Source organism: Marinobacter sp. EN3, from assembly GCF_000475315.1.
Lineage (GTDB): Bacteria > Pseudomonadota > Gammaproteobacteria > Pseudomonadales > Oleiphilaceae > Marinobacter > Marinobacter nauticus.
This window is the reverse complement of the sequence record NZ_AXCC01000096.1, coordinates 1-213,850: the sequence shown is the minus strand read 5'-3', so window position 1 is coordinate 213,850 and position 213,850 is coordinate 1. Positions and strand designations below refer to the sequence as shown.

Genomic DNA, 213,850 nt, shown 5'->3' with positions numbered 1-213,850 from the left:
GCCTGCCAGGGTGGCAGCTTTCGCGTGGAATGGGTGGCAGGCTTCGTCTGGAATCAGTGGCAACCTTGGTCTGGAATACGCATCCGCGACTTTCATATTGCAGATTTCACCACCCCGCATCGCTGTCTCAGAGGCAAATAGAAACATTGCTCCGACTCGACTCAATACTGTTTTTGGTGGGGAGCTGAAGCTGAAACCACTGGCCTTAAGGTAGGCTTCAATTTCTGTTGGAGCGATCACCCTGTCACGAGGCTTATTTTCCGGCGGCCTTGAGACTCCGGCCATGGGGTGTTCTGTCAGCCACTGCCATTCGCGCCAAGCCAGCTTGCAGGCATGCGTCAACAAGTTGAACTCTCGATTGACAGTGGAGCCAGAGACTTTTTTCATTCGTGCGTCCCGCCATGCCGAAAAATGCCGCGGCCCAACATCCACAAGCCTCACATCTGCAAGAAGTGGATCCCGCATCATCTGGTTGAGTCTGGTGATTTCCCAACGGGCCCCACGTTTCTTTGGAGAGATGTCATCTCGATAACGTTTAAGCACGTCGTGCATTCTGGCATTTGCGGGTGCGGCACCTGGAGTGTGATGGCCACTTTCGATTTCGTACTCGACCTGGTTCGACCAGGCTATAGCGTCTCGTTTAGATCGAAAGGTTTTCGATCTGCGGACTCCTTTCTTGAAAACATCGGCTCGCCAACCGGTAGTGGTTTTTTTGAAACTTGCCACTGAATATCTCCTCACATTAGAAAACCAAATGCGCAGGCCAGCGGAAAGGGGCTTACGCCCATAAATTACGGCCTGGGAGATATTAGGAAAGGGTGGGGCGAGTCGTGATTGTGTCGTGACGAGTTTTACCAGACTTTTCCCGATTTAGGAAAATCAATGGGTTACATTTGTACGTTCCGTACACGACATTGGTTGATCTTAATCGATCATTAGTCTTTTAAAACAGTGGGTTACGCATTTCTGGGGAGGGAGGAAATGGTGCCCGGAGGCGGAATCGAACCACCGACACGGGGATTTTCAATCCCCTGCTCTACCAACTGAGCTATCCGGGCGTGTTGAGCTGTGTGCTGCAACGGGGCGCTATTAAACCGGTTTAGGGTTTGGGAGTCAAGGCCGGCCGGCAAAAATTTTCGGAAGTTTTTGCCGGTTGTTCAGGCCTTGATCAATCGTCCTATTTTTCAGGCGGTACATAGCCTTCGGCCTGGTCGAACGGCTCGTTGTTGAAGAACCGGTCCATCTGCGCCTGCAGGTATTTCCGGTTGTTCACGTCCATCAGGTTCAGGTGTTTTTCGTTGATCAGCATGGTCTGCTGGTTCTGCCATTCTTCCCAGGCCAGCTTGGATACGTTCTCGTAGATATCCTGGCCTTTGGGGCCGGGCATCGGGGGCATGGCCAGGCCTTCCAGTTCTTTCTGGTACTTGCGGCAGAATACAGTGCGGCTCATGTCGGCTCCTGTGCTGAGGTCAGTATGCCGGCATGATAACAGACCATCCGGCACCTTGGCTTGATTACAGCAGCGTGGCTTGCTCGGGTTCCGTCAGCAGGGTGCGGATCGGGGCGGGCAGTCCCAGGTTGAGGGCTTCATCCCGGTGCAGCCAGCGCAAGCGGTCGGAATCGCCAACCTGGGTGTTACCGGTTACGGGCAGGCGTACCGGTTGTATGTGCAGATGATAATGGCTGAAGGTGTGGCGAAAACCGCTGATGGGTTCCGGGTTGTGGCAGTTCAGCCCCAGCTCCCTGGCACAGGCATCCTGCAGTTCATCCGTGCCGTAGGCCGGGTCAAGTTCGGGCAGGCTCCACAGGCCGCCCCAGATGCCGCTGGGTGGCCTGCGTTCCAGCAGAATACGGCCTTCGGCATCCTCCAGGATCAGCATCCAGGTGGTTTTTTCCGGTTTTTCCTTCTTGGGCTTTGAACCCGGGTACAGGCGAATCTCGTCACGGGCGTAGGCCAGGCAGCCATCCTTCACGGGGCAGGCCTCACATCCGGGCTTGCTGCGGGTACACACCATGGCGCCCAGGTCCATGATCGCCTGAGTGTAGTCTTTGATCCGGGCTTCCGGCGTGTGGCTCTCCGCGTGCTCCCAGAGCTGGTTCAGCACGGCAGTCTGTCCCGGCCATCCGGGAACGGCATGGTAGCGCGCCAGCACGCGTTTCACGTTGCCATCCAGAATGGTTGCGCGTTTTTCAAAGGCCTGAGCGACAATGGCAGCGGCGGTAGAGCGGCCAATTCCTGTGAGGCTTTCGAGTTGCTCCTGGTCGGCCGGGAATTCGCCGCAGAACTCATCCACTACCTGTTTTGCGGCCTTGTGCAGGTTGCGTGCCCGAGCGTAATAGCCCAGGCCGGACCAATGGCCGAGCACATCATCGACCGGCGCCGAGGCGAGGGCGTGGACATCGGGAAAACGGGCCATGAAGGCTTCAAAGTAAGGAATCACGGTAGTTACCTGGGTCTGTTGGAGCATGATCTCCGACACCCAGACCCGGTAAGCGTTGCGGTTGTGATGCCACGGCAGGTCGTGCCTGCCGTGTTGGTCGTACCAGCGAAACAGTTTGTCGGCGAAACGGTCCGGCATCAGTTGAACAGTCCCTTCAGGGCGTCCTTCACCTTCCCGCCGGCATCCTCGCCCAGCTTTTCTTTCAGTTTTTCCTGCACCTTCTCTTCTGCTTTTTCTTTGGCGCGGTCCACTTCTTCACGGGCTTTTGCCTTGGCAGCGTTGGCCGCAATGTCTTTCAGGGTGTCCCGGAAGCGGGAGCCATCAAATGAACACAAGCCGGCCGGGTCTTCGGCGAAGTTGCCCCGGCATTCCACCGGAATGACCACGTTTTCCACATACTCGGTCACGCGACAGGCTTCGTCCCGGTGAATTTCACCAACAATGCGCAGGCCGAGTTCGTAGTCCAGGTCAGTTTGCTCAAGATCAACGGTGCCGTTGCCCTCCAGGCGCATGCCCGCAAGCGCCGCGACCAGGTCGGTATTGTTAAGGGTGTTACCGTCGATTTTAAGAGTACCGCGCATGTCGTTGAACGGGGTAGTCGTGCCCCAGTCAGTGGTCGTCAGGGATTCCTGGTTGGCGAGGGCGATACCCTGGCAGGCCATACGGGTCAGGTTCATCTGGCGGAACTCGCCTTCGGCCAGGTTAAAGCTGATCTCGCCGTTGGCGTTTTCACGCAGGGCAGAAATCCGGTTGCCAGTGGTATCGACAGCCACTTTCATATTGGCACCGCCAGAGAGCATGTCTACCTCGGCCAGATCGGTTAACAACGGCAACGTCCGTACGTTGGTAACGTCCGAGCGGATGCGCCATTTCGGGTTGTCGGTACGGGCGTCGATGGTGGCGTTGGCGCCAAAGCTGCCGTAATAGAGCTTGCCGCTGAATTCGTCCACTTGCAGCAGTCCATCTTTGGCGGTGGTGCTGGCGGCGATGTCGTTGATGGTGAGGTTGCTGACAATCAGCTCGCCCAGGCCGAAATCAATGTCCAGCAGCAGGGTGCGCAGAGTGTCCAGTGGCAGCAGGTCGGTTTCAGGCTGGGATGCCCCAGTTGTTTGAGTGTTGCTGTCGGTCTGTGTTTCGCCGTTGCCTGCTCCTTGCGAATCGCCTTCGGCCGAGGGCGGCAGGTAACGATCAGCATTCAGCTTGTCACCCTCTAGGTCGAACACCAGCCCACCTATGGCGAGGTTATAGCTGCCGCCACCGTTGAAGCGGGTATCATCCAGGGTAATGACAAGGTCAGACAGCGCGACAACGCCGGGCTCGCCACCCAGGTTGGTCGATAGCGCGATCGCTTTCAGTACCTCAGGGTCCGTGGTTTCAATGGCGGGTTGCCCCAGATTGTTGAGAAGCTCCTTCAGGGAAAACTCGGAAATCTCAATGCGACCGTCCAGAGCCGGTTTGTCGCCAAAGCCTTTTACATTCAGGTTGGTATTGAGGCTAAGATTGGCCAGGCTGGCGGAGAAGTCGCTCAGGGACGCGGTTTCGTTTTCCAGGTTGGCGGCCAGGGAACCGGCCAGTTCTGCGGTCACCGATTCGCCACCAAACGGCTCGCCCGACATATCAAATACCGCGTTCAGGCCAGATACCGCAAATTCGTTGAGCGCCTGGTTTGCCTGGATGCGGGCCTTGATGCTGCCGTCTACCGCAAACTGCGGCTGGCTGGTTTCAACGCGGAAGCGGATATCCAGGGGGAATTCGGAACCGAGGGTGATATCACTGGCGGTCACCGTGAAGTCTTCCAGCGTAACAGACTGCCCGGTGCTCAGATCGTTGTAGTGAACGCTGGCGTTACTGATTTCAACGTTCTCGACATTAAAGTTGAGAGCCTCACCGCTGGCGGATTGTGTCTCAGGCTCGGCTGTTTCCTGGGCGGGTTGTTGTTCGGCAGCAGCGGTGCCAGCCTCAGCGGTGGCGGTTTGCTCCCGCATTATCCGGGTCCAGTTGCCTTCGCCCTGCTCGTTAACTTCCAGGTGTGCATCCAGGCCACTCAGCAGGAAGGTGTTTACCTGTGGAGACATGGCAATCAGAGACCAGAAATCAATCTGGGCAATCAGTTGCTCCAGTGCGACAAACCGTTCGCCGTCCAGGTTGGCCTCAACCTGATTCAGCTCCAGGCCCAGGGGGATGAAAGACCAGCCAATGTCGCCCTCCAGCATCAGGTCCAGATTGGTCTGCTTCTCAACAGCCGCTTCAATCTGGGGTTTGTAATCGTTGGGGTTGATCACCGCAACCGCAATGGCGACGGCGGCCACTGCCAGTAACAGCAGCGCAATAACGGCGTAGATCGCATAGCGGATAGCTTTCATGGCTGGGTTCCTTTTCCTGTCGGCAGGCTGGTAGCCGGCGTTTTATTGCGTGAATAAAGCAAAGGATAACGCAGGGTTAGCAAATTAACAGTGCAGGAATATGACAATGCGGTAGTCTTGGGTCAAAATACACCCCCAACTTATCCGCCGGGGCAGCCAGCCCCGAGGCACAAATAAACATAAGAAGGAGTCGGCTGTGGCCATTACCGTATCGATTGAGCTGAACCGGGATCTGGAAATTCCGGCGAGCTATGATGAAGTCTTCGATCTGTTGGCAGACGTTCCCAAATCTGCCAGCCACTTCCCAAAAGTCGATAAACTGGTGGACCTGGGCGATAACGCCTACCGCTGGGAAATGGAAAAAGTGGGCGTCGACAAACACGCTATTCAATCGGTTTACGCCTGCACCTACCACGCTGACAAAGAGGCCGGCAAGATCACCTGGTCGCCCATCAAAGGCGAGGGCAACGGGGTTGTCAGTGGTTCCTGGACCCTGAGTGCCAAGGGCGACAACGCTACCGCAGTAAGATTCCAGACCAGCGCAGAGCTGACCGTTCCCCTGCCGAGCCTGCTCAAGCTGGCCATCAGCCCGGTGATCAAGCACGAGTTCAACAGCCTCGTGGACACCTACATGGCCAACCTGAAAAAAGCGTTCTGAGCTATCAGGGTGATTGATCCGGTTGCGGGACTCCAGTTGAGTTAACAGGTATAATCCGCAAACAAAGTTTACGGTAGCAAGCCAGTTTTCAACGGAGTCTCCATGGCCGAACGCAAGGCTCGGGTAGAACGCAATACCCTCGAAACCCAGATTACCGTCGAGATCAATCTCGATGGCACCGGCAAAGCCAATTTCGACACTGGTGTGCCTTTCCTTGAACACATGATGGACCAGATTGCCCGCCACGGCCTGGTGGATCTGGATATTACCTGCAAGGGCGACCTGCACATCGATGACCACCACACCGTGGAGGACATCGGCATCACTCTGGGCCAGGCCTTCAAGCAGGCTGTGGGCGACAAAAAAGGCATTCGCCGCTATGGCCACTCTTATGTGCCCCTGGATGAAGCTTTGTCACGCGTGGTCATCGACCTGTCCGGCCGCCCCGGTTTGCTCATGGACGTACCCTACACCCGCGCCAGCGTGGGCGGGTTTGACGTCGATCTGTTCGCAGAGTTCTTCCAGGGCTTTGTGAATCACTCCATGGTGACCCTGCACATCGACAACCTGAAGGGCAAGAACACCCATCACCAGATCGAAACCGTGTTCAAAGCCTTCGGTCGCGCACTGCGCATGGCGATTGAAATGGACGAGCGCATGGCGGGCATCACCCCGTCCACCAAAGGCGCCCTGTAACCGGTCACCGATAGGAATAGAACCACCATGAAGACCGTCGCCATCATCGACTACGGCATGGGCAACCTGCATTCCGCCCGCAAAGCCGTGGAGCACGTGGCCCCGGACTGCACCGTACTGGTTACAGACGATGCCGCCAAAATCCGTGAAGCTGACCGGGTGATTCTGCCCGGTGTAGGCGCCATCCGTGACTGCATGGCCGAAATGCACCGTTTGGGCGTGGTTGAGCTCGTCAAAGAAGTCTCCCAGGACCGCCCATTCCTCGGCATCTGCGTTGGGATGCAGGCCCTGATGGCCCGCAGCGAAGAAAACGGCGGTGTGGAAGGTATCGGCCTGTTCCCGTCTGAAGTTCGTTACTTCGGCGACAACCTCACCGAAAACGGCGAACGCCTGAAAGTGCCCCACATGGGCTGGAACCAGGTGTACCACACGCTGGACCACCCGCTCTGGCACAACATTCCGGACGGTGATCGCTTCTACTTTGTGCACAGCTACTACGCCGAAGCCGAAGGCAACGCCGATATGGCTGGCCGCACCCATTATGGTGTCGACCTGGCGGCAGCGGTGGCGAGAGACAACATCTTTGCAGTGCAGTTCCACCCTGAGAAAAGTGCCCGGGCGGGACTGCAGTTGCTGGAAAACTTTACGAACTGGACCGGAACATGCTGATTATCCCCGCTATCGATCTGAAAGACGGCAAATGCGTAAGACTGCGCCAGGGCCGCATGGAAGACTCTACCGTATTCGGTGACGACCCCGTCGACATGGCCACCAAGTGGGTCGACGCCGGTGCCCGCCGCCTGCACCTGGTTGACCTTAATGGCGCCTTCGCCGGCGAACCGGTAAACGGTGAAATCGTAAAGGCAATTGCAGTGAAGTACCCGAATCTGCCTATTCAGATTGGTGGTGGCATCCGCTCGGCGGAAACCATTGAGGCCTATCTGAAGGCTGGTGTTCAGTGGGTCATCATCGGCACCAAGGCGGTTAAAGAGCCTGAGTTTGTCACCGAAATGTGCAAGGAATTCCCCGGCCACATTATTGTGGGTCTGGACGCGAAAGACGGTCGCGTCGCCACCGACGGCTGGGCCGAAGTCTCTGAAGTCATGGCGGTAGATCTTGCCAAGCGCTTCGCCAACGACGGCGTATCCTCAATCGTTTACACCGACATCGCCCGTGACGGCATGATGCAGGGCGTGAACGTCGAAGCCACCGCCAAGCTGGCAGAGGAAGGTGGCATCCCGGTGATTGCGTCTGGCGGCGTTACCAACATGGACGACCTCAAGCGCCTGGCCACCGTTGCCGACACAGGTGTCATCGGTGCTATCACCGGCCGCGCCATCTACGAAGGCACTCTGGATGTGGCGGAAGCGCAAGCCTATTGCGACAGCCTGAAAAACTGAGGACTGACAATGGCATTGGCAAAACGCATCATCCCCTGTCTGGACGTCGACAAAGGCCGTGTGGTTAAAGGCGTGAATTTTGTCGATATCCGCGACGCCGGCGACCCGGTGGAAGTGGCCCGTCGCTACAATGAGCAGGGCGCGGACGAGATCACTTTCCTGGACATCACGGCCAGCAGCGAAAGCCGCGACACCACCTACGAAACGGTAGAGCGCATGGCGGCGGAAGTGTTCATCCCGCTGACCGTGGGCGGTGGCGTGCGCACCGTCGATGATATCCGCAAACTGCTCAATGCCGGAGCCGACAAGGTCTCCATCAATACGGCCGCAGTCTTCAATCCTGAGTTTGTGCGGGAGGCAGCGGAGCGTTTTGGCCGGCAATGCATTGTCGTCGCCATCGATGCCAAGCGCGTGAGCGCAGCAGGCGAGGAGCCGCGCTGGGAGATCTTTACCCACGGTGGTCGCAAGCCAACCGGGCTGGATGCCGTAGAGTGGGCGAAGAAAATGGTTGAGCTGGGGGCAGGGGAGTTGCTGCTGACCAGCATGGATCGTGATGGCACCAAGATCGGCTTTGATCTTGGCCTGACCCGTGCCATCAGCGATGCGGTAGTCGTACCGGTGATTGCTTCAGGTGGTGTCGGTGAGCTACAGCATCTGGCGGATGGCGTTACCCAGGGTGGCGCAGACGCGGTGCTGGCGGCATCCATCTTCCACTTCGGTCAGCACACCATCCCTGAAGCCAAAGCCTTTATGAAGGCTCAGGGCATCGAAGTCCGCGATTAATTGCTGCGTGCATAGGCAGGCCGAATGGCCTGCTTCTCACCTTCCGCAAACATCTCCCGATTACCGTTGCGCATGGCCCAGAGACCACTGACCGTGGCGATGGCAATGCCCTGTTCATCCAGCATCGGCAGGTGCTTCTCCAGATAATCCACGGTGACCTTGTGGGGGTGTCCGATACCAATGGCCGTGCCTTTTTCCCTGGCGGTCTGAATCAGCAGTTTGAACTGTTTGTCGACAAACTCTTCCGTCTGTTCGTGATCGAGAAACACATCGCGCGTCAGGCTCGGGATGTTGTAGGCATCGGCCACACTGCCGGCGATGGAATTGGCAATGGTGCGGCTGTCGACGAAATACACCGGGTAGCGGTCCAGCTCTTTCATGACCCAGTCCATGGGTTCCAGTTGCTGAGTAAGCAGGCTGCCCATGTGATTGTTCACACCGCTGACAAAGGGAATGGACTGCAGTGCCCGGCGCAGGGTGGTGGTGATGGTCGGCTCGTCCATATCCGGTGTCAGTCCGCCCGGGCCGAGACCGAAGTTGCGGGTGTTGGCCATCGGGGCGTGCAACATGATTTCCTTGGATTGGGCGTGGGCCAGCTTCGCCAGGGGAACTGTGTGGCGCCGGTAGGGCAGGAAGGCCAGTGTCAGGGGCTGGTCAAGCTTTGCCAGTCGCTCGCCCTCGTAACGATTGTGGCCCATGTCATCAATAATGATGGCAATGGTGGGCTGCTGGGGTTCACCCGGCCCTGACGCAAACGCAGCGACAGGGCTGATGGCCAGAAGGGCCAGCAGCGTGAGGGTAGAGCGTAAAGTCACTGGGCGTTTTCCTGCGGCTTGCTGTCGTTCTTCCGGTTAAGGATGTGCAAGCCTTTCAGCAGGTTCAGGGCCGACCGCAGCTGATAGTCCCGGTCGGCAGCAGAAGCCTGTGCTTCCGCAGCCTGTTCTCTGGCCTTACGGGCTTCCTCCTCATTCTCCCCCTCAAGATGACCGCTCAGGTCGGCTTCGGTGAAGAATGGCCTGCTGTCGAGCTCTTTCAATTCTGCCGGGCGCACCTCGATGTCCGGCTTGATGCCGGTGGCCTGGATGGAGCGACCATCCGGCGTGAAATAACGGGCTGTGGTCATTTTGATGGCGTGGGTCTCGTCCAGCGGTATGACCGTCTGGACACTGCCCTTGCCGAAGGACTGGGTGCCCATCACCACGGCGCGTTCATGGTCCTGGAGCGCGCCGGCAAGGATTTCCGACGCGGAAGCAGAGCCACCGTTGATTAGCACGACAATAGGTGTGCCAGCCATGACGTCGCCGGGCTTGGCACTGAAGCGCAGGCGTGAACTCTGGATACGGCCTTCGGTGTAAACAATCAGGCCTTCGTCCAACAGGGCATCCGCGGTCTCTACGGCAGCTTGCAACACACCGCCGGGGTTGTTGCGAAGGTCAATGATCAGGCCGTCCAGATCGTTGCCGTGTTCGTCTTCCAGATCGCTGAGGGCTTTCAGGAACTGCCGGCCAGTCTCGGCCTGGAATTGCGTAATGCGGACATAGCCGTATCCGTTATCGATCATCCGGGATTTAACGCTGGTGACTTTGATCACATCCCTGGTGACATCAATCTCGATAGGCGCACTTTCGCCCTCGCGCATGATGGTCAGAGTAAGCACCGTGCCGGGCTTGCCGCGCATCAGGTTGACGGCTTCTTCCAGCGACATTCCCTTCACCGGCTTTTCGTCCAGCTTGATGATCAGGTCGCCAGCTTGAACGCCCGCTTTCTGGGCCGGGGTGTCGTCGATGGGGGAGATGACTTTGACAAAGCCGTTCTCCATGCCCACTTCAATGCCAAGCCCGCCAAATTCGCCGGAGGTACTTTCTTCCAGTTCCTCGTAATCTTTGGGGGCCAGATAGGTAGAGTGAGGGTCCAGGTCGGACAGCATGCCCTTGATGGCGCTCTCGAGCAGTTGGGTGTCGGAGACATCTTCCACGTAGGCGTCTTTGATGCGGCTGAACACTTCGGTGAACTTGCGCAGGTCTTCCAGCGGCAGTTGTTCTTCCGGGTCAGGAAGTTTCAGTTCAACCCGCTCGCCACTCTGAATGGAGTCCAGAATCTGCTGGGTCTGAGCGTCCTGGTCCTGTGCCAGGGCCAGTCCGGAGGCTGTGAAACAACAGGTGGCAAGAATCATGGTGCGCAATGGCGAGGTCTTGAGTGTACTTCTGGCCCGTTTCATTCACATATCCTGTTTTGTTTCCAATAGTTGGACTGGTTCCTGACCCGGACAGTATGGCGCCCGCAACGCCGTTTGTCAGCCCTGTTATGGCTTGCCCAGCCAGCTCCTTGGGTTCACGGGTTTGCCGTTGCTACGTACCTCGAAATACACGGCCGGGTCTTCGGTGCCGCCGGTGCGTCCGGCCAGGGCAATGGTCTCGCCCGGGCGCACCCAGTCACCGGGGGTTGTGAACAAGCTGCTGCTGTGGCCGTAGAGGGTCATGTAGCCATCGCCGTGATCAATGATGGTGATCAGCCCGAATCCACGCAGCCAGTTGGCAAATACCACCCGGCCATAGTGCACGGCCTTGATCTCTGCCTCTTCGGCGGTATTCATCAGAATGCCGTTACGGCGTAGTTTGCCATCTGCGTACATGGCGCCGTAATTGCTGACTATCCGCCCTTTTGCGGGCCAGGGCAGCTTGTCGCGGCGGGATTTGAACGGACTGGATTCGTTCGGGGCCGGAATGCTGGCAATGGCCTGCTGCACCTCTTTCAGCAATTGCTCCAGGCGCTGGCGATCGGCTTCCAGGGATTGGCGCTCGCTACGGCGGTTCTGGATGTCGTCATTCAGGGCGGCCAGTGTTCTGGCCCGATCCTGCCGGCTCTGGGTCAGTTGCTGCTGGCGCTGTTCCAGATCGGCTTCGGTCTTGGCCAGTTCGGTGCGGGTGGCCTGAACGGCGGCGCGGGCGGCTTTCAGTTCCTGAAGGCTGCGCTGGAACGCTTCCAGGCGGGAGACGGTATTCTTGCTCAGGTATTCGTAGTAGGTGAGGGTGCGGGCAACTTCGCCGGGCTCAATCTCGTTCAACAATACTTTCAGAGCCGGCGCGTCGCCTTCCATCCAGGCTGCCCGGATCTGTAGTTTCAGGTTTTCCCGTTGCTGTTCGAGGGTATTGGCCAGCTCGCTTTCCTGGGCGCGAAGCTCGGCAAGGCGCTCCTGCTGTTCCCGGGCCTGCTGCCGAAGGGTACGGCGTTCCCGGGTCAGGGTGCTGATTTTGCGCTCGGTGGCCGCCAGTTGCTGTTCAAGGGTTGACCGGTCTTCTTCGGCATCGGCCAGCCAGCGGTCGATGTCGGCGATACGCTCCTTCAGCGCCTCGACCTGTTCGGGGGTCACATCCTGCTGGGCGCCCAAAGGTGCAGCCCCCAATGTGAGGGCCAGCACCAGGACGGTCAGTTTACGCAACACCTTTACCGGCGGAGCGATCAGTCGAACTCGACCAGGCTGTGCCCGGTCATTTCCGCAGGCTTTTCGGTATCCATCAGGGCCAGCAGCGTCGGTGCGATATCGCACAGGCTGCCGTCGTCCCGGAGGTTCACCTTGCGGTGGCCGGTGTAAACCAGAGGCACAGGGCCAATGGTGTGGGAGGTGTGTACCTGGCCGGAGTTGGGGTCGGTCATCTGCTCACAGTTGCCGTGGTCGGCGGTAATCAAGGCTTCGCCACCCACTTCATCCAGGGCCTCCACCACACGCTGCACACACTGGTCCAGGCACTCGGCGGCCTTGATGGCGGCGTCCAGCTTGCCGGTGTGGCCAACCATATCGCCGTTGGCGTAGTTGCAGACGATCAGGTCGTACTTGCCGCTCTTGATGGCTTCAACCAGTTTGTCGGTAACCTCAGGTGCGCTCATTTCCGGCTGCAGGTCGTAGGTGGCCACCTTGGGAGACGGCACCAGAATGCGATCTTCACCTTCAAAGGGAGTTTCCAGGCCGCCATTGAAGAAGAAGGTCACGTGGGCGTATTTCTCGGTCTCTGCAATGCGCAGCTGGGTTTTACCTTGCTTCGCCATGTACTCGCCCAGGCCGTTGGCCAGTTGCTCGGGCGGGTAGGCGCAGGAGGTTTTGATGTCAGCGGCATATTCGGTGAGCATCACGAAATCTGCCAGTTCCGGGTGCTTGCGTCGGTCGAAACCGTCGAAGTCTTGCTCTACGAAGGTGCGGGTCATTTCCCGGGCGCGGTCGGCACGGAAGTTCATGAACAGCACGGCGTCGCCGTCATTGATGATGCCCTCGGGCTCGCCATCGGCCCGGATGTGGGTCGGCTTCACGAATTCGTCGTTCTCGCCACGCTCATAGGCCTGTTCCAGTGCCGCCACCGGGTCGTCGCTGATGAACTCGGCTTCGCCCAGGGTCATGGCGTTATAGGCCGCTTCCACGCGATCCCAGCGGTTGTCCCGGTCCATGGCAAAATACCGGCCAACGATGGTGGCTACCCGGCCAACGCCCAGGCTTTTCATTTTCGCGGCGGCTTTTTCCAGAGAAGGGCGGGCACTGCGTGGTGGCATGTCACGGCCATCCAGGAAGGCATGGATGTAAACTTCTTTGGCGCCACGGGCTGCAGCCAGCTCAGCGGCCGCCAGAATATGATCTTCATGGCTGTGGACGCCGCCCGGAGACAGCAGGCCCATCAGGTGTACGGCCTTGTCATTGGCAACAGCCTTGTCGATGGCGTTGCAAAGGGCCTCATTCTTCTGGAAATCGCCATCTTCGAGATCTTTGTCGATGCGCGTCAGGCTCTGATACACCACGCGGCCGGCGCCGAGATTCATATGGCCCACTTCGGAGTTACCCATCTGGCCCTGGGGCAGGCCAACAAACATCCCTGAGGTGTTGATCAGGGTTTTCGGCTGGTTATGCCAGATCCTGTCCCAGAACGGGGTGTTGGCGTTGGAAATGGCATTGTCTTCCGCCGGGTCACGGTGGCCCCAGCCGTCGAGAATTATCAGTGCAGTGGGCTTGCGCGTCTCGGTCATCGTGTCGTCCGCTTGGTTGCAAAAAGAACAGAATTTGAGTGGGGCAGATTGTAACCGTTTTCATTTACTCAGACCACGCGCGTTCGCTGAAGCATTGCTCATGATCACGATGTGCTGGCGCTATCATGGCGGGGCGACTGCCTTCTGTGAGCCGGTGTGGGTGTGTATAATCCGGCCAAACCAATTGTCAGGGTAGTTTCATGGACCGCTTGTTTGAATTTGTTGTTAATCACTACATTCTGGTGTCGCTGTTTGTGGCGTTCCTGCTGGCCATCATCGTGCTGGAATCGCGCCGGGGTGGTGCCAAGATCTCGGCCCAGGGCGCGGTTACGCTGATCAACAAGGATGAAGCGGTGGTGTTGGACATCCGCGATCGCAAAGACTTCAACGAAGGCCGCATTACCGGCTCGGTGAATATTCCGCTTAATAGTCTCAAAAGCCGCGTTAATGAGCTGAGCAAGCACAAAGACAAGCAGATTATCGTTGTTGACAAGATGGGCCAGCATGCCGCCATGGCGGTCAAGCAGCTCAATGCCGAGGGCTTCAGCAATGTGGTGCGTCTGAATGGTGGTATTACCGACTGGAAGGCCAGCAACCTGCCACTTGTGAAAAAGTAACAGGGCTTGATCTGAGTGGCGATCTGACGCACTGTTTCACATTACCATTCGGAACCTGGCAGTAGACTGTTCCGGCAGACGACGACATAACAACGGGCCTGGCCCCATAATACGAGAACGAAAGGACTGATCATGGCTGAGAATCAGCAAGCCGCAGGCAACGACAACCAGAACCAACCACAGTTTGCCCTTCAGCGCATCTATGTGAAGGACCTGTCTTTTGAATCGCCCAACTCTCCGCTGGTTTTTCAGGAGCAGTGGAAGCCCCAGGTAAACCTGGATCTGAACACCTCCCATAACAAGATCAGCGACAACCAGTATGAAGTGGTTCTGTCCCTGACCGTAACGGCCAAGGTCGGTGAGAAGGTGGCGTACATCGTCGAAATCCAGCAGGGCGGCGTATTCATGATCTCCGGCATTGAAGGCCCGCAGCTTGGCCAGATGCTCGGCGCCTACTGCCCGACGATTCTGTTCCCCTATGCCCGCGAAGCGATTGACGGCATTGTGAACAAGGGCAGCTTCCCGGCCCTGATGCTGGCTCCGGTTAACTTCGACGCGATCTATGCCCAGGCGCTCAAGCGCAAGCAGGAAGAAGCGGCGGGTGAAGCCAAGGAAGAGCAGACTCACTAAGCGCTGCTGCTCAACGAAAAAAAACCGGCTTCGGCCGGTTTTTTTGTGGGTGATTACCCGGGATCGGTCAGATCGAGCCCTCAAACCCAAGTTGCCGCCAGGCCTCATAAACCACCAGGGCGGCGGTATTGGAAAGGTTGAGGCTGCGACTTTCCGGACGCATGGGTACCCGAAGACGGTGTTCGGCGGGTAGCCCGTTACGCACGTCTTCCGGCAGGCCCCGGGTCTCCGGCCCGAACATCAGGTAGTCACCGTCCCGAAACACTACCTCGTGGTAATGGCGACTTCCCTTGGTGGTGAGCCCGAACAGCCGCGAAGGCTGCTCGGTTGCCAGAAAGCTGGCGTAATCCGCATGGATCTTTACCGTAGCGTATTCGCTGTAATCCAGACCGGCCCGTCGCATCTGCTTGTCCTCCAGAGAGAATCCCAGAGGTTGAATCAGGTGCAGCTGACAGCCGGTGTTGGCGCAGAGCCGGATGATATTGCCGGTGTTTGGCGGTATCTCCGGCTCGTACAGGACCACGTGCAGCATCAGCGCTCAACGGCCAGGGCCACACCCATGCCACCGCCAATACAAAGCGTGGCCAGACCTTTCTTGGCATCGCGGCGGGTCATTTCGTGCAGCAGGCTGACCAGAATACGGCAGCCGGAAGCGCCAATCGGGTGGCCCAGGGCAATGGCGCCACCATTCACGTTCACTTTGCTGGTATCCCAACCCAGATCCCGGTTCACAGAAATCGCCTGGGCGGCAAAGGCTTCGTTGGCTTCAATCAGGTCCAGGTCGTCAACAGTCCAGCCTGCACGCTCCAGGCAGCGCTGGCTGGCGGGGATCGGGCCGGTGCCCATGATGGTAGGGTCCACGCCGGCATTGGCGTGGGCTTTGATGGTTGCCAGTGGGGTCAGGCCCAGCTCTTTCGCCTTGTCTGCGCTGCACACCATCACCACGGCAGCGCCGTCGTTCAGGGAGGAAGCGTTGCCGGCGGTTACCGAGCCGTCTTTCTTGAAGGCCGGGCGCAGTTTGCCCAGGCTGTCGCCGGTGACGCCGTCGCGGGGGCACTCATCCTTGTCCACCACCAGTGGGTCGCCTTTGCGCTGGGGAATGGTGACAGGAACAATCTGGCCGTCAAAGTAGCCGGCCTTTTGCGCAGCGACGGCTTTTTGCTGGGATGCGGCGGCAAAGGCATCCTGCTCGTCCCGGGTGATGCCGTATTTCTCGACGATGTTTTCAGCGGTGATACCCATGTGATAGTCGTTGAAGGCATCCCACAGGCCGTCGGTGATCATGGTGTCGATCATGCTCCAGTTGCCCATGCGTTGACCGTTGCGGCTGTTGGGCAGTACGTGGGGCGCCAGGCTCATGCTTTCCTGACCGCCGGCCAGGATCATCTCGGCATCGCCGCACTGGATGGCCTGAACCGCCATGTGCACGGCTTTCAGGCCGGAGCCACAGACCTTGTTGATGGTGATGGCGGGCACGGAAGCTGGCAGGCCAGCATTGATGGCAGACTGTCGGGCCGGGTTCTGGCCGCAGCCGGCGGTGAGTACCTGGCCGAGGATAACCTCATTGATCTGGTCGCCGGCGACACCGGTTTCTTCCATCACGGCCTTGATCACGGCCGTACCCAGCTGGTCTGCACGCAGGCTGGACAGACCACCACCGAAGCTGCCGATGGCGGTGCGTTTGGCGGCAACAATAACAACATCACGCATGAGAACTCTCCGTTAATCTGGGCACCTGGTTGGGTGGCGCCCGTTTATAAGAATGGCAGGCATTGTAGCGGTAAAGCGCTTGCCGGCCAAAACAACGAAGGTCGGGGTTGTTCTGGTGCGGGTGATCACATATTCAGGCTGCGGCCGCCATCCACCGACAGTATCTGGCCGGTGATAAACGGCGCGTCGCATACCAGGTAGGCAATGGCACCGGCAATGTCGGCGGGGTTGCCGGTGCGGGCCAGGGGCGTTTTATCGAGAATGGCCTGCTGGTGGGCTGCGTCCGCGGCTGATTCGCCTTCCGGCCAGAGGATGGCGCCTGGCGACACGCCATTTACCCGAACATCCGGCGCCAGATCTTTGGCCCAGGAGCGGGTTAGTGCTGCCAGCCCCGCCTTACTGGCGCAGTAAAGGGGGTGGTCCTTCAGTGGTTTCTCACTGTAGATGTCGATCATGTTGACCACACTGCCGGAGGCCGCTTTTAGCGCAGGCAAACACTGCTGAAGCAGGAAGAAGGGGGCTTTCAGGTTGGCGCCCAGTATCGTGTCCCAGTCCTGTTCGGAGGCATCTTCGGTGGGGTTGGGGTAAAACACGGAAGCGTTATTGACCAGAGCATTCAACTGCCCCCACTGCGCGCAGGCCTGTTCCGCCAGTTGCCGGAGCTGGTTCATGTCGGTGAGATCGGCGTGGTAACACACGGCGGATTCCGGGCGCTGCTGGTTCAGCTTGTCGGCCAGTGCGCGGGCCTGTTGTTGACGGCCACGGTAATGAATCACAACATTCCAGCCGCGAGCGTGCAGGGTTTCTGCTGTGTGGGCGCCCAGGCGATGGGCTGCGCCGGTGATCAGGGCGACGGGGTGGGGCATGGGATATTTTTCCTTATTCCGGTAAGTGCAGTGCCTCAGTAATACGGGCTACGCGCTCTTTCCGGATTGCTTCGCCCAGAGCTTTGCCCTGAATGCCTTTTTGCAGGAACGGGTGAGGGGTTACGCTCTGGGCCCGATGTGCGGCCAGTTCCAGTTGCTGAATTAAATGGTCGGGTTCGCTCTGAAGGGTGCAGGCGAGGGTACCCAGCAAAACGCCGAAACGATCGGGCCGGCGCCAGAAATCGGCTTTGTCCAGAAGCTCCATTGCGAGTTCCGGTGTCAGCCGGGTTTCAGGCGAAGCTCCGTTCAACTGAGCCATGAACAGGCCGACCAGGTGGGTCAGTTCCCGACAGTCGTTGGGGCTTTTCATGGCTTTAGCCCTGGCAACGGCGTCTGGCTCGGGCACGCCACTGAGCAGCGCCGCGTAATGCTGGGCGGTAGACCCCTGTTTGCGGTGGATGCACTGCAGGGCGCTGAGACCCTGGCGGAAAGGCTGTTCATCGGTCAATTCAGGGATCAGCACCTGCAGGGCGCCGAGCTCCCGGAGCACATCGAAGAACACGCCTGGAGCCTGTTCATGCAATGCCCTCTGAACTTCCTGCCACACCCGCTCCGGTACCAGGTCTCCGAGTTCGCCACTGGTGACCATCTGCCGCATCAGCGCCATGGTCTCCCGGCAGATGCTGAACCCGAGTGGCTGCAGGCGCGCGGCGAAGCGGGCGGTGCGAAGGATGCGCAGGGGATCTTCGGCGAAGGCTTCAGACACATGGCGAAGCTTTTTCTGTTCCAGGTCCGCATGGCCGTTGAACGGGTCCACCAAGTCGCCGTTCTCGGTTTCTGCCATGGCGTTGATGGTCAGGTCACGGCGGCGAAGATCGTCTTCCAGGGAGACATCCGGTGCACTGTAAACGCTGAAACCGTGGTACCCGCGCCCCTGCTTGCGTTCGGTCCGGGCCAGGGCGTATTCCTCGCCGGTGTCCGGATGCAGGAAAACCGGAAAATCCGCCCCTACCTGTTTGAAGCCTCGCTGGATCATGTCTTCCGGGGTGGCACCAACCACTACCCAATCCCGGTCTTTAACGCCCAGGCCGAGCAGTTTGTCGCGGACAGCGCCGCCCACCAGATAGGTTTGCATAATGCGGTTTGTTCCTGATTGCCATGAATGGGTAACGGGGATTATCCGGCCACGACCGGCCAGAGGCAAACTGTGGTGAACTGGCGTCTTCCGTGATATCCAGCACGCTGGATAATGACTTGTTCTGTCTATATCGATAGAGGCAATATTTTGCCGTCGAAACTGTTCGAGTGTGGTGCCAAATGGTAGAAAGTGAATAAATATCAATTAGGTGGAGAACGTGGCGTGATTTTTTCATGATTCTGGCTAAAGTCTTTTGTGGAGACATGATAATGACGTTGCGCTGGATCCTAGTTCCTGTTCTGGCTATTGCTGTTGCCGCCTGTGCGCCGTTGAGCAGTTACTGGAGCGACCAGTCCGGATCTGAAGTCTTTCAGCCTATAACCGTTCGGGTTAGTGGTTTTGGTGCCTATCAACATACTCAGAACGATAGGGTTGACCCCAGGAAGCGCTTACTGGCTCGACGGGCTTCACAGCTGGACGCCTACCGGAACCTGGCCGAGCGGGTCTACGGTACCGTGATCTACGGCAGTTCCACGGTGAATGACTTCGTGTTGCAGAACGACAGTTTCCGCACCTATGTGGACAGCTACATTCGCGGCGCCCGGATGGTGGCGGTGAATGAGCATAGCGATGGCGTGGTGGAAACCGTGATGGAGCTGCGCCTGGAGCCGAGGTTCCGGGAGTGTGTGGCGAAGGTGGCGGACGATCAGGTGCAGGATGTCTGTGCCATTCCCATGCCCAGGCGGAATGACCGTGTAGGGGATGTTGAGGCCCGTCGCACAGATTCCCTGTACTACCTCGATTAGGCCTGTTGATGAACGCCGTGATTGAACCGGTATCGTTCCGGTGGGTTAAATTGCCATGATGAGATCAATGCTTCTGTTCTGGATGCTGAGCCTGTGCACCGGGTTTGCCCATGGCGTGGTCCTCGAAGGCGTGGGGCACGCCAATATCCGGGAGAATAATCTGGACCAGGCCCGCACCGAGGCGCGTCAGGCGGCGATGCGCGACCTGGCGCTGCAATATCAGGCCAGGGTCAGCACCCGGGATACCATGGAGAACGGACAGCTTGTGGGCTCTCGTACCGAGCTGTCGGCCATGGCCCAGGTTCGTAATGCCACGATTGTGGATGAGTACCGAAGTGGCAATCTGCTGCGGGTGATTGTCCGGGCAGAGATGTCGGATGCCAAAGGCAAGGCTGGCAGCTGCAAGGCCGGGCAGGCATCCGGTTTGCGTAAACGGGTGGCGGTAACCGCGTTCCCGATCACCCGTCCGGAGCAGGGTGGCGGTGCGGCCCTGGATGACGCCGGCGAACAGTTGCCGCGGGAACTGGTGGCTCGCTTGCAACAACAGGGGCAATTGCAGGTGCTGGGGGCGACATCGTTACAGCTGTTCAGCAACCTGCCGGATGCGCCCACGTCTCAGAAAAACCCGGCCAGCAATCAGCTGACGAATGTGGTTCAGCTGGCCCGGGAACTGGGGGCTCAGTTTGTGGTGGCGGGTGTGATTCGGGATATTGGCCTGGCCGACCCCGGCGCCTGGGGCAGCTCAATTCTGGATCGCATGCAGCGAGGTATCGGAATGGCCGACACCTCGCGCCGGTTTGAGGCCGAAGTGATGGTGTTTGATGGCTTCAGCGGTTCCCCGGTCTTCCGGCAGCGGTTTGAAACCTCGGCACGGTGGCAGCCGGATGGCAGTGGTACCGGAGGTTTTGCCTCGGCGGGCTTTGAAGGTTCCGAGTGGGGGCAGGCGGTTGAAGGTGTCATTGCCGAGATGACCGCCGCCGTCAACAATGCTCTGGCCTGTCAGCCATTCATGGCCCGGATAACCCGTGTGGATGGCAACCGGGTGACCCTCGCCTCCGGCGCAACGGCGGGGCTGCGACCGGGGGATGAACTCGATCTGTACCGCAGCCAGCGATACTTCGATTCACTGGATGGTACGCCTGAGCTGTCCGATACCGGGGTGACGCTGACACTGGACAACGTGCATCCGGATTTCAGTAACGGGCGAATCCCTACGGAAGGTGGCCTGATCAACGTTCAACGCGATGACCTGGCCATTATCTGGTAAGTCTCAGGCGGCCTCGGCCGCCGCAATATCCCGTATCTTGCCGACCATAGCTCGCAGGCCGTTGCCCCGGGTGGGGGAAATATGGCGGAACAGATCCAGCTGCTCGAACAACTCATCGATATCGGTGGCCAGCAGCTCTCGCGGCGTCTTGCCGTTCAGGGCCACCAGAATGATAGCGGCCAGGCCGCGCACAATCATGGCATCGGAATCGATCAGCAGGAACAGTTTACCGCTTTCCTCATCGTAACGATGAATCAGCCATACCTGGCTCTGACAGCCGTGTACGTAGTTTTCTTCAACCCGCTCATCATCCGGAAAACCGGGCAGCTGTTTGCCCAGATCGATGATGTAGGCGTAGCGTTCTTCCCAGTCGTCCAGAAACTCAAACGCATCCAGAACGTCTTCAAGGGTGGTGTCTTTGCCCAGGGGATTGTTCAGAAATTGTTCCTTGCTGGCGGTCATAGCATTCCCAGTTCAAGTTTGGCTTCGTCGGTGAGCATATCGTTGTTCCAGGGCGGATCAAAGGTCAGCTCAACGGTAACCTTGTCCACATTAGGTACATGCTCCACCTTGCGCTTCACATCGTCGGTGATTACCGGCCCCATGCCGCAGCCAGCCGCGGTCAGGGTCATTTTGATGTAAACGTGATTGCCGTCTTCTGTGCCGTTCTCAATCCGGCATTCGTAAATCAGGCCCAGGTTGACTACGTCCACCGGGATTTCCGGGTCGTAGCAGTTACGCAGCGCTTCCCATACCTGGTTTTCGTTGATGGTGCCGTCTTCCGGGGTCTCGAAGCTGCTTTCCAGCGGCTGCTTGCCCAGGGCATCGGCGTCGTGGCCTTCAATGCGGGCAAGATTGCCGTTGACCGCCACGGTGAAGCTACCGCCGAGGGATTGGGTAATGGTCACAAAGGTGTCTGACGGAATCATGATTTCCGTTCCGGCAGGTACCAGGCGGGCTTCCACTTCGCGTTTGGTCAGGACGACTTCGCGTTCTTGCATGTTTGATCAGTCCTATCTTTGTGCTTTACGCCACCGTGAAGCTTTCACCACAGCCGCACTCAGCGGTGGCGTTGGGGTTGCGGAAGCGGAACAGGGAGTTCACACCCTCGGTGACAAAGTCGATTTCGATGCCGTTTACCAGTGGCAGGTGTTCCTGCTTTACGAACACATCCACGCCGTCGATGGTAAAGATACGGTCATCGGATTCCGGTGTTTCTACCCACTGGGTTTCATACTTGAAGCCGGAGCAGCCACTCTTTTTGATGGCCAGGCGAATGCCTTTGGCTTCCGGTTTCTTGTCCAGTTGTTTGCGAACGTGTTTGACCGCCGTTGGGGTCATGGTCACGTTCACATAGCTTGGGGTGAAGACTTCGGCTGTCATGTTTCCACCTCCTCAGGCAAACAGGCGCTGGATTTTCTGCAGGCCGGTAAACAGTTTCTCGACCTCTTCCAGCGTATTGTAGAACGCAAACGAAGCCCGGGCTGTACCGGGTACTCCGTAGAAATCCATCAATGGCATGGCGCAATGGTGGCCGGTGCGGATGGCGATGCCTTGCTGGTCCAGCAGGGTGCCGATGTCGCTTGGGTGCAGACCGGCAATCTTGAACGACATCACCGGTACCTTATTGGCAGCGGTACCGATGATCTCCATGCCTGGCACGGTTTCGACCAATTCATTAGCGCGGCGCAGCAAGGCATCCTCTGCTGCTTCCATGGCCTTTCGGTTCAGCGAGTTCAGATAGTCGATGGCGGCGCCCAGGCCCACTGCTTCGGCAATAGCCGGGGTTCCGGCCTCGAATTTGTAGGGCAACACATTCCAGGTGGTTCGCTCGAACGATACCCGCTCAATCATTTCGCCACCGCCCTGATAAGGCGGCATTTCTTCCAGCAGTTCGGCGCGGCCATAAAGCACGCCAATGCCCGTGGGCCCGAACAGCTTGTGGGAAGAGAATGCATAGAAGTCACAGCCCAGAGCCTGAACGTCCGGCTGGAAGTGGGGCACCGCCTGGGCGCCATCCACCAGGGTCAGTACCCCCTGTTTTTTCGCCTGTTCAATCAGGGGCGCAATTGGGTTGACGGTGCCCAGCGCGTTGGACACGTGGGTGATCGCCAGCACCCGGGTGCGCTCGTTCAGCAGGCTGTTGAACGAATCCAGATCCAGCTCGCCTTGCGGTGTCACCTGGATGGGCACAACCCTGGCACCGGTGCGCTCGGCCACCATCTGCCAGGGCACAATGTTGGCGTGGTGTTCCATGTGGCTGACCAGAATCTCATCGCCGGCTTTCAGGCGTGGGGCCAGGCCATTGGCTGCCAGGTTGATGGCTTCGGTGGTGCCACGGGTCCAGATGATTTCGCGGGTGCTGGGCGCATTCAGGAATTCGCGCACGGTTTCCCGGGCGCCCTCAAAGGCGGCGGTCGCACGATCACCCAGGGTATGGGCGCCACGGTGCACGTTGGAGTGCATCTCGCGGTAATAGCGATCCATGGCATCCAGCACGGCCTGTGGCTTCTGCGCCGACGCGCCATTGTCCAGATACACCAGCGGCTTCCCGTTGATCTCCTGATGGAGAATCGGGAAGTTGCGGCGAATGGCTTGTACATCAAACGCCATCGACTGGGTGTTGTTTGCCACGGACAGATCAGTCATGCCCCTCAGGCCTCCTGAAAGGTTTGCTCAAAGAAATCACTCAACCGCGCCTGGGCGGTTTCACGCACGGCTTCGACCGGAATCTGTTGCACCAGCTCGTTAATAAACGCCATGGTGAGCAGAACATTGGCCTGCCGGCGGCCGATCCCGCGCGATACCAGATAGAACACGGAGGTTTCGTCCAGCTGGCCGATGGTGGCGCCGTGCGCGCACTTCACATCGTCGGCGTAGATTTCCAGTTCCGGCTTGGTATCAATCTCTGCCCCGTTGGACAGCAGCAGATTCTTGTTGTTCATATCCGCATTGGACTTCTGGGCGTCCTGGTGGATATGAATCCGGCCGTTGAACACAGCATGGGACTGGTCTGCTGCGATATTGCGATAGGTCTCTTCGCTGTTGCAGTGGGCGGCGACATGGTCAATGGACGTGTGGTTGTCGTAGTGCTGTTTGCCCTGGGTAACCACCACGCCATTGAGTTTTGTTTCCGCGCCTTCGCCTTCCAGTCGCACCTGCAGATCGTGCCGGCGCAGGGGGCCGCCAAAACCAACACAATGGCTCTCGAAACGGGAGCTGCGCTGCTGCAGCACACCGGTAGCGCCAATGTGCTGAACATTCTCGCCTTCCATGTTCAGGCGGATGCTGGTGACGTTGGCGCCATCGGCCAGATTGAATTCGGTTACTGTGCTGACCAAGGCGGATGCTTCACCACTGGAGGTGTATTCCTCTACCAGGGTCAGCTGGCTGTTGGCGCCGGCTTCCACGAAGATGCGTGGGTAGGCGGAGCCACTGGCGTCAGCGCTGGTTTCATGGATGATGAACAACGGCTGATCCAGCACCGCGCCGGGTTTCAGGCGAATGAACAGGCCATCTTCGAAGCGCGCCCCGTTCAGGCGGGCGAATTGGACCTGATCGTGATTCAGGGTGCTGCCCAGCTTTGCAGACAGGGCTTCAGCTTCGTCGTTAGCCAGATCGTTGAAGCTCAGGATCTCGATACCGTCGAGATCCGGATACTCGCTGGCTTCAGGAATCATCACGCCGTTGATGAAAACCACTTTGTAGCCGGGCACAGCGAGACTGTTGCCGGTCTTGCCTTCGGCCGGCAGGGAAATGGCCATATCGTCGGCCAGCTTCAGGTACTTGCTGGAGTACTTCCAGTTCTCGGTCTTGCGAGTAGGCAGCGGCATATCTACCAGCGCGCTGGCCCGCTCCTTGCGCAGCGCCAGCAACGGCTCCGGCAGGGATTCCCCGGCCGGGTGCAGGAAGGCGCTGGAAAGCATGGGTACAGATTTCATTCCACGGCCTCCTGATCAGTTGCTGGTGTCGTCGTCTTTAATGCCCAGCCAGCCGTAACCTTTCTCTTCCAGTTCCAGGGCCAGTTCACGACCGCCCGACTTGATGATCTTGCCACCAGCCAGTACGTGCACATAATCCGGAACAATGTGGTTCAGCAAGCGCTGGTAGTGAGTGACCATAAGAATGGCGCGGTCTTCCGAGCGCAGAGCATTCACGCCATCGGAAACCACTTTCAGGGCGTCGATGTCCAGGCCGGAATCGGTTTCATCCAGAATGGCCAGTTTCGGCTGCAGCAGCAGGGCCTGCATGATCTCGTTACGTTTCTTCTCGCCACCGGAGAAGCCTTCGTTCACGCCGCGTTTCAGGAAGGCCGGGTCCAGGTCTACCTGTTTGGAAACTTCCTTGGCCAGCTTCATGAACTCAGCCGCGTTCATCTCGTCCTGGCCCTTGTGCTTGCGCATGGCGTTAACGGCGGTGCGCAGGAACTGCAGGTTGCTCACGCCAGGGATTTCCACCGGGTACTGGAAGGCCAGGAAGATGCCTTCGCGGGCGCGTTCTTCGGTTTCCAGATCCAGGAGGTTGTCTCCGTTCAGGGTGACTTCGCCCTCGGTGACTTCAAATGCGTCGTTGCCTGCCAGAACCTGTGACAGGGTACTCTTACCGGAACCGTTCGGGCCCATGATGGCGTGAACTTCCCCGGCCTTGATCTCCAGGTTAATGCCCTTGAGGATTTCTTTGCCCTCAACGGAGGCGTGCAGGTTTTTGATACTCAGCATTTGTAGATGTCTCTCTATATCCTGAATTTCGATCTATAAATTCGTACCCTTCGATGCCCCAATAACGTTCGGGACAGTGAGCGGGGGAGCTTTCCGGGATCGTCAAAATCAGGGATGATTTTGTCGAGCGTACAGGGATGTATTCACAGCGTATCCCGGAAAGCTCCACCGCTCGCTGGCCTCCTCCGAGGCCAGCGGGGCATAGCGTTTAACCAACGGACCCTTCAAGGCTCACTTCCAGAAGCTTGCCAGCCTCAACCGCAAACTCCATCGGCAGCTCCTTGAACACCTCTTTACAGAAGCCGTTCACAATCATGGACACCGCCTGTTCCGGGTCGATACCGCGCTGGCGGCACAGGAACATCTGCTCGTCGCTGACCTTGGAAGTGGTCGCCTCGTGTTCCACGATGGCCGACTTGTTCTTGCTCTCGATGTACGGGAAAGTGTGCGCGCCGCAGCGGTCGCCGATCAGCAGCGAATCACACTGGGTAAAGTTACGCGCGCCCTCTGCGCCCGGGCCGAATTTCACCAGGCCGCGGTAGGCGTTGGAGCTCTTGCCGGCGGAAATACCCTTGGAGATGATGGTGCTGCGGGTATTCTTGCCCAGGTGGATCATCTTGGTGCCGGTATCGGCCTGCTGGTAATTATGCGTCAGCGCGACAGAGTAGAACTCGCCAACGCTATTCTCACCGCGCAGTACACAACTCGGGTACTTCCAGGTGACGGCGGAGCCGGTTTCCACCTGGGTCCAGGAAATCTTGGAGTTCTTGCCGATGCAGGCGCCACGCTTGGTCACGAAGTTATAGATACCACCCTTGCCGTTTTCATCGCCCGGGTACCAGTTCTGTACGGTGGAGTATTTGATCTGGGCATCGTCCAGAGCCACAAGCTCAACCACGGCCGCGTGCAGCTGGTTCTCGTCGCGCATCGGTGCGGTACAGCCTTCCAGGTAGCTTACGTAGCTGCCTTCGTCGGCGATAATCAGGGTGCGTTCGAACTGGCCGGTGTTGGCGGCGTTGATGCGGAAGTAGGTGGACAGCTCCATAGGGCAACGCACACCCTTGGGCACGTACACAAAGGTGCCGTCAGAAAACACCGCCGAATTCAGGCCCGCAAAGAAGTTGTCGCCGTGGGGAACCACGGTGCCCAGGTATTTCTGGACCAGTTCGGGGTAATCACGGACGGCTTCGGAAATCGAGCAGAAGATTACGCCGGCTTTGGCCAGAGGCTCTTTGAAGGTGGTGGCTACGGAAACCGAGTCGAATACTGCGTCCACGGCAACGCCGGCAAGCTTTTCGCGCTCGTGCAGGGGAATGCCCAGCTTTTCGTAGGTTTTCAGCAGCTCCGGATCCACTTCATCCAGGCTTTGTGGCATATCCTCTTTGCGCTTGGGCGCGGAATAATAGGAAATCGAGTTGTAGTCGACTTTCGGGTAGCCGACATGAGCCCAGTTCGGCTCTTCCATTTCCAGCCAGCGACGATAGGCTTTGAGGCGCCATTCCAGCATCCATTCCGGCTCTTTCTTTATGGCGGAAAGGCGGGCAATGACGTCTTCGTTCAGGCCGGGTTCGAACGTGTCGGCTTCGATTTCGGTCACGAAACCGTGTTCGTATTCCCGTTTGATCAGCTCTTTCACCTCGTTGTCGGTGGTCGCCATGATCGTCGCTCCGTAATTCTCTCATCCAGGGCTTGCGCCCTTTGTGTCATCGGCAGCCCTTGGGCTGGCGGATGGGTGTATTCGGTTTGCTGATGTCGCAGTGGTCGCTTTCTCCGTGAGTACGCCCTGCAATCGGTTTTTGGATGACGGGAGGGGCTGTTAGCCGGTTTCCCGTTGCTTCTGGCGAGCGATTATACAATACCAGAGTAAAATAGTCAGGTATTAAATCGGTTGTGTAGGGATTATACCTTAATCGGCCTTTGGGGCACTAAGGGGGCGACTATGACTTTGGTTTGCCTTGAGGCTGGAGAATGGCGCTCCTAGCCTGGGAGCTATGGTGTAGGGCGTCGATCGGGTGGGTCCTCCCAAAACACGCTGTGAATACTTCCCTGTACGCTCTGCTCCGCCATCCATGGCTTCGCAAGGTTTTGGGAGGACCCACCCGACCGACTCCGCATGCATTGCGCTGGCCGGTGAGGGCTCAGGGTGGTGCTTGGGAAGATTTAATCTATTGTGTTTTCGGCAAAAATCTTGGTCAGATAGGTGAAGTCCAGTTTATCCGGCAAGTTCGCTGGTTTAGGAATTTTTACGATGTGGCCACTGCCTGGTGCGCACTCCATGGCCTCGCCGTGGCGATTTTCCATGGTGTTGGCAGAGAATCGCAGGTTGCCGGCCGGGGTGATGAGTTCCAACTGGTCGCCGGGGGCGAATTTGTTTTTTACGTCGATGGTGAGCCATCGGTCATCCGCATCGGCAATGGTGCCTACCACTTGCTGGGTGCCGAGATATGAGGAGCCCTGTTCGTAGGTCTGGTATTCCTGGGGCACGTGCCGGCGCAGGAAGCCTTCGGTGTAGCCGCGGTTCGAGAGGGCTTCGAGTTCGTCCATCATGTGCATGTCGAAGGGTTTGCCGGCGAGGGCGTCGTCGATGGCTTTTCGGTACACCTGAGTGGTGCGGGCTACGTAGTAGGTGCTTTTGGTGCGGCCTTCGATTTTCAGGGAGTGAACGCCCATTTTGACCAGTTCCTCCACGTGCTGGACGGCGCGCAGGTCTTTAGAATTCATGATGTAGGTGCCGTGTTCGTCTTCGTAGGCCGGGATGAAGCCGCCGGGGCGGTTGGGTTCTTCCAGCAGGATTTCTTTGGGCTCGCAGGTTTCTACCGCATCTGCAGAGGTGGCGATCAGGTCGCCAGTCTGGTCATGGCTGTGCTGGACTTCTTTATAGTTCCAGCGGCAGGCGTTGGTGCAAGCGCCCTGGTTGGCGTCGCGGTGGTTCATGTAGCCGGACAGCAGGCAGCGGCCGGAGTAGGCCATGCACAGGGCGCCGTGTACAAACACTTCCAGTTCCATCGCCGGAACCTTTTCGCGGATTTCGCGGATTTCTTCCAGGCCCAGTTCCCGGGACAGGATCACGCGGCTGATGCCCTGGCGGCGCCAGAATTCCACGGTGGCCCAGTTGACAGCGTTGGCCTGCACCGACAGGTGGATGGGTTGATCCGGCCACTTCTCCCTTACCAGCATGATCAGGCCGGGGTCAGACATGATCAGGGCGTCGGGTTTCTGTTCTATGACTGGTGCCAGGTCTCTCAGGTAGCTGCGCACCTTGTTGTTGTGGGGTGCAATGTTGGAGACCAGGTAGAACTGTTTGCCCAGTTCGTGCGCTCGTTCAATGCCGGCGCCCAGGGCTGCAACGTCTTTGAAACTGTTGTTCCTTACTCTCAGCGAATATCTCGGCTGGCCGGCATAGACGGCATCTGCGCCATAGGCGAAGGCGGTTTCTAGATGTTCGGGGGTGCCGGCGGGAGCAAGCAGTTCCGGGGTGGTCATGGTATCTCCGGGTATTAACTGAAAAGCGGATGGATGCAGGTAGGGCATTCTGAAAGCGAGCATTGTGCCGCAAATAATCCGATGCGCCATTGATCTTGCTCAAAGGTCGTATTGATTGATTTCGGCTAACATGTGTACGCTGATGGAGTTGGCAGTTTGGGCCAGGACGATAGGCAGGAGGAACCAGCATGGCATCAGAGCCATTAAGGCCTGAAAATTCAAAGCGTTCGCTGAGTATGCGGGTCAGCAAGCTGATCCGGATTCAGTTGGAGCGAGGGAAAGTCGGTGTCGAGGCGGTGGCCGGGCAGTTGAATATGAGCCGGTATACGTTGCACAAGAAGTTGCGCCAGGAGGGGCTGACGTTTGCGGCTCTGCTGGAGCAGGTTCGTCGGGAGCAGGCGATCACCTATATGAAAGATAAATCCAAGCCGCTGGTGGAAATTGCCGAGCAGCTCGGATTTTCGGAATTAAGCGCATTCAGCCGGGCATTCAAGCGCTGGATGGGGACGCCGCCGGCTGAATATCGCTCGCTTCGGCTGTCCTGATCAGACCTTCTTGAAGATCAGGGTGGCGTTGGTGCCGCCAAAGCCGAAGCTGTTGCTCATTACCAGGTTCAGATTCTGGTTGTCCATGCGTTCACGCACAATCGGGTAGCCTTCGGCGCCTTCGTCCAGGGTCTGGATGTTGGCTGACGGGGCAATAAAGTTCTCCCGCTGCATGATCAGGCTGTAGATGGCCTCGTGTACGCCCGCCGCACCCAGTGCGTGGCCACACAGGGGTTTGGTGGAACTCAGCGGCGGGATCTTGTCGCCGAAGGTTTCCTTGAGCGCTTTCAGCTCGGTTACATCACCTGCCGGCGTGCTGGTGCCGTGGGTGTTGATGTAGCTGATTTCGCCGTCGATGTTGGCCATGGCCTGTTTCATGCAGCGAATGGCACCTTCACCGCTGGGAGCCACCATGTCGGCACCGTCGGAGGTGGCGCCAAAGCCGACCAGTTCGGCCAGGATGGTGGCACCGCGGGCTTCGGCGTGTTCCAGGGATTCCAGTATCAGCGTGCCGCCGCCACCGGAAATCACGAAACCGTCACGGTCTGCATCGTAGGTGCGCGAGGCCTGTTCCGGCGTGTCGTTGTACTTGGTGGACAGCGCCCCCATGGCATCGAACATCAGGCTCAGGGTCCAGTGGATGTCTTCGCCGCCACCGGCCAGCATCACGTCCTGGCGGCCCAGGGCGATCTGGTCAGCCGCGTGGCCGATGCAGTGGGCGCTGGTGGCGCAGGCAGAGGTGATGCCGTAGTTGATACCGGTGATACCAAAGGCGGTGGTGATGGAGGCGTTGATGGCGCTACCCATGGTGCGGGGTACCCGGTACGGGCCCACCCGGCGAAGGCCTTTGTCGCGGTGAGTGTCGATGGCATCCAGCAGTTCGACGGTGGAAGCACCACCAGTACCAAATACGGCGCCGGTGGTGTTTGCACGCAGCTGTTCGTCGGTCAGGCCAGCCTGCTCAATGGCCTCTTTGGCGGCCAGGTAGCAGTAGCCGGCGGCCGGGCTCATAAAGCGCCAGATCTTGCGGTCGATCAGTTCTGACAGGTTCAGGTCGATCTTGCCTGCAACGTGGCTGCGCAGGCCGTTATCCCGGGCTTCTTCGCTGAAGGCAATGCCGGAGCGGGATTCGCGAAGCGACTGGGCCACTTCTTTCTGGTTGGTTCCAAGGCTGGAGACAATCCCCATGCCGGTAACTACAACGCGACGCATTGTGCTAACTCCTAAAAGTCATCAGTCGATGTGAACAGGCCGACCCGAAGGTCTTTGGCGGTGTAGATTTCCCGCCCGTCCACTTCCATACGGGCATCCGCGATGGCCATGGTCAGTTTGCGGCGAATCAACCGCTTGATATCCAGATAGTAGGTGACCTTTTTGTTCTCCGGCAAAACCTGTCCGAAAAACTTCACCTCTCCGGCCCCCAGAGCACGCCCCTTGCCTTCACCGCCACTCCAGGCCAGGAAGAAGCCGACCAGCTGCCACATGGCATCCAGGCCGAGGCAGCCGGGCATTACCGGGTCGCCCTCAAAATGCACTTTGAAAAACCAGAGATCCGGGTTGATATCCAGTTCGGCCACCAGGCTGCCTTTGCCATATTCGCCGTCATCGGCTCCGATGTGGGTAATACGGTCGACCATCAGCATTTCGTCGATGGGTAGGCGCATGGCGCCCGGGAACAGCTGGCCGTGGCCGCAGCGGATCAGGTCTTCTTTGTCAAAGTGATCAGGATACATGTTGCCTGTGTCTCTGTTGCAAAATGATTTCTTCTACTTTAGCGCCTGTTCTGTGAACGGCTATTGACCTTTAGTGGATGATTGCCGCCCAGAAGTTCCCCGGACCCGCAGCCAGAGCCGGTTGATGGTCATCAAGGCTAATTTTTGTCCGGTTTGATACTTTCGTCGAATCTGTGAAGTTCGCCATATTTGGGAGGGCCTATGTCTGCAGATGAGGAATTCATCGATGGACAAATCCGGTTCGAGACGGGCCGGGTATTGGTACACCTGGAACGGTTGCTGGATCATCCTCCAGAGGCTGTCTGGAATATGCTGACCGATTCGGTGCATTTGGCCAACTGGTTGGCTGCCGGGTCTCTGGAGGCTCGTGAAGGTGGCCGGGTTCAGCTGGATTTTGGCAACAGTGGCATGCCCATCGACTGTACCATTACCGCCTGCCGGCCTCACCGGCTGTTGTCCTACTCCTGGAGTTCCGGAGATGCCCCTGAGCGGCCGCTGACCTGGGAAATACTGCGGGAAGGAGTCTGTACCCGGCTTTGCCTGACGCTGTCGTTGCCGGACGATGAGGTGGTGCCTATTGCCTGCGCCGGTTGGGATGCCCATCTGGAAATGCTGATGGCAGCACTGGAGGGCATCAGCATTCACTTTCCGGCAGCCCGGTTCCGTGCGGCCCGATCCCATTTTGAAAAGCTGCTGAAAGAGAAAATGGCGGCCTGAAGTCCTGCCGCCGAAAACAGAAAGGCCGGCTCGGTTACGCCCCGAGCCGGCCTTTTCGTATCTGGCACTGGATCAGCCTTCGCGCCCGTCTGGCCGGGGGCTGGCCAGAATGCCGGTGTAACGCACCAGGAACAGGCCATAGGCCAGCAGCCACAGCAGGGTGCTGGTGCCAATGCCGGGGTGCCAGGGAATCAGGTTCAAGGCAGTCAACACTCGAACAACCGCAGCCAGTTGTATGGCTACAAACGCGAGAACCATGCCCTTTGGCAGCACCAGCGGGCGGCCGGTGTGGCCCAGTGACACGCGAGCAATCACGCCCAGAATCAGGCAGCCGATGGCGCCGGTACCGGCGGCATGGCTCCAGGCATTGGTTGGCCATCCGGCCACCAAAGAGCCTGCCAGCAGAATCAGTGCAACCGGCACCCAGAGAATGGACAGGTGCAGAATCCAGAGCAAGGGATCTTTGCGCACCAGCCAGCCTTTCCAGTTATACAGGCGCACCAGCATCAACGATGCAGCAACCACCGCAATGACGGCGGTGACGGTTTGCCAGCCCGTCACCAGGGATGCCATCAGCAGGATCATGGAGAACAGTGCCGCCATATCCAGTGCCGGAATCATCCTGACTGCCTCGGCATTGCCGCCACGCTGGCGAAGCCATCCGGCTGAGAACGCAGGGGTAATCCGGCCTCCGATGATGCTGATCAGCGCCATGGCCATGATCAGTGCTCCGTAGCTGAACGCCATATTCAGGCAGGTAACAAAGCCGATCTGCATCAGCCAGAGCAGCCCGAGGACAAGCAGAATCATCAGCTGCCGCTTCTGGCGGGCTTTCCACACTCGCCAGCCGGCATCGATCATCACCAGGGGCAGGAACGCCAGATTTACCCCCTGTACCAGCCAGTCCGGCAGGTTGCCGCCAAAGGCCAGCAACAGGCGACCGGCCAGCCAGACGCCCCAGAGACCTGCAAGCAGTGCACCGTGGGTTCGGTTGGTCTGGGTCCAGACGCACACGGCGGTGAGCAGAAAGCCTGCGATGGCGGCAGACAAAAATCCGAACAGCATTTCATGCTGGTGCCAGAACAGGGCGGGCAGGGCCAGTGGCAGTTGAACCACGCCGGTGACTTCCAGGACCCATACCGGGATGGCAACAATGGCCAGTACCGTCATGGACAGGAAAAAAATCCGGAAAGGATAGGAAAAGAGTTGGCTGAGGCTGGCAGACGCCCGTTCAGGGGAAGTCGGTATGGCCTGCATAGATGTCTCCCATATACATGTATTCTGGGTATATGTTAAATCTTCGCGCCTGTATTAACCATACCTGCTTGGGGGTAGTTTGCGTACAATGGCCGCAACCCGTTTGTTAACAAAGGAACTTCCATGACGTCGTACATGATCCTGAAGCACCTGCACATGACCACCGCCTACCTAACCATCACGCTGTTTGCCCTGCGGCTACTGCTTGATGCGGTCGGGCGACCAGGCTGGCGCCAGACGCCGCTACGGTTCATTCCCCACATCAATGACACCATCCTTCTGGTCGCGGCCATTGCGCTGGTGTTTGTGGCCGGTTATGCCTCTGCCATGCCCGGTTGGCTGATCACCAAGATCGTGTTGTTGTTCGGTTACATCATTGCCGGGGTGTTTGCGCTGAAAACCACTGTGGGCAAGCCCGCACGCATTGTGGCGGCGGTACTTGCCCTGGTGCAGGTGACGGCTATTTTCCATCTGGCCATGGCCAAGCCATTCTGAATCAGCGTTTCTCGCTGACCTGCTTCGTCAGTTCCTGCAGCTGTTCCTGTACAGCCCGGAGCTGACGGGCAATCTCATCCCGCTCATCGTGGGCCTTCTGGGCCTGTTTGGCGTTCTGCTCCTCGCTCATTACCTCCAGTATCGCCCCGATCATCATGTTCAGGAACACAAAGGCCGTCAGGAAGATAAAGGTCAGGTAGTACAACCAGCTCATGGGATAGTCTTCCATGGTGGCATACATCACGTCGGTCCAGTCCTCAAAGGTTGCAACCCGGAACAGTGTGAGCATGGCGATGGCGACATCGCCCCAGAGTGTTTCGTCAACGGTGGCGAAGAACATGGAGCCCATGGCAGCGTAGATGTAGAAGATGATGAACATCAGCAGGGCAATGTAGCCCATGCGCGGAATAGCTTTCAGTAACGAGTTGATCAGAAAGCGCAGCTCGGGCACCACTGATACCAGTCGAAGCACCCGGAATACGCGCAGTAACCGGCCCAGCAATACCGCCTCGGAATTGTCCAGAGGGATCAGGCTGCCGATCACCACGATGGTGTCGAACAGGTTCCAGCCATCCATGAGAAAGCGGCGTTTGAGTGGGCAGGCGGCGAACCGGAACAGGATTTCCACCAGAAAGAACAGGGTGATGGCGTTGTCCATCACCGACAGGCTCTGTTCCACCAATGGTGGCAGATCATAGGTTTTGGCGCCGATGGTCAGGGCAGACAGAATGATGATGGCGATAACAACAGTCTGGAACACCTTGCTCGATTCAATGCGCTTGAGCTGGGCAAAGCTGCTGGCGGGATTCATGTCCATGGACATCTCGACGGCTCCGGGAGAATTGAAACGCGGCAATTCTAAAGCTACGGAGCCGGTGGTGGTAGGCCTGTGATCTGAGTTTAATCGACCAGGTGGAGGATTTGCTGCCACTCGGCATCGCTGACCGGCATGACCGAGAGTCGGCTGCCTCTGCGTACCAGAGCCAGTTCACTGAGCTCCGGCATGGCTTTGAGTGAGTCCAGTGGGATCAACGCCGGCAATTTCCGTTCAAACTGCAGGTCGACCGCTTGCCAGCGAGGTTTTTCTGCAGTGCTTTTCGGGTCGTAGTAGGGAGACTCCGGGTTGAACTGGCTTGGGTCCGGGTAGGCGGATTTCACTACGCGAACAATACCGGCAATGCCTATGCGCTTGCAGCTGGAGTGATAGATAAAGACGAGATCTCCCTCCCGCATCTGCGCCAGGAAGTTGCGGGCCTGGTAATTGCGCACACCATCCCAGGGAATAACACCCTCAGGCTGACGGGCAAAATCATCAATGCCGCATTCAGAGGGTTCGGTTTTAACCAGCCATTTTGCCACCAGCGGGACTCCACTCGATCATTGTTGGGCCAGTATACAAAAAAGCCCCGAAGGCGGGGCATAAAGCACGAAACGGTGTCCGGGGCATTTACCCGTGTTGGTCGGAGTTCCGCATGGCGGCATCTGCTGCCGGACGACGGTTCATGGGATAGAACAACTGTGGGGAGGCCAGTTCCGGCAGATCGGTCTGCTCGGTCTGGGCCGCCCATTCCACCCGTTCCGCCTTGCGGATGGCGTAGTGCATCCAGGCCAGGGCTGCCGCCACAATGGCGAACATCAGCATGAAGCAGCTTTGCCAGATGCCGGTTATGTCGTTCAGCACGCCGAAGGTAAGCGGCAGAACGAAACCACCGATGCCCCCGATCATTCCTACCACGCCGCCGACCGCACCCACATGCATCGGGTAGTACACCGGAATGTGTTTGTAGACGGCCGCCTTACCGAGCGACATGAAAAAACCGAGTATAAAGGTGAGCACCACGAACATGGGCAGGCTCATGGCCAGGGTGAAATGGATATCCCCTTCGATGCCATGCACCACATAGCGGGTTGGTGGATAACTGAGCAGGAAGGTACAGACTGCCGAGGCAATAAACGTCCAGTACATCACGCGTCTGGCGCCGTAGCGGTCCGACAGCCAGCCCCCGAGGATGCGGAACAGGGAAGCGGGGATGGTATAGAGCGCGGCGATCATGCCGGCGGCCTTGATGTCCAGACCATAAACGCCGATCAGGTAATGGGGAAGCCAGAGAGCCAGGGCAACAAAGGCGCCGAACACAAAAAAATAGTACAGGGCAAAGCGCCACACCCGAAGGTCCCGGAGCGGCGCCATCTGTTCGGCAAACGATTTCTGTTCGGCGTTTCGGCGTTGTTCGGCCAGCGGGTCGGTTTTTGCCAGTAGCAGGAAGGCGATGCCCATAATGGCCAGCACCGTTGCGTATATCTGCGCGGTTTTCTCCCAGCCGAAGGCCACCAACAGAAACGGGGCGCCGAAGTTGGTCACGGCAGAACCGACATTGCCGGCGCCGAAAATCCCCAGTGCGGTGCCCTGTTTAGCCGGTTCAAACCAGGCTGCGGTATAGGCCACCCCGACTATGAAAGCGCCGCCCGCCAGGCCCACTCCGAGGGCCCCGACCAGCATCATGGCGTAGGTCGTAGCAAAGGTCAGCAGGTAAACACAGGCCGCGGTGGTCAGCATCAGGATGCCGAACACCCAGCGCCCGCCATAACGGTCGGTCCAGATGCCCAGGAATAAACGGCTGATGGAGCCGGTAAGAATCGGCGTGGCCATCAGCAAGCCCAGTTGGGTATCGGACAGCGCCAACTCTTCACTGATGCGAATGCCGATGATGGAAAAGATGGTCCAGACGGCAAAACACAGGGTGAAGGCGAAGGTCGAAAGGCCCAGCGCCCGATATTGCTGAGCTTTTGCGGGCGTGCTCGTCATGGTCTCTCCTGGCCAGATAACTCTCCTCTGAAACCATACCAAAAAGCCGGATTTCTGGGCCGACGCATTAGAGGTACCTCCTGCTGGGTGCAAAGGGGGTAGGTCAATGGTCACTATCCCGGGAAAGGTGATATTCCGGGGCTTTCTCTGGTGGGGTACGCGAGTTCAGGCTTGATCAAGATCAATTATGGCAGCTGGGTGCTATGGGGTAATGCTGACTGATATCAACTCGAATGCCTCCGTCTTGGGGGGTGTGATACCGGGAGAACCCCATGAACATCATGATTGCCTACGACGGTTCCCGAAACGCGAAACTGGCGCTGGCCCAGACCATCACCATGTTTCGGCGGCTGGAGCCAAAAATCACGCTGGTTGCGGTGGCAGAAAACCCACGCGACATCACCTCTGGTAATGAAGACCTGTTTCAGGAAGAAGTGAGCGAGCTGAAACAGCATCTGAAAGATGCGCTGGAAGTGTGCGAAAGCGAGCAGGTGAGTGCTGAAAGCCTGATGCTTGAAGGCGACGCCCGCAAGAGCCTGTTGTTTGCGGCCGAGAAAAAGGTACGGCCAGACATGCTGGTCATCGCACGCCACAGTCATGAGCCCGATGGCGGCTTCATTGCCCGATCACTGACCTATTTCGTGGACGAACTGGATTACATGACGTTTGGCAGCGTCAGCTCCTTCCTGGCTCGCCGGATCCAGTGCCCACTTCTGATTCTGCCCAGCCGTTGATGGCCGGGATTACCTGTTTCCATTGTCTTAGCCCCGGGAGGCTGAAATGAAAGTCGCTGACGTATTCCGCGTCCGCAATCCTGAAATCAGGGCACTACACCTGACCTGGATTGCCTTCTTTATTACATTCTATGTCTGGTTCAACATGGCGCCACTGGCGTCCAGCATGCTCAAAAGCGTGGACTGGTTGACCAAGGACGACCTGCGCCTATTTGCCATCTGTAACGTGGCGCTGACGATTCCTGCCCGCATCATCGTGGGTATGGCGCTGGACCGCTTCGGACCGCGGCGGGTATTTTCGGTGCTGATGGTGGTGATGGCCATACCGGCACTGGTGTTTGCTTTCGGTAACACCATGTCTCAGTTGCTGGTCAGTCGCCTGGTGCTGAGCTCCATCGGTGCCAGCTTTGTGGTTGGTATCCATATGACGGCCATGTGGTTCAAGCCGAAGGACATAGGCTTTGCAGAGGGCTTTTATGCGGGCTGGGGCAACTTTGGTTCTGCGGCGGCGGCCATGTCACTGCCAACCATTGCCATTACCATGTACGGCGGTGAAGACGGCTGGCGTTGGGCCATCGCCCAGAGCGCCATCGTGATGGCGGCATACGGCGTCTACTACTGGTTCGCGATTACCGACGGCCCTGCTGGTACCGTGCATCGTAAACCCCGTAAGGCCGTGGCACTGGAAGTCAGCACCTGGGGTGATATGGTCAAGCTGATCCTGTGGACCATTCCTTTGGTCGGGGTATTGGCTATTCTGGTGTGGCGTATCCAGAACATGGGGTACCTGTCTGCCACCGGGGCTGCTATCTGTTACGCGGTGATCTTCGCCATTGTCTGCTATCAGATTGTTCAGATACTGCGGGTAAACGTACCCATCCTGAAGAAAGGCGTGCCTGAGGACGACAAATACCCGTTCAACAGTGTGGCTGCCCTGAACAGCACCTACTTCGCTAACTTTGGCGCGGAACTCGCCGTGGTCTCCATGCTGCCGATGTTTTTCGAAGAGACCTGGAGCCTGAGCGCAACGGCAGCGGGGCTGATTGCGGCCTCTTTCGCCTTCGTGAACTTGATGGCGCGTCCGATGGGCGGCCTGGTATCTGACCGCATGGGGAACCGCCGCTTCGTGATGCTCAGCTACATGTTCGGTATTGCCGTAGGCTTCGGACTGATGGGCCTGCTGGATTCCAACTGGCCGCTGATCGTGGCTGTGGCAATCACTGTGTTCACATCCTTCTTCGTACAGGGGGCAGAAGGCGCCACCTTTGGCATCATCCCGTCTATCAAGCGCCGGTTAACCGGTCAGATATCCGGTATGGCAGGGGCTTATGGCAACGTCGGTGCGGTGGTCTACCTGACCATCTTCACCTTCGTTACCCCGACCCAGTTCTTCTTCATCATCGCCGCTGGAGCCTTTGTTAGCTGGATACTGTGCATTATGTGGCTGAAGGAACCCGAGAGCGGCTTCTCTGAGGAATACCACGTGTCTTCTGTCGATCTGCAGATCGAAGAAGAGGAGCGCCAACGGTTGGCGGGCCAGACAGCACGGTAAAAACGTTCCCTTTACAACGGGAGCTGTGACAACCCGCCGCGGAGCAATCCCGGCGGGTTTTTTGTATGCTCGGAGGAAAGTGGTCGCAACAGGAGAGAGGTCATGGGGTTCTGGGAACGCTGGTCCGGGCTGATGGGGGCGATGTTGGCGCTGGCCCTGTTACTCGGATTCTGGCAGCTCCTGGGCGAAGGCGAGGATCTGGAAGCCCGTGACAGCAGGGGTAGAACTCCCCTGATTGTGGCGGCGGAAGAGGGCGAGACTGACCGGGTTGCCGAGCTGGTCGAGCGTGGGGCCCGGGTTGACGCAGGGGACGACTGCAAGTGGACGGCCATGATGAGGGCTGCCTCCCGTGGTCATACGGATATTCTTGCCTTCTTGCTGGATCATGGCGCGGATATAAACCATACGGAAAAAACCGGCTATACGGCTCTGATGGGGGCGGTGATTGCCAGCCGTCCGGAGGCTGCACGCCTGCTACTGACCAGAGGTGCCGATCCTGACATCCGGGAATACGAAAACGGGCAGACTGCGCTGATGATGGCTGTGCGCAACCGCAATCCGGAACTGGTTCGGTTGCTGCTCTCTGCCGGGGCAGATCCGGAGCTGGTTAATAAATCGGGCAAGAGCGCCAGGGATCTGGCGCTGGAGGCAAGTGCCGGGGAGGGGGAGCCCATGCAGCAGGTGCTCACTGCTCTGGGTTGTGAGCCCGAAGCCGCGGAGAAACGCTGATCATTGGTCGTTCCCTGCCGCCATAAAAAAGCCGGCCCTTGCGGGGCCGGCAAGCAGAGGTCTAACGCTTGGATTCTTGCTGTTACGGATTCTTGATGTAGGCGTTCTTGCGCAGGTAGAACCACCAGTTAACCACCAGACACACCGCATAGAACACTGCGAACCCGTACATGGCCACTTCTGGCGTGCCGGCCTGGATTTCCTGGCCCATCACCCGAGGAGCGATGAACGCGCCGTAGGCGGCGATTGCTGAGGTCCAGCCAAGTACCGGGCCCTTCTGCTGCTGGTTGAAGATGAAACCAATGCTGCGGAAGGTGGAGCCATTGCCAATTCCGCTGGCGGCGAACATCACAATGAACAGGATCAGGAACAGGGCAAAGTAGCTGTTCGGATCAGTTGAGTTGTAGGCCAGCATCATCACGTAGCCGGTGGCGACCGAAGCGACAACCATCACCACCGAGATGATCTGGGTAACGATGGAACCGCCCATCTTGTCGGAAATCCAGCCTCCGACCGGACGAATCAGAGCGCCGACGAATGGTCCCATCCAGGCCCAGGTCAGAGCGCTGGGTGCATCCGGGTTGACTACACGGGTCATGGCGCCATCCGCTCCGACTTCCATCATGTTGCCGAAGATGACGCTGATGGACAGCGGCAGGGCGGCAGAAAAGCCGATGAAAGAACCGAAAGTCAGGATGTAAAGCACGGTCATGGACCAGGTGTGCTTGTTGCTGAAGATGGCAAACTGGTTCTTTATGTTGGGCTTGATGTCACCTGGGATCAGTCTGAGCAGCGCCACGGTCAGCACGATGGTGATGGGCAGGGCCAGCCACATATTCATGACTGACAGGGCCCAGACGCCGGCAATAGAGGTCAGCAGGCCAACGCCATAGAGACCAAGAATCTTACCGAAGGCAGATATCGGGCTGCCAGGATTGGGAGTCACCACCTTGAGGTTGTTCATGCCGAACCAGCCCGCGAAGGCCAGCGGAATCAGAAACACCAACCAGATGAAGCCTGCATTCTGGATCCAGGTGTCGGTGCCGGCCTCAATGCGCCCAATCAGAGTGCCACTTGGGCTTTGCAGCTGCATGGGGTCGCCGGCAAGGGCGCCGAACACTCCGACGGTCATCACCAGAGGGATCAGAATCTGCATGGTGGTCACGCCGAAGTTGCCCAGGCCGGCGTTCATGCCCAGCCCGTAACCCTGTTTACTCTTGGGATAAAACGCGCTTATGTTGCTCATGGAGCAGGCAAAGTTACCGCCGCCAATACCGGACAGCAGCGCCAGCGCCTGGAACACGATGAACGGTGTGTCTGGATTCATCAGGGCGACACCGGTGCCGAACGCCGGGATCATCAGCAATGCGGTGGTCAGAAAAACGGTATTGCGACCGCCGGCAATCTTGATCATGAACGAGGCCGGAATTCGCAGGGTTGCACCGGACAGGCCGGCAATGGCCGTAAGTGTGAACAGCTGTTCAACGGTGAAAGAAAACCCCAGGTTTTTCATCTGGGTGGTGATCATTCCCCACATCAGCCAGATGGCGAATCCCATCAGCAGGCTGGGGATGGAAATCCACAGGTTGCGGGAGGCGACTTTCTTGCCCTCCCGCTCCCAGAACTCCTCACTTTCGACATCCCAGTGTTCAATGTCGGCGTTGGTTTTTGCCATGGTTAAGCTCCTCGTTTCTTTGACCCGGAGCCACCGGAATCAGTGGCTGTCACGGCGTTGGAGTCATTTTGCAAACGAGGCGGGTATTTCAATCCTGATAAATATCAAGGAAGGTTGTCGGTAAGGTGATCTCGCAATTCGGCTCTTTTTCTGAAAGGCTTGGTCGCTTTTAAAAACCTTTTAAAACATAAAGTTATGTTGGTGGTATGCCGTAGGTAGTAGCTGCTTTTCGAGTTGGCGCAGTAGAGGTAGCCAATCATTTCCGGTGGCTATGGCGGGCCGTGCCGGGTTTTTGCGCAAGCGGATATAGGGCCATGACCTGACCGGCGACGCCTGCAAAGGTCAGAGCCCAGCAGCCGGAAGAGAGCCATAGAAGTTCAGGTTGGGAGTAGGGCATGGCCCCCGCCAGGTAGCGGCTTATGGTGGCGGCTGCCACCAGTATCGCGATGGCGGTAACCTGCCATGCTGGCGGAAATGTCCGGCGTGCCCGCTGCCAGGCCAGTCGAAGCATCACGCTCCCCGAGAGTGTCCCCAGCGCTCCGACAACAATCAGGTGCAGCGCGGGAAGAACCGGCCGTTCGGTCAGCAGGTGAGTGCCTGCGAACGCCGAGCCGATGGCCAGCCACAGATAGCCAAGGGCCAGCACCAGCAGGTCGGGCCGGTTACTGCAGTGCCAGAGCTTCCAGCGGACAATCCGGGTAACGACAAGTGCGCTGGCGGCGAGAAGAAGAGCGCCGGCCAGTTGTTCCGTGGCACTGAACAGCATCAATGCCATGGCGATTGGCAGGACGACCAGCAGCGCTCCTTCTATGTGGGGTTGTACCCGAGCTTCCAGGGGGATGCCCCGCTTTTCCAGCGTGCCGGCCACGGCCGGCGCAATAATCCTTCCGCCCATAAAAGTCATCAGTAATAGCAGGCCCAGGATGGTGGTTTGTAGCAGTCGGCGGGTGTCCGGCAACGGCAGGCCGGTTTCTGTCAGAAAGTAGATCAAAGCCATCAGGCAGAGCACGAGAATCAGCGGGCCGGCAATTTTGTTGCGCCATTTCTTGGCCGCCTGAAACCGTGGCACCACATACCATGCCAGCAGCAGTGCAAAAGCCGGGCTGAGTGACTGTGCGAAGAGTGTTTCGGGTGCCAGCAGCCAGGCAAGCCGGGCCGCTAACCAGAGCCCAAAGAGCAGAACGAGGGCGCGCCGGGGTTGCGGCCCGAGTGTGTAACCGGCGATCAATGCCAGTGCGAAACCAAAAATCAGCTCATGGCCATGGCCAGCACCAATCAGCCCCGGGGGCCACCCATAGCCGGATAGCGCTGCGTAGATGGACAATGGAACCACCGTAGCGGCCCAGAGTGAGGCCGCCGGGAAAAACAGCCAAAAGCTGTGCATATTGGGTTGTGTTGAGCGTGCCACAATGTCATCCGGAGTAATGAGTCGACTGAGTCGGAGTGTCAACGTTGGATGGGTTGTGGTCAATGCTTTGCGAACGGTGCGTGACGGCCACGCATTCAGACGGAATGAGGAAGAACCCCGTAATAGATAGCGCTGAAATGGCAGGCACTACCGCCAATGACGAACAGGTGCCACACCGCGTGCATGTAAGGGATGCGATCGGCCAGGTAAAAGGCTACACCGGCGGTATAGACAATGCCGCCAGCGATGGTCAGTTGCAGAGCCGTCTCACTGAGGTTGGCCACCAGGTCGGATGACGCGAAGGTGATCAGCCAGCCCATCGCGATGTAGATGCCTACCCGTGCCAGCTTGAAACGGTTTTTGAAAATCACCTTGAATACCACGCCGGTCAGGGCCAGGGACCAGATGACGGCAAACAGGGTCCAGCCGGTGGTGCCGCGCATGTTGACCAGCAGAAAGGGTGTGTAGGTACCGGCAATCAGCAGGAAAATGGCGCAGTGATCGAGAGTCTTGAAGGCCGTTTTCAGGCGCGGATGGCGGGCGCCGTGGTAGAGCGCGGACGCCATGTACAACAGAATCAGTGAGGCACCGAATATGCTGAAACTGACAATCTTCCAGACATCCCCCAGTTGGCTGGCGCCTGCGATCAGGGCGACCGCCCCTACCACACTCAGCAGGGCTCCAATACCGTGGGTGGCGCTGTTAATCCACTCTTCTATCCTGTGATGAACGGAATCTGGCTGGCTGTGCGTCATGGTTTGGATAATTGCCTTATGGGGAAATTGCGATTCAACGAAAGTATAGGGTATTTCAGCGTACAAGTGTACGCAAATCGTGGCCCATGAACATTCTGTGACTTCGTTCAGAAAAACTGAAAGACCTGCCGGAAATCTTCCGTTTTTGTCTTGCGGTCAGAGCCGTTAGGCTTTGAATTATTGAACGCACACACAGGAGATTGTTGCGATGGCGAAAGTTCTTGTTCTTTATTACTCCATGTACGGTCACATTGAGACCATGGCCAATACCGTGGCCGAAGGCGCTCGCGGTGTTGACGGGGCCGATGTCGTTGTTAAGCGTGTTCCGGAGACCATGGCCGATGAAGCCTTTCTGAATGCCGGTGGCAAGGCCGATCAGGGCGCCCCGGTGGCAGACCCGAAAGAACTGGCGGACTACGACGCTATTATCTTTGGTACCCCGACCCGCTTCGGCAACATGGCGGGCCAGATGCGTACATTCCTGGATCAGACCGGCGGCCTCTGGGCTGAGGGCAAGCTGCATGGCAAGGTCGGCAGTGTCTTCACTTCTACCGGCACCGGCGGTGGTCAGGAACAGACGATTACCTCGTTCTGGACCACTCTTGCTCATCACGGCATGGTGTTGGTGCCGCTGGGTTACGGCATACCGGAGTTTTTCGATATTTCAGAAGTGAATGGCGGTACGCCCTATGGCGCCTCGACCATTGCGGGCGGTGACGGCAGCCGGCAGCCAAGCGAAAAAGAGCTGGCCATTGCCCGTTTCCAGGGCAAGCACGTGGCTGAGCTGGCGATCAAGCTGCACGGATAATTGCACCAGGGAGCTAACTCAGGTTTTGGCGGCGGACGAAGTTCCGCCGCTTTTTTATGGGGTTTTATTCTGATTGGCAAAGGCGGTTTTCAGGCGGGAGAAAGTGGCTGGCACTACACCCAGCCAGGAGGCAAGCTGGTTGTCTGGCACCCGCTTGATCAGCTCCGGATACTCATCCAGCAGCAACTGATAGCGTTCCCGGGCCGACATGGTGTGTTTGCGGTATTCCCGCATGCTGGTCAGTTCTGCGATTTCCTCTGTCAGTACCAGGGCAAACTTGTGCCACTGGCCATCGCCGTAGCTTTGAATGGCCGAACGGAACGCCGCAAAATCAGCTACCCACAGGGTGGCAGGCAGAACACTGGTCAGGCATAAGGTATTGCGAACCGTGCGGCTGCGACCAAAGACCGGCCAGATCAGGTCACCCTCTGAAAAGAAATGATGGACGGCGACCTTGCCGGCCGGGGATTCCCGGAACAATCGGAGGATGCCGTACTGAACCAGATAGACATTTCCCCAGGGACGGTCGTGTTTCTCCAGCGGAGTTTCCGGGTCTACCCGTTGTTGCTGAAACAGGCTGGCAAGGTGGCTGAGAAACCGGGCCTCCGGGTTGTCCTGGTTTTCATTCAGGCAGATACCGAAGGCGTGGCTCAGGCCATTCAGGAGTGCCACTTCGGCAGGTGCGACACTGTAATGAATCAGATCATCACTGTCGCTACCCAGCAGGCATGGTGCGGAGGCCACGGGCGGCCTGAAACTGCTGTTCATATCTTGACCCCGGCTGCATTAGCTTAGGTCAATTATCCTACCATGAAAGCTACATTCGAAATGACTTAAACCATTAAGCCTATGTTACTCAGTCGATAAGGGTCAGTGGCTGGTGCCTTCCTCGTAGTTGATCTTGTTCCAGACGTTGTACTTGCCGGACGGCTTGTTCATCGGAATGCGTTTTTCCTCTTCCAGGGTGTCTGCGTCATAGACGATGATGGCGCCTTCGTTATCCCAGATGCTCAGCAGCAGTTTCTCACCATGGCGGTCGAATTCCACGTGCGCGGCCACTTTTCCCGGCTCCGGCTGAAGAGTTTTGACGATCTCCAGGGTCTGCTTGTCGATAATGTGCACCTTGTCAGCGTTGGGGCCGAAGAACACATCTGCCCAGGCGTAACGGGAATTTTCGTGACTGCGCATGAAGAACCCGGGACCTTCGGTTTTCAGAGTCTTGATCACTTCCCAGGTGTCCATGTCGATAATGGAGATGGCGCCGGCCCGGAAGTGCGGGGTGGCCATCACCCGGCGGCCTTCGTATTCCCAGGTGATGCCGGAACCCAGGTGAGGCATGCCGGGCAGGGGCAGTTCGGCGGTGGTATTGCCGGTGTCCAGGTCAATCACCACGCCGTGCTTGCCGTCGCGGGCGGCGCCGATCAGGTGCTGGTAGCCCGGGTCGAAGAAGAAGTCGTCCAGCAGGGTGTCGGTGGTCATCCAGCGCACCTTTGCCTCGCGGTTTTCTACGGTGATTTCCCAGGCTTCGGGAATGTCTTTCAGTGCAGCGATAAAGCTGCTTCTGGGTGGTGCGGCGTAGACGGCGCTTACTCGAGAGCTGTCGCCGGCATCGTTTTCAACGGGGATAAAATCCAGCATCTCCAGATTGGCGGCGTCGAACAACACCATGGAGTGGGGCAGGTAGTTTGCTGCCAGCACATAGTTGCCGTCAGCGGAAACTGCGATGTTGCGCATGTTGATGCCGGCGCGAACTTCGGCCATCACTTTCAGGTTGTAGATATCGTATTTGGTAATCCAGCCATCCCGGGAGCCGAAGTACACATAACGACCGTCCGGGCTGTACTTCGGCCCGCCGTGCAGGGCAAAGCGGCTGGGAAACCGGTGAATGGGCTCCATCTTGTCGCCATCGAGCAAGGTGACATGGTGATCACCAATCTCCACCACCAGGAACAGATTCATCAGGTCCGCCTCAAACACTGGCTCATCCGGCAGTGAGCCCTGGGGGTGGCTGACTTCCCGGCTGCTGCGGATTTCCGCCTCGCCCCATTTCAGCTCATGGCTCGGGGGCTGATAGATGAAGTCGGTCAGCGCCGCGATCTGCTGGTCGTTGAGGATGGTTTTATAGCCAGCCATCTGAGTGGCCGGTCGTCCCTCCCGGATGACCTGCTCGGCCTCGGCTTTTTTCAGCCGGCCGAGGTTCTCCGGCAGCAGCGCAGGGCCCATGCCGCCCAGCCTGTCCGGGCCGTGGCAGGCTGCGCATTGCTGCAGGTAGAGAGTCTCTGTGCTGTGGTTGTTAGCCTGTTCGGCCAGGGCCGGGCCTGTTATCAGGGCACCGGCAATCAGCAGGATTTTCTTCAGGTTTGCTCGGGCTTGGTTCAGGTTCACCAGCTACAGCTCCCGGTTGGTCAGATAGCGTTTTGCGTTCAGGCGGGCCGTTGGCCGGCTGTGACGGCAGGCTCGGTCAGGGCGCTGTTCCATCCTGCCTGGGCCGGGCGGGCCAGCTTGTCCGCCAGTTGCACCACCTCGCCCACAATAATCAGGGTGGGTGGCTGGAAGTCTTCCCGATCAATGGTGTCTACCAGATCTTTCAGGGTGGTGACCGTCATGTGTTGCAGTGGCGTGGTGCCGCGTTCCACCAGAGCCACCGGGCAGTTTTCAGACAGGCCATGGGCCGTCAGTTCACGCACAATGGTCGGTGCATTGTGCAGGCCCATGTAGAACACCCGGGTTTGTCCCGGCGCGGCCAGTACCGGCCAGTTCAGTTCCAGAGTCTGGTCGGCCTTGCGGTGACCGGTGACGAACGTCACGCTCTGGGAATAGTCACGGTGGGTCAGTGGAATGCCGCAGTATGAGGCACAACCCGCCGCAGAGGTAATGCCGGGTACCACCTGGAAATCGATGTCGTTATCCACCAGAAACTCGGCTTCTTCACCACCGCGGCCGAAAATGTACGGGTCGCCTCCTTTCAGGCGCACTACCCGCCGCTGTTTCATGGCCAGTTGTACCAGCAGTTCGTTGGTTTCTTCCTGGGGCAGGTAGTGGCATCCGCTGGCCTTGCCCACATGAATCCGTTCGGCACGGGGGTTCACCAGTTCCATGATCTGCGGGGAAACCAGACGGTCATAAACGATGGCATCGGCCTGTTGAATCAGCATCAGAGCGCGCAGCGTGAGTAACCCGGGGTCGCCCGGACCGGCGCCGACGATGGCAACTTCGCCCGGGCGTAACGGTTGCTCCGCAAGCTGGAACTCCACCAGGCATTTCTTTCGCGGGTTTGTGGTCATGGCGTCGTTCCTTAAAGATTGTGAACCGGGATTTCGATCACCGGAGCGGCGACCCGTCGGGGCGTGGTATCAACCACTCCGATTTCCTCGTTGGTGAGATAGCAGCCCGGATCTTCCTCCCAGAAGTCGCCAGACACGTTGTAAGCCCGTACCCGGGTGTTGCCGTTACAGATGTTCAGATACTTGCAGTCCGCGCAGCGCCCTTTCACCGGGCGCGGATGCTGGCGGAAGCCCTGCATCAGCGGGTCGGTGGTTTCCGACCAGATCTTTGAGAACGGGGTTTCCCGCACGTTGCCCAGGTTGTGATCCCACCAGAAGGTGTCCGGGTGCACCACGCCGAGGTTGTCGATATTGGAGATATTCACTCCAGAGGAGTTGCCGCCCCAGTTGGTCAGCCGCTGGGTGAGGGCATCTACCTGGTCCGGGTAGTGTTCCTTGGCCCACTCGATCAGGAAGGGGCCGTCGGCGTCGTTGTTACCCGTGACGTACTCCCGCTCGATACCGCGCCTGAGTTCGTCGTGGCAGTGGTTGAACAGCAGGTTCATGGCGTCGCGGGTCATGTCGTACCAGGCATCCCGCTTCTTGTTGCGACCACCGCGGCCGGAGTAATTCAGGTGCGACAGGTAGAACTTGTCGATCTGGTGCTCGTCCAGCATCTCCAGCATGGCCGGCAGTTCCGGGTAGTTATCCTGGGTCAGGGTGAAGCGCAGGCCCACCTTGATGCCGGCTTGCTTGCACAGGGCTACGGCGTGCATGGACTCTTTGAAGGCGCCTTTTTTCCGGCGGAATTCGTCGTGGGTGGCTTCCAGGCCGTCGATACTGATGCCCACGTAGTCGTAGCCCACGTCGGCGATTTTGCCGATGTTGTCTTCGGTAATCAGGGTGCCATTGGTGGACAGGCCCACATAGAAGCCCATGGCTTTGGCCCGATGGGAAATATCAAAGATGTCCGGGCGCATCAGCGGTTCGCCGCCGGAGAGGATGAGTACCGGCACGCCGAAGGCTTTGAGGTCGTCCATTACCTTGTAGACTTCCTGGGTGGTGAGTTCGCCTTTGAAGTCGATGTCCGCTGAAATCGAATAGCAGTGTTTGCAGGTGAGGTTGCAACGGCGAATCAGGTTCCAGATCACCACCGGGCCGCTGGGTTTGGGGACCGGGCGTACCGGTGCCGGATTCATCAGGCTTTTGATGTAGCGGGTCATGCGAAACATAGTTTTTCTCTCTCATCGGGAGTGGCTTTCTTGCCTCTCCGGGCGGGCCTTTACCGGCTCTCTGCCCTTCTAACTATCCCCCTGCGGGCGCTGGGTATCCATACCTTTGATGGAGTACTTCAGGGGGTACGTGCTACTGCTTATCTGTTTGTTTTTTCAATCGTAATCCGGTTTTTTTCAGGATTGCGGAGCTGTACAGGATGGTGTGTCCGGTGCAGGCATCGCCGAGTACCTCGCGGATCTGTGCTGCCTTGTGCTCCACCTCGTCCCGGCTGACCCCGTGAACCATGGCAAACAGGTTGTAGCTCCAGTAGGGCAAGTGCCGGGGGCGCCGGTAGCAGTGGCTGACAAAGGGCAGGCAGCCGATTTTCTCGCCCAGTTCGGCAATCGCATCGTCGCTTACATCCCAAACGGTCATGCCGTTGAAGCGAAACCCCAGACGGTAATGGTCGGGTACCGCCGCTACCCGGCGGATAACACCGGTAGCCTGCATCCTCTGAAAACGTGTCAGCACTTCATCGGCGGGCATATCCAGTTGTTTGCCCAATTCGGCCCAGGGGTCGGAAACCAGGGGCAGTCCGGACTGAGTGGCGATAATGAGTTCGCGGTCCCGCGCACTCAGCACAGAGTCAGACTTCGAAGTGAAGGTGGACATGGAACTCCTGCTCCTTGGGCATGTTGTAAACCGGGTAGCCAGTGAGAGACTCAATGCGCTGGATGGTTTCGATAATGCCTTCCGGGGTTTCTGTGGCCAGAACAAACCACATGTTCAGTTCATGCTCGCGGCGGTAGTTGTGGGCCACCTCGGGAAAGCTGTTCACCTGCTCGGTCACCCTGCTGAAATCCGCTTCCGGAATCCGCATGGCTGCGAGCGTCAGGCCGCCGCCCATTTCCCCGGCATGGAACATGGGCCCAAAGCGGGTCAGCGTGCCGTTGTCCAGCAAGGCCTTCAGGTGCTGCAACAGCGTGACTTCTGATACGCCCAGTTCATCGGCCACGTCTTTGTAGGGTGCTGGCGTGAGCGGCAGGCCGTACTGCAGGCGATTGATGATGGCGCGTTCCAGGGGCGTGAATTCGGGTAGCGTCGGCTTGTCGTCCGATGACTTTGAGCGCTCAGCAATTGCTGACATAACGGCCTCCGCGCTGCAGGTAGGCTTTATTGCTGAACAGGATGGCATGGTCCACATCGCTCAGCTCATGTTGCTCAATCAGGCCTGCAAGCTGATTCAGAACCCGTTCGCGACTGACACCATGGATCATGCAGAACAGGTTGTAGGGCCAGTCTGGCAGGCGTCTTGGGCGCTGATAACAGAGGGTGACACAGGCTGCGGCTGCCATGGCCTCGCCCAGTGTTGAAACCCGGTCGTCCGGCACGTTCCAGACCACCATAGCGTTGGCGCGATAGCCCAGGGTGCGGTGCTTGACCACCAGCCCCAGGCGTTTGATCAGCCCCTGCTGTTGCCACTGACTGACCGCGTTCATAACCTGTTGTTCGGACAGCCCGGTGCGTTCGGCCAGGGTCTGATAGGGGCGAGGTGTCAGGGGCAGGCCGTTTTCCAGTTGCTCGCGCAACCTCAGCAGGCCCCAGGCACTCATGGATTCGGTGTCAAACAGATAGCTGTAGTTCGGGCCGGTGGCTGGCAGGTTCATGGTAATGCCTCCCAGTCGATGTCAAAGCCCAGGTCGATATGGTAACCCTCGACCATTGGCAGTCTCAGCATCGGCAGCTTCAACTGGTGTTCCAGCTCGTCCAGCCGTTCCTCCAGAGTGTCTTCATCCGGAGCGGTCATCACGAACCAGAGGTTGTAGGTGTGCTCCCGGGCGTAGTTATGATTCACGCCCGGGGCACGGTTGATCCGGGCCGCCACCAGATCCATTTGTTCTTCTGGCGCGGCCACGGCAGCCAGCAGGCTGGCGCCCGCCTGACTGTGTTCAAACACCGGGCCGACCCGGCTGAGCACCTGCTGTTCCTGCAGGGCAGACAATCTCTGGATAACCTCTTCCTCGGTCAGGCCCAGTGCCCGGGCCATTTCCTCGTAGGGGCGTTCGCAGACCGGCAGGTTACGCTGGTAACTGTCGATCAGTTGTCTGTCTGCCGCATCCAGTCTCATCAGGTTGCTCCTCCGGGCCGGGGCCGGGATCAGTACACGTCGTGCTGGGTGTTGTAAGTGTTGAACTTACCGGTCGGGGTAACCAGATAGTCACCCTTGATCACCTTCTTCAGCTTGCGTGTCTTGTCGTCAACCACAACGATGGCGGATTTCTTGTCCTGGGCATTCCAGACAGAGAACCACACTTCATCGCCCGCCTTGTTGTATTCCGGCTGCACCACGCGCTTGGGACCCTCGCCCAGATCAGCCCAGTCGGCAATTGGCAGCACCTCATAGCCGGCATCAAAATTGTTGATGTCGAAGACGGCGACGCTCTGGCTGACGGCTTCCGCTGGGTTCAGGGCCGTGTCAACGTAAAGGTTGGTAGACTCCGGATGGGTCTTCACGAACAGTGAGCCACCACCCTGGCCGTCCACGGTGCGAACCACCTTCCAGGCTTTGTCCGGGTGGCCTTCCGGGTCGGTACCGATCATCTGGATGGTCTGATCACCCAGGTGAGAAGTCGCCCAGACAGGACCATGCTCGGGGTCAACGAAGTTGGCGCCACGACCGGGGTGCGGAATTTTGCCAACATCAACAATCGCCTCCAGGTTACGATCCTGAGCATCCACAACCGCAATCTTGTTGGAGTTGTTGGCCGCTGTCAGGAAGTAACGCATGCTGGCATCCCAGCCGCCATCGTGCAGGAATTTTGCTGCATCAATGGAGGTGATGTTCATGTTCTCCATGTCTTCGTAGTTCACCAGCATGATTTTGCCGGTTTCCTTCACGTTGACGATGAATTCCGGATGGGCGTGGGACGCGACAATGGCAGCTACCCGTGGCTCAGGATGGTATTCCTGGTCGCCTACGGTCATGCCCCGGGTGCTCACAATCTTCTTGGGCTCCAGGGTGTCGCCGTCCATGATCACGAACTGTGGTGGCCAGTAGGTGCCGGCAATGGCGAGCTTGTCTTCCCAGCCCTTGTACTTGGAGGTTTCGACAGAGCGTGCTTCCATACCGACCTTGATCTTGGCGACGGTTTTAGGCTCTTCCATCCACAGGTCGATCATGTTGATCAGGGCGTCACGACCGATAACCATCACGTAGCGGCCGGAGGCAGACATCCGGGAGATGTGTACCGCGTAGCCGGTATCGATGATCTTCACGACCTCCTTGGAATCACCGTCGATCAGGGCGATCTGGCCGGCATCACGCAGGGTGACACTGAACAGGTTTTCCAGGTCCAGGTCGTTCATTTGCTTGGTCGGCCGGTCTTCCGGCGGAACGATCACTTCCCAGGTGTCCTTCATATCAGCCAGGCTGAATTCGGGAGGCATGGGAGGCTCGTGCATGATGTACTTGGCCATCAGTTCCACGGTTTCTTCATCGAAGTCACCGGAGGTCAGCCAGTTCGGCATACCGGCCGGGGAGCCGTAACTGATAAACGCCTTGAGGTAGTCGATACCGCGCTCCTGGGTGATGTCCGGAGTCAGCGGTTTACCAGTGGCGCCTTTACGCAGTACGCCGTGACAGCCGGCGCAGCGCTGGAAGTAGATCTGCTTCGCTTTCTCGAATTCTGCATCGGTCAGATCCGGCGCACCGGGGGAGCGAACAATTTTGGCAGATTCCGCATCTACTGCACTGGGGGTGCCTTCATAGGCCATGGTGGACTTGTCAGGGTCTTTCGGGGCTGCCTGTGCGTTCATTACGCCCAACGACGTAATGGCCACGGCCATTGCCAGCGGCTTGATCATCAGTTTGGTTACTCTCATCAGGTTCTCTCCTTGGGGTTCAAGAGTACTCCTAGGTTTCTCTTGTTATGGCTTATGAACCTTGATTAATGTCAGAAAGATGCTGGTTTTCAAGAGAGTACCTCGCAGGTGGTAGATGGCGTATGCCTAAAGATCACTGGATACCTGCCAAAAATTTAATCAATATCAAGGCCATGAAATTGTTGGGATTGCAGCATGGCTGTGATCCTTCAGGAGAGCGCTGATGAAACGGTCCGCACTGGGCGTTTGCTGGCAAGTGGGTGTATTGGCTACCGCCCTGATGCTGTCGGCAGGCGCTGTTGCCGGGGCACCGGAAACCGAGGATGAGTTGGCCAATTTTGTCATTCAGGATTGTGGCTCCTGTCATGGTCTGAAACTGAAAGGCGGCCTTGGCCCGCCCTTACGGCCTGAGGATATCGAAGCCCTGCCAGAGACAGCCGTTGCGGCCATCATCCGGGAGGGCGTTCCCGGTACGGCCATGCCGCCCTGGAAAGCCCTGCTGACCGACCGGGAAATTGCCTGGATCAGCCGGCAGCTGAAATCCGGCGCCTTGATTGCCCCCGAAGCCGATTCTTCCCGAAGCCGATAACCGAAGGACCCACGATGAAACGTCTGTTTGCACCGATTGCACTGATCATCGCCGCCACCGTAACCACCGGCTGCCAATCCCTGTCGGCACCTCCGACTGTTGAGCTTCGCGGCACAGGTGACCTCGGTTTGATCATCGAACGGGCCACAGGCTCGGTATTGGTGGTTGACCACTCCGAACACGAAATCCTGGGCCGGGTAGAAGGGCTGGGCGATTTGTCTCACGCCTCAGTGGTGTACTCGCGGGATGCCCGATACGGTTATGTCTTTGGTCGTGATGGCGGGCTCACCAAAGTCGACCTGCTCACCCGCACGGTGACTGACCGGGTGATCCAGTCCGGTAACAGCATCGGCGGGGCTATTTCGCAGGACGGCCGTTACGTGGCGGTATCCAATTACGAGCCCGGCGGCGTGAACATTTTCGACAGTGAGACCCTGGATACCGTGGCGGAAATTCCGGCGTTTTACACCAACGCCCAGGGCGAGCAGGATCAGTCCAAGACGGTGGGCCTGGTGGATGCCCCGGGCAACCAGTTTGTGTTCAGCCTGTTCGAGGCCGGTGAAATCTGGACCGTGGATATGCACAGTAATCCGCCCGGCGTATCCCGCCATGAGGCCGGCAAAGAACCCTACGACGCCCTTATCACTCCCGATGGCCGCTTCTACATTGCCGGCCTGTTCGGGGAAGACGGCTTGTCGATGGTGGATCTGTGGGAGCCGGCACAGGGCGCACAGACCATTCTGCCGGATTACGGCAAGGGTGAGCAGCGCCTGCCTGTGTACAAGATGCCGCATCTGGAAGGCTGGGCCATCGCCGACGGTTATGCCTTTGTACCGGCCGTCGGTCGCCACGAAGTACTGGTGGCGGAGATGGAAGACTGGCGCATGGTGCAACGCATTCCGGTGCAGGGCCAGCCGGTGTTTGTGATGGCCAGTCCGGACAACCGCCAGATCTGGGTCAGCTTTGCCCACCCGAAGAACGATGTGGTGCAGGTGATTGATTCCCGCACCCGGGAAATCATTCGCACCCTGGAGCCGGGCAAGTCCGTGCTGCACATGGAATTCACCCCGCGTGGTGAGGAAGTATGGGTCTCTTCCCGGGACAGTGATCGGGTGACCGTCTATAACACCCGTACTCTTGAAGAGGTGGCTACCCTGCCGGCGCGGAAGCCATCCGGAATCTTCTTTACTAACCGGGCGCATCAGCTGGGTCTTTGAGATGAAACCAGCGATCGGCACCTGGCTGTTTCTGATGCTGGCCAGTAACGCAGGCGCGGCTCAGGAGTACGGTTCCGTGCGGGTTGAGGTGATGACGGAGGCGCGCTCAACCACGGTCGCCAGTTATCGGTTGCAGCGATATCTCGAGGCCCGGGACTGTGAGGCCGAGTTGCTGTTCAATCGGGCCGGCGACAGTGACCTGGTTTACCGTCCCGATGGTTCTGATAACCGGCGTGTGCTGGACGCCGTCAATGCCTTTGGCAACTACCCCGTTCCGGTCTGGGTAACCCGTAAAACGGCTGGGGTGCGGTCGCTGGAAGAACTGGACGGCCGGGATGTGTCTGTGGTCGCTGGAAGCGATCCGGTATCCGGTCGTCTGGCTTTGCGAGCTTTGGCCTCTGTGGGTGTAACCCCGAAACCGGGCCAGCGATACGAAGCGGGGGATTTCAACTCAGCCCTGGGTTTGTTGCTGCACAACAACACCCATGCGTCGGTCTCTGAACTTGGGCTGGTCACGCCGTTTCTGGAATCCCAGGGCTTGGCCATCACCTGGCAGGGCGAGCCGGTCCGTGGTGCTGGCTGGTATACCAACGCTAAAACAGACAGCGCGAATCCTGAATTGCAGCCGTGTCTGAAGGCATTGCTGCAGCTGAAGCGCAGCGACGATCGCCAGATATTCAATCTTTTTCCGGAATGGGTGCACGGCTTTGCCACGCCCGATTCCCAGCCATAAAAGGAAGCTGTTTATGACCTTCTACCAACCCGCCGGCAATGAAGTCGAACTGTTCACCGCCGCCGCCGAAAACGGTCTGCCGGTACTGATCAAAGGCCCCACCGGTTGTGGTAAAACCCGCTTCGTCCGTTACATGGCGGAGAAGCTTGGTCGACCGGTCTATACCGTGGCCTGCCACGATGACCTTACCGCCTCTGATCTGGTTGGCCGGCACCTGATCGGTCCGGACGGCACCTATTGGCAGGATGGCCCGCTGACCCGGGCGGTACGGGAAGGCGGAATCTGCTACCTTGATGAAGTAGTGGAAGCACGGAAAGACACCACCGTGGTGCTGCACCCGCTGGCGGACGACCGCCGGGAACTGCCCATCGAACGCACCGGCGAACTGCTGAAAGCCGCACCGGGCTTCATGCTGGTGGTGTCCTACAACCCGGGTTACCAGAGCCTGCTGAAAGGCATGAAGCCGAGTACCCGGCAGCGGTTTGTCTCCATGAGCTTCGATTACCCGACGCCGGATGTGGAGCAGACCATCGTTCAGGAAGAATCCGGCTGCGATGCCGACCTTGCGAAGCAGCTGGTGGGGCTGGCAACCTCGCTGCGCAAGCTCAAAGATCACGATCTGGAGGAAGCAGCCTCAACTCGGTTGCTGATCCACACCGCATACCTGATCGCATCCGGTATGCCCCACATCGAAGCCTGCCGGGCCGGAATGATTGAGCCGCTATCGGATGACGCGGTCACTGTTAACGCACTGATGGAGGTGGTGTATGCCGTATTCGGGCAGTCCGAAGACTGAACCGCCCGGGGCGATTGCCCCGGTTATCTGGTATTTGCTGAACCTGCTGGCGTTGCCGATTATCGGCTTCGTTGTGTTACTGACGATTGCCATGAAATCCGGTGATGCCCACGCGTTGCGGCGGGCTCATAGCAAGGCGGCGGTTTATATGTCGATTCTGGGGGCGGTGCTGATCAGTTCGGGGGTTGCTGTTTGCTGGCTCATCTACGGCAACACCGGATTGTTCTGGACTTACGCGATCGTCTGGGCAGTGGTGCTGCACACATCGTTTGTGCTGTGGGGCATGATTTCCCTGGCTCAAGCCATAGGAAACAAGCCGCCGACATTCCCGAAGAAGTTGCTTTAACCACTAGAGTTAGGGCGCCGTGGCGGGGGTAGGCCTTCCAAAAATGTGCGGAGCCATGGATGGCGGAGCAGAAGCGCCACATGGGTGAGACAAGTGAATTAGAAGCGAAGCTTCGCACGCAGACGAACGACAGCAATCTATGATTGCTGGCTGGACCCGCTTGCGGGTGCCGTAAGGAGCGGTTTTTGGAAGGCCTACCCCCGCCATGGTGCAAGCTCCAGCCTGGAAGGCTACCGTTGCGTCCGGCTCAGGTGTCAGCCGACCAGGTGAATTCCTGCCAGTACCGAGACAACGACAACAGCCCATCCTTGCGCCGCCATTCTCCAGCCCCAGGGGGCATGCTTCATTTCCATGAAGTGATCTACCAGCAGGACTGCTTTCACAATCACCAGTCCAAAAACCAGCCAAATGAGAACCGACATATCCGCGCCAGCCTGCATAGCCACAACAGGAGCCATGGTGCAGATCATCAAGGCCACATAAACCGCTAACATATCAGCCTCCTCAGGCCAGGACATAGAGCATCGGGAACAGCACCAGCCACACCAGGTCGACCATGTGCCAGTAGGAGGCGCCGGATTCCATGCCGTTCATGTCGTCGCCGTTGTAGTCGCCTTTTTTCACCTTTACCGCCAGCACGACGAGGATGATCTGGCCCAGCACCACGTGCATGAAGTGGAAGAACGTCAGGAAGAAATAAAACATGAAAAAAGTGTCGGTGCCCAGGTTGTAGCCGTTGGCGTAGAGGTCCGCGTATTCGTAGAGCTTGCCGAAGGTGTAAACAGACGACGCCGCGATAGCGGCCCAGAGCAGGGCGGTTGTGCCGGGTTTTCGGTTGCGCAGGCGATGAACGGACAGGGCGACCAGGTAGCTGGCGGTGATCAGGCCAACGGTGTTGATCAGTCCGGTCCAGGGGTGCAGGGCGTCCTTGCCGGCGGAGAAGGTGGCCGGGTCCATGCTTCGGGCCACGCCGTAGCCGATGAACAGGATGCCGAACACGGCCAGTTCCGCGAAGATGAAAAACCATACCGCGATATCACCGGGCAGATGCCGCCTGTGGGCGGCGTGAGCATCAGCCATTGCGTTCTCCGTTAACGGGTCAGGTTCATGTATAGCTTGGGTAGTTGACCGGGCAGCTGGGTCGGGTCTTTGATCACCACGAAGTTACTGCTGCCGAACACGTAGGGCAGGTATTCGTTGGCTTCTTCGTCGATGGTTACGCAGAACGGTGTCAGCCCGGCCTTGTGGGCCTCCTGTACGGCCATGCGGGTGTCTTCCACGCCATAGCGGCCTTCGTACAGGTCCAGGTCGTTGGGTTTGCCGTCGGTGAGCAGCAGCAGGATTTTCTGGTGCTCTGGCCGGGTCTGTAGCAGTTTTATGGACTGACGGATGGCGGCGCCCATACGGGTGTAGTAGCCCGGTTCCAGGGCCTGGATACGGCCTCTTGTGGTGTCGTTGTAAGGCTCGTCGAAACTCTTGATGTGGTGGAAGCGAATGTGGTCCCGCCGTCTGGAGGAGAAGGCAAACAGGGCAAACGGATCACGGCTGGCGGTGAGAGCTTCGCTCAGCAGTTGCAGGCCATCCCGGGCAATGTCGATCACCCGCTGGTGGTTATTGATGTAGGTATCGGTCGACAGCGAAATATCCGTAAGCACCAGGCAGGCGAGGTCCCGCTGGTTCTGCTTGCACTGGCGGAACAGCTTCTGATCCACTTCGCCAATGCCGCGTTTGTGCTGCACCATGCGTTCCAGGCATGCGTCCAGGTCCAGCTCTTCCCCTTCCAGCTGCCGGCGTTCCCACTGGCGCAGAGGTTTCAGCGCGCTGAACTGGCGGCGCAGGGTCCGGGCGGAGCGATTCAGGTGCGCTGGCAGCGGCGAGGGCGTGGCTTCTTTGCTGAGCAGTGGCTGCAGGCAGCAGAATTTTGCCCGGTAATCCTGGCGGCGCCAGTCCCATTCCGGCAGATGAATGCCCGGTCCCAGGTGCAGGTCGTCGTTTTCTTCCGAGGGCAGGTCCAGGTCGAACTTAATGGCGGAAGAGGCTTCGCGACGGTCCTGGGAGACGGAAATCATGTCCATGTCGTCGGCCACGGCGTCGGCGTCTTCTTCTTCGCTGTCATCGCCGGCGCGGTCGATGGGAATGAATTCAGACCAGGAAAACAGGCTTTCCAGCCGGAACAGCATCAGCCCCTGGTCTTTGTCGAAGGCATCCACCCGCTCGGCGCGGCGGCGTTTCCGTTTTTTGGCTAGGCCACCGGATTTCGACATGGTGTTGTCGTCGCCAATGATCTGGCCTTTGAGCTTGCCGCGGCCCAGCACCGGGTAGAGCCAGAGTACCACCGGCCAGGGGTCGGTGAGGGCTTCTGGCAGGTCGTCTACGCTGCCCGGGTGAATAAGAGCCTGGCGAATGGCGGACTCGCGCCTGGCTTCGTTGCCACGCAGGCTGTCTGGTTCAGGGCGCCATTGCAGCGTGTGTTTTACCAGCCGCTGATACATGGGCTCCAGGCCCGGCCAGCGGCTCAGCAGTTCCTGCACCATGGCCTGATTGCCCTGCAGCCAGCTGTGGTGGTGAATTTCGCCGAGCGACGCGAGGGCGGCCAGCCACAGGTACAGTTCCCGGTTCACCTTGCGGGACGGGAACAGGGCCAGTTTGTCTGGTAGGCGCAGGCTTTCTTCATCGCGCCAGGCCAGTTCGAATTTGCGGTGGGTGCCGGCCAGTTTCTGCAGGAACCGGCGGCGAATCTGGAAATGCCGGGGGTCAGCGGTGACCAGGCTCAGGGCCGGGTCTCCGCCCATGGCCCGGAACATGACGCCCAGCGTTCGTGCTTCGTCTTTCAGGTGCACGGCGTACTCGGGGAACTCGCCCATGGCCTGGCGGGTTACGTAGTCGTGCCATTTCAGTCCGACCCACTCTTCCATCTCGTGTCCTCGTCGTTCAGGCCCGTGAATGTCGCGGGGTGGATTCCACCTGGCGCACGGGAATCAGTACGGTCTGTTTGCCAGGTTCGCCGGGCTCCCAGGTCAGCAGGGAGCCTTCGGGGTTGTCTTTCTGTACTTCCCGGCAGGCGCTCACGCACTGCAGGCACTGGGTACAGCTGAATTTCGCCCGCTTATGGCTGCGGGTGGGCAGTCGCATGGGGCAGGCCTCGTCGCAGGCCTTGGTGCAATCCCGGCAGGCGGCAGCGCGCTTGGTGTCGAAAGTCACTACCCGGCCCTTGCCGTTGGTCATCCAGGCAATGCTTTGTACCAGTCCCACTGCGCAGCCGTATTTGCAGAAGAGGTGCCGGGCAAACAGGAAATCAAAGGTGAACATCGCGGTGGCTACCGCCAGGAAAATGCCCGGGTACAGGCCAATCTGGCCGGTCACCAGGTCGGTATACAGGGGCATGGGTGGCAGCAGGTATGAAAGTAGTGCCAGGGCCCAGGAAAAACCAATGAGCGCGCACGCCAGGGTCAGGCCGGCCCAGTGAATGGCCTTGCCGGTGCTGCCTTTTTTCAGGGCTTCCCAGAGGGTTGGGCGGCCGGTTATGCGGGTCATCAGGTCGTTGATGGCTTCCACCACGGAGAAATGCGGGCACAGCCAGCCGCAATACAGGCGGCCCCACCTGAAGGCAATCCACAGAACCAGAGGCACCAGCACCAGAATGGGCAATACAAACCAGAACAGGATCTGGCCAGCCACCTCGGCCGGGGTGCTCTGGGCGACCCAGTCCAGATTCAGGTTAAACGACAGGGGAAAGCCCAGCAGTATGAAGCGGGTTTCGGTCAGGTCGTAACGGAAAATATTGAGTACAGGCGCAAGCAAAAACAGCAGGAAGAAGGCGCTGCGGGTAATCAGGCGCTTCTGCTGGAGGGTGTCTTTCGGGTTGACGGTTTGCGCATGCACAGAGGTTGTCCAGGGTTTCGGGAATGTGCCGGGGCCCGAAGGCCCCGGCGATCAGGCTTTATCAGGCGTCTGCCGTGGCAGGGCCACGGACTTCCTCAGCCGGGCTGGCTTCGCCCTTGATGAAGAAGCTACCGAAGTACACCACCAGACCGGCCATGAAGAAGGCACCGGCGACAAATCGCATCCAGTAGAACAGGGCGATCTGATCCTGGCCTGCCATGAAGGACAGCGCTTCACCGCTTTCCGGAATGCGCTGCAGCCAAACCTGCAGTACGCCGGCACCGGTCAGGAACAGGGTGATGAACACCATGGAGATGGTCATCAGCCAGAAGCCCCACATTTCCACAACCTGCGCCGTGTTGCTGTTGCCGTAAGGACGGCCACGCATGATCGGCACTGCGTAGGAAATGATGGTCAGCACGATCATCACGTAGGCGCCGTAGAACGCCATGTGGCCGTGGGCCGCTGTAATCTGGCTACCGTGGGTGTAGTAGTTCACTGGGGCCAGGGTATGCAGGAAGCCCCACACGCCAGCACCCAGGAACGCCATCACGGTGGTACCCATGGCCCACAGCATGGCTGCTTTGTTCGGGTGGTTACGGCGGCGACGGTTGATCATGTTGAAGGCGAAGACCACCATCATGAAGAACGGCAGCGGTTCCAGTGCAGAGAACACAGAACCCAGCCACAGCCAGTACTCAGGCGGCCCGATCCAGAAGAAGTGGTGGCCGGTACCGATGATGCCGGTAATCAGCGCCATGGCGATGATCACGTACAGCCACTTCTCGATTACTTCGCGGTCTACACCGGTGAGCTTGATCAGAACATAGGCCAGAATGGCACCCATGATCAGTTCCCACACGCCTTCTACCCACAGGTGGACCACAAACCACCAGAAGTACTTGTCGGTGGCCAGGTTGCCGGGGTTGTAGAAGGAGAACAGCCACAATACGGCCAGGCCTACCAGGCCGGTGATCAGTACGATGTTGACCACGGTCTTGCGGCCTTTCAGGGCAGTCATGGAGATGTTGTACAGGAACGCCACCACAACCACAGCGATACCGATCTTGGTGATCGTCGGTTGCTCAAGGAACTCCCGGCCCATGGTGGGCAGCAACTTGTTCATGGTGACTTCTGCCAAGGTCGCGTAGTCCACAAACAGGTAGCCCAGGATGGTCAGCGTGCCGGCTACAGCGAACACCCAGAACAGAATCCACGCCAGCAGAGGGCTGTGCAATTCAGTTTGAGCTTCCTCCGGAACCATGTAGTAGGTTGCGCCCATAAAACCGAATAGCAGCCAGACAATCAGCAGGTTGGTATGAACCATCCGCGCAACGTTGAAGGGAATTTCCGGAAACAGGAAATCGCCCACAACGTATTGGAGACCCAGAATCAGGCCGAACACAATCTGGCCGGCAAACAGAATCAGGGCAAAGATGAAGTAGGGCATGGCGACCCTTTGAGATTCGTATTTCATGTCTGCTCCCTTACCCTTCGATGTTGGGTGGCCAACCGTTGTCGTCGATCTTGGATGTCCACTCCAGGAAGGCGGCCAGGTCTTCGATCTCGGAATCGCTCAGATTGAAGTTAGGCATCTGGCGCCGGCCCGGAATATTCGTGGGCATGGCGTTCATCCAGGCTTTCATGTAGGACTTGAAGACCTCGGTATCACCGCCGCCACGGCGGTCAAACACGTTGGCCAGTTCGGGGGCGAAGTAAGCGCCTTCGCCCATGATGGTATGACAACCGACACAGTTGTTCTCTTCCCACAGATGTTTGCCGCGCACCACCTGTTCGGTGAGCTCGTCGCGGTTATCCCGCTCGGGCATAGCACGTAGCTGAGTGTCAAAAGTCAGGGCCAGGAACAACAGGACGAAGAAGGCACTTCCCCCCAGATATATGTTCCTGGCCATGCTTTTGGTAAAGCGCTCGGCCATTGGTCTCTCTCCTTGGTTGTTTCAAATACCTGACTGCCCCACTAGGATATAAAGATGCATCCCTAATGCTATTGATGATTATCAAAGATGATTCCGGGTTTCTCTATTGCGCTGGGGAGTTACCTCTTGATGGGTAGGTGGTAGACTGCCCCGCTGGTTGTATTTTCACGGTTTTACGCCCGGAGAAATCATGTCTGCCGCCCTGGCCCTGCTGCTTAAACTTCTTCCGCTTTATGTCACCGTTGCACTGGGTTGGATTGCGGGGCGGTTCCTGGAAGCCAGTGGCCGACATATAGCCGGCATCATGCTCTACATCGTCACACCGTCAGTGGTGTTTTCCGGCGTAATGGCGGCGCCGCTGAGCCCTGAGGTGATCCTGCTCCCCTTCCTTGTTTTCGGAACGTCATCGGTACTGGGGCTGGTTCAGTTGAAGCTGGCCAAAAAGGCGCTGTCCGATGGCAGTGCGAACATAATTCCCCTGTGCGTAGGCTCGGGTAACACCGGTTACTTCGGGGTGCCAGTCGCATTGCTTTTGTTCGGGGAAGAGGGGCTGGGGCTTTATATTGTCTGTATGCTGGGTACGACGCTTTTTGAGAATTCCGTTGGCTTCTATCTTGCCGCAAGGGGCCGGTACAGCATCAAGGATGCACTGTGGCGGGTGCTTAAGCTGCCTTCGGTGTATGCCTTTCTGGCAGCGGTGGTCCTGAATCTGGCCGGGATAGGCATTCCGGATATTTTCGTGCCGCTGTTTGATAACCTGCGAGGTGCCTACAGCATTCTAGGTATGATGATTATCGGCATGGGCATTACAAGCTTCCGGGGGTTGGCCGGCAACCCTCGGTTCACGGCGCTGGCATTTTTCGGCAAGTTTGTGATCTGGCCATTGGTGGCTATTGTGTTCTGGTGGGTGGATTCAGCGCTTCTGGGAATCTACGAGCCGGCGGTGCATCAGGCCATTTTCCTGATTTCCATCACACCGATTGCCGCCAATACCGTGGTGATTGCGACTTTGCTGGAGGCCTCACCCAGGCAGGCAGCGGGTACTACGTTGCTCAGTACCTTGTTTGCCCTCGGTTTTATTCCAGTGATGATTGCTTTGGCGTTCGGCGCCGGATAAAGCCGGCTCCGGCAATCAGCAGTCCGGAAGCGAAACCCAGTGCATGGGCCTCCCAGATTACCGGCCCTCCAATCAGGGCCGTGGTCTCGGAACGGTCCAGTCCAAAGCCTTCCAATACAAGTTTCACGGACAGTGCTGAAAGCAGGGTGATGGAAAACCAGCGATCCGTTTTCAGCCCTGTCATCGCCAGAATTGCGGCCAGGCCGTGGATACAGCCGGAGAATCCTCGATAGCTGGCCAGGTCTGGCCGGAGCGACAATAGCCCCAGGGAGATCGCTGCGGCCATCAGCAGTGTGATCCAGAGTAACCTGTCGGCAGGCAAGAAGCGTGGGAACAGAAGAGCGAGAATGAGCACGCCTGCCAGATTCAACAGGAGATGGTTCACGTTCAGGTGAACCAGGTGACCTGTAAACAAGCGCCACCACTGGCCGGATGTGATTGTGTCCGGTTGCCACTGCAACAATTGCGGTGGAAGAAAAAATGAAAATACAAGCACCATGCATAACAAGAGTGCCGACCTGTTAACTACTCGAACCCTCATGCGGGACATGTCTCTCATAAATGCAGATTGTTACTGGTTCAGGCTGGTCTCGCCCTGCCAAGCCTATTAGTTTGCGCGAATTCCAATTGCCTTAACAGAAAAGGATTCGCCCGTGAGACGTTTGCTGTACCTTTTCCCGATACTGGTTCATGTCTGGCTGTTGTTGTTCTCAATTCATGCCAGCGCTTCGGAGTCACTGGATTTGTGGATAGATGGCCAGGACTACGAAGTTGAGCTGCAAGCCAACAATCGGCTGGTCTCAGCCCTGGGGGCGCACCAGGCACTCGCCTCGGGCCGCCACTTCCAGGGTAAGGTGGCGGTCGACCCGGACAGCTGGGTAAGGGTGTCTCGCCTGCAGAATGGCTGGGAAGGTATGGCCTACCTGTTTGGGCGTATGCATGTGATTGGTGGCCGGCAGGACAGTCAGCAGTTGGTCACGAAGAGCTTTGGGTTTGATGTCGCTCCCAGCTGCGGTGTTGACCATGTGCACAGCAGTGCCGTTATTGCTCCTGATCGTGTTCTTACGCCAATGATGGCGCAGGCGGTGTCTGCGACCTACGACAGCCTCTGCGACAGCCGGGTAGAAGGAGCCTGCCTGCTGCTGGAGCTGGAGGTGGTTTTCGATCTCGAATTCCAGCAACGTTTCCCCGATGATTTCCAGGACCGGGCCGTCAGTATTCTGAATCTGGTGGAAGGGTTCTATTTCGAGCAGTTCGGTATCGGCCTGGACACCCTGAGTCTTACTTTCCTGAAGACGAATACCTTCACTACATCCACTTCAGCGAACGATCTTTTGGATAACGTGCAGACGCAGGTGGCCGGCGGCAATCTTCCGTTTCAGCAGAATCGGCGCGCCTTGTTGCATCTGGTGAGCGGAAGGGATTTTGATGGAAGCACGGCCGGGCTGGCCTGGGTGGGCACTCTGTGTGATGGCAACGGTTACGGTACCGGCGTCACCAATGCGTTTGACTCCAACGTGCTGACCGCCGTCGTCGTTGCCCATGAGCTCGGTCATAATTTCGGTGCCAATCATGATGAGCAACAGAACAGCTGTTCGACCGGATTCATCATGAGCCCCTGGGCAAACCCGGATGCGACCCGGTTTTCGTCGTGTTCCGAAACCAACCTGATCAATACCATTAACCAGCAACCGGCGCTGGAACAGTGTTTCAATTTTCCGGCCGATACCATGCTCACGGCGGTAACCACAAATCCTGAGAGGATACCGGGACAAAGCCAGTTCCAGGCCTTTTTCGATATTGGCTATCAGAGCGCTTCCGAAAATGCAGACCGGCTGGAAGTGACGGGCGAACTGTCGGGCAAAGATACCCGGCTGGAGATGGTCACCGTTGACAGTGTGCCTTGCGAGATCTCATCCCGGTCCTATAGCTGTTCCGATCTTATCCCCGATGCTCAGGGACACCAGCTCGCGATTCAGGCATATTCAGGCACCGAAGCCAATCTGACCCTGAATCAACGGGTCTCCCTGATCAGCTTGAGTGGTGAAGTACTGGATTTGCAGCCGGCCAACAATACGCTGGAAAGCCGTTTTGAGGTGGCGCCCACCGCGGTTGCGGCACCTGGTGACCTGGTGGTGACACCGGAGGCCCGGAGCGCGTTTCTGCAATGGCAACCAAGCGAGACCACAGATGCTGGCTATGTTGTGCAACGAATGGCCCCTGGCGAGACCGCCTATTCCGACCTGTCTGTGACCTTGTCTGCGGGCACGAATCAGTACCGCGATGCGTCTTTGATCGCGACTGGTGAGTATGCGTATCGCGTGGTGGCCGTGCTGGAGGGCGTGCGTTCATTGCCCGGCAATTCAGCGAGCATAAGCTGGAACAACGCCCCTATTGCTCCCGAGGAGCTGACCACTGTGGCCGAGGCGGGCCGTGTGCTGCTGTCCTGGACCGAGAATGTTGGTCCTCAGACCGGATATCGGATTGAACGCCGCCGCACAGGAACTGAATATACCCCGTGGCAGTTGCTGGCAACGGCTCCTTTCGGTACCGAGAGCTATGTCGATGAGACACCGGTGGCGGGATATACCTACGAATACCGACTGGTTGCTATCAACGGTGGCCAGTTTGCCAGCAGTGAGACGGTTCCGGCAATCATGCCGGAGCTCGAGGAAGCCTCGACCGACGAAGACCAGGGTGGCGGTTCATCCGGTGGCGGTGGCAGCCTGGGCGCGGGGTGGTTGCTGGTTGCTCTGACGGCCGTGATCGTCAGAAGGAGGCGGTGGTGGAACGTCAGATAACCTGCATAGGCCTGGTGCTGGTGTCATTGCTGGCGGCGGGTTGTGCCGGCGCCGGCAAAGACAATACCCCGGTGCTGGATTTTCAACAGGCTCAGGCCGTTTGGCAAGCCCATGGTATCGACAGTTACGAGGTTACGGTGTGGCAAACCTGTTTCTGCCCGCCCGACCTGCTCCAGCCCATGCGAGTTACTGTGCGCGAGGGAACGGTGATCGATGTTGAAGGTTTGGAACAGCCGATCAACCATCCGGATATTCTGGACCCCAGGCGCCTGACCATTGATGGTTTGTTGGGTGTTATTGATAAAGCCCGGCACAGTGCAGAAACCCTGGTCGCTGAGTACGATCAACGCTATGGGTTCCCGGTACGGCTGGAAGTGGACGGTAGCCCATTCATCGCAGACGATGAATTCTCCTACCGTCTATCGGATTTCCAGCCTTTCTGAGGGACTCAGGTCTCGCTGACCTGCAATTGTGCGTCACGCTTCGCGTCGTTGATATCGGCGCGGGCATGGCGAACCACGCTAACTCCGGCGGTGACGGCCAGCGTACCCATGATGGCTGCGACGATCAGATCTGGCCAGGCACTGCCGGTGCCGAACACGCCCAGTGCGGCGGCCATAACGGCCATATTGCCGATAGCGTCGTTGCGGCTGCAAAGCCAGACCGAGCGCATGTCTGAGTCACCGTCCCGGAACCGGAACAGCATCACGGCAACAAAGACATTGGCGGCAAGCGCCAGCAGCCCCACCATGCCCATGGTCAGTGGCTCGGGCGTGATGCCGCTTTGCAGTACCCAGACGGCCCGGCCCCAGACCACCAGTCCGAACACGGCCATGGTCAGACCTTTTACCATCGCCGCCCGCCCGCGCCAGAGCATCCCCATTCCCAGAACGCTCAGAGAAAGCAGATAGTTGGCGCTGTCGCCAAAGAAATCGATGGCATCGGCCATCAGGGAAACGGACCCGGATTGCAGGCTGGCGAAGCCTTCCACCAGAAACATCACCAGATTCACCCACAGCGCCAGCCAAAGCGCTTTTCGGAACCCCGGAGCGGGAGTTTTGGGTTCAGGTGCAGAACAGGAACACGCCATAGAGACCTCCAATGTTTAAGTGTCTCCATTAAAAACCCTGTAGTTGCTACAGGGTCAACACCTACTAATCATGATGGCCTGATCCATGAGTGCCTGGTACATGGTTATCCGATGCGGTGGGTTCCGGGAGGGTGGCCAATTCGTCGCTGAGCCCGCCCAGAATCCCACATTCCCGGATGGTCCGCGGGTCTGAACAGGCGTTCTGTAGGTTGACCAGCATCTGTTCCAGGCTTTTCAGTTCGTTGAGCCTGGCCCGCACATGTGACAGGTGTCGAGCCAGCAGAGCATTGACGTCTGAGCAATCGGCAGTGGGTTTTTCAGCCAGCCGGATGAGTTCACGAATCTCGTCCTGAGCCATGTCCAGATTGCGGCACCGCCGGATGAACAGCAGGCGGTCGAGGTGCTCCTGGCGATAGTAGCGGTATCCGTTTTCGGCGCGCTCTGGTTTGGCCATCAGCCCTATTTTTTCATAATAACGGATGGTTTCCACCGGGACACCGGCCTGCCGGGACAGTTCTCCGATTTTCATGGTGTATTCCCTTTAATGCCTGACATCGGTCAAATCTCAGCCCGAAGACGAAACAGTCACTATGGTACAGTGGCGCAGTGGTTTCATGGAATGAGGAGACGACTGTGCTGGAGCGGCTGCAACACCGGCTGGGCTTGCAGACAATACCTGGAGTGTTCTTTACCTCGGCCGGAATAGCCGCGCTCTTCGTGGTGCTGGCAATTCCCTTTGACCAGGCTGTGGCAAGCAGCTTCGGGCAGTTGACCGGTTGGGTGGCTCGTAACCTGGGCTGGTTTTACATCCTGGCGGTGTCTTCGCTCCTGATCTTTCTTCTTGGCCTGGCGGTCAGTCGCTATGGCAGTATTCGCCTTGGAGCAGATGACAGTCGGCCGGACTATTCGAATCTCACCTGGTTTACCATGCTGTTTGCTGCCGGCATTGGCACTATCCTCATGTTCTGGGGTGTGGCAGAGCCGGTGTCCCACTTTGCCAATCCGCCATTCGATGGTGTGAAGGGCGGCACGGAACAGGCCGCTACCGATGCCATGACCATCGCCCTCTATCACTTCGGCCTTCACACCTGGACCATCTTTGCCATGCCGGGGCTGGCCATTGGTTATTTTGCCTATCGCCACAACCTGCCCATGCGCATCAGCAGCCTGTTCTACCCGATTCTCGGTGAACGCATCTTTGGCCCATGGGGCTGGGCGGTGGACGTTATCGCGGTGTTGGGCACGCTGTTCGGGGTGGCGACGTCGCTCGGGCTGGGCACGTTGCAGCTGAACAGTGGACTGAATTACCTGTTCGGTGTTCCTTCCGCGGGCTGGGTTCAGGTTCTGCTGATTACGGTTATTGCCAGCATTGCAGCGACCTCGGTAGCGCTAGGTCTGGACAAAGGGGTGCGGCGGCTGTCCCAGGTGAATATTCTGCTGGCGATTGTGTTGCTGCTGTTTGTATTTGCTCTGGGCCCTACCGTGTTTATTGCCGAAGGTATGGTTCAGAGCGTGGGTGATTATTTTGATGCCTTGCCCTGGCTGGCGTTCTGGACAGAAACCTTTCGCGAGTCGGACTGGCAACGCAACTGGACGTTGTTCTACTGGGCCTGGACGATTTCCTGGGCGCCCTATGTGGGTATTTTCATTGCCCGGATTTCCCGAGGGCGAACCATTCGGGAGTTCGTAGCCGGCGTACTGTTTGCGCCAACCGCGTTTACGCTGGTGTGGTTCGGCATCTTTGGTCTCTCTGCCATCAACGTTGAGATGAATGGCCTGGTGGCACTGGCGGATCAGGTGCAGAGGGATCCGTCGGTGGCCATCTTTGCATTTCTTGATGTTTTTCCGCTGGCGGAGGCGGCTTCTGCTCTGAGTGTGGTCATTATTGTCATTTTCTTTACCACGTCATCGGACTCCGCCTCCCTGGTGATTGATATGCTGACACGCAGGGACGACCAGCCTTCGCTGATTCGCCAACGGATTTTCTGGGCGGCGGCCCAAGGGGTAATTGCGGCCACTCTGTTGCTTGCCGGCGGGCTGGATGCTCTGCAGAACGTGATCACTTCACTTGGTTTACCGTTCTGTATTCTGCTGGTTTTTATGGCGGTGTCCCTCTATCGCGCCCTGCACGCCGATTATCGCGGCTACAGTGTGGATGAGCTGGTGCGAGGCCGCGCCTTCCCGGAAGTGGAAGCCGATTCCGAACCCAAACAGGAGAAAGACTATGTACCGGAAGCTGCTGATCGCGATTGATCCGAAAGACGACGGGGAGGGCAAGCGTGCACTGGAAGTGGCCCTGGATCTTCTGGAGGAGGGTGGCGAGTTGCACCTGGCCAGTGTCTTCAACCCTGGTGGCAGCGGTTTCTTTCCCCATGTAACCGAAGAAGCTCCGGAAGATAAAGAAGACGAGGTGCGGCACCACCTGGACTTGCTGGCCCGGAAATACCTGCCCCTGAACCGGGATGCGATTCTGCACGTGGTGGCCGGCTCGGCCGGTGAGAAACTGGTGGCACTGGCCGGACAGCTGTGTGCAGACCTGATGATTCTGGTCTCCCGGGGCGGTGGCAGCCACTGGCCGTTGCGCAAGGCAACGGTGGAGTATGTCTCGGTCAATGCCCCTTCTCCGGTGCTGGTACTTCCCAGTATGGAGAAAAACGAGAGCGACGGACCTGTAGAGAGCGAGTAAGGTCCTTGTCCATTGGGATCAAAAAAGAGGGAGCTGTGATGCCGGTTCAGAGTCATGGCTGCCAGTCCTGGGCCGGTTCTGTGTCGGCCCCTTCCGACTGCCATGACGGTTAAGAACCCGGTCCGTCTCTGTCTGGCTCACTTGCCGCTTCCTGAACTCTCCGACCGCCTTGCGAGCCACCCGTGCTGCCTGCTCATGATCACAGACTGGTGAAATATAGGTATTGCCGCCAAAGCGCTGCTTCTGGGCCGGCGTCATCAGCCATGGGGTGTGGATCATCTCCGCCGGGACGCCGGCCAGCTCCGGTATCCAGCGGCGGATGAACTCACCTTCCGGATCCAGTTTCTGGCTTTGCAACACCGGGTTGTATATGCGCAGGGCGTTGATGCCGGTGAGCCCTGATTGCATCTGGGCCTGGGGATAGTGAATGCCGGGCTCGAAATCGGTAAACAGTCGAGCCAGGTGCAGTGCCGGGTCCCGCCAGTGAAGCCATAGCTGATAACTGGCCACCGCCATCAGCATGGCCCGCATGCGGAAGTTGATCCAACCGGTGTGCTCCAGGCTGCGCATGCAGGCATCCACCAGTGGCCAGCCGGTCTGGCCCTCCTGCCAGCGATGCAGTCGCTCGCTGTTGTTTGGTCCGGTTTTCAGGTGCTCCAGTTCCCGATGCATGGCACGGAATTCCAGTTCCGGTTCATCCTCCAGCTTCTGGATAAAGTGGCAATGCCAGTGCAGCCTTGAGCGAAAGCTGGTGAGGCTTTTCTTCTTGCGGGGCAGCGTGTTGCGGTGGTCTCCGGTCTCTTTTGACTGCTGATAGACATCGCGCAGGCTGATGGTGCCCCAGGCCAGGTGAGGGCTGAGCCGTGAGCAGGCGCGAGGTGCGGTAAGCGGTGAGGACATGTTGTACTGATAACCCACGCACCGCCGTTCCAGAAACGAATCCAGCAGGGCAATGGCCCGTTCGCTGCCGCCGGCCTGACGATCCGGGCACGGGCCACCGTTAAGCTGGGCGGGTGCGGGTAAGCTCTGCGGCCAGCCGGAGGTATCCGGCGAACGAATCCCTTCGGGTGCAGGCAGGCGTGTGCTTTTGATGATCCGGTTCCAGTGCTGGTCCCAGTCGTCTCGGTTGACCAGTCGCCGAACGACACCAAAGCCCTGCCATTCGCGGAATTCAATCTGCTGGCTGTGGCACCAGGCAATCACCGCTTTATCCCGCTGAAAAGTCCAGTCGCCGCCGGTTTCCTGGTGGCAGAACACCTGTGTGATGCCGTACTGCTGTTTCAGGTCATCCAGGGTCTTGAGGACATCCCCGTGAGCAATCAACAGGTCACTGCCCAAGCGTTTTAACTGCTTGCGCAAGGATTCGAGAGACTCTGCAACGAACTGCCACTGCCGGCGGGAGGTGTCCGGTTGCTGCCAGTATTCCGGCTCCACCACGTACAAGGGCACCACCGGCTGCCCCAATTGCACAGCGGCGTAAAGCGGACCGTGATCCACCACCCGTAAATCCCGTTTAAACCAGACCACGACTGCCATCAGTGCGGCCCCCGATTGCGCCGGCAACGTTCACTGCAGTATTTCACCTGGTCCCAGTCCTTTGCCCACTTCTTGCGCCAGGTGAAAGGGCGGTTGCAGGCAGGGCAGATTTTCGCGGGCAGATGTGGTTTCCTATGCATATAGTCGCAGCGGTGTCAGAGTGATGTGAAGTGCATCCGCACAATCATACGCTATGCCTTCCCTGGCAGACTCCCATGACTGACCATCAATGTGCTACTTGTTGACTACTCCATCACAAGGGTTGGTAATCCGTCCAGTTGGCTATCCGTCGCGTCCGCAAGGGCCGAAATTCGCTGAATAATACAAGAGGCAATTTCGCTATAGGCCGCTGCCAGGGTCCCTTCCGGATCGGTAACCATGATCGGCTGGCCCGAATCAGAGGCAGTGCGGATCCGGATATCCAGGGGTAGTTCCCCGAGTAGATCGGTTCCTGCTTCCTCGGACATTCTTTTAGCCCCTCCCGCGCCGAAAATATGTTCCTCATGGCCGCACTCTGAACAGATGTGGGTGCTCATGTTTTCGATAATGCCAAGTACGGGAACGTTCACTTTCTCGAACATGCTGAGCCCTTTTCGGGCATCCAGCAGGGCAATGTCCTGGGGCGTGGTGACAATTACCGCACCGGAGACCGGAAGGCGCTGGGCCATGGTCAGGTGGATGTCACCGGTGCCTGGTGGCAGATCCACGATCAGGTAGTCCAGGTTGTCCCAGCGGGTTTCATAGACCAGTCGGGTCAGGGCCTGGGTAATCATCGGGCCACGCCAGATAATGGGCGATTCCTCATCCACCAGAAAACCAATGGACATGGTCTGGATGCCATGGCCGATCATCGGTTCCAGGTTCTTGCCGTCGGGGCTGTCGGGCATGCCCTTCAGGCCCAGCATTCGGGGCTGGCTGGGGCCATACAGATCGGCGTCCAGAACGCCAACCCGGGCCCCACTGTTGGCCAGTGCCAGCGCGAGGTTGGTGGTGGTGGTGGATTTGCCGACGCCGCCCTTGCCGGAGGCTACCGCGATCAGGTGTTTTACGCCGGGCACGGCTTTATGCTCGGGGCCAGAGCGGGCCTGTGGATGAGAGGGCAAATAGGAAACGGGATGGGTCATGATGATAGCTCCGGTTACTGTTCCACGAAGGCGCGTTCAATCACATAGTCGCCCCGCTCGCCCTGATGGGGTGACGCGGTAAAACCCAGATTGTCGAGCATGGCGGTAAGGTCTTTGAGCATGGCCGGGCTGCCGCAGAGCATGGCCCGGTCCGTTTCCGGGTTCAGCGGCGGCAGGCCGATGTCTTTGGTCAGTTGGCCGGTCTCAATCAACGTGGTGATGCGGCCCTGGTTTCGGAACGGTTCCCGGGTAACGGTGGGGTAGTAGACCAGCTTGTCGCCGATGATCTCCGCCAGAAATTCGTGGCCAGGCAGTTCGCTGGTCAGGTAGTCGTGATACGCCAGTTCGCTGACTTCACGCACGCAATGCACCAACACAACCTTTTCAAACAGCTCATAGGTTTCCGGATCGCGGATGATGCTCATGAAAGGAGCCAGCCCGGTGCCGGTGCCAAAGAGATAAAGGTTCTTGCCCGGGTTCAGATCGTGCATGACCAGTGTGCCGACCGGTTTTCGGCTGACGAACAGCGAGTCACCTTCCTTGAGGTGCTGCAGGCGGGAGGTCAGCGGGCCGTCCTGAACCTTGATGCTGAGAAATTCCAGGTACTCCTCGTGGTTGGCGCTGACAATGCTGTAGGCCCGCAGCAGGGGCTTGCCATCGACCGGCAAGCCGATCATCACGAAGTGACCGTTCTCAAAGCGCAGGCTTTGATCTCGGGTGGTGCGGAAACTGAACAGGGTATCGTTCCAGTGATGAACGCTGATGACGCTTTCGGTTCCAAGTGCAGCCATGGGGTAGTCCTCCGTATTGGCCTGGTGTTCAACAGTTCACAGTGAATAGATGGCCATGGATGCCATGGCCGTAATAACCAGTAGAATGGTGAGCAATGTGAGCAGGGCAAAAGGACGCCAGCCCTGGGCGAAAAGTGAAGGCAGACTGGTGCGCATACCGAGAGCCGCCATGACCACCAGCAGGCAGGCCTGTGAGGTGCTGGCCAACGCCTGCCGCAACTCCTCGGGTAACCAGCCCAGGCTGTTCATGCCGAAAAGGGTGACAAAACCGAGCAGAAACCAGGGGTGTTCAGCCTTTCCGGTGGAATGGCGGTTCAGCAGCGCGCCCAGCAATATCACCAGCGGGGCCAGCAGCGCCACTCGCAACAGCTTGGTCAGGGTGGCGATGTCACCGGCGGTGTCGGAAACCAGATACCCGGCGCCGGCCGCTTGTGCCACATCGTGAATGCTGGCGCCAAGCAACAGACCGGTTTGCGGGTCGCTGTAGCCCAGCAGGGCAAACAGGGGTGGCAGCGCCAGCATGCTCAGGGTACCGAGTGCGGTGACACCCACTACCACGCCCAGCAGACGCCGATCTTCCAGTTTGCCCTGGGGTATCACGGCAGCAACGGCGACTGCAGCCGAGACGCCGCAGATGGCCACGGCGACGCCTGCCACCAGGCTTTGTAAACTCGGCAATCCCAGCCAGTGCCCCAGTAACAAGGCAGAGCCAATGGTGATGGGCACGCAGGTGAGCACCACCAGCAACGGTAAGCTGCCAACCGTCATCAGTTGTTCGACGCCGATTCGTGCTCCGAGCAAGGCGATGCCAATACGCAGCACCTGGCGGCTACAAAACTCTACGCCCGGTTTCAGGCGGCTATCCGTCGCCTGATTGGCAAAACCGAAACCCAGCAACAACACCAGCACCAGGGCTGGGGCGCCATAATGATTGGCCAGAAAGCTGCCGGCCAGCGCCAACACTACGCACAGGGCGGTGCCGGGGTAGCGTAGCCGTGCCGTTGCCCACCAGTGGGTGTCGAGGGCGCGGAGTGTCTGGTTCATGACACTCGCTCACTCAGTTCGCGCAGGAAGGCCCAGGGATAAAGCCCCCGGTAATGGCCATCACTAAAGAAAAACTGCAAGCCACTGACGCCGGACAACTCCACTCGCTCTACTTTCACGTCGGCATCAATCAGGCTGAGCTGGCCGGAGCGCTTGGCCTGGGTGCAATGAGAGCAGGCGCAGGACTTGCGCAGAATCAGGCAGCTGAGCCGGGAGGTCAGGCCGTCCGGCCAGCTCAGTTCCAGCTCGTTGAGCTTTCGTTTCAGGCGTACTTCCCTTGGGGGCTCGATCAGGATTTGGTTAGCCATGACGGACTCCATCACTCAGGGATGAGATCACCAGCTCCGGTGTTTCAGGCATTGGGATGTGGCGATCGGGCAGCTCCATCGGGCGGGTGCTGCCGAGGGCGGCGGCAGATATCACCACCGATCCCAGCAACAGCGCCCGAAGGCAACTCGTTATGACAAGTTGAGGCATGACTCAGCGCTCCAGGTACTGCATTTTGTCTGGCTGATCGACCCAGGTTTCTGCCTCTGGCAGGGGGGAAGAGGTCGCGTCGATCACCGGCCAGACCTGGGACAGCTCCGCGTTCAGCTGGAGGAAGTGATGTTGATCTTCCGGCAGATCCTTCTCGTCATAGATGGCATCGGCGGGGCACTCGGCGACACAAAGGCTGCAGTCGATACAGGTTTCCGGGTTGATCACCAGAAAGTTGGGGCCTTCGTGGAAGCAATCCGTGGGGCAGACATCAACGCAATCGGTGTACTTGCAGCGGATGCAATTCTCGGTGACAACAAAGGTCATGGCAGTCTCCTTTCGATTCTTCGGCAACGGCGGCCAGCCCGATGAAACCGGGCTGGCGAATGGCTCAGGCTGCGGTGTCCAGTTTCGAGATAGCCCAGCGGGCCAGTTTGCGAACGTCCGGGTCCGGATCATCGAGGGCGGTTACCACATAGGGCCTGCCATCGTTGTGGGCGATGGTGCCAAGCGCGCCGATGGCTGCTTTGCGAAGGTTGCTCATGGCATCCTTCGAGCACTCGCCCAGCACCGGAATGGCCTCCACCACGCCCAACGTGCCAAGGGCGTCCACTGCTTTTTCACGGACCTGCCATAGTTCATCCCTGGTGGCGTCCATCAGGGCGGCTGCGGCCGCCTGATGGTTCAGCTTGCCAATGCTGATGGCTGCCTCGCAGCGCACCTGCCAGTGGTCGTCTTTCAACAGGCTGACCAGTGCCTGCCCAACCTGCTGAGGGCTGGCATAGACCAGAGCGCCGGTGGCGGACCGTCGAACGTCCGGGTCGACATCGTGCTGGGCGGCTTCCACCAGGGCTGGCAGGTTTTCGGGTTGCTTCAGCCAGCCCAGCACGCCGACGGCTTCGCGGCGCACTTGTGCGCTGGCGTCGCCAAGACGTTTCAGTGCCGGGCGCTGGGCGCTGGCGTTGCGTAGAGGTTTGAGAGCTCGCAGAATGCCGGACACTACAAAACTGTCGCTGCTGGTCTCCAGTGCTTCCAGCAGGGGCTCGGCAGCGGCCGGGTCTTTCAGGTCGGCCAGTGCATGGGCGGCGCTGTTGCGTACCACTTCATCACTATCGCTGAGGGCGGCAATCAGGGCGTCGGCCATATCGGTAGCCTCAAACTCATCAACGACTTTTGCGGCTTCCTGGCGGACGTTGGTGTCCGGGTCTTGCAGGGCCAGTATTACTAGTTCAACCGCTTCCGGTTCACCGGAATCCACCAGGTCCATGACCGCGACCCGGCGAATGCCCGGATCATCAGAAGTGAGCTTTACCGCAATGGCCTGTAGTTCGGGATCGTCGTATGTTTTCATGGCTTACCTCAGCGCAGCAGGTAGGGAATGTTGACGGTGACGGCGTCAGTCGGGCAGTCCGCCTCACAGGGCATGCAGTACCAGCACTCGTCATATTTCATGTGGGCTTTGCCGGTTTCCTCGTTGATCCAGAGCACGTCCAGCGGGCACACGTCGATGCACACGGTGCAGCCCTTGTCGGCAATGCATTTGTCCTCGTCGACAATGACGGGAACGCTAGAGTGGTGATTGGCGATAGGCATTTTGGTGTTCCTCTTTCGTCACGAAATCAGTGTTGTGCGCTCAGGCCATCCCGAGCGCACCGTGGTGTCACTCGTTGGCCGCTTTCTGAACCCGCATCTTGCGGTAGGCGTCTTTCTCTTCGCCAAGCGACACCAGATAGTCCGCTACCGGTCGTTTGCCGTGGGCCATCTGGCCGTTTTCGTCCTTGAACAGGCGGCTGTGGTAGAACCATTCACTGTCGTCCTGGTCCGGGTAGTCAACGCGGTAGTGGTAGAGGCCCCAGCGGGATTCGGTGCGGTACAGAGAGGCCCGGGCCGCCATTTCCGCGCAGTCGATGATGGACTGCACTTCCATGGCCCTGAGCAGTTCGTGGGGGTCTCGGGCACACAGCAGGGGTACGTCTTCCCGCACTGCCAGAATGCGCTCCAGCCCGATCTCCATTTTCTTGGTGACTTTTGGCGGCTGCAGATAGTCGTTCACCAGGCGGCGCACCTTGTATTCCATCTGCTCCGGGGGAATGCCGTCGGCCCGCTTCATCGGTGCCTGGATGCGTTCCAGTTCGTTGATAATGAACCCTTCGTCGAGCTGGGGTTCGTTGCGTGACTTGGCGAATGCCACGGCGCTTTCGCCACAGATCTGGCCATACACAAAGGCGCCCAGCATGTAGTTGTGGGCCACGCTGGCCATGTCACCGGCACAGTAGAGCCCAGGCACGGTGGTGGCGCCGGTTTCATCGGTCCACACGCCAGAAGCCGAATGGCCGGAGCAGAAGCCGATCTCCGAGATGTGCATCTCCACCATGCGCTCCCGGTAGTTCACCTCCCGGCCTTCATGGAAGCGGCCGCGGGTGGGGCGCTCGTTGGTGTGCAGCACGGTTTCGATTTCCTGGATGGTTTCTTCCGCCAGGTGGTCCAGTTTGAGGAATACCGGGCCGGTGCCGGATTCCAGTTCCTTGAAGAACTCCAGCATCATCTGGCCGGACCAGTAATCGCACTCGATAAAGCGCTCGCCATAGGCGTTGGCGGTAAAGCCCCCGAGCGGGCCGGTCACGTACGCACACGCCGGGCCGTTGTAATCCTTGAGCAGCGGGTTCACCTGGAAGCATTCCAGGTTCGCCAGATCGGCGCCTGCGTGGTAGGCCATGGCGTGGCCGTCACCGTTGTTGGCGGGATTCTCATAGGTACCGAACAGATAGCCGGAGGTTGGCAGCCCGATGCGGCCAGCGGCGCCGGTGGCCATGATCACGGCCTTGGCTCGGATGATGATGGGCTCGGCAGTGCGGGTGTTGACCCCAATCATGCCGGCGATGTTGCCGTCCGGGTCTTTCAGCAGGCGGGTGGCGGTGTAGCGGTTTTCAATCTCCACCCGGTTGCGGCGAAGGCGGCGATAGAGAATCTTTTTGACGTTGTGGCCTTCTGGCATGGGCAGCACGTAGGTGCCCAGGTGGTGGACCTTCTTCATGTCGTAATCGCCGGTTTCATCCTTCTGGAAATGCACGCCCCAGGAGTCCAGCTTTTCGATCATCGGAAATGAGCGGGTGGCGTACGCCATCAGCGCCGGCTGATGCACGATGCCATCATTGGCAATGGTGATTTCCTTGACGTACTGCTCAGGGGTGGCGTGGCCTGGCACAACCGCGTTGTTGAGCCCGTCCATGCCCATGGAAATCGCGCCGGAGCGCTTTACGTTGGCCTTTTCCAGCAACATTACTTTCAGGTTCGGGTCCTGCTCTTTCGCCGTGACTGCAGCCATGGGGCCGGCGGTACCGCCGCCAATCACAAGAACGTCGGTGTCGATCACAGGGATGTCGTTAATCTTCATGGTGCGCTCCTATTTCCGGTCAATCCGGAACTGGTATTTGAATGAATCGCCGCGGTAGCAGAGATATTCGAAATCGATGGGACGGCCGTCCCGGTTATGGGTCAGGCGTTCAACCCGCAGAATGGCTTCTCCGGTTTTGAGGTTGAGGAATTGCTGGGCTTCGTCGTCGGCCATAATGGCGTCCAGGCTGATGTCTGCGCCGCCCAGGGGGATGCCGAACAGGTTTTCCAGCATGGGGAAGATGTCGCCGGAAAGGTCCAGGCCGAACATGCGCCGGCCGATGTCCATGGGGAAATAACTGTTCTCGATGCACACCGGAGAGCGGTTGAGGTATCTCACCCGCTTCACCTCGATGGTGTCTTCCCCGGGCTGAAGGTCCAGCGCTGCCACCACGGCTTTTGGCGCCTTCAGCTGCTGAATGCTGAGCACCCGTGCGGAGGCCTCGTAGCCCTGAGCCGCCATGGCTTCGCCAAAGCCCTCAAGGCGTTGCACGTTCTGAACCGCTTTGGGCTTGCTCACGAAGGTGCCCTTGCCCTGGGCACTGAACACCAGGCCCTCGTTGTGCAAGTCCCGAAGCGCCTGTCGGATGGTGATCCGGCTCACGCCGAAGACGCCCATCATTTCGTTCTCTGACGGCAGCCGCTCGTGCACCTGGTAGGTGCCATCGAGGATGTCGCGCCGCAGGCGGTCCCGGATCTGAACATACAGCGGCAGTGGTGAATGCTCGGCCATTGGATGTATCCCCTGGTTCATCGCTCATCCTCCTGGTTGTTATGACAGGTCATGGCGAGTTCGGGTGAAGTTGGGCTCGCGTTGCTCATGGCGTCACCCGGCCTTGTTCTGCTGCTGGAACGTATTCAGGGTTTCCTGGCGAATCAGGTCCAGACACTGGCGCTTCAGCGCCATGAACTCCGGGCTGGTCAGCAAGGACTGTTCGCGGGGGCGGGGCAGTTTCACGTCAATGTCTGCAATGATCCGGCCGGGGCTGGCACTCATCACCACAATCCGGTCAGACAGGAACACCGCTTCATCGATGTCGTGGGTGACGAACACCACGGTGTTGCGAAACTCGCTCCAGATCTCCAGCAGGTTTTCCTGCATCATCACGCGTGTCTGGGCGTCGAGGGCTCCGAACGGCTCGTCCATCAGCAAGACGCTGGGGTAGTTGGCCAGCGCCCTGGCGATCCCCACCCGCTGCTGCATGCCGCCAGAAAGCGTGTTGGGATAGGCGTTCTCGAAGGCGGCCAGTCCTACCAGGGAGAGGAAGGTTCGCGCCACGCTATTGGCTTCGTTCTGGCCCACGCCGGCCATCAAGGGGCCAAACGCAACGTTCTCTTTCACTGTTTTCCAGGGGAACAGGGAGTGCTGCTGGAACACCATGCCACGGTCTGGCCCCGGCTCTGTCACCAGAGCGCCATCGATCGTCACTTCTCCGCTAGTGGGAGGCACGAAGCCGGCAATGCTGTTCATCAAGGTGGATTTGCCACAGCCGGATGGGCCCAGCAGGCAGATGAACTCGCCGGGGCGTACCGTCAGGTTGGCGTTTTTCACGGCTGCGTGTGGACCGGTTGTGGTTTCGAACACAATGTCCACGTCACGAACCGAGATGTGCCCACGCTCAGCACCGGGCTTGGCGGCTTTGGCGCGTAGTCGGCTGTGGTCGAGCACGGTCAGGCGGTTATCGTTCACTGGTGTTTCGCTCATGACCGACCTCCTTTGGCCTGCCACTTGAGTAACGGGCTGCAGCCTTTGCGAACCAGCAGGGTACAAAGGGTGCCAAGGCCGCCGATGGTGAGCATGCCAATAATGATTTGCGGGTACTGAATCAGGGTGTAGGAATTCCAGGTGTAGTAGCCGATGCCGTACTGGCCGCTGATGATTTCGCCGGCCAGCAGCGAGAACCAGGCGACGCCCATGCCAATGGCAAGACCGGCGACGATGGATGGCATGGCGCCAGGCAGAACCACATGCCACAGGATGGCGGTGCGGCTTGCGCCCAGGCTTCGTGCTGCACGAACCAGAAGGCCGTTGGTTTGCTCAACACCGTGGACGGTATTGAGGATGACCGGGAAAAGAGCGCCCAGAAAGGTAATGAACACGATGCTGGACTGCTCTGTTGGCAGCATCAGAATCGCCAGCGGAATCCAAGCCACGGCAGGGATCGGGCGCAGAAGCTCGATGTAGGGCAGGATGATGTCCTCTGCCCAGCGCGAACGCCCCATGGCGATGCCAATGACGACGCCCAGCACCACGGCCATAACATAAGCGATGGCCACCCGTTCCAGGCTGTGCAATATGTGCAGGTAAAACTCCTCGCCGGCCAGTTCGGCACCGAGGGCTGCACCAACCACCGAGGGTGCGGGGATGTTCTCGAAGTTGATGTAAAAATGAAAGCCGTTGCCAGACGCCGTTTCCCAGAGCAGAACAGCGACGACCAGGGCCATGATTCGCACAAGGTATCGCGGGCCTGATCGCTTCAGCCAGATCATCATTGGTGTAGGGGCCGCTAAATGGCTTTCTTTCGGTAATTCGGGTGTTGACGTTGGCGGTGTCGACACTGTCAGTGTTTCTTTCTGGGCGTCGCGGTCATAAGGTTCTGCGGGTGCATCCGCCAGGGCCTCATCCGTTAGTATCGCCGCGTTACTGTTGCTATCCATTGTCGTTACTCCTCGGATCGATGCTGAGCGGGCAGCGCCATTGCCGCCCGCTCAGAGGCGGATCAGTAAGCCATGGCCAGGGTGCTCTCCGGCGTTACCGGAGTGCCGCCGTAGTTGGCCATATGCTTTTCAGAGTCGGCTTTCTTGAGAAAGGCCACCACGTCACCGTCGTCACCACGAACCAGGTAGGCCGCCTTGCCGAACAGCTTCAGGCCGGTCAGGTTGTCGTAAACGTAGGTGGCGTTAATCGGGCTTTCAGCGGTATCTACAGCAGCGAGCATGTCGGCTACGCTGTCGTAGGTCACAATGCCTTTGTCCTGAAACCAGATCTCAGCGGGCTTGAGGGATGGGTTGTTGGGTTGGGTATCGACAACCGAGCTGACCAGAGTTTCGTAATCCAGATCCATGGCCTGATAGGCGGCGCGCAGGTATGTGTCATCCACCCAGCGGTCGAAATCCAGATCAGGCACGCCGACTTCCCGTTTTAACAGGTCCAGGTCGTACTTCATGGCATCCACCCACTCGGGTTTGATGCTGGCCTCAGCGGTGGTGATTCCGCCCTCGCTGAAGTAGAGGTAGAGCACTTCCTTTTCCACGCCGGTCCATTCGGATACCTTCACCGCCGCTTCCATAGGGTTTTCCTGAATCCATTTCTGGGCTTCGAGCGTCGCTTTCAGAACGCCCTCGACCACTTCCGGATACTGTTTGGCGTAACTTTCACGCACAACAATGCCGTGGAAGGTGGGAATGCCTGCCTCGCTACCGTCATAGATCTTGCGGGCGGTGCCCCGGAATTCCATGATTTCCGACCAGGGGCAGAAATCGGCATGGGCATCAATGCGCCCAGCCTGAATGTTGGCCACGCCCACCGCCGGGCTCTGATTCACGATCTGGACCTTGCCACTCAGCCCGGCCTCACTCAGGGCCTTGAGCGTCATACCCCAGGCGGCGCTGCCCACCGGAACTGACAGCGCTTTACCTTCAAGATCCGCCAGGCTTTGGGCACTGGAGTTGATGGGCACCACAATGCCGTTGCCAGTACCGCGGAGGTTGTAGCCGGTGACGCCAATAAAGCGGGTTTCCTGCCGGCCGGTTTCCTGAAACTTTGCGCCATTGACGATCAGGGGGTAATCCCCCATCACACCGAATTCCAGTTTGTTGGCCAGCATCTGGTTGGTAATAGGTGGCCCGGAATCGTAATCCCGGAATACGATGTCGTATTTAACGCCTTCGTACTTGCCTGTGGTGGGCAGATGCTTTTTCAGCAGGTCGAGTTTCTCCAACACAATGCCGCCAGAAACGGTGTTGGTGACCATGCTTTGATGGCCGATACCGACCCGGATAGTCTCTGCGGAAACCGCGCCGGCAAACAGCGCCAGCGAACCGCAGAGTGTGATTGTTGCCAGGGTGCTTGAGCTTCTCATCGTCTTCACCTTCCTGTGTGGTTCACTTGTACTAACAGGTCATGACCCCTGCAGTAGATGTTGCAGCTGCTATGCCAGAAGCCGATGACTTCAACCAAGGAGATTGTTTTTATTGAGGTTTACTTATGCCGATAAGGGCCTGGTTGGAAGCACTGAGGAACCGATCGGCGCCCGTGTTTGGTGCGAAGGCCTCCGGCTGGCGCAGGGACGGCGCAGGTGAAAAACTGATTAATATGACAAGTAAGGCAAGTGAGAACTGAGCGGTGCCTGAATGGGACGAGGCTTTTTGTGAAGCGACGAATAATGACGTTTACTAAAGGAATAATTTTGCAAGAACGCGGTAACCGAGGAGCACCCATGACCAGATTTAGTGAAGGCTTAATGCCTACGTCCGTCCTGATCTTCGACTGGCACGGTACCCTGGTGGACACCCATGATGCCATGTTCAGCGCCATGGAGGAGATGTTACCGCAACTGGAAGAGCTGGGCCTCGTGGAGCAGTTGCTGCCTGAAGACCAGTGCCGCACCGAAGACGATGCCCGGTTGGTGCGTTACATTCGCATCTATCGCCGATTGCACCCGCGGATTCTGGCTGAGCGCCGGGTCTCCCGAACGGATATTTTCAACGCCATCTTTGGTGAGAACAAGGCTGCCAAGCTGGTCGCCCATAAAGCCTACAACCAGGCCTACCGGAAGTACTTCGGCCAGGTGAAACCGTTTCAGCCGGGCGCTTATGAGTATCTGTCGGCACTGAAAGCCATGGGAATCAAGCTGGCGGTGTGCACCAACCGCAACCGGGAGTTCCTGGACAGGGAACTGCAGATTGTCGACGAGGGCCGCTGGCTGCATTTGTTCGATGCCACCGTGTGTGCTGACGACGTCACTGAATACAAGCCGGATCCGGAGGTGATTCTCAAAGCGCTGGAAAAGCTGTCGATCCAGGCGGATGACCACGTCTGGTATATCGGGGACAGCTATGTGGACATGCTTACCGCACACCATGCCGGTGTGGCTGGGGTGTTCTACAACGGTGCCTGCTGGGAGCCCGACCGGATCAGCAGCTGGTTCACCAAACGGGACGCCCCGACCGCTGTTCTCGACAGCTTTGAAGATCTGATGGACCTGCTCGCCCTGCTGGAGCGTGAGCATCCGGAAGCGTTTGCCGCCAGCCCGGCAGAGGTGCGCCCGAAACCCTTCCCGGCTCCGGAGCGGCCTGAGCCCCGCATTGAGCCGGACTGGCACCCGGCGGTGGTGAAACTGATTCGCCCGGCGGTGATCCTGTTCGACTGGCACGCGACCCTGGTGGACACTCTCGATGCCATGTATCACGCGGTGGATGACATGCTGCCGGACTTCCACAAGCTGGGATTGATGGACCGGATGGTGGCGCCGGAAGACAGCAAAACCCCGGAAGATGCCCGTCTGGTGGCATACGTGCGAGAGTTCGCCAAACTGCACCCCAAGGTAAAGGCTGATCGCAAAATCTCCCGCACCGATATTTTTGAAGTGCTGTTCGGTGAGGATCAGGACGCCAAGCAGATTGCCCACAAAGCCTTTAATCATCACTACCGGAATCACTACGGCACCGTGAAAGCCTTCGAGCCCAGGGTGCGGGAAATGCTGGAAGGGCTGCGCAAGTTGGGTATCCTGGTGGGCGTGATCACCAACCGCGACCGGGAGTTCTTCGAGCACGAACTGGCAGCAGTGGAAGATACTGGCTGGACACACCTGTTTGACGTTAACGTATGTGGTGATGACACCCCGCTGCGAAAGCCCCACCCGGATCAATTGCTGCTGGCAGTGCAGAAGCTGGATTACCCACCGGACCCCAGTGTGTGGTACGTGGGCGACTCTACCACTGACATCATTGCGGCCAAACGGGCCTGTATGACCGCGGTGTTCTTCAACGGCGCCCAGTGGGATTTGCCGTGGCTGAACCGGATTTTTCCCGGTACTCACAAACACCCGGACAAACCGGATGTAGTGGTTAATGATTTCTCCGAGTTCTGGGCTCTGGTGCTGGCCTGCGAAGTCGGGCCGCCCTGACTCTGGAAGATGTTGGTTATTCTGCCGAGCCGGGGGCGGGGGGATTGTGAAGAGCGTGTTCGATGTCGAGCCCGAGTACGAGCACGCCTTCGAGTCCGTTGTTGGGTTTATTCAGCGGCACCGGAAAGCTGACCATCACCTGGAAACGGGCGGTGGAGGCATCGTAGCGAATCGGCGAAATCCACATGTCGCGCTTTCTCTCAACGCCTCGGTCGGTTTCAAGGGCGATCTCCTGTACCTTGGGTTCGTCGCCCTGCCAGTAGTCTGAGGACAGACGGCTCATGGCAACCAGAGCCCCGGCTTTGTCGGTCAGCAGAACCTCAGTTACCAGCGGGGCATGGCTGGCCTGCCAGGTTGCCAGTGCCCGAGAAGCCGGCAGCTCAAGTATTTCGCCAGCCAGCGGTGTCGGATGGTGGGGTGCCAGCGCTTGCCAGAGCGTGTCCTTGGTCAGGATATCGGTCAGGTTGTCATAGGTCGGCCCCTGGTAGATGGCATTGGTCAGATTGACGATGCCGGAGAGATCCGCCATCAGCGCTTGCGCCAGCCCCTGAACTTTTGTTGCTTCCTGTTCGGACAATTGCATGCTTGGCATGGCACAGCTGGCAAGATGTTCGTTAAATCCGGACAGGAAGCGAGGGTGGCCTTCCGCAAAGCGAGGGTTCACATACAGGTGCAAAGGCGCATACCGGACAAATTCGGAATTCAGTGACCAATCTACCCCGGATTTCTGGTCTTGCAGATATTTCATGACACGCAGGTCCATCAGGGCGAGATCAATCCGCTTTCGTACCAGCAGTGCCGGCAGCTGCTCAGCTCCGGTGACCGTGATAAACGGCTTCAGGCCACTTTCTTCCAGCCAGATGGCTTCATTGCTGCCACCGACCACACCAATTCTTGCCTTGCCGGGATCCGGTTTGGTTTCGGCGGTAAAGAACCAGTGCCACTTCTCCAGGGCGACCGGGTGCGACCGAACGGCAGATTGATCCATTTCTGCGGATGGCCCGACGGCAAAGTAGCCGTCCACCAGATTGCGTTCCAGCGAGTAACGCGCCCGGCTTTGGGGCATCAGGCTGATTTTGGCCTGATAGCCTGCTTTCTCCATAGCGCAGCGGACCGTTTCCGTGGTTTCCCCGGAAACCACCGGAATCTGGGGTTCAGTATACTGGTAAGGCGGCGCCAGAAAGGTATACAGGCTGAACACCTGATGGTCTGCCCTCGAGGTCACCGAGGCCAGAACAAGGCATAATCCGATAATCAGGCTGCGGGCATCCATCTGCGTACTCAAGCGTCCAGATTGCTGACAATGGCAAGAGCATAGCAGTCATAATCCCGCTTTTCCGTACTTCATTCGGAGTAGTCGGATTACAGTGTTTCCATATTGGCCAGAACCCAGTCGGCCCTTGCCAGCAGGGCTTCCCGCCGCTCTGGCTTCTGTTTGTCCCAGTTGCGGTACATCATGGTCATCCGGGGATTGTCGGCAAAATCCTCCCGGTGCCGGTCAATAAAGTGCCAGTACAGGCTGTTGAACGGGCAGGCTTTCTCGCCGGTGGCGTCCTGCACCCGGTAGTGGCAGTTCTGGCAGTGGTCAGACATGCGCTGGATGTACTTGCCGCTGGCGGCGTAGGGTTTCGAGCCCAGGTAGCCTCCATCGGCGTGCATCACCATGCCCAGGGTGTTCGGCAGCTCTACCCAGTCGAAGGCGTCGATATACACCGCCAGGTACCAGTCACAGATGGCTTCTGGTCTCACCCCGGCCAGCAGGGCAAAGTTGCCGGTCACCATCAGCCGCTGGATGTGGTGGGCATAGGCGTTGCGGGCCGTGGCGTCGATGGCCTTGTGCATGCAGCGCATCTTTGTATTGCCGGTCCAGTAGAACCAGGGCAGCTTCTGGGTATTGCCCAGGCGGTTTTCCCGGGCGTAACCGGGCATCAGCAGCCAGTAGATGCCGCGCACGAATTCCCGCCAGCCGATGACCTGGCGGACAAAGCCTTCCACCGCATTCAGCGGCGCCCGGCCGGCGTGCCAGGCCCGTACCGCTTCCTCGCAAACCTCCATCGGCTCCAGCAGCCCGGTATTCAGGTAGGGCGACAGAGTGGAGTGGAACAGCCAGTCTTCGTTGTCTGACATGGCATCCTGGTAGTCGCCGAAGCAGGGCAGGGCAAAGTCGACAAAGTGGCTAAGGGCCTGGCGGGCCTGTTCGGCGGTGACGGCGTAGTGGAAATCGTCTGTGGTGCCGAAATGTTCCGAAAAGTGCTCGTTCACCAGTTCGATTATGTCAGTGGTGATGGCATCCGGTTCCTCCCGGAACGGAGCCGGGGCAGGAGGTTTGCCGGTCCATTTCTTGCGGTTATCGGCGTCGAAGTTCCAGTGGCCACCTTCGGGCTGGCCATCTGGCGTCATCAGCAGGCCGGTTTTCTTGCGCATTTCCCGGTAGAAGAACTCCATGCGCAGCTGTTTCTTGCCCTTGGCCCAGCGGGCGAACTCGTCAATGGCGCACACGAAGCGGGTATCCGGGCGGATTTCGACATTCAGGCCCAGCGTTTTATGCCACTGGCTGACCTGGTTGTGTAAACGCCACTCACCGCACTCCGTGGTGATCACGCGTTCCGGTCGGTGTTCCCGGGCCAGCTCCGCTATCACCTGTTCAAGAGATTGAGCCGGGTTGTCCGGGTGGTAGTGCTGGTAATGCACCCGCCAGCCTTCGCGTTCCAGCTCCTGGGCAAAGTGCCGCATGGCGCTGAATATGAATGCCAGCTTCTTCTTATGGTGGTTGGTGTAGCTGGCTTCGCTGTGGACTTCGGCCATCACGATCAGGTCGTTTTCCTTGTCTGCGCTATCCAGGGCGGAGAGTCGGGGGCTGAGCTGATCGCCCAGAATCAGGATGAGATTGGCCATGTCGGGCTCCGGCTGAGTTTATCCTTTAGAGGTAGGCAGAATACGCCATGGGCGCAAGGGTGGTTCATTGGTTAAGCTGGTACACTCAGCTGATTCGCATCAAACAGTGACTGTCGCCGGTCAGGCATAATCCGCGCTTTCCGGCTTGCCAATCCTATTCGACGTTAGAGTTTTACTATGGCTTCTGATACTGCTGCAGCAAACAACCTGCCCGCTTTCATCTGGGACGAGGCGCTCATCCGCCGCTATGACCTGAGCGGCCCCCGCTACACGTCTTACCCCACGGCGGTGGAGTTCACCCCTAACTATTCCATTGAAGACATGGTTAAAGCGGCAGGCCGCAGCAAGGCCTCCGGCGGGCCAATCTCGCTCTACACCCACCTGCCGTTCTGTGCGCACCTGTGCTACTACTGCGCTTGCAACAAGGTGATCACCAAGAAGCGCGACAAGGCCATGCCCTATGTGGAGCGGGTACTGAAAGAAGCGGCCATCCAGTCGAAACTGTTCGGTGCCGACCGCCCGGTCAAGCAACTGCACTGGGGTGGTGGTACACCTACCTTCCTGCCCAGAGATGTGATGCAACACCTGATGGCCGGTTACGGTGAGTTGTTTAACCTGCAGTCCGGCGACGATCGGGACTACAGTGTCGAAATCGATCCCCGGGAAGTGGACGAAGATACTCTGTCCACCCTCTGGGAGCTGGGTTTCAACCGTATCAGCCTGGGTGTACAGGATGTGAATCCGGAAGTGCAGAAGGCGGTGAACCGTATCCAGCCCCGGGACATGACTAAGTCGGTATTGAACGAAGCGCGCCGCATCGGCTTCCGCTCCATCAACCTGGATCTGATCTACGGCCTGCCGTACCAGACTCCGGAAAGCTTTGCCGAAACCCTGGAATCGGTGATCGAGATGTCGCCGGACCGGCTTTCGGTGTTCAGTTACGCGCATCTGCCGGACCGTTTCTATCCGCAAACACGGATTCAGGCCGATACACTGCCCAGTCCGCAGCAGAAACTGACGATTCTGCACAACACCATCAACCGTTTGCTGGAAGCTGGTTACGAATACATCGGCATGGACCACTTCGCCAAGCCGGACGACAGCCTGGCGGTAGCCCAGCGCGAAGGCCGCCTGCATCGGAACTTCCAGGGGTACACCACTCACTCGGATTGTGACCTGGTGTCCCTGGGTGTATCAGCCATTGGCCAGACCGACGATGCCTACTTCCAGAACAACCACGACCTGCCGTCCTGGGAGGCGTCCATCGATGCTGGCCAATTGGCGATTATTCGTGGCGTGGGCCTGACCCGCGACGACCGCATCCGACGCTGGGTGATCGGCCAGCTGATCTGCCAGTTCCGACTGGACCGCAAGCAGTTTGCCGAACAGTGGAATGAAGATTTTGACCGCTATTTCGCGGATGAAATGAACCGCCTGAAGCCGATGATTCAGGACGAGTTGATTGCGGATTGCGGTTCTTTGCTGCAGGTTCAGCCAGCCGGTCGCCTACTGATCCGGGCCATTTGCCAGATCTTCGATCTGTACCGCAAGGAAGGGGCGAGCCAGCGGTTCTCCAGAATTATCTGACTGGAGAACAATGAGCACAAACGCAAGAGGGCTGCCACATGGCAGCCCTCTTGCGTTGTCGTGGAGGGTTTTCTGATCAGGCCACTTTGAACTCATTGGCCAGATCCTGTAACTGGCGGGCCAGCCGCGCCTGTTCCTGGGTGACCTCGGTGATTTCCTGGGAGCCGGTCAGGGTCAGGAGGGCAGCTTCGCTTACAGATTCCATATTACCCGCCAGTTCGCGCGTGACCGCAACCTGCTGTTCCGACGCAGTGGCAATCTGGGTCGCCATATCGGAAATGCTGTTCACGTCCATCAGAATGTCAGCAAAGGTCTGTTCCATCTCCGAGGCTTGCGCGCTGGTTTGGTCGGCCAGTTTGTGGCTGGTGATAATTGAACGGCTGGCGTTGTCGGTGATGGTCTTGAAGCCGTTGATGATATCTTCGATCTGGGTAGTGGATTCATGGGTTTGCTGCGCCAGTGTGCGAACCTCATCCGCCACTACCGCAAAGCCTCGTCCGTGCTCGCCCGCCCGGGCGGCTTCGATCGCTGCATTCAACGCCAGCAGATTGGTCTGGTCGGCAACTTTCCGGATAACATCAACCACATCGCTGATGGTCGTGCTGCGTTGTTCCAGTTCTTCGATAACCTGGTTGACGTCCTGTACTGACTTCGCCAGTTCCCGGATCTGGGAGACACTGGTGTGCAGCACCTTCTCGCCGGTCTGGCTTTTCTCCATAGCCCGACTGGAGGCGTCCGCCACCTGCTGGGTGTTGTGAGAAATTTCCTCTGAGGTTGCCGACATTTCTTCGGTGGCAGCGGCCACTTGCTCAATCTGTTGTTGCTGGTTCTTGATCTGTGAGGAATTCTGGCCCGCGGTTGAGCTGGTTTCCTCGGTGGCTGTGGCCAGCTGTACGCTTGCCTTGTCGATTTGCAGCAAGGCCTCGCTAAAACGGCCAAACAGTTCATTGATTGCCTCGGCTATGGTGCCAGTCTCGTCCTTGCTGGAGACCGGAATCGCCTGCGACAGGTCCTTGTTGTCCATGGCGTTTCGAACACCTTCCAGCAGCTGATTCACCTGCTGATGAATGGCGCGAATAATCACGGTCATTAACAGAACCACCAGAACGATTGACGTCGCGGCAATGGCCGATGCCCAGATCAGATTGCTTCTGGCGGCATTCACGCCAGCGGTGCCCAGTGCTTCAACCTGTGACAGCATATCAGTGCGGATGCCGTTAATGGCCTGTATGCGGTTGGTAGAGGCTGAAAACCAGTCACTGGCTTCCAGGCCGTACATACCGGAAGGGCTGCTCAGAAGCATATCTCGCTGATCCAGCATTTTTCGGTGCTCGGCGGTTTCGGGAAATGACTCAATCCGACCACGGATATCCGAATTTGCACTCAGCATGGTGATTGCGGTCTGGAAATACGCTTGCTGACGCCCTGACAGGGCCGCTATTTGCCCAACTGCAGGCAGGTCGAAGTTGCCGCTGCGCACCAGTGACGCCCCTGCAGCCCGTTCACGGCCTGCCATTTCGGCAGCTTCGGCAAGGGCAAGGTAGGCATTGATCTGCCGGGCCAGCTCGGGCTCAGATGCCCGGCGCACCAGCAACGGAATACGGTTAAGGATTTCCATGATCAGGCTGGTGTAGCGGGCGCCGGATTCGGCACCAGCCAACACCCGGTTATCAATATCCCTGCGCAGACTGATTAGATTGCCAATGTCCCGCTGGAATTTGTCGACGCTTGCCTGAATGCTGCCGTCAAAACGGGCTTCTTCAGCCAGTGCCTTGATTCCGTTCTGGTAGGCGCTCAGGTTCCTGTCAGTATTTTGTCTCTGGGATTGAAGGTTGCGGGCTGCCTCGCGCTCGCCGTCAGAATCCGGGGCGCTGGAAATAAACACGGCCGAACGGCCCCGTTCTTTCTGCAATTCCTCAACCAGCGGATCCCCAAGCTCAGCCAACTGAACCAAGGTATTGAGCTGTTGCATGTTGTCCAGGTCATCCATATTACGGGAGATGCTCTGGACCGCGAAAAATACAATGACCAGCAGCGCAGGCAGCACCAAAGTAATCAGCTTGCCTCGCATGGAGAGGTTGTTGATAAAAGTCATGGGAGGGCCTCATCATTGAGAATGGCGTCCATTGTGGATAAGTGTAGCAGTTCAGACCATTGACGCCTTGGGGTACCTGAGGGGGTAGATTTCCACATGTAAGTGCTTGTAATAAAAAGTTAAAGCAATGAGTTTTATGCAGTTTTGGTTCAGGTAGGGGTTAATGCGTAGAGTATTACCAAAGGGGTATTTGACAGGTTTCTGTCAATCCGCTGACAAAGGTCAAGGTGGGCTAAGTCGCTGACCGGTAAGGTGCACGGCAACGTGCTCAGCGGAGAAAACCATGGAACTTGTATGCCCGGCTGGTAGCCTTCCCGCCCTTAAAACCGCCGTGGACAATGGAGCCGATGCGGTCTATTTCGGCTTCCGGGACAGTACCAACGCCCGCCAGTTTGCTGGCCTGAATTTTAACGACAAACGTGCAGCCGAGGGCATTGAGTACGCTCATTCAAAAGGCAGTCGTGTGTTCTGTGCCATCAATACCTATCCGCAACCGGATGGCTGGGAACACTGGAAAGCCGCGGTGGATCGTGCTGCCGGCCTTGGAGTGGATGCCATTATCCTGGCCGATATGGGACTGCTGGATTACGCTGCAAACAGGCACCCGGATACCCCCCGGCATTTGTCGGTTCAGGGTTCTGCCACCAGCTATGAGGCCCTGTCGTTCTACAAGGACAACTTCGATATCCGCCGGGCAGTGCTGCCGCGTGTGCTGTCTCTGGATCAGGTTCGGGGTGTGGCCAAGCATAGCCCAGTGGAGCTGGAAGTTTTTGCCTTCGGCAGCCTGTGTATTATGGCGGAGGGTCGCTGCTACCTGTCTTCTTACCTCACGGATGAATCCCCCAACACCCGGGGTGCCTGTTCACCGGCCAAGGCGGTGCGTTGGCAGGAAACCTCTCAGGGGCTGGAATCCCGCCTGAATGAAGTGCTCATTGATCGCTATGGCCCCGGTGAATCTGCCGGTTACCCAACCCTGTGCAAGGGCCGGTTTGAAGTGGAGGGCAGCGTGTACCATGCCATCGAAGAGCCGGTAAGCCTGAATACCATGGATCTTCTGCCGGAATTGAAGGGGCTGGGTATCAGCGCAGTAAAAATCGAGGGCCGCCAGCGCAGCCCGGCCTACATTGCAGATGTTGCCCGAACCTGGCGCCAGGCCCTGGACCGGGTTCAGACCACCCCTGACAGCTTTGCTGTAGACAGTGCCTGGAATAGCACTCTCGCCGGTCTTTCCGAGGGTGGCCTGACCACCATCGGGGCCTACCATCGCAAGTGGAAATAAGGTTTTGCCCGCTATGATGAAACTCTCTCTTGGCCCGATTCTGTGGTTCTGGACCAAGCAGTCCGTATTCGATTTCTACGCTAACGCTGCGGAGTGGCCAGTAGATACCATCTATCTTGGCGAAGTGGTGTGCTCCCGCCGACGCGAACTGAAGCCCGATGACTGGCTGGACCTGGCCCGGGATCTGAAGGCTTGTGGCAAGAACGTGGTGCTTTCCACATTGACGCTGATCGAATCCGAAGCGGATTTGCGGCGACTTCGTCGGTTTTGCGAACAGGATGAGTTTCTGGTGGAGGCCAACGACCAGAGTGCCCTGCAGGTGGCGATCCGCAACAAGATTCCGTTTATTACCGGCCCGTCCATGAACATCTACAACGTGGCCACCCTGAAGATCCTGGCCAGGCAGGGCTTGCAGGGCTGGAACCTGCCGGTGGAACTGGGCAAGGAAACCCTGGAGCAGCTGATCCGGGAGCTGAAGGCCGACGGCCTGGATCTGCCCGCCGAGGTATTCTCCTGGGGCTTCCTGCCATTGGCCTGGTCGTCTCGCTGTTTCACTGCCCGTCATTACAACCTGCCTAAAGACAACTGCGAATTCCGTTGCCTGGAGCATCCAGATGGCATGGAACTGCGTTCCAGGGAAAGCCAGGAACTGTTCCGGATCAATGGCATTTCCACGCTCTCCGGCTCGCGCTACGACCTGATGAGGGAACTACCGGAGATGGAGCGTATGGGTGTCAGTACCGTGCGACTGAGCCCGGAGCATCAAGGGATGGAACAAGTGGTCAAACGCTTTGATCAGGTGCGCCGGGGGGAAGTGCTGGTCGCCGACCCGCTGCAGCTGGTGGAGGCCCCGCCATGTAACGGGTACTGGTACGGCAAGCCGGGAATGGATCTGATCGTAAAGTCTGTGTAAAGCCCGTTGAGCGTTGATTGAGGTCAATAGATAGCCGATGTACCAGGAGTAGCTTGCTAGGGTACTCAAACTGCATTGGGGTTTATTGTTATGGCTCGCGTCCCGCTATTTTTCTGGGGTCTGACTGCTTTGGTCGGCGTCCTGTGGTTTGTTTCCGACAGCTTGTGGGTTTCCCCCTTCGCTTACTTTCCGTTCCGCTCTGTGTTTGTGCAGTTTTCCGGCATTCTGGCCGTAGTGATGATGGCGGTTGCGTTGGTACTGGCACTGCGTCTCCGGTCTCTGGAGCGTTGGGTTGGTGGCCTGGACAAGGTGTACCGGCTGCACAAATGGCTGGGCATTGGTTCACTGGTGCTGGCTACGTTGCATTGGTGGTGGGCCAAAGGCACCAAGTGGATGGTGGGCTGGGGCTGGTTGGAGAAGCCGGCCGGCAAAGCGGCCGGACAGCAACTTACCGGCCTGGAAGCCTGGTTCAGGGGGCAGCGGGGGCTGGCAGAAACCCTGGGAGAATGGGCTTTCTACGCCGCGGCCGTATTGATTGTGCTGGCATTGGTAAAAGCCTTTCCTTACCACCTGTTTCGTAAAACACACAAACTGCTGGCGGTGGCTTTTCTGCCTCTGGCCTGGCACAGCTTTATCCTGATGAAGTTTGATTATTGGGCGGCGCCGATTGGCTGGCTGACCCAGTTCGCTGTTGTCGCCGGCAGTATCGCAGCGGTTTTACTGCTGCTTGGCTGGCCGGGTAAGGTCCGGAAGGTGCCGGGGGAGGTGGTTTCGGTAACCCGATATCCGGAGCTGAGAGTTTTCGAGTTTCTGGTGAGGGTCGACCAGGGCTGGTCCGTCCATAACCCCGGGCAGTTTGCCTTTATTACGTCGGATGCTGCGGAGGGCCCTCACCCTTATACCATTGCTTCAGACTGGAACCCGGAAACCCGGTGTCTGAAATTCGTGGTCAAGGAACTGGGGGACCATACCCGCCGGGCCAGCCACCGGATCTGTGAGGGCATGTCGGTTACACTGGAGGGGCCCTATGGCAGTTTTGATTTTGAAGATGATTGCCGCACCCAGATCTGGGTAGGCGCGGGCATAGGGATCACGCCGTTTATTGCCCGGATGGGGCGCCTGGCCAGCAAACCGGATAATCGTACTATCTACCTGTTCCACCCCACTGCCGATGTCAGCGAGGAGGCTCTGGCAAAGCTGCGGGCGGATGCCGAAGCCGCGGGCGTTAACCTGGTTATACGATGCAGTTGTACCGAAGGCCGACTGACACCGGAGGAAATTCGCGATGCGGTGCCGGATTGGCAAGGCGCCAGCCTGTGGTTCTGCGGCCCGGTGGGCATGGCCCGGACCCTGTTTAATGAATTCCGCAGATGGGGCCTGCCTGCCCGGCGGATGCATCGGGAGTTTTTTGAGATGCGGTAAATGCGTTATGTCATGGCGGGTTTTGAATTCATAAGGGGTGAAGGCTAGGCTCAAGGACACCATTAGCCGGTTGGGAGGTTTCTATGGACATCCGCCTGAAACGAGCCTACGACCACGCTGCCCGCTCAGATGGCCCGCGTATTCTGGTGGATCGCATCTGGCCCAGGGGCGTTGCCAAAGAAGACGCAGACATTGCCCATTGGCTGAAAGGGCTTGCGCCATCTACAGAATTGCGGAAGTGGTTCGGCCATGACCCGGACAGATGGTCCGGGTTTCGAGACCGCTACTTCAAAGAGCTCAAGTCTGATGGGGCTGCAGAGGAGCTGAAATTGTTCCGGCAGATCCTCAAAGAGCACAAACGCGTCACGCTGGTATTTGCCGCCAAAGATACCGACCATAATAATGCGGTGGCGTTGCGGGATTTTGCGTTGAGCGACCAGCTCTGAGACAGCCCCGCTCTCTGATTTAAAACAACTACATTTATTGGCAGTTGAACTATGCTCAAGACGGTGGTTGCCGTTTTGGGAGTCCTTCTGTGACCAATAATGTGCCGAATGCCTTCGAAATCTTCCCCTGGAACCGGAATTTCGAGACCAGCATTGATGATATTGATCAACAGCACAAGGTGCTGGTCAATATCCTGAATCGACTGGCGTGGCACTTTGCGTCGGACACCTCCGAGTTAACGCCCGATCAGATTCTTGATGAGTTGCTTTCCTACGCGGCGTTTCATTTTGAATACGAGGAAACGATCTGGAACAAAACCCTCAGTGAAGCAGCGATGGCGAAAAGCCACCGCGATTCACATCAGATGTTTTTTGCGCAGGTTGAGGAGCTGCGCAACAGCCGCGAACCTCAGGAAGAGGTATTAACCAGACTGTTTGACTTCCTCACACGCTGGTTAGCCTTCCATATCCTCGAATCAGATCGCCGAATGGCTCTGACGGTTGAGTTGGTTCAGCAAGGCCTGGAAGTCAGTGAGGCAAAAAACCGGGTCGATGCAGAGCTGAGCGGTTCCGCCTCTGTGCTGGTCAACGCGCTGTTGGAAATTTACGGAAAACTGTCATCAAGCACGATTCAGTTAATGCGGGAGAAAATGGCCCGCTTGAGGGCAGAAGACGAGCTGTCCCGAATACAGCATGAAAGGCTGAATCAGGCCCTGGAAGAACAAGCCCGAGAATATCAGCACCATCTGGAAACGCTCGCTTATACCGATGCCTTGACCGGCCTCTGGAACCGAAACGGCATCGTCCGCCGAATTCGTGAATACCTTGCTGATGACGTGAGAGCTGAGAACTCGGCAGCGCTTGTGTCTATTGATCTTGATAACTTCAAGGATCTCAACGACTGTCTGGGAGAAGATGCCGCAGACCGACTGCTTGGCTTGCTGTCCCGGCGGTGGCTGGATGCGATCCCGGCGGATGCCTGCCTGGCGCGAACAGGTGGTGATGAGTTTGCATTGTTGCTGCCGGATGCCAGCCAAGCCGAGTCGCGGCTGCAAGCTCTGCGTTTGACGGCCGGTCAGCCTTTTGAACTTGACGGTGTTGAGGTTTCCGCAGGATTTACGGCTGGTGTTGTCCTGTTTCCGGATGGCGCCGTTGAGGACGCAGACAGCTTGCTGAGGCAGGCGGATAATACCCTGTATCGGGCAAAACACGAGATGCGCAGTGGCTGGCTTTATCTTGATGCCGGCGAGCGGAGCCAGTATCGAGCCCGTCAGTTGTTACTGGAGGACATCCGCAGGGGGCTCAACCAGGATGAGTTCCGGCTTTATTTTCAACCCAAGGTTAATCTCCGGACTGGAGAGGTTTTGGGCGTTGAAGCGCTGATCCGGTGGCAACATCCCCGGGAAGGGCTGCTCCCTCCGAGCCACTTCCTGCCCGCCATTGAGCATCACACGCTGAATATTCAGGTTGGTGAATGGGTGTTGAGAAACTCTCTGCTGCAGATACAACGCTGGGAGCAAGAGGGTGTCAGGATAGATGTCAGTGTTAACATCGCCGCCAACCATCTTCAGTCTGATAACTTTGCCGGGCACCTGAACAAAATCCTGTCGGCTTTTCCGGGGGTTGACCCTGTCAGGCTAGATCTGGAAATCCTGGAAACCGCTGCACTTGGGGATTTGGATAAAGCCGTACAGACCATTGCGGATTGCCGTGAGCTTGGGGTGACCTTCTCCCTGGATGACTTTGGTACTGGTTACTCATCGTTGTCTTATCTCAAGCGCCTTCCTGTCGATACTCTGAAAATCGATCGGGAGTTTGTATCCGGCATTGAGGATAACGGTGAAAACCTGTCGATTCTTCAGGGGGTGATCGGTCTATCGCGGGTTTTCGGGAAGCAGGTGGTTGCGGAGGGCGTGGAAAGTGTCAGGCAAGGTGAGATTCTGCTGAGCCTCGGGTGCGAATGCGCTCAGGGATTTGCCATGTCTCCGCCCATTGAAGCGCCCCTGATCCCTGCCTGGATTAACCGTTGGAGAACGTTCCCGGAATGGGCGCTTACCAGGGTTTCAGAAAATCCCTGAGCCGCGGATGCCAGTCCAGGCTGTCGAGCAGGTTTTTCAGGGCCAGCCCCAGTTCAGTATCCCCCTCGATAACCAGCCGGCGCTGGAAGAACAACTGATCGGGGTCTTGCTTTCGTTCCGCCAATGTACGGAATGCACCAACGGACCCCCGGATAGTGGCTTCACCAGGACCGTTCAGCACCCGCAGGCGCCCGGCCCAATAACCGAGTGTAATGCCTGGCTGGCCGCCATTGATTTCGAGGCGGATTCGACGGCCCTCGAAATCGTCGAATTCACCTTCTGCAATGGCGTCCGAGAAAAGCCGGTTGAGGGGCGCTTCCGCTGCCAGTTGTTTCAGGGCGACGGGCATTCGCTGATCAATGCCGTTCAGGAGTGGCACCGGTGACGGGGCATACTCCCGGATCACGGCTAGGGTCTGGCCCGCAAGGGGATTGTGCTGGAGTTGATTGCTCAGGCGTTGCAGCTGCGCGAACCCGGGTGGTGTGGGCAATTTGCCGAAACTGGGCAGGGTAGGCAGCATGGCAGGCTCTCCTGAAATCATGAAACAGACAGGGAGAGCCTACCTCAAACCGCAATAAACGGATTTGATATAACTCAGGGGAATGAACAGTCAGCCCTTGTGCAAGCCTTCCTCGACCGCCCAGACGGCGACTTCCACCCGCGAGCGCAGGTTCAGCTTTTTCAGCAGGTGCTTGACGTGGACCTTGACAGTGCCGTCACTGATGTCGAGTTTACGCCCGATCATCTTGTTGGACAGGCCTTCGGCAATCAGCCGGAGAATATCTTTCTCCCGCGGCGTCAGGCTGTCGAAGTCGGGACGGCTGGTCTGCTGCGGTTTGTTGGAACGCAGGGCTTCAGCCAGCAGGGTCGTGAGGCGGTCACTGATCACCATCTTGCCCACCGCCGCCTGGTGCAACTGGGCGATCATGTCCTCGGGCTCCATGTCCTTGAGCAGGTAACCGTCGGCGCCCGCCCGCAATGCCGCGACCACATCGTCTTCCTGGTCTGAGACAGTAAACATAACGATGCGCGAGCTGACATTCTGTTCCCTGAGCTTTCTCAGGGCTTCGATGCCGTCCATTTCCGGCATGTTCAGGTCCATCAGGATCAGGTCCGGCTCCAGCTCGGTGGCCAGACGGATGCCATCGGCGGCATTGCTGGCTTCGCCGATCACTTCCATGTCGTCTTCCATGCCGATCAGCTGTTTGATGCCCTGGCGCAGCAGCGGGTGGTCGTCGATCAACAGAATGCTTGCGGGTGTCTCAGACATTGTTTCTCTCTTTTGTCCTGCGCTCGGCTCAGGCCGGCGTAGTTTCCGTTGGAATCAGGTTGCGGCTCTTGGGTACGAATGTTAGCGCGACTTCCACGCCGCCTTCATCCCTGTTTCGCACATTGACCTTGCCGCCGAGTGTGCGGGCACGGTCCTGCATGATAATCAGGCCATAGTGGTTCACGGGCTGGTCGCCACCCGGTAATCCCCTGCCATTGTCCTGTATGCTGGCCCGCACTTGTGGTGAATCGAACACTACTTTTACAGCTATGTCAGTGGCATCGGCGTGTTTGACGGCATTGGCCAGCCCTTCACGAATGATCTGCAGGGTGTGGATTTCCTCATTGGGCGACAGCGTCTGCGGCGGCAGGTTGTATTCAAATGCTACCGGTTTACCGAGGCGCTCCGAGAATTCGTCGATGGTTTTGCGCAGGGCAGTCGCCAGATCCGGCGTATCCAGCTTCAGCCGGAAGGTGGCCAGTAGTTCTCTCAGCTGGCGGTAGGCGCTGTTCAGGCCAGTGCTCAGTTCATCCAGGATGTCGTCGTGGATGGGCTTCTGCTCGCCAGCAATGTTCAGCCGGCGCAGACGGGTCACCTGCATTTTCAGGTACGAGAGCGATTGCGCCAGGGAATCGTGCAGCTCCCGGGCAATCACCGTGCGTTCTTCTGCCAGCGTCAGCTGTTGTTCTTCGGTGATCTGTTTTTCCAGGAAAATGGCAGTTGCCAGCTGGTCGGTCAGGGTTTCCAGCAGGCGGCGAGAGGTCTCCGGTAATCCTTTCTCAGCCGGGTACCAGACCTCCAGTGTGCCCAGCAACTGCCCGGGAGTGCGGATGGGCAGCAACAGCCGCCGGCCGTCATTATTTTCCAGCGGCATCTCATCATAGACCTCGGGGGTTACCAGACAGGCATTGCAATGGTGATCCCGGCAATAGAAGGGGCGTTTGGGTGTGGCGGTGGTAATGGCCTCCACCGGTTCTGCCGATTCCTTGTCATGCAGGAACAGGCGGATGGGGCCGATGCCCAGCAGTTGCTCCAGATCCTGCAGCATCGGGATGGCGCCACTGCACAGATCATGATTGGCGAACAGCCCTCGGCTGGCGGAGTGCATTACCTGCAGAGCCGCGTGGCTGATTTCAAGTTCTTCGGTTTTCTGCCGGGCCCGGCTTTCAAGCTCGTAGTAGGTCAGCGCCAGTTCACTGGTCATCTGGTCGAAGGCCTGGCCCAGTTGTGCCAGTTCATCGGAACCTTTGAGGTTGGCTTTGTGGCTGAAATCCTGCTCGCCCACGGCAGTAGCGATGCCCACCAGTTTCCGCAGCGGCCGGAGAATCCGGTTTTTGAGGTCCAGAAACAGGGCGAGAACAATCAACACCGAGAACACCATACTGATGATCTGGATAAGGTGCAGCAGATCGATGCGAGCTTCAGTGCGTTGCTCCAACATGGAAACCAGTCGATCTACTTCTGCGGTGTATTCCTCCACTGCCGCGATCATCTCGGCGGAAAGGGGGGAGCCGGTTTGGTGGCTTTCCAGTGACGGTCTGAGCTGATTGGCCCAGCCGTATTCCACGGTTTTGTATTGTTCGACGAGGGGATGATCATCGGTGCGGGGAATGGAACGGATGATGGCGGGATCCCTGAGCCTGTCCTCGTACTCCTCAATGCGTTGATCAAGGGTGTCAGTGTTTTCTACGGGATCTTCAGAGGCCGATCTTGCCGCCAGTTGGAATGCTCCCATACGCAGTGAACCGGCAAGGTTGATAGCAGTGGCATTGCCCTCAATGCTGTTGGACACAGCCAGAGTGGTGGCCATGCTGACAATGGCCGTCAGCACGATGGCGCCGATAACAACAGCCAGTCGATTTACTAGCGGGCTTCGGGAGGTCATGGATAGCTTCAAGGCTCAAGGGATGTGGATAGTGACAGGCAGCAAAATTATCGTGGAAAACGCGCCGTCGTGATACCTCCTTGAGGATAGTCAATTACCCCAATGGTTTATAACCCATCATAGCCTTTGACCCGTGTTCAGGCAAAAGTCGAGACTAAAGAATGGGATTCAGGGAGCGTGTAATGCAATCGGAACGGGATGAAGAGAGGTTAGCATCTCTGGCAGTAGTGTTGCCGTTGGCGCTGACCGGCTTTGTGGTGGCTGCCGGTTGCTGGACACTGTTTGCGGTTGCCGGCGTGCATCTCCGAGCCGACCTGGGTCTGAGCAGTTTGCAGTTTGGGGTTCTTCTGGCCATGCCCATGGCGGTCAGCGCCATACTTGCGATTCCGGCCGGGCTTGCGGCGCAGCGATATGGTGCCCGTGAAGTCATGCTGTTGTGTCTGTGCGGTCTTGCTGTGTGCATGGGGATACTGCTGCTGACAAACACCTACATTGGCTACCTTATTGCCGCCGCCGGACTGGGGCTGGCGGGCGGCTTCTACGGCGCCGGTCTGCAGTTTGTGGTCAGCCATTGCCAGACCCGGCGGCTGGGCCTGGTACTTGGAGTATTTGGCTCCGGGGTAACCGGAGCGGGTTTCAATTATTATATGGTCCCTCTGTTTCATGAGGCATTCTCCTGGCAAGGCGTGCCCCTGGCTTATCTTATTACTCTGCTTCTGGTGATCGCGCTATTGATCATGCTGACTGATGCGACGGGTGAGGAGGACGAAAGTCGTGAACGATCGGTCAAAGAAATTCTCGGGGTGATCCGGCAGGGTCGGAATCTCCCTTTATGTCTGTATTTTGGTGTGGTCGCCGGCAGTTTTTTTGCACTGGCGTTATGGCTTCCGGATTTCCTTTCAGGCCAGTTTGGGCTCACGCTGGATTCCGGGGCGCGCCTGGCGCAATGGTTTGTGATTCCCGGAGCGGTGGCTCAGGTGGCGGGCGGTGGCCTGTCTGATCATTTCGGTTCGGCCCGGGTTGCGACGCGCGCACTGGCGGGCTGTCTGGTTGCACTCGTGGTGTTGTCCTATCCGCCAATGACTTTGTTCATTACCGGGGTGGAGGAGGAACTGATTGTGGAGTTTGCACTGCCAGTCTCCCTTGAGAGCGGCCTGGTGGTGGTTCTTGGTGTTGCCATGGGCACCGCCATGGGGTCGCTTCAGCGCATGGTGATACTGGCCAATCGACAGGAAGCGTCTCTGTTTGCCGGGGTTCTGCTGGTCAGTGCCTGTGCCATTGCATTTGTGTTGCCGGTTGCGTTTGGCGGCTTGAATCAGTGGCTGGGGGTGCGCACCGCAGTATTCATGATCCTCTTCCTGTTACTGAGTGGCAGTTTGCTGCTTTTCTCCCGGCACGCCCGCAGAGAGGAGCGAAACATGCTTCTCCACCCCGGGATATAGATCACCTACCCACAGGGTGGTACACCCGGGTTATGTGGTAGTAACCACGCAGATTTCAGGGGTTTGATCCCACACAATGGTCTCCATTCGGAACAACGATCCGGCAAACGGGTTGATGGAGAGAGAGACCATGAGTCATTTGATCGACAAGTTGAATTACTTCAGGAAGAACCGCGAATCGTTCTCCAACGGTCACGGTGAAACCCACGAAGTGAACCGCGACTGGGAGAACAGCTACCGCCAGCGCTGGCAGCATGACAAGATCGTGCGCTCCACCCATGGCGTGAACTGCACCGGCTCCTGCAGCTGGAAAATCTACGTGAAGAACGGGCTGGTTACCTGGGAAACCCAGCAAACCGATTATCCCCGCACCCGCCCGGATCTGCCCAACCACGAGCCCCGTGGTTGCCCTCGTGGCGCCAGCTACTCCTGGTACATGTACAGTGCCAATCGCCTGAAATACCCGCTGATGCGCAAGAGCCTGATGAAGCTCTGGCGTGCTGCCCGTATCCAGTTCAATGACCCGGTGGAAGCCTGGGCCTCTATTGTTGAAGATCCCGCCAAGACCGCCGAGTACAAGCCTCGCCGTGGTATGGGCGGTTTTGTCCGTTCCAGCTGGGACGAAGTCAACGAGATGATTGCCGCCTCTAACGTCTACACTGCCAAGAAGTTCGGCCCGGACCGTATCATCGGTTTCTCTCCGATTCCTGCAATGTCCATGGTCTCCTACGCCGCGGGCAGCCGTTACCTGTCCATGATCGGTGGCGTCTGCATGAGCTTCTACGACTGGTATTGCGACCTGCCGCCCGCCTCTCCGCAAACCTGGGGTGAGCAGACCGACGTGCCGGAATCCGCCGACTGGTACAACTCCGGCTACATCATCGCCTGGGGCTCCAACGTACCCCAGACCCGTACCCCGGATGCCCACTTCTTCACCGAAGTACGCTACAAGGGCACCAAGACCGTTGCCATTACCCCGGACTATGCGGAAGTTTCCAAGCTGTCTGACGAGTGGCTGAACCCGAAGCAGGGTACAGACGCCGCTCTGGGCATGGCCATGGGCCATGTGATCCTCAAAGAGTTCCATGTTGACAAGCCCAGCGAGTACTTCACTGACTACGTTCGTCGCTACACCGACATGCCCTACCTGGTCATGCTGGAACAGAAAGACGACGGCAGCTACGTACCGGGCCGCTTCCTGCGTGCCAGTGACCTGGTGGATGGCCTCGGTGAAGAGAACAACCCGGAATGGAAAACCATCGCCATTGACGAAAGCACTGGCGAACTGACTGCGCCGAACGGCTCCATCGGCTACCGCTGGGGCGAGAAAGGCAAGTGGAACCTGAAGCAGACCGCCAAAGGCGCCGATGTAAACCTTCAGCTGTCGATGGTTGAAAAGCACGACGAAGTCGTCGATGTCGCCTTCCCGTATTTCGGTGGTATCGAACACGACCATTACAACCACGTGGAATTCAAGGACATCCTCAAGCACAAGCTGGGTACCCGCAAGGTTCAACTGGCCGATGGCTCCGAAGGTCGCGTGGTGACTGTGTACGATCTGATGGTTGCCAACTACGGCATCAGCCGCGGCCTGGGTGACGACGATGGCGCCACTTCCTATGACGAAGTGAAGCCGTACACGCCTGCCTGGCAGGAGCAGATCACCGGCGTACCGGCCGAGAAAGTGATCCGCATCGCCCGTGAGTTCGCGGACAACGCTGACAAGACCAAGGGCCGCTCCATGGTCATCGTCGGTGCAGGTATGAACCACTGGTACCACATGGACATGAACTACCGCGGCCTGATCAACATGCTGATCATGTGTGGCTGTATCGGCCAGAGCGGCGGTGGCTGGGCCCACTATGTGGGTCAGGAGAAGTTGCGCCCGCAGACCGGCTGGCAGCCGCTGGCCTTTGGTCTCGACTGGCAGCGCCCGCCACGCCACATGAACTCCACCTCCTTCTTCTATGCTCACTCCGGTCAGTGGCGCTACGAGAAACTGGGCGTGGATGAAATCCTGTCGCCGCTGGCAGACAAGTCCAAATTCGGGGGCAGTCTGATCGACTACAACGTACGCGCCGAGCGCATGGGCTGGCTGCCGTCTGCGCCGCAGCTGAACCGAAACCCGCTGACCATTGCCGCGGAAGCCGAGAAGGCCGGTATGGAGGTGGCGGACTACGTGGCCAAGTCCATGAAGGACGGATCTCTGGCCTTCGCCAGTGAAGATCCGGAAGCGCCGGAAAACTGCCCGCGTAACCTGTTCATCTGGCGCTCCAACCTGCTGGGCTCCTCAGGTAAAGGTCACGAGTACATGCTCAAGTACCTGCTGGGTACCAAGAACGGATTGCAGGGCAAGGATCTGGGTGTCGAGGGTGGCGCCAAACCGGAAGAAGTGAAATGGCGCGACCAGGCGCCGGAAGGCAAGCTCGACCTGCTGGTGACCCTGGACTTCCGTATGTCCACCACCTGTCTGTATTCCGACATCGTTCTGCCGACCGCAACCTGGTATGAAAAGAACGACCTGAACACCTCCGACATGCACCCGTTCATCCACCCGCTGACCGCTGCCACCGATCCGGCCTGGGAAGCGCGCAGTGACTGGGAAATCTACAAGGGCATTGCCAAGTCCTTCTCCAAGGCTGCCGAGGGGCATCTGGGTGTCGAGAAAGACGTGGTTACCCTGCCGCTGCTGCACGACGCGCCGGCGGAGCTGGGCCAGCCGTTCGATGTGAAAGACTGGAAAAAAGGCGAGTGCGACCTGATTCCGGGCAAGACCGCGCCCAACTTCATTACGGTGGAGCGGGATTACCCGAACACCTACGCCCGCTTTACTTCCCTTGGTCCGCTGATGGACAAGCTGGGTAACGGTGGTAAGGGCATCAACTGGAACACCGAGAAGGAAGTGAACTTCCTGAAGGACCTGAACTACACCCACCTTGAGGGTGCCAACGCAGGACGCCCGAAGATTGAGAGTGCCATTGATGCCGCCGAGGTCATCCTGACCCTGGCGCCGGAAACCAACGGCCAGGTGGCGGTAAAAGCCTGGGCGGCGCTGTCCGAGTTCACCGGCCTGGATCACACCCATCTGGCCACCAACAAGGAAGAGGAAAAAATCCGCTTCCGGGACATTGTGGCGCAACCGCGCAAGATCATCTCCAGCCCGACCTGGTCTGGCCTGGAAGACGAGCACGTGTCCTACAACGCTGGTTACACCAACGTCCACGAACTGATCCCCTGGCGCACCCTGACCGGTCGTCAGCAGTTCTACCAGGACCATGAGTGGATGCGTGCCTTTGGTGAGAGCCTGCTGGTGTACCGTCCGCCCATCAACACCAAGGCCGTGGGCAGCATGATCAACCAGCGCAGCAACGGTAACCCCGAAAAAGCGCTGAACTGGATCACGCCGCACCAGAAGTGGGGCATCCACAGCACCTACAGCGACAACCTGTTGATGCTGACTCTGTCCCGCGGTGGCCCGATTGTGTGGCTGAGCGAAGACGACGCCAAAGAGATCGGTGTGGAAGACAACGACTGGATCGAACTGTTCAACGCCAACGGCGCCATTGCCGCCCGGGCGGTGGTCAGCCAGCGGGTAATGCCCGGCATGGTGATGATGTACCACGCCCAGGAGCGGATCGTGAACATTCCCGGTTCCGAGATCACCGGTACCCGTGGCGGTATTCACAACTCGGTTACCCGGGTGTGTCCGAAGCCGACTCACATGATTGGTGGCTATGCCCAGTATTCCTACGGCTTCAACTACTACGGCACCGTAGGTTCCAACCGGGACGAGTTCGTGGTGGTCCGCAAGATGAAGAACGTGGACTGGCTCGACGGTGAAGGCAATGACTATGCTCAGGAGGCTGTAAAATGAAAATCCGTTCCCAAGTCGGCATGGTGCTGAACCTGGACAAGTGCATTGGTTGCCACACCTGTTCCGTCACCTGCAAAAACGTATGGACAAGCCGTGAAGGCATGGAATACGCCTGGTTCAACAACGTCGAAACCAAGCCTGGTATCGGCTACCCGAAAGAGTGGGAGAACCAGGACAAATGGAAGGGCGGCTGGATGCGTGACAGCTCCGGCAAGATCCGCCCCCGCATTGGTGGCAAGTTCCGGGTACTGGCGAACATTTTCGCCAACCCGGATCTGCCGGAAATCGACGACTACTACGAGCCGTTCGACTTCGATTACCAACACCTGCACACCGCCGGTGACAGCAAGCACCAGCCGGTCGCAAGGCCACGCTCGCTGATCTCCGGCGAGCGTATGAAGAAAATCGAATGGGGCCCGAACTGGGAAGAAATCCTGGGCACCGAGTTTGCCAAGCGCCGCAAAGACAAGAACTTTGACCAGGTGCAGGCAGACATCTACGGCCAGTTCGAAAACACCTTCATGATGTACCTGCCGCGCCTGTGCGAGCATTGCCTGAACCCGGCCTGTGTCGCTAGCTGCCCGAGCGGTGCCATCTACAAGCGGGAAGAAGACGGCATTGTGCTGATCGACCAGGACAAGTGCCGCGGCTGGCGGATGTGTGTCTCCGGCTGCCCGTACAAGAAGATCTACTTCAACTGGAAAACCGGCAAATCCGAAAAGTGCATCTTCTGCTACCCGCGCATCGAAGCCGGTATGCCGACCGTGTGTTCCGAGACCTGTGTGGGCCGGATCCGCTATCTGGGCGTGCTGCTGTATGACGCAGACCGTATCGAAGAAGTGGCCAGCACACCGGGCGAGCACGAGCTGTACGAGAAGCAGCTGGAAATCTTCCTGGACCCGTTCGACCCGAAAGTGATCGAACAGGCGAAGAAAGACGGCATCCCGATGAACGTCATCGAAGCCGCTCAGCAGAGCCCGGTGTACAAGATGGCGGTGGACTGGAAGCTGGCTCTGCCGCTGCACCCGGAATACCGCACTCTGCCGATGGTCTGGTACGTGCCGCCCCTGAGCCCGATCCAGTCCGCGGCGGAAGCCGGCAAGGTCGAGTTCGACGGCGTGCTGCCGAAGATCGAGAGCCTGCGGATTCCGGTCAAGTACCTGGCGAACCTGCTGACTGCCGGTGATGAGAAGCCCATCGTACTGGCCCTCAAGCGGATCATGGCCATGCGTTTGTACAAGCGCGCCGAAACCGTGGAAGGCAAGGAAGACCTGCGTGCCCTGGAAGAGTGTGGCCTGACCAAGGCCCAGGCGGACGAAATGTACCGCTACCTCGCTATCGCCAACTACGAGGATCGCTTTGTGATTCCCACCAGCCATCGTGAGCTGGCCAAGGAAGCCTTCCCGGATGCGACTGCTTACGGCGAGCGCGGCGGATGTGGCTTCAGCTTCGGCGACGGCTGCAACGGTGGTGACAGCGACTTCAGCCTGTTCGGCGGCAAGAAGCAGACCACCAGCATGGTCAGCAAACTGGCGACCGTGAAGCAGGTTGACCCGAAGCAGCTGCAGGACTGAGGAGGCCAAAATGCAACTTTTGAAAGTACTGGCGCGGGTACTGGAATACCCCACCGAAGAACTGCAGCAATCCAAAGACGCCCTGGTCGCCGCTGTCCTGGAGGACAGCCGGCTGCCGCGGCAAAACAAGGAACAACTGCTGACCTGTATTGACCGCCTGTGCGATGGTGACCTGATGGATCTTCAGGAAGCCTACGTAGGCACCTTCGACCGGGGCCGGGCGACCTCCCTGCTGCTGTTCGAACACGTGCACGGCGAATCCCGCGACCGCGGCCAGGCCATGGTGGACCTGATGGAGCAATACCGGGCCAACGGCCTGGAGATTGATGCCAAAGAACTGCCGGATTACCTGCCGCTGTTTCTGGAATACCTTTCCACTCGCCCGTGGGAAGAAATCCGCAACTGGCTGGAAGATATTCACCACATTCTGGGGTTGCTTGGAGAGCGCCTGTACCAGCGTGAAAGCCTCTACCACGTTGCGATGGATTCCCTGCTGGTGTTGTCCGGCCGCAAGGCCGACCGCCAGGAACTGGCTCAGCTCGTTGCCTCGGAAGAGCGCGACGACACCCCCGAAGCACTGGACAAGGTCTGGGAAGAGGAAATGGTGAAATTTGTGGATGACCAGGGCAGCTCCTGTGGCACCGGTGGCGTGGTTGGACAGCGCCGCCGCGAACTGGAACAGACCCAGACCATTCACCTGAGTGATCAGCTGATGACGGACGCAACGCCCCGTCCGGCAGGGCGCGCCTGAGGCGCAGGAGGAAAAGACAATGTCCTATATCAACACACTCTTGTTCGGAATCTATCCCTACATCGCCCTGCTGGTACTGTTTGTCGGTACCTGGGCGCGTTACGACCATGGCCAGTTCACCTGGAAGGCCCATTCCAGCCAGATGCTGCGCAAGAAAAACATGGTGATGGCCAGCGTGCTGTTCCACGTCGGCGTCCTGGTGATCTTCTTCGGCCACCTGGTAGGCCTGCTCACTCCGCACTGGGCCTACGAGTGGATCATCACCCCGGGCCAGAAACAGGTGATGGCGATCCTGGTGGGCGGTATTGCCGGCATCATGGCCATCATCGGTGGCGGCATGCTCGCCTGGCGCCGCATGACCGACCCGCGGGTTCAGGCCAGCAGCACCTTCGCCGACAACATGATCATCATCATTCTGGTGGTTCAGTTGGTACTCGGGATGCTCACCATCCTGCCTACCATGGGCCACCTCGACGGCAGCACTATGCTCAAATTCTCCGCCTGGGCCCAGGGCGTGTTCACCCTGGAAGGATCTGGCATCGCCGCCTACATTGCCGACGTGCACTGGATCTACAAGACCCACATCTTCCTGGGCCTGACCATCTTCGTACTCTTCCCGTTCACCCGACTGGTGCACATGCTTAGCGTGCCAGTGGAGTATTTCGGGCGGAAGTACCAGGTGGTTCGCAAGCGCGCCTGAACGGATACAGCCACCCTCTCTTTCCGGGAGGGTGGCTGGCAAACTGATTGACGGAGAGTCGCACCATGCAACTGATCCCAACCGGCGAAGCCGGCAAACCCAGAAACCAGTTCCCGCCGGTCTATGTGGGTGAGACTCTCATCCACGAAGACGACATCGCCCGGGAAATGCAGCACCACCCCGCCGAGGAATTGGCGGAAGCCTGGCACGAAGCTGCCAGAAGCCTTGCCATCCGTGAACTGTTACTGCAACAGGCCAGCCGCCTGAACCTGGATAACATCGAAGACGAAGAAGATCGCATCGCCCGGGTGCTGGAACTCGAGCTCAATGTGCCAGACCCGAGCGAACAGGATTGCGAACGCTTCTACGCCGCCAACCCAGGCCGCTTCTGCAGCCCCACCATCATGGCCGTCAGCCACATACTGCTGGCTGCCGCTCCGGATGATATTGAAGAGCGCATGCGCCAGGAAGAAGCCGGCCGACAACTCCTGTCCGCGCTTCTGGACGGCCGCTCCCAGTTCAACGAACTGGCCAAACAATATTCCGCCTGCGAATCCCGCCACCAGGGCGGCAGCCTTGGCCAAATCAGCAAAGGCCAGACCGTCGAAGAATTCGAGCGCCCGGTCCTGAGCCTGAACGAAGGCCTGCACCCGGAACTGATCGAAAGCCGCTATGGCTGGCACATCGTTCGAGTAGACCAGCGAATCAACGGCGAACTGTTACCTTATGAACATGTAAAACCACAAATTCGCCAGTACCTGAGCGAAAGCGTGACCCGCCGGGCATTCCGGCAATACCTGCAGGTATTGGCTGCGGAAACCGGTGTGGAGGGCGTTGATCTGGAGCTGCCTGATTCGCCTTTGATGCAATGACTGCTTGGTTAGCAAAGCGAATAATTGAGCTAAGTCAATTACCCAGGAATAACACCAAGGATACCCCCATCGGGGGAGCGATTTTTCATCAGTATCCTTCTAGTATTTAAAATAAGATTTTGAATGCATGAATATGCAGAGAGGGTACACCCATGGCCATGACACAAACTGCTGAACAGCGATATACCAAGCCGGTGCTTGTCGCCATCAACAAACCACTTGATGAAGAAGACAGCCTGGAAGCGCTTCGCAGCCATGCCCTGTTCTGCAATCTGCGCCCGAAAGACCTCGATAGTCTGATCCAGCAATCGCGCCGGCTGAGACTCGGTCACCACCAGCTGCTCTACCGTCAGGATATGCCGGCCCATCACTTCTTCTTTGTGATTTCTGGTCGCCTGCGTCTGTATCGCCTCGATTCCTCCGGCGTAGACCGAACCCTTGACAGTATTGCACCCGGGGACTGTTTTGCCGAAGTCATGATTTATGCCAATCCGCCCAGGTATGCATGCTACGCAGAGGCCCTGAAGTCCAGCGAAGTGCTCATGATCCCGGTTAAAGCTTATCGGGAATTGCTGGATCGGAATCCCGAGTATGCCCAGGCGGCCCTGAGCCACTACGCCATGCGTGCGGTGTCCAGATTCCACGATCTTGAGATCATGACCGTCCAGAATGCCCGGGATCGTTTGATTCGTTACCTCATTGATTTGCTGCCGAACGGCGCGGAGGAAGGTGGCGAAGTCGAGTTGCCGTTGCCCAAATGCCTGGTGGCTTCACGCCTGGCCATGCAGCCCGAGACTTTCTCCAGAATACTGGCAGATCTCAAGTCTAATGGTTTGATCAGAGTGAATCGCAGCAAGCTCTTTATTTCCGACCCTCAGCGGCTGATCGCTATCAGCCAATAGCCTCTCCGGGCCTCCGGGCCCGGCTTTTTTGACCGCCTTGAACATCAGGGGATAGTGATGATCAGCAGTTACCAGGATCTTGTTCAGGCCAGCCGGAAAGAACCGGAGCCCCAGCGGTTTCTGTTCGTTTTTTGCAAAGCCGAATTACCAGACGACGCCAGTGCCGCAGAACGGGCTGCTTTTGAACGCGGCGAGGGTGGCGCACTGACGCCGGTTATCTGTGTCGACAAAACCCCCGATGAGGTTCCTTATTTCGATGTGTTAGCGGAGGAATCCCGCGCGACAGGCCAGGACTGGGACATGGTATTTGTCGCGGCCATGTCGGGCCGTGGCGGCCATGCTCCTTCCAGTGATGAGGCCCAGCAACCCCTGACCATGATGGTGGAAAGCATCCGCATGGGGCATCTGGGCAATTACCTTCCCCTCAACAAAGCCGGCCACGCCATTAGCCTTGACTGAACTCAAGGCGCCTCTGTTTGGCCGAGGACTATCCTCAAAGAGGTATTTGATTTTCCTCAAAATTGAACGACCCTTGATGTAATCCATGGGGTATTGGGAGTTGTAGTGAGAAACGTCCTCCGTTGTGCGCTATCCATCTTGATGATACTTGCTGCTTCGCTGAGCTGGGCCCAGCCGTTATCGGAATACAGCCCTCCGGCCGGACGCCAGCTTATCGAAAAAGCCTTCCCGGAAGCGACAGAACTCCAGCCGATGGAGGGCAACCGTGCCATCCAGCAGGTGTATTCCGGTGAGGAGCTTATAGGCTACGCCTACCAGTCCCTGGACTTTGTCCAGACCCCCGCCTATTCCGGCAAGCCCCTGAATGCCATGGTGGTGCTCGATACCGCCGGAGAAATTCGTGCCGCCAAAGTCATACATCACGATGAACCCATCCTGCTGGTGGGTATCCCCGAAAGCAAGATGCATGAGTTCACTGACCAGTACACCGGTCTGAAAGCCGACCAGCGGGTGACCGTTGGGGGCACGTCTACCGAACGCAAGGTGGCGGTGGATGGCTTGTCCGGCGCTACGGTCACCGTGATGGTTATTAACGAAGTCATCATGCGCACTGCCCACCGGGTGGGGGTCGAGATTGGGTTGATTGAAGGTGGCAAAAGCAACCGTCCGCCCATGGCCAATGTGAACTCGGAACAGTTTCAGGAGAAGTCCTGGCAGGAGTTGACCGGTGACGGTTCCATTCGCCGCCTGGTGTTGACCAAAGGGCAGGTCGACGACTCTTTTGTGGGGACCCCTGCCGAGGGCATCGAAACTGCAGACGCGGGCGAACGCGATGACATCCTGATCGAGCTCTACGCTGCTTATCTGGATGCGCCGACCATTGGCCGCAACCTTCTGGGTGAAAACCAATACCAGTGGCTGATGTCGGAGCTCCAGGAGGGGGAACATGCCATCGCGGTGATGGCCAACGGTGAATACTCCTTTAAAGGTTCTGGCTACGTACGGGGCGGCATTTTCGACCGGGTGCAGATCCGCCAGTTCGGCGACACCTTCAACTTCCGGGATCTGGATTTCCACCGGCTCAGTGACGTCTACGCCGAGGGCATGCCCGAGTTTTCGGAAATGGCGATCTTTATTGTGCGCCAGCAGTACAACTTCGACCCTGGCACCCCGTGGACGCTGGAACTGACGGTCAAGCGCCAGACTGGCCCGCTCGACAGCGAATTTCAGGTGTTTCCGCTGGAGTACCAGTTGCCGGACCAGTATTACACCCGTCCGGAGCCTGTATTGACCGAGGAAGAATGGCTCGAAACCCAGCCGCTGTGGATTCAGGTGTGGTACCAGAAGCAGTTCCAGATCACCGTGCTGGGTCTTGGTATAGCCGTACTGCTGTTCATCCTGTTCTTCCAGGACTGGCTGGTTCAGAAGCCGAAAATGATGCGCTGGATTCGCCATGGCTTCCTGGTTTACACCCTGTTCTTCATTGGCTGGTATGCCCTGGGTCAGCTTTCCATCGTCAATGTGCTGACGTTTGTGAACAGCCTGATCAGCGGCTTCAAATGGGAAACCTTCCTGATCGATCCGATCATGTTCGTACTCTGGGCCGTGGTGGCTGGCATCGTCCTGCTATGGGGTCGGGCGGTCTACTGTGGCTGGCTATGCCCGTTCGGCGCCCTGCAGGAGTTGATCAATGAAATCGCCCGCAAGCTCAAGGTACCGCAGTACACCGTGCCTTTTGCCTGGCACGAGCGCCTGTGGGCCATCAAGTACATCATCCTGCTGGTGCTGTTTGGTATTTCTCTGGAGTCCATGGCCACCGCCGAGCGCATGGCGGAAGTGGAGCCGTTCAAGACCGCCATTACCCTGCACTTTGATCGCACCTGGCCATTCGTGACCTACGCTGTGCTGTTGCTGGTGGTCAATATCTTCACCCGCAAGGTGTACTGCCGCTACCTGTGCCCGCTGGGTGCCGCCCTGGCATTGCCCACCAAACTGCGAGTGTTTGACTGGCTCAAGCGTCGCAAGGAATGCGGTAACCCCTGCCGTCTCTGCGACAAGGAATGCGAAGTCCAGGCTATCCATCCGGATGGACACATCAACTACATGGAATGTCACTACTGCCTGGATTGCCAGATGACCTATTTCGATGACCACAAGTGCCCGCCGCTGATCGTGAAGCGCCGTGGCAAGCGCCGTGGTCATAACGCACCCGGCCACCCTGAGGAAATTCCGGTGGTGCAGGTGAACTGAGTAGTCCCGAGGAGCCAACCATAAGGCCCCGGAAAGCCATGAGAAGCAATAACCGCCATAACCAATAACGGAGTTGGATGCTATGAAAAAAAGAGATGATCTGACCAAGGACACGCCGGAGGTTTCCGAAGGTGGTCTGAGCCGTCGTCGCTTTATGGGTGCGGCTGCGCTGGCCGGTGTCGCTGGTGCAACCGGTCTGGGCACCTCGGTCATGTCCCGTGAGACCTGGGCTGCAGCTGCTGAAGAAGCCCGCAACAAGGCTCACGTCGCCCCGGGCGAGCTGGATGAGTACTACGGTTTCTGGAGTGGTGGCCACCAGGGCGAAGTGCGCGTGCTTGGCGTGCCCTCCATGCGTGAACTGATGCGTATTCCGGTATTTAACGTGGATTCCGCAACGGGTTGGGGTATTACCAATGAAAGTAAGGAAATCCTGGGCGGTGATCAGCAGTACCTGAACGGCGACTGCCACCACCCGCACATTTCCATGACTGACGGTCGTTACGATGGTAAGTACCTGTTTATCAACGACAAGGCCAACACCCGGGTTGCCCGTATCCGTCTGGATATCATGAAGACGGACAAGATTACCCACATCCCGAACGTTCAGGCCATCCATGGTCTGCGCCTGCAGAAAGTACCCAAGACCAACTACGTGTTCTGTAACGCCGAGTTCGTCATCCCGCAGCCCAACGACGGCACGGATTTCAGCCTGGACAACAGCTACACCATGTTCACCGCCATCGACGCAGAAACCATGGATGTGGCCTGGCAGGTCATCGTTGACGGTAACCTGGATAACACCGATGCCGACTACACCGGCAAGTACGCTGCTTCTACCTGTTACAACTCAGAGCGTGCCGTTGATCTTGCGGGCACCATGCGTAACGACCGCGACTGGGTGGTTGTGTTCAATGTGGAGCGCATTGCTGCAGCGGTAAAAGCCGGCAACTTCAAGACCATTGGCGATTCGAAGGTGCCGGTTGTCGACGGCCGAGGCGAATCCGAATTCACCCGCTATATTCCTGTGCCGAAGAACCCGCACGGTCTGAACACCTCTCCCGATGGCAAGTACTTCATTGCCAACGGCAAGCTGTCACCAACGGTATCCGTGATTGCCATTGATAAACTGGACGATCTGTTCGAAGACAAGATCGAACTGCGCGACACCATCGTGGCCGAGCCGGAGCTGGGTCTCGGACCCCTACACACTACCTTCGACGGCCGTGGCAATGCCTACACCACGCTGTTTATCGACAGCCAGGTGTGCAAGTGGAATATTGCCGATGCCATCAAGCACTACAACGGTGACAAGGTAAATTACATCCGTCAGAAGCTGGACGTGCAGTATCAGCCGGGCCACAACCACGCATCGCTGACTGAATCCCGCGATGCTGATGGCAAATGGCTGGTTGTTCTGTCCAAGTTCTCGAAAGACCGTTTCCTGCCGGTTGGCCCGCTCCATCCTGAGAACGATCAGCTGATCGATATTTCCGGTGAGGAAATGAAACTGGTCCACGATGGCCCGACCTATGCCGAGCCGCATGACTGTATCCTGGTACGTCGTGATCAGATCAAGACCAAGAAGATCTACGAGCGCAACGACCCCTACTTCGCCAGCTGTCGTGCCCAGGCGGAGAAGGACGGTGTGACTCTGGAATCCGACAACAAGGTCATCCGTGATGGCAACAAGGTACGTGTTTACATGACCTCCGTTGCGCCTCAGTACGGTATGACCGAGTTCAAGGTGAAGGAGGGTGATGAAGTCACTGTGTATATCACCAACCTCGATATGGTTGAGGACGTGACCCACGGCTTCTGTATGGTGAACCATGGTGTGAGTATGGAGATCAGCCCGCAGCAGACCGCTTCCGTGACCTTTACGGCAGGTAAGCCAGGGGTTTACTGGTACTACTGCAACTGGTTCTGTCATGCTCTCCACATGGAGATGGGCGGGCGGATGCTCGTCGAAAAGGCCTGATAGAGAGTTGCCTGACTTGGGGTCCCGTTTTCGGGGCCCCTGGTTGCTTATCACTATCCCGAGATCTATTGATGTATCAACTATTGCGTTATGGAGTGGCCCTGTCAGTCGCTCTGTTTGCGCTCTCCGCCAACGCGGACCTGCAGCAAGAGCTGGATAACCTGGCCCCGGGTTCGTCGTTCGAACTTCCTCCGGAAACCTTGTCTTCACTGGCTATCAGGGTGCCCGGGGTATCTGTGTCCTGCGCCCCGGAAACGGTGATTGACGGTGCCGGGCAGGGCAATGCGGTTGAGATTCTGGCCGAGCGGATAACGTTTTCCGGTTGCCAGGTTCGCAATTGGGGCAAAGACCTGAACGAACTGGATGCGGGAATCTTCGTGGCCCGCGAGGCGCAGGGGGCGGTGGTGGAAAACAACCGTCTGCAGGGCCCGGCGTTCGGCGTGTGGCTGGATGCAACACCGGATGTGACCGTAAGGGAAAATCACATTCGCGGTGATACCAGCCTGCGGTCCCAGGATCGGGGCAACGGTATTCACCTGTTCAATACCACGGGTGCGCTGATTGAAGGCAACGATATCAGCCAGACCCGCGATGCCATTTACATAGAGACCGCGAACCGAAATACCATTCGCGGCAATGTGATGAGTGATCTCCGTTACGGTATTCATTACATGTATTCGATGCATAACCTGCTGGAAAACAACGTCACTCGGGGCACGCGTACCGGGTATGCGTTAATGCAGAGCAAGTACCTCAAGGTATTCAATAACCGCTCTGAGAATGACGAGAACTACGGCATTCTGATGAATTTCATCACCAACTCCGAGTTGCGCAATAACGTGGTTACCGGAGTGTCCCAGGGCCAGAGCGCCGGGGTGGTGATTTCCGGTGCCGAGGGTAAAGCGGTGTTTATCTACAACTCGCTGTACAACACCTTCGAAGGCAATTATTTCGGCCAGAGCAATATCGGTATTCATCTGACCGCAGGTTCCGAGGAAAACCAGGTGTTCAACAACGCCTTTGTGGAAAACCAGCGTCAGGTGAAGTATGTGGCTACCCGCACCCAGTCCTGGGCCGAGGATGGCAAGGGCAACTACTGGAGTGACTATCTGGGCTGGGACCGAAATCAGGACGGCCTGGGTGATGTGCCCTATGAGCCGAACGACAACGTCGATCGGCTGCTTTGGAAATATCCGGAGGCCAAGGTGCTGATGTTCAGCCCGGCGGTGGATACCCTGCGTTGGGTGCAGGATGCTTTCCCGGTAGTGAAGTCTGCCGGGGTGAGTGACCCCCACCCCTTGATGCGAATTCCCGACCACCTGCAATCGGAGATCCGATGAACTGTTTTCGACTGGAGAACGTCAGCCACCGTTACGACAAGGCCACGGTGCTGCACGGGGTAGATCTTCGGCTGGAGCCGGGGGAAATCCTGGGCCTGTTCGGCCACAACGGGGCGGGCAAAACCACCTCGATCAAGCTTATTCTGGGTCTGATGCAGCCCACCGAGGGCAAGGTTTCCGTGCTGGAAGGCGCGGCTGGCGATCCGCAGGTAACCCAGCACATCGGCTACCTGCCGGAGAACGTGATGTTCTACCCGCAGCTGACCGGCCGGGAAATTCTCAGCCACTTTGCCCGCCTCAAAGGCGCGCCGCTGAAGCAGGTGCCTGAACTGTTGGAGCAAGTTGGCCTGAGAGACGCCATGGACGCCCGCACCAAAACCTATTCCAAAGGCATGCGCCAGCGTCTTGGCCTGGCCCAGGCTCTGCTCGGCAAGCCCAAATTGCTGATGCTGGACGAACCCACCGTCGGCCTGGACCCGGTTGCAACGGCGGATCTGTACCGCCTGCTGCGCCAGCTTCGGGATGAGGGGGCCGGAATCGTGCTCTGTTCGCACGTACTGCCGGGGGTCGAACCTTACATCGATCGCGCTGCGATTCTGACCGAAGGCGCCCTGAAAGCGTCTGGAGACCTGCCATCGCTGCGGCGGCAGGCAAACATGCCGGTCACCCTGACCGTACAGCCCGCCACCAGCCTGTCGGCGCTGGAGAAAGCCATTGACCAGGCCGACCAGCGAGCCGGCTTGATGATGAAAAGTGAAAACGGACGGTTGCAGGTAGACGTGAGACCTCAGGAAAAAATGGAACTGATCAAGACCTTGATGGCCTCCGGCGAAGTGGCAGATCTGGGCATCCATCAGCCCAGCCTGGAAGACATCTACGTACACTTTATTGGCTCGGGTGGTCTGGCCCACCGGGGAGGAAGCCAATGAGCGCCATCTGGACCATCGCCCGCAAGGAACTAAGCGACAGCTTCCGAAACCGCTGGCTGGTTGCCATTTCCCTGGTGTTCGCCACTTTGGCCCTGGGCATTGCCTGGTTCGGCGCCGCCGCCTCCGGGCAGGTGGGCTACGCCTCCACACCTGCGACCATTGCCAGCCTGGCCAGCCTGGGCATCTTCCTGATTCCGCTCATAGCGTTGCTGTTGGCATACGACGCCATCGTGGGGGAAGAAGAGGGCGGCACCCTTTTGCTACTGATGACCTACCCCCTCAGTAAAAGCCAGTTACTGTTGGGCAAATTCCTCGGCCACGGCCTGACCCTGGCGCTGGCCACCATCATCGGCTTCGGTGTGGCTGGTATTGCCATTGCCGTGTTGGTGGAAGATGTTGCCATTGCCGCCCTGGCAGTGGCCATGGGGCGTTTTGTGGGCTCCACCGTTTTGCTGGGCTGGGGCTTTATCGCACTGGCCTACCTGGTGAGCGTACGGGTGAGCGAGAAACCGGTCGCTGCCGGTCTGGCCCTGGCCATCTGGTTCTTTTTTGTACTGATCTTCGACCTGATGCTGCTGGGCACCCTGGTGGCCAGCGAAGGCAAACTGAATCCCGAACTGCTGCCCTGGCTGCTAATGCTAAACCCCACTGACATCTACCGCCTGCTCAACATCGTCGCCTTCGGCGACAGCGGTCAACTCAGTGGCGTACTCAGCCTGGGTGCAGACCTGCCTATCGGCGCTGCGGGCCTTTGGCTAGGCCTGATCCTGTGGTGTGCCATACCCCTGGCCGGCGCACTGTTACTGTTCAAAAACCGACGAATCTGATCCCGACCGGAGACACACAAACATGGCAAACCCAGCAACCAAATGGCTCATCGCCGCCTTCGCCGCCACCCTTCTGGCGGGCTGCTCCGGCAGTGAACCCGAAATCGTTGAAAAACCCGACCCGGTGCACTTTGAATCCGGCGACGAGTGCCACGTCTGCGGCATGGTCATCACCAACTTCCCGGGCCCAAAAGGCCAGGCCTTCACCGAGCGAGAGCAGAACATCCGGAAATTCTGCTCCACCAAAGACATGTTCGCCTGGTTCCTGCAGCCGGAAAACGAAAACCGGGATCACACCCTCTACGTCCACAATATGGCCGAAACCCACTGGGACAGCCCGGATGACACCCACCTGATCGACGCCCGCGAGGCCTTCTACGTGGTCGGCTCAAATCTTAACGGCGCCATGGGCCCAACCCTGGCCTCGTTCGCCAACAAAACCGACGCCACAGACTTCGCGGCCGAGCATGGCGGCAACGTACTGGCGTTTGCCGAGGTCACGCTGGAGCATCTGAATAATGGTATGACGATGCACGATATGAGCGGGATGGATGATATGGCTGGTATGCATGAAGATCATGACGTAAACGGAGAGTCTGAAATGGCCCATTAAAACATGGGCTCCTTGGCGATTACTCCAGTGCTCTAAAGATCAGGTGCGGGTAGCCTTTCCAAAAATTTGCGGAGCCAAGGATGGCGGAGCAGAAGCGCCACAGGGGCTCAGCCGAGCGCTTATGAAGCGAAGCTTCATGCGAAAGCTGGGCGACCACAATCTGTGATTGTGGGCCGGACCCCGAAGGGGTGCCGTAAGGAGCGTTTTTTGGAAAGGCTACCCGCACCTGATCAAACGCCAGAGTCAGCAGGCTACGTTTATCAGTTTGCAGAAAAGGTCAGCCGCCAGTCATATTCATAAACCGAAGAATCTGCACATCCCCATTGCTGGAAAAATGATGCCGCTCCGGCTTCAGATCCATGGCCTTGATGATCGCCTCCTGCAGCTTGTCATCCGTCACCGGATGCCCCCGCAACACACGGCGAAGATCCACCGAATGCTCATTGCCCAGGCACAGCAGCAGACGCCCCTCCACCGTCACCCGAACCCGATTGCAGGTCGAACAGAAATTGTGGGAATGCGGCGAAATGAACCCGACACGAACCTCACTGTCCGGCATCCGGAAATAACGCGCGGGGCCACCGGAATCCTCCGTTGCCGGAATCAGCTCATGGTGCCTGCGGATAATGTCGCGCACCTCCTCACTGGTGCACAGTGCCAAACCGCGGTCATGCTCCGAAATCTGCCCCAGCGGCATCTCCTCAATAAAACTGATGTCTACCTGCTTTTGACGGGCAAACTCAATCAGCTCCGGAATCTCCTCGTCGTTGCGGCCTTTCATCACCACCGTGTTCAACTTGATACCACGGAAGCCTGCGTCCCGGGCGGCATCAATACCATCCAGAACCTGGCTGAGATTACCGGTGCGGGTAATGGCGCGGAATTTATCAGCGTCCAGGGAATCCAGACTGATATTGAGACGGTGCAAACCGGCCTTACGCAATGGTTCCGCCATGGTGGGCAACTGACTGCCGTTGGTGGTCATGGCGAAATCACGGAGGCCATAAGTGCCGACTTCGCGTACCAGCTCGAGGATATCGCGGCGCACCAGAGGCTCTCCGCCGGTCAGCCGGATCTTCTCCGTCCCCAGAGCAACAAAGTTCCGTGCCAGCCGGGCGATCTCTTCAAGCGTCAATACCTGTTGGCGCGGGAGAAAGGTCATGTCTTCCGCCATGCAATACACGCAGCGGAAGTCACAGCGGTCGGTCACCGACAGGCGAACATAGTTTACTGTGCGGCCAAAGCGGTCTGTCAGTCGGGTCTGGGGCATTGAAGCCAGGTCCTGTTGCAATATCACCATGAGTTTAGGGCAAGTATGGCAAAGCGCGCGGCGGATTCCGATACCCCTCGGGGAGTATCTCCCGCGACCTTGCAAAGCCATCGGTCTTCCTCTATAACATTTAAATAAAATATATGTTAAAAAGTGGAGCGACACCAATCGCAATGGTGTTGTCAGTTTAATACCCATCAAAAGCTTGGGAGACCGCTATGTGGTTCTACGAGAAATGGCTCGCTCGCGCTAATGCGGGTGTTCTGGTCAGTGTGCTCGGATTACTGTTAACCGTTGCTTTGGCATATCCTCTAGCGGCCAGATTGCCAATCGCGGTTCAGATACTCGCCCACATGGGAACGTTAATCTTCGCAGTCGGGGTGAAAATCGCGTATGTCGCCCGCTTGGCGTTCCTCAGTAAACTGGGAAGACCTGTGCACTGAATCACGGTAGAATAGATGCAGTTATGAACGGTCAAGAGGCCCACGCCATGGGCGCACAGCCAGGTAAAACCGGTTTCCGGATTCTTGCGTATATGAGTGTGGGGTTGGCGGCAGCGGGTGTGGTTTTGCCGCTTTTGCCAACAACCCCTTTTGTTATTCTCGCGGCCTTTTTCGCCAGCAAGAGCTCCCCGGCCTTTGCCCGGTGGTTGGAAGAGCACCCGACATTCGGCCCAGCGATTGAAGAATGGCGCGCCCGGCGTGCCATTCCACGCAAAGCCAAGTTGCTGGCCTTTGCCATGATGGGGCTGAGTTGGAGCATGCTGGTCTGGCTTGGATCGCCGGTTCTGGTACTGGCTGTCTCGGGGCTGTTTTTACTGGGTGTTGCCGGCTATATGCTGAGCCGGCCATCCTACTGATGTTTTTCGGTCATTTTGGAGTCATGAATGCACATCACCCGTTATACCGATTACTCACTCAGAGTGCTGATCTATCTGGCTGCAGAGGGTGATCGTCTGGCGACCATTCAGGAAATTGCCGACAGCTACGACATCTCCAAGAATCATCTGATGAAAGTGGTTCACCAACTGAACAAGAAAGGGTACATCGAGACTATCCGTGGCAAGAAGGGCGGGATGAGGCTGCATATGGCGCCGCAGGATATCAATATCGGAATCCTGGTGCGCGAAACCGAGCAGGACCTCAGCATCGTGGAATGTTTTTCCTCCAAAAATGCCTGCAAGATCACTCCGGTATGCGGACTTAAATCCATGTTTGGTGAAGCCCTGAAAGCCTTCCTTGAGGTGCTTGATCGATACACGCTCGCCGACGTGATTCAGGACCACCACCGACCACAGCTGTTGCGACTGCTCCAGATTGCTTGATTGCTGAACTGACGCACTGCTGTATTTGCAGTGCGTCAGACCTCCCAGGCTTCAATCGAGTATCCAGAGTTATACGTTTACGGGGTTCGCGGACCTCCGTTCCGGCAGTGAATATCGCAGGACTCTCTGCAGCACAGTTTTATACTGGCTCATAAATGAGCCCGTGTTGTAGTGAATGCCGTGTTTGCGACAGATTTCCTGCACCCGCTCGGAAACCTCAGGATACCGGTGTGCTGGCAGATCTGGAAACACGTGATGCTCGATCTGGTAGCTCAGGTGTCCACTCAGAATGTGCAGCCAGCGGCCACCTGTGAAGTTGGAAGAGCCGGTAAGCTGGCGCAGATACCAATGGCCCTTGCTCTCACCTTCGCATTCCCGTTCCGTAAAGGTTTCTGCATCCTGAGTGAAGTGACCGCAGAAAATCACCGTTGAGGCCCAGAGGTTCCGGATCAGGTTAGCCCCGACGTTGCCGGCCAGCACGATAGGGGCCACTGGTAGAGTCAGCAATGGAAAGAAGACATAATCCTTGAATGCCTGGCGGCCGCCTTTACGGAAAAAGTCTTTCAGGAACGGCACTTTCTCGCGCCAGGAAATCTCCCGGCGACGTAGCTTCTCGGTTTCCAGTTCATGTAAACCTACACCCCACTGAAAGAACACGCTCAGCAAGATGTAGTTGATGAACTGCAACGTGTGCCAGGGTTTCCAGGGCTCTTCGTCGCTCAGGCGTAGCACCGCATAACCGTAGTCCCGGTCTTTGCCGATGATGTTGGTGTAGGTGTGGTGCTCGTAATTGTGAGTACGGCGCCAGGATTCACTGGTGCACACCGTATCCCACTCGTAGGTCTGTGAGTTGAGGGTGGGATCGTTCATCCAGTCGTACTGGCCATGCATCACGTTGTGGCCAATTTCCATATTCTCCAGAATCTTGGCCACGCCGAGGGTGGCCGTTGCCGCCACAAACACCGGCGGAATAAAGCCGAAGGGCATCATCACCCGGCCGCCTACTTCAAGGGCGCGGTGCAGGCGAACGATCTTGCGAATGTAGCGGGCATCCCGCTCGCCAAGATCGGCCAATACTTCATCGCGTACTGTATCCAGATCTTTCTGAAGCTCGTTGAGCTGTTGTTCATCAAGTTTGATCATAAGGTCTCCTTGCGGCTGTATGAGGCCGCGCTCGAATTCTGTGTGTCAGGCTTCCAGAGTCACCGGGCCACGGGGTACGGAAATGCAGAGTTGAACGCTTTCCTCTCCGGGACCGGAAGCTTTACCCGTCAGCCGGTTAATCACGGTGCCGCTGGTTTTTCGGCAACTGCATTGGTGGCAAATGCCCATGCGGCAGCCGTATTGAGGTTTGAGGCCCGCGGCTTCTGCGATCTCCAGCAGTGTGGCATCGCCGGAAGAGTCCACATTGAGGTCCGCGCGGGCAAAACTCACTTCGCCGCCGAGTGTTTCATCACCCAGAGGGGAGGAGATCGGAGGGGCGAAAAACGTACAGTGAATCTGCTCTTCGCCGAGACCGCGCTGGTAAAGCAGGTCATTGGCAAGATCCATCAGCCCGCCCGGTCCGCACAGATAAACCTCGCGGGCCTTCAGACCGGGCACGGAATCCAGGTCGGCGTCGTTGAGGTAGCGCGGCTCGTCGGTTTCGTGGGTGCATATAATACGGACCGAGAGTGCCGAGTATCTTGCCGCCAGTGCTTCCAGTTTTTCACTGGCGATCACGTCCTCCTGAGTGCGAACAAAGTAGAGCAGCGTGACCGGTGCCCGGAAGTGCTCTGCCGCCATGGTCTCCAGCAGGCTTAGAATCGGCGTAATGCCGCTGCCCCCGGCAATAAACAGCACCGGTTTGGGCATGGCTGGCATCAGAAAGTCGCCAAAGGCTTCGGTCAGGCCCAGCACCGCACCTTCTTCCAACTGATCATGCAGCCAGTTGGTCACCAGCCCTCCTGGCAGGCGTTTGATGGTCAGTGTGACCACGCCGTCGTTCTGCCAGAGCAGGGGGGAGCTGGACAGACTGAAGGTGCGCTGGCGTCGCACACCATCAATATCTACACAGATGTTCACGTGCTGGCCGGCACGAAAGCCGCTCCATCGGCTGGCAGGCCGGAGCACAAAGGTCTTGGTGTCGTGAGTCTCGACCAGAATACGCTCTACCCGTGCAGGTGTGTACGCTTGTATCCACATGGGATTGATGGCCTCCGCCAGTGGATCAAAATAACTGGCAGGGTTGCTTCGATTCAATAACTGTCGGCCAAGCCAGTGCATGGCGCGGGTCTGGTTCATTTTTGCCAACATAGGTTTTCTCCAAAGTTTGTACCTGATCGTTGGTAACGATGTGTACAATTGTTCACTTATGTGTACGACTGTACACAGTGAGGGTTGTCGTAACAATCAGGGGGGCGCTTCGTTGGCTCGAAATGACAAGTTTTGCGGACTTTTCTTCCGTCAGATGTGTACACTTGTTACCGCAACAATCGTGATAGGAAGACCATGGCAGACAGACCGAAACGCAGGCCCGGCGAAACTCGAGAGAAGCTGATGAACGCAGCGCTGACTCTGGTGGGCAAGGGGCGACACTTTGCCAGCCTCGGTATTCGGGAAGTGACCCGGCAGGCCGGCGTGGTGCCAACGTCGTTCTATCGCCACTTTCGCAGCATGGACGACCTGGGTTTGCAGCTGGTGGACGAGCTAGGGCTGGTCCTCAGGCGGATGATGAGGGAGGCCCGGGCCAACGTGTTGCAGGCCGACAAGCTGATTGAGGAATCGGTGGGTATCTTTGTGGCCCATGCCCAGGCCAACCGCAGTTTTTTTCTGTTTATGGCGCAGGGGCTGGCAGGCGAGAGCCGGGCCGTTCAGGAAGGGATTCGCAGCGAGATGCGGTTTTTTGCCAGCGAACTGGCCAATGACTTACGCCGGCTCCGGCTCATGGAGCACCTGAGCGATGCCGATCTGGATATGACCTGTGATCTGGTGGTGCGCACCGTCGCCTTCAGTCTGACCGATCTGCTCAGCATTTCCGAAGACGACGATTATCAGATCGGCCAGGTGCGAAAACGCACCACCCGATTCCTGCAGATGATTTTTGTCGGGGCTGGTCACTGGCAAAGCGACTGACCCCGTCCTGGGTTACTTGCGGGTTCGGGCGCGCTTCTTCTTCGGCGGCAGTATCAGCGATTCCAGCTCATCCAGAGCCTCACCGGTATAAACCGCCAGTTTCTGCATGCTCGGCAGCGTATCCCGGCAGCCGGTAAAACCGAAATTCAGCGATCCGGCATAGCTCAGGCAGGTGATGTTCAGGGCGCCGCCGTGAGCGATCAGCGATACCGGATACATGGCCTCAAGCCGGGCACCTTCATAATACAGCGTGTCTTCCGGGCCGGGCACGTTGGAAATGGTCACGTTGAAGACGGGGCGCATCCTCCCCCCGAGACCTGACATCAACTGCAGAATGTAGGGTGACATCAGCAGCATGGTGTACTGGGTCAGGGCACTTTTGGGAAGTTTCTGCAGGTGCTCCTTGGCCCGTCGGGTCGAGGTTTTGATCTGTCGCAGGCGGTTCAACGGGTCAGCTTCGTCGGTGGCCAGCGAGGCAATCATGAAACTGATCTGGGTGCCCGTACCCTCGTCGTCTGCCGGCCGGATATTCACCGGTATACCAGCCGTCAGCGGGTTGTCGGGCAGATTGTTCTGCTCGGCCAGAAAGCGACGCAATGCTGTGCCACACAGGTAAAGCACGATGTCGTTCAAGGAGCCGCCGGAAGCATGGGCCAGGTTTTTCAGTCGGTCCAGTTGATAATGCTGGGTGGCGAAACGTCGCTGCGCGGTAACCCGGTGATTGAGCACCGAAACCGGGCCTGTGAAGGGCGCGGTCAGTCCGTCTTCCGGATGTCGAACCGAATGCACCAGGCGATTGCCGGCCTGCCATAGCCTGGGGGCCATGTCTGCCTGGAGTTTCAGGGCGTCCATGGCCTGGGAAACCGCAGCGGGCACGCTGGCCTCTTTGTCGGTTTTTGCGCCACGGCGTTGGTGTGGGCGTACCGTCCAGGGCGGTGGCATATTGCAGCGTTCGGGATCGGTGGTGAGCACCCTTTGCATTAGCCGCACGCCACTGATGCCGTCAATCATCGAGTGGTGCATTTTGGTGTAAAGGGCGAAACGGTTGTTCTCCAGGCCTTCAATAACGTGGCATTCCCAAAGAGGGCGGGAAAAATCCAGGGGGTTAGAGTGCAGTCGGGATACCAGAATACCCAGTTCGCGTTCCCCGCCGGGGCGGGGCAGGGCTGAGTGCCGGACGTGATAATCCAGATCGATATCCTTATCGACTTTCCAGGCCGGGGCGATCACACGCCCGAGGAAACCAGACCATGCCAGTTTGTATCCCCAGGGTGGTGCCACATCGCCGGCTTCTTTCATTCGAGTGACCATGTCACGCAGGAAGGTTTCTGGTGCGCCTTCCGGCAGTGAGAAAATCTGAAGCGTACCCACATGCATCGGGGTGTCTTCAGATTCAACCGCCAGCCAGGAGGCGTCCAGGGTTCCGAGACGTTTCATTCCTTGTCATTCTCCGCCAGTCATTTGTGTTTTGGTTGTTTCCTGCAAGTATACTGATATCGGTAGGTTCACACGATCAAAACCGGGATTGGGCTCCCATCTTTTTGCAGGGTTTCACGGTTACATAATGTCGCGAAGCCGGGCTCCCGGTCAGAAGGTTCGTGTGCTAATTTCTAAGGCCATAGGAACTAACAACAAGAATATTCGGAGGCTTTGTGGAATCCAGCCCGCTGATCTCGGCAGGTTTGCCGATCGCATTGTTCATTATCATGATCGGTATCGGTATGACGCTTACCCTGAGGGATTTTCGCCAGGTGGCGGTGTATCCGAAGGGCATGATTGTGGGCACCTTCGCCCAGATTCTCCTGATGCCGATGGTGGCGTTCGGGCTGGCTTATCTGTTCGGTGTGGCGCCGGCCATTGCCGTTGGTCTGGTGATCATCGCGGCTTGCCCCGGAGGTACCACGTCCAACCTGTTTGTGCTTCTGGCCCGGGGTAATATTGCGCTTTCCATCGTGCTGACGGTCTCCGCCAGCCTGATCACCATTCTTACCCTGCCACTGTTTACCAACATGGCGCTGCAGCATTTCATGGGCACGGAAGAGAACATCTCGCTGCCGGTGGGCAAGACCATTGCCATGCTGGTGGTTATTGTTCTGCTGCCGGTGGCCATTGGCATGCTGGTGCGAACCCGCAAGCCGGAGCTTGCGCGCAAGGCTGAGAGCCTGGTCAGCATCTTTGGTGGCATCGTGCTGGCAGTGCTGATTGTGGCGCTGCTCTATGGCGTTCGGGACCAGATGTGGGATCTGCTGAAGCAGGCAGGCCCCTCCACTATCGCTCTCAATGTCGCTGGTATCGCCCTGGGCCTGCTGGCGGGCAGGGTGGCCGGACTGACCCAGCGGGAATCCCTGGCGGTGGCGGTGGAACTCGGTGTGAAGAACGGCACCATTGGTTTGATGGTCACCCTCACGTTGCTGGAGTCCAGCACCATGTCGATTCCCGCTGCCGTTTACGGTGTGCTTATGTTCCCCATTGGATTCCTGCTGGCAATGTATGGCCGGAAGGTGATTCCCAAAAGCAATGTGGCACATGCAGACGGGGAATCCTGATTCATGAAGTTTCTGAACGGTGTGACGTTACTGCTGGTTTATCAACTGACAGGCGAGATTCTGGTACGACTTCTCGGGCTGCCGATTCCCGGGCCGGTGCTTGGCATGATCATGCTGTTCGTTACCTTGATGATCCGAGGTAGTGCCCCGGATTCCCTGAGCGAGGCCTCCAGCGCGTTACTGAGCCATCTGTCACTGCTCTTCGTGCCTGCGGGCGTGGGGATGATGACGCATTTCGGGCGTATAGCGGATGAGTGGTTGCCGATCACCCTGGCTCTGTTTCTGAGCACGGTGATCACCATGGTTGCCACGGCGTTGATTATGCAACTGACGACGCGCTGGTTTGTCCATTCCGTTTCAGAACAAGGTGGGCAGCATGAATGAGCCGGGTTTGCGCGACATCTGGGTTTACCTGTCGGCGTCGCCACTGCTAGGGCTGACCATTACTCTGGTGGCCTACGGGCTGGCCTACCGGCTCTATCTGAAAACGCATTCTAACCCGCTGGCCAATCCAGTCGTTACTTCGGTGGCGATGCTGATTCTCCTGTTGTTGGCAACGGGCACCTCATACAGCGATTACTTTGAGGGCGGTCAGTTCGTGCATTTTCTGCTGGGTCCGGCAACGGTGGCACTGGCGGTTCCTCTGTATCAGCAGTTTCGCCGGCTCCGTCAACTCTGGTTGCCGGTCGCGATATCGTTGATTAGTGGGGTGGTTATTGCTGCTGGCAGTTCGGTGGGCCTGGCAAGGTTGTTGGGGGGCTCCCTGGAAATCCAGATGTCGCTGGCGCCTAAATCGGCAACGGCACCGGTGGCCATGGGTATTTCCGAGAAGATTGGTGGTTTGCCGTCGCTCACGGCAGTGCTGGTGGTATTGACCGGAATTACCGGTGCGGTGCTGGGCACCAAACTGTTTGAATGGTTGCGCGTGAAAGATGACACCGCAAAAGGGATTGCCATGGGCGTGGCGGCCCATGGTATTGGTACCGCCCGGGCATTCCAGGTCAGTTCCCAGATGGGCGCGTTTTCAGGCCTGGCCATGGCACTTTCGGCATTCGCCACGGCGCTGCTCGTGCCCTGGTTGGTGGACATGCTGGAAAACTGGTTGCCCATGTAAACGCGCAGTTCTTTCCGGGGCGCCGCTGTACACTCTTTTTATGTCTGTCTGGAATGGCTATGCTCAGCCAATCATTGGCACAACATCAGGGTCTTAACACCATGCAAACCAAGTTCTTGCTCGACGAAGAACAAATGCCCAGGTATTGGTACAACCTGCAGGCGGATTTCCCCGAACCCCTGCCTGCCGTTCTCCACCCGGGAACAAAGCAGCCGGTCGGTCCAACGGATCTGAAGCCATTGTTTCCTGCGTCGCTGATTGAACAGGAAATGACCACGGAACGGGAAGTGGAGATTCCGGAGCCCGTTCGCGATGTTTATCGAATGTGGCGGCCGGCGCCCATGTTTCGGGCGCATCGGCTGGAAAAAGCCCTGGGCACCCCGGCCAAGATCTTCTACAAGTACGAGGGTGGCAGTCCTGCGGGCAGTCACAAGCCCAATTCCGCGATTCCGCAGGCCTTTTTCAACCGGGAGGCCGGTATTCGGCGTCTGACGACAGAAACTGGTGCTGGTCAGTGGGGGACCTCGCTGTCGTTTGCAGGCTCCCTGTTCGACATTGATGTGACCGTGTTCCAGGTTCGCGTGTCCTACAACCAGAAGCCCTATCGCCGTGCGGTGATGGAGACCTACGGGGCTAACTGCGTGGCTTCACCATCAGAAATGACAGAGTTTGGTCGTCGAGTGCTGGGGGAAAACCCCGACCACACCGGCAGTCTTGGTATTGCTATTTCCGAGGCGGTGGAGCTGGCCGTTCAGGATCCGCACACCAAGTATGCTCTGGGTTCCGTGCTGAACCATGTCCTGTTGCATCAGACCGTAATCGGCCTGGAGTCCATGAAACAGATGGAGATGGCCGATTGCTGGCCAGACGTGATCGTTGGGTGCACCGGTGGCGGCTCTAATTTCGCGGGTATTGCTTTCCCGTTCATGGGCCATGCGTTGAGAGGCGGGGAGAAGTCCCGGATTGTCGCGGTTGAACCCTCAGCGTGTCCGACGTTGACCCGAGGTAAATACGCCTATGACTACGGCGATACGGCACAAATGACACCACTCACCAAGATGCATACCCTGGGTTCGGGTTTTACACCGCCGGGGTTCCATGCTGGCGGCCTGCGCTATCACGGCATGGCTCCGATGGTGTCGCACGCCAAGGAGCTGGGACTGTTCGATGCTGTTTCCTACACTCAGCGCGAGTGCTTTGAGGCGGGTGTCCTGTTTGCGCGCAACGAAGGGATCGTACCGGCCCCTGAAGCCAATCATGCCGTGAAGGGTGCGATTGACGAGGCGTTGCGGTGCAAGCGCGAGGGCAAGGAGGAGGTGATCCTGTTCAACCTTTGTGGTCACGGGCATTTCGATATGGCGGCCTATACCTCGTATTTTGCCGGTGAACTGAGCGACCATGAGTACGGCGAGCAGGAGCTGGCTATGGCGTTGTCGGGGCTGCCCTCGGTCAGCGTCTGATTGAACTTGCCCCCGGTCAGGCACTGTGCCTGACCGGGTTGCGGCTTCCTGCTCACTTGTCCCTTTCGATCTTCAATGGCTCCAGGCTTCCGATCCGGAACTTCAATTCCAGTTCCGCACCGTTTTCATCATCGCCTTCCACTTCAATATCGCCATTGCGGTTGACCTTTAGTTCCTCAATAGTGGCCATTCCCTGCTGCTGAGCGGCTTTCAGATAAGAGCGCACATCGTCCGCGCTCACACCGTAGATCTCGCCTTTGGCTTTGCGGCGCTGCTCCCGGTCGATGTCGCCGTTGCCGTTCAGGTCCAGTTCCACGAACCAGTCCTGGCCCATCCAGCCTTCGAGCTCGATTTCATTATCATGGTCGTCGTCAAATTCGATGCTCTGGAAATGGCTGATACCGTAGTTGTTACCAACCTGAAGCATGCGGTCCGCATCGTCAAAGCTGCCTTTGGCGAAGGCTGCGGGGGCTGCGACAAGGCCGCTGATCAGCGCGATGGTCAGAGTCTTTTTCATGGTGTTCTCCTAGCTTGTCTGTGTTTGAAAAACTGCCGGTTCTGCCCGGTTGGCTACCAGCTTGAGCCCAGATTAACGGGGCAGGGCTTTCAGCATCGTGATAGGCTCATTCATGATTCGTTCATCTGGCTTTTGTCACCATAAACACCATGACCAGACCTCGTTTACATTCATCGCTGCTACCCGAAGACCGGTTTTCACGCCGGGTGTTCCGGGTGTTGTTGCTGACTCTGTTTGCGGTGGGCGCGCTGCCGTTTGCCCAGGTGGCCTGTGCCGATGATGACGACGACTGGCGGCGCCTGCACCACGAGGTTGAGGCCGGCCGTATCAAACCCCTGAGCGAAATCCTGGACAGCCTTGCCCGCGACTGGCGCGGAGACGTGATCGATGTGGATATCGAGAAAGACGATGGTGAGATCCTCTACGAGATCGAGTTGTTGGGCCCGGAAGGCCAGGTGGTGGAGTTTGAGATCAATGCCCGGACCGGAGAGGTTCTGGAGATAGAGGGCAGGAATATCCAGGGCATGAAACGCTGATGAAAATTCTTCTGGTGGAGGACGATGCCGCGCTGGCACAAGGGCTGGCCGGTAGCTTGCGGGATGCCGGACTGCTGGTGGAAGTTGCCGGGGAAGGCCGCACGGCCGACTTTCTGGTGAGCACCGAACGTTACGATGCGGTGGTACTGGACCTGGGCTTGCCGGATGGCAATGGCACCCAGTGGCTGGCCGGTTGGCGGGAGCGGGGTATTGATCTGCCGGTGCTGATTCTGACCGCCCGGGAGCGCTGGTCCGATAAAGCCGCGGGGTTCTCTGCCGGTGCCGATGACTATGTCACCAAGCCCTTTGAAACGGCTGAAATCCTGTTCCGCCTGCGGGCCCTGGTGCGCCGGTCCCACGGCCACGCCCACCCGGTGATTACCGTGGGTGACATTGCGCTGGATACCCACGCCGGGCAGGTGACCCGGGCAGGTATGCCGGTTTCACTCACGGCTCAGGAGTTCCGGCTGTTATCGCATCTGATCCACGCAGCGCCCAGAATCGTGTCCCGCACCGAGTTGTCCGAACATGTCTATGACGGCGACCAGGAGCCGGATTCCAATGTTATCGATGTCCAGGTCAGCCGGTTGCGGCGCAAACTCGGCGCCCAGGCTATCGAGACCATCCGTGGCCAGGGCTACCGTATGAACGGTCACGGAGAACCATCCTGATGCTGACACGTCTGCGCCGCTGGCCGGTGGCGCTGCGGATGCTGGTGTCTGCCCTGGTATTGGTCCTGGTGGTGTTGCCGCTGGCCGGTACCGTATTGGCCTGGAACTTTCGCCAGACGCTGAGCCAGTCCTTTGATGAGCGCCTGTTATCGTTCCTGAATGTGGTCATTGCCGGCATTGAGTCTGACCCTCAGACCGGTGAATTGACCCCCGGCCCGCAACTGGGTGAACCGCGCTTCGAGCGGGTGTATTCCGGCTGGTACTGGCAGGTCAACGACAACAGCGGGCGGGTGATCACCTCCCGGTCATTGTGGGACCAGCGACTGCCACAGATCAGTGGCCGGGGGCCGGACTGGGCCCAGGCCCCGGGGCCGCGCGGCCAGACACTTCGGATAGTGGAGCGGGATGTCCAGTTACCGGCTTTCGAAGGCTGGTTATCGGTGTCTGTCGCGGCCGACCAGGCGGAGCTGGATGCCCAGGTTGCGCGCTTCAACCGATTGCTGGTGGTTTCGCTGACCACGCTCGGTACGCTGTTACTGGTGATGATCGGGTTGCAGATCCGCTGGGGCCTGGCACCGCTTCGGCGTCTGGAGCGGGATCTCCGGGCCATGGAGTCCGGCCAGACCCGTTCACTGACCAGTGATCTGCCCGAAGAACTTGCGCGGCTCTCCGAGGCCATGAATCAGGTGCTTGAACGGGATCAGATACTGATTGAGCGTGGGCGCACGGCTGCGGGCAATCTGGCCCATGCCCTGAAAACGCCGGTATCTGTGCTTACCACCCTGAGTGATCGTTTGCCGTCGGTGCAGAGAACCGCTTTCCGTACCGAACTGAGCCGCATCGATGACGCCGTGCGCCATCATCTGGCCAGGGCTTCAGCGGCCGGACCGGCCGCCCTGGGGCGTGTGGATCTTGGTGAAACCCTGGAGCCGGTGCTGTCGGCACTCAATACTCTCGCGCAACGCCGTGGCGTTACCCTCGAAAGCGACCTGGGCGATACGGGCGCGGTTCGGCTTGAACAACAGGATTTACAGGAAATTGCGGGCAACCTGCTGGAAAATGCCATCAACTGGGCGGAGAGTCAGGTAAAGTTTCGGGTAGAAGGCTTGCCGGATGGTCTGGCGCTGATGGTGGAGGATGACGGCCCTGGCCTGTCTGACACCGATATCGAGCAGGCTCTGACACGGGGCACCCGGCTGGATGAAACCCGGTCCGGTTCCGGTCTGGGCCTGGCGATCGTCAAAGAGCTGGCTGAACTGTATGGCGGCACGCTGACCCTGGCCCGATCTCCCCTCGGAGGGTTACAGGCCAGCGTGCGCTTTCCATCTCACTCATCGTCCAAGGCCCGCGGCGGGCAGTGATGCTCTTCCACCAGGGTGCCTTCATCCACGCTCTCCAGATGCACATCAAAGCCCCATAGCCGGTGTACGTGCCGCAGCACTTCGTCGGTTTCCTGGCCCAGTGGCACTCGGTCTACCGGGATGTGGCGCAGGGTTAGCGAACGATCACCGCGAATATCCACACTCCATACCTGAATGTTCGGCTCCCGGTAACTGAGGTTGTATTGGCGGGCCAGCTTTTCCCGCAGCGCGCGATAACCGGGCTCATCGTGAATGGCGGTGACGGTGTAGTGGTCTTCCCGATCGTCGCTTTCGATGGCGAACAGCTTCAGGTCACGCATCACCTTCGGTGACAGGAACTGCTGGATAAAGCTCTCGTCCTTGAAGTTGTGCATGGCGAAATGCAGGGTTTCCAGCCAGTCTGTACCGGCGATGTCCGGGAACCATTCCCGGTCCTCATTGGTAGGGTTTTCACAGATGCGTCGAAGATCGGTGAAGATGGAGAAACCCAGGGTGTAGGGGTTCAGGCCGGAATACCATGGGCTGTTGAAGGGTGGCTGGTATACCACGGCGGAGTGGCTTTGCAGAAATTCCAGCATGAAGCCATCGTTCACCAGCCCCTTGTCGTACAACCGGTGCAACAGCGTGTAGTGCCAGAACGTGGCCCAGCCTTCGTTCATTACCTGGGTCTGGCGTTGTGGATAGAAATACTGGGCCAGCTTGCGCACGATGCGCACCAGTTCCCGCTGCCAGGTTTCCAGCAAAGGCGCGTTTTTCTCGATGAAGTACAACAGGTTTTCCTGAGGCTCCTCCGGATATCGGGGCCTGCGGCGAATCGGGTCCCCGTCGTCCTCTGCTTTGGGGATGGTTCGCCACAGATCGTTGATGCGGCGTTGTTCGTATTCTTCCCGCTCCTTCTGCCGGCGGGCCTCCTCGGCGGCTGAAATCGGGGCAGGGCGCTTGTAGCGGTCAACGCCGTAGTTCATCAGTGCGTGGCAGGAGTCGAGAATTTCTTCCACGGCATCCACGCCGTGTCGCTCCTCGCACTCCGACACATAATGCCGGGCAAACACCAGGTAATCGATGATGGCACTGGCGTCTGTCCAGGTGCGGAACAGATAATTGCCCTTGAAGAACGAGTTGTGGCCATAGCTGGCGTGGGCAATCACCAGGGCCTGCATGGGCAGGGTGTTCTCTTCCATCAGGTAGGCGATACAGGGATTGGAATTGATCACAATCTCATAGGCCAGCCCCATCTGGCCCCGCTGATAGCCCTTGGAGGTTTGCAGGAACTGCTTGCCGAAGGACCAGTGATGATAGCCCACTGGCATGCCGACGGAGCTGTAGGCATCCATCATCTGCTCGGCGGTAATCACTTCAATCTGGTTCGGGTAAGTGTCCAGTCCAAACTCGGCGGCGCATTTGGCAATTTCCTCATCGTATTTCTGGATCAGTTCGAAGGTCCATTCCGAACTGGTGGAAATGGGCTTACCTGCCTTGGGTTGTTCGCTCTCCGGTGCGTTCGGGCGATCAATCAGGCTGCTCATGCCGCTTTCCTCTCGAACAACTGTCGGAAGACCGGGTAAATGTCGCCAGGATCGGCAATCTGCTGCATGGCGAAGCTCTGGGGAAACTGCTCCATGATTTTCTCGTATTCGTACCAGAGCATCTGGTGATCCTGGGGCGTGATTTCGATGTAGGAGTAGTACTGCACCAGCGGCAGAATCCGCTCAGACAGCAGCTTGCCGCAGATGGGGGAGTCATCGTTCCAGTTGTCGCCGTCGGACGCCTGGGCGGCATAGATATTCCATTCCGCCGGCGAGTATCGGGCTTCGACAATCCGGTGCATCAGTTTCAGAGCACTGGAGACAATGGTGCCCCCGGTTTCCCGGCTGTAGAAGAACTCTTCTTCGTCCACTTCCTTGGCGCTGGTGTGGTGGCGGATAAACACCACTTCGATTTTCTTGTAGTTCTTCTTCAGGAACAGATACAGCAGGATAAAGAAGCGTTTGGCGATGTCCTTGTGCATCTGGGTCATGGAACCGGATACATCCATCAGGCAGAACATCACCGCACTGGTGGCGGGTTTGGGCTGCTTCAGGTGTTGCCTGTAGCGCAGGTCGATCTCGTCAATGAAAGGAATGCGTTTGACGTTGGCTTTCAGCCGCGCGATTTCCTCTTCCAGCACCTTGATCTGGTCTTCATGGCTGAAGGCCGGATCGAGATCATTCGGTGCGCTTTTCAGCGCCTCGAGCTGTTTTTCCAGGTCCCGGATCTTTTTCTTGCGCGCGCCGCCCAGGCCCAGACGCCGGGCGTGGGCGCCCCGAAGGGAACGCACCACATCCAGCTTGGCGGGCACGCCCTGGGTGGTGAAGCCCGAGCGTACATAACTGAAGGCTTCGGTGTCCTTGAGTTTTTTCCGGGCCAGATTGGGCAGCTCCAGATCGTCGAACAGGAAGTCGAGAAACTCTTCCTGGGTAATCTGGAAGGCGAACTCATCCATGCCTTCTCCGTCCGGGCTGGCCTGGCCTTGCCCCTGGCCCTGGCCACCGCCGCTCTCGGGTTTGGGGATGGTGTCCCCGGCCACCCATTCCTGATTGCCGGGGTGCACCACCTCGCGCCGGCCACCGTGGCCGTGGTGGAATATGGGCTCGTCAATATCCCGGGCGGGGATGCTTACTTTCTCGCCCCGTTCGATATCGGTGATGGAGCGCTTCTGCACGGCATCCGACACCGCCTTCTTGATGTGGTGGCGGTAACGGCGCAGGAACCGTTCCCGGTTCACTGCGCTCTTGTTCTTGCCGTTCAGGCGCCGGTCAACAATGTGGGTCATACCCATGGTACTGCTCCCGCTGGCCGTTAATGGGATTTCCGGACGCGCAGGTACCACTCGGCGAGCAAGCGAACCTGTTTCTCGGTGTACCCACGGTCAACCATGCGTTCCACAAACTGCTTGTGCTTCTTCTGGTCTTCCTGGCTGGCCTTCGGATTGAAGGAAATCACCGGCAACAGGTCTTCGGTGTTCGAGAACATCTTCTTCTCGATCACGCTGCGCAGCTTCTCGTAGCTGAGCCAGGACGGATTCTTGCCGCCGTTGTTGGCCCGGGCCCGCAGCACAAAGTTGACCACTTCGTTGCGGAAGTCCTTCGGGTTGGATATGCCCGCCGGTTTTTCGATTTTCTCCAGCTCATCGTTGATGGAGGAACGGTCCAGAATCTCGCCGGTTTCCGGGTCCCGGAACTCTTGATCCTGAATCCAGAAATCGGCATAGGTGACATAGCGGTCGAACAGGTTCTGGCCGTACTCGCTGTAGCTTTCCAGATAAGCCGTCTGGATTTCCTTGCCAATAAACTGGACGTAGTGGGGCGCCAGGTATTCCTTTATGAAGCGCAGGTATTTTTCCTGCAACTCCGGCTGGAACTGTTCCTGTTCGATCTGCTTTTCCAGCACATAGAGCAGGTGCACAGGGTTGGCGGCAATCTCGGTGGTGTCGAAATTGAATACCTTTGACAGGATCTTGAAGGCAAAGCGGGTAGACAGACCGTCCATGCCTTCCATCACCCCGGCAGCATCCCGGTACTCCTGGATGGACTTGGCCTTGGGGTCGGTGTCCTTGATGCTCTGGCCGTCGTATACCTTCATTTTGGAGAAGATGCTGGAATTTTCCGGCTCCTTGATCCGCGACAGCACCGAGAACTGGGCCAGCATATCAAGAGTGTCGGGTGCGCAGGGCGCTCCGGACAGTGAGCTGTGCTTCAGCAGCTTGCGATAGATTTCAATCTCCTCAGTGACCCGCACACAGTAGGGCACCTTGACGATGTACACCCGGTCCAGGAAGGCTTCGTTGTGCTTGTTGTTGCGGAACGTCTGCCACTCGGATTCATTGGAGTGGGCCAGGATCACGCCGTCGAAGGGCACCGAGCCCATGCCCTCGGTGGTGTTGTAGTTGCCTTCCTGGGTGGCCGTCAGTAGCGGATGCAGCACCTTGATCGGTGCCTTGAACATTTCCACAAACTCCATCAGCCCCTGGTTGGCTTTGCACAGGCCGCCGCTGAAGCTGTAGGCATCCGGATCATCCTGGGAATAGTCTTCCAGCATGCGGATGTTGACCTTGCCCACCAGGGCCGAGATGTCCTGGTTGTTGTCGTCGCCCGGCTCGGTCTTGGATACACCGATCTGGTCCAGCACCGAGGGGTAACGTTTAACCACCCGGAACTGGCTGATGTCGCCGCCAAACTCATGCAGGCGTTTGACTGCCCAGGGTGACATGATGTTTTTCAGGTAGCGGCCGGGAATGCCGTATTCCTCTTCCAGAATCGGGCCATCCTCGGCCGGGTCGAACAGGCCTAGCGGGCTTTCGTTTACCGGAGAGCCTTTGATGGCGTAGAAGGGGACCTTCTGCATCAAGGCCTTGAGTTTCTCGGCCAGGGAAGACTTACCGCCGCCAACGGGGCCGAGCAGGTAGAGAATCTGCTTCTTCTCCTCCAGACCCTGGGCTGCGTGGCGGAAGAACGAAACGATGTTTTCGACGGCATCTTCCATGCCGTAAAACTCGTCAAATTCGGGGTAACGCTTGATGACTTTGTTCGAGAAGATGCGTGACAGGCGGGGGTCACGGGAGGTATCGATCAGTTCTGGTTCGCCGATGGCAATCAACATCCGCTCCGCGGCGGTGGCGTATGCCGTTGGGTCCTTTTTGCAGATCTCCAGGTATTCCTCAAGGGAGTATTCCTCCTCCTGAGTCTGTTCATACCGGTCTTTGAAGTGCTGCAGAATGCTCATAGATGGCCCCTCGCTTACTCTTGCCTGTTATAAATTCACGCAATGTCCCCGTTGCTGTTTCGCCGCCTGTCCCGGCGGTGTGTCTGGTTAAGGAATGAATGGGATGGTGTTAAGCAGGTATACGTTATCCGGAGGTTTCCGGCCTGCTTAATCTGAGCTTAGTTCAGAGTTCGGGGGTTGGACAGTGAGCAGTCAAATTAGGTTCATTAAATTATGTTTCGGGCGGTAAGCCAGACGGGACACCAGGGACTTACCGCCCATGATCTAAGGTTATTTCTTGACGAGGGTAAAAACACTCTCTGTGGCGCCGTTTCTCAGGCCCCGGCGTTTGGCAAACGGGTTGTCACGGGCCATGTCCCGTTTCAGCACCTGATTGATCTCATAATCCTCACCGTAGAGCCTGAACACTTCGTCGTCGGTAACGTTGAACGGAGGGCCCTGCATTTCCGAACTGTCGTAATCCAGCGTGATCAGCAGGATTCTGGTGTCGTCCGGAATAATAGCGGTGAGATGATTGACATAGCTCTTGCGCATTTCCGGGGGCAGGGCGATCAGGGCAGCCCGGTCGTACACCAGGCGAATGTGTTTGAGGTCGTCCGGCACCAGCTGGAAATAATCCCCACACCAGATTTGAAGATCGTCATGGCGGAAGGTGGTAAAGGGTTCGCCCGGGTGAACGCTGGCTTTCTCCTGCGCTTCCTCGAAAAAGTCCTTGCAGGCAACCTCGCTTAACTCCACACCGATAATCGGATGCCCGCGATCGTGCAGCCACCACATGTCATGGGCTTTGCCGCACAGGGGAACGAACACGGCGTCGGTGCCGTTGCCTGCCAGTTCGGGCCAGTGGTCATGCAGGTACTGATTAACCGTGCCTTCGTGGAAGCCGATTTGGTCTTTTGCCCAGCGTTCGTGCCAGAATTCGTGTTCCATGGGTAGCCTCCCGGAGATTGATCGTTTTCCTCAGTCTACCTTAATCTGTGGGGTCGATGAGTCAGGAGAAAAGTATGAAAGCCGTTTTTCTGGATGCCGCAACGCTGGGCGAGGATGTGGATCTGAGCCCCATTGAAAACATGACCGGTGGACTGACCTGCCACCCGCGCACCAACCCCGAGCAGGTGATTCAAAGGATTCAGGGCTTTGATACGGTGCTGGTTAACAAGGTTGTGCTGGGCCGTGAACATTTTGAAGCCTGCCCGGAACTGAAAACCATCGCGGTGGTGGCAACCGGCCTCAATAACATCGATCTGGAAGCCGCCAAGGCCCACGACATCAAGGTAATGAACGTTACCAACTATGGCCGTTCCACCGTTGCCCAGCACACCATGGCACTCATCCTGGCACTGGCCACCCGGCTGCTGGATTACAACCGGGATGCCCGCAATGGCCAGTGGGCCAAAAGCGATATGTTCTGCCTGATGGACTACCCGATTATGGAACTGGAAGGTAAAACGCTGGGCATTGTTGGTTACGGCGATCTGGGCCAGGGTGTCGCGGAACGGGCCAAAGCGTTTGGCATGAACATCGTACTTGGCTGCCGGCCTGGCCAAGAGCCCGGAGAAGTGGACGGCTATCCTCGAGTTCCGCTGGATGACCTGTTGATGCAGGCTGATGTGCTATCACTGCACTGCCTGCTGACAGAAGAAACCCGCAACATGATTGGTGCCCGGGAACTGGGTTTAATGAAGTCTTCGGCACTGCTGATCAACACCAGCCGCGGCGGCTTGGTTGATGAAGCGGCGTTGGCAGAGGCCTTGCGGAGGGGCGATATTGCCGGCGCGGGCTTTGATGTGCTGACCGAAGAACCTCCCCGCAATGGCAACCCGCTGCTGGCAGACAATGTTCCCAATCTGATTCTGACCCCACACTCGGCCTGGGCGAGCCAGGAGGCGCGGCAGCGAATTGTGGAGATTACGGCGCGTAATCTGGCGTCGGTTACCTGAAGTCGGGTGAAGGAAGCCCACCATCAGGAGGATTTGTCCGGGTGTACAACAAATACCCGGTTTCCGGGTTGTTTACTGACAGCTGCCTGATAAGCTTGAAGAAACACTGACAAGCAGGATGTTACGTGGCTTCCACCCAGATGAAAGAGCGGCTGCAGGCTGCTGAAGACTGGATACTGTCCAATTCCAACCCACCGCAGACCTGGCCCTGGACCTGGCTGTATAAATCCGGGCGCTCGGCTTATGCCCTGATCCGCGATGTGATCAGTGGTCAGTTGACACTGCACGCCATGAGCCTGGTTTACACCACGTTGCTCAGCATTGTGCCGTTGCTCGCCCTGAGCTTTTCCGTGCTGAAGGCGCTGGGTGTGCACCAGCGCATGGAGCCATTCCTGTACCAGTTCTTCCAGCCGATGGGCCCACAGGGTGTGGAGGTGGCTGAGCGAATCCTGGGTTTTGTCGATAATATGAAAGTCGGTGTGCTGGGCTCGGTGGGTTTGGCCCTGTTGGTGTACACCGTCATTTCCCTGGTTCAGAAAATCGAGCGCTCGTTCAACATGATCTGGCGGGTGCCGGAAATGCGCTCCATGGCGCAGCGTTTCAGTAACTATCTGAGCGTCATCATGGTAGGCCCCTTGTTGATGGTTTCGGCTATCGGGGTAACCGCTACCATCTTTTCTTCAGAAATCGCGCAGGACCTTATGGCCATCGAGCCCTTTGGTTCGCTGATTGTCCTTGCCAGTCGTTTCACACCGTTTTTCCTGGTGGTGGGCGCGTTCACCTTTGTTTACATCTTTATTCCTAACACCCGGGTGAAGCTGCGCTATGCGTTTATCGCCGGGCTGGTGGCGGGGGTGTCCTGGCAGGCTGGCGGTATGCTGTTTGCCTCGTTCGTGGCCGGTTCTGCCAAGTATGCGGCCATTTACTCCGGTTTTGCGGTCGGCATCATTCTGCTGATCTGGACCTATCTGAACTGGATGATCCTGCTGCTCGGCGCCAGCCTGGCGTTCTATCTGCAGAACCCGGGGGCCGTGGCCAAACGCCGCAATGTTCAGCTTGCACCGGAATTGCAGGAGCGGGTAGGGCTTGCCCTGATGTGGATGGTGGCCAAGCCATTCAGCCGTGGTGAACCGGCGCCTCAGCAGGAGTCTCTGGAGCAGCAGTTGAGGATTCCCGGCGAAGTCACCCGCAAGATCAGCGACAAGCTGATCCGCGCCGGGTTGCTGAATCTGGCCGGGCGCGATGGCGATCAGCTGGTTCCAGGGCGAACACTGGATCTAATTACGGTCGGTAGCGTGCTGCGGGCCGTGCGCAAGGACGAAGACCGGGTGGTGGATCGCCTGCCTGCCGGGGCCATGCCGAGGGAACTGATCGATCTGGCGCCCACCAGCGATGACGTCAGTTTTGCCAGTCTGCTGAATGCCGGTACACCGCCCGGTGCGGACATTGTCAAAGCACCGGAGTCAGGTCCGAACCTGTGAACTTTTGCCTTCCTGGAGCATTCTGAGCAATACCGTACGTACCCTGCCCAGTTGCTCCGGGGAAAGGTGCACAATACGAATCAGATTTTCTTCCGACAGGTTCCTCTGGCGGGCATGGCGCAGCACTTCCCGGGTGCCCAGAAGCAGGCCGTCGGTCAGTGCGGAGTGGGCCTGCCGCGGCGCCGGCCGTTCCGCCGACAGCAGCCAGGCATGGTATTTGGGCGGCAGATTCCAGACATTCGCCAGTAGCTGACAAGTGGCCCACTGATAGCGGGCCAGGGCCAATCTCAGCAACGCCGGCTCCGGTTCACTGCCAGAGCCCCTGGTGCGGTAGATACGCCCCAGTTCCCTGCGAATGGTGATGTACGCCAATGCTGGCAGCAGGCCAACCATGAAGTGGGCGCTGGTGTCGTCCCGGTGAATCTTGGCAATCATTTCCGCCGCTCGGGCGCAGGTCAGGCCCCAGCGCCAGGATCGTTGGGCGAAAAGTGCCTCGCGGCTGTTTCGGGCCGCCATCATAGGCCGCATAACCGCCGCAGCAATCACGTTCCGGATGCCGTCCACACCCAGCACGAACACCGCCTGGTCAACGGATTCTATGACGTGTTCACTCGGGCGGAAATAGGGGCTGTTGGCCACCTGGAGCAACTGGTCGGTCAGTGACGGGTCACTCAGAATGATGCGGGTTAGCTCTTTGCGTTCGGTGGCTTCATTGGACAGTGCTCGCATCAACATGGGCAAGCTGCCAGGTTTCCGGGGCAGCTCTTCCATCTCGTTCATTTGCAGGCGCCGTTTCAGTTCGGCCAATTCCTTTTCACCGCTGTCTGTGCTGGCATGAAGGCGCGCGGGTTCCACATCCAGCAACCAACTGAACAGGTGGTCTTCCAGCTGGCCGACGATGTCGCCTTCATCGTTGCTCTGGCTTGGCTGGCTGGTACTGGAAGGATTAAAGAGCCGGGTTTCGGACGCAGCCTGCGGAACGGGTTGAGTGCTGTTGAACAGGCCTGATATCCAGGAAAAAAAGCCCGGCATCCTTTGCCTCCGGATAGCGTGTATAAAGAATGGACTGGTTATCTGGCCAGTATAGTAGCCTAATGCAACCCTGCACAGCCCTGACAACGATCAGAAAAAGGACTCGCCAAAGACAAAGACCAGTTGGCACACACCGGCCACCAGACCCAGGAAGGCGCCCACCAGAATCAGTTTGATCTCGTCTTCCTGGAAGCACGGGCGCAGCAGATCCTGGAATTCTTCCGAGGACAGGGCATTCATCCGCTCCACCATGATGGACTCCACCGCCCGGGCACGGTCTCGCTCGAACACGGGGTTGTTGAAGGAACTCTGGGATATCGCGATGGCTTTTTCGCCCACCTGGTTTTTCAGGGTGGCAAAACCCGTTGGGCCGAATGCCATCTGGGTCAGGGCCTTGCCCATGCCTGCGGTTTCATCCACCAGTGGTTTGATGTGCTTTTTCACCATGTTGCGGGCGCGGTCACCTTTGGGTCCTTCGAGGATGGCGTTGATGATGTTGCCCACGGTCAGTATCTCGTGGGTCACGATGTGACAGAAGGATTCTGCCACTTCTGGCTGGCGCTTGAGGAACAGGCCCTGGATTCGCAGAGGGCCGACCTTGTGTTCATGCAGGGGCCGGAAGATTACATTCAGCGCAATCCAGTTGGTGGCCCAGCCCACAAGGAGCCCGAACAGAGGCAACACCCAGATGGCCGGGTACAGGTACCAGACTCCCATCTGGATAATGCCGAACAGGAAGCCGAAGTAGAGGCCGGAATTGATGATGAAGCGGAACTCCACGTCGCCACACTCCAGAAATATCCGGTTGAGCAGCTTTTTATCCCGGGCCAGGCGTTCGATGACCATGCCTTTGATGTCGAGCAGGTCTTCAATGTTGTCTGAGATGTCTTCAACCAGGTTGTCGACCAGTTGTGGGGTGGATTTGCGTACCCGGTCGTAGACCATTTTGCGGGCCGAGGCGGGCAGGTTTTCCCAGAAGGTGGGGTATTCCCGCAGCATGAGTTCGTCGACATATTCCTCGATGCGGGGGTCGACGGTGTAGATGATGTGGGCGGCCAGGACTTTTGGGTCGATCTGTTCGAAGATCTCCTGAACGGTACCGATTTTGGAAATGGTGGCATCCACGCTTTTGGCGGCCATTTTGCGGGCTTTGGAGGGAATAATGCCCTGCCAGCCCAGAATCGGTGGCTTGCCGATGAACTCCAGAGGGTAGAAGGTCATTTTGATGGCGAGCCAGTTGGTGCTCCAGCCGATGAGGGCGGCGATCACGGGAATGCTGAGGTATTGCCAAAATTCCGGATTGGTAAGTAGGTTTATCATCCTGGGCTCTTAATTGTTTTCTTGGGTGCAGGCGCCCATACAAGGTGGCATTCCCGCCCACTTTTTGTCAGACAAGATAATGTTGTGCACCGACAGCTCTGTCAATGACTGGGATGCCAGGACGTGACGCCATGAATAGTCACCCGCCTGTCTCAGGAGCCGATATCCCCCCAGAGCCACTGACACAGGGCGATGGCGGCAACGGGTGCAGTTTCGGTGCGCAGTACCCGGGGGCCCAGGGCAACGGGCAGAAAACCGTTGTCCTCGGCCAGGGCAATTTCTTCAGCGGTCAGGCCGCCTTCGGGGCCGATCATCAGGGCGATGCTGGAGGGCTTTTCGAGGGTGTTCAGGGACCGTTCGGTGCGATGGTGTAGCACCAGGCGCAAGTCACAGGCCCGGGCGTGTTCCAGCCACTGTTGCACGGTCATAACCGGCTGTATTTCCGGAACCCTGGCACGGCCGCACTGTTCGGCGGCGCTGATGGCAACCTGTTGCCAGTGGCGAAGACGCTTGTCTTCCCGGTCGCCTTTGAGTTTGACGTCGCAGCGTTCGGTAGTCAGTGGCACGATTTCGCTCACGCCCATTTCCACCGCTTTTTGTACGGCGTAGTCCATGCGGTCGCCCTTGGACAGGGTCTGTGCCAGTACTACTCTGAGGGAAGATTCTGTTTCGTTTTCAGCGGCTTCCGTGACTGCCACCTGCACGTGTTTCTTTCCGGCTTCGGTAATGGTGGCGTGATAGTCCTGACCGTCACCGTTGAAAAGCAGAAGTGCCTGGCCCGCCTGCATGCGCAGGACCCGCCCCACATGGTTGGCGGCGTTGTCGTCCAGCTGGCACTGGCCGCCGACAGCCAGGGGGCTGTCGGTGAAGATGCGTGGGATTCTCATGGCGGCGGTTCTCAGTCCTTGACCGCGATTTCGATGCCTTCGGTGGCCACCTGAGCCAGATGGCGAATCTGTTCTTCGGTGATCACGTAGGGCGGCATGAAGTACAGCACGTTACCCAGGGGGCGCAGCAAGGCCTGGCGGGTGAGTGAATGCTTATACACTCTGATGCCACGGCGCTCCTGCCAGGGGAACGGGGTTTTGCTGGCTTTGTCTTTAACCATTTCAATGGCCATGGTCATGCCGTGCTGGCGGATGTCGCCCACGTTCGGGTGGTCGGCCAGATGGGCAACGGACTCGGCCATACAGCGGGACAGCTGGCGGTTGTTTTCGATGACGTTCTCATCCCGGAAGATGTCGAGCGTGGCCAGGGCGACGGCGCAGCCGATGGGGTTGCCGGTGTAGCTGTGGCTGTGCAGGAAGGCGCGCATGGTTTCGTAGTCGTCGTAAAAGGCGTTGTAGACGTTGTCGGTGGTGAGCACCACGGACAACGGCAGGTAGCCGGCGGTCAGGCCTTTGGACAGGCACATGAAATCGGGGGTGATACCAGACTGTTCACAGGCGAACAGCGTACCGGTGCGGCCAAAGCCGACGGCAATTTCATCCGCGATCAGGTGCACCCCGTAACGGTCGCAGGCTTCCCGCAGTTTGGTGTGGTAAACCGGGTGGTGCATGCGCATGCCACCGGCGCACTGGATCAACGGCTCCACCACCACAGCGCAGATTTCGTCGTGTTTCTCGGCCAGCAGTTTGTCCATGGCCTCGAACTGGCGCAGGGCGTACTCTTCATCGGTTTCGCCCGGCTCTTTGTTGTAGGCGTCCGGTGAGGGGGCGGTCAGCACTTCCATCAGCAGCGGCTGGTAGGTGTCCTTGTACAGGGCCACGTCGCCCAGGGCCAGCGCGCCCAGAGTTTCGCCATGGTAGCTGTTGCTGAGGTTAACGAAGTTCTTTTTGCCCGGTTTGCCGTGGTTTTTCCAGTAGTGGTAACTCATCTTCAGAGCGGCTTCGATGGCCGAGGAACCATTGTCGGCATAGAAACACTTGTTCAGGCCTTCCGGCGTTACCTCGATCAGCCGCTCCGACAGATTAACCACTGGCTCATGACTGAAACCGGCCAGAATCACATGTTCGAGCTGACCGATCTGTTCCTGAATGGCGGAGTTGATGCGCGGATTGGCGTGGCCGAACAGGTTAACCCACCAGGAGCTGACGGCGTCGATGTAGCGGTTGCCCTCAAAGTCCTCCAGCCAGACACCTTCGCCCCGTTTGATGGGGATCAGGGGCAGGGTTTCGTGGTCTTTCATCTGGGTGCACGGGTGCCACACGGATTTAAGATCCCGTGCGACCAGATCGGCATTGCGCATTGTAGTCTCCTGTCAGCTCCCGGGCCGTTTGTTCGGTTTGTTAAAATCCTCACATGATACTTGCCCGGGCCATCGCTTAACAGCGCCAGAATGTGAACCAATCGGTCTGGCTTGCTTGCCCGGTTTGCTTGCCCGCCCGGCCAATGTTGCCACGCCGGGCGACCGCAACAATAGGGGTAAGACAGGTTCGGAGGTAATCATGGAACTCAATCTGGAGCACCCCTACGAGCGGGGGCTTGATCAGGTGATCGAGCGTTTCTTCGATGAGGCGCATATTCGCAACAAAAACGAGCAACTGGGTGCCCGCAATCTCAAGGTGACCGAGCTGAAAAAGGACGAAATGTCGGCCAAACTGGTGATCGAGCGGGAAATGACCGCCTCGGCACCGGTGCCGGGTGTGCTTTCCGGTTTCCACCGGGAATGGAACCGGGTGCGGCAGGAAGAGCACTGGTTCCGCAAAGACGATGACGAGTGGCACTGCGAGTTTCGGGTGCGCATTGACGGCGTGCCGGCTAAGATCAAGGGCGCGATGCGGCTGTTGGGCAACGGCGACCGTTGTATCAACTACGTGAGCCTGTCGGTGCTGTGCGAGGTGCCGTTTCTGGGCCGGAAGATTGCGAAGTTTCTGGCGGATGACTCCCACGCCAAGATTGAACGTGAGTATGACGTCATCCGCCAGTTGCTTTAAACGCGAGGGTCAGTGAGCCAGTACCCGGGACAGGAATGCCTGGGTGCGCTCATTCTGAGGGTTATCGAACACCTCGTCGGGTTTGCCTTCCTCGACAATCTGGCCTTCGTGAATGTAAATCACCCGGTCGGCCACCTCGCGGGCGAAGCCCATTTCATGGGTGACGACCATCATGGTCATACCTTCTCGGGCCAGCTCCCGCATGACATCCAGCACTTCCCCGATCATTTCCGGGTCCAGCGCTGACGTGGGTTCGTCGAACAGCATCAGCCTGGGCTCCATGGCCAGAGCCCGGGCGATGGCCACCCGCTGTTGCTGGCCGCCGGATAGCTGGCTGGGGTATTTATCGGCCTGGTTGCCGATGCCTACACGTTCCAGCAGGCGTTCGGCGGTGGCGTTGGCAACCACTTCGGCCGTTCTTTTCACCTTCATGGGCGCCAGCATGATGTTCTTTTTCACCGTCAGGTGCGGGAACAGGTTGAACTGCTGGAACACCATGCCCACTTCCTTGCGGATTTCCGCCAGGCTGTTCTGATTCCCGCCTTTCGGGGCCAGAGGGTGGTTATCCACCTCAAGCGACCCGGATTCGTATTCTTCCAGGCCATTCACGCAACGAATCAGGGTAGATTTGCCGGAGCCACTGGCGCCGATGATCACCACCACTTCGCCCTGTTCCACGGTCAGGTCGATATCCTTGAGGACATGCAGTTTGCCGAAGTATTTGTTCATGCCCTTCATTTTTACAATCTGTGTCATTGCTCGGGCTCCTTCAGGCAGACGCGACACCACGGCGCTCAAGCAGCCGCAGGATCAGTGACAGGGACAGCGTAATGGCCAGGTACATGATGGCCACCACAAAATACACCTCGAACGCGGTGAAGGTATTGGCAATGTACACCTGGCCCTGGCGTACCAGTTCGCCCACGCCGATGACCGAGAACAGTGAGGTGTCCTTGATGCTGACGATGGCCTGGTTGCCCAGGGGCGGAATCATGCGTCGGAAGGCCTGGGGCCAGACAATGTTCCAGAAAGTCTGGGAGCGTGACAGGCCCAGAGACAGACCGGCTTCGGTCTGGCCTTTGTCGATGGATTGCACGCCGCCACGGACCACTTCGGAGATATAGGCACCGGAGTTAAGGGCGATCGCGGCAATACCGGCTGTCAGCGGGTCGATCGGGCCGCCAACCAGGTCGGGCAGGCCGTAGAAGATAAACAGCACCTGTACCAGGATGGGGGTGCCGCGGAAAATCTCGATGTAGGCAGTGGCGGGCCAGCGCAAGAACCAATTCTTGTTGATGCTGAGCAGGCCGAACACGATGCCCAGAACAAAACCGATGGCCAGGCCACCGAAGGAAATCATCAGGGTGTAGGGAATACCCTTGGCCAGGTAGGGAATGGAATTGATGGCCGCCTGCCAGTCAAACTGAAACTGGAATTCCACAGTGTGTTTCTCCGTTGGGTTGGGAGGAATCGGCCAGGGCATTGTGTGCCCCGGCCGGTTCGAGTGGCGGGTTACTTGTCTTCAGGCATGGGGCCGAACCATTTTTCATAAATGGTCTTGTAGGTGCCGTCTTCCTTGATTTCTGCCAGGGCCTCGTTAACCGGGCCGACCCATTTACTGCCGTTTTTCAGGGCAATACCGTACTGCTGGCCTTCATACAGGGGGCCTACGGTCTTGACCTTGCCTTTGCCGCGGGTGCTGGCGAAGTAGCCAACATTTGGGGCATCGTAGAAAACCGCATCAACGGCACCGGACATTAGCGCCATGTACATGTCCGAGCTGCCGGGGTACGGCGTTACACCGTCGTTGTCGTCCAGGCTTTTCATCAGGAAGTCATAGCTGGTGCTGCCAATCTTGGTGCCGACTTTCATGCCTTCCAGGTCCGACATTTCATCAACGTCGCCGTTGTTCTGGCTCACCAGGATGCGCAGACCGGAATCGTAGTAAGGATCGGAGAAGTCGACGATTTCCTCGCGCTCATCGGTAATGGTGATGCCGGCGATGGCAATATCCACGTTGCCGGTTTGCAGGGCCGGGATAATGCCGTTGAAATCCATGGTGTTGAGGTCGTAATCAAAGCCTGCACGTTCGGCGACTTCGGCAATGATCTCCATATCGAAACCGATCATTTCTCCGGTTTCCTGATCCATCATTTCAAACGGGACGAAGCTTGGGTCGGTAACCACGCGCAGGGTCTCTGCGCTGACTGAGGTTGCGGCTACAGACAGTGCCATACCAGCACCCAGTGTTTTCAGCCATTTCGTGCTCATGCTTTCTCCTTTCTGTTTTTTTATGCCCCGTCTGCCCGGTAAGGCAGTCTGTGAAAGCACTCTTTGTGACCGTGCATCACAGGGAGCGTTGATGGGGATGCATCAGATACAGTCTAGACTATGGAGACAGGATTTGCAGGAAATCAGGCGGTTATGAAAGGAAAGAGGGGCCGGAGCCCCTCTCTTTACCGGCTGGGAAGGCGTGTCAGAACGCGATTTTCTCCCGGTCGCTGATACCCAGGTTCTTCCAGATGGAAAGGCTGGGTTCAGCCTGGTTCAGGGTATAGAAGTGCAACCCTGGAGCGCCGGCCTTCAGCAGTTTTTCACACATGTCAGTGACCACTTCTTCACCGAACTTGCGGATGCTGTCAGTGTCGTCACCGTAGGCTTCCAGCTGCTTGCGGATCCAGCGCGGGATCTCCGCGCCGCACATGTCCGAGAACCGCACCAGGCTGGAGAAGTTGACGATGGGCATGATGCCCGGCACCACCGGAATGGTGACGCCCATCTGCTCCAGACGGTCGATGAAGTAGAAGTAACTGTCGGCATTAAAGAAGTACTGGGTGATGGCGCTGTTGGCACCGGCCTGTACCTTTCGCGCGAAGTTCTTCAGATCTTCCTCGGCGTTGCGGGCCTGAGGGTGAAACTCCGGGTAAGCGGCCACTTCCAGATTGAAGTGATCGCCGCTGTGCTGCCGTATGAATTCCACCAGTTCATTGGCGTAACGCAGTTCACCGGAAGCGCCCATGCCCGATGGCATATCGCCGCGCAGGGCAACGATCCGGTTGATGCCGTTCTCTTTATACACATCCAGCAGCTCGCCGATTTCCTCACGGGTACCGCCCACGCAGGACAGGTGCGGTGCCGTGGAGATGCCCTGCTGGTGCAGGTTCAGCACCGTCTCGATGGTGCGGTCCCGGGTGGAACCGCCCGCTCCGAAGGTGACCGAGAAGAAGTCCGGGTTCACCTCGGCCAGCTGGTTACGAACCGCTTGCAGCTTCTCCTTGCCCTGATCGGTCTTGGGCGGGAAAAACTCGAAACTGAAGCGGCGTTTGAATTGCTTCTGGGATTCCATGTTCGTTTCCGATTAGTACCTGTAGCTTTCCGGCTTGTACGGGCCTTCGACCGGTACACCGATGTATTTCGCCTGGTCCGGAGTCATCTTGGTGATCACGCCACCAAAACCTTCCACCATGGCGCGGGCCACTTCCTCGTCCAGCTGCTTGGGCAGAACCTGGACGTAAACGCCCTTGGCCTTGGAATCTTCCGGCAGGTCGGCAAACTTGCGCTCGAACAGGTACATCTGCGCCAGCACCTGGTTGGCAAAGGAGCCATCCATGATGCGGGACGGGTGACCTGTGGCGTTGCCAAGGTTTACCAGACGGCCTTCGGACAGCAGGATCAGGTGGTCGTTGCTGGCCTTGTCGCGGTAGATCACGTGCACCTGCGGCTTGACCTCGTCCCACTCCCAGTTTTTGCGCATGTAGGCGGTGTCGATCTCGTTGTCGAAGTGGCCGATGTTGCACACCACGGCACCGCTCTTCAGCGCTTTCAACATGTTGGCGTCACACACGTTGACGTTACCGGTGGTGGTTACCAGCAGGTCGGTGTTGGCCAGCAGATCCTTGTTGATGCCCTGCTCGGTACCGGTGTTCACGCCGTCAATGTACGGAGACACGACTTCAAAACCGTCCATGCACGCCTGCATGGCACAGATCGGATCGGCTTCGGTGACTTTGACGATCATGCCTTCCTGACGCAGGGACAGAGCGGAACCCTTGCCCACGTCGCCGTAGCCGATTACCAGGGCCTTTTTGCCAGACAGCAGGTGGTCGGTGGCACGCTTGATGGCATCATTCAGGCTGTGACGACAACCGTACTTGTTGTCGTTCTTGGACTTGGTCACCGAGTCGTTGACGTTAATCGCCGGGATCTTCAGGGTGCCGTCACGCAGCATTTCCTGCAGGCGGTGTACGCCGGTGGTGGTTTCTTCGGTTACGCCGTGGCACTTGGCAATTACCTGTGGGTATTCCTTGTGCAGCAGCTCGGTCAGGTCGCCGCCGTCGTCCAGGATCATGTTCGGCTCCCAGCCGTCTACGTCCGCACCGACGGTTTTGTGCAGGCACCATTCGTACTCTTCGTCTGTCTCACCTTTCCAGGCAAACACGGGAATGCCTTGCGCCGCGATGGCGGCTGCAGCCTGATCCTGGGTGGAGAAGATGTTGCACGAAGACCAGCGTACGTTAGCGCCCAGCTCGACCAGCGTTTCGATCAGCACGGCGGTCTGGATGGTCATGTGGATGCAGCCCATGATGTTGGCGCCTTTCAGCGGCTGCTCCGCTTTGTACTTCTCGCGCAGTTTCATCAGGGCGGGCATTTCGCCTTCGGCGATCTTGATTTCCTTGCGGCCCCAGTCGGCGAGGGTGATGTCGCGGACTTTGTAGTCCTGGAAGTCATTCAATTTTTCGGCCGGAGTGCTCATGGTGTTCTCCTGTCAGTTTGGTTTGGGCGTATTCGGTGAAATGGAATACGCCCAGTTATCCGGAATGGTCTGTTCAGATGCCCGCAGCGTCTTTCAGGGCTGCCGCACGGTCAGTTTTCTCCCACGGGAACGCGGTGAAGGTCTTGCCACCGACGGTCATCTCGTACGGATCACGGCCGAAGTGGCCGTAAGCTGCGGTGGCCCGGTACATCGGGTGCAGCAGGTCGAGCATGTTGGTGATCGCGTACGGACGCAGGTCGAAGTGTGCACGTACCAGATCGATGATCTTGTCGTCGCTGATCTTGCCGGTGCCAAAGGTGTTCAAAGAAATGGAGGTCGGCTGGGCTACACCGATGGCATAGGACACCTGAATCTCGCACTTCTCGGCCAGGCCGGCGGCGACGATGTTCTTGGCGACGTAACGGCCGGCGTAGGCAGCAGAACGGTCAACCTTCGAGGGATCTTTGCCGGAGAAGGCGCCACCACCGTGACGGGCCATGCCGCCGTAGGTATCTACGATGATTTTGCGGCCAGTCAGGCCGCAGTCGCCCACCGGGCCACCGATTACGAACTTGCCGGTCGGGTTGATGTGGAACTGGGTGTCTTTGTGCAGCAGTTCAGCCGGCAGGGTGTGCTTGACGATCAGTTCCATCACCGCTTCTTTCAGGTCGGCCTGGGTGACGTCGGGGTCGTGCTGGGTAGACAGAACCACAGCATCGATACCCACAACCTTGCCGTTCTCGTAGCGGCAGGTGACCTGGCTCTTGGCGTCTGGACGCAGCCACGGCAGCAGGCCGCTCTTGCGGGCTTCGGCCTGGCGCTGAACCAGGCGGTGGGAGAAGGTGATCGGCGCCGGCATCAGCACGTCGGTTTCGTTGCTGGCGTAGCCGAACATCAGTCCCTGGTCGCCTGCGCCCTGGTCTTCCGGCTTCTGGCGGTCAACGCCCTGGGCGATGTCGACGGACTGTTTGCCGATGATGTTGATCACACCACAGGTGTCGCCGTCGTAGCCTACTTCCGAGGAGGTGTAGCCGATGTCTTTGATCACACCGCGTACCAGGTCTTCCAGATCGACCCAGGCGCTGGTGGTGATTTCACCGCCGACGATGGCCACGCCGGTCTTGACCATGGTTTCGCAGGCCACGCGCGCGTGCGGATCGTCGGTCAGGATGGCGTCCAGTACCGCATCGGAAATCTGGTCGGCCAGTTTGTCCGGATGGCCTTCGGAGACCGATTCGGAGGTGAAGATGTTGTAGTCAGACATAGGTGTGCTCCTCTTGAGCGATTGCAAATTCGTACCGGCTCCGTCCTGTTCGACCTACCGGCTGCCTTGGTTGTTGTTAGGGCATACGTAAAACTACCTACACCCATATCAAAAGTTTTTGATATTCCTGTGGCGGCGACTGGTTACGCCGCTTCTGTACTCTTCCAGAATTCTCTTACCTGTACCTGGAACCCGTTGCGCAGGCCTATAAACAGCTGTTCGCCAGCGGTCAGCCCGGCGTCTGCCGCCCAGGAAGTCAGTTCTTCCGGCTCGAAGCCCAGCCACAGGTCGCCGCAGTTTTCTTTGGCCCAGTCCTGGTCGTGACTGCACAGATCACTGACGACCAGACAACCGCCACTGTTCATCAGGGCTGCGGCGTCCAGAAAAATGTCCGCGGGGCTGGGCACATGATGCAGCACCATGTTGGCTACAATCAGGTCAAAGGCGTCGCCCCGCGCCAGCAGGGTGTCGGTCACGCCTTCGATCAGGTCGACGTTGTTCAGGTGTTCCTCTATGCAGGTGCGCGTCGCCTTGGCAAGCATGTCTTTGCTGTTGTCCAGGCCAACCACATGCTGGAACAGCTCCGACAGTACCGGCAGGAACCCGCCTTCACCCGGTCCGATTTCCAGAACGCTCTGCCATGACTGCCTCGCTGCACGCTTGCGAATAAGTTCCGCGGTAGGCTCGGCATACAGGTCAAAGGCAGCAATCAGCTCCTGCTGTTCCCGGAATTGTTCGGAGTGCCGGGAGAAAAAGGCCTGGGACTGTCCCGCCCGCTGCTCTCGTATGGCTTCAATCTTTTCATTAAGGTGCCGGGGCAGGGCAACCCTGTCGACGGTTTCGAAAATTTGGCGGATCGCCTGGTCGGCCAGTTTGTCACTGTCCAGATTCAGCGGGCGACGATAGAAAATGGCATTGCCTTCCCGCTGGGGCTCCAGCAAGCCGGCCTTGTGCATCACTTTCAGGTGATGGCTCATGCCGGACTGGCGCATGTCGAACATCTGGCTCAGCTCCAGCACACCGAAGGTGTCCCGCCGCAGCACCCGCAGGATTTCCAGGCGCAGGGGGTCGCCGCTCGCCTTGAAGATCGGGGCCAGTACGTCCACAGAGGACAATTCGTTCGCATGTGCATTGAGTGAGGTCATGGTTGGCAAGTGTAGGGGCGTTCGGTTGGTCGATCAATAGCCATATCAAAATTTTTTGATATAGATTTATGAGTTCTGTGAAATCAGTCGGTTTGGTGATTTTGTGCCGGCTTCATCGGAAAACCACTACATATGGATTTGCCCCGGCATACCCTAATCGGCGAAAATACGCGCCTTCTTTTTGAGCAGTATTTGCAGCTTGAAGTCTTTTCCTGAAAAACACTGGAGAATTGTCAATGCCGTCCCGTAAAGATCTCGCCAACGCCATTCGCGCGCTGAGCATGGATGCGGTTCAGAAAGCCAAATCCGGCCACCCGGGTGCGCCCATGGGTATGGCGGATATCGCCGAGGTGCTGTGGAACGATTACCTCAGCCACAACCCGGCCAACCCGCATTGGGCCAACCGTGACCGCTTCGTGCTGTCTAACGGCCATGGCTCCATGCTGCAGTATTCCCTGCTGCACCTGAGCGGGTACGACGTCAGCATTGATGACCTGAAGAACTTCCGTCAGCTGCACTCCAAAACACCGGGCCATCCGGAATTCGGTTATACCCCGGGCATCGAGACCACCACCGGCCCGCTGGGGCAGGGCATCGCCAATGCTGTTGGCTTCGCGCTCGCAGAGAAGGCACTGGCTGCTCAGTTCAACCGTCCGGGCCACGACATTGTTGACCACTACACCTATGCGTTCCTGGGCGACGGCTGCCTGATGGAAGGTATCTCCCACGAAGTCGCCTCTCTGGCCGGCACCCTGGGCCTGGGTAAACTGGTGTTCTTCTATGATGACAACGGCATCTCCATTGATGGAGAAGTAGAGGGCTGGTTCACCGACGACACGCCCAAGCGTTTCGAGTCCTACGGCTGGCAGGTTATCCCAAATGTTGATGGTCACGATTCCGATGCCATCCGTGCGGCCATTGAAGCTGCCCGTGCCAACACCGCACAGCCCACCATTATTTGCTGCAAGACCATTATCGGCTTCGGTTCCCCCAACAAGCAGGGCAAGGAAGAGTGTCACGGTGCCCCGCTGGGTGACGATGAAATCGCTCTGACCCGCGAAGCCCTGGGCTGGCAGCACGGCCCGTTCGAGGTGCCGTCCGAGATCTACGCCGCGTGGGATGCCAAAGAAAAAGGCCAGGCTGCACAGAGTGCCTGGGAAGAGAAATTTGCGGCCTATGAGAAGGCCGAGCCGGAACTGGCCGCCGAGTTCAAACGCCGCATGGCGGGTGACCTGCCGGCAGACTTCGCCGAAAAAGCCCAGGCCTATATCCAGGAATGCCAGGACAAGGGCGAGACCGTTGCCTCCCGTAAGGCGTCCCAGAATTCCCTGAACGCCTACGGCCCGCTACTGCCGGAACTGATGGGTGGCTCTGCCGACCTGGCCGGTTCCAACCTGACTATCTGGTCAGGCTGTAAAGGCGTGACCAAGGAAGACGCCTCCGGCAACTACATCTATTACGGTGTGCGCGAATTCGGCATGGCGGCCATCATGAACGGTATCGCTTTGCACGGCGGCTTCGTGCCCTACGGCGCCACCTTCCTGATCTTCATGGAATACTGCCGTAATGCCGTGCGCATGGCCGCACTGATGAAGCAGCGCTCGATCTTTGTCTTTACCCACGATTCCATCGGTCTGGGTGAAGATGGCCCGACCCACCAGCCTATCGAACAGCTGGCCAGCCTGCGCACCACCCCGAACATGAGCACCTGGCGCCCGGCCGACACCGTGGAGTCTGCGGTGGCCTGGAAAGCGGCCCTGGAGCGCAAGGATGGCCCGACGGCCATGGTCTTCTCCCGTCAGGGACTGCCGCACCAGCAGCGTGATGCCGAACAGCTGGCGAATGTGGCCAAGGGTGGTTATGTCCTGTCGGACAGCGAAGGCACGCCGGAGCTGATCCTGATCGCCACTGGCGGTGAAGTGGGCCTGGCCCAGGAGGCTGCAGCCAAGCTGCGAGAGCAGGGTAAAGCGGTGCGTGTTGTATCCATGCCGTCTACCGACGTATTCGATGCCCAGAGCGCCGAGTACAAGCAGCAGGTGCTGCCGCTGGAAGTCACCAACCGCATCGCCATTGAAGCGAGCATTGCGGACTACTGGTACAAGTACGTGGGCCTGGACGGTCGCATCGTTGGCATGACCACCTTTGGTGAATCTGCGCCGGCCGGTGAGTTGTTCAAGGAGTTCGGCTTTACTGTCGACAACATCCTGGAAGTGGCTGACGAACTGCTGGACGCCTGATGACCAACGCAACGCCGTTTCGAATTGCCATCAACGGGTACGGCCGCATCGGCCAGTGCGTGTTGCGGGCCCTTTATGAAAACGGCTATCGCGACCATCTGCAGGTGGTCGCGATCAACGAGTTGTCGGATATCGACACCATAGCCCACCTCACCAAATACGACTCCACCCACGGGCGGTTTCACGGTGAGGTGGCCGTGGATGGCGATAACCTGGTTGTGAACGGCGACCGCATCCGCGTATTGCGTCATCCTGAACCCGAGGAACTGCCCTGGCGACTGCTGGATGTGGATCTGGTGCTGGAATGCTCCGGCGCCTATTCTGACCGGGCCACGGCGGAAAAGCATATTGAAGCCGGTGCCCAGCGCCTGCTGTTTTCCCAGCCGGGCGATCCGGATGTCGACCGCACGGTGGTCTTCGGCATTAACGACGGGGACCTGAACGGTCAGGACGTGATCGTAGCTGCCGGCTCCTGCACCACCAACTGCCTGGTACCGGTCATCAAGGTCCTGGACGATGCCTTTGGCGTAGAGCAGGGCAGCACCACGACGATTCACGCCGCCATGAACGACCAGCCGGTCATCGATGCCTACCACCATCAGGACCTGCGCCGTACCCGAAGTGCCCTGCACAATATTGTGCCCGTGGACACTGGCCTGGCCCGCGGTATCGAGCGTTTGTTGCCTCATATGGAAGGCCGTTTCAGCTCGGTTGCCATGCGCGTGCCAACGCTGAATGTCTCTGCTATAGACATGGTGGTTAACGTGCGTGAGCCGACCGACATAGCCACAGTGAATCAGTTGCTGTGCGGTGCATCCGCTGGCTCATTGAAGGGTATCCTCGGCTATACCGATGAACTGCTGGCCAGTTCTGACTTCAACCATGATTTCCATTCCGGCGTGGTCGATGGCGGGCAGACCCGAGTCACCGGCGGCACCATGGTGAAAGTGTTGTGCTGGTTTGACAACGAGTGGGGCTTTGCCAATCGCATGCTGGATGTCAGCAGAACCTGGTTGAGCAAAACCTGAAGAATATTGTGGGGGCTGATCCCGAAGGGAGTCAGGCTCCAGCCTTAGGCTTAGAATTTGCACCTTTGAACCCATAACTACGGAACCTGATTATGGCCATCAAGAAAATGACTGACCTGAACCTCGCCGGCAAGCGGGTTCTGATTCGTGAAGACCTGAACGTCCCGGTCAAAGACGGCAAAGTATCCAGTGACGCCCGCATCCGCGCCTCGCTGCCCACCATCAAGGCCGCCAAAGACGCCGGTGCCAAAGTCATGCTGATGTCCCACCTGGGCCGCCCGGAAGAAGGCGTGTACGACGAAGCCTCCTCCATGAAACCGGTTGCCGAACACCTGGGCGCCCTGCTGGGCCAGGAAGTCCGCCTGATCAAGGATTATCTGGACGGCGTTGAAGTGGCCGACGGCGAAGTAGTGCTGTTCGAAAACGTTCGCTTCAACAAAGGCGAAAAGAAAGACAACGAGGACCTGGCCAGGCAATACGCCGCCCTGTGCGACATCTATGTGATGGACGCCTTCGGCACCGCTCACCGCGCCCAGGCCTCCACCCACGGTGTGGCCCGATTTGCCCCTGAAGCCTGCGCCGGCCCGCTGCTGGCAGCGGAGCTGGAAGCACTCGGCAAAGCCCTGGATAACCCAGCCAAGCCGGTCGTTGCCATCGTTGGTGGCTCGAAAGTCTCCACCAAGCTGGACGTGCTCAACGCTCTGGAAAAAGTGTGTGACCAGATCATCGTTGGTGGCGGCATCGCCAACACCTTCCTGGCCGCAGCCGGCCACCCGGTAGGCAAGTCCCTGTGCGAACACGACCTGATCGACACTGCCAAAGACATCGCCAGCCGCGTGGAAATCCCGCTGCCGGTTGACGTGGTGGTCGCCAGCGAATTCGCTGAAACCGCCACGGCGACGACCAAAAACATCTCCGACGTCAGCGACGAAGACATGATCCTCGACGTAGGCCCGGAAACCGCCGGCCAGTTCGCTGAACTGCTGAAAAACGCCAAAACCATCCTGTGGAACGGCCCGGTTGGCGTGTTCGAATTCGACCAGTTCGGTAACGGCACCAAGGCACTCGCCCAGGCCATCGCCGAAAGCGACGCCTTCTCCCTGGCCGGTGGCGGCGACACCGTCGCTGCCGTTGACAAATACGGCGTAGCTGACAAGATTTCCTACATCTCCACCGGCGGCGGCGCGTTCCTCGAATTCGTGGAAGGCAAAACCCTGCCGGCAGTAGCCGTGCTGGAAGAGCGTGGTAATTAAGACGCCACTCCAAAATCCAAAACGAACAGAATTCAAACCTCAAAACGTCAACGAAGGAGACAACCCATGGCCCTGATTTCGCTGCGGCAACTTCTGGACCACGCCGCCGAGCATGGTTACGGTGTGCCAGCCTTTAACGTAAACAATCTCGAACAAATGCGCGCCATCATGGAAGCGGCCGACAAAACCGACTCCCCGGTCATTGTCCAGGCCTCCGCCGGTGCCCGCAAATACGCCGGTGCGCCTTTCCTGCGCCACCTGATCCTGGCCGCCATCGAAGAATGGCCGCACATCCCCGTGGTTATGCACCAGGACCACGGCACCAGCCCGGCCGTATGCCAGCGCTCTATCCAGCTTGGCTTCAGCTCCGTGATGATGGACGGCTCCCTGGGTGAAGACGGCAAAACGCCGACCAGCTACGAATACAACGTCGACGTGACCCGTCGTACCGTTGAAATGGCCCACGCCTGTGGTGTCTCCGTAGAAGGTGAGCTGGGCTGCCTGGGCTCCCTCGAAACAGGCCAGGCCGGTGAAGAAGACGGCATTGGCGCCGAAGGCACCCTGGATCACAGCCAGATGCTGACCGATCCGGAAGAAGCCGCTGACTTCGTGCAGAAAACCCAGGTCGACGCTCTGGCTATCGCCATCGGCACCAGCCACGGCGCCTACAAGTTCACCCGTCCGCCTACAGGTGACATCCTGGCCATCGACCAGATCAAAGCCATCCACGCCCGCATCCCGGACACCCACCTGGTCATGCACGGCTCCAGCTCCGTACCTCAGGAGTGGCTGAAAGTGATCAACGAATTCGGTGGCGAGATCCCGGAAACCTACGGTGTACCGGTGGAAGAAATCGTCGAAGGTATCAAGCACGGCGTGCGCAAGGTCAACATCGACACCGACCTGCGCCTGGCCTCTACCGGTGCTGTTCGTCGCTTCATGGCTCAGAACCCGGCGGAATTTGACCCGCGCAAATTCCTCAAGGCCACCATGGTTGCCATGACCGATATCTGTGTCGCCCGCTACGAAGCCTTCGGCTGTGCCGGCCAGGCCAGCAAGATCAAGCCGCTGAACCTCGAACAGATGTTCGAACGTTATGCGGCTGGCGAGCTGGACCCGAAGGTCAAGTAAGACCCGTCTTGAAGCCCCCGACCTCCGGGGGCTTTTTCTGATGGGTGAGCTGAAAGCCCATCGCCCGTGTTGATCCCCGCACTTATCGCTGCAACAAAGAACAGGATGCCGACGGCAAGGGTTGTCGCTTCGAAGATTGGTATTGCTTAACGGCAGATTTTTGCGTTTTGGCCTGGATGGCCAATACTTGAAGGCATGCTCTTGCCGGTAATGGCCAAGGATGCCTTCCAATGAAGCTGTTCCACTGCGGTCGATGTGCCAACCTGCTTTATTTTGAAAACAGTCGCTGTACCCATTGCGGAGCTGACCTGGGCTTTGCCCCGGATGTCATGGATTTGCTGGCGATCGAGCCGGAAGGCGATAACACCTGGGCGACGGTCGCACGTGGTGATCTCTACCGGTTGTGTGACAACTATCAGAATCAGCGAGCCTGTAACTGGCTGATCCCCAAAACCGATCCGCATACCTTCTGTGTTGCCTGTCGCCTGAATCGCACAATCCCGGATCTCAGCATCGAGAAGAACAATGACCTCTGGCGTCGTCTCGAAAAAGAGAAACGGCGGCTTGTGTATTCCGTCTTGCGCCTGGGACTCCCGTGCGAACCCCGGAACGAAGATCAGCTTGGGCTGGCATTCGATTTTCTGGCCGATCAGCCGGCTATGTTTGACGAGCGTGAAAAAGTAACGACAGGCCATGCCAATGGCGTCATTACCATCAACATTGCCGAAGCAGACCCGGTGGAACGCGAGCGGATGCGCAACCAGATGGCCGAGCCGTATCGCACTGTTTTAGGGCATTTTCGCCATGAGTCCGGACACTATTACTGGGATCTGCTTGTCCGGAGTAGCCCGTGGCTTGGCAAATTCCGGGACCTTTTTGGTGATGAGACCAGGGACTACAGGCAAGCGCTGGACCAGCATTACCAATACGGCCCGTCCTCTGACTGGCAAAGCCGATACATCAGCGCCTATGCCAGCAGCCATGCCTGGGAGGACTGGGCAGAGACCTGGGCACATTATCTGCATATGGTGGATACATTGGAAACCGCCTGGCAGCTCGGTCTGCGTGTGAATACCTTGCAGCCCGAGGAAACAAGCGGCGAAACAGGCCCTGCCTTCGACCCCTGCCAGACCGGTGATTTCGATGCGCTGATCAGGCATTGGTTGCCTTTGACGCTTGCGCTCAACAGCCTGAACCGAAGCATGGGGCACGACGACGCCTACCCCTTTGTGCTGGCGCCTGCGGTGGTGGAGAAGCTCCGTCTGGTGCACCAGATCGCTCACGGACGTTAATGAAAGGATCCCGAATGAAAAAGAACAAAGCGATTGACTGGAAAAACTACGATCCCAACGACTTCTACGATGAGCTGATCGCTGCCAAAGGGAAGCCCAGACGAGCCGCGACGGCGATTACCGACTACCTGGGCAATCTCGGGTCCGAGGAGATCCAGGCGCGCCAGCAGGCTGCCGAACTGGCGATACTGGAGATGGGGATCAGTTTCACCATCTACAGCGAGGGCGAGAATATCGACCGGGCCTGGCCTTTCGATATCATTCCCCGGGTGATCTCGCTCCGGGAGTGGGAAAACATTGAACAAGGGCTGGCCCAGCGCCTGACGGCCCTCAACATGTTCATTAACGATATCTACAACGACCAGAATATCGTCAAAGACAAGGTCATTCCCAAGTACGTGTTCGCCAACTCCAAAAACTTCCGCGAGCAGTGCCGTGGTTTTACGCCGCCACTGGGGGTCTGGGCCCACATTTGCGGATCGGATCTGGTGAGGGACAAGGACGGAAAGGTATATGTTCTTGAGGACAACCTGCGGGTTCCTTCCGGTGTTTCCTACATGCTGGAGAATCGCCAACTGACCAAGCGGGTGTTCCCGGAACTGTTCGACAACAACAGTATCCTGCCGGTGGATGACTACACCAACCAGCTGTTCGACATGCTGGCGTCGATTTCTCCAAGGCCCCAGGATCATCCAAGAATTGCGGTACTCACTCCGGGGATTTTCAATTCGGCCTATTTCGAGCACTCGTTCCTGGCGCAACGCATGGGTGCCGAGCTGGTGGAGGGGGCTGATCTCGTCGTTGGTGAAGACGATTGCGTGTACATGCGCACAGTAGAAGGCCTGGAGCGCGTGGACGTGATCTACCGGCGCATTGATGACGACTTTCTGGACCCGGAAGTCTTTCGGGCAGACTCTACCCTGGGCGTGCCGGGCCTGATGCGAGCCTGGCGCAATGGCAAGGTTGGCCTGGCCAATGCGCCCGGTGCCGGAGTGGCCGATGACAAGGTGATCTACGCCTTCGTGCCGGACATGATCCGCTATTACCTCGATGAGGAGCCGATCATCCCGAACGTGCCCACCTATATGTGTGTGAACAAGCAGGACCAGGAGTATGTGCTCGAGCACCTGGACGAGCTGGTGGTCAAACCGGCGAATGAGTCCGGTGGTTACGGCATGCTGGTGGGGCCGCATTCCACCAAGAAGCAGCGCACCGAATTTGCCCGTCTGATCAAGAAGAACCCACGCAACTACATCGCCCAGCCCACGTTGAGTCTGTCTGTCGCTCCCACGCTGTGCGACGAGGGTTTGGCGCCGAGGCACCTGGATCTGCGGCCCTTCGTGCTGCAGGGCGTGCGAACCTACGTTACCGCCGGCGGGCTCACGCGGGTGGCGATGCGCAAGGGCTCCCTGGTGGTGAATTCTTCCCAGGGCGGTGGAAGCAAGGATACCTGGATCGTGGACGAGGAGAATTGATGTGCTGTCACGTGTAGCGGAAAGACTGTACTGGATGGCCCGATACCTTGAGCGGGCCGAGAACAATGCCCGGATGATCATGGCTTTCAATTCCCTAGCATTGGATATGCCCCGGGAGACCCAGCTGTCCTGGAAGGGACTGGTGGCGGTGACGGGCATGGGTGCGCTGTTTGACCAGCACCACCAGAAGGCCGATGAGCGCAACTGTGTGAAGTTTCTGATGGCCGACAGTTACAACCCGAGCTCCATCGCCTCCTGCATCAAGGCTGCCCGGGAGAATGTTCGCACCACCCGGGACCAGGTACCGACCGACGCCTGGGAAGTCATCAATGAACTATATCGTTACATCCAGGAGTACATCGACCAGGGGGTGGGGAAACGCGCGCGATACGATTTCCTGAACGAGATCGTCGGCCGCTGCCAGATGCTCAATGGTTTGCTGGCCGGGTGTATGAGTCACGACGAGGGCTACGACTTCATCCGGGTGGGTCGCAACCTTGAGCGGGCCGACATGGCCACCCGTCAGATTGAAGTGGGAGCTCTGCAGTTCCTCGATGGCTGGGACGGCACGGAAACCTACGGCGGGCTATTGTGGACGAGCGTTCTGCGCTACCAGAGTGCCTTCCAGATGTACCGCCACAACGTGCGGCGCAAGGTCAGCGGGCCTCTGGTGATTCGCTTCCTGTTGCAGAACGAACCCTTCCCGCGCTCGGTGCTACACAGTCTCAGCGAAGTGGCCGGTGCCCTCGGTCGCCTGCCCAGGAACGAGATTCCGCTGCGCACGGCGCTGCAGGCGGTCCGTCACACCCGTGAAGGCGACGTGGATGCGTTGATCCGCAAGGAGGACGTGATCCTGTTCCTGGAGAACCTGCAGCTGGAGATCGGTGAACTTCACGACGACATTGCAGAGACCTGGTTTCCTGTCTACGAGACAGCCTGAAACTCCCAACACTATTCGCCTGCGAGATAGGTTCCATGTCGATTCACGTTGCCCTGAGTCATACCACCCATTATCGCTACGAGCGCCCGATTACACTGGGCCCTCAGATTGTTCGTTTGCGACCCTGTCCACATGCGCGCACCCGGATTCTCAGTTACTCGCTGAAGGTTGAGCCCGAAGGTCACTTCCTGAACTGGCAACAGGACCCGCAGGCCAACTATCTGGCCCGGCTGGTGTTTCCGGAAAAGACCGACGAGCTGAAAATCACGGTGGACCTGGTTGCCGAGATGGCCGTGATCAACCCTTTCGATTTCTTTCTGGAACCCCGGGCGGAGACCATTCCCTTCGACTATGAGGAATGGCAGACGGTGGAGCTGGCGCCTTACTTGCAGAAACTGCCGGAAACACCGGAATTCCGGAAGTGGATGGCCACCATAGACCGCAAGGAAACGCCCAGCGTCGATTTCCTGGTGGGCGTAAACCAGCGGCTTGCCAACCGGATCGATTATCTGATCCGGATGGAGCCGGGCGTACAGACGCCGGAAGAGACCCTGAAAAAAGGGTCCGGATCCTGTCGGGATTCCACCTGGTTGCTGGTCCAGACTCTCCGGCACCTGGGCCTGGCGGCGCGGTTCGTCTCTGGCTACCTGATTCAGCTCAAGGCAGACCTGAAAGCCCTGGATGGTCCCTCGGGCGCGGAGGAAGACTTCACTGACCTGCACGCCTGGTGCGAGGTCTTCCTGCCCGGCGCCGGTTGGGTGGGACTGGATCCGACGTCTGGCCTGTTTGCCGGTGAAGGGCATATTCCGCTGGCCTGCAGCCCGGATCCGTCCTCGGCGGCGCCCATTTCCGGCATGGTGGAAGACTGCGAGGTCGAATTTGAGCATCAGATGAGCGTCCAGCGCATCTGGGAAGCGCCGCGGGTGACCAAACCCTACACCGAGGAGCAGTGGCAACGCATTGTGGATCTGGGGCATGAGGTGGACGAACGCCTGACCGAGCTGGATGTGCGCTTGACCCAGGGCGGTGAACCCACCTTCGTGGCCAATCACGACCGTGATGAGCCGGAGTGGAACACCGAGGCGATGGGCCCCACCAAGCGGAAAAAGGCCATCGAGCTCTACCATCGGATGCGGGACCGGTATGGAGCCGGTGGGCTGGTGCACTTTGGCCAGGGCAAGTGGTACCCGGGCGAGCCGCTGCCACGGTGGTCCCTGAACTGTTTCTGGCGCAAGGATGGTGAACCAATCTGGCAGGATGAACGGTGGCTGGCGGACGAGCGTACTGAAGGCAAGGCAAGCCCGGAAGATGCTCACCGGTTTTTGGGGGCCCTGGCGAGGGAACTGGGTGTCGATGAAAAGCACCTGTTCCCTGGGTTCGAGGATGCCTTTTATTACCTGTGGCGGGAACGACGGCTGCCGGTCAACGTCGATCCCTTCGATGCCAGGCTCGACAATGCCCTGGAACGGAAGCAGCTTCAGCAAATTTTCAGCCGGGGGCTGGATAAGCCCGTCGGCTACGTGCTGCCACTGCGTGTTTCCGAAAAGGAGAAGGCCTGGGAGACCGGACCCTGGTTCCTGCGCAGCGAGCGCTGCTATCTGATTCCGGGCGGCTCACCCATGGGCCACCGACTGCCGCTGGACAGCCAGCCCTGGGTGGAAGAAGCGGATTACCCCTGGATACACGAGCAGGACCCGTTTTCCCACCGTGGTCCGTTGCCCGCCAGTGAGCAGATCCGTCAATGGAACAGCCGAAGCCAGTCTGGCCAGCCGTCCTCTGAGCGGAAGCCGCCGGCAAAAGGCAAGTCGGCCCCCGAGATTGTCCGCACGGCCCTGTGTGTTGAGCCCCGGGAGGGCATCCTTCGCGTTTTCATGCCGCCGCTGGCGGAGCTGGAACCCTATCTTGTGCTGGTCTCGGCCATCGAGAAAACCGCCGCAGAGCTCAAACAACCGGTCTTGCTGGAAGGCTATGAGCCACCTTCAGATCCGCGTTTGAGTCATTTCCGCATCACGCCGGACCCGGGGGTGATCGAAGTGAATGTGCAGCCGGTCAAGACCTGGGACGAATTGGTAGAGCAGACCGAGACGCTCTATGCAGACGCCTACGAATGCCGGCTTACGTCTGAGAAGTTCATGATGGACGGCCGTCATACCGGTACCGGTGGCGGCAACCATTTTGTGCTGGGTTCGCAAAAGGCCGAGGACTCTCCGTTCCTGCGGCGCCCGGATCTGTTGCGCAGCCTGATCAGCTACTGGCACAACCATCCCAGTCTGTCCTACCTGTTCTCCGGCCTGTTCATTGGCCCCAGTTCCCAGGCCCCCAGGATTGACGAGGCCCGCAATGACCACGTGTTCGAAATGGAGCTGGCCTTCAAGGAGATGGAGCGGTTATGCCCGGTGGGCAAGAAAATCGCGCCCTGGATGGTGGACCGCTTGCTCCGGGACCTGCTCACCGATGTCACCGGCAACACCCACCGGGCCGAGTTCTGTATCGACAAGCTCTATTCCCCGGACGGTCCGGGCGGGCGTCACGGTTTGCTGGAGCTGCGTGCCTTCGAGATGCCGCCCCATGCCCGCATGAGCCTGACCCAGCAGCTGCTGTTGCGCGCGCTGGTGGCACGCTTCTGGGAGCAACCCTACAAGCCGCCAGGGCTGGTGCGCTGGGGCACCGAACTGCACGACCGGTTCCTGCTGCCTCACTATGTCTGGCAGGATTTCGAAGATGTGATCGACGATATGAAGGCCCGTGGTTACCCGCTGGAGAGCGAGTGGTTCGCGCCCCATTTCGAGTTTCGGTTCCCCCGGATCGGCGACTACAAGGTCAAGGGCATCACCCTTGAACTGCGATCCGCCCTGGAGCCCTGGCACGTCACCGGTGAGCACGGTGCAATTGGTGGCACTGCCCGTTATGTGGATTCCTCCCTGGAGCGTCTGCAGGTGAGGGTGCGCGGTGCTGCGCCGGATCGTTACCAGATCACCTGTAATCAGGTGCCTCTGCCACTTCAGCCTACCGGCATGGTGGGCGAGTCGGTCGCCGGGGTCCGTTACCGGGCCTGGCAGCCGTCGCAGTGCATGCACCCGACCATCGGGGTGGATGGGCCGCTGGTGTTTGATATCGTGGACACCTGGAACGAACGCAGTCTGGGCGGGTGTGAGTATCACGTTACCCATCCCGGTGGCCGGAATTTCGAGACGCTGCCGGTGAATTCGTTCGAGGCTGAAGGCCGCCGTATGGCGCGTTTCTTCCGGATGGGACACAGCTCAGGCCAGCAACCCCTGCGGCCGGTGCCGGAGCACCGGGAGTTCCCGTTCACCCTGGATTTGCGGTATCACAAATAACATGTGTGAACTTACCGTTTGATACTGGCTCAGGGGGCTGGAAAGCGGCTATGCTTCCAGCTCATTGACTAACGGAGCCCGAATTCACGGTGGCGAAGCAGCGCGCAGTAACGGACATCCTCCGCCAGTACCATCCGGTGCCGGATCGGTTTGATGAGCTTGGTTCCCTGGGTTCCGGGCCAAAGCCCCATTGGCGGCCGTTGTTGCAACAGTTGAACCTTGAGTCGGTCGCCGGTCTCAATCTCAGGGCTCAGGCGGTTTCCAGCGCGATTGCCGAAGACGGGGTAACCTACAACGTCTACGAAGATCCCCGTGGCGATACCCGGCCCTGGGAAGTCGATCTGCTGCCGCTGGTTCTGGGCGCGGATGAGTGGCAATGGCTTTCGAAAGCGGTCGCCCAGCGAGCTGAACTGCTGGACAGCGTTCTGGGCGATCTGTATGGCGATCAGGCGTTGCTCAAAGAGGGCTTGATGCCGCCGGCCCTGGTTTACGGTCAGGCTGGTTTTCAATGGCCCTGCCAGGGCATACAGCCGGTGAGTGGCCGCTTCCTTCACCTTTATGCGGTGGATCTGGCGCGGGCGCCGGATGGCGGCTGGTGGGTGATGGCGGACAGGACCCAGGCCCCTTCGGGGGCGGGTTACGCCCTGCAAAACCGGTTGGTCATCTCCCGGGCGTTCCCCGCGCCCTTCCACAACCTGCCAGTGACCAACCTGGCGGAATTCTTCCAGGGGTTCCAGAACAGTCTTGCGAGCATGTCTCCGGCGCGAAATGAGACCGCGTTGTGTGTGCTTCTGACACCGGGCCGTTTTAACGAAACCTATTTCGAACACGTATTTCTTGCCCGCTACCTCGGTTTACCTCTGGTGGAAGGTCAGGATCTCACCGTGCGCGATGACACCGTCTACCTGAAAACACTTCAGGGCCTGCGTCGTGTGCATGCCATCTATCGACGGCTCGATGATGGCTTTTGTGATCCGCTGGAACTCCGGGCCGATTCCGTGTTGGGTATCCCCGGCTTGCTGGGTGCTGTGCGAGCCGGCAAAGTGCTGATGGCAAATGCCCTGGGTTCCGGCGTTCTTGAAAGTGCGGCGCTGTTCGGTTTTCTGCCGGAGATTTCAAAAAAACTGCTGGGTTCCCCTCTGGCCATGCCATCCGTGGCCTCCTGGTGGTGTGGTGAGAAACCCGCGTTGGACTATGTCATTGAGCACCTCGATGAACTGGTCATCAAACCGGCATTTGCGAGTATGCGCATGGAGCCGGTGTTCGGTTATCAGATGAAGGGGGCAGAGCGGACCGCACTGATCAAGAAGATGAATGCCCACCCCCATGCTTTTGTCGGGCAGGAGTTGGTTCACCTTTCTCAGGCCCCGGTCTGGAAGGGTGATCAGAATCAGCCGCTGGCAACCCGGTCTATTGGCCTGCGCCTGTTCGCGGCGGCTACGCCCTCCGGCTGGCGGGTGATGCCCGGTGGATTGACCCGTGTCGCCATGGATGAGGGCGTGGAGGTCATCTCCATGCAGCGGGGCGGGTTGTCGAAGGATACCTGGGTACAGTCGCGTTACACCGCGCCATCCAAATCGCTGATCAAGAAACGGTTGCAGGTTTCCGACTTGCTGGATGGCGAGCGGGATACGCCGTCCCGTGTGGGCGAAAATCTGTTCTGGATGGGCCGGCATTCTGAGCGGGCGGAAGGCACGGCTCGCTTGCTGAGGGCGGCGTTCAACCGTTTGTCGGGGCACGATCAGGCCAGCGAGGAGGCTCTGCTTGGGCTCCAGCAGGCGGCCGAGCAGTTCGGCACGCTTCCTGAGCCGGAAAAAGATGTCGTACCCGAGCCTCTCCCCGAGGCTTTGCTGAGAGCAGTAAGTGACCAGGAATCCCCGGGGTCGATTGCGTCGATCATCCAGGCCTTGCTGTTCAATGCCAGCCAGGTCCGGGATCGGTTGTCCACAGACAACTGGCACACACTCAACCGAGTGGGGAAACCTCTCAGTCCGGCGCCGGCGACGCCAGAACAATCAATCCGGGCGTTGAATCTGGTGTTGCTGGATTGCATCTCACTGGCTGGATTTGCCATGGATGACATCACGCGGGACGCCAGTTGGGTTTTCCTGGTGATCGGGCGGCGCCTGGAGCGGTTGGCCAATCTGTGCACCCTGATTTGTGTGCCGCTGTTCAGTGACCGCTTCAGTCGTAACGCCATGCTGGAGTGGCTGCTGGAAGTAGCAAACTCGGAAGTGACCTACCGGACCCGATATCGCCGGACACCAGAGCTTCTGGGGGTGCTTCACACCATTGTGATCGACGCGAGCAACCCCCATTCTGTGATGTTCCAGTTGCGCCAGTTGCAGAAGGATTTACCCGAAATGGGTCAGAAAACCGGACAGCTGTTTTCCCCGGATCTGAACGACTCCCTGCGTCGTTTACAAGGGTTGGATCTGCACCCGTTTGAGCGCAAGCATCCGGATCAGGCCTGCGTAACTCTGGCAGAACTCTTGTGTGATATCCGGTCAGAAGCCTATCGTGTATCGGATGAAATCCAACGGCAGTGTTTTATTCACACCCGGTATTCCGACCGGCCGGTGAAAGCGGATTAAGGCGCCTGTCATGACATTTGTCCGTTACCATGTGCGTCATGAGACCCTCTACCACTACGACCAGGTGGTGGGTGAGTCTCATCACCTGCTCAGGCTGACGCCACGAGCGCTGCCCTGGCAGCGGAATCTTGAGCATCACCTGGCGATCTCACCGGACCCATCGGCACGTCGTTCCTTCCTGGACTGCTTTGGCAACCGGATTACCAAGATTCATTTCACTGGTGATCACGACTATCTGGAGATCATCAGCGAGTTCTGGGTGGAGCTGCGCGATCGACCGAAACCGTCGGCAACTGCGGCAAAAGTACCCTGGGAAAGCGTGCGTGACAGCCTGCGGTATCGGGCGGACAGAACGTTTTCGCCGGAACATCTCGAAGCCACGGCGTTCCGGTTTGTGTCCACAAATGTGCCCATCGATTCCCAGTACGCCGCTTATGCACGCGAGGCATTTCTCCCCGGACGCCCCCTGGTGGAAGCAACGGATGCCCTGATGCGGATGATCCATCGCGACTTCCGCTTCGATGCGACGGCGACCGAAACCTTCACCCCGGTGGAGCAGGCGTTCAAGGCCCGTCGTGGGGTCTGCCAGGATTTCTCCCATATTATGATCGCCTGCCTGCGTTCGGTGGGACTGGCGGCCCGTTACATGAGTGGTTATATCCTGACTCACCCGCCCGAAGGAAAGGAGCGGCTGGTCGGTGCCGATGCCACCCATGCCTGGGTAGCGGTGTTCGTGCCGGATTTCGGTTGGCTGGAGTTGGACCCCACCAACGCGCTGAGGCCCGGCCTGGAGCACATTACCCTCGGCTGGGGGCGAGACTTCTCCGATATAACGCCGATGCGGGGCGTGTTGCTGGGCGGTGGTGACCATGAACCGGAGATTGCTGTGACCGTTGTTCCGGAGGAGGAGTTTGCCTCGCTATACGGAGATGGAGAAACCTACCTGGAAGAACTCTCTCCCTGAGTTGAGGTCGTCATTCATTGCCAGGGCTGGAACAAAAGCGTTTTTCTAGCCCTTTCTCGCCAGCCGCTCCAACGTCAACAACGTATCGGTGTAACGAGCAAATCGTGCCAGATACTCCGGTGACAACGTCTGCATTTCAGCAATTGCCCGGCTTACCAACCGATGCGCGTTCATCGGCCCCGCTTCTTTCGGAGTGCTTTCAATGGCGTGTTGAATTCGCTCGGCAATAACGTGATGGCCCTGGTTCGCCTGGGCTCTGATCATGGCTTTCAGGGGGCGCGGGTTATTGGGTGCTGAGGCGGGATGTGCCTTTGGCGGGTCTTGTGGCGACTGTCCGAATACCCGTTGTTCCAGAACCGACTGCGGCGCTTCAACCGATGCCTCTGGGGTTTCATTCAGCTGGTCCAGCAACCCGGAAAGAGGCGAATTGCCGCCGACATCGGGGGTGGGCTCATCGCGCTGCCCGGCACTGTCCAGCCTTGCCTGATAGTCCGATATCGCCTGTTCCAGCTTCCGCCAGTGCGTCGTTCCCTTATGCAGCCCCTTTGAGCGCAGTCTTCGCTCGAAAGACTCCAGATAGCGGAACCGAACCGGGTCATTCTGATCGGCGCCGTTTTGCCTCAGGCTTTCCAGCAAGGAGGGGCCGGGGGCTTCGCTCATGGTCAATCACCTTCCCCGGTTTCAGTATTCTCAGCCGGCGAAGGCGCCCGTGGCACGGTACTGATTTCCACCCGCCGGTTCTGGGCCCGGGATTCGGCATCGACATTGGGTACGGCCGGGTGGTGAGGACCAAAGGCGGCAGCGAATACCCGGTCATTGGGCAAACCCAGCTCTGTGAGGGTTCGGGTAACCGTCAGGGCCCGCTGAGCCGACAGGCCCCAGTTGTCCTGATAACGATTGCCCGGATGCATCGGCAAGTCGTCGGTGAATCCGCTCACCATCAGCAGTTCATCGTGCTGTTCCAGGTAGGCCTGTAACGGGCGAATCAGTGATTCCAGTACTTCTTCACCTTCGGCCTGCAACTGATCTGAATTCAGCTCGAACAATACGTTCCCGCTGATGCCGATACGGCCATCGCGGAACGTCACCAGACCTTTGGTGAGAGGGTCTTCGAGAGCTTGCTCCAGGGCCATCCGGCGCTGCTCTTCGGCTTCCCGCTTCTCGATCTCCTCGGCCAGGGACTGGCTGAGCTCCAGCTGAATGCCGATCACCCACACAAGAATCAGCGCCAGAATACCCACCAAAGCAGCCATCAGGTCCGAGAAAATGGCCCAGACCGGTGCCGATTGCTGTTCGCCGCCTTCCAGCTGTTCCATCACCCGGCCTCGCTGGATTCTGCCCGGCGCAGTGCCGCAGCGGCATCAATCACATCTTTCTGGGCACTGACGCTGAGATCAATCACCTCGCGGGCCTGGGCGACGTAGTAGGCCAGTTGCTCATCGTGCCGGTTACCGGCCTTGTCCAGCGCTGCCTGGATATCCGCCAAGCCGGCGATGACCTGCTGGTTGGACTGGCTGAACAGCTCAATGGCCTGCATGAACGCATCGCTCAGGGCGCCGACTTCCTGGCTGCTGCCGGTAATGTCGTCGCCCAGTTTGCCCAGTTGCTGGCTCTGCTCCTGGATCAGGGTGTTGAAGCGTTCGCTGATGCCGGTCAGGGTTTCGCCGGCGCCGCTGATCAGGGTATCCACCGCCTCCCGCTGACTGTCAGCGGTGCTGCGCTGGTTCTCCAGCAGGGTGTCCAGTTCCTGAACCAGTCGCTGGCGTTCCTCCAGCAGCTCGTTTTCTCGCTCGCTGTTGCGGGCGATTTCCGACTGCAGCTGTCGGATCACCTCGGCGGCGGCCTTCGGTGTTTCCGAAGCGGTCTCAATCAGGCGGGTCATGGGCGCTTCCAGTGCAGTGCCCAGTTCACTCAGGTGGCGTGCTGCTGTGGCTTCCAGTTGTTCCATTCGCTCGTTTGCAGCCCGGGCTCGTTCGCTTTCCTGTTCCCGGAGTTGATCGAGCTGAGCGCCAACGGTGCTGAGCAGTTCCGCCAGCCCGGCCTGTTGCTGCTCAATCAACCCGGTGCTGCTGGTCTGGAAATGGCTTTGGTATTGAGTCAGCGCCTCATTGAATGCTGCCAGCATGTCGTCACTTTGAGCCTGCTGTCGGGCCAGACCGGCATGCCAGTGTTGCGACACCTCAGCTCCGGCATTGTTCAGGCGTTCACAGCTCTGTACCAGTTGTTGCTGCTGTTCCTTGAGCCAGGTTTGGTGCTGATCGTTGATGGCGCCAAGCCAGGTGTGGAGTTGTTCCTGCAACTGGCTTTGAGTTTGTTCGTTCTGCTTTGAGAGGGTCGCCAACGTCTCCTGGTTCTGGGCCTGCTGTGCAATCAGATTCTGCTGCCAGCGTTCGCCGGCTTCTGCAGTGGTTTTCTGGAAAGCGGCGGTCAGTTCCGCTAACTGCTGGCGGGCATCATTAGCCCAGCTTTGTTGAAGGCTGTGAGCATCTTTCTGAAGCTGCTCCATGGCATGGATAACAATGGGCTCAATCCGTTGCGAAGCCTGTTTTGCGCTGTCATCCAGCGCCGATTTCAGGGATTGGGCCACAGAATCGGCCAGTGTCTGGTAGTGGCTGCCGACCGTGCTGTGGAATTCCTGCTGGTTTCGGGTCAGGGACTGTTCCAGTTGCTGGCCGAGCTGCTCCATTCGTGCCGTCATGCGTTCCATGGCCGAGGCCATTTCGGGCAAGGCTTTGGCCTGGCTCTCCAGAGCCTGAAACGCCTGATGGCGTTGATGGTCTGTAGAAAGATGATGCAGCTTGTCTCGCAGCGCACTATCCAGGGCGCGGGAAGCCTGCAACCGATCCCGACGGCTCAGGGTGGAGGCCAGCCCCAGCATAGCGGAGGCGGCCACACCGGCAATGGAGGTGCCAAAGGCGAGACTCAAACCGGCAATCGGTGCGGCCAGGGCGCTGCGAATAGCGCTCAGTTCGGTGCTGTTATCCAGGGCTGAGGCAGCGCCGCCCAGGGTCACAATCATGCCGGCAAAGGTGCCCAGCAGGCCCAGCATCACCAGCAGGCCGGTCAGGTAGGGTGTCAGTTGCGGGCCGGGTAATGCGGCGGCATGGCCCTCGATTCGCCGTTGCACCTGGAACTGCATCGGGGCGGGCAGTGTGCCAAGCCAGTGGTTAACCTGCTCCTGGCTTTCAGGTAACTGATGAACCTGTGCGTTCAGTTCGCGGGTCTGTCGGCGGAAATTCACCAGTTCGCCAAAGCCGAGGCAGTAAACGGCGCCAATCAGGCCGGTAAACGCCAGCGCCAGCAGGTCGGAACCGACAAATCCGGCACCAATCCAGGCTACCACGGCCAGGCCGATGGCAAACGCCAGGGTAAAGAACAGTTTACTCATGGGGTGTTGTTAACCTCTTTGTGGCAAGCCTCCAGCAAACCCAGAACCGGTTCCAGCCGAACATCCAGTTCAGCGAGTAACAAAGACTGCGCTTCCTCGCAGTAACGGTGGAACCAGTCGGCCGTTGTGGCCGGGGTAGGGCATTGCTCCGGGGTGGTCGATCGGTGCTCGAATCGTTGTTCAAGTACCTTGGGAATATGGGAAAAACACTGTGCGGTATACCCGGCCATCGTTTGATCAAACACCGCGTCCAATTCGGCCAGGTGAGCCAGCTTCGGGCCCTGATCTTTCATCGATTTTCGAACCTTGTCCCGCAACTGACGGCTGTTGGCCGCCACCTTACGCTGTAATGTCAGCCAGGCATTGAGAGCGACTTCAGGTTCGGGTTCACCATCAAACTCCAGATCTGAGCCAAATCCGCGAATACGCTGAACTAGCGCTCGGCGTATTGTCGCCAGCTCATCGGTTAACCGGTCTACCACGGCGCCCTGAGGCGTGCCTGGCTGTTTAGCCCGATAACCAATGGCCGCATCCAGGGTCATGGTGTCGCCCAGGCCGAACAGCCGGCTCAGTCGCTCACCAAAGCAGGGAAGTTGCTCAGGCGCAGCAAATGCCCCGGATCGGGACAGTTGATCTAGCAGTGCATTTCGGGGCCCTATTGGGGCACGGTTATGCTGGGTCATTGGTTTACTGATTGACCGGGCCGTTTGGTAGAAAAGGACGCTATTCTACTGGCTAAGGCCGATGAAACATAATGACCGTAGGGAAAGTTGCTAATTCAGCCCGTAGCGGCGTTCGCGCTCAAACCGGAAAAAGCCCTCTTCCTCTTCCCGTTCGATGGTCGGGGCAGAAAACCCGAAATGTTCCTGGCGAAGATCCGTTAACGCGGCCTCCAGTTGATCGCCGTTCAGGCGGTTCTCCAGGGCGCGTCTTTCGGCCATATAAGCTTTGCCTTTCTGCCATTTTTCCTCCCGGCGCTGGTCTTCCTCGGCCAACTGGCGAACGGTTTCTTCGGAGTAGCCTATCTGGCGGCGCAGAGCGTTGATGGTTTGCTGGCGTTTGTCTGCCGGCAGGCTGGCGAGTTGTTGTTGAACGCTGTCCATGGAGAACAGGGCGTGGCCGGTCGCACCGGAACCCGCCAGTTGCCGGGCCAGATCGGCACCATAGAGTTCGTCTGCGGTGGTCTGTAGCTGGTGAGCCAGTTCGGTCAGTGGCATCTGGTTGGCCTGGTCCAGCCGCGCCAGAGTCTGCTGGAACTGGTCCGATTTGGCTTCCACCGGGTTCTGCTCCTCGGCCCAGATCTGGCTTGCCAGGGGGCCGAAAATCGCTTCGCGTTGCTGCCAGAGCTCGGCGTAGCGTTCCATGTCCGGCAACCCCTGTAAACGAAGCTCGTGATTGTCGAGCCACCGGTTATACAGGTCCAGCTTGGCCATTAACGCGAAAATGCTGTCGGCCAGTTCCGGAAAGGCCGTGGTGACGGCGGACTGGAAAAGCTCGTCACCGGCATCCGGATAACGCGCCAACAGGTTTCGGCGTTCGTTATACAGACGTGCCTGGGTGGCCGGCTCGGTGATGGTGTCGCCGTACAGTTCCAGGTACTTAACGGCCAGTTCAACAACGCGTTGGTCGCCGCTTTGGGTTGGCTCGGTGGTGGGCGTCGCTGCCGCACGCGAGGGGGTGGAACCATTGGGTGCTTGCATAGCCGCCGGCTTTGATGACTCGGGCCAGTAATGAAAACCGCCCGCAATCACTAAGGCCAGGGCACCGAGCGCCAATACGGAATTGAGTGGTTTCATTGCAGCGGTCCTGCTATTGGTTTTGCCGTATGCGGTCCCGGCCGCCGTTCGGCCGGGACACCTGGGGCTCAGAGGAGCGGTTGCAGTTTCGGCCAGATCAGATCAGCGATCTTTTTCGAACCGCTATCCGCCGGGTGGATACCATCAAAGATGATGTCGCGGTCGTTGATTACCCAGCGCGGATCCACAAATGTGCAGTCCAGTACCGAGTTCTCGCAGGCCTTGGCCAGTGTGGCATTGCCGTAGTCCACCGCCTCTTTCATGTCATCCAGCCGGAACAGGCCGTTTTTGGTGTAGTAGTAGCCGGTAAGAATGCCCTTCTGAACGCCGGCTTCCGCCATCTCGTTCAGGAAATCCACGCCTTCCACATAGATATCATCGATGAAATCCCGGCATTGCTGGCTCAGGCGCCCGAAGCGCCACCAGGGTGTCTTGCAGTTGTTGGAGTTGAAGGCAATCGCCGGAATCAGAATATCGTTCCCGCCGGCATCACCGACAATGGTTTTGATATCCGGGTTGTCTGTGACGGCTTCCCGGAACTGATTGGGAATAGACGGGGCAATCAGCTCACCGGACAGCTCTGCACCGGAGACCGTGTAGCGCCGGAAGGTTTCGCCGGCTTTTGCTTCCAGCTGATTCTGGATTTCACCGGAGAGGGCAAAGATGGAATCGCCAACGAAAACGACCTGGTCGTTATCGGCGTCGGTCACCTTGTCGTTACTGAGCAGATAGCCGAGTTCACTGCAGCCGGTAAACAGCAGTGCTGCGCCAAGTGCCATGGCTGGTTTGAGGGTTTTGCCCAGGAGATCGGGCAGGAACGAACGGTGTTCATTAATTGTCATTGTTTGAACTCCTTGTGTAAGGGATAGACGGTCCGTCTATGGGTACTGCCCTTTCAATATCGTCCATGGGCGCTGGTTTGCAGAATGGTAGAAGAGGCTTCGGAGTTGTCAGATCCGGCCATCAGTCGGTCATTGTGAACCGCCTCTCAGTGCTTGACCTGTCTCAAGTGGCGATCAGCACTGGCTTGTATTTTTTCCATCAGCGTCAAATATAGGTAATCAGAGAAACCTATTTGCTCAGATGCGAGGAGCACCATGGATTTCAAAGACTATTACGCCGTCCTCGGTGTGAGTGAGTCTGCCACGCCCGAGGAAATCAAGAAGGCCTACCGTAAGCTGGCGCGGAAATATCACCCGGATGTCAGCAAAGAAGCCGATGCGAGCGACCGTTTTAAAGATGTGGGCGAAGCGTATGAAGTACTGAAGGACCCCGAGAAACGGGCCGAGTACGACCAGTTGCGCAAGTACGGCACCCGAGACGATGGTTCATTCCAGCCGCCACCGGGCTGGCAGAGTGCCTCCGGCTTTGGCGGCGGAGGATACACAGAGGCCGACGCTCGTCAGTTCAGTGATTTTTTTGAGGAAATCTTCGGCGGCGGCCGGCGTGGGGGCTTCGGTGGTGGCGGTTTTCGCCAGAGCATGAGAATGCGGGGTGAGGATGTGCATGCCCGGCTGGCCCTGTTTCTTGAAGAGGCCTTTAACGGTTGCGAGAAACAGGTGTCGTTTACGGTTCATGAACCGGATGACCAGGGCCGCCTGATACCACGCCAGAAAACCCTGAAAGTAAAGATCCCCGCGGGTATGCGGGAAGGGCAGCACATCCGGCTCAAAGGCCAGGGCGCGCCCGGCGTTGGTGGTGGTGAGTCTGGCGATCTGTTTATCGAAGTGGAACTGGCGCCACATCCACACTTCAGCATTGAGGGCCGGGATGTGCTCGTGACTGTACCAATCTCCCCGTGGGAGGCCGCCCTGGGTGCGACGGTCACAGTACCAACGGTGAGCGGAAAGGTGAATGTGAAGGTACCGAAGGGGGCCACCAGCGGGCGCAAACTCCGGCTCAAGGGCAAAGGCTTCCCGGGTAAACATCCGGGCGACCAGATTGTGGTACTGCAAGTGGCCATGCCGGAACAGCACACGGCGGAAGCTGAAGCACTCTACGAGAAGCTGGCTGAGCTGGAGAAAGGCTTTAATCCGCGCAGCAAGCTGCACGTGTGAGGGAGGCGAACATGACGAGCAAAGACCGGATTCTGACGGTGGAAGTCACCGACACCGATGGCAGCACCTTCTCGCTTCGGGAAATCTGCGAACGCGGGGACTGCCATGCAGAGTTTGTGATCAAACTGGTGGATTATGGGGTCATTGCGCCACTGGACGAGGTGCCGGAAATGCGCCAGTGGCAATTCGACGTGGCCGCGCTGAGTCGCCTGCAGAAAGCGCTGCGCCTGCAGCGGGATCTCAAACTCAACCTGCCGGGGCTGGCGATGTCGCTGGAGCTGCTGGATGAAGTTCAGGACATGCGGCGGGAGGTGGACCGTCTGAACCAGCGCATTCGTCAACTGATGGGCGAGTAGGCGTATTATTGTCCCGGGGGCTGAACGCCTGTTTCAGTGCCCGGACTTTTCCAGTGCCTGTATTTCGGCGTAAATCTTTTCCGCCTCCTCCATCAGCGTGCCGTGACTACGCAAATCGCCATTACGCTGTGCATGCAGCGCCTTGGCGAGCTTTTCCTCATAGGCTTTCTGCAGTTTTTTCTTCGGGTCGCCCTTCAGAAATCCCAGCATGGCTGGCTTCTCCTCTTGTTCAGTGTTTCAGCATATACGCTGTCGGGCCGGCGTAGTTCACTCCAGAACCTGGATTGCTGCCCACATAGGCCCGCCTTTTGCTATACATAAAGACAGAAACTCGGCAGGGAGCCGGCTGTCGGTGTGCAGGATGCTTTGCGCGCGAACACTAGCGGAGTCCCTATGTCCATACGCTTTTTCAAACACCTCGTGACCAGTCGTCTGTTGCGGCCGGTGTTCATTGTGCTTCTGGTTGCTGGCCTGATTCAGGTCGTTGTCAGCCAATGGTTGATATCGAACCAGGTTGAGCGGCTGGTCGAAACCGCAGGCACCGCGCTGGAAGCCAGCAGCAATAATGTCAGCGCCTCGTTTGGTGAAACCCGGGAAGATGTCCGGGGCCGGCTTGAGCGCATGCGCCAGAAAACAACCGACGAACTTTCCGCGGAACTCACCCGCCAGCAGACCGAGCAGCAGGAGCGTGTGGCCGGTAATGTTCGTACAGCCGTTATGGCGGAAGCCCAGGGGCTTGCCGAGGTGCTGGCTGCCGTCGCTGCGCCTCTGATCTGGGATCGTGACATCCCCCGCCTGACCGATCTGGTGGAACTGGCCGATGCCAGAGAGTCTGTTCTGTTTGCAATTTACTACGATCAGTACGGTGAACGTCTGACCCGCTATGTGGATCGCACGGACGATCGTGTTCGCACTCTTATGGAGCAGGGGGAAGGTCGTGGTGCTGCAAATCGGGTCCTGGATGCTGCCAGCCGGGATCCCGATGTGGTGATCATCAGCGCGGATATTGCGCCACAGGGTTCGGCTATTGGAGAGCTGAAACTTGGGTTGTCGCTTGAGGGCATCAATCGTGACCTGACTCAGCTAGAGGCGGAATTCGGAGCAACCATTGCGGGCAGTATTGATGCACTCAGGGAGACACTTGGCACCGAAACGGAGCAGGTGAACCAGCGGTTACAACAGCAGCTCGCAGCCATGGACACAGAAACCCGCACGAGCATGAATAACACCGTGCAGGCGTTGAATGACGAAGCCGAAAGTCTGTCCACCAAGCTGTCGCTTCTGGCGGTGGTGTCGGTCGTAACCCTGGTTGTGCTTGTGGCCCTGGTGCTGGGCGGCGGCGTGCTGCCCAGGGTTTACCGCCTTAGCCAGGCGATCTGGGGGATTGCCGATGGCGAAGCCGATCTCACCCGGAGAGTCTCCCTTAAAGGCAATGACGAACTGACCGAAATGGGGCACGGAGTAAACCGGTTTATTGCTCGGATCCAGGAACTGGTCTCAGACGTCAAGGCGTCGGCAGAGTCCGCCGCCGGCCAGGCGCAGGCCCAGCGGGATATCAGTCGCCGCGCTGTGGCCGCGGTGAATCGTCAGGAGCAGGGTGTTGCCCAGGTTTCCGGCACCATGGAGATGATGTCGCGCAGCATTTCCGAAGTCGCCGGTGATGTGCAGGATATCGCCGGCGAAGTCCGGAATGTCAGCGCCGAAAGTGCGGCCACGGCGGAGATCTCCCGTGAAGTGCGTGATCGTCTCGACAGCGTCGTGCGGAACGTTGAGCAAGCGGTCGCGGCGGTCAATCAGTTGGATACCCAGAGTAAAGAGATTGGCTCGGTATTGTCCGTGATCGGAGCTATCGCGGAGCAGACCAACCTGCTGGCACTGAACGCCGCCATCGAAGCGGCGCGGGCTGGCGAGTCCGGTCGAGGGTTTGCGGTGGTGGCTGATGAAGTACGCACTCTGGCCAGCCGAACCCAGGAGTCGACCACCGAGATTCAGGCCATTATCGAAAGGTTGCAGCAAGGCAGTCGTCAGGCCGTCAGCACCATTAACGATGTGTCCGGTCAGGTCGCGGAATCCTCAACGGAGTTCCACCGGGCCGACGAGCACTTCGACCGCATTAACCAACTGCTGGCCAGCCTTCAGCAGCGGGCCCTTGAGATCTCCGGGGTGGCGGAAGATCAGAGTGGGCACGCCAGCGAAGTCAGCGTCAGCGTGCGTGAAATCGCCGATTCCTCCCGGGAAACCGTTGATTCCATAACGCAATCGGACGAGGCCAGCGGTGAAATAGCAAGCACCCTGTCGGCCCTGCAAACAAAGGCATCCCAGTTCCGGGTCTAGCAGACCCGGACACGTTTCCAGAAACGATTCACGAAATTTTCATCTTTCCTGACTGGACAAATTGAAAATTTGGGATTATTTTCCCATTTAATTATTTGGGAAAAATATCCCAATTATTGTGGCGCTGAAAAATGCGCCGGATTCTGTCAAATCAGTCGGGAGAAGGAAGATGAAGCGCAACGGACTTTCAAAAGCGATCAAGTTGGTTCTGGTTGGTACCTTGGCCGGCGGCCTGGCCGCCTGTGGTGGCGGTGGCTCCGGCTCCTCCGGTTCAGTAGGTGCAAGTGGCAATGCCGAGGGCACCAGTGTTGGTGCGGTGACCGGTTTTGGTAGCGTGTATGTCAACGGAACCCGGTTTGCGACCGATGGCAGCGTTAGCAGTGACGACGGCATTGAGCGTGAGGGCCAGCTTGAAAAAGGCATGGTGCTGAAAATCAAAGGTGGCTGGGACGAGCGGGGCCAGGGCCAGGCCGACGCTGTGTTTTATGACGACACCCTGAGGGGGCCGCTGGTTGCGGCAACCTGGGATGCCACTGCCAGCACCGGACAGCTGGAGTTGCTGGAGCAGTTGGTTGTGCTTAACAACCAGACGGTATTCCGCGGAGCCACACCGGTTGAGCTTGCGGCCGCGCCTGCCAATTATCGGGTTCGGGTAAGTGGCTGGCGGCTGGATGACGGCAGCTTCCGGGCCAGCTTCGTGGGTGCGCGTCTGCTGGGCTCGGATTTTGACGATGTGAATGAGGCTGAACTTGAAGGCGTGGTCCAGAACCTGGATGCGCAGTTGCAGACCTTCACCATCAACGGTTTTACAGTGGATTACACCAGCGCGGTCGCGGATGACGATTTCAGTCTGGACCAACTGGAGAACGGGCTCGCGGTTGAAGTGGAAGGTCAGCTCAACGCAGACGGCGATGTCCTGCTCGCCGAAGAAATTGATGATGAGGACGACCTGTTTGACGATAACGACGACGTTGAAATTTCCGGTGATATCTACGATTTCGATGCGTCTGCCCGCACCTTCCGGATTAATGGCGTTCTGGTGCAGCTAAACGCTGAGACCGAGTTTGACGACATCAGCGAGGGCAGCCTCCAGGATGGCGTGTTCGTGAAAGTCGAGGGTGATTTCCGCAACAACACCCTGCTGGCGGAAGAAGTGGAAGGCCAGGAAGGCGATGCGGAACTGGACGGCATCATCCAGCAGATCGATCTGGACAGTGAATTGCTGGTGGTCAGTGGCGTTCGCGTTCAACTCACCGCAAATACCCTGATCGACGATGATGACAGTGATAACGACCTGCGTAATCGGGTTGATGACATCAACGCCTTCAGCGTTGGGGACTATGTCGAGGTGGAAGGTCGTCAGCGTACTGATTACCTCGAAGCTTTCACCATTGAGCGGGAAGACAGCGACGAAGATGATAACTTTGAGCTGGAGGCCAGAATCGATGCCATTTCTGATACGTCGGTGACGGTGATGAATCTGGAAATCCTGCTGAATGACTTCAGCGTTGCGGGTCTTCAGGTTGGTGATGAAGCCGAGGTTGAGTACGACCAGACCATCGGCGGAGAGTATGTGTTGACCGCAAACCCCGAAAACTGAGGTTGAAGGACACAGGTTGCGGGGGATACCGCAACCTGTGTCTGGTTTTCCGGGGCAAGATGGGAATACAATCCCAAACATGACTGATGCCAAATCCAATCCCCTGCACCAAGCGCTGTTCCGCATTTTGCGCCCCATGGCCAGACTGCTGTTGCGCAATGGCGTACCGTTCGGCGAATTCTCTGAGCTGGTGAAAAGGGCGTATGTGGAGGCTGCGTTGGAGGATTTCTCTGACGGGCGCCGCAAACCAACCGATTCCAGAGCGGCAGTGATGACAGGCCTGACCCGCAAAGAAGTGCGAAAACAACGAGAGATATTGGCGGGGCAAAGCCCGGTCAGCGAACGAACCTCTCATGCCAATCGCGCTTCGCGTGTGGTGTCCGGATGGGTGCACGATGAGACCTATCAGGCTGCGAATGGACAGCCCGCGGTGCTGGCATTCGAGGGCGCCGGGAGCTTCAGTGAGCTGGTTCGAAAATACAGTGGCGATATGACTCCCAGAGCGGTACTGGATGAGCTCCAGCGGGTTGGGGTAGTCGCGGTTGAGCCGGATACTGGGTTCCTGATCCTGAAACAGCGGGCGTATGTGCCGGCCGGAGACAGCGAAGAAATGCTCCAGATCTTCGGAGAGGACGTATCTGATCTTGTAGCCACTATTGATCACAATCTGGTGAGTCGGGATGTCGGGCGTGAGCCGCTGTTCCAGCGCACCCTGACCTATAATGAAATACCACCAGAGGTGATCGCTGCGTGGCGTGAACAAGCCGCAAGGCAGTCCCAGGCCCTGCTGGAAGATCTGGACAGCTGGTTAGGGCCTCACGACCGGGGAGTATCCGGCCAGGAGGGCGGCGAATCGGTACGGACCGGCGTCAGCATTTTCTATTTTGAAGAGCCGGTTCAGACGAACAAGAGCGGAGATGAATGATAATGGCTCTTAATGTCCCGACCGGACAACCCCCGCGCTGGCAAACCACCGAACTGGTCAGCATGCTGCTTTCGCCGGGTGCCCGTCAGGTGGTGAGATACTGGCTGAGTTCCGAGCATTTCCTGGATGAGCAGAAACACCCGAAGGTGGTGCTTGCAACGCCCCATGAACCCCATTCCTTTGTTGACCTGGTGCAAATCGCCAATCCAAACCTGGTGCCTTCTGTCGTGCTTGCGGAACTGCTTCGAAAGGGCATTGTGGAAACCCTGGAGAGCGGTCACGTTCTGTTAAAGAGAAGCGCTTATGCTCCCTGGGGTGCTACCGGTTCACTGAGCCTGGGCAATTACGATGATTTTGTTGATATCGACAAGCTACGACGACGCCACAACGACAGCTGACAATCAGTGGCGGGCCCGGATGGCCCGCAGGAGAGAGCAATGTTCAGAGCAGTAACGCTTCACAGAATGCTGAAACTCGCCGCCGCACCGATCGCACTCGGCGTGTTGAGTGCCTGCGGCGGCGGTGGCGGTGGTGGAGTCGGCGTTGCCGACGGCGGCATCCGAGGCACAGGCTCCAGCGTTGGGCCGGTTTCCGGTTTCGGCAGTGTCTTCGTCAATGGCGTGAAGTTTGAGACGGATGGTCGCGTCAGCAGTGATGACGGCATTGAGCGTGAAGACCAGTTACAGGAAGGCATGATCCTGAGGATCGAAGGCGAGTGGCGAGTTGATGGCCGGGGGAATGCGGAGTCGGTCGAGTACGACGATACCTTCCGCGGGCGTGTGGACAATCTGATTCAGACCCCGGATGCCGACGGTATGGTCGAATCGGTGCAGTTCACCATCTATGAGCAGACTGTGGTTGCCGACCAGCAGACGGTGTTCAAGGACATTGCGCTTGAAACCCTGGCAGACGGCGCTTTCGTGCGCATCAGTGGCTGGCGTGAGCCGGACCCCGACGGCCGGTACCGGGCAAGCCACATTGGTTTGATGACGCAGGACGAAACCAACGTAGAGATTGAAGGCCGCATCGACGAGGGTTCATTGCAGCTGAATCTGAATCAGTTCAGCATTAACGGGCAGTCGGTCTCTTACACTGACAGCGCGTTCGCCGGGTCGCTGACGGAAGCCGATCTGGCGGATCTTCTGCTGGTGGAGGCCGAAGGTACGATCTCCAATGGCGTATTGATTGCACGGGAAATCGACGAAGGCGAAACCCGTCGCTACCGTCGGGGCTCCGGCGATGACATTGAGTTCTCAGGCCCCGTGAGCACCGACTACAACGCATCGGACCGATCCTTCCACATCAACGGCCTGATTGTCTTTGTCGACGACAACACCGAGTTTGATGATGGTTTGTCGGCCTCGGATCTGACCGCCGGCATGCTGATACAGGTTGAGGGGGATTTCCAGGATAATGGCTCCGTACTGGCTGAAGAAATTGAAGCTCGTGAAGGCAACGCCTCAGTAGACGGTGTCCTCGACGTCAACACGCTCAACTTCAACGACCAGACCTTCCGGGTTGGTGGTGTGTTGGTGCAGCTCACGCCACGGACGATCATCACCGACGATGACAGCGATCTGCGCCTGAAACTGGCGGACCTGAACGGCAGTTATCAGGTAGAAGTGGAAGGTATCGAGCGGCAGTCCGGCTCTGGCGTTACGCTTGAGGCCGTCAAGATTGAGCGCAACGAGGAAGACACTACTCCGGCGAGTCCGCGGAAGTATGAGCTGGAAGGCCAGTTGTCTGATATCGAGGATAGTTTTTATACGATCCTTGGTGTCAGAATCGATATCAGTCTTGTCGACTTCGATGATGGCGAGAGAAGCTCTATCGAATCGGCGTTCTCACAGGGGGCATCGGTAAGTCTTGAGATAGATTACGTTGAGTCACCCCCGGGTGTTTACGTCGCCGATGAAATCGGACTGGAAAGCGAAGACTGAGCCATGAACCACCTCGCCCACACCTTCCTCGCACCGGACTCACCGGAGGCGAGAGTGGGCAGTATCCTCGGGGATTTCACCCGGGGACTGGACTGGGATCATGTGCCGTCGCCGGTGCTTGCAGGCGTGCGGCACCACCTGGCGGTTGATGTATTCACCGATCAGCATCCGCAGGTGCTGGCCAGTAAAAGCCTGTTCTCAAGGGAGCGCCGGCGCTTTGCCGGCGTGGCTCTGGATATCCTCTACGACCACTTTCTGCTCCGGCACTGGGAACAGTTCAGTGACTGGGACAAAAATACCTTTATCCGGACCGTATACCAGGAACTGCAAAGCCACCAGGCGCTGATGCCCGACAACATGGCGGTGGTGACCCGTCGCATGGTCGAGCATGACTGGTTTGGCGCCTATCAGGATCTGGACAACATCGGCTATGCCCTCGATCGCGTGGCCAGCCGAATCCGCTTTGCCAACCGGTTTACCGGCATCATCGACGAAATCCGGGCCAATGAATCGGAACTGGAGGAACATTTTCTGGCCTTCTTTCCGGAACTTCAGGCCTTCGCCAACCGCTATCCGGAATCATCCCATCAGGCGTGAACGGGCCTGCTGATATTCCTCTTCCAATCGCTGAACCAACGCCTCAACCGACACCACATCATGAATCTGGCTCACACCCTGACCGGCGGACCAGACGGTCTTCCAGGCCTTGGCCTCATCGTCCATGGGCTTGAGCTTCTCGCCGTAATTCACATCGCCGGCCTGGTTCAGCTTCTGCATATCAAAGCCAGCGGCCTCCAGGCTCTGGCGCATAAAGCTGGCCGGTACACCGGACACCGCCGGGGTATGGATGATATCCGCTGATACGGCTTCGATGATCATGTTCCGATAGGCATCCTCTGCCTCGGATTCCTCGGTATTGATAAACCGTGTGCCCATATAGGCCAGATCTGCCCCCAGCGCCTGGGCTGCCAACAGATCCTCTCCGTGGGACAAACCGCCGGCCAGCAAAATGGTGCCATCGAACACCTCACGGATTTCATGCACCAGTACAAACGGGTTGGTGGTACCGGCATGGCCACCGGCGCCGGCGCTGACCGCAATGATGCCATCCACCCCGGCTTCTGCCGCCTTGCGGGCGTGTTTCTGATTGGTGACATCGTGGAATACCAGCCCGCCGTAACTGTGCACGGCTTCCACCACCTGGCTGGCCGCGCCCAGGGAGGTAATGACAATTGGCACCTGATGCTTTACGCACAGTTCAAGATCCGCTTGCCAGCGCGGGTTGGTGCGGTGCACCACCAGATTCACGGCATAGGGCGCGGTTGTCGCGCTTGGTTGCTGCGCTTGCCATTGCGCCAGCTCGTCATTCATCTGCACCAGCCATTGCTCGAAACCCTCACTGCTGCGCTGGTTCAGGGCTGGAAAACTGCCCACGATGCCGGCTTTGCAACAGGCAAGGGCCAGGCGGGGTGAGGAAATCAGAAACATGGGGGCGGCAATTAACGGAAGACGAAGCTGATTTTGGAGCTGTGCGGGAATTGGCATGTTGAGTCCTTGATTTTTATTGGAACTTTCTCAAGCTATGGGGGATCTTAGCCTGTTCCCGCAGAGCCGCGAAACCGGTTTTCTGAGATAGTGTGTTATTAACCTCCAGACAAGGAGCCCGTCATGGGTGAAGCAAAACGACGTAAACAGACCGGCGCCCCTTCGCCACGCAACACGCAGGGCCGCAAATCACTGATCATCGTCCTGTCACTGGTGATCGGGGTGGCCGTCATTGCCGGCCTGTATTTCGTCACCAAACCACCGGCACCCAGCTCCGAGGCACTTCCCGTGGCGGCCCCCAACGCCGACGAATTCCCGGCCATTGTCGACCAGTACGGCGTCTCCGTTGGCAACGAAGACGCGCCGGTTGTCGTCCGCGAGTTCGCCGACTACCAGTGCCCGGCCTGCGCCCGCTTCGCCGAAGCCAGCCAGCGCCTCAAGAAAGAATATGTGGAGTCCGGTAAAGTCCGTTTCGTCTATTTCGACCTGCCTCTGCGCCAGCATCAGAACGCCATGCCCGCCGCCCTGGCCGCCCGTTGTGCGGGTGATCAGGACCAGTACTGGGCCATGCACGACAAACTCTACGGTTCCCAGTTGGACTGGAGTGGTTCCAACGATCCGACGGCCACCTTCACCCGCTACGCCAGTGACCTCGGCCTGGAAGAACGCCGCTTCCGTCGTTGCATGGAAACCGAATTGCACCGGGAAGCTGTCGAACAGAGCCTGCAAGTGGCTGTCCAGCTCCGGGTCGCCAGCACACCCACGGTCATGGTCGACAACATCCAGTTGACACGGCCCGGCTGGGGCCAGTTGTCGGCGGTTGTAGAACGGGAGTTGGCCAAAGCGGAGTAATGCGGCCATCCGCAACTTGCATCGGGGGCCTGGTTGATTAAACTTTGCCCCCTCGCGCCCACCGGCCGTGACAAATATCAAATCATGCTCCGGATTTACGATCCGGCCCGCAGGAGAAAACCATGAGCAACGAAATCGTCGTCTGCGCACTCTACAAGTTCGCAGTCCTCAATGATTACAAAGATCTACGCCAGCCCTTGCTGAACCTGATGCTGGAAAAAGGCGTGCACGGCACCCTGCTGCTGGCCCGCGAAGGCATCAACGGAACCATCGCCGGCAGCCGAGAAGGCATCGACGCTGTGAAAGCGTGGATTGGCAAAGACGACCGCTTCAACGGCATCGACTACAAAGAATCCTTCGTCGATATCCAGCCGTTCAAACGCACCAAGGTCAAACTCAAGAAAGAAATCGTCACCATGGGCGTCGATGGCATCGACCCCAAGCGGATTGTCGGCACCTACGTGGAGCCGCAACAATGGAACGACCTGATCTCTGATCCGGACGTTGTCCTGGTCGACACCCGTAACCAGTACGAAGTCGAGATCGGTACCTTCAAAAACGCCGTCAATCCGGCCACTGACACCTTCCGCGAGTTTCCCGAGTATGTGAAGCAGAACCTCGACCCGCAGAAGCACAAGAAAGTCGCCATGTTCTGCACCGGCGGTATCCGCTGCGAGAAGTCTACGGCTTATCTGAAAGAGCAGGGCTTCGAAGAGGTGTATCACCTCAAGGGCGGCATCCTGAAGTACCTGGAAGAGGTTCCTCAGGAGCAGAGTCTGTGGCAGGGTGAGTGTTTCGTATTTGACGACCGGGTAACGGTGAATCACAACCTGGAACGTGGCGAATACGACCAGTGCCACGCCTGTCGCCGGCCGATTACCGAGGCCGACAAGCAGCGCCCGGAATACGAACAGGGTGTCAGTTGCCACCAGTGCATCGACAGCCTGACCGAAGAACAGAAAGCCCGTTTCAAGGAGCGTGAGCGCCAGATGCGCCTGGCCCGTGAGCGGGGAGAAGAACACGTCGGCGGCGAGGCCGCACGCATTATTGCTGAGCGAAAGGCCCGCAAGAAGGCCGAACGGGAAGCACAGGCGCGCAGGAGTCTGGAGGGGGAAAAGCAGCGTAAGTCTGCTGTGAATTAACAGCCCCTGAGTAAGGAGACAGTATGTTGATCAGAAAACCCCTGGCGGTTGCCTGCCTGGTGGTGGCCCCCGTGGCCTGGGCCCAGGAAAGCGGCAACGTCGAAGGTGAGGCTGAGCTTGGCATTTTGCTGACCTCTGGCAACACCGAAGAAACCAAGGTGAATGGTCGGCTGGCTCTCAAACATGAGACAACGATGTGGCGGAATACCGGCGAGTTCAGTTCCCGGTACACTGAAGCCGATGAAGAAACCACGGCAGAGGAGTATCAGGTTGCGCTGGAATCCGACTACAAGTTCGATGAGCAACAATACTGGTTTGTCAGAGGTTCCTGGGAAGACGATCGTTTCTCCGGTTACGACTTCGAGTCTACCTTGAGCACTGGTTACGGAAACCGCGTCTGGCAGGTGGGAGAGCGATCGTTCCTCGACATTTCTGGAGGCCTGGGTTATCGGTATAACAAGCTTGAAGAGGTGAATGACGATGGCGACGACGCTGAAAAGGAAGCGATCGCAAGATTAGCCGCCCATTTCGACTACGCCTTATCGGACACCGCCCTGTTCCGGCAGAAGCTCAGTACCGAAATTGGACTGGATGAGAACAACACCATCAGCCAGTCCGAAACGTCCCTGCAAACCAGTATCGTGGGGTCGCTGTCGATGAAAGCGGCGTTCCGGGTAAAGCATGTATCCGATGCGCCCGCCGGTACTGACAAGACTGACACCGAAACGTCGTTGTCGTTGCTGTACGGGTTCTGACACACCCGGTAGCCACAAACAAAAACGGGGCAGGGGAAGAATCCTCTGCCCCGTTTGTTTTTGGGGTTACACGTTGTTTCTCAGGCCCAGTTCGTCCGGGTAGGGCGTCAGGTATTTCTGGGAGTGGAGGTAGTCTACCGGTTCCTTGCGTTGGGCCAGGCGCAGCAGCGTCATGGGCACCACCAGAGGTATCTCACCGCGCCGGTAGGCTTCGATCTGCTCCAGCAGCACGGTTTTTTCCTCGGCCGACATGCCTTCTTTCAGAAAACCCAACAGATGCTGCATGGCATTCACATGCGAGCCACGGCTTACCCGTTGGGTCATGGCTTCCATGAACTGATGGATGTAGCGGTCGGCAATCTGTTCCAGAGGTTCGGATTTGAGGTCGCCCAGCATCGGGCCCAGTTGCCGGTAGATCTTTTCTGAATGGGCCAGCAGCGTGAACTTGTGGCGGGTGTGAAAATCAATCAGCGCCTGCTTGGTCAGGTTTTCGCCTGCCACGTTCTGCATCCAGTCGTCGTAGGCAAATACCCGTTCAATGAAGTTTTCCCGCAGCATGTCATCGTGCAGGCGGCCTTCCTCTTCCACCGGCATCAGCGGGTAGGCTTTCATCAGCGCTTCGGCGAACATACCGCGGCCATCCCTGTGCATGAAACTGCCTTCGGCGTTGTGAATCTTGATGCGTTCCATGCCGCAACTGGGCGATTTCGCCATCAGGATGTAGCCGCGCAGGTTGGCCAGAGAGGGTAGTACTTCGGCAATGAAGTTCTGCATGCCTTCGGTGTGGTCTTTGCTGCCCTTGCTTTCCACCAGGTGAAGACCGTCTTCATGCTCCCGCAGATGAATGGCGGGGCGGGGAACGCCAAGGCCGGCTTCAAGTTCCGGACAGATAGAGCGGAACTCGAAGTGCTTTGCCAGCACCTGGGTGCAGTAGCGGGAGTGTTTGTGGCCGCCGTCGTGCCGAACTTCCTTGCCCAACAGGCAAGTGCTGATGCCAACCGGTATACCGCTCACAGGCTTCTCCAATACACAAAAGTGACGTTACTGATACCGCTTACGTTCATTCAGTGTAAACCGATCAGAGCAATGCACCCAAGGTACTCATGAAGACGTTTTGTTGCGTTTCTCCCGGGCAGCCAGGCTGGTCGCGTAAATGCCCCGGACATCCCGGGCAAATTGCTCGATGGAATAATCCTCGGCAAAGGCCCGGGCTTTGTCCGACAGCTCGGTGCGCAGTTTGTCGTCCTCAAGCAGCCGTTGGGCTTTCTCAATCCAGCGGGCCTGGTTCTCCGGAGTCTTGTAGCCGTTCAGGCCGTCCCGAACCACATCTTCAATGCCGCTGGAGCGAACCGCTACCACCGGCAGCCCGGCAGACATGGCTTCCAGAATGACCATGCCCTGGGTCTCGGATTTGGAGGCGAACAGGAAGGCATCGCCAAGGTTGTACCAGAGCGCCATCTCCTCCGGCTGAACCGCGCCCACCAGGGTAAAGTGAGAGCCCAGCTCCAGGCTGTCAATTTTCTTCTGTAGCCGGTCCCTCTGGTGGCCATCGCCAATCATCAGAAACCGGAACGGCACGTCGCTTTCCTGCCGCAGCCGGTCGATGGCTTCGATCATGAAGTCGATGTTCTTTTCGTTGGAAAGCCGGGCCACGCTGATAAAGACCTTCTCGTTGCTCAGCCCCAGTTTTTTCCGGAGTGCCTCCACGTCTGCGGGCTTCACAGCCTGGAAACGCTCGTACTCGATACCGGTGGGTTGTACGAAGGTGGGCGTGGTCACCCCGATCATCCGCAGGTATTCCTCGGTGGAGTAAGTCGGTACGATCACGCCATCGCAGCGGTTGGCGAAGCGTTTGATCAGAGCGTGGGAAATCAGGTTCCGGAACAGCATCCCGGGCAGGGGGACAAAGTGAGCGTAGTGCTCCAGACGGGTGTGATAGGTATAGATGGCCGGGATGCGCAGCTGACGGGCCATAAACAGCCCCAGACTACCCAGCCAGAACGGATGATGCAGGTGAATCACATCCGGCCGGAAGCCCCGCACCTGCTTGCGGATACGGGCCAGGAAAATATTGGCCAGACGGAATTCCCGTTTCTCGCCCATGGCCAGCAGTGAGGGTACCCGCACTACCGCATCTTCCTCGCTGGGCTGGTCGCGATACCGAGGCGCGACAATCTGGGTACTATCTCCCAGATGTTCCAGGCCACGGCGCAGCCGTTCAATGGAAATCGGAACCCCGCCAATGAAAGGCAGATAGTTGTTGGTGAACATGGTGACCCGCAACGGCTTTTCGAGCCACGGGGTGGGGTCCAGGTCGTAATCCGGGTAGTAATCCTTGCCGATGAAGATGACCTGATAAAGCTTGATGGTCAGCGCCAAAAACACCGAGACGATCAGGATGAAGTTTAGATAGCCGGTGTAGAACAGGGAATACACAAAGAACCACAAGCTTTCCAGCCGCTTCCAGACCGGATGCTGACCCACTTCCAGACGCTCCATCTGATAGCTGACGTCGCCGTCTGGAGAGACCCGTACGTCCACGTAGTGGTAGAAGCTGTCCTCCGTATTCAGCACCAGCCCGCCAGCACCCCCGGTGGTAATGTAGGGCGTGCCGTCCACCACCTGCTCGTCAAAGAGCGACAGGTTGGCCGAAAACACCAGGTCGATGCCTTGCTCCCGAATCAGCTGCAGCAGCTCCTCCCGGAAGGCGGGAGGTTGCAGGTAGTCGTCTTCATCGTCGAACAGGGCTGGGGTTTCCGGTTGCAGAAGCGGGTGGCCAATAAACAGGATGTGTGCGTTGCTGGTGTCGTGGGCCAGAAGATCCCGGAGCCAGCGAATCTGCCAGCGCCAGGGCGTTTTCCCGGTGCTGTCGAGGAAGATCAGCCGGGTATTACCGGCCCGCACACTGTAGAAATGGGGCCCGAAATGATCATAAAACCGGAAACTGCCAAAATTCTCGTATTCGTGCGGGCCGAAGGTGAGCAGATAGGGAATGTCCAGGTGGCTCAGGGTGCCATACAGCGCGCGGTATTTATCCTCGCCACCGCCGCTCACGGCATTGCCGGACGACACCAGAAAGTCCACACCGGCCTGGTTCAGGGTCGGGATAAAGCGGCGCTCGAAGATGCCCACGGAATTGTTGATGTTGCCCACCACCGCAAAACGGATACCGGAGCCTGGCGGAGTGCGTTGGTGGATGCGTTCAACCTGCTCGCTGTGCAGGGCCTCAAAGTCCTGTTTGAAGAAATTCAGGTACACCTTGTAGCCCACCAGCGCCACCACAATGGCCAGGCACAGATAGAACAGCAGTTTAAGCGGGTTACGACGGATCATTCCGGCCTCCGGTGGCTTTTGATCAGTTCCCTCTGCATCACCAGCAAACCGATGAGCATGCCCAGGTAGATAGTGAGAAAACGCCAGGCAATAGTGACCAGCACCAGGTGATTGCCCGACAGGATATCCCGGAAGAAACTGCCGAACACGCCTTCCGATATGCCAGAGGCCCCGGGAGTGGGGGAGAAATACATGATGAAGGTGGTTACCACCAGCAAGCCCAGAGTGGTCAGGTAATCCACCTCATAGCCCAGGCCGTGAATCAGCAGGGCGGGAAAACTGAACAGGCTGAGCAGGAACACGGCGGTGAACACTACCGACAGCAGTACGTCCCGTGGCGCGCCACGGAGGTATTCGCTGAAACACAGGGCAAACCGCAGCATTTCCCGCCGTAATTTGAACTGCCAGCGGTCGTGCCGGCGGTGGTTGATCAGATGTGCCTTGCGCAGGCCTGCGACAAGAGCGCTCAACGGCAGGATCATCCAGCGTGTCCGGAACAGCAGCACGGCAAAGAATCCCAGATAGAGCGACACAAACACCGCCAGTGCGGTGCCGATACCGGACGACCAGATGCCGCCGTCCAGGGCCTCCAGGCTCAATAGAAAGACCGGTGTCAGTGAGAAAATGAACGCCACCGCGAGTACCGTGCGGATAGTGGTGGCCGCCGTGGCGCGGGCCACGGGCACCCCATGGCGGGTGAGATACCAGATCTGGGCAAACCCGCCCCCGGTGGCCATGGGCGTTACGTTGGAGAAAAACAGATTAATGAACACCAGCCGGAAGATCTTGCGCAATGGCAGCCGGTGCCCCAGCGCCTTGAGGGTGTAGTGCAGGCGCAGACCATCGGCCATGAAGTAGATCAGCAGCAGGGCCGCGACCGGCAACAGCAGAGTGGGAGAAAGCAGGCGATCATCGAACTGGAAACTGCGGCCGGCGAAGCGGTCGTAGACCGCATACAGGCCGGCACCGGTCATGGCCACAAACAACAGGGCGAAGGCCGTAAGCCGTCGCCAGGAAGTCCGTTTCTGGTAGTTGCTGTCAGTGCTGTTGGTCATGCTCTGCCCGTCTGTTGGTGGCGGGCAGTGTACCCTGTGCAGGGCAGTGCTTGTCCAGTTTGGCTTAGTGACCGTAAACCATCAGATTGGTGTTGGTGATGGCAAAGTCTGTGAACTGGACCGAGCCGATGCTGGTGTCACCCATGCGGAATACCGGCATGTCGATATCAGCCCGGAATTCCACATCGTGTACAGAAAGGCCTTCTTTGCCAGAAGCGGCACTGGTGCCCCGGGACAGGTTGGCCTTGGCATGGGCCATACCAAAGTGCCCCAGGGTATCCGCGCCACGGCGGTTATGGATCTGTAACCCTTCAATGCCAACGGCGGCGAAGTTGAACAGCAGGATCACGTCGGCTGCGTCCCAGTTCAGGCTGCCGTTGCTGATTTCGAAGTGGGTATCGAGCTGCAGTTCCGAGCCGGACACCACGTTGCCATTGGCCAGGGTGCGCGTGGCGCCACCGTTATTGCGGATAACCAGATCGGTGGGGCCGATGTAACCCTGCAGCAGGATGTTTGAGAATAAACTGGCGCTGCCTTCACTGCCGGTGGTGGTAATACTGTCGATGGCCAGTTCGAAATCCACCGCCTGCAGATAGTTGGTCAGGCTGGTGGGGTCGCCGTAATCGCTGGCCCCCAGGTGGATCACCAGGTCGCCGTTGTCGAACTGTTTGCCGAAACTGCCGCCAACCGAGTATTTCGCCAGCGCGTCCGCGACATCGGGATTACTGGTATCGAGCAGACCGGCGTTGGCGCGGCGTGCTATCTCGGAGAAACCGTGCTCCAGAACCTCGCCACTGCCCGCGATATCAATCGTCAGCTTCATGTTGTCCAGCACGGTATCGTTCTGGCCGGACAATCTCAGGCCGTTGATGCCCAGGGAGCCCTCATCGGTCCAGATCAGGTGATCAATATTGAGCTTGGTTTCCAGTTCAATGGTTACACCGGCCTGGCCAGTCACACCCGCCAGGGTTGTGTCATCCAGCGGCTGGAATTCGGCCATGGCTGGCACGGCTAATGATGCGCTGGCCATCAGGCTCAGGCAGGCGAGGGATTTTCTGGCCTCAGGAATGAGAAAAGACATGTTGGCCCCGGTTCGTTCGACGATTTGTTGTTATTGATTGATTCAGAACACCTGACGTGTGCTGATCAGCCGCAGGGACAACATAACCAGAGCTGCGGTCGTTAAAAGTTACACATTGTTACTTTAAGCCTGAAGGCGGGGGTGATCTGTGAGGCTGGTCACAACCTGAACAGTCGTGACCGGTGTTTCAATCCAGTGCCTGGCGGATGAGGTTTTTCTGATGTTCAGCGAAGCCCCGGATCAGCTCAGTGGCTTTGGTCGCATCCCTCGCCAACACCGCCTGCGGCAACTCCGAGAAAAATGTGCTGGTGGTCGCGAGGCCCTGGCGATAGCGGTCTGCTCCGAGATAATAGGCACGGCTTACGGCAGGCTTGAAGTTGGACAAGGCCTCGGTCAGGTAGGGGTTGGCGACAACCTCACAGCAGGCTTCCATCACGTTGAAGCTGGCTTCCACCACCCGGGTGATGTCGGGTTGGGGTTCTTGTATGCGCTCGACCACCTGAGATACCGCGGCCAGTACCCGGTCTCTATCGGATTCCTTCCAACGTTCGCACAGGCGCGAAGCCAGCATCATCAGCAAATGCATGTAGACGTCGTAAAGCTCTGCCGCGTACTCGGCATTCAGCTGGGTTGCGGAAGCCCCTCTCCGCGGCGTGATTTCCACCAGGTGCCAACGCTCCAGGGTGTAAAGCGCCTCTTTCACCGATGCCCGGCTCACTTTGAGTTCCGAGGCCAGGGTGGCCTCCTGAATGCGTTCTCCGGGGGGAACCTGGCCGGTCATGATTCGCTCTGCCAGATAGTTGGCGATCTGCTCCGCCAAAGTGTTGGGCACCTGAAAATCCATAAGAGCTCTCTGAACAGGTTTAACAAGCCGGTTGGCTAAGGAGGGCAAAGCACCGGCAGTCGTGGAAATGCGCATGAGTCTATCACAGCCTGTAACGGGTCAGGGATGGTCCGGCGGAAGATATCCGGTTCGTGAACCTTGTCATCTCCAGAATAACATTTTATTTGACGACTGCAATATTGTTAGACAATAATGCATGGAGGCTGGGGTCTCATCAAACGCCCGGTTCCGATTCCTACAAAAAGGAGCAACCATGAGCTCAGAGTCCATCACTTTCAGTACAGAAGCCGGTCGCCGCCGGCTGTTGTTAACCCTTAAAAAATACAGCTACCTCATTGCGATGATTCCGTTGGTGTTGCCTCCGTTATTACTGGCTGTGGGGGAAAGCACCGGTCTGGTCAACGCCTTCTCCTGGGGCGTCCCCGTGGTTGTGTTTGGCATTATCCCTCTGCTTGATCTGATGCTCGGAAAAGACGCTCTGAATCCTGATGAACAATCCGATGTGCCGCGGCTTAATCAGGAAAAGTATTACCGGGCCGTGACCCTGATCTGGGTCGTCGCCTATGCAGCGTTATTGGGATGGGGTGTCTGGGTACTGGCCTCCGGCGTTTTCAGCCTGGTGGGCGCCCTTGGCTGGGTTGTATCCATCGGTATCGTCGGCGGTCTCGGGATCAATGTGGCCCATGAACTGATTCATAAAGACGACAAACTCGAAACCTGGGCCGGCGGATTTTTGCTTTCCATGGTTTGTTATGCCGGGTTCAAGGTTGAGCACATTCGTGGCCATCACGTGCATGTTTCTACACCAGAGGATGCCTCATCTTCCCGCTACAATCAGTCGCTCTACAGCTTTTTACCACACGCATACGTGCACAACTTTCTGAATGCCTGGAAGCTTGAAGCAGAGCGCCTCAAACGCAAAGGTCATGCTCCAGTCAGCTGGCGCAATGAGTTAATTTGGTGGTACGGAATCAGTGCGCTGCTGCTGGTTGTGTTCAGTGTCGCGTTCGGCTGGCTGGGGGCGCTGTTTTTCCTGGGCCAGAGCTTTATCGCGTTCACGCTTCTTGAGATCGTCAATTATCTGGAGCACTACGGCCTGCATCGTCGCAAGCTTGAAAACGGTCGATATGAACGAACAACACCGGAGCATAGCCGGAACAGCAATTACTTTCTGACTAATGTGTTCCTGTTTCAGTTACAGCGTCACAGCGACCATCACGCCTACGCCAAGCGTCGTTACCAGGTCCTGCGCCATCATGAAATTGCACCCCAGCTTCCTGCCGGTTACGCCACCATGGTGGTGCTGGCATGCTTCCCGCCACTCTGGCGCAAGGTTATGAATCCGAGAGTGGAAGCCTATTACCGAGGGGAGGAGCATCAGCTGCAATCCTGACGCTTTCAGGCTTTCCCAATTGGCGTCTTCGGACGCCAGACCAACTTCAGAGTGTCTCTGAAGAACGCCGGCTTCGGTCGGCATTAACGCCCTGCGGGTACCTGTCTCTGGCCCGTGGGGTCTTTTTTGCTCTTGAAATTACCGTGGGTCGCACAAAGGTATAGGGTTCGAATCCTTGAACTGAAAGGGAAGCCAACATGCCCAAGCATTTTGAGCAGGCCCCGGGCCTGTACGATGACCCCGTTCCCGAAACCGAAGGCTATGTCTTTAACCAGACCATGATGCGCATCAAGGAGCCTGAGCGTTCCATGGACTTCTACACCCGGGTACTGGGCATGCGCCTGGTTCGCAAGCTGGATTTCCCGGAAATGAAGTTCACGCTCTACTTCCTGGGCTATCTGGACGACAAGCAGGCCCAGTTTGTGCCAAACGATGATGGCCACCGCACTACCTACACCTTTGGCCGGGAAGCGATGCTGGAGCTTACCCATAACTGGGGCACCGAAGACGATGCCGACTTTGCCTACCACAACGGCAATGATGAGCCCCAGGGCTTCGGCCACATCGGCATTGCCGTGCCCGATGTCTACGCTGCCTGTGAGCGCTTCGAAAAGCTGGGCGTGGAATTCGTGAAAAAGCCGGACGACGGCAAAATGAAAGGCCTGGCGTTCATCAAAGACCCGGATGGCTACTGGATTGAAATCCTGCAGCCAGACATGCTGGAGAAACAGCGCAAGGACAGCTGATCACTACGCTGTTTCTGATCCCGGCGTTCAGCTTTCCTGGCTGGCGCCGGGCGCCTTGCCATAGCGCGAGGCGACAATCACCGCCACCGTCAGAATGAATGCGCCCGCAACGCCAATCTGCCCCAGTTCCTCTCCCAGAATCAGCCAGGCCAGCAAGGCAATAAACAAAGGTTCGAGCACGACGACAATGCTGGATACCGTCGCCGGCGTGGATTTCATCCCGGTAAAAAACAGCAGATAGCCAATGCAGGTGGGCACCACGCCGATGTAAAGCACCATCAGCCAGTGCTTTAGCCCCATCGTCTCCAGCCCCGCAAAGCCGCCGCTCATGGCCACCACGGGCAACAGCAGCAGTGCGGCGGTACCAAAGCAGATAAAGGCGGTGGTAAACACCGGTGTGCCCGTTGAGTTGTAGCGGCTGGTCAGGGTAAAGCCGGTGTATACCGCCGCCGCCAGCAGCGCCATCAGAATGCCTGCCAGTCGCAGGGTGCCGGCGGTGTCCATGTCACTGACTACCAGCATGCCCGTGCCCAGAATCGCGGCAATCGCGGCCAGGATAGTAAGCAGCCCTGGTTTCTCGCCCAGCAATGGGGCAGCCAGAATAGCCACCAGTACCGGTGGCAGGCACAGGGATATCAGGGTGGCAATGCCAGCCCCGGTCAGATCCACCGCCAGCAGATAGCTGCCCTGATAGAACGCCTGGAACAGCCCCAGGGCGGTGAGGGTGAGCATGGCCTTGCCGCTGAGCGAACGCAAAGAGCTACCGGGTACCGTCTGGCCGGGATTGCGGGCCACCAGCTGCCGCTGCTCGCGCCGCATCAGTAGCCAGAAGAATGGCAGCGCAACCACCAGGCGTAAAAAACCGAGGGTGATGGCCTCCAGTTCCGTACCGTTGAACAGAAACTTGGCGACAATCCCTGTAGTGGCCCAGAGCAAAGAGGCCAGGGCAATAAGAAGTGCTCCGTGGATCATGACAAACTGCCGGTTGGAGAAACAAACAGGCAAGGGTATCAGCGGTAAGTGCGTGGCGCCATAAGGGAAAGGAGAGGGGCAGCGAGGCTGCCCCGGGGCTTATTTCACGGCGAGGCGGTCGGCGTTCTTTTCAACCGTACGCGCGCCAATACCCTTCACATCGGCCAGTGCTTCAATGCTGGCAAAGGGGCCGTTAGCTTCGCGGTAGTCAATAATGGCCTGGGCTTTGCTCTCACCGACACCGCTCAGAGACGCCAGAGTGGCTACATCTGCGGTGTTGATGTTCACGGCGGGCTGCTCGCTGGCGAAGGCGGCAGAGCCAGTGATCAGGCTGAAAAACAGAACAAGGGTGGCCAGAAATGAGGTTGGTTTCATTGGTGATCTCCTGATTGTAATAACGTTGTTATGAACAGTCAGGCACGACAACCCATTGAGAGTGTTGGTGATTCGAAACGGTGCAGAACAAAAAGGGTAAGGCGGGTACGAAAGCGATTTAGTGCACGGAAAGGGACTACTGTCCGTGTAGTCCCCAAATTCCGTGGCTGACCCCTGCCTGATCCATCAGGCTGCGCATCATCCTGAGCACTTCATCCTTGCAGTCATCCCTGTAGCCCTAATCCATCGGGCAACTCCGAATCCGTGGAGTTCTCATCCGTGAGCCAACGTCCGTGCTGGCTTGTCATCCCTGACAATGCTCATTCTACGGAAGATGAAATTTCGGAAAATCGGACATCCGCCAGACGGTTTGTGCGAGATATCCCACAGAGCTGTGAGCTTTACGGTGAACCTGAATTCATTGTTTTCAGGGTGTTTTTGCGGGCAATTTATTGCCTGAAAATCAGCGCGCTACCAGATGGTGCAGTGGGGTTTGCCTGCTCTGCACCAATTGAGGGCGGCGGGTTGGCCGAGGCACCGGATTGAGGCCTGAAACGGCGCACCAATTCATTGCAGAGCCGGTCCGGGCATGTTTTTTGTTTTTTAACATCATGTTTTGTAAGTGCTTTTTTGGTTGTTGGAACGGCGAATGCAATTGGCTGTTTGCGTTTGACGACCCAAAACCAACGAAAAGGACGCACAACATGAGCATCAAAAAACACGTGAAACTGGGCCTCTCTGCATTGGCGCTATCTGTCTCCCTCGGTTCTATCAATACAGCGGTTGCCGCCGAAGACCCCATCAAAGTCGGTATTCTCCATTCCCTGTCCGGCACCATGGCCATCAGTGAAACCGCCCTGAAAGACACCATGCTGATGCTGATCGAAAAGCAGAACGAAGCCGGTGGCGTACTTGGCCGCCAGCTCGAGCCGGTGGTGGTTGATCCGGCTTCCAACTGGCCGCTGTTCGCGGAGAAAGCCCGTGAGCTGCTGGAGAAAGAAAAGGTCGACGTTATCTTCGGTAACTGGACCTCGGTGTCCCGTAAATCCGTTCTGCCGGTGGTAGAAGAACTGAACGGCCTGCTGTTCTACCCGGTTCAGTACGAAGGCGAGGAATCGTCTGAAAACGTGTTCTACACCGGTGCGGCGCCCAACCAGCAGGCGATTCCCGCGGTGGATTACCTCATGAACGACCTGGGTGTTGAGCGCTGGGTTCTGGCGGGCACGGATTACGTTTATCCGCGCACCACCAACAAGATTCTGGAAACCTATCTGAAAGACAAAGGCGTGGCCGCCGGCGACATCATGATCAACTACACGCCTTTCGGCCACTCTGACTGGCAGACCATCGTGTCGGACATCAAGAAGTTCGGCAGCGCCGGCAAGAAGACCGCCGTGGTCTCCACCATCAACGGCGATGCCAACGTGCCCTTCTACCGTGAACTGGGCAACCAGGGCATTTCCGCCACCGACATTCCCGTGGTTGCGTTCTCCGTGGGTGAACAGGAACTCTCCGGCATCGACACCGCTCCGCTGGTTGGCCACCTGGCTGCCTGGAACTACTTCATGAGCGTGGATAACGACGCCAACTACGACTTCATCGACGCCTGGGTTGCCTACAAGGGCGACGATGCCGCCGTTACCAACGACCCGATGGAAGCCCACTACATCGGCTTCAACATGTACGTTGAAGCGGTGAAGAAAGCCGGCACCACCGAGGTGGATGAAGTGAAAGACGCCATCATCGGTGTGAGCGTACCGAACCTCACCGGCGGTTACGCCACCATGATGCCAAACCATCACATCACCAAGCCGGTGCTGATTGGTGAGATCCAGGACAACGGCCAGTTCTCCGTGGTCTGGGAAACCCCGTCCACCGTGGCTGGCGATGCCTGGTCTGACTTCTTGCCGGGTTCCAAGGACCTGATCAGCGACTGGCGCGCGCCTCTGCGTTGCGGCAACTTCAACGTAGTCACCGGCAAGTGCGGTGGTGGCTCGGCTGACGTCGCCTCCAACTAAGCTCCAACCGGGCACAGCCGGGCAGGCCTGAGCCTGCCCGGCACCGCTCCCGAATTCCCAAGCCAACAGGAATGAATCATGAGCATTCACCGATTGCTCGCCAGGATGGTATTGGCTGTCTGTCTGGCCCTAGGGGCCACACTGGCGAATGCCCAGGCGCAGACCGATGCGCCCGAAGCGCTGCTGAAACGGCTCGTAGAAGCCGGGCAAGCTGAAAAAACCGACTTACTCAAAGCCCTCTCCGAAACCGGCGACGAACGCGCCCGGGGCTGGCTGGAAGCCGTTCGCGACGGCAAACTCGCGATGATTGAAGACACCGGTGCCCTGGTGATTGTGGTTAACAACCGGGGCCGTAACTGGCAGATCGCCGACGCCCTGACCGGCGAAGACCTGGGTGAAATGTCGCGCCGGGATCTGCAAAGCCTGCGGGTGAACAACGCCCTGCGGGCCGACATCGAGGGCATCCTCTCGGTGATCGACCTGACCGTGGCCGACCCAGGCCAACGCCTCGATGCTGCGCGCAATCTGCTGGGCGAAGTGAATGAAGCGCTGGCCACCCAGCTCCAGGCCCGTTTGCAGGTGGAAGACAACGGCCAGGTGCGTGACATGCTCACCAATGCCCTGGCCATTTATCAGGTGGAGCAGGGCGACGTTGAGGCGGTAGCCACTTTGTCTGGTAGCCTGAACCCGACCGTGCGCGCCGCCCTGAATAATGCCGTTAACAGCGATGACCCTGCGCTGGCGGCTGCGGCCGAGGAAGCCCTGGCCAGCATTGAACAGAAACTGAAACTCAACCGCGCTGCCGAGACCCTGTATTTTGGCCTGTCTCTCGGCTCGGTACTGGTGCTGGCCGCCATTGGTCTGGCCATCACGTTTGGTGTGATGGGCGTGATCAACATGGCCCATGGCGAGCTGATCATGCTCGGGGCCTACACCACCTGGGGCATGCAGCAGCTGTTCCCGGGCCAACCCGGCCTGGCCCTGATCCTCTCCATCCCGGCCGGTTTCCTGGTGGCGGCGCTGGCGGGCATCGCCATTGAGCGCAGCGTTATCCAGTACCTGAAAGGCCGCCCGCTGGAAACCCTGCTGGCCACCTTCGGCATTAGCCTGATTCTTCAGCAACTGGTGCGTACGGTGATTTCCCCCCTCAACCGCACCGTGGTCACGCCCGAGTGGATGAGCGGCTCAATCATGGTGAACGAGGCGTTGTCGCTCACCCTGAATCGGCTGTACGTGATCGGCTTTGCGCTGGTGGTATTCGCCGGCCTGATGCTGATCATGCGCAAGACCCGCCTGGGGCTGGAAGTCCGTGCTGTTACCCAGAACCGCGCCATGGCCCGCTCCATGGGCATCAAAGCCACCAAAGTGGACATCATGACCTTCGCCCTGGGCTCCGGCGTGGCCGGGCTGGCGGGCGTGGCCCTGTCGCAGATCACCAACGTCGGCCCCAACCTGGGCCAGAACTACATCATCGATTCGTTCATGGTGGTGGTGTTCGGGGGCGTGGGCAATCTCTGGGGCACCCTCATTGCCGGGCTTTCCCTGGGCACCATCAACCAGCTGCTGGAACCCTGGGCGGGTGCGGTCCTCGCCAAAATCATGGTGCTGGTGCTGATCATCCTGTTCATTCAAAAACGCCCCCGGGGACTCTTTCCCCAGAAGGGCCGTGCGGCGGAGGGCTGAGTTATGGCGACATCACAAACCTGGCTGCTCCGGCCCTTTCAGGAGCGTTCCACCCAGCTTTTCCTCGGTGTGCTGTTCGCCGCCCTGGTGCTGGTTACCTTCCTGCACCTGTTTATGCCGGAAGACAGTGCCCTGCACGTGAGCGCCTACACCGTTACCCTGCTGGGCAAATACCTCTGTTACGCCCTGCTGGCGGTGGCAGTGGACCTGGTGTGGGGTTACCTGGGCATTCTCAGCCTGGGCCACGGCGCCTTCTTTGCCCTCGGCGGCTACGCCATGGGCATGTACCTGATGCGCCAGATTGGTGATCGCGGCGTGTATGGCGATCCTGTATTGCCAGACTTCATGGTGTTCCTGAACTGGCAGGAGCTGCCCTGGTACTGGCAGGGCTTCGACATGGCCTGGTTCGCCTTCATCATGGTGCTGCTGGCCCCGGGCCTGCTGGCGCTGGTGTTCGGCTTCCTGGCCTTCCGCTCCCGGGTAACGGGGGTGTACCTGTCCATCATCACCCAGGCTCTGACCTTTGCCTTGATGCTGGCGTTCTTCCGCAATGAGATGGGCTTCGGTGGCAACAACGGCCTGACCGACTTCAAAGACATCCTCGGCTTCGATTTGCGCAGCGATGCCACCCGGCTTGGCCTGTTCCTGGCAACCGGCATCGCGCTGGCAGTGGGCTATGTCGTGTGCCGTGCCATTGTGACCAGCAAGCTGGGCCGGGTCAGCGTGGCCTGCCGCGATGCCGAAGCCCGTACCCGGTTCCTTGGCTACCGGGTAGAGCGGGTGCAGCTGTTCGTGTTCGTGGTCTCCGCCATGCTGGCGGGCGTGGCCGGCGCGCTGTACGTGCCCCAGGTGGGCATTATCAACCCCAGCGAATTCTCGCCGCTGTTCTCCATCGAAATCGTGGTGTGGGTTGCCCTCGGTGGCCGCGCCACCCTGTATGGCGCGGTTATCGGCGCCTTGCTGGTGAACTACGCCAAGACCGTGTTCACCGGCATCATGCCGGACGCCTGGCTGTTCGCCCTGGGCGCGCTGTTCGTTCTGGTGACGGTTTTCCTGCCCAAGGGCATTGCCGGGCTGTTGCAGAAACGCCGCCAGAAGGACGAGGACCAACCCGGCGCTCAGGAGGCCACCGCATGAGCATCTTTGAACAACTTGCCAACCGGGATCAGGTATTTGAGTTTCTCACCCCCGTGGCCTCGCCGGTTGACGTGCGCCACGGCCCGATCCTGTACATGGAAGACGTGAGCGTGAGCTTCGATGGCTTCAAGGCCATCAACAACCTCAACCTCACCATCGACGACGGCGAGCTGCGCTGCATCATCGGCCCCAACGGGGCGGGTAAAACCACCATGATGGACATCATCACCGGTAAAACCCGGCCCGATACCGGCTCGGTGTGGTTCGGCAGCCGCCACAACCTGCTGCGCATGAACGAGCCGGACATTGCCACCCTGGGCATTGGCCGCAAGTTCCAGAAGCCCACCGTGTTCGAGGCTTTGACTGTGTTCGAAAACCTCGAACTGGCAATGGCCGCCGACAAACGCATCCTGCCCACCCTGACCGCCATCATGACCGCGGAATACCGGGACCGGATTGACGAAATCCTGGAAATGATCGGTTTGCAGGCGCTGCGCGACAAGCCCGCCGGCATCCTCTCCCACGGTCAGAAACAGTGGCTGGAGATCGGCATGCTGCTGATGCAGAAACCCCGGCTGCTGCTGGTGGACGAGCCCGTGGCCGGCATGACCGAACAGGAAATGGAACGCACCGCCGAGTTGCTCACCAGTCTTGCGGGCAAGCAGTCCGTGGTGGTGGTGGAACACGACATGGGCTTTGTGCGCTCCATCGCCCGCAAAGTCACCGTACTGCACCAGGGCAGCGTGCTGGCCGAAGGCACCATGGACCAGGTCTCCAACGACCCGGACGTGATCAAGGTGTATCTGGGGGAGGAGGCCTGATGCTCAAGATTGAAAAGCTCAACCAGTTTTACGGCGAAAGCCACACCCTCTGGGACCTGGAGCTGGACGTGCCCCAGGGCCAGTGCACCTGTGTCATGGGCCGTAACGGCGTGGGCAAGACCACGCTGATGAAATGCATCATGGGCGAGGAAACCGTGAAAAGCGGCTCCATCGAGTTTGCCCGGGATGTGGAACTCACCAAAAAGAAAATCGAAGACCGCTCCCGCCTGGGCATCGGCTACGTGCCCCAGGGCCGGCAGATCTTCCCGCTGCTGACCGTGGAGGAAAACCTGCGCACCGGCCTGGCGGTGCGGGCCGATGGCAGCAAGCAAATCCCCGAGCGCATTTACGAGCTGTTCCCGGTGCTGAAAGAAATGAAACACCGCCGGGGCGGCGACCTTTCCGGCGGCCAGCAGCAACAGCTGGCCATTGGCCGCGCGCTGGTGATTGAGCCGAGACTGCTGATCCTCGATGAGCCGGGGGAGGGCATCCAGCCCAATATCGTGGCCCAGATTGGCGAGGTGATTCGCCGGTTGATTGAAGAAGACGGCCTGACCGTGCTGCTGGTGGAACAGAAACTGCCGTTCGCCCGCAAATACGCCGACCGTTTCGCCATCCTCGACCGGGGCCGGCGCGTGGCCGAAGGCGACATTGCCGGGCTGAGCGATGAACTCATCAAACAGCACCTGACCGTATGACCGCCTATCAAGCCATCGACCGCCACGCCTCCGGCCACCGTTTCGACACCGAACGGCGCTGGGCGGCGGCCCTGGAACTGGGGTTTGAAGCCCGCGCCGAGAGCGAACCTGCGCCGGTAACCCGGCTGGTGCGCCGGCGCCACCATGGCCCCCTGCGGGTGCAGCGCCCCTTCTACCCGGAGGGCAAAACCGGCTGCTGCCATGTGTACCTGCTGCATCCCCCGGGTGGCCTGGTGAGCGGCGACGAACTGCGCATCGAAGCCTCTGTGGCCGAAGGTGGCCACGCGCTTCTGACCACCCCGGCCGCGGCAAAACTGTACAAGGCCGACAGCCATGGCGTGGCCTGGGGCCAGCACACCCGGTTGCAGGTAGCCAAAAACGCGATTCTGGAATACCTGCCCCAGGAAACCATCGCCTTCGACGGCTCCCGGGGTTTGCAAACCACCATCATTGAACTGGCAGCCGGCGCCCGAACCCTGGGCTGGGAAGTGCTTGCACTGGGCCGCCCGGCCAGCGACCTGCCGTTTGCCACCGGTGAACTGGAACAGCGTTTCCATTTAAGCCTGGACGGCCAGCCACTGTGGCTGGAGCGCCAGCTGCTGGACCCGAAACACCGCCGGTTCAACGGCCCCTGGGGCCAGGGTGGCGCCACTGTACAGGCCACCCTATGGGCGGTCGGGCTGGACGACGAAGCCGCCGCCATCGACGTGCTGAGAGCACAGTTACCAGACCACAACCGCTGGGCCGTGACCCGGCGCCGGGGCGTGCTGCTCCTGCGCTACCTGGGGACCGAACGCAACGATGCCTGGGCCCTGTGCGAACAGGCCTGGCACCTGCTGCGCCCCATGCTCGCCAGCGTACCGGCCCACACACCCAGAATCTGGCTTACCTGACGCATAAGAGACAACGGAGTCATCCATGGAACTCACCCCCAGAGACAAAGACAAGCTGCTGCTGTTCACCGCCGCCCTGCTGGCCGAACGCCGCAAAGCCAAAGGCCTGAAACTGAACTACCCCGAAGCCGTGGCCCTGATCAGCGCCGAAATCATGGAAGGCGCCCGCGAAGGCCGCACCGTGGCCGAACTGATGAGCGCCGGCACCGAAATCCTCACCCGCGAAGACGTGATGGACGGCGTGGCTGACATGGTGCACGAAGTCCAGGTGGAAGCCACCTTCCCGGACGGAACGAAACTCGTGACGGTCCACAATCCCATCGTCTAAGGAGCAGACACATGATCCCCGGTGAATACCAACTCAAAGACGGCGACATCGAACTCTGCGCCGGCCGCGAACGCATCCAGCTGGACGTCGGCAACACCGGCGACCGCCCGGTGCAGATCGGCTCCCACTACCACTTCGCCGAAGCCAACCCCGCCCTGGACTTCGACCGCGCCAAAGCCCGCGGCTATCGCCTGGATGTGGCCGCTGGCACCGCTATTCGCTTTGAACCCGGCCAGACCCGATCCGTGACGCTGATTCCGTTTGCCGGAAAGCGCGAAATCTATGGCTTCCGGGCGGAAGTGATGGGGCCGTTGGAGGACACGAAATGAAAATCAGCAGACAAGCCTACGCCGACATGTATGGCCCGACCGTTGGGGACCGCGTCCGCCTGGGCGACACCGAGTTGTGGATTGAAGTAGAAGAAGATCACACCCACTACGGCGACGAAGTGAAATTCGGCGGCGGTAAAGTCATCCGCGACGGCATGGGCCAGAGCCAGCGCTGCGATGACGCCGTGATGGACACCGTGATCACCAACGCCCTCATCCTTGACTGGTGGGGCATCGTCAAAGCCGACGTCGGCATCCAGAAAGGCCGCATCGCCGCCATCGGCAAAGCCGGCAACCCGGACACCCAGCCAGACGTGACCATCGTCATCGGCCCCGGCACCGAAATCATTGCCGGTGAAGGCAAAATCCTTACCGCCGGCGGCATCGACCCCCACATCCACTTCATCTGCCCCCAACAGGTAGAAGAAGCCCTGATGAGCGGCGTGACCACCATGCTCGGCGGCGGCACCGGCCCGGCCACCGGCACCAACGCCACCACCTGCACCCCGGGCCCCTGGCACATTGGCAAAATGCTCCAGGCCGTGGACAGCCTGCCCATGAACATCGGCTTTCTGGGCAAGGGCAACGCCAGCCTGCCGGAAGCGCTGGAGCTGCAGGTAAAAGCCGGCGTGATCGGCCTCAAACTGCACGAAGACTGGGGCACCACCCCGGCCAGCATCGACAACTGCCTGACCGTCGCCGACCAGTACGACATTCAGGTGGCCATTCACACCGACACCCTGAACGAATCCGGCTTTGTGGAAGACACCCTGGCCGCCTTCAAAGGCCGCTGCATTCACACCTTCCACACCGAAGGTGCCGGCGGTGGCCACGCCCCGGACATCATCACCGCCTGCTCCAAGGATTACGTGCTGCCGTCGTCCACCAACCCGACCCGGCCCTACACCGTGAACACCATCGACGAACACCTGGACATGCTGATGGTGTGCCACCACCTGGACCCGAACATCCCGGAAGACGTGGCCTTCGCCGACTCCCGCATCCGCCGGGAAACCATCGCGGCGGAAGACATCCTGCACGACATGGGCGTGATCTCCATGATCTCCTCGGATTCCCAGGCCATGGGCCGGGTGGGCGAGGTAATCTGCCGAACCTGGCAAACCGCCCACAAGATGAAAGTGCAGCGCGGCCTGTTGCCGGAAGACCAGGAGCGCGGCGCGGACAACTTCCGGGCCAAACGCTACATCGCCAAGTACACCATCAACTCCGCCATCACCCACGGCATTGCCCATGATGTGGGCTCGGTGGAAGTGGGCAAACTGGCGGACCTTGTGCTGTGGAGCCCAGCGTTTTTCGGCGTAAAGCCTGCCTGCATCCTCAAGGGCGGGATGATTGCCGCCGCCCCCATGGGCGACCCGAACGCCTCTATCCCTACACCCCAGCCGGTGCATTACCGCCCCATGTTCGGCGCCTTTGGCAAAGCCGCCAGTGCCACCCGCCTGACCTTCGTCAGCCAGGCCGCGCTGGACGCCAATATTGGTGAAGAACTGGGCCTGGACAGCCCGCTCTCCGCCTGCAAAGGCGTGCGGGACGTGCGCAAGCAGCACATGAAACTGAACGACGCCTGCCCGCACCTGACGGTAGACCCACAAACCTACGAAGTGCACGCCGACGGCGAGCTGCTCACCTGCGAGCCGGCCACCGAACTGCCCCTGGCCCAGCGCTATCACCTTTTTTAGTCAATACAGCTCAAGGCTGCTAATCAACACAGCTCAAGGCTGTTCTGAGAGGAACGAACGGATGTTGGAACTGACTAAACGCATCACCCACGTAGACGCCAGCGAAATCCACGACAACCTGGTGCTGCCTTACGAACTGCGCATTCGCGGCCGCCTGCGCGCCACCACCGAAACCAACCTGGACGTGGGCCTGTTTCTGGACCGTGGCCCAGTGCTGAGAGACGGCGACCTGCTGGAAGCAAAATCCGGCGAGATCATCCGCATTCGCGCCGCGGAAGAACCGGTGGTCACCGCCCGCGTAGAAATCGGCCTGCCGCTGGCCCGCTTGTGTTACCACCTGGGCAACCGCCACGTCACCCTCGCGATTGGTGAAGACGAGCAGGGCGCCTTCGTGCGCTTTCCGCCCGACCACGTGCTGGAAGAGCTGGCCGAACGCCTGGGCGCCACCGTGGTGCACCACACCGCCACCTTCGACCCGGAACCCGGAGCCTATAACCAGGCCGGTCAGGGCCATTCGCACGGTCATAGCCATGGCCATTCCCACGCGGACTCTCATGAGCACTTGCACGGTAAAAGCCATGACCACACTCACGCTGCTGGACATACCCATGCTCACGGCCACAAACACACCCACTGAGCCGGCAGCCATGGCGGGTGAGGGCGAACCCGGCGGCGACCTGGCCCTGCTGGGGCTGATGCAGCTGGTCAGCCCGGCGTTGCCCATCGGCGCCTTTGCCTGGTCACAGGGCCTGGAAAGTGCCTTTGAGCTGGGCTGGGTGAACAACGAAGCAGAACTGGCCCAGTGGATTGAAGGCGTGCTGGACGACGGCCTCAGCCGGTGTGAGTTGCCCTTACTGGCCCGGCTGCAAATCGCCTGGGCGAACGACGACGGCGCCACCATCGCGCACTGGAACCAGTGGCTGCACGCCACCCGGGAAACCGCCGAACTGAGCGACGAAGACACCCGGCTGGGCGGCGCCCTGAAAACCCTGCTGGGCAACCTCAACCTGTTGCCGGAGCAAACCCTGATTCCGGCCGAGCCCGGCTACATCACCCTGTTTGCCTGGGCCGCACAGGTACGTCGGGTGCCGGTGCGGCAAACCCTGCTCGGCTTTGCCTGGGCCTGGCTGGAAAACCAGCTGGCGGTGGCCTGCAAAGCCTTGCCCCTGGGCCACACCGCCGCCCAACGGATTATCGAACAACTGCGCCCGGCACTGGTGATTACCACCGACCAGGCGCTGGCACGGCAAGACCACGAACTCGGGCCCATCCTGCCGGGCCTCGCGCTCGGCAGTGCCCTGCATGAAACCCAGTATTCACGGCTTTTCAGAAGCTGAATAAAAACATCAAGGAGATACAGCCATGACACATTGTCTGAGAGTAGGCGTCGGCGGCCCGGTCGGGTCTGGTAAAACCGCATTGCTGCGTCAGCTATGCACCGCCCTGCGGGACCACTACGACATCGCCGTGGTCACCAACGACATCTACACCCGGGAAGACGCCGACTTCCTGCTGCGCCACGAAGCCCTGGCCGCAGACCGCATCTTGGGCGTGGAAACCGGCGGCTGCCCGCATACCGCCATTCGCGAGGATGCTTCCATGAACCTGGCCGCCATCGACGACCTGCAAAGCCGTCACCCGGGCCTGGAACTGGTGTTGGTGGAATCCGGCGGCGACAACCTCTCCGCCACTTTCAGCCCGGAACTGAGCGACCTCACCCTGTACGTGATCGACGTGTCCGCCGGCGACAAGATCCCCCGCAAAGGCGGCCCCGGCATCACCAAATCCGACCTGCTGATCATCAACAAGATCGACATTGCCGAACAGGTACACGCCTCCCTGGATGTGATGGAACGGGACAGCAAAAAAATGCGCGGCGAACGCCCCTTCGTGTTCACCAACCTGTACGACGGGGTAGGGCTGGACACCATCATCAGCTTCATTCTGGAGCGCGGCATGCTGCCGGAAAGGCGTCCCGAAAAACTGGCCGAAATGGCCTGAGCAAACGAACCAATACGATTAAAGAACCACCAGGAGCAACACCATGAAACTGACTTCAAAACTTCTCGCCACCGCTGCGCTGCTGACCGCCTCTGCTACCGCCATGGCCCACCCCGGCCACACCGAAGGTGGCTTCACCAGCGGCCTGCTGCACCCCATGCTGGGCCTGGACCACCTGCTGGCCATGGCCGCCATCGGCTTCTGGAGCGTGCGCCAGGGCAAACTCATGAAAAACGCCACCCCCGCCTTCGTCATCGGCGGCATGGTATTCGGCGCCGCCCTCGCCTGGGGTGGCCTGAGCCTGCCGGGCGTGGAAACCGGCATCACCTTCTCGGTACTGGTGGCCGGTATCCTCATCGCCACCCTGGCCAAATTGCCGACGGCTGTGGGCGGTACTCTGGTTGGCGCATTCATGCTGTTTCACGGCTTTGCGCATGGGGCGGAAATGCCCGAAGGCGCGACACTCGCCGCTTACCTGGCCGGCTTCTCCATCGCCACCCTGGCTATCACGCTGGTTGGCCGTGGGTTGGGTAGTTTGATGCTGAAGGCGGATAGCCGGTTTAGTCGGGGGATTGGGGGAGTGTTGGCTGTGGCGGGGGCTTATCTGGCGGCTTAGGCTCTCGACGATAGATGAAACAACATCAGCAGTTGTCAAGTTATTGAGAACTGCTGATGTTGTTGAGGCTAGGTGCCACGAGTGGCCCCAACGCTTGATCAACATGATCTCCGTTGCAACGCAGTGGGATCAAAATTCTTCGTGCTGGTCAATCTTTAGTTTGAAGCCTCTAAGAAAAGTCTCGAGTGATCTGGGTTTGTCACCGAACCATTCAATGAGTTGGTCGTAGCCGCCATGCGCATATTTATTGAATTCTCGTACACCCTCAACACTCAAGTAATTCGGCGCCTCGGGCGTAACCAGGCGTGATATGGTGGAATAGACGTCCCTTCGTTCATCCATGGAGACGCCCAACACTTCGAGTTCCGATTTTAGGAAAAGCCCCAAAAGCAACTTTCCACGTGAGCTGTATCGGTCTGGAAAGTAGGCTACTAGTTCAGCAGTCTCTTCCGGCGATGCTGCCTCTTTCCGCTTAGTAGTAACTCCAGCGATAAAGCAGAAGTAAAAGGCATCAAAATCGGTTTTAAAAGCTTTCTGGTCACGAAGCTCTTTGAACCATTGGCGGGCTTCTAGGCGAAGTCGAAATGGCTGCATTTAAGAGGCCTCCTCGTCCTGCTGAAACTCATTGAAGAAGTCTTCACCTGAGACAATGAAGCCATCGTGCGTTTCGACCACTTGTCGGCTCTCATGAGCAAGCCTCTCGAGCTCTGCGGAGCCCTTCCTAAACAAGGTAATAAACTGAACTTCCGAGTCGTTAGCTGCCTTGAGTGGTGCAGTAAAGCGGGCACGTTCTGATGATATCGTGAATGCAATAAACTGCTCAGTTAAGTGGGGGATGAGCTCCCCAATTTTAGGTCTTACTGCCAGATCGATCGGACCTGCCGGACTATCTACAACGAATGGGAGTTCATGTTCCGCTCGGCAGAAGAGGGTTGCAAGGAAAGCGTAGGCAACGGAAAGAGTTTCCCCAACGCTGCCCCCCTCTTGTCCTTTGAGAATTAAGTTGCGTTCAATCCGATCAATCAAAATATTGTTATTCGGCATCAGCTCGGTGATGCGGTCATTGGCCTGCAAACACAGCTCGGCAGTGATTCCTTCTTTTGCTTTTCGATGGGCACTTTTTATGATTGAAGTAAGCGTGTCTCGTTTCCTTTTTTCTGTAAGAGTGTGAGTTATCTCAGCCAATTTCCGCTCTGCCGTCTCTATGCGGCCTTCAATGATTTCTATTCCGAAGGTATTTTCATCATTCTGACTTTGGTCCTTGCTGTCGAATTTCTCCAGCTCATTACGAACGCTCTCCAACTGCTTCTCAAGGTCATCGATGTCTTCTCGAGCCGTTCTCACAGCGGGATCAGATTGTTCTGCTTCCAGCCTTAAAGCATCCAGGTCGTTTCTAGCCTCACGCTCCTCATCGACTGCAGAAGACAGGTGAGATAACCGCTTACTTAGATCTTGCTCATGGAAACCAGGATCGTCACCTATTGCATCTTTGATCGCTGTTTTCATTGAGTTCAATAATGAAACATCGTCTGTTCCGAGATACTGTCCGGCCCGCTCCCGAATAGTAAGAGCGATGTTCTCGTCGATTGGTCTACCACAGACACATTCTGCTTCGTTCGCCAAATCCTCAAAGAACTCCCTTGCAGCACTTTCCGGTAACTTCACTCTGTCGAGTCCGTCCTTCAGCGACAGCATCCAGTCAGCAAATGAAGAGTTGAGAGCGTGGGGATCTCGCATGCGGTCAAGAACGTCCAGGGCCTCTTCACGCACTTTCCCTTTTAAATATTCAACTCTTTTCTCTGCTCCGCTTAGAGCCTGAAATCTTGCATCTTCTTTCTTAATCTCCTGATGATATGCGTCCTTTTTTTTCTGAAGCTGTGCATCCAGTGTCGTGAGTTTTTTTCTCAACTTATCTTGCTCAACGGTCAATGTTGAGAATCTATCTCGGAGATTCTGTAAACGTCTCCTTCGTCGCGATAGACCGCGCTCCTCAGTTGCACCGATATCCTGTGCCTTGCTGTCCCAGTAATCTCCTATTTTCTGGGCCATCGCATCGAAGGAGTTGATCTGAAAAAGGTTCTCTACAACAACTTGTGCATCGGTGTGATTTCGATCCAAGAGCTGCTGGGCCAGCTCTCCGTCAAATATGTAAAAATTCACGAAATTCTCATTCATGAAGCGACGGAAATCTGATGGCGGATGAAAGCCATCGCGTCGTCCCGGACCGTGCGTGGTTTTGTACGAAACCCGACTATTCTCAAAATCAAACTCTGTGATTATCGTTGCACGCCGGCCGTTGAGACTGAGTCTGACCTCGAAATATCCGTTCTCGTCACTGCTATCTTTCTTTCTGAACTCCGAAATAGTGTGCGGATCCCAGTTTGTTGCTGAACCGGAGAGTGCAGCTCGCAAAAGGGCAAGAGTAGTTGTCTTGCCGGTACCGTTTGGCATTTGAATGAGACAAACGGAATAATGTGTGCCATCTTGGTCAGCACAGTTGATTTCGTGATCTGGGCATCTGAGTCCCTGAGATTTCCAGCCGAGTAGGCGCATGATGGCAGGCATCAGTTGTCACCCTCCTCTTCAGTCTCACCGCTGACGGTGGTGCTGCTGAATAAAAGATCGAGGTGACGTGCTGATGTTTCACTATCATGAATATCTTCATTGCCAGTCGTTATTGCTTCGAACCATGCAATGAGGCGATGAGCAAGGGTTTCGGGTTGACCAGCCTCTTCGACCGCTTCGGTGATAGCGTGCGTAATACGTGGATCAAGAGCCAAATGTTTTCTCCCCGCGCACTTCTGAGAGTTTGGTTAACCACTCAGCGCGTTGTTCGTCTGAATTTGTTGTTCCTTCCTCGTCCGACTGGCGAACAAAATCAACAATATTTGCAACCTTATCGAGGTTGTCCGGATCTGTTCTCAGACAGCGACCCATGCGTTGGATTGTCTCAAGCCTGGCTCTTGCTGAAGAGAATAGAATCACGGTATTTAACGAGCGAATATCAATGCCTTCGGAGACGCGATGGCAGGTAATCAAGCACTCTAGCTCACCGCGAGCGAACCGCTTCAAGGTCAACGAGTCCTCGCCCGAAAAGTAAGTATGGAAGTCAGATCGATATTTGTGAATTATTTCGAGCACTTCATTTCCATATTCTTGTGTTTCAACGAAGACGATGCACCGCTCGAGTAGGTGCTGGTTGTCACGAATGAATGCGTCGAAGATGGGCAGTTTTGCTTTGGAAGTTTTGTAAACCCGGGCAATCTCTATCCAGACTTCCTCGTCGCTCATGGGGTTGCCCTCAGCGGCGCGAGCCGCCTTGCGTTTGTAGACGTCTTGGACGCTGTGACGATCCTCCGCTGTGAGCTCATAAGGCAATGGGAAATAATTGAATGGCGCCAGAATTTCTCGACGTATTGCGTCTTCGAGCTCGAAACGCATGAGCTCTGGACCTATGTGATCAAGGTGAAAGGCATTGCCCTCTTCGTCATATTCGCGATCTGGCGTGGCGCTTAGCCCAAGACGAAATCGGATACTATCGGACAAGCCGTTTAATCTGATCCGATTTGCAGGGCTACCGAGGCCGTGAACTTCGTCGTGAATAAGCAAGGTGCGCCGGGCTAAATTTGCCGGTATTTTTTTGAGAGCAGTCGCGAGCGGCTGTCGCGAGACCAGTAACATGGAATTTTTCGGCTCAAGAAGAAAATCTGCTACTTCCCGTGACGACTTATAGTGGCGGAAGACCTTTGCGCCAACACCTTTACGTATACCAAGAAGTTCTGCATACCACTGATCGAGTAAGTCGTTCCCGTCAGTGCTGACGATAACTGTGTCGATGGTCCCTTGTTCATAAAGCGCATGAACGATCTTGAGCGCCGTACGCGTTTTTCCTGTCCCTGTGGCCATATTCAAAATGCCACGTTTACTCACAAGAAACTTTTCGAGGGCCTCCTCTTGATGGCGCCACTTTTCATCTTTCTGATTGTTTGGCTGTCTTCCTGGCCCCCACTCATTACAGATCTTCAGAAGTTTTAGACGTGCTGCTTCTGGAAAACTGTATACCTCAACGCCTTTGTCTCTTCTTTCCCACAAAGCTGCGTAAACCGCTGAAGGTT

The 213,850-nt window shown here is 58.3% G+C and carries 204 protein-coding genes and 1 tRNA gene; 97 read left to right on the top strand and 108 right to left on the bottom strand.

All coding sequences use genetic code 11. The annotated features are described in order from the left end of the window. The 5 genes from Q675_RS38245 to Q675_RS37555 form a co-directional block, all read right to left on the bottom strand. The coding region (locus tag Q675_RS38245) for a tyrosine-type recombinase/integrase (protein WP_023012299.1) at window positions 1-726 on the bottom strand (726 nt) is incomplete at its 3' end. Between the two features lie 256 nt (window positions 727-982). Next, window positions 983-1,058, bottom strand: a tRNA-Phe gene (locus Q675_RS37570). Between the two features lie 119 nt (window positions 1,059-1,177). Continuing rightward, window positions 1,178-1,450: an oxidative damage protection protein gene (locus tag Q675_RS37565; RefSeq protein WP_014422534.1), complete on the bottom strand. Its 273-nt coding sequence runs from the start codon at window positions 1,448-1,450 to the stop codon at window positions 1,178-1,180. A 64-nt stretch (window positions 1,451-1,514) separates the two neighbouring features. Then, window positions 1,515-2,579, bottom strand: coding sequence for an A/G-specific adenine glycosylase (gene mutY / locus Q675_RS37560; protein WP_023012298.1), 1,065 nt, complete (start codon window positions 2,577-2,579; stop codon window positions 1,515-1,517). Further along, a complete protein-coding gene (locus Q675_RS37555; protein WP_023012297.1) occupies window positions 2,579-4,804 on the bottom strand; it encodes an AsmA family protein in 2,226 nt (741 codons plus the stop codon). The genes mutY and Q675_RS37555 overlap by 1 nt, the downstream gene beginning before the upstream one ends. A 196-nt stretch (window positions 4,805-5,000) precedes the next feature. Between Q675_RS37555 and Q675_RS37550 the strand changes: the two genes are divergently transcribed. The 5 genes from Q675_RS37550 to hisF all read left to right on the top strand — a co-directional run bounded on the left by Q675_RS37550 (window position 5,001) and on the right by hisF (window position 8,341). Beyond that, window positions 5,001-5,462, top strand: a complete 462-nt coding sequence (locus tag Q675_RS37550; protein WP_022990795.1) for an SRPBCC family protein — start codon at window positions 5,001-5,003, stop codon at window positions 5,460-5,462. 102 nt (window positions 5,463-5,564) lie between these two features. Further along, complete coding sequence (gene hisB / locus Q675_RS37545) at window positions 5,565-6,158, top strand: imidazoleglycerol-phosphate dehydratase HisB (RefSeq protein ID WP_022990796.1); 594 nt, start codon at window positions 5,565-5,567, stop codon at window positions 6,156-6,158. Between the two features lie 27 nt (window positions 6,159-6,185). Further along, window positions 6,186-6,827 (top strand): imidazole glycerol phosphate synthase subunit HisH, encoded by a 642-nt coding sequence (hisH, locus tag Q675_RS37540; RefSeq protein ID WP_022990797.1) that lies wholly within the window; start codon window positions 6,186-6,188, stop codon window positions 6,825-6,827. Next, the gene (gene hisA, locus Q675_RS37535) at window positions 6,821-7,558 is read left to right on the top strand and encodes a 1-(5-phosphoribosyl)-5-[(5-phosphoribosylamino)methylideneamino]imidazole-4-carboxamide isomerase (RefSeq protein ID WP_011786613.1); all 738 of its coding nucleotides are present in this window, start codon (window positions 6,821-6,823) and stop codon (window positions 7,556-7,558) included. The genes hisH and hisA overlap by 7 nt, the downstream gene beginning before the upstream one ends. 9 nt (window positions 7,559-7,567) lie before the next feature. Further along, the gene (hisF, locus tag Q675_RS37530) at window positions 7,568-8,341 is read left to right on the top strand and encodes an imidazole glycerol phosphate synthase subunit HisF (protein ID WP_011786612.1); all 774 of its coding nucleotides are present in this window, start codon (window positions 7,568-7,570) and stop codon (window positions 8,339-8,341) included. On the opposite strand, the gene Q675_RS37525 is transcribed toward hisF, so the two are convergent. From Q675_RS37525 to gpmM, 4 genes are all read right to left on the bottom strand, one after another. Then, entirely contained in the window at window positions 8,338-9,156 is an 819-nt protein-coding gene (locus tag Q675_RS37525; RefSeq protein ID WP_022990798.1) for a divergent polysaccharide deacetylase family protein, read from the bottom strand. The genes hisF and Q675_RS37525 overlap by 4 nt on opposite strands. After that, entirely contained in the window at window positions 9,153-10,559 is a 1,407-nt protein-coding gene (locus Q675_RS37520; RefSeq protein ID WP_022990799.1) for a S41 family peptidase, read from the bottom strand. The genes Q675_RS37525 and Q675_RS37520 overlap by 4 nt, the downstream gene beginning before the upstream one ends. Before the next feature lie 84 nt (window positions 10,560-10,643). Beyond that, on the bottom strand, window positions 10,644-11,744 hold the full coding sequence (locus Q675_RS37515) for a peptidoglycan DD-metalloendopeptidase family protein (protein ID WP_081698891.1): 1,101 nt from the start codon (window positions 11,742-11,744) through the stop codon (window positions 10,644-10,646). A gap of 56 nt (window positions 11,745-11,800) precedes the next feature. Next, window positions 11,801-13,348, bottom strand: coding sequence for a 2,3-bisphosphoglycerate-independent phosphoglycerate mutase (gene gpmM, locus Q675_RS37510; protein ID WP_022990801.1), 1,548 nt, complete (start codon window positions 13,346-13,348; stop codon window positions 11,801-11,803). 200 nt (window positions 13,349-13,548) lie between these two features. On the opposite strand from gpmM, the gene Q675_RS37505 reads away from it, so the two are divergent. Together Q675_RS37505 and secB are read left to right on the top strand one after the other, a co-directional pair. Continuing rightward, window positions 13,549-13,965, top strand: coding sequence for a rhodanese-like domain-containing protein (locus tag Q675_RS37505; protein ID WP_014422524.1), 417 nt, complete (start codon window positions 13,549-13,551; stop codon window positions 13,963-13,965). Window positions 13,966-14,097: 132 nt separating this feature from the next. Further along, a complete protein-coding gene (gene secB, locus Q675_RS37500) occupies window positions 14,098-14,595 on the top strand; it encodes a protein-export chaperone SecB (RefSeq protein ID WP_014422523.1) in 498 nt (165 codons plus the stop codon). A 67-nt stretch (window positions 14,596-14,662) separates the two neighbouring features. On the opposite strand, the gene trmL is transcribed toward secB, so the two are convergent. From trmL to Q675_RS37480, 4 genes are all read right to left on the bottom strand, one after another. Next, window positions 14,663-15,127 carry a tRNA (uridine(34)/cytosine(34)/5-carboxymethylaminomethyluridine(34)-2'-O)-methyltransferase TrmL gene (trmL, locus tag Q675_RS37495; RefSeq protein ID WP_023012296.1) on the bottom strand — a complete coding sequence of 155 codons (465 nt, stop codon included), beginning with the start codon at window positions 15,125-15,127 and terminating at the stop codon, window positions 14,663-14,665. Then, window positions 15,127-16,305 carry an acetyl-CoA C-acetyltransferase gene (locus Q675_RS37490; protein ID WP_023012295.1) on the bottom strand — a complete coding sequence of 393 codons (1,179 nt, stop codon included), beginning with the start codon at window positions 16,303-16,305 and terminating at the stop codon, window positions 15,127-15,129. The genes trmL and Q675_RS37490 overlap by 1 nt, the downstream gene beginning before the upstream one ends. Before the next feature lie 125 nt (window positions 16,306-16,430). Beyond that, the gene (locus tag Q675_RS37485) at window positions 16,431-17,171 is read right to left on the bottom strand and encodes a pteridine reductase (protein ID WP_011786603.1); all 741 of its coding nucleotides are present in this window, start codon (window positions 17,169-17,171) and stop codon (window positions 16,431-16,433) included. A gap of 13 nt (window positions 17,172-17,184) precedes the next feature. Then, window positions 17,185-18,306: a CCA-adding enzyme gene (locus Q675_RS37480; protein WP_011786602.1), complete on the bottom strand. Its 1,122-nt coding sequence runs from the start codon at window positions 18,304-18,306 to the stop codon at window positions 17,185-17,187. A gap of 272 nt (window positions 18,307-18,578) precedes the next feature. Between Q675_RS37480 and Q675_RS37475 the strand changes: the two genes are divergently transcribed. Together Q675_RS37475 and Q675_RS37470 are read left to right on the top strand one after the other, a co-directional pair. Next, window positions 18,579-19,115 carry an LPP20 family lipoprotein gene (locus tag Q675_RS37475; RefSeq protein WP_022990805.1) on the top strand — a complete coding sequence of 179 codons (537 nt, stop codon included), beginning with the start codon at window positions 18,579-18,581 and terminating at the stop codon, window positions 19,113-19,115. Between the two features lie 55 nt (window positions 19,116-19,170). Continuing rightward, the gene (locus Q675_RS37470; protein WP_031211947.1) at window positions 19,171-20,382 is read left to right on the top strand and encodes a flagellar assembly protein T N-terminal domain-containing protein; all 1,212 of its coding nucleotides are present in this window, start codon (window positions 19,171-19,173) and stop codon (window positions 20,380-20,382) included. Between the two features lie 3 nt (window positions 20,383-20,385). Here Q675_RS37470 and Q675_RS37465 read toward each other — a convergent pair whose 3' ends face one another. The 8 genes from Q675_RS37465 to yegQ all read right to left on the bottom strand — a co-directional run bounded on the left by Q675_RS37465 (window position 20,386) and on the right by yegQ (window position 28,583). Further along, window positions 20,386-20,844, bottom strand: coding sequence for a SufE family protein (locus Q675_RS37465; RefSeq protein WP_022990807.1), 459 nt, complete (start codon window positions 20,842-20,844; stop codon window positions 20,386-20,388). Further along, window positions 20,841-21,383 (bottom strand): putative Fe-S cluster assembly protein SufT, encoded by a 543-nt coding sequence (sufT, locus tag Q675_RS37460; RefSeq protein ID WP_022990808.1) that lies wholly within the window; start codon window positions 21,381-21,383, stop codon window positions 20,841-20,843. Before sufT ends, Q675_RS37465 begins: the two co-directional genes overlap by 4 nt. Window positions 21,384-21,408: 25 nt before the next feature. Beyond that, on the bottom strand, window positions 21,409-21,765 hold the full coding sequence (locus Q675_RS37455) for a HesB/IscA family protein (protein ID WP_023012293.1): 357 nt from the start codon (window positions 21,763-21,765) through the stop codon (window positions 21,409-21,411). Between the two features lie 12 nt (window positions 21,766-21,777). Beyond that, on the bottom strand, window positions 21,778-23,031 hold the full coding sequence (locus Q675_RS37450) for an aminotransferase class V-fold PLP-dependent enzyme (RefSeq protein WP_023012292.1): 1,254 nt from the start codon (window positions 23,029-23,031) through the stop codon (window positions 21,778-21,780). A 5-nt stretch (window positions 23,032-23,036) separates the two neighbouring features. Next, window positions 23,037-24,323 carry a Fe-S cluster assembly protein SufD gene (gene sufD, locus Q675_RS37445; RefSeq protein ID WP_023012291.1) on the bottom strand — a complete coding sequence of 429 codons (1,287 nt, stop codon included), beginning with the start codon at window positions 24,321-24,323 and terminating at the stop codon, window positions 23,037-23,039. Between the two features lie 15 nt (window positions 24,324-24,338). Continuing rightward, complete coding sequence (sufC, locus tag Q675_RS37440; protein ID WP_011786594.1) at window positions 24,339-25,100, bottom strand: Fe-S cluster assembly ATPase SufC; 762 nt, start codon at window positions 25,098-25,100, stop codon at window positions 24,339-24,341. A gap of 208 nt (window positions 25,101-25,308) precedes the next feature. Continuing rightward, the gene (sufB, locus tag Q675_RS37435; RefSeq protein WP_011786593.1) at window positions 25,309-26,757 is read right to left on the bottom strand and encodes a Fe-S cluster assembly protein SufB; all 1,449 of its coding nucleotides are present in this window, start codon (window positions 26,755-26,757) and stop codon (window positions 25,309-25,311) included. 503 nt (window positions 26,758-27,260) lie between these two features. Continuing rightward, a complete protein-coding gene (gene yegQ, locus Q675_RS37430; RefSeq protein ID WP_011786592.1) occupies window positions 27,261-28,583 on the bottom strand; it encodes a tRNA 5-hydroxyuridine modification protein YegQ in 1,323 nt (440 codons plus the stop codon). A 188-nt stretch (window positions 28,584-28,771) separates the two neighbouring features. On the opposite strand from yegQ, the gene Q675_RS37425 reads away from it, so the two are divergent. Continuing rightward, window positions 28,772-29,128, top strand: a complete 357-nt coding sequence (locus Q675_RS37425) for a helix-turn-helix transcriptional regulator (RefSeq protein WP_011786591.1) — start codon at window positions 28,772-28,774, stop codon at window positions 29,126-29,128. Here the strand turns inward: Q675_RS37425 and fabB are convergent, their stop codons facing one another. Both fabB and fabA read right to left on the bottom strand, forming a co-directional pair. Beyond that, a complete protein-coding gene (gene fabB / locus Q675_RS37420; protein ID WP_011786590.1) occupies window positions 29,129-30,340 on the bottom strand; it encodes a beta-ketoacyl-ACP synthase I in 1,212 nt (403 codons plus the stop codon). It lies immediately after the preceding gene. A gap of 11 nt (window positions 30,341-30,351) precedes the next feature. After that, a complete protein-coding gene (fabA, locus tag Q675_RS37415) occupies window positions 30,352-30,861 on the bottom strand; it encodes a bifunctional 3-hydroxydecanoyl-ACP dehydratase/trans-2-decenoyl-ACP isomerase (RefSeq protein ID WP_011786589.1) in 510 nt (169 codons plus the stop codon). Window positions 30,862-31,062: 201 nt separating this feature from the next. Between fabA and Q675_RS37410 the strand changes: the two genes are divergently transcribed. Next, window positions 31,063-31,578: an SRPBCC family protein gene (locus Q675_RS37410; protein WP_011786588.1), complete on the top strand. Its 516-nt coding sequence runs from the start codon at window positions 31,063-31,065 to the stop codon at window positions 31,576-31,578. A gap of 72 nt (window positions 31,579-31,650) precedes the next feature. Here Q675_RS37410 and Q675_RS37405 read toward each other — a convergent pair whose 3' ends face one another. Then, on the bottom strand, window positions 31,651-32,835 hold the full coding sequence (locus Q675_RS37405; protein ID WP_023012290.1) for an NnrS family protein: 1,185 nt from the start codon (window positions 32,833-32,835) through the stop codon (window positions 31,651-31,653). Between the two features lie 123 nt (window positions 32,836-32,958). Between Q675_RS37405 and Q675_RS37400 the strand changes: the two genes are divergently transcribed. Next, entirely contained in the window at window positions 32,959-33,330 is a 372-nt protein-coding gene (locus Q675_RS37400) for a SirB2 family protein (protein ID WP_014422505.1), read from the top strand. Window position 33,331: 1 nt separating this feature from the next. Here Q675_RS37400 and Q675_RS37395 read toward each other — a convergent pair whose 3' ends face one another. From Q675_RS37395 to Q675_RS37385, 3 genes are all read right to left on the bottom strand, one after another. Beyond that, window positions 33,332-34,153: an ion transporter gene (locus tag Q675_RS37395; RefSeq protein WP_022990811.1), complete on the bottom strand. Its 822-nt coding sequence runs from the start codon at window positions 34,151-34,153 to the stop codon at window positions 33,332-33,334. A gap of 77 nt (window positions 34,154-34,230) precedes the next feature. Beyond that, window positions 34,231-34,689, bottom strand: coding sequence for an EVE domain-containing protein (locus tag Q675_RS37390; RefSeq protein ID WP_022990812.1), 459 nt, complete (start codon window positions 34,687-34,689; stop codon window positions 34,231-34,233). Window positions 34,690-34,777: 88 nt separating this feature from the next. Beyond that, on the bottom strand, window positions 34,778-36,136 hold the full coding sequence (locus Q675_RS37385; protein WP_022990813.1) for an MFS transporter: 1,359 nt from the start codon (window positions 36,134-36,136) through the stop codon (window positions 34,778-34,780). Between the two features lie 272 nt (window positions 36,137-36,408). Between Q675_RS37385 and Q675_RS37380 the strand changes: the two genes are divergently transcribed. From Q675_RS37380 to Q675_RS37370, 3 genes are all read left to right on the top strand, one after another. Next, a complete protein-coding gene (locus tag Q675_RS37380; RefSeq protein WP_023008615.1) occupies window positions 36,409-36,870 on the top strand; it encodes a universal stress protein in 462 nt (153 codons plus the stop codon). 46 nt (window positions 36,871-36,916) lie between these two features. Continuing rightward, a complete protein-coding gene (locus tag Q675_RS37375; RefSeq protein ID WP_011786581.1) occupies window positions 36,917-38,422 on the top strand; it encodes an MFS transporter in 1,506 nt (501 codons plus the stop codon). Between the two features lie 102 nt (window positions 38,423-38,524). Next, window positions 38,525-39,151, top strand: a complete 627-nt coding sequence (locus Q675_RS37370) for an ankyrin repeat domain-containing protein (protein WP_011786580.1) — start codon at window positions 38,525-38,527, stop codon at window positions 39,149-39,151. An 82-nt stretch (window positions 39,152-39,233) separates the two neighbouring features. Here the strand turns inward: Q675_RS37370 and Q675_RS37365 are convergent, their stop codons facing one another. The 3 genes from Q675_RS37365 to trhA form a co-directional block, all read right to left on the bottom strand. Then, a complete protein-coding gene (locus tag Q675_RS37365) occupies window positions 39,234-40,826 on the bottom strand; it encodes an antiporter (RefSeq protein WP_011786579.1) in 1,593 nt (530 codons plus the stop codon). 256 nt (window positions 40,827-41,082) lie between these two features. Beyond that, window positions 41,083-42,234: an NnrS family protein gene (locus tag Q675_RS37360; RefSeq protein ID WP_227499618.1), complete on the bottom strand. Its 1,152-nt coding sequence runs from the start codon at window positions 42,232-42,234 to the stop codon at window positions 41,083-41,085. Window positions 42,235-42,329: 95 nt separating this feature from the next. Next, the gene (gene trhA, locus Q675_RS37355) at window positions 42,330-42,989 is read right to left on the bottom strand and encodes a PAQR family membrane homeostasis protein TrhA (protein WP_011786577.1); all 660 of its coding nucleotides are present in this window, start codon (window positions 42,987-42,989) and stop codon (window positions 42,330-42,332) included. 208 nt (window positions 42,990-43,197) lie between these two features. On the opposite strand from trhA, the gene wrbA reads away from it, so the two are divergent. After that, entirely contained in the window at window positions 43,198-43,797 is a 600-nt protein-coding gene (wrbA, locus tag Q675_RS37350) for an NAD(P)H:quinone oxidoreductase (RefSeq protein ID WP_011786576.1), read from the top strand. A gap of 54 nt (window positions 43,798-43,851) precedes the next feature. On the opposite strand, the gene Q675_RS37345 is transcribed toward wrbA, so the two are convergent. The 9 genes from Q675_RS37345 to Q675_RS37305 all read right to left on the bottom strand — a co-directional run bounded on the left by Q675_RS37345 (window position 43,852) and on the right by Q675_RS37305 (window position 52,157). After that, complete coding sequence (locus Q675_RS37345) at window positions 43,852-44,565, bottom strand: Crp/Fnr family transcriptional regulator (protein ID WP_011786575.1); 714 nt, start codon at window positions 44,563-44,565, stop codon at window positions 43,852-43,854. A 102-nt stretch (window positions 44,566-44,667) separates the two neighbouring features. Then, complete coding sequence (locus tag Q675_RS37340) at window positions 44,668-46,182, bottom strand: cytochrome D1 domain-containing protein (protein ID WP_023012289.1); 1,515 nt, start codon at window positions 46,180-46,182, stop codon at window positions 44,668-44,670. A gap of 38 nt (window positions 46,183-46,220) precedes the next feature. Beyond that, a complete protein-coding gene (gene cobA, locus Q675_RS37335) occupies window positions 46,221-47,081 on the bottom strand; it encodes a uroporphyrinogen-III C-methyltransferase (RefSeq protein ID WP_023012288.1) in 861 nt (286 codons plus the stop codon). Between the two features lie 11 nt (window positions 47,082-47,092). Next, window positions 47,093-48,292, bottom strand: a complete 1,200-nt coding sequence (gene nirJ, locus Q675_RS37330) for a heme d1 biosynthesis radical SAM protein NirJ (RefSeq protein ID WP_023012287.1) — start codon at window positions 48,290-48,292, stop codon at window positions 47,093-47,095. Window positions 48,293-48,425: 133 nt separating this feature from the next. Continuing rightward, window positions 48,426-48,947, bottom strand: coding sequence for an Lrp/AsnC family transcriptional regulator (locus Q675_RS37325; RefSeq protein WP_023012286.1), 522 nt, complete (start codon window positions 48,945-48,947; stop codon window positions 48,426-48,428). Continuing rightward, a complete protein-coding gene (locus Q675_RS37320; protein WP_023012285.1) occupies window positions 48,922-49,422 on the bottom strand; it encodes an Lrp/AsnC family transcriptional regulator in 501 nt (166 codons plus the stop codon). The genes Q675_RS37325 and Q675_RS37320 overlap by 26 nt, the downstream gene beginning before the upstream one ends. Beyond that, entirely contained in the window at window positions 49,406-49,942 is a 537-nt protein-coding gene (locus tag Q675_RS37315) for an Lrp/AsnC family transcriptional regulator (RefSeq protein WP_023012284.1), read from the bottom strand. The genes Q675_RS37320 and Q675_RS37315 overlap by 17 nt, the downstream gene beginning before the upstream one ends. After that, window positions 49,939-50,403 (bottom strand): AsnC family transcriptional regulator, encoded by a 465-nt coding sequence (locus tag Q675_RS37310; protein ID WP_023012283.1) that lies wholly within the window; start codon window positions 50,401-50,403, stop codon window positions 49,939-49,941. Before Q675_RS37310 ends, Q675_RS37315 begins: the two co-directional genes overlap by 4 nt. 29 nt (window positions 50,404-50,432) lie before the next feature. Continuing rightward, a complete protein-coding gene (locus Q675_RS37305) occupies window positions 50,433-52,157 on the bottom strand; it encodes a nitrite reductase (RefSeq protein ID WP_023012282.1) in 1,725 nt (574 codons plus the stop codon). Window positions 52,158-52,380: 223 nt separating this feature from the next. Here Q675_RS37305 and Q675_RS37300 point away from each other — a divergent pair, with 223 nt between their 5' ends. The 5 genes from Q675_RS37300 to Q675_RS37280 are packed head-to-tail and all read left to right on the top strand — an operon-like array spanning window position 52,381 to window position 55,838. Further along, window positions 52,381-52,746, top strand: coding sequence for a c-type cytochrome (locus Q675_RS37300; RefSeq protein WP_022990823.1), 366 nt, complete (start codon window positions 52,381-52,383; stop codon window positions 52,744-52,746). A 14-nt stretch (window positions 52,747-52,760) separates the two neighbouring features. Next, on the top strand, window positions 52,761-53,963 hold the full coding sequence (locus tag Q675_RS37295; RefSeq protein WP_022990824.1) for a cytochrome D1 domain-containing protein: 1,203 nt from the start codon (window positions 52,761-52,763) through the stop codon (window positions 53,961-53,963). A 1-nt stretch (window position 53,964) separates the two neighbouring features. Then, the gene (locus Q675_RS37290) at window positions 53,965-54,696 is read left to right on the top strand and encodes a hypothetical protein (protein WP_022990825.1); all 732 of its coding nucleotides are present in this window, start codon (window positions 53,965-53,967) and stop codon (window positions 54,694-54,696) included. 13 nt (window positions 54,697-54,709) lie between these two features. Further along, window positions 54,710-55,492 (top strand): CbbQ/NirQ/NorQ/GpvN family protein, encoded by a 783-nt coding sequence (locus Q675_RS37285; RefSeq protein ID WP_022990826.1) that lies wholly within the window; start codon window positions 54,710-54,712, stop codon window positions 55,490-55,492. Beyond that, complete coding sequence (locus Q675_RS37280; protein WP_023012281.1) at window positions 55,464-55,838, top strand: hypothetical protein; 375 nt, start codon at window positions 55,464-55,466, stop codon at window positions 55,836-55,838. Before Q675_RS37285 ends, Q675_RS37280 begins: the two co-directional genes overlap by 29 nt. Before the next feature lie 254 nt (window positions 55,839-56,092). Here Q675_RS37280 and Q675_RS37275 read toward each other — a convergent pair whose 3' ends face one another. The 6 genes from Q675_RS37275 to Q675_RS37250 form a co-directional block, all read right to left on the bottom strand. Then, window positions 56,093-56,332, bottom strand: a complete 240-nt coding sequence (locus Q675_RS37275; protein ID WP_022990828.1) for a cytochrome C oxidase subunit IV family protein — start codon at window positions 56,330-56,332, stop codon at window positions 56,093-56,095. Window positions 56,333-56,342: 10 nt separating this feature from the next. Beyond that, window positions 56,343-56,918, bottom strand: a complete 576-nt coding sequence (locus tag Q675_RS37270) for a cytochrome c oxidase subunit 3 (protein ID WP_022990829.1) — start codon at window positions 56,916-56,918, stop codon at window positions 56,343-56,345. A gap of 11 nt (window positions 56,919-56,929) precedes the next feature. Then, complete coding sequence (locus Q675_RS37265) at window positions 56,930-58,753, bottom strand: nitric oxide reductase activation protein NorD (protein WP_023012280.1); 1,824 nt, start codon at window positions 58,751-58,753, stop codon at window positions 56,930-56,932. Between the two features lie 16 nt (window positions 58,754-58,769). Next, entirely contained in the window at window positions 58,770-59,720 is a 951-nt protein-coding gene (locus Q675_RS37260) for a 4Fe-4S binding protein (protein ID WP_023012279.1), read from the bottom strand. Window positions 59,721-59,781: 61 nt separating this feature from the next. Continuing rightward, window positions 59,782-61,197, bottom strand: a complete 1,416-nt coding sequence (locus Q675_RS37255) for a cbb3-type cytochrome c oxidase subunit I (protein WP_023012278.1) — start codon at window positions 61,195-61,197, stop codon at window positions 59,782-59,784. A 10-nt stretch (window positions 61,198-61,207) separates the two neighbouring features. Continuing rightward, window positions 61,208-61,657 carry a c-type cytochrome gene (locus Q675_RS37250; RefSeq protein WP_023012277.1) on the bottom strand — a complete coding sequence of 150 codons (450 nt, stop codon included), beginning with the start codon at window positions 61,655-61,657 and terminating at the stop codon, window positions 61,208-61,210. 190 nt (window positions 61,658-61,847) lie between these two features. Here Q675_RS37250 and Q675_RS37245 point away from each other — a divergent pair, with 190 nt between their 5' ends. After that, on the top strand, window positions 61,848-62,774 hold the full coding sequence (locus Q675_RS37245) for an AEC family transporter (RefSeq protein WP_011786555.1): 927 nt from the start codon (window positions 61,848-61,850) through the stop codon (window positions 62,772-62,774). Here Q675_RS37245 and rrtA read toward each other — a convergent pair. After that, window positions 62,734-63,273, bottom strand: a complete 540-nt coding sequence (gene rrtA / locus Q675_RS0119505; protein WP_161629040.1) for a rhombosortase — start codon at window positions 63,271-63,273, stop codon at window positions 62,734-62,736. The two genes, Q675_RS37245 and rrtA, sit on opposite strands and share 41 nt — an antisense overlap. Before the next feature lie 154 nt (window positions 63,274-63,427). Between rrtA and Q675_RS37240 the strand changes: the two genes are divergently transcribed. Both Q675_RS37240 and Q675_RS37235 read left to right on the top strand, forming a co-directional pair. Beyond that, complete coding sequence (locus Q675_RS37240; RefSeq protein WP_023012275.1) at window positions 63,428-65,575, top strand: M12 family metallo-peptidase; 2,148 nt, start codon at window positions 63,428-63,430, stop codon at window positions 65,573-65,575. Next, window positions 65,560-66,018 carry a DUF6174 domain-containing protein gene (locus Q675_RS37235; RefSeq protein WP_023012274.1) on the top strand — a complete coding sequence of 153 codons (459 nt, stop codon included), beginning with the start codon at window positions 65,560-65,562 and terminating at the stop codon, window positions 66,016-66,018. Before Q675_RS37240 ends, Q675_RS37235 begins: the two co-directional genes overlap by 16 nt. Before the next feature lie 5 nt (window positions 66,019-66,023). Here Q675_RS37235 and Q675_RS37230 read toward each other — a convergent pair whose 3' ends face one another. Both Q675_RS37230 and cadR read right to left on the bottom strand, forming a co-directional pair. Then, entirely contained in the window at window positions 66,024-66,665 is a 642-nt protein-coding gene (locus Q675_RS37230; RefSeq protein WP_011786551.1) for a cation transporter, read from the bottom strand. 64 nt (window positions 66,666-66,729) lie between these two features. After that, window positions 66,730-67,194: a Cd(II)/Pb(II)-responsive transcriptional regulator gene (cadR, locus tag Q675_RS37225; RefSeq protein ID WP_023012273.1), complete on the bottom strand. Its 465-nt coding sequence runs from the start codon at window positions 67,192-67,194 to the stop codon at window positions 66,730-66,732. 104 nt (window positions 67,195-67,298) lie between these two features. Here cadR and Q675_RS37220 point away from each other — a divergent pair, with 104 nt between their 5' ends. Next, entirely contained in the window at window positions 67,299-68,918 is a 1,620-nt protein-coding gene (locus Q675_RS37220; protein WP_023012272.1) for a BCCT family transporter, read from the top strand. After that, the gene (locus Q675_RS37215) at window positions 68,890-69,351 is read left to right on the top strand and encodes a universal stress protein (protein WP_023012271.1); all 462 of its coding nucleotides are present in this window, start codon (window positions 68,890-68,892) and stop codon (window positions 69,349-69,351) included. The genes Q675_RS37220 and Q675_RS37215 overlap by 29 nt, the downstream gene beginning before the upstream one ends. Window positions 69,352-69,369: 18 nt before the next feature. Here the strand turns inward: Q675_RS37215 and Q675_RS37210 are convergent, their stop codons facing one another. From Q675_RS37210 to Q675_RS37150, 15 genes are all read right to left on the bottom strand, one after another. Beyond that, window positions 69,370-70,887: an FAD-binding domain-containing protein gene (locus Q675_RS37210; protein ID WP_023012270.1), complete on the bottom strand. Its 1,518-nt coding sequence runs from the start codon at window positions 70,885-70,887 to the stop codon at window positions 69,370-69,372. Then, complete coding sequence (locus Q675_RS38025; protein ID WP_081698888.1) at window positions 70,887-71,027, bottom strand: DUF2256 domain-containing protein; 141 nt, start codon at window positions 71,025-71,027, stop codon at window positions 70,887-70,889. The genes Q675_RS37210 and Q675_RS38025 overlap by 1 nt, the downstream gene beginning before the upstream one ends. 105 nt (window positions 71,028-71,132) lie before the next feature. Continuing rightward, window positions 71,133-72,011 (bottom strand): iron-sulfur cluster carrier protein ApbC, encoded by an 879-nt coding sequence (gene apbC, locus Q675_RS37205; protein ID WP_023012269.1) that lies wholly within the window; start codon window positions 72,009-72,011, stop codon window positions 71,133-71,135. Between the two features lie 14 nt (window positions 72,012-72,025). Continuing rightward, window positions 72,026-72,802, bottom strand: a complete 777-nt coding sequence (locus Q675_RS37200) for a ferredoxin--NADP reductase (protein ID WP_023012268.1) — start codon at window positions 72,800-72,802, stop codon at window positions 72,026-72,028. 36 nt (window positions 72,803-72,838) lie between these two features. Then, window positions 72,839-73,846, bottom strand: coding sequence for a YeiH family protein (locus tag Q675_RS37195; RefSeq protein WP_023012267.1), 1,008 nt, complete (start codon window positions 73,844-73,846; stop codon window positions 72,839-72,841). After that, a complete protein-coding gene (locus tag Q675_RS37190; protein WP_023012266.1) occupies window positions 73,843-74,154 on the bottom strand; it encodes a DUF971 domain-containing protein in 312 nt (103 codons plus the stop codon). The genes Q675_RS37195 and Q675_RS37190 overlap by 4 nt, the downstream gene beginning before the upstream one ends. After that, entirely contained in the window at window positions 74,147-74,323 is a 177-nt protein-coding gene (locus tag Q675_RS38355; protein ID WP_023012265.1) for a hypothetical protein, read from the bottom strand. The genes Q675_RS37190 and Q675_RS38355 overlap by 8 nt, the downstream gene beginning before the upstream one ends. 3 nt (window positions 74,324-74,326) lie before the next feature. After that, window positions 74,327-74,650 carry a ferredoxin FdxA gene (gene fdxA, locus Q675_RS37185; protein ID WP_023012264.1) on the bottom strand — a complete coding sequence of 108 codons (324 nt, stop codon included), beginning with the start codon at window positions 74,648-74,650 and terminating at the stop codon, window positions 74,327-74,329. 64 nt (window positions 74,651-74,714) lie between these two features. Further along, window positions 74,715-75,674 carry a HEAT repeat domain-containing protein gene (locus tag Q675_RS37180; protein ID WP_023012263.1) on the bottom strand — a complete coding sequence of 320 codons (960 nt, stop codon included), beginning with the start codon at window positions 75,672-75,674 and terminating at the stop codon, window positions 74,715-74,717. Window positions 75,675-75,682: 8 nt separating this feature from the next. Further along, a complete protein-coding gene (locus tag Q675_RS37175) occupies window positions 75,683-75,916 on the bottom strand; it encodes a ferredoxin family protein (RefSeq protein WP_023012262.1) in 234 nt (77 codons plus the stop codon). 67 nt (window positions 75,917-75,983) lie between these two features. Then, window positions 75,984-77,717, bottom strand: coding sequence for a fumarate reductase/succinate dehydrogenase flavoprotein subunit (locus tag Q675_RS37170; protein WP_023012261.1), 1,734 nt, complete (start codon window positions 77,715-77,717; stop codon window positions 75,984-75,986). Window positions 77,718-77,726: 9 nt separating this feature from the next. Then, on the bottom strand, window positions 77,727-78,470 hold the full coding sequence (locus tag Q675_RS37165) for a GntR family transcriptional regulator (protein WP_031211927.1): 744 nt from the start codon (window positions 78,468-78,470) through the stop codon (window positions 77,727-77,729). 72 nt (window positions 78,471-78,542) lie between these two features. Continuing rightward, a complete protein-coding gene (locus Q675_RS37160) occupies window positions 78,543-79,421 on the bottom strand; it encodes an ABC transporter ATP-binding protein (protein ID WP_023012259.1) in 879 nt (292 codons plus the stop codon). Continuing rightward, window positions 79,418-80,206 (bottom strand): ABC transporter permease, encoded by a 789-nt coding sequence (locus Q675_RS37155; protein WP_051995656.1) that lies wholly within the window; start codon window positions 80,204-80,206, stop codon window positions 79,418-79,420. The genes Q675_RS37160 and Q675_RS37155 overlap by 4 nt, the downstream gene beginning before the upstream one ends. A gap of 230 nt (window positions 80,207-80,436) precedes the next feature. Then, window positions 80,437-81,798 (bottom strand): ABC transporter substrate-binding protein, encoded by a 1,362-nt coding sequence (locus Q675_RS37150; protein WP_023012257.1) that lies wholly within the window; start codon window positions 81,796-81,798, stop codon window positions 80,437-80,439. Window positions 81,799-82,155: 357 nt separating this feature from the next. On the opposite strand from Q675_RS37150, the gene Q675_RS37145 reads away from it, so the two are divergent. Further along, window positions 82,156-83,844 carry an HAD family hydrolase gene (locus Q675_RS37145; protein WP_031211923.1) on the top strand — a complete coding sequence of 563 codons (1,689 nt, stop codon included), beginning with the start codon at window positions 82,156-82,158 and terminating at the stop codon, window positions 83,842-83,844. 16 nt (window positions 83,845-83,860) lie between these two features. Here the strand turns inward: Q675_RS37145 and Q675_RS37140 are convergent, their stop codons facing one another. Beyond that, window positions 83,861-85,129, bottom strand: a complete 1,269-nt coding sequence (locus Q675_RS37140) for a substrate-binding periplasmic protein (protein ID WP_223268780.1) — start codon at window positions 85,127-85,129, stop codon at window positions 83,861-83,863. Between the two features lie 77 nt (window positions 85,130-85,206). Continuing rightward, window positions 85,207-86,739 (bottom strand): cryptochrome/photolyase family protein, encoded by a 1,533-nt coding sequence (locus Q675_RS37135; RefSeq protein ID WP_023012253.1) that lies wholly within the window; start codon window positions 86,737-86,739, stop codon window positions 85,207-85,209. Window positions 86,740-86,916: 177 nt separating this feature from the next. Here Q675_RS37135 and hemN point away from each other — a divergent pair, with 177 nt between their 5' ends. Next, the gene (gene hemN, locus Q675_RS37130; RefSeq protein WP_023012252.1) at window positions 86,917-88,326 is read left to right on the top strand and encodes an oxygen-independent coproporphyrinogen III oxidase; all 1,410 of its coding nucleotides are present in this window, start codon (window positions 86,917-86,919) and stop codon (window positions 88,324-88,326) included. Window positions 88,327-88,402: 76 nt separating this feature from the next. Here the strand turns inward: hemN and Q675_RS37125 are convergent, their stop codons facing one another. Further along, window positions 88,403-90,421, bottom strand: coding sequence for a methyl-accepting chemotaxis protein (locus tag Q675_RS37125; RefSeq protein WP_022990846.1), 2,019 nt, complete (start codon window positions 90,419-90,421; stop codon window positions 88,403-88,405). Between the two features lie 283 nt (window positions 90,422-90,704). Here Q675_RS37125 and ubiU point away from each other — a divergent pair, with 283 nt between their 5' ends. From ubiU to Q675_RS37100, 5 genes are all read left to right on the top strand, one after another. Then, window positions 90,705-91,700 (top strand): ubiquinone anaerobic biosynthesis protein UbiU, encoded by a 996-nt coding sequence (gene ubiU / locus Q675_RS37120; RefSeq protein WP_023012251.1) that lies wholly within the window; start codon window positions 90,705-90,707, stop codon window positions 91,698-91,700. Between the two features lie 13 nt (window positions 91,701-91,713). Next, window positions 91,714-92,613, top strand: coding sequence for a U32 family peptidase (locus Q675_RS37115; protein WP_023012250.1), 900 nt, complete (start codon window positions 91,714-91,716; stop codon window positions 92,611-92,613). Window positions 92,614-92,703: 90 nt separating this feature from the next. Further along, entirely contained in the window at window positions 92,704-94,035 is a 1,332-nt protein-coding gene (locus Q675_RS37110) for a ferric reductase-like transmembrane domain-containing protein (RefSeq protein WP_031211921.1), read from the top strand. Window positions 94,036-94,118: 83 nt separating this feature from the next. Continuing rightward, window positions 94,119-94,481 (top strand): DUF488 domain-containing protein, encoded by a 363-nt coding sequence (locus tag Q675_RS37105; protein WP_023012248.1) that lies wholly within the window; start codon window positions 94,119-94,121, stop codon window positions 94,479-94,481. An 89-nt stretch (window positions 94,482-94,570) separates the two neighbouring features. After that, complete coding sequence (locus Q675_RS37100; RefSeq protein ID WP_023012247.1) at window positions 94,571-96,559, top strand: putative bifunctional diguanylate cyclase/phosphodiesterase; 1,989 nt, start codon at window positions 94,571-94,573, stop codon at window positions 96,557-96,559. Here the strand turns inward: Q675_RS37100 and ubiT are convergent. From ubiT to Q675_RS37085, 3 genes are all read right to left on the bottom strand, one after another. After that, the gene (gene ubiT / locus Q675_RS37095) at window positions 96,534-97,079 is read right to left on the bottom strand and encodes a ubiquinone anaerobic biosynthesis accessory factor UbiT (RefSeq protein ID WP_023012246.1); all 546 of its coding nucleotides are present in this window, start codon (window positions 97,077-97,079) and stop codon (window positions 96,534-96,536) included. The genes Q675_RS37100 and ubiT overlap by 26 nt on opposite strands. A gap of 90 nt (window positions 97,080-97,169) precedes the next feature. Further along, on the bottom strand, window positions 97,170-97,829 hold the full coding sequence (gene narL, locus Q675_RS37090; RefSeq protein WP_011786531.1) for a two-component system response regulator NarL: 660 nt from the start codon (window positions 97,827-97,829) through the stop codon (window positions 97,170-97,172). A gap of 28 nt (window positions 97,830-97,857) precedes the next feature. Beyond that, window positions 97,858-99,714, bottom strand: a complete 1,857-nt coding sequence (locus Q675_RS37085; RefSeq protein ID WP_023012245.1) for a histidine kinase — start codon at window positions 99,712-99,714, stop codon at window positions 97,858-97,860. A 182-nt stretch (window positions 99,715-99,896) separates the two neighbouring features. On the opposite strand from Q675_RS37085, the gene Q675_RS37080 reads away from it, so the two are divergent. From Q675_RS37080 to Q675_RS37015, 14 genes are all read left to right on the top strand, one after another. Next, on the top strand, window positions 99,897-101,156 hold the full coding sequence (locus Q675_RS37080; protein ID WP_023012244.1) for an MFS transporter: 1,260 nt from the start codon (window positions 99,897-99,899) through the stop codon (window positions 101,154-101,156). A 130-nt stretch (window positions 101,157-101,286) separates the two neighbouring features. Beyond that, window positions 101,287-105,030, top strand: a complete 3,744-nt coding sequence (locus Q675_RS37075; protein WP_031211914.1) for a nitrate reductase subunit alpha — start codon at window positions 101,287-101,289, stop codon at window positions 105,028-105,030. Continuing rightward, window positions 105,027-106,604, top strand: coding sequence for a nitrate reductase subunit beta (gene narH, locus Q675_RS37070; protein ID WP_023012242.1), 1,578 nt, complete (start codon window positions 105,027-105,029; stop codon window positions 106,602-106,604). Before Q675_RS37075 ends, narH begins: the two co-directional genes overlap by 4 nt. A 10-nt stretch (window positions 106,605-106,614) precedes the next feature. After that, window positions 106,615-107,355 (top strand): nitrate reductase molybdenum cofactor assembly chaperone, encoded by a 741-nt coding sequence (gene narJ / locus Q675_RS37065; protein ID WP_022990856.1) that lies wholly within the window; start codon window positions 106,615-106,617, stop codon window positions 107,353-107,355. A 19-nt stretch (window positions 107,356-107,374) separates the two neighbouring features. Continuing rightward, complete coding sequence (gene narI / locus Q675_RS37060) at window positions 107,375-108,055, top strand: respiratory nitrate reductase subunit gamma (RefSeq protein WP_022990857.1); 681 nt, start codon at window positions 107,375-107,377, stop codon at window positions 108,053-108,055. A gap of 65 nt (window positions 108,056-108,120) precedes the next feature. Beyond that, window positions 108,121-108,927 carry a peptidylprolyl isomerase gene (locus Q675_RS37055; protein ID WP_023012241.1) on the top strand — a complete coding sequence of 269 codons (807 nt, stop codon included), beginning with the start codon at window positions 108,121-108,123 and terminating at the stop codon, window positions 108,925-108,927. A gap of 152 nt (window positions 108,928-109,079) precedes the next feature. Next, window positions 109,080-109,829: a Crp/Fnr family transcriptional regulator gene (locus Q675_RS37050; protein WP_014422450.1), complete on the top strand. Its 750-nt coding sequence runs from the start codon at window positions 109,080-109,082 to the stop codon at window positions 109,827-109,829. Window positions 109,830-109,886: 57 nt separating this feature from the next. Continuing rightward, on the top strand, window positions 109,887-110,288 hold the full coding sequence (locus tag Q675_RS37045; protein WP_011786522.1) for a hypothetical protein: 402 nt from the start codon (window positions 109,887-109,889) through the stop codon (window positions 110,286-110,288). A gap of 141 nt (window positions 110,289-110,429) precedes the next feature. Then, window positions 110,430-112,538 (top strand): transcriptional regulator NosR, encoded by a 2,109-nt coding sequence (gene nosR / locus Q675_RS37040; RefSeq protein WP_023012240.1) that lies wholly within the window; start codon window positions 110,430-110,432, stop codon window positions 112,536-112,538. A gap of 82 nt (window positions 112,539-112,620) precedes the next feature. After that, the gene (gene nosZ, locus Q675_RS37035; RefSeq protein ID WP_022990859.1) at window positions 112,621-114,516 is read left to right on the top strand and encodes a TAT-dependent nitrous-oxide reductase; all 1,896 of its coding nucleotides are present in this window, start codon (window positions 112,621-112,623) and stop codon (window positions 114,514-114,516) included. Between the two features lie 71 nt (window positions 114,517-114,587). Then, window positions 114,588-115,856 carry a nitrous oxide reductase family maturation protein NosD gene (locus Q675_RS37030; RefSeq protein WP_023012239.1) on the top strand — a complete coding sequence of 423 codons (1,269 nt, stop codon included), beginning with the start codon at window positions 114,588-114,590 and terminating at the stop codon, window positions 115,854-115,856. Then, entirely contained in the window at window positions 115,853-116,785 is a 933-nt protein-coding gene (locus Q675_RS37025; RefSeq protein ID WP_023012238.1) for an ABC transporter ATP-binding protein, read from the top strand. Before Q675_RS37030 ends, Q675_RS37025 begins: the two co-directional genes overlap by 4 nt. Then, window positions 116,782-117,612 (top strand): ABC transporter permease, encoded by an 831-nt coding sequence (locus tag Q675_RS37020; RefSeq protein ID WP_023012237.1) that lies wholly within the window; start codon window positions 116,782-116,784, stop codon window positions 117,610-117,612. Before Q675_RS37025 ends, Q675_RS37020 begins: the two co-directional genes overlap by 4 nt. Window positions 117,613-117,634: 22 nt before the next feature. After that, the gene (locus Q675_RS37015; protein ID WP_023012236.1) at window positions 117,635-118,225 is read left to right on the top strand and encodes a nitrous oxide reductase accessory protein NosL; all 591 of its coding nucleotides are present in this window, start codon (window positions 117,635-117,637) and stop codon (window positions 118,223-118,225) included. 277 nt (window positions 118,226-118,502) lie between these two features. Here Q675_RS37015 and moaA read toward each other — a convergent pair whose 3' ends face one another. Then, on the bottom strand, window positions 118,503-119,495 hold the full coding sequence (gene moaA / locus Q675_RS37010) for a GTP 3',8-cyclase MoaA (RefSeq protein ID WP_023012235.1): 993 nt from the start codon (window positions 119,493-119,495) through the stop codon (window positions 118,503-118,505). Between the two features lie 466 nt (window positions 119,496-119,961). Between moaA and Q675_RS37000 the strand changes: the two genes are divergently transcribed. Next, a complete protein-coding gene (locus tag Q675_RS37000; protein WP_023012234.1) occupies window positions 119,962-120,354 on the top strand; it encodes a YbaN family protein in 393 nt (130 codons plus the stop codon). Between the two features lie 27 nt (window positions 120,355-120,381). Next, window positions 120,382-120,819: an RrF2 family transcriptional regulator gene (locus tag Q675_RS36995; protein ID WP_011786513.1), complete on the top strand. Its 438-nt coding sequence runs from the start codon at window positions 120,382-120,384 to the stop codon at window positions 120,817-120,819. Window positions 120,820-120,888: 69 nt separating this feature from the next. Here the strand turns inward: Q675_RS36995 and Q675_RS36990 are convergent, their stop codons facing one another. Beyond that, window positions 120,889-121,962: a fatty acid desaturase family protein gene (locus Q675_RS36990; protein WP_023012233.1), complete on the bottom strand. Its 1,074-nt coding sequence runs from the start codon at window positions 121,960-121,962 to the stop codon at window positions 120,889-120,891. A gap of 45 nt (window positions 121,963-122,007) precedes the next feature. Then, window positions 122,008-123,114, bottom strand: a complete 1,107-nt coding sequence (locus tag Q675_RS36985; RefSeq protein WP_023012232.1) for a ferredoxin reductase — start codon at window positions 123,112-123,114, stop codon at window positions 122,008-122,010. A 195-nt stretch (window positions 123,115-123,309) separates the two neighbouring features. Here Q675_RS36985 and Q675_RS36980 point away from each other — a divergent pair, with 195 nt between their 5' ends. Continuing rightward, entirely contained in the window at window positions 123,310-123,933 is a 624-nt protein-coding gene (locus tag Q675_RS36980; protein WP_014422436.1) for a TetR family transcriptional regulator, read from the top strand. Between the two features lie 12 nt (window positions 123,934-123,945). Here Q675_RS36980 and Q675_RS36975 read toward each other — a convergent pair whose 3' ends face one another. Beyond that, entirely contained in the window at window positions 123,946-125,370 is a 1,425-nt protein-coding gene (locus Q675_RS36975) for a WS/DGAT/MGAT family O-acyltransferase (RefSeq protein WP_023012231.1), read from the bottom strand. A 215-nt stretch (window positions 125,371-125,585) separates the two neighbouring features. On the opposite strand from Q675_RS36975, the gene Q675_RS36970 reads away from it, so the two are divergent. The 4 genes from Q675_RS36970 (at window position 125,586) to Q675_RS36955 (ending at window position 129,053) form a co-directional block, all read left to right on the top strand. Next, complete coding sequence (locus tag Q675_RS36970; RefSeq protein ID WP_023008566.1) at window positions 125,586-126,479, top strand: bile acid:sodium symporter family protein; 894 nt, start codon at window positions 125,586-125,588, stop codon at window positions 126,477-126,479. Between the two features lie 3 nt (window positions 126,480-126,482). Next, entirely contained in the window at window positions 126,483-126,863 is a 381-nt protein-coding gene (locus tag Q675_RS36965; protein ID WP_023012230.1) for a CidA/LrgA family protein, read from the top strand. Continuing rightward, window positions 126,856-127,593: an LrgB family protein gene (locus Q675_RS36960; protein ID WP_022990872.1), complete on the top strand. Its 738-nt coding sequence runs from the start codon at window positions 126,856-126,858 to the stop codon at window positions 127,591-127,593. Before Q675_RS36965 ends, Q675_RS36960 begins: the two co-directional genes overlap by 8 nt. Before the next feature lie 101 nt (window positions 127,594-127,694). After that, complete coding sequence (locus Q675_RS36955) at window positions 127,695-129,053, top strand: TrpB-like pyridoxal phosphate-dependent enzyme (RefSeq protein WP_031211907.1); 1,359 nt, start codon at window positions 127,695-127,697, stop codon at window positions 129,051-129,053. Between the two features lie 52 nt (window positions 129,054-129,105). On the opposite strand, the gene Q675_RS36950 is transcribed toward Q675_RS36955, so the two are convergent. Beyond that, window positions 129,106-129,570, bottom strand: a complete 465-nt coding sequence (locus Q675_RS36950) for a hypothetical protein (protein WP_014422430.1) — start codon at window positions 129,568-129,570, stop codon at window positions 129,106-129,108. A gap of 149 nt (window positions 129,571-129,719) precedes the next feature. On the opposite strand from Q675_RS36950, the gene Q675_RS36945 reads away from it, so the two are divergent. From Q675_RS36945 to Q675_RS36935, 3 genes are read left to right on the top strand one after another with little or no spacing between them, the layout of a single operon-like run. After that, window positions 129,720-130,106 carry a PepSY domain-containing protein gene (locus Q675_RS36945; protein WP_051995655.1) on the top strand — a complete coding sequence of 129 codons (387 nt, stop codon included), beginning with the start codon at window positions 129,720-129,722 and terminating at the stop codon, window positions 130,104-130,106. Then, the gene (locus Q675_RS36940; RefSeq protein ID WP_023012227.1) at window positions 130,106-130,777 is read left to right on the top strand and encodes a response regulator transcription factor; all 672 of its coding nucleotides are present in this window, start codon (window positions 130,106-130,108) and stop codon (window positions 130,775-130,777) included. Before Q675_RS36945 ends, Q675_RS36940 begins: the two co-directional genes overlap by 1 nt. Next, a complete protein-coding gene (locus Q675_RS36935) occupies window positions 130,777-132,138 on the top strand; it encodes a sensor histidine kinase (protein WP_023012226.1) in 1,362 nt (453 codons plus the stop codon). The genes Q675_RS36940 and Q675_RS36935 overlap by 1 nt, the downstream gene beginning before the upstream one ends. On the opposite strand, the gene Q675_RS36930 is transcribed toward Q675_RS36935, so the two are convergent. The 4 genes from Q675_RS36930 to tmpT all read right to left on the bottom strand — a co-directional run bounded on the left by Q675_RS36930 (window position 132,105) and on the right by tmpT (window position 137,829). After that, complete coding sequence (locus Q675_RS36930) at window positions 132,105-133,664, bottom strand: SpoVR family protein (RefSeq protein WP_023012225.1); 1,560 nt, start codon at window positions 133,662-133,664, stop codon at window positions 132,105-132,107. The two genes, Q675_RS36935 and Q675_RS36930, sit on opposite strands and share 34 nt — an antisense overlap. After that, window positions 133,661-134,956: a YeaH/YhbH family protein gene (locus Q675_RS36925; RefSeq protein ID WP_023008560.1), complete on the bottom strand. Its 1,296-nt coding sequence runs from the start codon at window positions 134,954-134,956 to the stop codon at window positions 133,661-133,663. Before Q675_RS36925 ends, Q675_RS36930 begins: the two co-directional genes overlap by 4 nt. Window positions 134,957-134,976: 20 nt before the next feature. Beyond that, entirely contained in the window at window positions 134,977-136,899 is a 1,923-nt protein-coding gene (locus Q675_RS36920; protein WP_011786498.1) for a PrkA family serine protein kinase, read from the bottom strand. A gap of 270 nt (window positions 136,900-137,169) precedes the next feature. Continuing rightward, complete coding sequence (gene tmpT, locus Q675_RS36915) at window positions 137,170-137,829, bottom strand: thiopurine S-methyltransferase (RefSeq protein WP_011786497.1); 660 nt, start codon at window positions 137,827-137,829, stop codon at window positions 137,170-137,172. Between the two features lie 74 nt (window positions 137,830-137,903). Here tmpT and Q675_RS36910 point away from each other — a divergent pair, with 74 nt between their 5' ends. Further along, on the top strand, window positions 137,904-138,839 hold the full coding sequence (locus Q675_RS36910) for a D-2-hydroxyacid dehydrogenase (protein ID WP_023012224.1): 936 nt from the start codon (window positions 137,904-137,906) through the stop codon (window positions 138,837-138,839). Window positions 138,840-138,964: 125 nt separating this feature from the next. Further along, the gene (locus tag Q675_RS36905; protein WP_023012223.1) at window positions 138,965-140,320 is read left to right on the top strand and encodes a YihY/virulence factor BrkB family protein; all 1,356 of its coding nucleotides are present in this window, start codon (window positions 138,965-138,967) and stop codon (window positions 140,318-140,320) included. Here Q675_RS36905 and Q675_RS36900 read toward each other — a convergent pair. The 4 genes from Q675_RS36900 to Q675_RS36885 form a co-directional block, all read right to left on the bottom strand. Then, the gene (locus Q675_RS36900) at window positions 140,303-141,352 is read right to left on the bottom strand and encodes an HDOD domain-containing protein (protein WP_023012222.1); all 1,050 of its coding nucleotides are present in this window, start codon (window positions 141,350-141,352) and stop codon (window positions 140,303-140,305) included. The two genes, Q675_RS36905 and Q675_RS36900, sit on opposite strands and share 18 nt — an antisense overlap. Before the next feature lie 90 nt (window positions 141,353-141,442). Beyond that, window positions 141,443-142,672, bottom strand: a complete 1,230-nt coding sequence (locus Q675_RS36895) for a DUF445 domain-containing protein (protein WP_023012221.1) — start codon at window positions 142,670-142,672, stop codon at window positions 141,443-141,445. A gap of 152 nt (window positions 142,673-142,824) precedes the next feature. After that, complete coding sequence (locus Q675_RS36890) at window positions 142,825-143,559, bottom strand: 16S rRNA (uracil(1498)-N(3))-methyltransferase (RefSeq protein ID WP_011786492.1); 735 nt, start codon at window positions 143,557-143,559, stop codon at window positions 142,825-142,827. An 11-nt stretch (window positions 143,560-143,570) separates the two neighbouring features. After that, a complete protein-coding gene (locus Q675_RS36885; protein WP_011786491.1) occupies window positions 143,571-144,920 on the bottom strand; it encodes an adenosylmethionine--8-amino-7-oxononanoate transaminase in 1,350 nt (449 codons plus the stop codon). Window positions 144,921-145,119: 199 nt separating this feature from the next. Between Q675_RS36885 and Q675_RS36880 the strand changes: the two genes are divergently transcribed. Beyond that, a complete protein-coding gene (locus Q675_RS36880; protein WP_023012220.1) occupies window positions 145,120-145,608 on the top strand; it encodes a DUF2505 domain-containing protein in 489 nt (162 codons plus the stop codon). A gap of 9 nt (window positions 145,609-145,617) precedes the next feature. On the opposite strand, the gene Q675_RS36875 is transcribed toward Q675_RS36880, so the two are convergent. The 7 genes from Q675_RS36875 to Q675_RS36845 all read right to left on the bottom strand — a co-directional run bounded on the left by Q675_RS36875 (window position 145,618) and on the right by Q675_RS36845 (window position 152,770). After that, window positions 145,618-146,364 carry an amino acid ABC transporter ATP-binding protein gene (locus Q675_RS36875; protein WP_011786489.1) on the bottom strand — a complete coding sequence of 249 codons (747 nt, stop codon included), beginning with the start codon at window positions 146,362-146,364 and terminating at the stop codon, window positions 145,618-145,620. A 13-nt stretch (window positions 146,365-146,377) separates the two neighbouring features. Further along, entirely contained in the window at window positions 146,378-147,091 is a 714-nt protein-coding gene (locus Q675_RS36870; RefSeq protein ID WP_011786488.1) for an amino acid ABC transporter permease, read from the bottom strand. 29 nt (window positions 147,092-147,120) lie between these two features. Further along, complete coding sequence (locus Q675_RS36865) at window positions 147,121-147,879, bottom strand: transporter substrate-binding domain-containing protein (protein ID WP_022992445.1); 759 nt, start codon at window positions 147,877-147,879, stop codon at window positions 147,121-147,123. A 205-nt stretch (window positions 147,880-148,084) separates the two neighbouring features. Beyond that, entirely contained in the window at window positions 148,085-148,954 is an 870-nt protein-coding gene (gene metF, locus Q675_RS36860) for a methylenetetrahydrofolate reductase [NAD(P)H] (protein WP_022992444.1), read from the bottom strand. A gap of 12 nt (window positions 148,955-148,966) precedes the next feature. Next, window positions 148,967-150,361 (bottom strand): adenosylhomocysteinase, encoded by a 1,395-nt coding sequence (gene ahcY / locus Q675_RS36855; protein WP_011786485.1) that lies wholly within the window; start codon window positions 150,359-150,361, stop codon window positions 148,967-148,969. Between the two features lie 73 nt (window positions 150,362-150,434). Continuing rightward, entirely contained in the window at window positions 150,435-151,625 is a 1,191-nt protein-coding gene (gene metK / locus Q675_RS36850) for a methionine adenosyltransferase (protein WP_023008553.1), read from the bottom strand. A gap of 143 nt (window positions 151,626-151,768) precedes the next feature. After that, on the bottom strand, window positions 151,769-152,770 hold the full coding sequence (locus Q675_RS36845; RefSeq protein ID WP_022992441.1) for a metalloregulator ArsR/SmtB family transcription factor: 1,002 nt from the start codon (window positions 152,768-152,770) through the stop codon (window positions 151,769-151,771). A 236-nt stretch (window positions 152,771-153,006) separates the two neighbouring features. Between Q675_RS36845 and tkt the strand changes: the two genes are divergently transcribed. The 10 genes from tkt to Q675_RS36795 all read left to right on the top strand — a co-directional run bounded on the left by tkt (window position 153,007) and on the right by Q675_RS36795 (window position 169,022). Further along, a complete protein-coding gene (tkt, locus tag Q675_RS36840; RefSeq protein WP_023012219.1) occupies window positions 153,007-155,007 on the top strand; it encodes a transketolase in 2,001 nt (666 codons plus the stop codon). Continuing rightward, window positions 155,007-156,035 carry a type I glyceraldehyde-3-phosphate dehydrogenase gene (locus Q675_RS36835; protein ID WP_022992439.1) on the top strand — a complete coding sequence of 343 codons (1,029 nt, stop codon included), beginning with the start codon at window positions 155,007-155,009 and terminating at the stop codon, window positions 156,033-156,035. The genes tkt and Q675_RS36835 overlap by 1 nt, the downstream gene beginning before the upstream one ends. Before the next feature lie 92 nt (window positions 156,036-156,127). After that, the gene (locus Q675_RS36830) at window positions 156,128-157,288 is read left to right on the top strand and encodes a phosphoglycerate kinase (protein ID WP_023012218.1); all 1,161 of its coding nucleotides are present in this window, start codon (window positions 156,128-156,130) and stop codon (window positions 157,286-157,288) included. 66 nt (window positions 157,289-157,354) lie between these two features. Further along, complete coding sequence (gene fba / locus Q675_RS36825) at window positions 157,355-158,419, top strand: class II fructose-bisphosphate aldolase (protein WP_011786479.1); 1,065 nt, start codon at window positions 157,355-157,357, stop codon at window positions 158,417-158,419. Between the two features lie 230 nt (window positions 158,420-158,649). Then, window positions 158,650-159,711, top strand: coding sequence for a putative zinc-binding metallopeptidase (locus Q675_RS36820; protein WP_023012217.1), 1,062 nt, complete (start codon window positions 158,650-158,652; stop codon window positions 159,709-159,711). A gap of 14 nt (window positions 159,712-159,725) precedes the next feature. Continuing rightward, complete coding sequence (locus Q675_RS36815; RefSeq protein WP_011786477.1) at window positions 159,726-161,186, top strand: circularly permuted type 2 ATP-grasp protein; 1,461 nt, start codon at window positions 159,726-159,728, stop codon at window positions 161,184-161,186. A gap of 1 nt (window position 161,187) precedes the next feature. Further along, window positions 161,188-162,126 carry an alpha-E domain-containing protein gene (locus Q675_RS36810; RefSeq protein WP_011786476.1) on the top strand — a complete coding sequence of 313 codons (939 nt, stop codon included), beginning with the start codon at window positions 161,188-161,190 and terminating at the stop codon, window positions 162,124-162,126. Window positions 162,127-162,161: 35 nt separating this feature from the next. Next, window positions 162,162-165,464: a DUF2126 domain-containing protein gene (locus Q675_RS36805; protein WP_023012216.1), complete on the top strand. Its 3,303-nt coding sequence runs from the start codon at window positions 162,162-162,164 to the stop codon at window positions 165,462-165,464. A gap of 89 nt (window positions 165,465-165,553) precedes the next feature. Continuing rightward, window positions 165,554-168,058, top strand: a complete 2,505-nt coding sequence (locus Q675_RS36800; protein ID WP_023012215.1) for a circularly permuted type 2 ATP-grasp protein — start codon at window positions 165,554-165,556, stop codon at window positions 168,056-168,058. A gap of 10 nt (window positions 168,059-168,068) precedes the next feature. Continuing rightward, the gene (locus tag Q675_RS36795; protein ID WP_023012214.1) at window positions 168,069-169,022 is read left to right on the top strand and encodes a transglutaminase family protein; all 954 of its coding nucleotides are present in this window, start codon (window positions 168,069-168,071) and stop codon (window positions 169,020-169,022) included. Between the two features lie 45 nt (window positions 169,023-169,067). On the opposite strand, the gene Q675_RS36790 is transcribed toward Q675_RS36795, so the two are convergent. From Q675_RS36790 to Q675_RS36765, 6 genes are all read right to left on the bottom strand, one after another. After that, on the bottom strand, window positions 169,068-169,682 hold the full coding sequence (locus Q675_RS36790; RefSeq protein ID WP_023012213.1) for a DUF2894 domain-containing protein: 615 nt from the start codon (window positions 169,680-169,682) through the stop codon (window positions 169,068-169,070). Window positions 169,683-169,684: 2 nt separating this feature from the next. Next, entirely contained in the window at window positions 169,685-170,338 is a 654-nt protein-coding gene (locus Q675_RS36785; protein WP_023012212.1) for an OmpA family protein, read from the bottom strand. Further along, window positions 170,338-172,410 carry a DUF802 domain-containing protein gene (locus Q675_RS36780; protein WP_023012211.1) on the bottom strand — a complete coding sequence of 691 codons (2,073 nt, stop codon included), beginning with the start codon at window positions 172,408-172,410 and terminating at the stop codon, window positions 170,338-170,340. Before Q675_RS36780 ends, Q675_RS36785 begins: the two co-directional genes overlap by 1 nt. Next, window positions 172,407-173,093, bottom strand: coding sequence for a DUF3348 family protein (locus Q675_RS36775; protein ID WP_023012210.1), 687 nt, complete (start codon window positions 173,091-173,093; stop codon window positions 172,407-172,409). The genes Q675_RS36780 and Q675_RS36775 overlap by 4 nt, the downstream gene beginning before the upstream one ends. 90 nt (window positions 173,094-173,183) lie before the next feature. Next, window positions 173,184-174,206 carry a hypothetical protein gene (locus Q675_RS36770; protein ID WP_011786467.1) on the bottom strand — a complete coding sequence of 341 codons (1,023 nt, stop codon included), beginning with the start codon at window positions 174,204-174,206 and terminating at the stop codon, window positions 173,184-173,186. A 68-nt stretch (window positions 174,207-174,274) separates the two neighbouring features. Continuing rightward, window positions 174,275-175,048, bottom strand: coding sequence for an SGNH/GDSL hydrolase family protein (locus Q675_RS36765; RefSeq protein ID WP_011786466.1), 774 nt, complete (start codon window positions 175,046-175,048; stop codon window positions 174,275-174,277). 255 nt (window positions 175,049-175,303) lie between these two features. Here Q675_RS36765 and Q675_RS36760 point away from each other — a divergent pair, with 255 nt between their 5' ends. Both Q675_RS36760 and Q675_RS36755 read left to right on the top strand, forming a co-directional pair. Beyond that, the gene (locus Q675_RS36760; protein WP_011786465.1) at window positions 175,304-176,263 is read left to right on the top strand and encodes a DnaJ C-terminal domain-containing protein; all 960 of its coding nucleotides are present in this window, start codon (window positions 175,304-175,306) and stop codon (window positions 176,261-176,263) included. A gap of 11 nt (window positions 176,264-176,274) precedes the next feature. Beyond that, window positions 176,275-176,619, top strand: a complete 345-nt coding sequence (locus tag Q675_RS36755) for a chaperone modulator CbpM (RefSeq protein ID WP_011786464.1) — start codon at window positions 176,275-176,277, stop codon at window positions 176,617-176,619. Between the two features lie 33 nt (window positions 176,620-176,652). Here Q675_RS36755 and Q675_RS38170 read toward each other — a convergent pair whose 3' ends face one another. Continuing rightward, window positions 176,653-176,829: a DUF6435 family protein gene (locus Q675_RS38170; protein WP_023012209.1), complete on the bottom strand. Its 177-nt coding sequence runs from the start codon at window positions 176,827-176,829 to the stop codon at window positions 176,653-176,655. A gap of 183 nt (window positions 176,830-177,012) precedes the next feature. Between Q675_RS38170 and Q675_RS36750 the strand changes: the two genes are divergently transcribed. The 6 genes from Q675_RS36750 (at window position 177,013) to Q675_RS36725 (ending at window position 184,015) form a co-directional block, all read left to right on the top strand. Then, on the top strand, window positions 177,013-178,953 hold the full coding sequence (locus Q675_RS36750) for a methyl-accepting chemotaxis protein (protein ID WP_023012208.1): 1,941 nt from the start codon (window positions 177,013-177,015) through the stop codon (window positions 178,951-178,953). A gap of 169 nt (window positions 178,954-179,122) precedes the next feature. Further along, on the top strand, window positions 179,123-180,553 hold the full coding sequence (locus Q675_RS36745) for a DUF5666 domain-containing protein (RefSeq protein WP_023012207.1): 1,431 nt from the start codon (window positions 179,123-179,125) through the stop codon (window positions 180,551-180,553). Window positions 180,554-180,632: 79 nt separating this feature from the next. Further along, window positions 180,633-181,478 (top strand): DUF6502 family protein, encoded by an 846-nt coding sequence (locus Q675_RS36740; RefSeq protein ID WP_022992424.1) that lies wholly within the window; start codon window positions 180,633-180,635, stop codon window positions 181,476-181,478. A 2-nt stretch (window positions 181,479-181,480) separates the two neighbouring features. Continuing rightward, complete coding sequence (locus Q675_RS36735; protein WP_227499617.1) at window positions 181,481-181,876, top strand: hypothetical protein; 396 nt, start codon at window positions 181,481-181,483, stop codon at window positions 181,874-181,876. Window positions 181,877-181,915: 39 nt separating this feature from the next. Continuing rightward, window positions 181,916-183,418, top strand: coding sequence for a DUF5666 domain-containing protein (locus Q675_RS36730; RefSeq protein WP_031211902.1), 1,503 nt, complete (start codon window positions 181,916-181,918; stop codon window positions 183,416-183,418). A gap of 3 nt (window positions 183,419-183,421) precedes the next feature. Then, window positions 183,422-184,015, top strand: coding sequence for an ACP phosphodiesterase (locus Q675_RS36725; protein ID WP_031211900.1), 594 nt, complete (start codon window positions 183,422-183,424; stop codon window positions 184,013-184,015). Here Q675_RS36725 and Q675_RS36720 read toward each other — a convergent pair. Continuing rightward, entirely contained in the window at window positions 183,998-184,963 is a 966-nt protein-coding gene (locus tag Q675_RS36720) for an NAD(P)H-dependent flavin oxidoreductase (RefSeq protein WP_023012204.1), read from the bottom strand. The genes Q675_RS36725 and Q675_RS36720 overlap by 18 nt on opposite strands. 123 nt (window positions 184,964-185,086) lie before the next feature. Here Q675_RS36720 and Q675_RS36715 point away from each other — a divergent pair, with 123 nt between their 5' ends. From Q675_RS36715 to Q675_RS36705, 3 genes are all read left to right on the top strand, one after another. Further along, on the top strand, window positions 185,087-185,815 hold the full coding sequence (locus tag Q675_RS36715) for a DsbA family protein (protein ID WP_022992419.1): 729 nt from the start codon (window positions 185,087-185,089) through the stop codon (window positions 185,813-185,815). 122 nt (window positions 185,816-185,937) lie between these two features. Continuing rightward, complete coding sequence (locus Q675_RS36710; protein WP_011786454.1) at window positions 185,938-186,957, top strand: rhodanese-related sulfurtransferase; 1,020 nt, start codon at window positions 185,938-185,940, stop codon at window positions 186,955-186,957. A 23-nt stretch (window positions 186,958-186,980) separates the two neighbouring features. Further along, window positions 186,981-187,712, top strand: a complete 732-nt coding sequence (locus Q675_RS36705) for a YdiY family protein (RefSeq protein WP_023012203.1) — start codon at window positions 186,981-186,983, stop codon at window positions 187,710-187,712. A 66-nt stretch (window positions 187,713-187,778) separates the two neighbouring features. Here the strand turns inward: Q675_RS36705 and Q675_RS36700 are convergent, their stop codons facing one another. The 5 genes from Q675_RS36700 to Q675_RS36680 all read right to left on the bottom strand — a co-directional run bounded on the left by Q675_RS36700 (window position 187,779) and on the right by Q675_RS36680 (window position 194,025). After that, complete coding sequence (locus tag Q675_RS36700) at window positions 187,779-188,726, bottom strand: YbgA family protein (RefSeq protein ID WP_011786452.1); 948 nt, start codon at window positions 188,724-188,726, stop codon at window positions 187,779-187,781. 87 nt (window positions 188,727-188,813) lie between these two features. After that, the gene (locus Q675_RS36695; protein WP_023012202.1) at window positions 188,814-191,045 is read right to left on the bottom strand and encodes a glycosyltransferase; all 2,232 of its coding nucleotides are present in this window, start codon (window positions 191,043-191,045) and stop codon (window positions 188,814-188,816) included. Beyond that, the gene (locus Q675_RS36690; protein ID WP_023012201.1) at window positions 191,042-192,100 is read right to left on the bottom strand and encodes a lysylphosphatidylglycerol synthase transmembrane domain-containing protein; all 1,059 of its coding nucleotides are present in this window, start codon (window positions 192,098-192,100) and stop codon (window positions 191,042-191,044) included. Before Q675_RS36690 ends, Q675_RS36695 begins: the two co-directional genes overlap by 4 nt. A gap of 64 nt (window positions 192,101-192,164) precedes the next feature. Then, the gene (locus Q675_RS36685) at window positions 192,165-193,181 is read right to left on the bottom strand and encodes a DUF6160 family protein (protein ID WP_023012200.1); all 1,017 of its coding nucleotides are present in this window, start codon (window positions 193,179-193,181) and stop codon (window positions 192,165-192,167) included. 187 nt (window positions 193,182-193,368) lie between these two features. Further along, on the bottom strand, window positions 193,369-194,025 hold the full coding sequence (locus Q675_RS36680; protein ID WP_023012199.1) for a GntR family transcriptional regulator: 657 nt from the start codon (window positions 194,023-194,025) through the stop codon (window positions 193,369-193,371). Window positions 194,026-194,278: 253 nt separating this feature from the next. Between Q675_RS36680 and Q675_RS36675 the strand changes: the two genes are divergently transcribed. Together Q675_RS36675 and gloA are read left to right on the top strand one after the other, a co-directional pair. Further along, window positions 194,279-195,418, top strand: coding sequence for an alkane 1-monooxygenase (locus tag Q675_RS36675; RefSeq protein WP_023012198.1), 1,140 nt, complete (start codon window positions 194,279-194,281; stop codon window positions 195,416-195,418). 197 nt (window positions 195,419-195,615) lie between these two features. Continuing rightward, window positions 195,616-196,164 (top strand): lactoylglutathione lyase, encoded by a 549-nt coding sequence (gene gloA, locus Q675_RS36670; RefSeq protein WP_011786447.1) that lies wholly within the window; start codon window positions 195,616-195,618, stop codon window positions 196,162-196,164. Window positions 196,165-196,191: 27 nt separating this feature from the next. Here gloA and Q675_RS36665 read toward each other — a convergent pair whose 3' ends face one another. Both Q675_RS36665 and Q675_RS36660 read right to left on the bottom strand, forming a co-directional pair. Then, entirely contained in the window at window positions 196,192-197,136 is a 945-nt protein-coding gene (locus Q675_RS36665; protein ID WP_023012197.1) for a DMT family transporter, read from the bottom strand. Between the two features lie 99 nt (window positions 197,137-197,235). Next, window positions 197,236-197,511, bottom strand: coding sequence for a ComEA family DNA-binding protein (locus tag Q675_RS36660; RefSeq protein ID WP_023008528.1), 276 nt, complete (start codon window positions 197,509-197,511; stop codon window positions 197,236-197,238). A gap of 279 nt (window positions 197,512-197,790) precedes the next feature. On the opposite strand from Q675_RS36660, the gene Q675_RS38165 reads away from it, so the two are divergent. The 14 genes from Q675_RS38165 (at window position 197,791) to Q675_RS36595 (ending at window position 209,735) form a co-directional block, all read left to right on the top strand. After that, window positions 197,791-198,057: a hypothetical protein gene (locus Q675_RS38165; protein WP_147232550.1), complete on the top strand. Its 267-nt coding sequence runs from the start codon at window positions 197,791-197,793 to the stop codon at window positions 198,055-198,057. A 158-nt stretch (window positions 198,058-198,215) separates the two neighbouring features. Then, a complete protein-coding gene (gene urtA, locus Q675_RS36655; RefSeq protein WP_023012196.1) occupies window positions 198,216-199,529 on the top strand; it encodes an urea ABC transporter substrate-binding protein in 1,314 nt (437 codons plus the stop codon). Window positions 199,530-199,607: 78 nt separating this feature from the next. After that, entirely contained in the window at window positions 199,608-201,212 is a 1,605-nt protein-coding gene (gene urtB, locus Q675_RS36650) for an urea ABC transporter permease subunit UrtB (RefSeq protein WP_023012195.1), read from the top strand. Between the two features lie 3 nt (window positions 201,213-201,215). Then, on the top strand, window positions 201,216-202,349 hold the full coding sequence (gene urtC, locus Q675_RS36645; RefSeq protein WP_023012194.1) for an urea ABC transporter permease subunit UrtC: 1,134 nt from the start codon (window positions 201,216-201,218) through the stop codon (window positions 202,347-202,349). Further along, window positions 202,346-203,170 carry an urea ABC transporter ATP-binding protein UrtD gene (gene urtD, locus Q675_RS36640; protein ID WP_014422380.1) on the top strand — a complete coding sequence of 275 codons (825 nt, stop codon included), beginning with the start codon at window positions 202,346-202,348 and terminating at the stop codon, window positions 203,168-203,170. The genes urtC and urtD overlap by 4 nt, the downstream gene beginning before the upstream one ends. Further along, the gene (gene urtE, locus Q675_RS36635; protein ID WP_023012193.1) at window positions 203,170-203,868 is read left to right on the top strand and encodes an urea ABC transporter ATP-binding subunit UrtE; all 699 of its coding nucleotides are present in this window, start codon (window positions 203,170-203,172) and stop codon (window positions 203,866-203,868) included. The genes urtD and urtE overlap by 1 nt, the downstream gene beginning before the upstream one ends. Next, window positions 203,865-204,761, top strand: coding sequence for an urease accessory protein UreD (locus Q675_RS36630; protein WP_023012192.1), 897 nt, complete (start codon window positions 203,865-203,867; stop codon window positions 204,759-204,761). Before urtE ends, Q675_RS36630 begins: the two co-directional genes overlap by 4 nt. A gap of 25 nt (window positions 204,762-204,786) precedes the next feature. Further along, entirely contained in the window at window positions 204,787-205,089 is a 303-nt protein-coding gene (gene ureA, locus Q675_RS36625; protein WP_022992779.1) for an urease subunit gamma, read from the top strand. Between the two features lie 11 nt (window positions 205,090-205,100). Continuing rightward, window positions 205,101-205,418: an urease subunit beta gene (locus Q675_RS36620; protein WP_023012191.1), complete on the top strand. Its 318-nt coding sequence runs from the start codon at window positions 205,101-205,103 to the stop codon at window positions 205,416-205,418. Continuing rightward, on the top strand, window positions 205,415-207,118 hold the full coding sequence (gene ureC / locus Q675_RS36615; protein ID WP_014422374.1) for an urease subunit alpha: 1,704 nt from the start codon (window positions 205,415-205,417) through the stop codon (window positions 207,116-207,118). The genes Q675_RS36620 and ureC overlap by 4 nt, the downstream gene beginning before the upstream one ends. 61 nt (window positions 207,119-207,179) lie before the next feature. Further along, window positions 207,180-207,755: an urease accessory protein UreE gene (ureE, locus tag Q675_RS36610; RefSeq protein WP_023012190.1), complete on the top strand. Its 576-nt coding sequence runs from the start codon at window positions 207,180-207,182 to the stop codon at window positions 207,753-207,755. Next, window positions 207,727-208,455, top strand: a complete 729-nt coding sequence (locus Q675_RS36605; protein ID WP_036193865.1) for an urease accessory UreF family protein — start codon at window positions 207,727-207,729, stop codon at window positions 208,453-208,455. Before ureE ends, Q675_RS36605 begins: the two co-directional genes overlap by 29 nt. A 25-nt stretch (window positions 208,456-208,480) precedes the next feature. Beyond that, complete coding sequence (gene ureG, locus Q675_RS36600; RefSeq protein ID WP_011786432.1) at window positions 208,481-209,119, top strand: urease accessory protein UreG; 639 nt, start codon at window positions 208,481-208,483, stop codon at window positions 209,117-209,119. A gap of 43 nt (window positions 209,120-209,162) precedes the next feature. Next, window positions 209,163-209,735, top strand: a complete 573-nt coding sequence (locus tag Q675_RS36595) for a HupE/UreJ family protein (RefSeq protein ID WP_023012188.1) — start codon at window positions 209,163-209,165, stop codon at window positions 209,733-209,735. Window positions 209,736-209,864: 129 nt separating this feature from the next. Here the strand turns inward: Q675_RS36595 and Q675_RS36590 are convergent, their stop codons facing one another. The 4 genes from Q675_RS36590 to Q675_RS36580 form a co-directional block, all read right to left on the bottom strand. After that, window positions 209,865-210,329 (bottom strand): hypothetical protein, encoded by a 465-nt coding sequence (locus Q675_RS36590; RefSeq protein ID WP_023012187.1) that lies wholly within the window; start codon window positions 210,327-210,329, stop codon window positions 209,865-209,867. Continuing rightward, window positions 210,330-212,300, bottom strand: coding sequence for an ATP-binding protein (locus Q675_RS36585; protein WP_023012186.1), 1,971 nt, complete (start codon window positions 212,298-212,300; stop codon window positions 210,330-210,332). It abuts the gene before it with no gap. Then, the gene (locus tag Q675_RS38020) at window positions 212,300-212,515 is read right to left on the bottom strand and encodes a CxC ATPase DNA modification system associated small protein (RefSeq protein ID WP_023012185.1); all 216 of its coding nucleotides are present in this window, start codon (window positions 212,513-212,515) and stop codon (window positions 212,300-212,302) included. Before Q675_RS38020 ends, Q675_RS36585 begins: the two co-directional genes overlap by 1 nt. Then, window positions 212,505-213,850: DEAD/DEAH box helicase (locus tag Q675_RS36580; RefSeq protein WP_023012184.1), on the bottom strand; the 1,346-nt coding region annotated here is incomplete at its 5' end. The genes Q675_RS38020 and Q675_RS36580, both read right to left, overlap by 11 nt.

Bases quoted from the DNA above. Each gene is read 5' to 3' on its own strand.
- Q675_RS37365 (WP_011786579.1), bottom strand. From the start codon at position 40,826: ATGGCAAAAACCAACGCCGACATTGAACACTGGGATGTCGAAAGTGAG.
- Q675_RS37490 (WP_023012295.1), bottom strand. From the start codon at position 16,305: ATGCGTGATGTTGTTATTGTTGCCGCCAAACGCACCGCCATCGGCAGC.
- Q675_RS36765 (WP_011786466.1), bottom strand. From the start codon at position 175,048: ATGACAATTAATGAACACCGTTCGTTCCTGCCCGATCTCCTGGGCAAA.
- Q675_RS36715 (WP_022992419.1), top strand. From the start codon at position 185,087: ATGGGTGAAGCAAAACGACGTAAACAGACCGGCGCCCCTTCGCCACGC.
- metF (WP_022992444.1), bottom strand. From the start codon at position 148,954: ATGGAATCCCAGAAGCAATTCAAACGCCGCTTCAGTTTCGAGTTTTTC.
- Q675_RS37025 (WP_023012238.1), top strand. From the start codon at position 115,853: ATGAACTGTTTTCGACTGGAGAACGTCAGCCACCGTTACGACAAGGCC.
- sufT (WP_022990808.1), bottom strand. From the start codon at position 21,383: ATGCAAGAACGCGAAGTCGTCCTGACCAAACGCGAAGTGGAAGCCCGC.
- Q675_RS37345 (WP_011786575.1), bottom strand. From the start codon at position 44,565: ATGAACAGCAGTTTCAGGCCGCCCGTGGCCTCCGCACCATGCCTGCTG.
- Q675_RS36975 (WP_023012231.1), bottom strand. From the start codon at position 125,370: ATGAAACGTCTCGGAACCCTGGACGCCTCCTGGCTGGCGGTTGAATCT.
- Q675_RS37315 (WP_023012284.1), bottom strand. From the start codon at position 49,942: ATGAACCTGCCAGCCACCGGCCCGAACTACAGCTATCTGTTTGACACC.
- Q675_RS37105 (WP_023012248.1), top strand. From the start codon at position 94,119: ATGGACATCCGCCTGAAACGAGCCTACGACCACGCTGCCCGCTCAGAT.
- Q675_RS36660 (WP_023008528.1), bottom strand. From the start codon at position 197,511: ATGAAACCAACCTCATTTCTGGCCACCCTTGTTCTGTTTTTCAGCCTG.
- Q675_RS37405 (WP_023012290.1), bottom strand. From the start codon at position 32,835: ATGCAGGCCATACCGACTTCCCCTGAACGGGCGTCTGCCAGCCTCAGC.
- Q675_RS37165 (WP_031211927.1), bottom strand. From the start codon at position 78,470: ATGAACCAGGGGATACATCCAATGGCCGAGCATTCACCACTGCCGCTG.
- Q675_RS36590 (WP_023012187.1), bottom strand. From the start codon at position 210,329: ATGCAGCCATTTCGACTTCGCCTAGAAGCCCGCCAATGGTTCAAAGAG.
- Q675_RS36620 (WP_023012191.1), top strand. From the start codon at position 205,101: ATGATCCCCGGTGAATACCAACTCAAAGACGGCGACATCGAACTCTGC.
- ubiU (WP_023012251.1), top strand. From the start codon at position 90,705: ATGGAACTTGTATGCCCGGCTGGTAGCCTTCCCGCCCTTAAAACCGCC.
- Q675_RS36870 (WP_011786488.1), bottom strand. From the start codon at position 147,091: ATGCCCTGGCCGATTCCTCCCAACCCAACGGAGAAACACACTGTGGAA.
- ureC (WP_014422374.1), top strand. From the start codon at position 205,415: ATGAAAATCAGCAGACAAGCCTACGCCGACATGTATGGCCCGACCGTT.
- Q675_RS37325 (WP_023012286.1), bottom strand. From the start codon at position 48,947: ATGTCCACCTTCACTTCGAAGTCTGACTCTGTGCTGAGTGCGCGGGAC.
- Q675_RS37230 (WP_011786551.1), bottom strand. From the start codon at position 66,665: ATGGCGTGTTCCTGTTCTGCACCTGAACCCAAAACTCCCGCTCCGGGG.
- Q675_RS37250 (WP_023012277.1), bottom strand. From the start codon at position 61,657: ATGGCCGAGCGCTTTACCAAAAGCATGGCCAGGAACATATATCTGGGG.
- Q675_RS37265 (WP_023012280.1), bottom strand. From the start codon at position 58,753: ATGGAAGAGTGGGTCGGACTGAAATGGCACGACTACGTAACCCGCCAG.
- Q675_RS36690 (WP_023012201.1), bottom strand. From the start codon at position 192,100: ATGACCAACAGCACTGACAGCAACTACCAGAAACGGACTTCCTGGCGA.
- Q675_RS36945 (WP_051995655.1), top strand. From the start codon at position 129,720: ATGACCAGACCTCGTTTACATTCATCGCTGCTACCCGAAGACCGGTTT.
- hisH (WP_022990797.1), top strand. From the start codon at position 6,186: ATGAAGACCGTCGCCATCATCGACTACGGCATGGGCAACCTGCATTCC.
- Q675_RS37180 (WP_023012263.1), bottom strand. From the start codon at position 75,674: ATGAAAACATACGACGATCCCGAACTACAGGCCATTGCGGTAAAGCTC.
- sufD (WP_023012291.1), bottom strand. From the start codon at position 24,323: ATGAAATCTGTACCCATGCTTTCCAGCGCCTTCCTGCACCCGGCCGGG.
- Q675_RS36695 (WP_023012202.1), bottom strand. From the start codon at position 191,045: ATGATCCGTCGTAACCCGCTTAAACTGCTGTTCTATCTGTGCCTGGCC.
- narL (WP_011786531.1), bottom strand. From the start codon at position 97,829: ATGTCTGAGACACCCGCAAGCATTCTGTTGATCGACGACCACCCGCTG.
- Q675_RS38355 (WP_023012265.1), bottom strand. From the start codon at position 74,323: ATGCCTCAACTTGTCATAACGAGTTGCCTTCGGGCGCTGTTGCTGGGA.
- Q675_RS37190 (WP_023012266.1), bottom strand. From the start codon at position 74,154: ATGGCTAACCAAATCCTGATCGAGCCCCCAAGGGAAGTACGCCTGAAA.
- Q675_RS36925 (WP_023008560.1), bottom strand. From the start codon at position 134,956: ATGGGTATGACCCACATTGTTGACCGGCGCCTGAACGGCAAGAACAAG.
- Q675_RS37465 (WP_022990807.1), bottom strand. From the start codon at position 20,844: ATGACCGCCAGCAAGGAACAATTTCTGAACAATCCCCTGGGCAAAGAC.
- Q675_RS36770 (WP_011786467.1), bottom strand. From the start codon at position 174,206: ATGAAACCACTCAATTCCGTATTGGCGCTCGGTGCCCTGGCCTTAGTG.
- Q675_RS36680 (WP_023012199.1), bottom strand. From the start codon at position 194,025: ATGGATTTTCAGGTGCCCAACACTTTGGCGGAGCAGATCGCCAACTAT.
- urtB (WP_023012195.1), top strand. From the start codon at position 199,608: ATGAGCATTCACCGATTGCTCGCCAGGATGGTATTGGCTGTCTGTCTG.
- Q675_RS37155 (WP_051995656.1), bottom strand. From the start codon at position 80,206: ATGATCTGGCTGAAGCGATCAGGCCCGCGATACCTTGTGCGAATCATG.
- Q675_RS36880 (WP_023012220.1), top strand. From the start codon at position 145,120: ATGGAACTCAATCTGGAGCACCCCTACGAGCGGGGGCTTGATCAGGTG.
- tmpT (WP_011786497.1), bottom strand. From the start codon at position 137,829: ATGGAACACGAATTCTGGCACGAACGCTGGGCAAAAGACCAAATCGGC.
- Q675_RS36955 (WP_031211907.1), top strand. From the start codon at position 127,695: ATGCAAACCAAGTTCTTGCTCGACGAAGAACAAATGCCCAGGTATTGG.
- Q675_RS36745 (WP_023012207.1), top strand. From the start codon at position 179,123: ATGAAGCGCAACGGACTTTCAAAAGCGATCAAGTTGGTTCTGGTTGGT.
- Q675_RS36865 (WP_022992445.1), bottom strand. From the start codon at position 147,879: ATGAGCACGAAATGGCTGAAAACACTGGGTGCTGGTATGGCACTGTCT.
- Q675_RS36780 (WP_023012211.1), bottom strand. From the start codon at position 172,410: ATGAGTAAACTGTTCTTTACCCTGGCGTTTGCCATCGGCCTGGCCGTG.
- Q675_RS36990 (WP_023012233.1), bottom strand. From the start codon at position 121,962: ATGATCAAACTTGATGAACAACAGCTCAACGAGCTTCAGAAAGATCTG.
- Q675_RS37080 (WP_023012244.1), top strand. From the start codon at position 99,897: ATGCAATCGGAACGGGATGAAGAGAGGTTAGCATCTCTGGCAGTAGTG.
- Q675_RS36845 (WP_022992441.1), bottom strand. From the start codon at position 152,770: ATGACCTCACTCAATGCACATGCGAACGAATTGTCCTCTGTGGACGTA.
- hisB (WP_022990796.1), top strand. From the start codon at position 5,565: ATGGCCGAACGCAAGGCTCGGGTAGAACGCAATACCCTCGAAACCCAG.
- Q675_RS36820 (WP_023012217.1), top strand. From the start codon at position 158,650: ATGAAGCTGTTCCACTGCGGTCGATGTGCCAACCTGCTTTATTTTGAA.
- Q675_RS37135 (WP_023012253.1), bottom strand. From the start codon at position 86,739: ATGGCCAATCTCATCCTGATTCTGGGCGATCAGCTCAGCCCCCGACTC.
- Q675_RS36775 (WP_023012210.1), bottom strand. From the start codon at position 173,093: ATGACCCAGCATAACCGTGCCCCAATAGGGCCCCGAAATGCACTGCTA.
- Q675_RS37480 (WP_011786602.1), bottom strand. From the start codon at position 18,306: ATGCAAACCTATCTGGTGGGCGGCGCTGTCCGCGACAAACTGCTCGGC.
- Q675_RS37455 (WP_023012293.1), bottom strand. From the start codon at position 21,765: ATGACAGCCGAAGTCTTCACCCCAAGCTATGTGAACGTGACCATGACC.
- fba (WP_011786479.1), top strand. From the start codon at position 157,355: ATGGCCCTGATTTCGCTGCGGCAACTTCTGGACCACGCCGCCGAGCAT.
- Q675_RS36735 (WP_227499617.1), top strand. From the start codon at position 181,481: ATGGCTCTTAATGTCCCGACCGGACAACCCCCGCGCTGGCAAACCACC.
- Q675_RS37295 (WP_022990824.1), top strand. From the start codon at position 52,761: ATGAAACGTCTGTTTGCACCGATTGCACTGATCATCGCCGCCACCGTA.
- Q675_RS36755 (WP_011786464.1), top strand. From the start codon at position 176,275: ATGACGAGCAAAGACCGGATTCTGACGGTGGAAGTCACCGACACCGAT.
- Q675_RS36965 (WP_023012230.1), top strand. From the start codon at position 126,483: ATGAAGTTTCTGAACGGTGTGACGTTACTGCTGGTTTATCAACTGACA.
- Q675_RS37370 (WP_011786580.1), top strand. From the start codon at position 38,525: ATGGGGTTCTGGGAACGCTGGTCCGGGCTGATGGGGGCGATGTTGGCG.
- Q675_RS36930 (WP_023012225.1), bottom strand. From the start codon at position 133,664: ATGAGCAGCCTGATTGATCGCCCGAACGCACCGGAGAGCGAACAACCC.
- Q675_RS36705 (WP_023012203.1), top strand. From the start codon at position 186,981: ATGTTGATCAGAAAACCCCTGGCGGTTGCCTGCCTGGTGGTGGCCCCC.
- Q675_RS37310 (WP_023012283.1), bottom strand. From the start codon at position 50,403: ATGAGACTGGATGCGGCAGACAGACAACTGATCGACAGTTACCAGCGT.
- nosZ (WP_022990859.1), top strand. From the start codon at position 112,621: ATGAAAAAAAGAGATGATCTGACCAAGGACACGCCGGAGGTTTCCGAA.
- Q675_RS36790 (WP_023012213.1), bottom strand. From the start codon at position 169,682: ATGAGCGAAGCCCCCGGCCCCTCCTTGCTGGAAAGCCTGAGGCAAAAC.
- Q675_RS38025 (WP_081698888.1), bottom strand. From the start codon at position 71,027: ATGCATAGGAAACCACATCTGCCCGCGAAAATCTGCCCTGCCTGCAAC.
- Q675_RS36980 (WP_014422436.1), top strand. From the start codon at position 123,310: ATGGCAGACAGACCGAAACGCAGGCCCGGCGAAACTCGAGAGAAGCTG.
- Q675_RS36885 (WP_011786491.1), bottom strand. From the start codon at position 144,920: ATGCGCAATGCCGATCTGGTCGCACGGGATCTTAAATCCGTGTGGCAC.
- secB (WP_014422523.1), top strand. From the start codon at position 14,098: ATGGCTGAGAATCAGCAAGCCGCAGGCAACGACAACCAGAACCAACCA.
- Q675_RS36830 (WP_023012218.1), top strand. From the start codon at position 156,128: ATGGCCATCAAGAAAATGACTGACCTGAACCTCGCCGGCAAGCGGGTT.
- Q675_RS37195 (WP_023012267.1), bottom strand. From the start codon at position 73,846: ATGAACCAGACACTCCGCGCCCTCGACACCCACTGGTGGGCAACGGCA.
- narI (WP_022990857.1), top strand. From the start codon at position 107,375: ATGTCCTATATCAACACACTCTTGTTCGGAATCTATCCCTACATCGCC.
- Q675_RS37385 (WP_022990813.1), bottom strand. From the start codon at position 36,136: ATGACGAGCACGCCCGCAAAAGCTCAGCAATATCGGGCGCTGGGCCTT.
- Q675_RS37290 (WP_022990825.1), top strand. From the start codon at position 53,965: ATGAAACCAGCGATCGGCACCTGGCTGTTTCTGATGCTGGCCAGTAAC.
- Q675_RS37215 (WP_023012271.1), top strand. From the start codon at position 68,890: ATGTACCGGAAGCTGCTGATCGCGATTGATCCGAAAGACGACGGGGAG.
- Q675_RS36795 (WP_023012214.1), top strand. From the start codon at position 168,069: ATGACATTTGTCCGTTACCATGTGCGTCATGAGACCCTCTACCACTAC.
- Q675_RS36815 (WP_011786477.1), top strand. From the start codon at position 159,726: ATGAAAAAGAACAAAGCGATTGACTGGAAAAACTACGATCCCAACGAC.
- urtD (WP_014422380.1), top strand. From the start codon at position 202,346: ATGAGCATCTTTGAACAACTTGCCAACCGGGATCAGGTATTTGAGTTT.
- Q675_RS37270 (WP_022990829.1), bottom strand. From the start codon at position 56,918: ATGGCTGATGCTCACGCCGCCCACAGGCGGCATCTGCCCGGTGATATC.
- trmL (WP_023012296.1), bottom strand. From the start codon at position 15,127: ATGCTGCACGTGGTCCTGTACGAGCCGGAGATACCGCCAAACACCGGC.
- Q675_RS36950 (WP_014422430.1), bottom strand. From the start codon at position 129,570: ATGAAAAAGACTCTGACCATCGCGCTGATCAGCGGCCTTGTCGCAGCC.
- Q675_RS37305 (WP_023012282.1), bottom strand. From the start codon at position 52,157: ATGAGAGTAACCAAACTGATGATCAAGCCGCTGGCAATGGCCGTGGCC.
- Q675_RS36740 (WP_022992424.1), top strand. From the start codon at position 180,633: ATGACTGATGCCAAATCCAATCCCCTGCACCAAGCGCTGTTCCGCATT.
- Q675_RS37145 (WP_031211923.1), top strand. From the start codon at position 82,156: ATGACCAGATTTAGTGAAGGCTTAATGCCTACGTCCGTCCTGATCTTC.
- Q675_RS37210 (WP_023012270.1), bottom strand. From the start codon at position 70,887: ATGGCAGTCGTGGTCTGGTTTAAACGGGATTTACGGGTGGTGGATCAC.
- Q675_RS37520 (WP_022990799.1), bottom strand. From the start codon at position 10,559: ATGAAACGGGCCAGAAGTACACTCAAGACCTCGCCATTGCGCACCATG.
- Q675_RS37450 (WP_023012292.1), bottom strand. From the start codon at position 23,031: ATGACTGATCTGTCCGTGGCAAACAACACCCAGTCGATGGCGTTTGAT.
- Q675_RS37020 (WP_023012237.1), top strand. From the start codon at position 116,782: ATGAGCGCCATCTGGACCATCGCCCGCAAGGAACTAAGCGACAGCTTC.
- Q675_RS36710 (WP_011786454.1), top strand. From the start codon at position 185,938: ATGAGCAACGAAATCGTCGTCTGCGCACTCTACAAGTTCGCAGTCCTC.
- Q675_RS37085 (WP_023012245.1), bottom strand. From the start codon at position 99,714: ATGACCTCCCGAAGCCCGCTAGTAAATCGACTGGCTGTTGTTATCGGC.
- ahcY (WP_011786485.1), bottom strand. From the start codon at position 150,361: ATGAGCACTCCGGCCGAAAAATTGAATGACTTCCAGGACTACAAAGTC.
- Q675_RS37245 (WP_011786555.1), top strand. From the start codon at position 61,848: ATGTCTGCCGCCCTGGCCCTGCTGCTTAAACTTCTTCCGCTTTATGTC.
- ureA (WP_022992779.1), top strand. From the start codon at position 204,787: ATGGAACTCACCCCCAGAGACAAAGACAAGCTGCTGCTGTTCACCGCC.
- Q675_RS37175 (WP_023012262.1), bottom strand. From the start codon at position 75,916: ATGCCTATCGCCAATCACCACTCTAGCGTTCCCGTCATTGTCGACGAG.
- moaA (WP_023012235.1), bottom strand. From the start codon at position 119,495: ATGCCCCAGACCCGACTGACAGACCGCTTTGGCCGCACAGTAAACTAT.
- Q675_RS36805 (WP_023012216.1), top strand. From the start codon at position 162,162: ATGTCGATTCACGTTGCCCTGAGTCATACCACCCATTATCGCTACGAG.
- narH (WP_023012242.1), top strand. From the start codon at position 105,027: ATGAAAATCCGTTCCCAAGTCGGCATGGTGCTGAACCTGGACAAGTGC.
- Q675_RS36685 (WP_023012200.1), bottom strand. From the start codon at position 193,181: ATGTCTTTTCTCATTCCTGAGGCCAGAAAATCCCTCGCCTGCCTGAGC.
- Q675_RS37075 (WP_031211914.1), top strand. From the start codon at position 101,287: ATGAGTCATTTGATCGACAAGTTGAATTACTTCAGGAAGAACCGCGAA.
- Q675_RS37410 (WP_011786588.1), top strand. From the start codon at position 31,063: ATGTCTGCAGATGAGGAATTCATCGATGGACAAATCCGGTTCGAGACG.
- Q675_RS37000 (WP_023012234.1), top strand. From the start codon at position 119,962: ATGAACGGTCAAGAGGCCCACGCCATGGGCGCACAGCCAGGTAAAACC.
- nirJ (WP_023012287.1), bottom strand. From the start codon at position 48,292: ATGTTTCGCATGACCCGCTACATCAAAAGCCTGATGAATCCGGCACCG.
- mutY (WP_023012298.1), bottom strand. From the start codon at position 2,579: ATGCCGGACCGTTTCGCCGACAAACTGTTTCGCTGGTACGACCAACAC.
- Q675_RS36835 (WP_022992439.1), top strand. From the start codon at position 155,007: ATGACCAACGCAACGCCGTTTCGAATTGCCATCAACGGGTACGGCCGC.
- Q675_RS36785 (WP_023012212.1), bottom strand. From the start codon at position 170,338: ATGGAACAGCTGGAAGGCGGCGAACAGCAATCGGCACCGGTCTGGGCC.
- Q675_RS37425 (WP_011786591.1), top strand. From the start codon at position 28,772: ATGGCATCAGAGCCATTAAGGCCTGAAAATTCAAAGCGTTCGCTGAGT.
- Q675_RS36920 (WP_011786498.1), bottom strand. From the start codon at position 136,899: ATGAGCATTCTGCAGCACTTCAAAGACCGGTATGAACAGACTCAGGAG.
- Q675_RS37320 (WP_023012285.1), bottom strand. From the start codon at position 49,422: ATGTCAGCAATTGCTGAGCGCTCAAAGTCATCGGACGACAAGCCGACG.
- Q675_RS37110 (WP_031211921.1), top strand. From the start codon at position 92,704: ATGGCTCGCGTCCCGCTATTTTTCTGGGGTCTGACTGCTTTGGTCGGC.
- Q675_RS36675 (WP_023012198.1), top strand. From the start codon at position 194,279: ATGAGCTCAGAGTCCATCACTTTCAGTACAGAAGCCGGTCGCCGCCGG.
- Q675_RS37275 (WP_022990828.1), bottom strand. From the start codon at position 56,332: ATGTTAGCGGTTTATGTGGCCTTGATGATCTGCACCATGGCTCCTGTT.
- Q675_RS37485 (WP_011786603.1), bottom strand. From the start codon at position 17,171: ATGCCCCACCCCGTCGCCCTGATCACCGGCGCAGCCCATCGCCTGGGC.
- Q675_RS36935 (WP_023012226.1), top strand. From the start codon at position 130,777: ATGCTGACACGTCTGCGCCGCTGGCCGGTGGCGCTGCGGATGCTGGTG.
- cobA (WP_023012288.1), bottom strand. From the start codon at position 47,081: ATGACCACAAACCCGCGAAAGAAATGCCTGGTGGAGTTCCAGCTTGCG.
- urtE (WP_023012193.1), top strand. From the start codon at position 203,170: ATGCTCAAGATTGAAAAGCTCAACCAGTTTTACGGCGAAAGCCACACC.
- cadR (WP_023012273.1), bottom strand. From the start codon at position 67,194: ATGAAAATCGGAGAACTGTCCCGGCAGGCCGGTGTCCCGGTGGAAACC.
- Q675_RS36725 (WP_031211900.1), top strand. From the start codon at position 183,422: ATGAACCACCTCGCCCACACCTTCCTCGCACCGGACTCACCGGAGGCG.
- Q675_RS36605 (WP_036193865.1), top strand. From the start codon at position 207,727: ATGCTCACGGCCACAAACACACCCACTGAGCCGGCAGCCATGGCGGGT.
- Q675_RS36960 (WP_022990872.1), top strand. From the start codon at position 126,856: ATGAATGAGCCGGGTTTGCGCGACATCTGGGTTTACCTGTCGGCGTCG.
- urtC (WP_023012194.1), top strand. From the start codon at position 201,216: ATGGCGACATCACAAACCTGGCTGCTCCGGCCCTTTCAGGAGCGTTCC.
- Q675_RS37050 (WP_014422450.1), top strand. From the start codon at position 109,080: ATGGCCATGACACAAACTGCTGAACAGCGATATACCAAGCCGGTGCTT.
- rrtA (WP_161629040.1), bottom strand. From the start codon at position 63,273: ATGGTGCTTGTATTTTCATTTTTTCTTCCACCGCAATTGTTGCAGTGG.
- tkt (WP_023012219.1), top strand. From the start codon at position 153,007: ATGCCGTCCCGTAAAGATCTCGCCAACGCCATTCGCGCGCTGAGCATG.
- Q675_RS37565 (WP_014422534.1), bottom strand. From the start codon at position 1,450: ATGAGCCGCACTGTATTCTGCCGCAAGTACCAGAAAGAACTGGAAGGC.
- Q675_RS36750 (WP_023012208.1), top strand. From the start codon at position 177,013: ATGTCCATACGCTTTTTCAAACACCTCGTGACCAGTCGTCTGTTGCGG.
- ureE (WP_023012190.1), top strand. From the start codon at position 207,180: ATGTTGGAACTGACTAAACGCATCACCCACGTAGACGCCAGCGAAATC.
- Q675_RS36665 (WP_023012197.1), bottom strand. From the start codon at position 197,136: ATGATCCACGGAGCACTTCTTATTGCCCTGGCCTCTTTGCTCTGGGCC.
- Q675_RS37045 (WP_011786522.1), top strand. From the start codon at position 109,887: ATGATCAGCAGTTACCAGGATCTTGTTCAGGCCAGCCGGAAAGAACCG.
- Q675_RS36995 (WP_011786513.1), top strand. From the start codon at position 120,382: ATGCACATCACCCGTTATACCGATTACTCACTCAGAGTGCTGATCTAT.
- Q675_RS37280 (WP_023012281.1), top strand. From the start codon at position 55,464: ATGCCGTATTCGGGCAGTCCGAAGACTGAACCGCCCGGGGCGATTGCC.
- ubiT (WP_023012246.1), bottom strand. From the start codon at position 97,079: ATGCTGCCTACCCTGCCCAGTTTCGGCAAATTGCCCACACCACCCGGG.
- Q675_RS36585 (WP_023012186.1), bottom strand. From the start codon at position 212,300: ATGCCTGCCATCATGCGCCTACTCGGCTGGAAATCTCAGGGACTCAGA.
- Q675_RS36900 (WP_023012222.1), bottom strand. From the start codon at position 141,352: ATGCCGGGCTTTTTTTCCTGGATATCAGGCCTGTTCAACAGCACTCAA.
- gloA (WP_011786447.1), top strand. From the start codon at position 195,616: ATGCCCAAGCATTTTGAGCAGGCCCCGGGCCTGTACGATGACCCCGTT.
- fabA (WP_011786589.1), bottom strand. From the start codon at position 30,861: ATGTATCCTGATCACTTTGACAAAGAAGACCTGATCCGCTGCGGCCAC.
- Q675_RS36595 (WP_023012188.1), top strand. From the start codon at position 209,163: ATGAAACTGACTTCAAAACTTCTCGCCACCGCTGCGCTGCTGACCGCC.
- ureG (WP_011786432.1), top strand. From the start codon at position 208,481: ATGACACATTGTCTGAGAGTAGGCGTCGGCGGCCCGGTCGGGTCTGGT.
- Q675_RS37125 (WP_022990846.1), bottom strand. From the start codon at position 90,421: ATGACTTTTATCAACAACCTCTCCATGCGAGGCAAGCTGATTACTTTG.
- Q675_RS36875 (WP_011786489.1), bottom strand. From the start codon at position 146,364: ATGACACAGATTGTAAAAATGAAGGGCATGAACAAATACTTCGGCAAA.
- urtA (WP_023012196.1), top strand. From the start codon at position 198,216: ATGAGCATCAAAAAACACGTGAAACTGGGCCTCTCTGCATTGGCGCTA.
- Q675_RS37470 (WP_031211947.1), top strand. From the start codon at position 19,171: ATGATGAGATCAATGCTTCTGTTCTGGATGCTGAGCCTGTGCACCGGG.
- Q675_RS37030 (WP_023012239.1), top strand. From the start codon at position 114,588: ATGTATCAACTATTGCGTTATGGAGTGGCCCTGTCAGTCGCTCTGTTT.
- trhA (WP_011786577.1), bottom strand. From the start codon at position 42,989: ATGACGCACAGCCAGCCAGATTCCGTTCATCACAGGATAGAAGAGTGG.
- Q675_RS37055 (WP_023012241.1), top strand. From the start codon at position 108,121: ATGCAACTGATCCCAACCGGCGAAGCCGGCAAACCCAGAAACCAGTTC.
- Q675_RS37380 (WP_023008615.1), top strand. From the start codon at position 36,409: ATGAACATCATGATTGCCTACGACGGTTCCCGAAACGCGAAACTGGCG.
- Q675_RS37160 (WP_023012259.1), bottom strand. From the start codon at position 79,421: ATGAGCGAAACACCAGTGAACGATAACCGCCTGACCGTGCTCGACCAC.
- Q675_RS37150 (WP_023012257.1), bottom strand. From the start codon at position 81,798: ATGAGAAGCTCAAGCACCCTGGCAACAATCACACTCTGCGGTTCGCTG.
- sufB (WP_011786593.1), bottom strand. From the start codon at position 26,757: ATGGCGACCACCGACAACGAGGTGAAAGAGCTGATCAAACGGGAATAC.
- yegQ (WP_011786592.1), bottom strand. From the start codon at position 28,583: ATGACCACCCCGGAACTGCTTGCTCCCGCCGGCACCCCCGAACATCTA.
- sufC (WP_011786594.1), bottom strand. From the start codon at position 25,100: ATGCTGAGTATCAAAAACCTGCACGCCTCCGTTGAGGGCAAAGAAATC.
- Q675_RS36720 (WP_023012204.1), bottom strand. From the start codon at position 184,963: ATGCCAATTCCCGCACAGCTCCAAAATCAGCTTCGTCTTCCGTTAATT.
- Q675_RS38170 (WP_023012209.1), bottom strand. From the start codon at position 176,829: ATGCTGGGATTTCTGAAGGGCGACCCGAAGAAAAAACTGCAGAAAGCC.
- narJ (WP_022990856.1), top strand. From the start codon at position 106,615: ATGCAACTTTTGAAAGTACTGGCGCGGGTACTGGAATACCCCACCGAA.
- metK (WP_023008553.1), bottom strand. From the start codon at position 151,625: ATGTCTGACTACAACATCTTCACCTCCGAATCGGTCTCCGAAGGCCAT.
- Q675_RS37015 (WP_023012236.1), top strand. From the start codon at position 117,635: ATGGCAAACCCAGCAACCAAATGGCTCATCGCCGCCTTCGCCGCCACC.
- Q675_RS36730 (WP_031211902.1), top strand. From the start codon at position 181,916: ATGTTCAGAGCAGTAACGCTTCACAGAATGCTGAAACTCGCCGCCGCA.
- hemN (WP_023012252.1), top strand. From the start codon at position 86,917: ATGGCTTCTGATACTGCTGCAGCAAACAACCTGCCCGCTTTCATCTGG.
- Q675_RS37300 (WP_022990823.1), top strand. From the start codon at position 52,381: ATGAAACGGTCCGCACTGGGCGTTTGCTGGCAAGTGGGTGTATTGGCT.
- Q675_RS37255 (WP_023012278.1), bottom strand. From the start codon at position 61,197: ATGAAATACGAATCTCAAAGGGTCGCCATGCCCTACTTCATCTTTGCC.
- Q675_RS37200 (WP_023012268.1), bottom strand. From the start codon at position 72,802: ATGGCTGCACTTGGAACCGAAAGCGTCATCAGCGTTCATCACTGGAAC.
- Q675_RS36630 (WP_023012192.1), top strand. From the start codon at position 203,865: ATGACCGCCTATCAAGCCATCGACCGCCACGCCTCCGGCCACCGTTTC.
- Q675_RS36910 (WP_023012224.1), top strand. From the start codon at position 137,904: ATGAAAGCCGTTTTTCTGGATGCCGCAACGCTGGGCGAGGATGTGGAT.
- Q675_RS37170 (WP_023012261.1), bottom strand. From the start codon at position 77,717: ATGAAGATTAACGACATCCCTGTGATCGACACCGACGTTCTTGTGATT.
- Q675_RS37475 (WP_022990805.1), top strand. From the start codon at position 18,579: ATGACGTTGCGCTGGATCCTAGTTCCTGTTCTGGCTATTGCTGTTGCC.
- gpmM (WP_022990801.1), bottom strand. From the start codon at position 13,348: ATGACCGAGACGCGCAAGCCCACTGCACTGATAATTCTCGACGGCTGG.
- Q675_RS37400 (WP_014422505.1), top strand. From the start codon at position 32,959: ATGACGTCGTACATGATCCTGAAGCACCTGCACATGACCACCGCCTAC.
- Q675_RS37395 (WP_022990811.1), bottom strand. From the start codon at position 34,153: ATGTCCATGGACATGAATCCCGCCAGCAGCTTTGCCCAGCTCAAGCGC.
- wrbA (WP_011786576.1), top strand. From the start codon at position 43,198: ATGGCGAAAGTTCTTGTTCTTTATTACTCCATGTACGGTCACATTGAG.
- Q675_RS36890 (WP_011786492.1), bottom strand. From the start codon at position 143,559: ATGAGAATCCCACGCATCTTCACCGACAGCCCCCTGGCTGTCGGCGGC.
- Q675_RS37555 (WP_023012297.1), bottom strand. From the start codon at position 4,804: ATGAAAGCTATCCGCTATGCGATCTACGCCGTTATTGCGCTGCTGTTA.
- Q675_RS37505 (WP_014422524.1), top strand. From the start codon at position 13,549: ATGGACCGCTTGTTTGAATTTGTTGTTAATCACTACATTCTGGTGTCG.
- Q675_RS36760 (WP_011786465.1), top strand. From the start codon at position 175,304: ATGGATTTCAAAGACTATTACGCCGTCCTCGGTGTGAGTGAGTCTGCC.
- Q675_RS36985 (WP_023012232.1), bottom strand. From the start codon at position 123,114: ATGTTGGCAAAAATGAACCAGACCCGCGCCATGCACTGGCTTGGCCGA.
- hisF (WP_011786612.1), top strand. From the start codon at position 7,568: ATGGCATTGGCAAAACGCATCATCCCCTGTCTGGACGTCGACAAAGGC.
- nosR (WP_023012240.1), top strand. From the start codon at position 110,430: ATGATACTTGCTGCTTCGCTGAGCTGGGCCCAGCCGTTATCGGAATAC.
- Q675_RS37375 (WP_011786581.1), top strand. From the start codon at position 36,917: ATGAAAGTCGCTGACGTATTCCGCGTCCGCAATCCTGAAATCAGGGCA.
- Q675_RS36895 (WP_023012221.1), bottom strand. From the start codon at position 142,672: ATGATAAACCTACTTACCAATCCGGAATTTTGGCAATACCTCAGCATT.
- Q675_RS37285 (WP_022990826.1), top strand. From the start codon at position 54,710: ATGACCTTCTACCAACCCGCCGGCAATGAAGTCGAACTGTTCACCGCC.
- fdxA (WP_023012264.1), bottom strand. From the start codon at position 74,650: ATGACCTTTGTTGTCACCGAGAATTGCATCCGCTGCAAGTACACCGAT.
- apbC (WP_023012269.1), bottom strand. From the start codon at position 72,011: ATGACCCATCCCGTTTCCTATTTGCCCTCTCATCCACAGGCCCGCTCT.
- fabB (WP_011786590.1), bottom strand. From the start codon at position 30,340: ATGCGTCGCGTTGTAGTTACCGGCATGGGGATTGTCTCCAGCCTTGGA.
- Q675_RS37115 (WP_023012250.1), top strand. From the start codon at position 91,714: ATGATGAAACTCTCTCTTGGCCCGATTCTGTGGTTCTGGACCAAGCAG.
- Q675_RS36940 (WP_023012227.1), top strand. From the start codon at position 130,106: ATGAAAATTCTTCTGGTGGAGGACGATGCCGCGCTGGCACAAGGGCTG.
- hisA (WP_011786613.1), top strand. From the start codon at position 6,821: ATGCTGATTATCCCCGCTATCGATCTGAAAGACGGCAAATGCGTAAGA.